The organism is Actinokineospora xionganensis (assembly GCF_014323725.1).
GTDB lineage: Bacteria > Actinomycetota > Actinomycetes > Mycobacteriales > Pseudonocardiaceae > Actinokineospora > Actinokineospora xionganensis.
Map to the genome: position 1 here is coordinate 1 of NZ_JABVED010000014.1, position 202,713 is coordinate 202,713.

Sequence of the window (202,713 nt, forward strand, 5' to 3'; positions counted from 1 at the left end):
CGCGGGCTTCATCGGCTCACCCGCCATGAACCTGCTGACCCTGCCGGTCCACGACGGCTCGATGCGCCTGGGCGGCGCCGACATCCCCCTGCCGCGCGCCGTCGGAAGCGGCGTCGAGACGGTCACCGCCGGTATCCGCCCGGAGTCGCTGGAGCTGGCGCCGACGGGCACGGAGAACGGGGTGTCGCTCATCGTCGAACTGGTCGAGGAACTGGGCGCCGATGCCCTGGTCCACGCCGCCATCCAGGACGACCCCAACACCCCGCGCGTCGTCATGCGGGTCGACGGCCGGACGCCCCCGGTCCTGGCCCAGACCATCACCGCCACGCTGCGCCACCCCGAGGAGATCCACCTGTTCGACTCGACCACCGGCGAGCGCCTGGACTGAGCCTGGGCCGTGGTGAGCGAGCGAGGACTGTCGGTTGGTCTGGTTAGGGTGTCGGCATGGATTTCGCCGCCGAGTTAATCGAACAGAACCGCCTTATCGCCGAACTGGCCCGCACCGCCGACCCGGACGCCGAGGTGCCCACCTGCCCCGGCTGGACGCTGCGGCAACTGGTCACCCACATGGGCCGCGGCCACCGGTGGGCAGCCGCCATCGCCGGTGAGCGATCCCAGGCCGTGATCGACCCCAAGACGGTCGCCGACGGCAAACCACCCGCCGACTGGGCGGGTGCGGTCGACTGGATGGCCAACGGCGCCCAACTCATCCTCGACGGCGTCGAGTCGGCCGGGCCGGACACATCGGTCTGGACCTTCACCGGCCCCAAACCGGCCGCTTGGTGGATCCGCCGCAGACTGCACGAGACGGTCGTGCACCGCGCCGACGCAGCCATCGCGGCGGGCGTGCCGTTCGAGGTGGCCCCAGACGTCGCCGCCGACTGCCTCTCGGAGTGGCTCGGCCTGGTAACCGCACGCCCCGCCGCCGCCGACGCCCCGCTCGTCGAGGGAACGTCGCTACACCTACACGCCACCGACGAGGACCTCACCGTCCCCGGCGAATGGATCCTCCGCTCGGACGGCTCACGGATCACAGTGGAACACGAACACACCAAGGGCACGGCCGCGGTGCGCGGGAAGGCGGCGGACCTGGCTCTGGCCATGCTGCGCAGACTGCCCGCCGACCACCCCGACCTCACCCTCATCGGCGACCCCGAAGTGTTCACGACCTGGCTGGAACGCACCCAGTTCTAGGGCTGTCCCCACCAGGAGTCCCGACGAGCGCAAGGGGGCCGGGGCCGGATGAACCGCCCAAGGCCCCACACCGACCGAAGGACGCCTCACGTTCTGAATGTCGAAATCATCCGCCGGAAGGGGCGACTCACTTGCCAGAGCGGGCGACTCGCGATTAACCGGTTTGGCGATGGGGTGGCTGCGCCCCCCATCGCCAGGGGCTGAACCCAAACAGGCACCGTCCCACCGAGCCTGCCTTGCATCCAGGCACCAGCCAACCAAAATCGCGGCCCCGGAGGGAGGTCACCAAGTAGGACGCAAAGGCATGCCCGAAGCGCCCTTCTCCCCCACCTTCACACCCAACAACTGGTGCAGCTCAAGCTGATGCCGGTCGAACGCCAACTGCGAAGCCGCCATGTACAACGCCCACACCCGAGCCCGAGCGATCCCGGCGTCCTGGACCGCTTCCTCCCAGTTCTCATCCAAATTGGCGCACCAAGCCGCAAGGGTCTTCGCGTAGTGCTCGCGTAGGTTCTCGTCGTGGCGGATTTCGAAACCGTTGTCCTGCATGGCCGACGCGATCTCGCCGATGCCTTCCAGTTCGCCGTCCGGGAAGACATAGCGGTCGAAGAACGGGCCGACCTTGTGTGGCGCCGTGGTGTTCGTCCGCGTGATGCAGTGGTTGAGCAGCCTGCCCTGGGGACGCAGCTTCCCGTAGAGGAAGGTGAAGTACGCCGGGAGGTTGCGGGCGCCGACGTGCTCCGTGAGGCCGATCGAGGACACCGCGTCGAAGTCGGTTTCGGTGACGTCGCGGTAATCCAGGTGGCGCACCTCCGCCTTGTCGGACAGGCCGCGGGCGGCGATCTCCTTCTGCGCCCACAGAGCCTGCTCACGCGACAGGGTCACGCCCAGCACGTCCACGCCGTAGTGCTCGGCGGCGTGCATGGCCATGCCGCCCCAGCCGCAGCCGACGTCGAGGAGGCGCATTCCCGGTTCCAGCGCGAGTTTGCGGCACACCAGGTCGAACTTCTGCCACTGCGCCTCTTCGAGAGTGGCGTCCGCGGTCGGGTAGCAGGCGCAGGTGTAGGCCATCGACGGGCCGAGGACCAGTTCGTAGAACCGGTTCGACACGTCGTAGTGCCGGGAGATGGCTACGGAATCACGGTTTCTGGAGTGTCGCAGGCCGAGTGCCGCCCGCCTGGCGCGGCCCGGGAGTTCCTCCGGTGGGGCCTGGACCGGCCGCAGGTGGGTGGGCGCCAACTCGCGCAGCAGTTTGATGCCGTCGCGCAGGTGCAGGTCGTCGATGATGGGCACCAGCACGTCGAGGAGGTTGTAGAGGCCGCCGGTGATCTTCAGGTGTCCGGTGACGTACGCGCGGGCCAGGCCCAGTTCGCCCGGCGCGGAAAGCAGATAGGTCACCGCTTCCGGTGTGGACAGTTCCAGTCGGACCGGCGCGTCCGGGTTGCCCGCGACGCTGCCGTCGTAGGCGGTCACGGCCAGCCCGCCGTCGGGCGGGATGATGCCCTCGAAAGCCGACGCGATTCGCGGTGTGGTCATTCGCTCTCCCCTGGTCAGCGCCCCCGGACGCATTTGTCGTACAGATCGAGCAGCCTTGCCCCCGGGTCGTAGCGAGTCTTGAGATCCCGGTAGGCGGGTCCGTTGTAGAGGGACCAGAACTCATCCTCTTCGTGGAAACTGGCGGAGTACAGCGATTTGCGGCCGCGCATCTCGGTGACGGTCTTCTCGATGAGCCGGTTGTGGGTGCCCGCGGACTCCCCCGGGTCGAGCGGGACCGACGACCAGAACCCGAAGTTGACGTAGAGCGAGTCCGGGTCCATGACGTAGAGCGGCCACTGGGTCTTGTCCCGCAGCCGCACCGGGCACACCCAGACCGGGTTGATCGGGATCTCGCGGTGGAAGAACTCGAGGAACGCGGCGGCTTGGTCGATGGGGACCTCGATGTCCTGCACCACGGTCTCCCGCTCGGGCAGCCCGCGCCACTTGTCGATCCGGGCGGACACGCCGAGCTTGCGTTCGAGTGCGACGACCTTCCAGTAGACGTCCGAGCGGAGCCGCTTGCGGCCCAGCACCCGCCGGACGAGACGGTTCTGCACGCCGAGGGCGGCCGAGCACCAGAACCAGTCGGTGTCCCAGCGCCACAGGTAGTCGCGGACGGTGAGGTAGTCGTCGGCGCGGCCCTGGATGGAGCGGTAGTAGATGTCGAGCCAGGTGTAGTCGCTGGTGTAGGGCGCCTCGTCGGTGAACGTGCCCAGCGTCAGGTACAGCTCGTCGGGTCCGAACACAGTGCCGTCGACGAAGTCGACCTGGACCCCGCCGTGCTCGCGGGTCTCGCAGACCTCGGCCAGTTCGGCGAAGTAGGCGGTGGCGTCGCGGTGGCGGAGGTGGCGCACGTGGACGTAAGGGCGCACCGGTTCGAGTTCGATGGTGAGCCGCAGCGCGTAGCCGAGGGTCCCGTAGGAGTTGGGGAAGCCGTGGAACAGGTCGCGGTGCTCGTTGTCCGGCCGCGCGACGACGACCTGGCCGTCGCCGGTGAGGACTTCGAGTTCCAGCACCGACTCGTGCGGCATGCCGTTGCGGAAGGACGACGACTCGATACCGAGCCCGGTGACCGCGCCGCCCAGGGTGATGGTCTTGAGCTGCGGCACGACCAGCGGCATCAGCCCGTGCGGCAGGGTGGCGTCGACCAGCTGCTCGTAGGTGACCATGCCCTCGACGTCGGCGGTGCGCGCCTCCGGGTCGACGGACAGGACATGGGTGAAGTCGGCGACGTCGATGGTCCCGGCTCCGCCGCGGTCGCGGAACAGGTTGGAGGTGCGCTTGGCCAGCCGGATCGGCGAGTCCGGCGGCAGGGCGGCGAACCGTTCGCGCAGGCGCTGCACCCGGTCCTGGTGCGCGGTCCCCGCGCTGGTCGTGGCACCCGTCATACCTGTCATTCTCACCCTATTCGGCTCGACCGGTACAGCTGTGGCCGACGCGACCCCGTCCTCATCCCTCAGTGATAGTCGAACGGAGCGGATTTCGCTCGCGCAAGATCGGAGTTGACGGGACCGCCACGCGTGGGAAGGTGATCGGGTGAGCGAGGACGAAGTGCGCGACGGGGTGTCGCTGACCAATCTCGACCAGCCGCTGTTCGACGGGGCCGAGGCCACGAAACGCGACCTCGTCGACTACCTGGACGCGGTCCGCGACCGGATGATCCCGGTGTTGCGCGATCGCCCGCTGTCGGTGATGCGGGTGCGGCCAGGCCAGCAGCCGTTCATGCAGAAGAATCTGCCGAAATACACACCGGAATGGGTCCGGCGGGCCACGGTGTGGGCGGAGGCGTCCAAACGCGAGATCTCCTACGCGCTCTGCGACGACCGTCGGACCCTGCTGTGGTTCGCGAACCAGCGGTCCATCGAGTACCACCCCACCTTGACGGTCCTGTCCCGCCCGGACCATGTCACCCACCTGATCCTCGACCTCGACCCGCCCGCGGGCGACGACAGCTTCGGCGCCGCCGTCCAGGCCGCCCTGCTGGTGCGGCAGGCCCTGGCCGACTCCGGCCTCACCGGCGTCGCCAAGACCAGCGGCGCGAAGGGCGTCCACGTCTTCGCCCCCGTCGACCCGGACGCGTCCATGGAGGACGTCGCCGCAGCCACCCGCGCCATTGCCGCCCGGGCGGAGCGTATCGACCCGGCCCTGGCCACGACGGCCTACATCGTGGAGGACCGGGCGGGCAAGGTCTTCCTCGACTCCACGCGCTCGGGCGGTGCCACCGTGGTCGCGGCCTACAGTCCCCGCATCCGCCCCGGCACCCCCGTCTCGTTCCCGGTCGCGTGGGAGGACCTGACCTCGGTCAAACCCGCGGACTTCACCGTGCGAACAGCCCCGGCGCTACTCGGCGACACCGACCCGTGGGCCACCCGAATGCCCGACCCGCAGCCCTTGGCCGCCGACCTGGTCGCCGAAGGCCACACCATCCCGGTCGCCCGCGTCCAGGCGATGCACGAGGGCAAGCGCCGGGCGAGGGCCCGCAAGGCGGCGGAGGAGTCCACGTCCGGGTAGCGGTCGTTTTGCCGAACGGGGACGGGGGTAGACCTCACCCGTACCCCAGGGAGGCCATCATGAGCGACCGCGACCCCGCCGACACCGGCGCGGAGGACTTGGACGAGGACGCATTGCACGTGGACCCGCTGGAAGAGGGCGTCGAACCCCCCGAACACTGGTCGGCGGCCGACAAGTACGGCACCACTCCCTCGGAGGCACTCGAGGGCGAGGGCATGGAGCGGAAACTAACAGCCGAACAGGCGGACGTGACCCCGGACGACGTCCCGGACACCCCCGTCGCCGCGGCCCCCATCGACGACCTCGACGAATCCGTGGACGCCGCGAACGAGCCCGAGGGCTACGACATGCCCGAACCACAACGACAGGTTCCGGACGACGCGGCCCGCAGGGGCCAGTCGGCAGATGAGGCGGGCGGCTCGATGGCCGAGACCATCCGCACACCGCCGGACATCGATTAGACATCGCGAACAACCGCCGGACCCGTGCGCCCTTTCCCTGCACCCCGTACGCGCAGACCTCCAGGGACGGCCTTTCGCCCTGCAGTTCCTCTGCCCTGCACCCCGGACGGGGCACCTTCAGGGACGGCTCTTCGCCCTGCACTCCCCGTTGCCCTTGAGCTCCGAACAGGGTCACCTCCAGGGACGGCTCTTCGCCCCTGCATGGGGGGCGTGGTCGGGCTGTGTTGCTCGGCTGGGTGAGGTGGTTTGTGGCATGCCTAATTCGTGGGCGATTCTGCACGGCCTGGGTGGGTCTATCGTCTGGCCGTGGGCGGATTGGCTGATCGGGCACGATCCGGGCGTCGGGCAGAACGTGCTGATCGCTAGTACCGTCGATCCATGTCGATGAGGCGGGTCGCTGTGGTGCTCGCTGCCCTGGTGGGTCTCTCAGCTTGTGGGGGCGAGCGGGTTCGGGAGGCGGAGAATGTGGCGCGGGCGTTTCTCGGGGCGTTGGCCGACAACCGCACTGAAGAGGCGTGTGCCCTGTTCGGGCCGAGGGTGCTCGCGGACGAGGACTGCGCCGCCGCCCTGGAGAAGTTGACGCCCGCCACCATCGTGGAAACCGAGGTGTGGGGCGATGGCGCCATCGTCCGCGCCGGGTCGGGGACGCTTTTTCTCAGCGAGTTCAACCGGGGCTGGCTGGTGACCGCCGCCGGGTGTGTCGACCGCGGTGAGGTTCCCTACGACTGTGCGGTGGGTGGGCCATGATCGCGCGACTGATGTTCAACCTGACCCTGGTCATCGTGATCGGCGGCTGTGGTTACTTCATCCTCATCGGACTGCTCCACCGATGACCGACGACGAGAGCGAAGGCGACCGGCTGCGGCGCAACGTCAACGAGCTCCTGCAGGAGCTGCGGGTGGCTCAGGCGGGGGTGCAGATCCTCTTCGGTTTCCTGCTCGCCGTGACGTTCACCGAGTCCTACGAGCGTGCGACCGGGTTTCAGCAGATGGTTCACCTGATCACGGTGTTGCTCGCCGTGTTGGCGATCGCGTTGTTCACCGCCCCGGCGGCCTGGCATCGGGTGCTGTTCCGGCAGGGCAGGCGCGACCTGATTGTCGACAGCGCCAACACCTTCGCCATCGTCGGGTTGGCGACGCTCGCCCTCGCGGTCTCGGGGACGGTCCTACTGCTCACCGATGTGATCATCGGTCAGCCCGCGGCGGCCATCCTGGCCGCGATCACCGCGGTCGGGTTCGCGACCCTGTGGTTCGCGGTGCCCGCGCGCCACCGGCGCGGCGGTGACGGCGCATAGCGCGCAGGCCGCGGGCGATCGTGTCGCGCAGGGTGCTCGACGGCGGTTCCGTGGCGGCAATCGTCTCCGCCACCCACGCCACCACTTCGGGCAGACCGAGCGGCGCGGGCGGCGGCCTGCGCAGGTCCACGTCCTCCTGGGCGGTCCGGAAGCACCGGACCACCGCCCCCTCATCCTCCAGCCCTCTCGCCCACTCACCCCACGGCGAGTCGGGGGCGCAGGACCGCGGGTCGACGGCGACGAAGGACTTCACCTTCCGCGCCTGCGCACCCGCCACCCACAGGACCGGCTCGGTGGCCGCCCCGCTGGTGACGATGTGCACGCGCCTGCCCGGGGTCTCGCTCAGGATCGAGGCCAGCGCCGCCAAGCCCGGGCCGTCCGCGGGCAGCCGGACCCAGCCGATCCGCAGCCGGTCGGTCAGCGGGCGCCAAGTCGCGGGCAGTTCGCCGTGGCTGGCCTCCCCGGCCGGATCGAGCACCACCGCGAGGTCCGCGTCGATCGGTCCCCGCCACACGATGGCGGGTCCGCGTGCGGCCATGTCCGTCATCATCGTCGCCCGGCCTCTCCAGAGTCCTCTGTGGACTCATCGACGCCGACCTGGACGGCCCAGACCAAGGCGTGCACGAGCATCGACATCCGGTCGTGGCTGTCGCCGGAGTCGATCACCAGCCGGAGCTGGTCGGTGACGTCCTCCGGCCGGTCGTTGAGCCACGCCAGTTGCGCGCGCAGCACGGCGCGGACCGGCGGGGCGATCGAATCGATGTCGACGGGCAGCCCGTCGGCGTCTTGCACCTCCACGGCGAACGCCGCGTCGGGCAGCTGAACCGCCTCGGACTCCAGGATCTTCCTGCCACCCGCACTGATCAGCGCGGTCACGATGGCGAGAAGGTCGGAGTCCGAGGCGGGTCGGCACCACTGGGCGAGCAGATCGGACACGACGTCGATGTCACGGTCTCGGACCGCGGCCACCAGTGTGTTGATCGCGTCCGCTACGCGAGGGGTGTGCTCGGCCATGGTCTTGGCCCCTCCGGTCGAATCGGTTACGCCGTCTCGCATGGTGGCTACCCCGGTGACCGGAGGGGAAACCCGTCAGGTGCGTCGGTAACCGCTCGACGGCGGCATCGGCGCACCGGCGGGCGGAATCGGTGTGGTCGGCGCACTCGGATCCACGGCGCCCGCGGGGACATGGCTCGCGGGCCTGGACCCCATCTGGCTCGTTTCCGTGGTGGCGCCGTGTCGCGCCGTTTCCGGGGCGCCCTGTCGCGGCGCGGTGGCCGCGGCCTCGTCGCGCATCTTCGGGATCTCCTGCTCCGCGCGGTTCAGCCAGCCGTCCCAGCGGTTCTGCATCGGCTTGATGAGACCACCGCCGACGCCGACGATCAGGATGCCCGCGACGGTCGCGAGGACTGCCACGAGAACCGGGGTGGTGACCGTGGTGGCCACACCGATCTGGTTCAGCGCGGCGATGATTCCCAGGGCCAGGATGAAGACCGAGGCGATCGTGCCGAGCAGCCGCCCGTAGGACAGCCCGCCCAGCGTGTTGTTGATCAGGTCCTTGACACCGGTGGCGATCGCGCTGGCCACGACCACGATGATGATCGCCACGATGGCCCTCGGCAGCCACGCGACAACGGCGGTCAGCAGGTCGGAGACCGGGTTCGGCCCGAACACGCCGAACGCCATCTGCAGGGCGATCAGCAGGATCGCATAGTAGACGATCTTCGCGATGATGTCGGAAGCGTCGTACTTGCCGCGGTCCAGCATGCGTTTGATGCCGCCGCGCTCGACCGCACGATCGAATCCGACCTTTTCCAGGCCGAAGTCGACGGCTTTGGCGAGCGCCTTGGCGAGAAGCCAACCGATGAACAGAATGACCAGGAACATCAGCAGCTTCGGCACGAAGGTGATGATCGACGCCCACGCATCGGATAGGCCTTGGCCGAAGTCCATGGCGTTCTCCCTTCCAGCAGGGGTCCGCGACGGTTCGCGGCCGCTGGCCGAGGAGTTACCCACATCTTCGCTCGCTACACATCCGCACTGGTGAGGTCGCCCGGCTACCCCCGCGTTGCCTACCGTTGACCTGGGAGGACTCGCGATGACCTATCTCGACGTGTTCCGGCTGGCCAAGGACACGCTCAGCGCGCGGACCGTCTACACCGATCCCTGCGAACGCGACGGGGTCACCGTCATCGCCGCGGCCACCATCCACGGCGGCGGTGGCGGCGGGAGCGGCACCGAACTGATCACCGAGGGGGCGGGCTTCGGCGTCTGCGCCCGGCCCGCGGGGGCCTTCGTCATCCGCGGGTCGTCGGTTCGTTGGCGGCCGGCGATCGATGTCAACCGGCTCATCGGCACCATCGGTGCGGTGGTCATCGCCGTCCTCATCACCCGGCGGTGAGGGTCAGCCGCGCGACCTCAGCCGGATGTTGGGCAGGACCGGCGCGGGCAGCGTCTCGGCCCACTGCTCGGGGAACTCGCCGTAGCGGCCGGACTCCACGCCGGAGCGGGCCCGCTGCCACTGCTCGCGGAAAGTGACGATCTCGTCGTGCGAGCGGGCGATGAAGTTCCACCACATGACGATCCGCTCCCCCAGCGGTTCGCCGCCGAGGACGAGCACCCGCGCCGGTTCGTCGCCCGCTTCGAGGGTGAGTGACGTCGACCCCGTCGGCTGGTAGACCAGCTTCCCGGCGCTCGCGGTGACGCCCGCGGCATGGACCTCGCCGGTGTCGACGAGCACGCCGTGCTCGAAACCGGCTTCCACGTCCAGGCGCAGGACCTGGCCCGGGCGCAGGGTGATCTCGGCGCCCAGCAGCGGCGTGTGGGTCGCCACCGGCGACGTGTGTCCGAGCAGGGTCCCGAGGAACACCACGACGCGCGCGCCGTCGTGGGCGTGCACGGGCGGCGCGTAGTGCTCGAAGGCCGGGTCGACGAACCGGTCGCGATCCGGCAGCGCGATCCACAGCTGCGCGCCATGCAGCACCGAGGTCCCCGGCAGCGAGTGCTCGGAGTGCGCGATCCCCGAGCCCGCCGTCATCAGGTTGATCTCGCCCGGGCGGACGACCGCGTGCGCCCCGGTGGTGTCGCGGTGCTCGACCTCGCCGCTGAACAGCCAGGACACGGTCTGCAGCCCGGTGTGCGGGTGGCCCGGCACGGCCATGCCGCCGGTGGCGGAGACGTCGTCCGGGCCGTAGTGGTCGACGAAGCACCAGGCGCCGATCAGCGACTGCTCACGCTGCGGCAGCGTCCGGCGCACCATCATCGACCGGGGACCGCCCAGCGGGACCTCGCGCCCGTCGAGCAGTTTGCCCGCGGGCGCTGTGTCGGCCGAGCAGACGAGCTCGGCAGGCGCCTGCTCCAGGTTGCTCATTCACGCACCCACTCCCAGTCGCGTCAGCCCTAGTCCGATCAGGCTATCCCGGCACCTATAAATATGGTCCCGGTAGAAGTTCCGCGGGCCGGAATCCGCCAACCGCCCCCGGTTGCGACCATCCGTGCCTGCCTCGAAACTGTCAGCGACAGGTGTCGGAGAACCGAGAGGTGTTCGATGATCCGAGTTAAGCGCGCGGCCGACGGCCACCAGCGCGTGACGTTCGCGCTGGCGCAGGACGACCTGCCTGGGATCGCCAAGGCGTCGGTCGTCGGGAACTTCAACGAGTGGGAACCCGGTCGCCACGAGCTGCGCAGGCGCAGCAACGGCACCCTGTCGACCACCGTGGAGGTGGAAGAGGGGACGACGCTGACGTTCCGCTACCTGGGCGACGACGGCGTGTGGTTCAACGACTCCCAGGCCGAGGTCGACCATCTGGGCAACTGCCGGTTCACTGTTCCGTCACCCCGGAATTCTTGATATTTGGTCACCTGCCGTCTTGCGTGCGGAGTGGTGGTGGCCGTGGTCGGCAGCCGTCACGGGTCCCCTTGGGTGGCGGCCTGTTGGCGCTGTGTTTCTTCTCTGCGGGCGTCACGCTCAGGTGGCGGTGACGTTCGAACACGAAAGCCCAGTGGCCTTCCAGCACCTGGACCTGGCAGTGCATGACGTCGCCAAGGACCACGGGCCGACGCGCGTCCACGCCTGACGGGTCGGTGATGACCAGGCTCTGATGGCCAGGCGTGTGGCCGGAAGTCGCCAGCACCCGCACGCCTGGGGCGATCTCGGCGCCGTCCGCGGTGAACTCGACCCGGCCGGACAGGGCGCCATCACCGCGACCGGGTGCGCCCGACCACCCCGTCGGTGCCCGCCCAGTGCCGCCACTCCGCTTCCGCCACCAGGTGTCGGGCCTGGCCGAAGGTCAGCCCGAACGGGTCCGCGGGCTCGGCGCGGGTGCGACGTCGCTGACCCAGCCCACGTGGTCGTGGTGCAGGTGCGTGAAGAACACGGTGTCCACATCGGACGGTGCGAGCCCTTCGGCAGCCGGCGAGGAGATCAGGTCGCCGCCGCGGAAGTCGGCTGCACATGATGAACCACGGCAGGCTCGACGCGCACATTCCTGGAAGCCGGTGGTCACGCCCGGGTCGCGATCACCACCCGGTTCGACTCGTAGCCGTCCGAGCCGCCGACCCAGCGGCCGCCGCAGGTGACGAGGACCAACCGGTGCGTGCCGCCCTGGCCGAAGAACTCCTCGGCGCGCGGGGGCAGGTCGCCCTTCGAGACCGTCTCCACCCGCGACACCCGGTAGCTCCAGGTGCGGCCGGCCGCGTCCACCACGGACACGGGGTCACCGGTCCGCGCGTTCCACAGTTCGGCGAAGGGACCCGTCTGCCCCTTCCAGTCCACATGCCCGGCGAACACCGTCGCGCCCGTGGCGGCGTCCAGACCCGCGCCCCACCACGTCGCCTCGCGCACGCCGTTCGGCACCGGCAGGGTCGCGTCCGGGCCCAGTTCCTGGCGCACCAGTGTCGCCGTGCCGCCCTTGGCCAGCCGGACCGTGCCCGGCCGCTGCCCGACCGGCGCCGCGGTCGGTTCGACGGGTGGGGCACTCGCGGCGGGCGGCGCGGCAGGCGTGGTCGCCTGCGGTGCTTCGGTGGGCAGCACCCCGCCGATCCCGCCAAGGGCGACCGCCTGCGGTCGCGGCGGCTCATGGGGTCCGGCGACGGCCTGCCCGGACACGGTCACCGCGCCGCCGAAGGCCACCGCGACGAACAGACCCGCCCCGCCCGCGACCGCGGGCAGGGCGAGCCACCAACTCTGTCGGGCCATCCGGGGTCAGCGCCCCCAGTCCCGGCGCATGCCCCGGCCGACCACGACGCGCCTTCGCGACGGTCCGTGGAGCAGGAGCAGGGTCACCAAGGCGCCGCCGATGAGCATCAGGACACCGAGTCCGACGAGCAGGCCGGTCGACGGGCCGCCGTCGGTCATCGCGGCCGCCGCGGCGGGCTGGCCGCCGCCCGCGGGGATCGTCTTGGGCACCGTGGGCACGTTGGGTTTGTTCGCGACCTTGAGCGTGAGCGTCGCCCCCGGGGTGACCTCGCCGCACGCCGCGGGCGGCGCCGCCGGGTCGAACGCCTGCTCGTACCCGGGCGGTGCGGCGACCTCGATGACGCAGATCTGTTGCGGCGTGCGCAGATTCGGCACGCCCGCCGTGCCGTCCGCGCCGGTCACCACGACCGAAGGGGTCCCATCCGCGCCGGTCAGCGGCTTGCCGTCCTGGTCCACCGCGGGCTTGGTCTTGTCCGCGGCGGTGATCCGCAGTGACACGCCCGCGATGCCCTTGCCGGTCTTCTCGTCGACCTTCGCCACCGCGACCTTGCCCGGCGCGGTCACGGCCGTGACGGCCTCGGCCCCGGTCAGCCGCTTCTCGCCGCCGGTGCTCACCACGCGCTGGGTGTCGACCTGGACCGCCTGGCGCACCACCGGTTTGTCGGCGGGAGCCGCCAGCGAGATCGCGACCTTCGGGTTGGGCCCGGTCGGCGTGACGCTGAGCGTCAGCGGTCCGCCCGCCTCCGGAGTCGGGAGGATCAGCGTCTTGCGGCCGTCGACAAGAGCGTCGGTGAGGGTGATCGTGACCGGGACGGTGCCCACGCCCTTGCCCGCGGCGTTGACGACCTTGACGGTCCAGGTGTCGGGTGTGCCGATGACCTGCGGCGCGGTCGGCTTGGTGATGCCGGTCGTCCACGGGCCCCGGTTGGCGGTGGCGTCGGCTTTGAGCCGATCGACGGCTGCCTTGGCGCTCGCGGGCAGCTTCCCCAGGTGGAAGGGGGCGTCGTAGGCGATCGTGCGGAATGTATTGGTCGGGAGGAGTTGGCCGGGGTCCTGCGGCGCCGCGGTCCACGAGTGCAGCAGGTGCGCCAGGGCCGCGGCCTCGTCGGCGCTCTTGGTGGTCGAGTAGCGCAGCAGCAGGTAGGAGATCTGGGCCGCGACGTCCGGGCTCAGCTCCGTCCCCCACTTGGTCTTGAGCGCCTCGCCCGGCTGGTACTGCTCGTCGGTGTCGGGCGCTAGGTACGCGTACTGCACGCACCAGACCTGCTGGCCGTTGACCAGGTACGACCCGGACCAGTCCGTCTGGTCCGGGTTGCCTTTGTACGGCTGCGAAGGCGAGGTCTTGTATCCGAGAGCTTCCCGCACGGCCGCAGCCGCGGTGGGCGCGGTGCTCACGAGGAGGGCGCCCGCCAGCAGCGAGGCACTCGCCACCCCTGCGACCAGCCGGGCGCCGAAATTGGTTCGCCCCATGGTGATGTCGGCTCCTTGCCGCCGCCGCGTGACGCCGCGACGCTGTTTGACGTCGGTGGGTGATTCCCCCGCGAGCCTGGTTTCTCGTCGACCCGCGGGCAATCCGCCACCGGGGCGACTCCGATCGGCGGGTCAGCGGGACATCGCCGGGCTCGCTCTCGACATCCACATGATCGTTACCCGCGAATGGCGGATCGGTCCGGTCCATGTGGGTGGCGGTTGGTCACGCAGAGGAGATCCGGGGCCGTCTCAGCCCCCTGACCAAAGCAGGCCAAGCGGGTGACTTGCCTTACGCACCAGAATGACAAGAGTGACTCGACGAGCGCTGCTGCTGGGCGGCGGCGGGGTCGCGGGCATCGCCTGGGAGAACCGGCGTCCTCACCGGTCTGTGACGGCTGCCGACCACGGTGCGCACTGTCCCGCACTGTCCCGCACTGGTGACCAACTCTTGAAGTTCCGGGGAGGCGGCACAGTTCCCGCGAAACTCGCGCGGAAAAAATTTGGAAGACGTGTCGATTGCACGACCTCCCGTCCGTCGGTCAAGTACACGGCGAAGACAGCCGACCAGGAAGAGGTAGCCCCGCGAACCCGCGGGCCGAGACTGGAGGAACACCATGGGCAAGCTCGTTGTCACCGAATTCATCTCCCTCGACGGCGTCATCGAGGACCCGGGCGGCGCCGAGGGCTTCGAGCACGGCGGTTGGAGCTTCAAGTCCCCTGCTCCGGACGGCGACCAGTTCAAGTTCGAGGAGCTCATGAACAGTGACGCGCAGCTGTTCGGCAGGCTCACCTATGACGCCTTCGCCGCCGCGTGGCCGGAGATGACCGACGAGGCCGGGTTCGCCGACAAGATGAACTCGATGCCCAAGTACGTCGTGTCCACGACCCTCGGCGAGGCGAAGTGGAACAACACCACCGTCATCTCCGACAACGTCGCCGAGGAGGTCGCCAACCTCAAGACCAAGCACGAGGGCGACATCCTCGTCCCGGGCAGCTCGCAGCTCATCGACACCCTGCGCGCGCACGGTCTGATCGACGAGTACCGGCTGATTGTGCACCCGGTGGTCCTGGGCTCGGGCAAGCGGCTGTTCAACGACGGCGCGGGCGCGTCGGACCTGGAGCTGGTCGAGACGCGCAACGTCGGCCCCAACGTGCTCCTGCAGACCTACCGCCCGGCCGCGAAGACCGAAGAGTGACCGGCTGACGCCGGTGGTCCCGCCTGGGGCGGCGGGATCGCCGGCGACGACCGGCCGAACAGCCGATCGCCACACCCGGGGGCCGTCGCTAGCCTGGCCCGATGAAGCGAACCATGATCGCCGTCATCACGGCACTTGTCGCTGGTGTGATCGTCTCGTCGCCCGCCACCGCGGAAACCGGGAAGCCCGCGCGGTGCGAGTTCACACCGACCCCGGACAACCCCGCCGCCCGGCCGGTGCGCGTTCCCCGCGCGAAAGCGAAGTCGCACGGGACCGTGGATGTCAGCATCTCCACCAACTACGGGACGCTCGACTTGCGGCTCGACCGCGACAACGCGCCCTGCGCGGTGCACAACCTCGTCCACCTGGCCCGCGCCGACTTCTACGACGACACCCGGTGTTTCCGGCTCACCGACAGCCCGCGGCTGGGTGTCCTGCAGTGCGGTGACATCTACCGCGCGGAGGAAGGCGGTCCGGGCTACAAGTTCCCGGACGAGGTCACCGGCCAGGAGACGTACCCGCGCGGCACCATCGCGATGGGCAACCAGGGGCCGGGAACGAACGGCAGCGAGTGGTTCATCGTGCACTCGGTCGCCAAGATCCGGCCCGTCTACACGGTGATGGGACACGTCACCCGCGGCATCGAGGTCATGGACCGCATTGTCGCCGCGGGCATCGATCCGGATGGCGCGGTCGACGGAGCGCCCCGGCACCCGGTTGTGATCCACGATGTCCGGGTCGGCCGTTCGCACGGCTGAAACCTCGATCAGATAACGAAAGCACCCCGAAACGATCAGCGGGCTCCCTCCGTGCCAAGATCCGCTCAGACGCGCGGAGGGAGTCTCGGGGGATGGCAAGTGCCGGCCGACGGAAAGCCCGGTCGAAAGCGATCCCGCTGCGGAACCGGCTGTTGTTCGTGCTCGCCGCGCTGGTGGTGCTTGGCCTGACCGCGATGGCGGTCGGGTGGCTGGAGTCGAAGTCCGCGGGCGCGACACCGGCGGACATCGCGCCCGCCAACGATCCGGGCACCGCCCGAACACAGTTGGCGGAGTTGGAAGTCCGCCCCGGCCGACCGATGGCGGGGTACTCGCGCGAATCGTTCCCGCACTGGGCAACCGTCGAAGGACAGTGCAACGCCCGCGAGGCGGTGCTCAAGCGTGACGGTCACGATGTCGTGGTCGACGGCCGCTGCCGCGTGGTGTCCGGCCGCTGGGTCAGCCCCTTCGACGGCGCGACCTGGACCGAACCGACCGATGTGGACATCGACCACTTGGTGCCGCTGGCCAACGCCTGGCGCAGCGGCGCGGGCGAGTGGTCGAGGGAGCGGCGCCGCGAGTTCGCCAACGACATGGTGCGCCCACAGCTGATCGCGGTGACCGACAACGTCAACCAGGCCAAGGGAGATCAGGGACCCGACACCTGGAAGCCGCCGCTGACCAGCACCTGGTGCGGCTACTCGGTCAACTGGATCGCGGTCAAGCACCACTACAAGCTGTCGGTGAACCCCGCTGAGAAGACCGAACTCGAGAAGATGCTCGACCGCTGCTGACTTGACCTGGAGCGCGCTCCAGGAGATTGACTGCTCTCGACGCCCGGAACCACACGGGCCGGTTGAGAGGATCTCCGCGTGAAGTACCGCACGATCGGCACGGACCCGCGAACCCGCCGCACCGTCAGCGTGCTGAGCCTGGGCGCCATGCTGTTCGGCACGACCACCGACGAAGGGACGTCGTTCGCGATCCTGGACAGGTATGTCGAGGCGGGCGGGACGTTCATCGACACGTCGAACAACTACGCCTTCTGGGCCGATTCGTCGCAGGGCGGCCAGAGCGAGGCGCTCCTCGGCCGCTGGCGGCGCAGCCGCGGCGTCGGCGACGAGATCACCGTCGCCACCAAGCTCGGCGGCCGCCCGATCGCCCCGGGCCTCAGCTTCGCCGAAACCGCGCTGCCGCACAACATCGAGGGCTTGTCCCCCAAGGCGATCCGCGAGTCCGCCGCGCGAAGCGCTGAGGCGCTGGGGATGTCCACGCTGGACTTGCTGTATGCCCACGTGGAGGACTATGTGACGCCGATGGAGGAGACCGTGGCGGCCTTCGGGGAACTCGTCACCGAGGGCGCGGTGGGTCTGCTCGGGGTGAGCAACCACTGGGCTTGGCGGGTGGAACGGGCCAGGGCGACGAGCGCGGCGGCGGGGCTTGCCTGGTACGAAGTCCTGCAGTACCAGCACAGTTACCTTCGTCCACGCACTGACCTGCCGGGCAGGCGGTCGGTCGACGGCAACCAGGGCTACCTCAGCGCGGACCTGCGGGCATATCTGCGGACCGAGCCGGACCTGGCGTTGGTGGCGTACTCACCGTTGCTCGGCGGCGCCTACACCCGCGCCGACAAGCCACTCGGCGTCGACTTCGACCACCCCGGCACGCACTCCCGGCTCGCGGCGGCACGCAAGGTGGCCGTGGAGACGGGAGCGACCGTGAACCAGGTCGTGCTGGCGTGGATGATCGGCAACGACATCCCGGCGATCCCGCTGGTCGGTGCGTCCTCGGTGGCGCAGTTGGACGAGAGTATCGCCGCGGTGGACTTGGAACTGTCGCCCGAGCAGCGCGCGATTCTGGATGAGGCGCGCTGATCGGAAATGTCGAAGGGGCGGGCCGAATAGCCCCCAACACTATTCGGCCCGCCATTCATTCGAATCAGCAGGTCTCACCCTTGTACCAGGCGAACTTGATGATTCCCGCATCCCCCAGATAGGTGCGGCCCGGTCCGACGCATTCGTCGTACCCACTGAGGCCGTGGTGTCGCTCCACCCGGATCCACACCCACGAGCCCCCGCCGCAGTGGTTGTAGTAGGCCCGGCCGGACGGGCCGTCCGGGTCCCAACCGCAGGCCAGCGGGCTTTCCGCGATCCGAGGGCTGTTCTGCTCGACGGCAGCGGCGGCCGGCGCGGCGGCGAGGCCGGCGAAGGACAGGGCGATGGCCAGCGAGGCCAATGGACGCAGACTTACCAGTGAACGCATTTCATTTCCCCCTTGCCACATGGGGGAAGTTGATTTCCTCCCCCAAGGAGATTCCAGCGTCGCACAGCAATAAGGTGACGGAGTAGTCCCTGAAAGGGTGAAAACAAAACGAAGACTGTGACATGGCGCCGGCTCGCCAGCGCGGCTCGGTCGCTTTGTGGTGACCGAGCGGGAAGGATCGCCGAAGGCGGCGCCATGTCACAGCGCCATCTACACAGTGAAGCCTAGAGCGCGCAGCTGCTCGCGGCCGTCGTCGGTGATCTTCTCCGGGCCCCACGGGGGCATCCAGACCCAGTTGATCCGGAAGTCGTCGACCAAGCCGCCGCCGGTCAGCGCCGCGCGGGTCTGGTCTTCGATCACGTCGGTCAGTGGGCAGGCCGCCGACGTCAGGGTCATGTCGATCGTCGCGGTGTTGTCGTCCTCGACCCGGATGTCGTACACCAGGCCGAGGTCGACGACGTTGATCCCCAACTCGGGGTCGACCACGTCGCGCATGGCCTCTTCGAGGTCGTCCAAGGTGGCCAGGTCGGCTCGGGGGGCCTGGTCGGGCATCCCCGCGGCGCCGCGCTGGACTTCTTCTGCGTCGTTCTCGGTGCTCATCGCGCTGTCACTCCTTCGCCCGAACGGGCAACCGCGTCCTTGAAAGCCATCCAGCCAAGCAGAGCACACTTCACCCGCGCCGGGTACTTGGCCACACCCGCGAAGGCGATGCCGTCCTCCAGCACGTCCTCATCCGGTTCGACCTGACCCCGGCCCTGCATCAGCTCCACGAACGCGTCCATAGTGGACAGTGCGGCCGCGACGTCCCGGCCGACCACCAGGTCCGTCAGCACCGACGTGGACGCCTGGCTGATCGAACAGCCCTGCCCCTCGTACGACACGTCCGCGACCTTGTCGCCGTCGAGCTTCACCCGCAGGGTGACCTCGTCGCCGCAGGTCGGGTTGACCTGGAAGGACTCCGCGTCGAACGGGTCGCGCAGACCCCGTCCGTGTGGGTTCTTGTAGTGGTCCAGGATGATCTCCTGGTACATCTGCTGCAGCTGCATCACGCCACCCCGAAGAACTTGCGGACCTGGTGCAGCCCCTCGATCATCGCGTCGATCTCGGCCTCGGTGGTGTACAGGTAACCGGACACCCGGGTCGAGGACTGCGCGCCGAGCCTGCGGTGCGCGGGCTTGGCGCAGTGGTGCCCTCCGCGCACGGCGATGCCGTACGAGTCGAGCACCTGGCTGATGTCGTGCGGGTGCAGGCCTTCCATGGTGAAGCTGATCGCCCCGCCGCGGTCGACCATGTCGGTCGGGCCGAGAATCCGCACGCCCGGCACCTCAAGCATCCGCTCCAGCGCGTAGCCGGTGATCGCCTGCTCGTGCGCGGCCACGTTCTCCATGCCCAGCGCGCTGAGGTAGTCGATCGCCGCGCCCAGCCCGATCGCCTGCGCGATCGGGGGGGTGCCCGCCTCGAACTTGTGCGGAGCCGGAGCGTACGTGGAGCGCTCCATCCGGACGTCCTCGATCATCTCGCCGCCACCGTGGAACGGGGGCAGCGCCGCGAGCACCTCCGACCGTCCCCACAGGACACCGATGCCGGTGGGACCCAGCAGCTTGTGCCCGGTGAAGCCGATCAGGTCGGCTCCGGTCTCCATGACGTCGTACGGCAGCTGCGGACCCGCCTGCGCGGCGTCGAGCACGACGAGCGCGCCGACAGCCTTGGCGCGGCGGGCGATCTCGGCGACCGGGTTGATCGTGCCCAGCATGTTCGACACATGCACGAGGGAGACGACCTTGGTGCGCTCGGTGATCAGCTCGTCGATGTTCGACAGGTCGAGCCTGCCGTCGTCGGTGATGCCGAACCACTTCAGCGTCGCGCCGGTCCGCTGCGTGAGCAGCTGCCACGGCACGATGTTGGAGTGGTGCTCCATCTCGGTGACGACGACCTCGTCGCCGGGGCCTACCCGGTACGGCTCATCGGCCCAGGCCAGCACGTTGGAGACCAGGTTGATCGCCTCGGTGATGCCCCGGGTGAAGATGATCTCGTCGCGGCTGGGCGCGCCGATGAACGCCGCGATCTTGTCGCGGGCGCCCTCGAACGCCGCCGTGGACTCCTCGCCGAGTTGGTGCACGGCGCGGGCCACGTTGGCGTTGTGGCGCTCGTAGTGCTCGGTGAGCGTGTCGATCACCGACTGCGGCTTCTGCGACGTGTTCGCGCTGTCGAGGTAGACCAGCGGCCGGTCCTCGGCGAGCCTGCGCTGCAGGATCGGGAAGTCCTTGCGGACCTGCTCGACGTCAAACCCGTGGCCGGTCACCTGACACCCCTCTCCGTGGATTCTGTCCTGTGCAACGTCAGGAAGTGGTCGCGGCTTCCTGGATGCCCGCGTATTTCACGTAGCCCTCGGCCTCGAGCTGGTCGGCCAGCTCCTTGCCGCCGGACTCGACGATCTTGCCCGCCGCGAAGACGTGCACGAAGTCGGGCGTGATGTGGCGCAGGATGCGGGTGTAGTGCGTGATCAGCAGGACACCGTGCTCGCCGGAGGCCTGGAACCGGTTGACGCCCTCGGACACGACGCGCAGGGCGTCGACGTCGAGGCCGGAGTCGGTCTCGTCGAGGATGGCGATCTTCGGCTGCAGCAGCGCGAGCTGCAGGATCTCGTGGCGCTTCTTCTCGCCGCCGGAGAAACCCTCGTTGACGCTGCGCTCGGCGAAGGCCGGGTCGATGTCCAACTCGCCCATGGCGGCCTTGACCTCCTTGACCCAGGTCCGCAGCTTCGGCGCCTCGCCCCGCACGGCGGTGGCCGCGGTGCGCAGGAAGTTCGACATCGACACGCCGGGAACCTCGACCGGGTACTGCATGGCCAGGAACAGGCCCGCGCGGGCGCGCTCGTCCACGCTCATGGCCAGGACGTCCTCGCCGTCGAGCGTGATCGTGCCCGAGGTCACCTGGTACTTGGGATGACCGGCGATCGCGTAGGACAGGGTGGACTTGCCGGACCCGTTGGGGCCCATGATCGCGTGGGTCTCGCCTGCCTTGATGGTCAGGTCGACGCCCTTGAGGATCTCCTTGGGACCTTCGTCGGTGTTGACCGAGACGTGCAGGTCCTTGATCTCCAGCGTGGCCATGTCGTGCGGTTTCCTTCAGTTCGTGGTGGTAGTGACGCCTGTATTTGTCACGCGCTGGACGTCCACGTGAACATCCCCATCGATGATCGTCACGGCGTACACATCGACGGGTTCGGTCGCGGGCGGAGCCGAAGGGGCGCCGGTGCGCAGGTCGAAACACGACCCGTGCAGCCAGCACTCCAGACCCTTGCGGGTCAGCTCCCCTTCGGACAGTGCCAGTTCGGCGTGCGAGCACTCGTCGCGCAGTGCGTGCACCTCGTCGCCCTGGCGCACAAGCACCACGGAGACATCATCGATCTCGACGGCGTGCGGTTTGCCGTCGTCCAGATCGGACAGTGCACAGGCGCGACTCATACCCCGACTGCTTCCAGTTCGGCCTCGATCGCCGCCTCAAGGCGCTCGCGCACCTCGGGAACGGTGATCTTCATCAGCAACTCGTGGAAGAAGCCGCGCACGACCAGGCGTCGAGCCTGGTCCTCCGGGATTCCCCGCGCCTGCAAGTAGAACAACTGCTCGTCGTCGAAGCGGCCGGTCGCGCTGGCGTGGCCCGCTCCGGCGATCTCGCCGGTCTCGATCTCCAGGTTCGGCACCGAGTCGGCGCGCGCGCCGTCGGTCAGCAGGAGGTTCCGGTTGAGCTCGTAGGTCTGCGTGCCCTCGGCCGCCACGCGGATCAGCACGTCGCCGATCCACACGGTGTGCGCGCCCTCGCCCTGCAGCGCGCCCTTGTACGTCACGTTCGACGTGCAGTTCGGCTGCGCGTGGTCCACAAAGGTCCGGTGCTCGAAGTGCTGTCCGGCGTCGGCGAAGTACAGACCGGTGAGGTCGACTTCCCCGCCCCGCTCGGCGAAGTACGCCGTCGGGGACACGCGGACCAGGTCGCCGCCAAGGGTGACGACGGTGTGCTTGAGCACCGCGTCCTTGCCGATCCTGGCGTGCTGCGCGGACACGTGCACGGCGTCGTCGGCCCAGTCCTGGATGGACACCACAGTGAGCTTGGAGCCCTCGGCGAGCACGAACTCCACGTTGTCGGCGTAGACACCGGAACCGCGGTGGTCGATGACCACGACGGCTTCGGCGTACAGCTCGGCGCGGATCTGCAGGTGGCCGTAGGCGAGCTTGCCCTCGCCCGGTCCGGTGACCTTGACGGTCGTCGGAGCGGACGCGCGCTGCTCCTTGGCCGCGGTGAGGATCGTGGCCTCGGCGAACGAGCTGAACGCCTGGGCGGCGACCCGGTCGGCGGGCTTGCCCGCTTCTCCGAGCCGCTTGTCGCCGCGGGCGACCGTCTCGACGGTGAACTCGCCGGGCGCGTCGACCTCGACGGTCGCCGCACCGGTGGCCTCGGCACCCTCGTGCAGGCCGGCCAGCCGCTTCATCGGCGTGAAGCGCCAAATCTCCTCGCGGCCCGTCGGCACCTCGAACGCGTTGACGTCGTAAGAGGAGAACCAGTCGGCACGCGATGCCTCGGGAACCCGCGCTCCGCCCTCAGAACGCGACTGACTAATTGGTGCGGCAGACAGTGACGTTCCCACTAGCCGACGGCCCCTTCCATCTGCAGTTCGATCAGGCGGTTCAGTTCAAGCGCGTACTCCATGGGCAGCTCACGCGCGATGGGCTCGACGAACCCGCGCACGATCATCGCCATGGCCTCGTCCTCGGACAGGCCGCGCGACATCAGGTAGAACAGCTGGTCGTCGCTGACCTTCGACACCGTGGCCTCGTGGCCCATCTGAACGTCGTCCTCGCGGATGTCGACGTACGGGTAGGTGTCGGAGCGGCTGATCGTGTCGACCAGCAGCGCGTCGCACTTGACCGTGGACTTCGAGTGGTGCGCCCGCTTGTTGACCTGGACCAGGCCGCGGTAGGACGTGCGGCCGCCGCCGCGCGCCACCGACTTCGACTCGATCTTCGAGGTCGTGTGCGGCGCGAGGTGGACCATCTTGGCGCCCGCGTCCTGGTGCTGGCCCTCGCCCGCGAAGGCGATGGACAGGACCTCACCGTGGGCGTGCTCGCCCATCAGGTAGACGGCCGGGTACTTCATGGTGACCTTGGAGCCGATGTTGCCGTCGATCCACTCCATGGTCGCGCCCTCTTCGGCCTTGGCGCGCTTGGTGACCAGGTTGTAGACGTTGTTCGACCAGTTCTGGATGGTCGTGTAGCGGCAGCGGCCGCCCTTCTTCACGATGATCTCCACGACCGCGGAGTGCAGCGAGTCGGAGGAGTAGATCGGGGCGGTGCAGCCCTCGACGTAGTGCACATAGGCACCCTCGTCGACGATGATCAGCGTGCGCTCGAACTGGCCCATGTTCTCGGTGTTGATCCGGAAGTAGGCCTGCAGCGGGATCTCGACGTGGACGCCCTTGGGCACGTAGATGAACGAGCCACCCGACCACACGGCGCCGTTGAGCGCGGAGAACTTGTTGTCCCCGTGCGGGATCACCGAGCCGTAGTACTCGGCGAACAGCTCCGGGTGCTCCTTGAGCGCGGTGTCGGTGTCGAGGAAGATGACACCCTGCTTCTCGAGCTCCTCGTTGATCTTGTGATAGACCACTTCGGACTCGTACTGCGCGGCGACACCGGACACCAGGCGGGCCTTCTCGGCCTCCGGGATGCCCAGCTTGTCGTAGGTGTTCTTGATGTCCTCGGGCAGGTCCTCCCAGGACTGGGCCTGCTTCTCCGTGGACCGCACGAAGTACTTGATGTTGTCGAAGTCGATCCCCGACAGGTCGGCGCCCCAGCTCGGCATGGGCTTGCGGTCGAAAAGCCGCAGACCCTTCAGCCGGGACTCGAGCATCCACTCGGGCTCGCTCTTCTTGGCCGAGATGTCCCGGACCACGGCCTCCGACAACCCGCGCTGGGCGGCTGCGCCCGCGACGTCGGTGTCGGCCCAGCCGAATTCGTAGCGACCCAGGGAGTCGATGGTCTCTTCCTGGGTGAGCTGCGTGGTGGTGCGCTGCTCGGCAGCGGCAGTCATAGGGACTTCCCTCCATTTGGTACTGGTGGCGCGGTAGTCGTGTGACCCGCACTGCCTGGTGACTGGAGCGGCACGTGCGTGGTGCACGCGGCGTCGCCGTTCGCGATCGTCGCCAGGCGCTGCACGTGGGTGCCGAGAAGCGCGGCGAACGCCGCCGTCTCGACCTCGCACAGCTGGGGGAACTCCGCCGCGACGTGCGCGACGGGGCAGTGGTGCTGGCAGAGCTGCTCCCCGGCGCCGACACTGCGTGTCGACGCAGCGTAACCCTCGCGGGTCAGCGCGACGGCCAGGGCCTGTGCCCGACCCGCCGGGTCCTCCACCGAGGTGATGGCGGCGCGGTGCCGGTCGACCAGGGTGCCCATCCGGCGCTCCGCGAACGCGCGGACCGCCTGCTCCCCACCGGTCTCGGCCAGGAAGCGCAGGGCGGAGATGGCCAGGTCGTCGTAGGCGTGGCCGAAGCGGGACCGGCCCGCCTCGGTGAGCAGGAAGAGCTTCGCCGGACGACCGCGGCCGCGGTGGCCCAGGCGCGGGGCCTCACGGGTGTAGGCCTCCCCGTCGGCCACCAGGGCGTCGAGGTGCCTGCGGACGGCGGCGGGGCTGAGCCCCAGCGCCTCGGCGACAGCGACGGCCGAGATCGGTCCCTGCTCCAGCAGCAGGCGGGCCACACCAACGCGGGTGCGGCCGTCCTGCTGCCCGACACCAGCGAGACCATGGGTCTCCTCTGGGGTCCGCGGAGCGGGGGCGGTCTTTTTCACAACACAAGTGTGTCTTATTTCCGTCCGAGGGGCAAAGGTGGGGTGCCTTCCGGTGACCGGCCTCACCCGCACCAACCCGCGAGTCCCACGTTCCCGACAGTGAGTTCAACGTTCACGACGATGAACTCACTGTCGGGAACGTGGGACTCGCGTCCGTGCTGACGGGTGGTTGGGGGTGGCTAGTCTTTCCGTCGTGGTGACGGCAGAGGCGGGGCGGCGCGTGCGGGTATCCGATGACGAGGCGGGCGCACTCAACGCGGTGGAGCGCAAGCAGCTCGACATCGTGCGGCGGTTCGGCACGGTGGGCGCGCTGCTACTCACCGTGGGCTCGCTGGGCGCCGGGGCCGCTCCGGTGTTCAACCCGGTCATCCGGCTCCCGGTGTTCAACCTGTTCATCCGGATGACCACCGTGTCGCTCGCGATCGGCTTCACCGGCGTGTTCATGATCGTGGTGGCCTGGCTGGCGCTGGGCAGACTGTCGCGCCCCGGCCGCGAGCGGGTCGTCTCGGTGCCACAGATGGCCCGGACGCTGGTGATGTGGATCACGCCGCTGGTGTTCACCGTCCCCAGCTTCAGCCGCGACGTCTACAGCTACCTGGCCCAGAGCGAGATCGTCGCCCGCGGCATGGACCCGTACACGCTCGGCCCGGCGCAGGCACTCGGGGTCGACCACCCGCTCACCCAGGGTGTGCCGACGATCTGGCGGGAGACGCCGTCGCCGTACGGCCCGCTGTTCCTCACCCTGGGCAAGGCCATCAACTGGCTCACCGGCGACCACGTCGTCCACGGGGTGGCACTGCACCGGCTGCTGGCGCTGATCGGCCTGGCGATGATCGTGTGGTCGCTCCCCCGGCTGGCGAAGCGCTTCGGGGTGAGCCCGGTGAGCGCCCTGTGGCTGGGCGCGGCCAACCCGCTGGTGCTGTTCCACCTGGTCGTGGGCGTGCACAACGAGGCCCTGGCGATCGGCCTGATGCTGGTCGGGTTCGAACTGGCGCTGACCCGGATGGCGAAGGTGACTCCGGACGGGCCGTTCCCGCCATGGCAGCGCGGCGAACTGGCCTGGTACGCGATCGGCGGCGCGGTCATCACCCTCGGCGCGGCGGTGAAGATCCCGGCGGCGCTGGCGCTGGGCTTCCTGGGAGTGATGATCGCCCGGCGGATGGGCGGGAAGTGGAAACACCTGTTCCAGGTCGCGGGCGGGCTGGGCGTGGTGTTCCTGGTCGTGCTCACCGCCTGCTCGTTCGGCAGCGGCCTGGGCTACGGCTGGGTCAGCACGCTCAACACCGCGTCGACCATCAAGAGCTGGCTCGCGCCGATGACCGCGCTCGGCTTCGGCGCCGGCGGCCTGGGCATCATCATGGGCCTGGGCAACCACACCGACGCCGCCATCACCGTGGCGCGGCTGTTCGGCGCCATCATCGGCCCGCTGATCGCGGCGAAGCTGCTGCTCGACAGCTTCCGGTGGAAGCTGCGCCCGCTGACCGGGCTGGGTGTCGCGCTGGGCGCGGTGCTGGTGTTCGGCGCGGCCGTGCACGCCTGGTACCTGCTGTGGGCGGCGCTCCCGCTGGCCGCCGCGGCGGGCAACACCCGGTTCCGCACGGCGGCGATGGTGATCAGCGCGGGTCTCGCCGTGGTGGTGGCGCCGACCGGGGGGACCTTCGACGGACACATCTTCGTGCTCCCCTACGCCTACCTCGCCGCGGCGATCACGACCCTCGCGGCGGTCGCCGTGGTGTGGCGGCACCTGCCGTGGCCGCCCGCCCGCCGAGTGACCACCGGCACGCCTTAGGCTTTCGAGTCGTGAGTGTGCCCGCCGTCGAGGTGTCCGACCTGGCCAAGAGTTATGGGTCCACCCTTGCCGTCGACGGCATCGGGTTCACCGTGGAACGTGGTTCCGTGCTGGCCCTGCTCGGGCCCAACGGCGCGGGCAAGACCACCAGCATCGAGATCTGCGAGGGCTTCCTGCGCCGCGACGGCGGTTCGGTCCGTGTCCTCGGCCTGGACCCGGCCACCGACGGCGAGAAGCTGCGCCCCCGGATCGGCGTGATGCCGCAGGGCGGCGGCGCCTACCCCGGCGTGCGGGTCGACGAGATGCTCACCCTGGTGGCGGCGTGCGCGGCCAACCCCCTCGACCCGGCCTGGCTGCTCGACATCCTCGGGCTCGCGGGCGCGACCCGCACCCCGTACAAGCGCCTCTCCGGTGGGCAGCAGCAGCGGCTCTCGCTCGCCTGCGCTCTCATCGGCAGGCCCGAGCTGGTGTTCCTCGACGAACCGACCGCCGGGATGGACCCCCAGGCCCGCAGGCTGGTCTGGGAGCTGGTGGCCGCGCTGCGCGCCGACGGCGTGAGCGTGCTGCTCACCACCCACCTGATGGAGGAAGCCGAGGCGCTCGCCGACCAGGTGGTGATCATCGACCACGGCCGGGTGGTGGCCCAGGGCAGCCCGCGCGAGCTCACCGAGCAGGGCGAGGACGAACAGCACCTGAAGTTCCGCGCCAAGTCGGGGTTGGACACCACGCTCCTGCTGACCGCGCTCCCCCAGGGGTGTCGGGTGAGCGAGCCGATGGCGGGCCACTACCTGGTGACCGGCACGGTCGATCCCCAGGTCGTCTCGGCGGTGACGTCGTGGTGCGCGCAGCAGGGTGTGCTCGCCCAGGAGCTGCAGGTGGGCAGGCGCAGCCTTGAGGACGTCTTCCTCGACCTGACCGGACGGGAGCTGCGCTCGTGACCGCACGATTCGAGGCCGGCACCTTCACCCCGGCGCCGGGGGCGGGCAAGCCCCTGCGGATGCTGCTCACGCACGCGCGCACCGAGGCGATGCTGACCCTGCGCAACGGCGAACAGGTCCTGCTGACCGTCCTGATCCCGCTGGCGCTGCTGGTCGGGCTCAGTGTGCTGAAGATCATCGACATGCCCGAGCCGCGGGTGGACTCGGTGACCCCCCGGATCTTCGCCCTGGCGGTGATGTCGTCGGCGTTCACCGGCCAGGCGATCGCCCTGGGCTTCGACCGCCGCTACGGCGTCCTCAAGCGGCTGGCCGCCACTGCCCTGCCGCGCTGGCTGCTGGTCGCGGGCCGGGTGCTCGCGGCGTTGGGCGTGGTTGTCCTGCAGTTGGTGCTGCTGGCACTGACGGCGGCGCTGCTGGGCTGGTCCCCGTCGCCGTCCGGTCTGGTGTGGACGGTGTTGCTGGTGGTGCTGGGCACCGTGGCGTTCGGGGCCCTCGGCGTCCTGCTCGGCGGCGCGCTGAAGGCCGAGGTCGTGCTGGCGCTGGCCAACATCGTGTGGTTCGTGCTCCTCCTGGCAGGCGGCATCATCGTCGCCGCCGACTCGCTGCCGGAGGGGATGGCGACAGTGGTTCGGCTGCTGCCGAGCGCGGCACTGACGGAAGGTCTGACAACGGCCTTGGTCGACGGCAGGGTGCCGGACTGGTCGGTGTTCGCGATCCTCGCGGGCTGGGGCGGCGGCGCGGCGCTGCTGGCCACGCGCACGACCAAACTCGTCTGACGGGCCCGCTCAGAGGTCGCGGTAGCGCTGCCAGGCGACGAGGGCCGCCATCACGAACAGCACGGCGTTGACCGGGAGCATCTTCATCTCGCCGCGCCGCAGATGGGTCGCGAAGGCGCCGAGTTGCAGCACGACGAGCCCGAGTGCCGCCAGCGGAGTCAGCACCGGCGCGATACCGGTGAGCCACGGGAGGATCAGCCCGACCGCGGCGAGAATCTCCAGCGCGCCGATCGCCTTCACGACGCCGCCGGAGAAATCCTGAGTCCACGCCATGTTCGGATCGGCCTTGAGCGCTTCATGCGACTTGGCCAGCTTCATGGAGCCCGCGGCCAGGAAGACCGCGGCGAGCACACCCTGCACGATCCACAAGAACACGTTCACGCGGCCTCCAGTGATCGTCGTCCGAACCGACGGTAGACCCGTGCCGGGGGATCGACCACTGGACGCTGCCGCCGGCCCTGGTCGAGGGGGGACGCGACCGGGCCGGCGACAGCTAAGAGAGGCGATGGGGGAGTTCGCCCTCTGACGACTCAGTGTAGTAGCTCATGATCACTGCGTGGGAATGAACGGCGAAGATCGCCGAGGAACGCCCCGTTCGGCGCACGATGGGAGGCCTGCCACATCGCCGACCGGCCGCGGACGCGCTCTCAGGAGGGCCCGCCTACCATCGTCGCGTGCTGCCGCAATCGTTGAAGGACCGGATCGACCGCCTGCCCGCGCCCAGTGTCCGCACCCAGCGGGCCGTCGCGGTCGCTGTCGTCGTCACGCAGGCGCTGATCGCGGTCACCGGGTCGGTGGTCCGGGTGACCGGGTCGGGCCTGGGCTGCACCACGTGGCCGCAGTGCCATCCGGGCAGCATGGTGCCGGTCGACCACCCGGAGTTCGCCGCCCTGCACCAGTGGATCGAGTTCGGCAACCGGATGCTGACCGGCGTCGTCGGGTTCATCGCGATCGCCGCGTTCTTCCTGGCCTACCTCGACCGCCCGCACCGCCGCCGCTACCTGCGGCTGGCGCTGATCATGCCGCTCGGGGTGCTGCTGCAGGCGGCCATCGGCGGCGCGACCGTGCGGCTGGACCTGCTGTGGTGGACGGTGGCGGTGCACTTCATGGTCTCGGCCGTGATGGTGTGGCTGGCCGTGCTGCTCGTCCACGCGGTCGACGAGGGTGACGGCCCGCGGGTCGTCCGCGGCCCCGCGGGGCTGCGCGGGCTGCTCACCGCCATGATCGTGGTGCTCGCCGGGCTGCTCGTCGTCGGCACCATGGTCACCGGAGCGGGTCCGCACGCGGGCGACCCGGAGACGCCGCGGCTGGGGCTGCCGGTGGAGACGCTGGCGCACGTGCACGCCGCGTTCCTGTTCGTCTACCTCGGCATGGTGCTCGCGGTCGGGTTCCTGCTGCACTCGCGCTCGGACCGCTCGCTGTGGCGCCGGTTCTACGCCCTGGTCGCCGTCGTGCTCGCGCAGGGCTCGCTGGGGTTCGTCCAGTTCTGGACCGGGGTGCCGGAGATGCTGGTGTCGCTGCACGTGCTCGGCGCGATGGCGGTCATCGTCGCCACCGCGAGCCTGTGGTGCGCGACGCGCGACTACCCGCGCGCGTCCGTCGAAACGGAAGACGCGCAGGTAATCGCGGTCTAGCTAACCCCGGGCCCTGGCGGCCATCTTGCGCCGGTGACCGGCGCCGATCTTGGTGGCCTCCACGGTCTCGCGGTCCCACTCCGACAGTTCGAGACCCTCGATCTTCGCGACGAGGGCCTCCCCCGCGGCGGGGTCGGGCACGATGATGTCGCCCATCGCACCGTCGTCGCCGACGAGCACGACGCGCGCGCCGGTGCGCCCGATGTTCTGCACAACGGCCCGACTCGGCTTGCCATGGTCCGCGACGAACGCGGTGGCGGCCTTGACGGCCTGGGCGGGGACCTGGGGTTCGGTGTTCTCGTCAGCCACGGACCGAGCTTAGGACCAACCGCGCGGTGGGACCCGTCCACCGTGAGCGGTTCCACTCGGGCATGCTTGGAACATGACAAAGGCAGTGGTGGTGACGCGCACCGGTGGCCCCGAAGTACTGACCTACACCGACCGGGAGATCCCCGCACCAGGCCCCGGCGAGGTACTCGTCCGGGTGAAAGCGGCGGGCGTCAACTACATCGACACCTACCACCGCGACGGCATCTACCCCCTGCCGCTGCCCTTCGGCCTCGGCCTTGAGGGCGCCGGGACGATCACCGCGGTCGGCGACGACGTCGGCGACCGCGCCGTGGGCGACCGGGTCGCCTGGGCCGACGCGATGGGCAGCTACGCCGAACACGTCCTGGTGAAGTCCACGGTCGCGGTCCGCGTTCCCGACGGCGTCGACGACGAGACCGCCGCGGCCACGATGCTGCAGGGACTCACCGCCCACTACCTGGTGACCTCGACCTACCCGGCCCGGCCGGTGGACACGGTGCTGGTCCACGCGGCGGCCGGTGGTGTCGGACTGCTGCTCGTGCAGCTGGCGAAGGCGCGCGGCGCCAGGGTCATCGGCACCGTGTCCACTTCGGACAAGGAGGCCCTCGCCCGGGAAGCGGGCGCCGACGAGGTGATCCGGTACACCGAGGAGGACTTCGTGGCCCGGACGCTGGAGCTCACCGACGACGAGGGCGTCGCGGCGGTCTACGACGGTGTCGGGCGCACGACGTTCGACGGCAGCCTGTCGGTCTTGAAGCGCAGGGGAACGCTGGCCCTGTTCGGCGCGGCGAGTGGGCCGGTGGACCCAGTGGATCCACAGCGGCTCAACAAGGGCGGATCCCTGTTCCTGACCCGCCCGAAGCTGGCCGATCACGTCGCGACGGAAGAGGAGCTGCGGTGGCGGGCCGACGAGCTGTTCGGCGCGGTCGCCGACGGCAGCCTGAAGGTGAGCGTCGGTGGGCGATACCCGCTTTCGGAGGCCCGGCGGGCCCATGAGGACCTCCAGGGCAGGCGCACCACCGGAAAGCTCCTGCTGATCCCCTGAGTGTCCGTGCCTGAAGTCGCCGTCCCGACACTGGATGAATGGGATGTGGCCCACGCCGACGGCGTGGGCCACATCGCGTTGTCCGGTCAGAAGGTCGCCACGTTCAGCAGCTTCTCCTTGATGCCATCCGGGTCCTGGGCAGGCCAGATCCAGTCCGTCATGCCCGCCGACTGGAGGGCGGACTTCACCGAACCGGGTGAGGCCGAGGGGTTCGTCGCCTTGTACAGGGCCGCGCCGCCTGCCACGTGCGGGCTCGCCATCGACGTGCCCGAGATCGTGCTGTAGCCACCGTCCTTCCAGGTGGAGTTGATGCACACGCCCGGCGCGATCAGGTCGACGTCGGCGCCGAAGTTGGAGAAGTTGGCCAGCGTGTCGTCCTCGTCGGAGCGGCACGTCGACCCGGCGAGGCCGCCGGACTTGCCGTCGAAGTCGGCGAGCGCGCTGACGGTGATCACTTCGTCGTAGGCGGCGGGCACGAAGCCCTTCGCGTCGACGTAGCTGTTGCCCGCGGCCACCACGTAGGTGACGCCGGCCGCGACGGAGGCGCAGATCGCCTTGTGCATCGCGTCGTTGTTGCTGTTGCCGCAGTTGCCGTCGTCGGAGCCGCTACCGCCGAGGCTCATGTTGGCGATCTCGATCTTGTCGGCGTTCGCGGTCACGTAGTCGATCCCGCAGACGACCGCCGACCAGCTTCCCGAGCCGCGGTTGTCGAGCACCCGCACCGGCCAGACCCGCGCGCCGGGAGCCATGCCGACCACTCCCGAGGAGTTGTCGAGCGCGCCGACCGTGCCCGCGACGTGCGTGCCGTGCCCGTTGCCGTCGTCGGCGCTCTTTCCCGTGGAGCAGTTCTTGGCGCCCGCGGTGTGCACGTTGAGGTCCGGGTGATCGAGATCGATACCGGTGTCGATGATCGCCACATCGACGTTCACCCTTGTGTCCGCGCCGTCGATCGCGGCTGTCGCGCTTTTCTCGGCGTCGGCTCGGTCGATTCCGGTGGGCATTGTCTGCGCCGTGGTGTGGACCATTCCGTCACGCTGAACGAAACTCACCCGACCATCGCGAGTCAGTGCTTCGACGGCCCTCTCGCTCAATTGAGCGGAATATCCGCGTAACGCATGGGAATACACGTGTCCCACGGCCGCGCCGTGGGACTCCGCGTGCTCGCGGGCGACGTCGCGGGCGTTCGCCGTGTCGGCCAGCACCACGATGTAGTTGTCGATCGCTTGCTGGGAGGAGGTTTCCGCGGTCGCGACGGTCGTCGAGACCGCCGCGAGTGCGAGTGCGATGAGAGCCGTGCCGTAGGTCTTACGCATCTTGGCCCTTTCTGTGCCACGCCGGGACGGTGTCAGGGGTCCGGCCCGGCGGGGCGTATTCGTTGACGCCCCCACCATAAGCACCCAATTGGCCCAGATCATCACTCGTCACTCAAACGGCTCAGCGCCCCCGCCCACTGTCCATTCGGCACTGAAAAGCAAGTGTCGCCGCGATTTTCGATCGACGAGATATTCCCAATAATGCCCATTTTGTGGGAACAACCAAAACGCCCCGGAGCCGCGTGGCGGCCTCCGGGGCGTTTCGACTGTTCCAGGTGGGTCAGGTGACCTGGACCGCGTCGATCACGAAGACGAGGGTCTCGTTCGCGGCGATGCCGTTGCCGCCCTGGCCGTAGCCCTTGTCCGGGGGAACCACCAGGAGCCTGCGGCCACCCTGCTTGATGCCGACCAGGCCCTCGTTCCAGCCGTCGATGACCGAGGCCTCGCCGACGCCCTGGAGCGGGAAGGGCTGGTTGCGCTTCCAGGAGGAGTCCTTCTCGGTCTTGTTCGACCAGGTGACGAGCAGGTAGTGGGTCAGCATGTCGCTGCCCTTCACGACCTCCTTGCCCGTGCCCGGCGTCAAGTCCTTGACGATGAGCTTCTTGGGCGGCGCGCAGGTGGTGGGGATGGTGATCTCGGGCTTGGAGTTGGCCGCGCCGGTGACCTTGATGTCGTCGGCGGTGCACTCGGCGCCGGTGGAGGCGGCCTCGCTGGTCGGTGCGGAGGACTCGCTGGTCTTGGTGGGCTGGGTCGCGCCCGGGGCGCTCGGGCCACTCTGCGGCTGGGTGGAGGCCTGCTCCGACGGGGCGCAAGCCGTCAGGCCCACCGCCACGGCCGCCGCGATCATGATCTTGCCGACGTTCTGCATGGTCAGCGAGTCTAGAAAAGGCCGCCGGACCGGCCGCACCCGGTCCGGCCCAACGTGAATCCTCACCCGAATTTCGCAATCCACCGGCAGGTGATCACGCGTAAAGTGACTGCGCGCGCCTGATCGGATACTGACCGCGTTCGTCCGTTCGGGTGCGCCCCAAGGAGGTGACCACCGTGCCCGCGGATGCCGAAGGCCTCCGCACCCACCCGATCCAGGAGCTCTTCTGGACCCGAACGGGCCTGTTGCTCCTGATCCTGCTCGTGGTGTCGGGAACGTCGATGTGGACTTCGAGCGGTCTCGACCCGGGCACGGCCAAGAATCTACTCGCCGCGCTCGGCACCGGGACCATGGTGTCCGCCGTCGTCGGGTTCGGCCAGACGCTGATCACCGCCACGGCCGCCCAGCGGGCGATGGTGACGCCGGTGATCGAGGAGAGCAGGCGCGCGCTCCGCGAGTTGTCGGCGGAGTACCGGGCCCTCAACCAGGAGTTCTTCCCCACCCACGTCTTCGAGGCCACGACCGACCCCGACCCGGCGTTCAACGCGCTGATGATGCGCGACCTCAAGGACACCAGGCAGTTCTGCTTCCGCGGCTTCTCCGGCCGCCACGCCGCGGTGCGGCTGCTGCACTCCCACGCGGAGTGGGAAGTGCGGGCCGTCGTGGCCGATCCTCGGGAGCGCACGGCGATCAGCGGACGCGCCCGGCACCTGGTGCGCAACGCCGGGGTCGACGCGGACTACGAGGGCATCCAGGCGACGCTGCACGAGGAGATCCGCATCGGGCTCGTCGGCCTCTATCTGGCCCGTGCCCGGTGTTCGGTGATCGACGTGACCGTCATCGCCGATCCCCCGCTGGACCGCCTGGAGATGTTCGACGACAGCGTGTGGATCACCCTCTACAGCGACGTCGCCGGGGTCGCCTCGCTCTACCCGCGGACCCTGCGCTTCTCCGAGGGGTCGTTCATCTACTCGATGGAACGCGCCGATTTCGCGCGGCTGCGCGGCGCGCGGGACGCGGGGCGGTTCCAGATCACCCCGGACACCACCCGGGCGGAGTTCCTGGCGCACTTCGAGCGGGTCACCGGCACCGCGCTCTCCCAGAAGCGGTTCCAGGAGCTGGAAGCGAAGTTCCACGCCTTCCGCCACGACTTCTCCGCCAAAGCCGGACTGGAGGGCTGATTTCGTTGTCGACCCCGCTGTCCGAGCTCGCCGACAGGATGCGCACCACACCCGCGCGTCGGTGGTCGGCCATGCACGACTGCTTCGGGTCCTGGGTGGACGGTTCGACGCTGAGATCCGTTCTGCGACAACACCTTCTGAGCCTGGGACCGGACAAGGCAGCGGCCTTGATCGGCCGCTCCCGGGAGACGACGACCCACTTCGCCTGGTGCCTGCGCGACCGCGAGGCCGAGCAGTTCACCTTCTGGCTGCACGAGTACAAACCGCAGAGCGACTGGCGGCCCGGCTACGCCGACTCCGTGCACAACCACCGCTACCACTTCTGCACGGTCATCCTGCGCGGCGGCTACCTCCACGAGCGCTACGCCACCACGATCGACCCCGGCACCGGCCTGATCACCGCGGCCACCCTGCTGCGCCGCACCGAATGCCATGAGGGCGAGTCCGGGTTCCTGCTCGCCGACGAGTTCCACCGCATCCCGGCCGCGGCCGACCACACGATGACGTTCCTGGTGAAATCCCGCCCCGTGAGCCCCGCCAGCCTGTCGTTCGACCCGGCCACCAAGATCGGCCACCGCCACGTCCCCGTCGAATCCCGACTTGAGGAGCTGACCAGCAGGATCTAAAACCACCTACCATCAGCCCCACCCGATTCCACACCGCTCGGGAGGGGTTCCATGTCCACGCCAGTTCTGCCCACCGAAACCGTCGGCGTCGCCGCGATCGCGCAGGTCAGCCGCCGGGTCCAAGTGCTCTGCGGGCGCTACGCCGACCGGCTGCCGTTCCACGGCTGGCACCACGTCAGCTTCGTGCGCGACAAGGCCGTCGAGTTCGCCATGCTCAACGGCTCCGACGTCGCCGTCGTGGAGACGGCCGCGCTGGTCCACGATGTCAACTACCTCGTCCGGCGCAACTCCATCGCCGCGGCGGGAAGCGCGCTGCGCAGGCGCATCCTGGTCGACGCGGGCATCGGCGCGGCGACGGTGGACTGGATCGACGCGCTCGTCGACGAAGCCGAGATGCGCACCCGGCACCGCGACATCTCCCTGGAGGCGCAGGCGCTCAGCGACGCCGACACGCTTTTCAAGGCGCTGCCGGTGACCCCGGTCGTGTTGGCGCACAAGTACTTGGCGGAGAACGGCGTGAGCCTGCGCGAACTCGCCGACAAGATCGTCGGCGAACAGCGAGACGTGCACGACGAGGGTTTCTACTTCTACTCCCCCGCCGCCGCCGCGAGCTATTCGCGCTGGGCCACGGCCAACCTCGAACTGTGGTCCTGCATCAAGGAGTCGCTGAACGACCCGACTGTCGAACGGTTGCTGAGCGCGGTTGGTTGATCCGACTGGTTTCAACCGCCGCTGAATGGGAAATCCCTGGTCCGACACGGTTGGTCGGCACGGGGAGTGGCCATGCGGATCCTCGGAGGCCGGTTGCAGCCGCTGATGGCGGCGGTCGACACGGCATTGAGCGAGCACACGCTGCACGCGATCATCACGGGCGTTCCGAGTCTGCTGCGCCACCCCGTGTGGCCCGCGACCGACCCGGATCAGGGCAACGGGCAGGGTGTCGTGCTGGTACCCGGTTTCGGCGTCGGCGAATACAGTCTCGCGCTGACCGCGTCCTGGTTGCGCGCCCGCGGCTACAAGCCCATCGGCGCTCGGATCGGCTTCAACGTCGGCTGCACCACCACCCTCGTCGACCGGATCGTCCAACGCATGACCGAGCACGCGGACGCCACCGGCGGACCGATCGTCCTCATCGGACAGAGCCGTGGCGGCTGGCTGGCCCGGCTCGCCACGGTCCGCCGCCCGGAACTGGTGCGTGGCTTGGTGATGCTGGGAAGTCCCGTGCTCGACCCCCTGGGCGCGAACCCGAGCGTCGTCAAGCTCGCCCGCTCACTGGCCCGGCTCTCCACCTACGGGGTGCCGGGCCTGCTCGACCAGGACTGTTTCGAGGGCGACTGCTATCGCGAGAGCGCCGAAGCGCTCACCATCCCGCTCCCGTCGAGCATCCCGGCGGTGGCGGTGTACTCGCGACTGGACCGGATCGCGCCGTGGAAGCTGTGCCGCGACCCCTACGCCCGGTGCGTCGAGGTCCGCAGCTCCCACACCGGGATGGCCTTCGACCCGGAGGTCTACACCGCACTCGAACCGCGGCTGCGCCGGTGGGCCCGCAACCACGACACGGCAAAGGCCGTCGTGCCGGAACTCCCGCGGCAGCGGGTCAGCTGACAGCGAGCCGCTCGGTCGCGGCGCGCACGATCGACGCCGGATCCAGCCGCACATCGATCTCCGTGCCCTGCTCGTCGACGCCGAGGTGCTCCAGCGTCGCGAGTTGCGAGTCGAGGAGGGCCACCGTCGCGAAGTGGCCTTGGCGCCGCCGCAGGCGCTCCGCGAGCACCGCGCGATCGCCGCACAGGTGCAGGAACCACAGCGGCGTCCCGGCCTCGCGCAGTCGGTCGCGATAGCCGCGGGTGAGCGCCGAACACGCCACCACGCACCCCGTGTCCGCGTGGGCGGCGATCCACTCCGCGACCGCCGCCAGCCACGGCTCCCGGTCGGCGTCGCGCAGCGGCATCCCGGCCGCCATCCGGGCGACGTTCGTCGGTGAGTGGAAGACGTCGGCGTCGATCCACGGCAGTCTGAGCCGCTCGGCGAGCAGCGCGGCGACGGTGCTCTTCCCCGAACCCGCCACACCCATCACGACGACAACCGGCACCCGCTCCCCCTTGGTCTACAGCTCAGGCAGATCCTGCTCCTGTCCGACGAGCGCGGCCAGTGGGTCACCGGCGGTCCGAACCCGTTCCACCACGCCGCGGATGGTCCAGCGGTCCGGCCGCAGGTCCGGGTCGTCGAGTTCGTCCCAGGTGATCGGGACCGACACCGGCGCCCCCGGCCGGGGCCGGGCGCTGAACGGCGCGACCAGCGTCTTGTTGATCGCGTTCTGCGTGTAGTCCAGCCGCGCCAGCCCACGCCTGCGGTCCTTGTACCACTCCCAGCTGACCAGCTCCGGCACGATCCGGCCCACCACCCGCGATACTTTGCGCACCCACTCGCGGGTGTCGGCGAAGGTGTAGCCGGCGCGGATGGGCACCCAGATCTGGATCCCACGCCTGCCGGTGACCTTCGGCATAGCCGTCACGCCCAGGTGCTCCATCGCCGTGCGGTAGAGCCGGGCGAGCGTAAGGACGTCGTCGAATCCGGTCTCGGTGCCCGGGTCGATGTCGATCAGTGCCCAGGTGGGCTGGTTCACGTCGGGCAGGGCGGAGGTCCAGGGGTGCAGCTCCACCGCGCCGAAGTTCGCCATCCACACCAGCGAGGCGACGCTGTCGATCACCGCGTAGCACTGTGTCTCGTCGGCGTCGGCGGCCGTGTTGTGCCACTGGGTGAGCCACTCGGGCGCGTGGTCGGGCACCTCTTTGTGCCAGAACCCCGGCTTGTCGACCCCATCCGGGTACCGGTGCGCGTTCACCGGGCGCCCGGTCAGATACGGGAGCATGTACGGCGCGAGTTGGTAGTGGTGGCGGATGAGGTCGCGCTTGGTGAGCGCGGGTTCACCGTCGCGACCGGGGAACAGGACCTTGTCCAGGTTCGTCAGCCGCAGCTCGCGGCCGTCGACGCACCACCGGCCCTCTTTCCCGAGGTCGTCGAGCGCCGCGAGGTCGTCGGCGGCGCCGGACGCGACCTCGTCGTTGGTCCGGCCGGTCTTCACCGAGCGCGGCAGATCCTCAGGGTCCCAGCCAGGCGAGGCGTGGTCGTCGTTCTTGTGGATCAGCAGCCACTGCTCTTTGCCCGCTTTGCCCTTGTCCCAGCGGGTGAGCACGAACCGGCCCGCCAGCTTCTCCCCGCTCACGTCGAAGTGCAGCTCACCGGACTCGATCGCCTTAGCCGCGTCGGTGGTCTTGGCGGGCCGCCAGGTGCCCCAGTCCCAGACGATGACGTCGCCGCCGCCGTACTGGCCGCTGGGGATGACGCACTCGAAGTCGAAGTAGTCGATGGAGTGGTCCTCGACGTGGACCGCGAGTTGCTTGGCCTTGGGGTCGAGCGTCGGTCCCTTGGGGACCGCCCAGCTGACCAGCTTGCCGTCGACCTCGAGCCGCATGTCGTAGTGCAGCCTGCGGGCGCGGTGGCGCTGCACGACGAAGCGCAGTTCCTTGTCGTTCGTCCGCGGGCTCACCGCCCACGGCTACCCCGGGGCCTACCTGCGCAAACGAACTTAGAAGGGCCACCCGGTCACGGGCAGCGATAGCGCGGAGTCGACCGCGAGGGCCACGAACACCAGCGTCAGGTAGCTGTTCGAGAGGTGGAACAGCTTCATCGGGTTGCCCGGCTCGCCGCGCCGGATGGCGCCGTTGAGGCGGTGGGCGAAGATCAGGAACCACATCCCGGCCAGCAGCGCGAACGCCGTGTAGACCCAGCCGGTGGCGGGCACCAGCAGCAGCGTCCACCCGACCATCACCCACGAGTAGATGACGATCTGCTTGGCCACCTGCTGCGGGGTGGCGACCACGGGCAGCATCGGCACACCGGCCGCCGCGTAGTCGTCGCGGAACTTCATCGCCAGCGCCCAGAAGTGCGGCGGGGTCCAGAAGAAGATCACCCCGAACATGACCAGCGCGGGCCAGCCGATGTCGCCGGTGACCGCGGACCAGCCGATGACCACCGGCATGCAGCCCGCCGCGCCACCCCACACGATGTTCTGCGCCGTGCGGCGCTTGAGGATCATCGTGTAGACGAGGACGTAGAACAGGATCGCGCCGACGGCCATCGCCGCGGCGAGGAAGTTCGTGGTGGCCCACAGCCAGGCGAACGACAGCACGCCCAGGACCAGGCCGAAGATCAGCGCGTTGCGGGCGGGCACGACGTGCTGGGCCAGCGGACGCTGCTTGGTGCGCTTCATCAGCGCGTCGATGTCGGCGTCGACCACGCAGTTGAGCGCGTTGGCGCTGCCCGCGGCCATCGTGCCGCCGAACAGCGTGGTCAGGACCAGCCACGGCGACGGGATGCCGCGCTCTGCGAGCAGCATCGCCGGGACGGTCGTGACCAGCAGCAACTCGATGATGCGTGGCTTGGTGAGGGCGACGTAGGCCTTGAAGACCTCGCCGCGGGTCGGCGCTGACGTGGGAACGGCGTCGACGGGCACTGGTATCACCGACGACATCTCGCTCCTCAGATCTGCTCGCGACTCGGCTGAGACGCCGGTCACGGCGGTTGCGTCCGCGCCACGGGGACGCCCGCGACACCGAGGGAAATGTTAACCGCGAGTCCTACGGGTACCCGTATCGGGTGGCGGCGTGGACGCCGAAGTCGGTCGCGAATCACATCGGCGGCCCCTGACGACTACGCTGACCACGGACCAGGGATGGGATGCGGGTCCGGCCAGGTCGCCCCCTACGGTATCGATCTAGAATCCGGGGGCAAAGGGTGATCATGGGCCGCGAACCCGCCAGACGTGGAAATGGGAGCTCAAGTCCGTGTCCGTCAGTGAAGTACCCAGTGAATTGACCGAACTCACCACCGCGGTGCTGCCCGAGGACTGGACCGACCTCGACAAGCGGGCCGTCGACACGATCCGCGTGCTCGCCGCGGACGCCGTGCAGAACGTGGGCAACGGCCACCCCGGCACGGCCATGAGCCTGGCGCCGCTGGCCTACTCGCTCTACCAGCGCGCGATGCGCCACGACCCGAGCGACCCCGACTGGATCGGCCGCGACCGGTTCGTGCTGTCCTGCGGGCACTCCAGCCTCACCCAGTACCTGCAGCTGTTCCTCTCCGGCTACGGCCTGGAGATCGAGGACATCGCCGCGCTGCGCACCTGGGGCTCCAAGACCCCGGGCCACCCCGAGCACGGCCACACCAAGGGCGTGGAGATCACCACCGGCCCGCTGGGCCAGGGCCTGGCCTCCGCGGTCGGCATGGCGATGGCCGCCCGCCGCGAGCGCGGCCTGTTCGACCCGGAGGCCAAGCCGGGCGAGAGTGTCTTCGATCACCACGTCTACGTGATCGCCTCCGACGGCGACATCGCCGAGGGCGTCACCTCCGAGGCGTCGGCGATCGCGGGCCGCCAGCAGCTGGGCAACCTGATCGTCTTCTACGACGACAACGAGATCTCGATCGAGGACGACACCAAGATCGCCATGGCCGAGGACACGGCCATGCGCTACGAGTCCTACGGCTGGCACGTGCAGCGGGTCATCGGCGGCGAGAACGTCACCGGCATCCTCGAGGCGATCGAGAACGCCAAGGCGGAGACCGGCAAGCCGTCGTTCATCCTGCTGCGCACGGTGATCGGCTACCCGGCGCCGAAGCTGATGAACACCGGCAAGGCGCACGGCGCCGCGCTGGGCGAGGAAGAGGTCGCCGCGGTCAAGAAGATCCTGGGCTTCGACCCGGAGAAGACTTTTGAGGTCGACCCGACCGTGCTGGCCCACGCCCGCGAGGTCGCGGAGCGCGGCAAGGCCGCCCGCGCCGACTGGGAGACCGAGTTCGAGAAGTGGGCGCGGGCCAACCCGGAGCGCAAGGCGCTGCTGGACCGGGCAACCGCCTACAAGCTGCCCGAGGGCTTCGCCGAGGCGCTGCCGAGCTGGGACCCGGACCCCAAGGGCGTCGCCACCCGCAAGGCCTCCGGCGAGGTGCTCAACGCGATCGGCGACCTGCTGCCCGAGCTGTGGGGCGGTTCAGCCGACCTGGCCGAGAGCAACAACACCACGATCTCCGGCGCCGACTCGTTCGGCCCGGTCGAGTCGGCCACGAAGCACTGGAACGCGCAGCCCTACGGCCGAACGCTGCACTTCGGTGTCCGCGAGCACGCCATGGGCTCGATCCTCAACGGCATCGTGCTGCACGGCCCGACCCGCCCCTACGGCGGCACATTCCTGGTGTTCTCCGACTACATGCGCCCGGCAGTGCGGCTCGCCGCGCTGATGAAGCTGCCGGTCACCTACGTCTGGACGCACGACTCCATCGGCCTCGGCGAGGACGGCCCGACGCACCAGCCGATCGAGCACCTGGCCGCGCTGCGCGCGATCCCGGGTCTGGTCGTGCTGCGCCCGGGTGACGCCAACGAGACCGCCGCGGCGTGGAAGGCGATCCTGTCGCAGTCCGACGCCCCGGTCGGCCTCGCGCTGACCCGGCAGAACCTGCCGGTGCTCGAAGGCACCAAGGAACTCGCGGGCGACAACGTCGCCAAGGGCGGCTACGTGCTGGCCGAGGAGACCGGTGGCCCCGCGCAGGTCGTGCTGATCGGCACCGGCTCGGAACTGCAGCTCGCGGTCGAGGCCCGCAAGGTCCTCGAAGCCGACGGCGTCCCGACCCGCGTTGTTTCCATGCCGTCCATGGAGTGGTTCCAGGATCAGGACCAGGCCTACCGCGACACCGTCATCCCGCCGACCGTCAAGGCCCGCGTGGCCGTCGAGGCAGGCATCGCCCAGCCGTGGCACCGCTACGTCGGCGACACCGGCGAGGTCATCTCGATCGAGCACTTCGGCGCGTCGGCCGACTACCAGACGCTGTTCCGCGAGTTCGGCTTCACGACCGAGGCGGTCGTGGCAGCGGCCCGTCGATCCCTCACCGCGAATGGAGGCCAGAAGTGACTGAGAACTTGAAGGCACTGTCCGACGCGGGTGTGTCCATCTGGCTCGACGACCTGTCCCGCGAGCGTCTGACCTCGGGCAACCTCGCCGAGATGATCCGGGACCAGCACGTCGTCGGCGTGACGACCAACCCGACGATTTTCGCCGGGGCACTCTCGGACGGCGAGGCGTACGACTCGCAGGTCCGTGAGCTGGCCGCGCGCGACGCCTCACTCGACGCTGCCGTCCGCGAGCTGACCACCACGGACGTGCGCAACGCGTGCGACCTGTTCCGCAGCCACTACTCGGCCTCCGACGGTGTCGACGGCAGGGTCTCGATCGAGGTCGACCCGCGGCTCGCGGCCGACACCGAGGCCACCGTGGCCGAGGCTGCCGACCTGTGGAAGACCGTCGACCGGCCGAACCTGCTGGTCAAGATCCCGGCCACGATCGAGGGCATCCCCGCCATCACGCGCACGCTCGCCGAGGGCATCAGCGTCAACGTCACGCTGATCTTCTCCGTGGAGCGCTACCGCGCGGTGATGGAGGCGTACCTGAGCGGTCTGGAGCAGGCCAAGGAGAACGGCCACGAGCTCAAGACGATCGAGTCGGTCGCGTCCTTCTTCGTGTCCCGTGTGGACAGTGAGATCGACAAGCGCCTGGAAAAGATCATCGACGACGAGGCTGGATCATCGCGCGGCGAAGCCGCGGGTGCGCTGCGCGGCAAGGCCGCGGTCGCCAACGCGCGGCTGGCGTACGCGGCGTTCCAGGAGGTCTTCAGCGGTGAGCGCTGGGAAGCGCTGGCCGCCGATGGCGCCCGGCCGCAGCGTCCACTGTGGGCCTCGACCGGGGTCAAGAACCCGGAATACCGCGACACGATGTACGTCGACGACCTCGTCGTCGCCGACACGGTCAACACCATGCCCGAGAAGACGCTGCGCGCGGTCGCCGATCACGGCAAGATCAGCGGTGACACGGTGACCGGCACCGCCGAGCAGGCGCAGGAGGTCTTCGACAAGCTCGTCGAGGTCGGGATCGACCTCGACGACGTCTTCCTGGTCCTGGAGACCGAGGGCGTCGACAAGTTCGAGAAGTCGTGGACCGAATTGCTGGAAACAGTGCAGGGACAGCTCGACAAGGCGCACTAGGAAAGGCTGACGCCACGTGGCACACCCCGGAGAGACCGTCGCAGTAACCATCGTCGACCAGCGGCTCACCGAGGAAGCCGCTTCGCTCGTCCAACAACTCGTGGACGAGTCCGTGGCGTCGAAGCTCGCGGCTCAGGACCCCACGCTGTGGGGTCCTGAGGCCGAGGCCGAGTCGGCGGTCCGACTGGCCTGGACCACGCTGCACGAGAGCTCGCGCCCACTGCTCGCCGAGATCGATGCCCTCCGCGCGGAACTGCACGCGGAGGGCGTCGACCGGGTGGTCCTCGCGGGCATGGGCGGCTCGTCGCTGGCCCCCGAGGTCATCACCGGCACGGCGGGTGTCCCGCTCGTCGTGCTCGACACCACCGACCCCGGCCAGGTGGCCGACGCGCTCGCGGGCGATCTGTCCCGCACCGTGCTGGTGGTGTCGTCGAAGTCGGGGTCCACTGTGGAGACCGACAGCCACCGGCGGATCTTCGCCCAGGCGTTCGCCGACGAGGGCATCGACGCGGCCTCGCGCATCGTCGTGGTCACCGACCCGGGCTCGCCGATGGAAGCCGCTTCGGTGGAAGCGGGCTACCGCAAGGTCTTCCTGGCCAACCCGAACGTCGGCGGACGCTACTCGGCGCTGACCGCGTTCGGCCTGGTGCCCGCCGGGCTCGCGGGCGCGGACATCGCCGAGCTGCTCGACGACGCCGCCGCGGCGGCCCGGATCCTGGCCAGCGACACGCTCGACAACCCGGCCCTGGTGCTGGCCGCCGCGCTCGGCGCCGCCCACTCGCGGGGTGCGGAGAAGATCGTCATCGCCGACACCGGCTCCGGCATCAAGGGCTTCGGCGACTGGGCCGAACAGCTCGTCGCCGAGTCCACCGGCAAGGACGGCACAGGTCTGCTGCCTGTGGTCGTCGACGACGCCGACTCCCCCGGCTTCGCCGACGCGGGCGAGGACGCGACGCCCATCGCGATCGGCCCGCCGGTGAGCGCCATCGCCACCTCAGGGCCGCTCGGCGGGCAGATTCTGCTGTGGGAGTACGCCACCGCGATCGTGGGCAGGCTGCTCGGCATCAACCCGTTCGACCAGCCCGACGTCGAGGCGGCGAAGAAGGCGGCGCGCTCGCTGCTCGACTCCCCCGACGCGTCAGCCGAGATCGGCCCGTCCTTCGTGGACGGCCAGGTCGAGGCGTACCCGTCCGGCGACTGGCTGCCCGAGGGCGTCGACTCGCTCGCGGGCGCGCTGAACGCGCTGCTCGACGCCGCGCCCGAGTTCGGCTATGTGTCCATTCAGGCCTATCTCGACCGGCTCGACGACGCCTCGACCGTGCTGCTGCGCTCGGAAATGGCGCGGCGCAGCGGTTTGCAGACCACGTTCGGCTGGGGGCCGCGGTTCCTGCACTCCACCGGGCAGTACCACAAGGGCGGACACCAGAACGGCGTGTTCCTGCAGATCACCGGCGCGGTGGAGGAAGATCTGCCCGTGCCCGACCGCCCCTACACCCTCGGCGTGCTGCAGCACGCCCAAGCTCTCGGCGACGGACAGGTCCTCGCCGACCACGGCAGGCCCGTCCTGCGACTGCACTTCACCGATCGCGCCGCGGGGCTCGCGCATCTGGTCAAGGCTCTAGCGGAGGTCAACAGGTGACAACAGCCAAGCAGTGGGCGAACCCGCTGCGGGACGAACGGGACAAGCGGCTGCCGCGGATCGCGGGGCCGTGCGGTCTGGTGATCTTCGGCGTGACCGGCGACCTGTCGCGCAAGAAGCTCATGCCCGCGATCTACGACCTGTCCAACCGCGGCCTGCTGCCGCCGGGCTTCTCACTCGTCGGGTTCGCCCGCCGGGACTGGGCGGACCAGGACTTCGGGCAGATCGTCTACGAAGCGGTCAAGCAGCACGCGCGCACGCCGTTCCGTGAGGCCGTGTGGGACCGGCTGGCCGAGGGTTTCCGGTTCGTGCCGGGCACTTTCGACGACGACACCGCGTTCGACACCCTCGCCACGACCATCGCCGACCTGGACCGCGAGCGCGGCACCAGCGGCAACCACGCGTTCTACCTGTCGATCCCGCCGGGCGCGTTCCCGGTGGTGACCAAGCAACTCGCCCGCGCCGGGCTGGCCACTCCGGCCGGGCCGGACGAGTGGCGGCGGGTGGTCATCGAGAAACCGTTCGGCCACGACCTGTCCTCCGCGGTGGCACTGAACAAGGTCGTCAACAAGGTGTTCCCCGAGGAGTCGGTGTTCCGCATCGACCACTACCTCGGCAAGGAGACCGTGCAGAACCTGTTGGCGCTGCGCTTCGCCAACCAGCTCTTCGAGCCGATCTGGAACTCCCACTACGTCGACCACGTGCAGATCACCATGGCCGAGGACATCGGCCTGGGCGGGCGCGCAGGGTACTACGACGGCATCGGCGCGGCCCGCGACGTCATCCAGAACCACCTGTTGCAGCTGCTGGCGCTGACCGCCATGGAGGAGCCGGTCTCCTTCAACCCGCACGCTCTGCGCACCGAGAAGATCAAGGTGCTGGAGGCGACCAAGCCGGTCGGTCCGTTCGCCGAGACCACCGCACGCGGGCAGTACCTGGGTGGCTGGCAGGGCGGGCAGAAGGTGCTCGGGCTGCTGCAGGAGGAGGGCTTCGCGAAGACGTCCACCACGGAGACGTTCGCCGCGATCACCCTGGAGGTGAACACGCGGCGGTGGGCCGGGGTGCCGTTCTACCTGCGCACCGGCAAGCGGCTGGGGCGTCGCGTCACGGAGATCGCGGTCGTGTTCAAGCGCGCCCCGCACCTGCCCTTCGACGAGACGTCCACTGAGGAGCTCGGGCAGAACGCGCTGGTGGTGCGGGTGCAGCCGGACGAGGGCATGACGATGCGGTTCGGCTCGAAGGTGCCGGGCAACGCCATGGAGGTCCGGGATGTGTCGATGGACTTCAGCTACGGGCACGCCTTCACCGAGTCGTCACCGGAGGCCTACGAACGGCTGATCCTCGACGTGCTCCTCGGCGAGCCGTCGCTGTTCCCGGTGAACCAGGAGGTCGAGCTGTCCTGGGAGATCCTGGAGCCGGTGCTGAAGTACTGGAAGACCGCGGGCAAGCCTGAGGGCTACGCCGCGGGCACGTGGGGGCCGGAATCCGCGGACAAGATGATGTCCCGGACCGGCAGGCACTGGAGGCGACCTTGATCATCGACCTGCCCTCTACGACGACTTCGCAGGTCAACGCCAAGCTGGTGCACCTGCGTGAGCAGGGTGGCGCGAACACCCTGGGCCGGGTGCTGACCCTGGTGATCGTCACCGACGACGGCGAGCGCGTCGAGGACGCGGTCGACGCGGCGAACGACGCCAGCCGGGAGCACCCGTGCCGGGTGATCGTCGTGGCCCGGGGCGCGAAGAAGGCCGCGGCGCGGCTGGACGCGCAGATCCGGATCGGCGGCGACGCCGGTGCGAGCGAGGTGATCGTGCTGCGCCTCTACGGCCCGTTGGCCGACGAGGGCGCGAGCTGTGTGATCCCGCTGCTGCTCCCGGACGCGCCCGTGGTGGCGTGGTGGCCGTTCGAGGCGCCCGCGAGGCCCTCGGACGACCCGATCGGCAGGCTCGCGCAGCGACGGATCACCGACTCGGCGGCCGAGCGGCACCCGATCAAGGCCCTGCAGACCCGGCAGAAGCAGTACGCCGACGGCGACACCGACCTGGCGTGGACCCGGCTGACCCTGTGGCGGGCGGTGCTGGCGGCGTCGCTGAACCTGCCGCCGTACGAGAAGGTCACCGCGGCGTCGGTCAGCGGCGGCGGCGACTCGCCGTCGACCGACCTGCTCGCGGCGTGGCTGGCGACGTTCCTGAAGGTGCCGGTCAAGCGGATCAACGCCGGTGACGGGCACGGGATCGTGTCGGTGGCGATGGAGCGGCGGTCGGGCACGGTGGAGTTGCAGCGGCCGGACGGCAAGGTCGGCACCCTGACCCAGCCCGGCCAGCCCGCGCGCCGGGTGGCGCTGCAGCGTCGGGAGGTGCGCGACTGCCTGTCGGAGGAGCTGCGCAGGCTCGACGCGGACGAGATCTACGAGGCCACGCTCAACGGGCTGACGAAGGTCACCCGCGGCCGGGCGACGGCGGCTCGCAAGCCCGTAGCGGCGCAGTCGGCGAACACACCGAGGCCTTCGGCGAAGGTGGCGGCGAAAACCGCCGCCGCGAACGCCAATGCCAAGGCATCCACGGGAACCCCCGCGACAAAGTCCTCCTCGAAAACCGCGGCGGCCGACGGCAAAGCCACAACGCCCACGGGAACCTCCGCTACACAGTCGCCCTCGAAAACCGGGGCGGGGGGCCGCGCGAAGGCCTCGCCAAACGGCTCGCCCTCGAAGCCCCGATCGTCGGCCGCGGGCACCGTGGCGAAGAAGACCGCGCCCAAACGGAAGTCCGCCTCATGAGCAGCCCCCAGGTCGTCGTCTACCCGAACCCCGCCCTGCTGGCGGCGGCCACGGCGGCCCGCCTGATCACCCGGCTCGTCGATGTGCAGGCCGCCACCGGCTCGGCGTCGCTGGTGCTGACCGGCGGCGGCACCGGCATCTCGGTGCTGGAACAGTTGCGCGCCACTCCCGCCCGCGACGCGGTGGACTGGTCGAAGGTCGACTTGTACTGGGGTGACGAGCGGTTCCTGCCCGCGGGTCACCCCGACCGCAACGAGACCCAGGCCCGAGCGGCGTTGCTCGACCACGTGCCGGTCTCCCCGGACCGGGTCCACGCGATGGCCCCTTCGGACGGCGAGTTCGGCGACGACCCGGAAGCCGCCGCGGCGGCCTACGCCGAGTTGTTGGCGAACGCGGCGGAGCCGGAGGACCACGGACCGGTCCCGAAGTTCGACATCTGCCTGCTCGGGGTCGGCGAGGAAGGGCACACGCTCTCGGTGTTCCCGGGTTCCCCCGCGGTGTATGAGAAGGAGCGGACGGTGGTGGCCGTGCGCAACTGCCCGAAGCCACCGCCGACCCGGATCAGCCTCACCCTGGCAGCGGCCCGCAGGTCGACCGAGGTGTGGCTGATGACGACGGGCGAGAACAAGGCTCCCGCTGTGGCGATGGCACTGTCCGGCGCGGGAGAGGTTCAACTGCCGGCCGCGGGTGCTCGTGGCACCCACCGGACCTTGTGGCTGCTGGACAAGCCCGCTGCGGCGAAGGTACCGAACGTCTTCACTCCGCCTTTGGCCTGACTGTGACATGGCGCCGCTCCGGGGGCGCGGCGAGGTCGCCTTGATGGTGACGTTTCGGGGGTTCGAACGAACACTGCCGACTTCGATGGCGTGTTCGTTCGGACCCCCCGAAACGTCACCGCGACCTCGCGTCAGCGCAGGCCGTTGCGGGTGGCGACCCGCACCAGGAGATCCGGGTCGTCGCTGATCAGGCCATCGACCCCAAGGTCGATCACCCGCTGCATCGTCGCCTCATCGTTCACCGTGTACGGCACCACCTTGAGCCCCCGCCGCTGCAACCCGGCGACCTCCGGCCCGTGGAAATACGCCGGATCCTGTCGCAGGTACCAATCCGGCGAAGTGACCTTGCCCTGGGCCGGGTCGTGGACCTGCCAGTTGGCCGACACCGTCGAAGCACCCGCTTGGCGGACCAGCTTCGCGAGGTCTTGGTGCTTCCACCAGTCCAGTCCCCCGGTCCACGGGCTCTTCACCGAAGGATCGCCGTAGGCCGCCTGGAGCGAGCATTCATCCGCGAGCGCGGCACACTCGGCCGGGCCGTACTGCCACACCAGAGCCACGGTCCGCACCCGTGGGTCCAGCTCCCGAGCCAGCATGATCGTGCGCCAGTCAAACGACTGCAACGTAGTCCGAGAAGCGAACCCAGACCGGCCAATCTCGCCAACAACCTTGCGGGTGAACACGTCATAGGGTGCCGTGTCGTCCACCGTCGGGCTGAGCTTCGTCTCGATGTTGAACCCGATGTCACCACGCCCACTCGACCGCACCAGGGCGAAGACCTCCGACAGCGTCGGGATGCGCTCGCCCGGCGCGGCCTGCTGGTCCGGGAACTCCGGCAGCGTCTTCGACCCGCAGTCGATCGTCTTGACCTGGGCCAGCGTCAGGTCGTGGATCCGCTTCCCCACATAGGGAAACGAAGGGTCACCCGCCGAAACAGGGGCGGTGTCGACACAATGCGACCCGTTCACCGTCCGGTCATGGATCACCACGACCTGACCGTCCGCGGTGACCCCGGTGTCCAGCTCCAAGGTGGACACACCGGGATTGCGCAGCGCATGGGCGAAGGCGGCCAGGGTGTTCTCCGGCCGGACCGACCGGGCACCGCGGTGGCCCTGGACGTCGAACGGTGAGCCGTAGGCACGCGGGAGGCGGTAGCCCCGGGAGGCGAGCAACCCCCGCAGGCGGTCGGGGTAGTCGGTGATCAGGCCGTCGACGCCGTCGTCAAGGAGCTTGGCCATGGTGGGCACGTCGTTGACTGTCCACGGGATCACCTTGATCCCGTTGCGGTGCGCGTGGTCCACCATCTCCCGGGTCACGTACGGGCGGTAGCCGGGGTCGGTCACCGAACCGCCCTGCGGAAACCCGTGCACCGGGGAGAACGCCGTGGCCCCGAACGACTTCACCGCCGCGATGGGGTCGCCGCCGAAGTCGTCGATGTCCAAGCCGCCCAGCCAAGGCGAGGCACCGGGCTTGCCGGTCTGCAGGAAGTCGTAGTTGGTCAGCGCGACCAGCGGCAGTCGCGGCGCGACCTCGCGCATCCGCATCAGGGCGCCCCAGTCGAAGCTCTGGACGCTGACCCGGCGCTCCACACCCGCCGCCGCGATCTCCCGGGCGGTGAGCTGGACGAACTTCTCGCGCGGGGCGGTCTCGTGCGGGGCGCCCGCCTCGACCTTGGTCTCGACGTTGAACCGGACCTCCTTGGCGCCGTAGCGCCCGGCCAGCGCGAACACCTCGCGCAGCAGCGGCATCTTCGAGCCCGGTGCCAACTCCTGTCCTGGCCGGTCGGCGAGCCGGACGGAGCCGCAGTCGAGGGACCGGACCTGGGCGAACGACAGCGTGTGGACGAACTTCCCGACGTAGGGGAACTCCGGGTCACCGGCGACGACCGGCGCGGTGTCGCGGCACTTGCGGGCGTCGACCCGGCGGTCGTGGGTGACCATCACCTGGTCGTCCTCGGTGATCTGGACGTCGAGTTCCACAGTGGACACGCCAAGCCGGAAGGCGTTGCCGAAGGCGCTGAGCGTGCTTTCCACGCGCAGCCCGAGACCGCCGCGGTGGGCTTGCAGGTCAAAAGCGCGAGGGGGCTCAGCTGAGACGGGAACAGCGGCGGGGACGGCTGAAAGGCAGGCCGCGGCAAGCGCAACGGCACCTGCCCGGGCTAACCGGGATCGGGTCATGCGCGGATCGTGGCAAGCCGAGATGGCCTACCGGTGGCCTGCGGGCGAACTCAGGACGCGCGTACGCGATCCGGGAACTCCGCGCCCAGCAGACCGAGCATCGTGGTCGCCTTGACCGCCGTCTCCTCGTACTCCCCCGCCGGGTCCGACAGGGCGATGATCGCGCCGCCGACACCGAAGCCGACCTCGCCGGGCCGGGCCACCAGGGTGCGGATCACCATGCTCAGATCGGCCGCGCCGCTCAGCGAGAAGTAGCCGATCGCTCCTGAGTAGACGCCGCGCGGACCGCGCTCAAGCCGGTCGATGATCTCCATGGTCCGCACCTTGGGCGCACCGGTCATCGAGCCGCCGGGGAACGCGGCGCGGACGCAGCGCACGGCGGAGACCCCTTCGGACAGTTGCGCGCGAACCGTGCTGACCAGGTGGTGCACGGTCGCGTAGGTCTCGACTTCGAACAGCCCGGGCACGTGCACCGACCCGATCTCGGCGTAGACGCCCAGGTCGTTGCGGACGAGGTCGACGATCATCAGATTCTCGGCGCGGTCCTTCTCGTCGGTGGCGAGGTCGTGGCGCAGCGCCTCGTCCTCGGCCTCCGTGCGGCCGCGCGGGCGGGTGCCCTTGATCGGGCGGGACTCCACCTCGCCGGACGCCGTGACGGACAAGAACCGCTCCGGGGAGGTGCTCAGCACCGACAGCTCACCGAAGCGCAGCAGCGCGCCGAACGGGGCCGGGCTCGTGCGGCGCAAGTACCGGTAGGCCTGCCACGGGTCGATCGTGGCGCCCGCGGTGAGCACGTTGGTCAGGCAGACCTCGTAGGTCTCGCCGTCGGCGATCGCGGCCTGACACTCGTCGATCATCGCCAGGTACGCGGCCCGGTCGTGGCGCGGGGTGAGCGCTCCGGCCACCACCCCGCGCTCGACGGGCGGCGCGGGCGCGGGGGCGGTGGCGAGGTCGACCAGCCGGGCCGCGGTCTGCTCCGCCCACTCCACGTCGAGGGCCAGCAGGTACACCTCGCCGGTCGCGTGGTCGAACACCACCGCGCGGTCGACGAAGACCAGTTGGGCGTCCGGGTCGGGCGAGTGGTGGACCCGGTCGGCGCCGCACTCCGCCTTGAGCTCGTAGCCCAGGTAGCCCACCCAGCCCAGGGCGAAGCCGAACGGCAGGTCCGGGACCTCGACCCGCCACCGAGCCAGGTCGGCGTCGAGCCAGGCCAGGAACTCCTCCCGGACGACCTCGACGCCCGTGCGCGAGGTGATGGCGACCTGGCCGGTCCACACGTCGGCGGTGGCGACACGGGCCAGCGGGCCCGAGGCGTCGCCGAGGAACGAGAACCGGCCGCCCGTGGCACTGTCGAGCCAGAAGGCGTGCGCGGAGTCGCGATAGAGGGCGTCGAACGTCTCCTCCGCGGTGACCGGCACCGTCAGCTTGCGGACGTGGACCCGCGCGGCGGGCGGCGGCTCAGGGTGATGCGCCTCCGGCACCGCGGCGGCGATCACGGTCTCGCGCGGGTGTTCGTCCCACCAGCGACGGGTCAGGTCGGCGAAGTTCGCCAGCAGGGCGTCGCCGTGTTCGGTGCACACCGACTCCGGGTGGAACTGCACGCCCCACGCGGGCCGCTCGCGGTGGCGCACGCCCATGAGGACGCCGTCCTCGGCCCACGCGGTCGCTTCCAGCTCCTCGGGCAGGTCTTCGACGGCCAGCGAGTGGTAGCGCACGACCCGCATCGGCGACGGGATGCCCGCGAACAGCTCACGGCCGTCGTGGCGGACCTCCGACAGCCTGCCGTGGCGCACCTCGGGCGCCCGGGTGACCTCCGCGCCCGCGAGCAGGCACAGCCCCTGGTGGCCCAGGCAGACGCCCAGCAGCGGCTGGCGCGCGGCGGCGAGGACGGCGCGGCTCAGGCCGATGTCGCGGTGCACGCCGGGATGGCCCGGGCCGGGCGAGATGACCACGTTGTCGAAATCGACCAGTCCGCCGAGATCCCAGTCCTCATCATTTCGGACAACTGTCGGGCGAGCGCCATCGATGGCGGCCAAAGCCTGGTAAAGGTTGTAGGTGAAGGAGTCGTAGTTGTCGATGATCAGCGTGCGCAAATCTCCTCCTCCCTCCCCGCCAAGCTTGTGGCCGGCGATTTGCTCTCGCACAGAATCGGGCAATACGTCGTCCCGATTTGGGCGATTATCCGTCGTTGTGGGTAGCGAGCCCCGAGAGTGCTCGTGGGCCAGAAAGGCGATCCATGCCACACCTACCGCGCCGCCCGGGCTCGAACCGCAAGAATGCTACAACCTCGAAGACCGTTCCCGAGCAGCGCGCGGCTTTGCATGACCAGCCTGAGCAGCGAGAAACGGTCTTGGACACAGCGCTCGTCGATGGAGGTGGCACCCTGGTCGCCCAGATGGTCGTACCGGACGACACCGCGCTCGTGACGCCCGCCCGAACACCCGGGCGGGCGCGTCGCCGAATCCCCCTGCCGCCAAGACTCACCGAGCTGTGGGCCGACCCCCGGGTCCGGGGAATCGTCTCCGACATCGCCGCCACGGCGATCGCCGCGCTCGACGTATGGCTGGTCGAGCCGGACGGCGCGCCCGGCTACTCCAGCTGGCTGTCGTGGCTGGCCGTGCTGGCGATGCCGCTGCGCAGGCACGTGCCGTGTGTGGCGCTGGTGCTGACCATCCCCGGGTTCTTCACCGGATGGGCTCAGCTCGCCGCCATGATCGCCCTCGGGACGCTGGCCAAGCGCTACCTGCTGACCTGGCGAACGCTCATCGCGGCGTTCCTGGTCGGGCTGTGCAGATTCGTGCTGTGGCCGTGGGCCGACTTCCTCGAACTGACCTGGCGCGAACACTTCCTGGACGCCATCTATGCGGTGCTGGTCGCCGGGATGCCCGTGGCCATCGGGATGTTGATCACAGTCCGGCAGGAGCTGTCGGCCCGGATCAACCAGCTCGCCCGCAGCCGCGCCCGCGAACAGCGGCTGCACGCGCAGACGGTCCGCTCGGCCGAACGGGCCAAACTCGCGCGGGAGATGCACGATGTGGTCTCCCACCAGGTGACCCTGATCGCGATGCAGGCCGGGGCGCTGAAGGTGTCGGCCAAGGACGCCGACTCGGTCGAGGCCGCGGAGACGATCCGCGCGCTGAGCACCCGCACGCTGGAGGAGCTGCGCGAGCTTGTCGGCGTGCTGCGCTCGGGCGGGGACGAGGACGAATACCAGCCCGGCCTGGAGAACATCGGCACGCTTGTCCACGGGTGCGACGTGTCGGTGACGCTGGCGATGGACGCGTCGCCGGAGCTGCTGCCCGCCCCGGTGTCGCGGGCGGCATACCGCACGGTCCAGGAGTCCCTCACCAACGTGCACAAGCACGCGGCGGGCTCGCCCACGACGGTGCGGGTGCGGGCCACCGGGTCCACGCTGGTGGTGGAGATCCGCAACGACCGGCCGAAATGCCGTCCGTCCGGGCTGCCTTCGGGTGGGCACGGGCTATTGGGACTGCGTGAGCGGGCCGGTCTGCTTGGCGGCAGTTTCACCGCCGGTCCGACAGCGGATGGCGGATTCCGGGTGCGCGCCACTTATCCGCTTTCAGTTTAGATTTCAAATAGATTCGGCGGGCCTTCGAGAACGAGAAAGCCACCCCAGGGAATCCCTGGGGTGGCTTTCTCAGCTAAAGGTCAGCCTTCGCGGCGGGCGCGGAGCTTGGCCAATGCCTCGGCGAGGATGGCTTCGCCATCGGCGTCCGAGCGGCGCTCCTTCACATAAGCGAGGTGCGTCTTGTACGGCTCGTTGCGCGGCGCCTTCGGCGGCTCTTTCTCGTCGAGCCCGGCCGGGAGGCCGCAGCGCGGGCAGTCCCAGGACTCGGGGCGCTCCGCGTCGAGGGCGAACGACGGACGCGACTCGTGTCCGTTCGCGCACCAGTAGGAAACTCGTTGCCGAGGGGCGGACTCGCCTCGCTCGGATTCACCCATGGGACCAGCCCCGACCCGGGTACCCCGGATCGCATTGCCACCGGCCATTGATGTTCACACCCCCACCACGTGGTTCGTCAGTTTGTCCTGCGAGCCCCGCCGCCTGGCCCCAGCCCGGCAGCGGGTGAATGCCGACTCAGATGACCTTGACGAGCAGGCCCAAGCCGATGACGCAGATGATCCAAACCGACCCGACGAACAGCGTCACACGGTCGAGGTTCTTCTCGACGACGCTGGAGCCGGAGAGGCTGGACTGCATGCCACCGCCGAAAAGCGAGGAAAGGCCACCGCCGCGACCGCGGTGCAGCAGCACCAACAGGATCAGCAGAAGGCTGGTCACAATAAGTGCGATCTGCAGGGTCAGAACCATGTCATCCTCGCTGTCGAACGATGGAAGCAACAGGCTACCTGGTGCGGCACACGTCTTCGAGCACCGCCCCGGCCTGAAAGCCTCGAACTGTTACCAGATATCCCAGGCGCCCGCATCCGCAAGAACGCCGCGGGCCGGGCAGCGCAATGCTACCCGGCCCGGGAAAAGCGTCCTCACCTACGGCAACGGTCCGCCTGCGGCCAGTGCGCAGAGCTTGGTGAACTCGTCGGCCTGCAGGCTCGCACCGCCGACAAGAGCGCCGTCGATGTCGTCCTGGGCGACCAGTTCGCCAATGCTGCCGGACTTCACCGAGCCGCCGTAGAGCACGCGCACGGTGTTGGCGACGTCGTCGCCGTACTTCTCCGCCAGCTGCTTGCGCAGAGCGAAGCAGACTTCCTGCGCGTCCTGCGGGGTGGCCACCCGGCCGGTGCCGATCGCCCACACGGGCTCGTAGGCGATGACGACCTTGGCGACCTGCTCGGCCTTGAGACCCTTGAGGCCCTCGACGAGCTGCGTGGTGCAGTGCTCGACGTGGTTTCCGGCCTCGCGGACCTCGATGCGCTCGCCCAGGCACAGGATCGGCGTGATCCCGTGCTTGAGCGCGGCCTTGACCTTCTTGTTGACCAACTCGTCGGTCTCCGCGTGGTACTCGCGGCGCTCCGAGTGGCCAACGGTGACGTAGCTGCAGCCGAGCTTGGCGAGCATCAGGCCCGACACGTCGCCGGTGTAGGCGCCGGAGTCGTGCGGGGAGATGTCCTGCGCGCCGTACTTGAGCAGCAGCTTGTCGCCGTCGGTCATGGTTTGGATCGACCGGATGTCGGTGAACGGCGGCAGCACGGCCACCTCCACCTTCGCGTAGTACTTCTCGGGCAGCGAGAAGGCGATCTTCTGCACCAGGGCGATGGCCTCGAGGTGGTTGAGGTTCATCTTCCAGTTGCCCGCGATCAGGACTTGCCTAGCCACGTTCAGGCCTCCAGGACCGCTACGCCGGGGAGCTCTTTGCCCTCCAGGTATTCCAGCGACGCGCCGCCGCCGGTGGAGATGTGGGAGAACCCGTCCTCGGGCAGGCCGAGCAGCCGCACGGCCGCCGCCGAGTCGCCGCCGCCGACGACGGAGAACGAGTCGCCGTCGACGATCGCCTGCGCGACACCGCGGGTGCCCGCCGCGAACGGAGCCAGCTCGAACACGCCCATGGGGCCGTTCCAGAAGACCGTTCCCGCGTCGCGCAGGACCTTGCCGTAGGCGGCGACGCTGTCCGGGCCGATGTCGAGGCCCTTCCAGCCGTCGCGGATCTCCGTGGCGGGCACCGTCTCGACGTTGGCCTCCGCGGAGAAGTCGTCGGCGATGACGATGTCGGTCGGCAGCACGATCTTGCCGTCCGCGTCGGCCAGCAGCTGCTTGCAGGTGTCGACCATCTCGGCTTCGAGCAGCGAGTCGCCGATCCCGTGGCCCTGGGCCGCGAGGAAGGTGAAGCACATGCCGCCGCCGACGAGGAGCGTGTCGACCTTGGGCAGCAGCGACTCGATCACCGCGAGCTTGTCCGACACCTTGGAGCCGCCCAGCGCGACCACGTACGGCCGCTTGGGCTCGCCCGCGAGCTGCCGGAGCACCTCGACCTCGGCGAGCACCAGGCCACCGGCGTAGGCCGGGAGCTTGGTGGCGATGTCGTAGACCGAGGCCTGCTCGCGGTGCACCACACCGAATCCGTCGGAGACGAACGCGCCGTCTTCGCCGACCAGCGCGGCGAACTCGTCGGCGAGGGCACCGCGCTCGGCGGCGTCCTTGCTCGACTCACGCGCGTCGAAGCGGACGTTCTCCAGCAGCGCGACGCCGCCGTCGGCCAGGCCGTCCACAGTGGACTTGGCGGACTCCCCCACGACGTCCGTCGCGAGCGCGACGGGCTTGCCGAGTAGTTCGCCGAGCCGGGTGGCGACGGGGGCGAGGGAGAACTTGGGGTCCGGGCTGCCCTTGGGTCGGCCCAGGTGCGCCGCCACGACGACCTTCGCGCCTGCCTGCGCCAGCTTGGAGATCGTCGGCAGCGACGCCTGGACGCGGCCGTCGTCGGTGATCTTGTCGCCGTCCAGCGGGACGTTGAGGTCGGAGCGCACGAACACGCGCCGGCCCGCCACGCCCTCGGCGATCAAATCGTCGAGTGTTTTCATTGACCAGCCTTCATCTCTCCGAGACAGCCGGCTCAGAGCTTGGAGGCGACGAGCGCGGTCAGGTCGGCGAGGCGGTTGGAGTAGCCCCACTCGTTGTCGTACCAGCCGACGACCTTGACCTGGTTGCCGTTGACCTTGGTCAGCGGCGCGTCGTAGATGCAGGAGGCCGGGTCGCCGACGATGTCGGTGGAGACGATCGGGTCCTCGTTGTAGCGCAGGATGCCGGCGAGGGCGCCCTCAGCGGCGGCCTTGTACGCGGCGTTGACCTCGTCGAGGCTCACCTCGCGGCCCAGGGTCACGGTGAGGTCGGTGGCCGAGCCGGTCGGCACGGGCACGCGCAGCGCGTAGCCGTCGAGCTTGCCCTTGAGCTCGGGCAGCACCAGGCCGATGGCCTTCGCGGCGCCGGTCGAGGTCGGCACGATGTTCAGGGCGGCCGCACGGGCGCGACGGAGGTCGCTGTGCGGGGCGTCCTGCAGGTTCTGGTCCTGGGTGTAGGCGTGGATCGTGGTCATCAGACCGCGCTCGACGACGAACGAGTCGTGCAGCACCTTCGCCAGCGGAGCCAGGCAGTTGGTGGTGCAGGAGGCGTTGGAGATGACGGTCTGCGAGCCGTCGTACTGGTCGTCGTTGGCGCCGAGGACGACGGTCAGGTCCTCGCCCTTGGCGGGCGCGGAGATGATGACCTTCTTGGCGCCACCCTCGTCGACATGCTTGCGCGCGTCGGCGGCGTTGGTGAAGAACCCGGTGGACTCGATCACCACGTCGACGCCGAGGTCCTTCCAGGGCAGCTTGCCCGGGTCGCGCTCGGCCAGTGCCTTGAGGTGGTGGTCGCCGACCTGGATGCCCTCGTCGGTCACCTTCACGTCGTGGGGCAGGCGGCCCAGCACGCTGTCGTACTTGAGCAGGTGCGCCATGGTGTTGATGTCACCGAGGTCGTTGAAGGCCACGATCTCGATGTCGTGGTCACTGGCCTCGAGCGCCCGCCAGAAATTGCGGCCGATTCGACCGAAACCGTTGACACCTACGCGAACCGTCACCGTGCGTCTCCCTCATCCCTTGGGCTGGACTGACTGGTACTCCGATGAACCCTAGCGCCCGGGCGTGGTGCCGCAGGTCAAGAGGTCATCAGACTCTCTTTATCGAATCAGAGAGACGTCATGAACACCAGAGGCGTGGCCGGTGCGATTGAGGGCCGGTGACGGAAACACGGCTTTGATGACTGGGTGCGGGTCTCGGCGGGTCTCACGTCGGGTCGGAGTGGAGTCCGCCCGCCCCCACGTCGGGCGGACTCCAGTCCGATTCCCCCCTCCGCGGATGCTCCTCCCCCAAGCAGCACCCGCGCTCCCATGAGTTCAAGTGCGAGGTTTCGGGGTGGGGATACATAGATGTGACGGGGGTCACGATTCGGGTTCGCGCTACTCCCGAGCGGGTGGCAACCGTTGGGCAACTCGTTGATCCAGGGCCACGACAACGGCCCCGCGGTTCAGGCGTCGGCCTCAAGCATGTCCGGTGTCACGGCGCTCTCCGTGTCCGGCAGGCCCAACTCCTTCGCGCGCTTGTCGGCCATTGCCAGCAACCTTCGGATGCGGCCCGCGACCGCGTCCTTGGTCATCGGGGGCTCGGAGAGCTGACCCAACTCCTCCAACGACGCCTGCTTGTTCTTCAACCGCAGCTCACCCGCCGCCGTCAGGTGTTCCGGGGCCTCCGGGCCCAAGATCTCCATGGCGCGCTCTACCCGCGCAGCGGCGGCCACAGCCGCGCGGGCGCTGCGGCGGAGGTTGGCGTCGTCGAAGTTGGCCAGACGGTTGGCGGTGGCGCGCACTTCGCGGCGCATGCGGCGTTCTTCCCACGCCAGGACGCTGGAGTGGGCGCCGAGCCTCGTGAGCATGGCGCCGATGGCGTCGCCGTCGCGGACCACGACCCTGTCCGCGCCGCGGACCTCACGGGACTTGGCCTGGATGCCCATCCGACGGGCCGCGCCGACGATGGCGAGGGCGGCTTCCGGGCCGGGGCAGGTGATCTCCATCGCCGACGAGCGGCCCGGCTCCGTCAGGCTGCCGTGGGCCAGGAACGCGCCGCGCCACGCCGCTTCGGCGTCGCAGACGCCGCCGGAGACGACCGGGGCGGGCAGCCCTCGGACCGGGCGGCCGCGCGGGTCCAGCAGACCCGTCTGGCGGGCCAGGCCGTCGCCGTCCTTCACCACGCGCACCACATATCTCGTGCCCTTGCGCAGACCACCGGAGGTGATCACGTGCACATCCGCGTGGTGCCCGTACAGGTCATGGATGTCCTTGCGCAGGCGACGGGCCGCCGAGCCGGTGTCGAGTTCGGCCTCGACCACCACCCGCCCGGCCACGATGTGCAGGCCGCCGGCGAACCGCAGCAGCGACGACACCTCGGCACGCCTGCAACATGTCTTGGACACCGCCAACCTGCTCAGCTCGTCCTTGACCGCGGCTGTCATCGCCACTGGTACTCCTCTCCCTGGCCCGGGATACGGGCCGCCCCGCCGTCTATCCCACCACGACACGCCGAAGGGCTCAGCGTCCCCTCACCGAACCGACGGCGCGTCGCAGGCATTCGGCGAGGGCGTCGGGGTCGTGGCGGTCACCCGCCGGGCCCAAGGCGATGGTATCGAGCAGCAGGTCCGCCCCGAGCGCCTTCGCCGCACGTCGGAGACGGTCCGGGGTGGACACGGCGTCCGCGTCGGCGACGACCGCGTCGATCCGCAGGCGGGGCGCGTGTTCGCTCAGGACGTCGAGATGGCGCTCCGGGGAGAACCCGGCGGTTTCCCCCGGTTGGGGGACGAGATTGAGCACGACGACCCGGGTCGCGGCGGTCCGCACGAGCGCGTCGTGCAGTTCCGGGACGAGCAGGTGCGGCAGGACGCTGGTGAACCACGAGCCCGGACCGAGCAGCACGACGTCGGCGTCGCGGACCGCGGCGACCGCTTCCGGGCACGCCCTCGGCGGCTGGTCGCGGTGGGCCGCGTTGTGCAGGCGGATGCGGCGGACCCTGCCGGGCGTGGTCGCCACGGCGACCTGCCCGCGGATGCGGCGGACCGTGCTCGGGTCTTCCTCCAACCCGGTCACGTCGGCCTCGATGTCCAGTGGCTCCAAGGACATCGGCAGCACCCGGCCGGTCACGCCGAGCAGCCGCGCGGCTTCGGCGAGTGCCACGACCGGGTCGCCGAGCACCTCCAGCAGACCGGCGAGGACGAGGTTGCCGATCGCGTGGCCCGCGAGTGCCCCGGTGCCGCCGAAGCGGTGTTCGAACACCGCGGCCCACGCCTGGGGACCGGCGAGCGCGGTCAGCGCCTTGCGGAGATCACCCGGAGGGAGCAGGCCGAGTTCGCGGCGCAGCCTGCCCGACGAGCCCCCGTCGTCGGCGACGGTCACCACGGCGGTGACGTCGTCGGTGAGCAGGCGCAGCGCGGTCAGCGTGGCGTGCAGACCGTGGCCGCCGCCCAGGGCGACGGCCCGGATGGCCGGTTCCGGTGCGCTCACTCGCGCCCCAGGTCGCGGTGCACGACCTTCACCGCCATACCGTCCTCATCGGACAGTCGCCTGGACAGTTCCTCGGAAATCGCGACGCTGCGGTGCTTTCCGCCCGTGCAGCCGACCGCGAGCGTCAGGTAGCGCTTGCCCTCGCGGCGGTATCCGGCGCCGATGAGGCGCAGCAGTTCGTGGTAGCGGTCGAGGAACTCGTCGGCGCCTTCCTGGCTGAGCACGTAGTTGCGGACGTCCTCGTCGCGGCCGGTCTGGTCCTTCAACTCGGGGATCCAGAACGGGTTCGGCAGGAACCGCACGTCCATGACGAGGTCGGCGTCCATCGGCAGGCCGTACTTGTAGCCGAAGGACAGCACGGTGACCCGGGTGCTGGTGCCCGCGTCGGAGCCGAAGGCGTCCTCGATCTTCGCGCGCAACTGGTGCACCGAGAGGGTCGAGGTGTCGAGGATGAGGTCGGCCTCCTCGCGCAGCGGCATGAGCAGGGAGCGCTCGGACTTGATGCCGTCGACGAGCCTGCCCTCGCCCTGCATGGGGTGGCCGCGGCGGACGTGCTCGAAGCGGCGCACCAGGACGTCGTCGGTGGCCTCCAGGAACAGCACGCGTGGCTTGTACCCGCGGGCGTCGAGGTCCTTGATGATCGCCGAGAGGTCTTCGGTGAAGGCGCGGCTGCGCACGTCCATCACGACGGCGACCTTGGAGATCGCGCCGCGAGCCTGCGAGCCCAGCTCGACCATCGTGGAGATCAGCTCGGGCGGCAGGTTGTCGACGACGAACCAGCCGAGGTCCTCCAGGCACTTGGCGGCCGTGCTTCTGCCCGCTCCGGAAAGTCCGGTGACCACGGCGACCTCGACGCCGGGTCCAACATGTTCCGTGCTCACTTGCCATCCTCGCTGACGCTCGTCGTCGTGCCCACTGTGGTCAATGGTGAACTCGCAAGCTCGTTCAACGTGTGTCCTCGCCCCTGTTCAATGCGGTGTGAACGGCTTTCGCTGTGGCCAGGCCGATGCCCGGCACCTCGATGATCTCCTCGACGGTGGCCGCCTTGAGCCGCTTCACCGAGCCGAAGTGCTTGATCAGCACCGCCCGGCGACTCTGCCCCAGACCGGGCACATCGTCCAATGCCGACATTGTCATCCGCTTGGCGCGCTTCTGCCGGTGATAGGCGATCGCGAAGCGGTGGGCCTCGTCACGGACGCGTTGCAGCAGGTAGAGCGCCTCGCTGGTGCGCGGCAGGATGCACGGCTCCGGTTCGGCGGGCAGCCACACCTCTTCGAGCCGCTTGGCCAGCCCGATCACCGCGACGTCGGTGACGCCGAGGTCGGCCAGCACGTCGGCGGCGGCGTTGGCCTGCGGGCCCGCGCCGTCGACGACCAGCAGGTTCGGCGGATAGGCGAAGCGGCGGGGTTTGCCCGTGTCCGGGTCGATGCCCGGGGTGCGGTCCTGGCCGCCGGACTCCCCCGCGTACTTGGCGAACCGGCGGCGCACGACCTCGGCGATGGACGCGACGTCGCCCTCGGTGGCGGCCTCGCGGATGGCGAAGCGCCGGTACTCGTTCTTGCGGGCCAGGCCGTCCTCGAACACCACCAGCGAGGCGACGACGTCGCTGCCCTGGATGTGGCTGATGTCGACGCACTCGATGCGCAGCGGCGCGCTGTCGAGCCCGAGGTTGTCCTGCAACTCCTGCAGGGCGGCCGAGCGGGCCGTCAGGTCGCCCGCGCGGCGCAGTTTGTGCTGGGTGAACGCCTCTTTGGCGTTGCGCTCGACGGTCTCCATCAGCGCCCGCTTGTCGCCGCGCTGCGGCACCCGGATCTGCACGCGCGAGCCGCGCAGCCCGGTCAGCCACTCGCCGATCGCGTCGGCGTCGGCGGGCAGCTCGGGGACCAGGACCTCACGCGGAACCGAGTTCACTGTGTCGTCCACGTCGTCGGCGAGGTCGGCCTGGTCGCCGTAGAACTGGCTGACGAACTGGTCGACGAGCCCGGTGACCGGCGACTCCTCCCCCGCGTCCTCCAGCCGGTCGACGACCCAGCCGCGCTGGCCGCGGACCCGGCCGCCGCGCACATGGAAGACCTGGACGGCGGCTTCGAGCTCGTCGTAGGCGAAGGACACCACGTCGGCGTCGGTGCCGTCGCCCAGAACGACGGCCTGCTTCTCCATAGCCCGGCGCAGGGCGGCGATGTCGTCGCGCAGCCGGGCCGCGCGCTCGAACTCCAGCTCGTTCGACGCCTGCGCCATCTCCTTCTCCAGGCGGCGGACCATGGCGTCGGTCTTGCCGGAGAGGAAGTCGCAGAAGTCTCCCACGATGGCCCGGTGCTCGTCGGCGCTGACCTTGCCCACGCAGGGCGCGGAGCACTTGTCGATGTAGCCGAGCAGGCAGGGCCGCCCGATCTGGCCGTGGCGGCGGAACACGCCGGTGGAGCAGGTGCGCGCGGGGAAGACCCGCAGCAGCAGGTCGAGGGTCTCGCGGATGGCCCAGGCGTGGGCGTACGGCCCGAAGTACCGCACCCCCTTCTTGCGCGCGCCGCGGTAGACGTGCAGGCGCGGATATTCCTCGTTGAGGGTGACGGCGAGGACCGGGTAGGACTTGTCGTCGCGGTAGCGGACGTTGAACCGCGGGTCGAACTCCTTGATCCAGTTGTACTCCAGCTGCAGCGCCTCGACCTCTGTGGACACCACGGTCCACTCGACGGCGCCCGCGGTGGTGACCATCTGGCGGGTGCGCGGGTGCAGGGAGGTGATGTCGGCGAAGTACGAACTCAGCCGCGAGCGCAGGCTCTTGGCCTTGCCCACGTAGACGACCCGGCCACCAGGATCACGGAATTTGTACACGCCAGGCGCGTCCGGGATGGTGCCGGGAGAAGGTCGGTAGGCGGACGGGTCGGCCACATCGACAACCCTACGGCCGAGCACCGACAACGGTCGCGGCCGGGCTCACGCGAGTACGGTGGGGCAGGCTTGATCAGGACGATGACATGGGGTTGAACATGGGTGTGCGGACCGCGATGCGGAAGTTGCTCGCGAGCCAATTGGGCAATCCCCGGGGCCCGATGGGCAAGATGCTGGCGAAGCGGCTGAACAAGTTCAACCACGCGGCCACCAGCGGCGCCGTCGAGGCGCTCGCGGTCGTGGACGACGAGGTCGTCGCCGACCTGGGGTTCGGCGGCGGCGTGGGACTGCGGCTGCTGCTCGACACCCAGGCCGTCGAAGTCCACGGCGTGGACTACTCCCCCACCATGGTGGAGCGCGCCCGCCGCGAATTCACCGACGACCGACTCCGGCTGCACACCGGATCGATCACCGCGCTACCCCTTCCCGACGACTCGGTCGACGGGCTGATCACCTTGAACACGATCTACTTCATCGAGGAACTGTCCACGGCGTTCGGCGAGATCGGCCGGATCCTCCGCCCGGACGGCCGCGCCGTGATCGGCATCGGCGACCCGGTGGCGATGGCGAAGATGCCCGTCACCCAGCACGGCTTCCTCGTGCGACCGGTGGCCGAGGTGGTGGAGACGCTGGAGCGGGCGGGCCTTGTCCTGACCGCGCACCGGCGGGTCAGTGAGTCCGACCTGTCCCCGCACCTGCTGGTGGTCGGCCACGCGAAGTAGACATCCCGATTCCCCCTTGATCAGCCGGGAGCACGGCTCCAGCGATCAAGGGGGAGCCTCGGGGTCAGGCGAAGACGACCTTGTCGCCCTCGACCTTGACCGGGACCTCCTTGAGACCGGTCGTGGCGGGGCCGCGCTTGAGGGCTCCGGTGGCGGCGTCGAAGGTGCTGCCGTGGTTGGGGCAGGTGATCGTCCCGCCTGCCGGGGCCGAGACGACGGTGCCCTGGTGCGGGCACGCGGCGGTGAATGCCTTGACCGTGTCGGCGGTGGGCCTGACCAGGACGAGCGGGCCCTTCGGGGTGCTCTCCAGCACCAGGCCGCTGTCGCCGGGGATGTCGGCGAGCGCGGCCAGCGGGCCCGACGGGGTGGCGCCGCCGCCCGTGGTGGTGGTGCCGCCGGAAGGCGTGGGGGCGGTGGTGTCCGAACAAGCCGCGACGAGGGCGCCGGGGGCGACCAGGGCCACCATCAGGCCGCACAGCACCTCGCGGCGGGACCGGGCTTCGGGTTTCGTGGTGGGTTCTACGGCGGTCAAGCGAGCCTCCAGGTCCGGGAAGGATCTACACCTTGCCCTACGCGACGGGCAGGCGCCCGGTTCACCCTAGGGCGAGATGCGTGCGCAGTGCGTCGTCGAGGCGGGCGAGCAGTTGCGGGGGCAGCTTGCCGACGCGCTTGCGCACCCGGTTGGTCGCGACGGACCGGACCTGCTCCGCCTGCGCTTTCGAGTCGACCACCAGCCCACACGCCTTCGAGGGCAGCAGGACCTGGAATCCGAAGACCCGTTCGATGTTCGAGGTGATCGGCACGACCGTGACCACTCCCCGGCCCGTGCGGGCGGCGACGGCGTTGGCGGCGTTGTTGCTGACGATCACGGCCGGGCGGACCTTGTCGGCTTCGGAGCCGCGCGCGGGGTCCAGGTCGACCAGGTGGATGTCACCGCGCCGCATCGGCCAGGCCGTCGGCGGTGGCGGCGTCCCACAGGCCCGCTTCCTCGGCCTCTTCCCACTCGGCGAAGGCGGCGGCGTACTCGTCCTGCAACTGCGACTCACGCAACCGGGCTATGGCGAGCTGGATCACCGAGGACCGGGAGGGCTCACCGGCCCGCGCCGAGTACTCGTCGATGAACCGGACGTCGTCCTCCGGCAGGCTGACACTGAGCTTCACACCACCCATGCTACCTGGGGTAGCACCGGCCGTGCTACTGCCGGGCGTGCGCCTCCCGGTGCAGGCGCCGCAGCTCGCGGATGCCCTCCACCGCGCGGACGCCGTCCACCGACTGCAGGGCCATGACCGGCACATATTCGTCGTCGGGCAACTCCAGGCGGGCCCACGAGGCGCCCTCCGGGAAGCTCACCGACACGATGACCGACCAGTCGAAGCGCACCGTGCCCAGCAGATTGCGGACGTAGACCGCCTCGGCGTCGGCGGTCACCTTCGGCCGGGTGAACCACAGCGCGCCGCAGGCCAGCAGCACGCCGATCCCGGCCATCGCGACCTGGTCGGAGGGCTGGAAGAAGACCCCGGTCGGGGTGTTGCGCAGCAGGATCGCCACGGTGGTGAACACGACGATGAACACCAGCGCGAACGTCCCCGCGACGAAGCGGACTTTGTGCGGTCGAGCGGTCAATGGAATCCCTGTTCCGTCCACGGGTGCCGCAGCCCGCGCACCGCGAGCGCCGTCTCCAGCGCCGCCGCGCAGGCCTCGTAGCCCTTGTCCTCCGCCGAGTCCGGCAGGCCGCTGCGGTCGAGCGCCTGCTCCTCGGTGTTCACCGTGAGCACCCCGTTGCCGACCGGCGTGCTCTCGTCGAGCGACACCCTTGTCAGGCCGTAGGTCACCGCGTCGCACACGTACTCGAAGTGCGGGGTGCCGCCGCGGATGACCACACCGAGCGCGACGACGGCGTCGTGGTGCTTGGCCAGCTCCTGGCAGACGACCGGCAGCTCGATGGCGCCCGGGACGCGCACGACCGTGGGCTCCTCGATGCCCGCCTCGGCCGCCGCCGCCAGCGCGCGCTCCAAGAGCCGGTCGGTGATCTCCGCGTGCCACTTCGTCGCCGCGATGCCCAGCCGGACGCCCTCACACCGGGGAACCCCGGTCTGGGGCCTGCCTTCGCCACTCACGACTTTTCCTCCCCCGTGGTGGACACAACCGCCGCCGTGCCGCCGTCGTAGTGTTCCAGCTCGGCCAGGTGGTGGCCCATCCGGTCGCGCTTGGTGCGCAGGTAGTGCACGTTTTCCGGGTTCGGCCACACCGACAGCGGCACCCGGTCGACAACGGTCAGCCCGTAGCCCTCCAGGCCGACCCGCTTGGCCGGGTTGTTCGTCAGCAGGCGCATGGTCTTCACGCCCAGGTCGACGAGGATCTGCGCGCCCGTGCCGTAGTCGCGGGCGTCGGCGGGGACACCGAGGGCGAGGTTCGCGTCGACGGTGTCGTGGCCGTCGTCCTGCAGCTGGTAGGCCTGCAGCTTGTGCATGAGGCCGATGCCCCGGCCCTCGTGGCCGCGCATATAGAGCACGATCCCGCGGCCCTCGGCGGCCACGGCTTCCAGGGCGGCGTCGAGCTGCGGGCCGCAGTCGCAGCGCAGCGAGCCGAACACGTCGCCGGTGAGGCACTCGGAGTGGACCCGGACCAGGACGTTGTCGCCCTCGCCGATGTCGCCGTAGACCAGCGCTACGTGCTCGATGCCGTCGAGCAGCGAGTCGAACCCGACCGCGCGGAACGTGCCGTGCGCGGTGGGGATGCGGGCCTCGGCGACCCGGACGATCTGCTTCTCGGTGCGCCTGCGGTAGGCGATCATGTCGGCGATCGTGATGATCGCCAGGTTGTGCTCCTCGGCGAAGACACGCAGCTCGTCGTAGCGGGCCATGTCGCCTTCGTCCTTCTGCGACACGATCTCGCAGAGCACGCCCGCGGGGCGGAGACCGGCCATCCGGGCGAGGTCGACGGCGGCCTCGGTGTGCCCGGGCCTGCGCAGCACGCCGCCCTCCTTCGCGCGAAGCGGCACGACGTGGCCGGGTCGGTTGAAGTCTCCCGGCGTGGAGTTCTCGTCGGCGAGCAGCCGGATGGTGTGGGCGCGGTCGGCGGCCGAGATGCCGGTGCTGACGCCCTCCTTGGCGTCCACGGTCACCGTGTAGGCCGTGCCGCGCACGTCCTGGTTGGTGTGGAACATCGGCGGCAGGTCGAGCCGGTCGCAGTCGGCCTCGGTCAGCGGGACGCAGATGTAGCCGGAGGTGTAGCGGACCATGAAGGCCATCAGCTCCGGGGTGGCCTTTTCCGCGGCGAAGATCAGGTCGCCCTCGTTCTCGCGGTCCTCGTCGTCGACGACCACCACGGCCTTGCCCGCGGCGATGTCGGCGATCGCCCGCTCGATGGCAGCGAAGTCACTCACCGGTGTTCTCCTCCTCGGTGCCGCGCCCGGTCGATCCGAGGTGCGGGATAGCCAGTCTTTCCACGTACTTGGCGATGACGTCCACTTCCAGGTTGACCTTCTCGCCCGGCTTGCGGACACCGAGCGTGGTCGCGCGCAGCGTCTCCGGGATCAGGCTGACCGAGAACCAGTCGGCGCCGACCTCCACGACGGTCAGCGAGACGCCGTCGACGGTGATCGAGCCCTTCTCCACCACATACCGGGCCAGGGTGCCCGGGAGGCTGATCTTGACCAGTTCCCAGTGCTCGGAGGGCTCACGCGAGATCAGCTCGCCGGTGCCGTCGACGTGGCCCTGCACGATGTGGCCGCCGAAGCGCTGCCCCACGGCGGCGGCGCGCTCCAGGTTCACGTGGTCGCCCTTGGCGACTTTGTCGAGGCTGCTGCGGAGCAGGGTCTCGCGCATGACGTCGGCGGTGAAGCTGCCGTCGGCGAGGTCGACCACGGTCAGGCAGACACCGTTGACCGCGATGGAGTCACCCTGCTTGGCGTCGCTGGTGACCAGCGGCCCGGCGATGGTGACCCGCGCGGCGTCCGCGAGATCCTCCACAGCGATGACCTCGCCGCGTTCCTCGACGATCCCGGTGAACACCGACTGCCTCCTCAGTTCCGGTCCGGCACGGCGGAGATCCGCACGTCCGGTCCACACATGGTGACGCCTTCGACCCTGAACCGGTGAGCTCCGGTGATGGTCGACACGCCCGATGCGCCCAACGCCACAGGACCATCACCCAGAAGCGTAGGCGCTACGTAAGCGAGGACCCGGTCGACCGCGCCCGCCTGGACGAACGCGCCCGCGAGCGTCGGGCCGCCTTCGAGCAGCACGTCGACCACTCCGCGCTCGCCTAGAGCGGCCAAGACCTCGCTTGGTTCGCGCGTACGCAGGTGCAGCGTCTCGGCGGCGTCGTCCAGCACGCGCGCGCCCTCGGGCAGGTCTCCGGTTCCCACAACCACTCGCAACGGCTGCCGGTCCACGCTTGTTCCATCAGCTGTTCCGTCCGCTGACCTCGCGGTCAGCGCGGAGTCGTCGGCGAGGATCGTGCCCCGGCCGGCGACGATCGCGTCGATGCGCCGGCGCAGGTCGTGGACCTGGGCGCGGGACTCCTCGGAGCTGATCCACCGGCTGGTCCCGTCGGCGGCGGCGACCCGGCCGTCGAGGGTGGCGGCGTACTTCCAGGTGACGTGCGGACGGCCGGTCCGCGCGTAGTGCAGCCAGGCGCGCAGCGGGCCGAGTTCGACCTCGTCGGCCAGCAGTCCACTCTCGACGGTGACGCCCGCGTCGGTCAGGACGGTGCGTCCGCCCGCGGCGGCGGGGTTCGGATCGGCGACGGCGAAGACGACCTTCTTGACGCCCGCGGCGATGAGGGCGCGGGTGCAGGGCGGGGTGCGGCCGTGGTGGGCGCACGGTTCGAGGGTGACGACCGCGGTGCCGCCCCGGGCCTTCGTCCCCGCGTCGACCAGGGCCATGACCTCGGCGTGCGAGCCGCCGGGCGGCTGGGTGGCGCCCAGGCCGACCTGGTTTCCCTCGGCGTCGAGGATGACGCAGCCCACCGGCGGGTTGGGACTCGTCGTCCCCCGCACCGCGTCGGAACCCGCGATGGCGGCCCGCATCGCCGCGGTCAGCTTGTCGTCCACCCGATCAGTTTCGCAGCCCGCGCCAGCCGGCTCGCGCGGGATCAGGCGAAACGGTGGTTGGCCGAGACGGCCTGGGTGCGCAGGGCCTCGATCGCGCGCGCGGGGTCGGCGGCGTTGTAGACGGCGGAGCCCGCGACGAAGCAGTCGACGCCCGCCTCCGAGGCCTGTTCGATCGTGTCGCTGTTGATGCCGCCGTCGATCTCGACCAGCAGGTTCAGGTGGCCGGTGTCGACGAGGTCGCGCACCGTGCGGACCTTGTCCAGCACGTGGGCGATGAAGCTCTGGCCGCCGAACCCGGGCTCGACCGACATCACCAGCAGGGTGTCGTACTCCTTGAGCACGTCGAGATACGGCTCGATGGGAGTGCCCGGCTTGATCGACAGACCGGCCTTCGACCCGGCCGCGCGCAGATCGCGGGCGAGCTTGATCGGGTCCTTGGCCGCCTCGACGTGGACGGTGACGTTGTGGGCGCCCGCCTCGGCGTAGCCGATGGCCCAGCGGTCCGGGTCCTCGATCATGAGGTGGCAGTCCATCGGGATGTCGGTGACCTTGAGCAGCGACTCGACGATGGGCAGGCCGAGGGTCAGGTTCGGCACGAAGTGCGCGTCCATCACGTCGACGTGGACCCAGTCGGCGCCGTGGATCGCGGCGAGCTCGTCGGCGAGCCGGGCGAAGTCGGCGGACAGGATGCTGGGGGCGATCATCGGTGCGGTGGACACAGGCCCGGAGCATAAGCGCCGGTCGGGGCCGCGCACGAACCGGGAACCCGCGCCGTGAGGCAGCTCTCGGAAACGCGGTCGCGACCCCGGGTACGTTCGCCTCATGGCGAAGGTGCTCTCAGTCAACCTAGGTGTCCCGCGACCCATCGAGGGGAAGTCGGGGATCAGCGCGATCGACAAGCGCCCGGTGGACCACCCGGTGGCCGTGCGGGAGCCCGAACCGGCGGCGGGTGGCCTGGCGGGCGACCGGATCTGCGACAAGAAGAACCACGGCGGACCGGACCAGGCGGTCTACGCCTACGCGCGCGAAGACCTCGACGCCTGGGAGTCGGAGCTGGGCGTGTCCCTGGCATCGGGCGGGTTCGGCGAGAACCTGACCACCCTCGGTGTGGACGTGACCGGGGCCGAGGTCGGCGAGCGGTGGCGGGTCGGGCCGGACCTCGAACTGCAGGTCACCTCGCCACGGATCCCGTGCCAGGTGTTCGCCGTGTGGATGGAGCGGCAGGGCTGGGTCAAGACCTTCACCCAGCGGGCGATCCCGGGCGCGTACTTCAAGGTGATCACCCCGGGCACGGTCAGCGCGGGCGACGAGATCACCGTGGTCCACCGGCCCGGGCACGGGGTGACGATGGGGATGACGTTCCGGGCGATCACGACCGAGCCCGAGTTGCTGCCCGAGTTGCTCGCCGCCGACGACCTGCCCGAGGACCTCCGCGCCAAGATCACCGAGCGGCTGGCGAAGTGACCGGAAAGCAGCTCAACACCCGGCTCTCGGCGTACGGGATCTGTGTCCAGGACGGCAGAATCCTGCTGGCCCGGTGGGTCCACGGTGATGGTCCACTGTGGAGCTTGCCGGGTGGCGGGGTCGACTTCGGCGAGGACCCGTGGGACGCGGTGGTGCGCGAGGTCGCCGAGGAGACCGGCTACGACTTCGAGGCCGACACCCTGCTCGGGATCGACAACCTCCACCGGCCGGGCCGGTTCCACGGCGTGCGGGTGTACTACGAGGGCCGGATCGTCGGCGGCGAACTGCGCCACGAGGTGAACGGGTCGACGGACATGGCGGCGTGGTTCGATCTGGCCGAGCTGGACTCGCTGCCCGTGAGCGACCTCGTCGGCCCCGGGCTCGCGCTCGCCAGGAACCGACCCGCGACCGGCCATACTCCGCTAGCGGTCGAGGTAGACCTTTAGGCCCTCGATCATCAGCCGCAGACCGAAGTCGAACAGAACCTCGCCGCTGCCCGCGAAGGCGTCCTGAGACGGGGCGGCATCCCGGTGGTGCGGAAGTTCCAGTGCGTCAGTCGCGGACCCGGGTCAGGCAGAAGGGATGTCCCGCCGGATCGGCGAACACCCGCCAGTTGTCCAGGCCCGGCTGGTGGTCGAGCGGCTGGTGGTCGAGCTTGGTCGCGCCCAGCTCCAGCAGCCGGGCCTCGGCCGCGTCGAGGTCGTCGACGGCGAAGTCGAGGTGGACCTGCTGCGGCACTGTTTGGGCGGGCCAGCGCGGCGGCCGGTAGCCGTCGACGCGTTGGAAGCCGAGGAAGAGGCCGTCCGCGCGGGTCAGGCCGGCGAAGTCACTGTCGGATTTGGGGTGCGGCTCGAATTCGGTGGCCTGCCGGTAGAACTCGGCTAGTTCCTCGGGATCGGCGCAGTCGAGTGTGATCGCCGTCAGCCTCATCATGCCGTCCAACTCAATCACAGCGGTCCGGTCGCGGCGATAAGGTGCGGACATGTCCCAAAACCCGCGCAAGACCCGGCTCGCCGCCTACGTCATCTGCGTCGACGACGGCAAGGTGCTGCTTTCGCGCTGGGTCAGCCCGAAGGGCCCGGTGTGGATGCTGCCCGGGGGCGGCGTCGACTTCGGTGAGCACCCGATGGACGGCGCGATCCGCGAAGTCGAAGAGGAAACCGGGCATATCGCCGAAATCGACACCCTCCTCGGCATCGACACGATCGTGCGGCCGGACTTCCACGGTGTGCGCGTGATCTACGAGGGCCGGGTCGTCGGCGGGGAACTGCGGTTCGAGGTCGGCGGCAGCTCGGACATGGCCGCCTGGTTCGACCTCGACGAGATCGACGACCTGGTCCACGCCGAAATGCTCGACACCGCCCTGGCCCTGTTGCGCACCCGACCGGCGACGGGCCGGCTGGCCTGCTGAGTTTCCGGGGGTGAGATCTCGTCCCCGATCGGGCAATGGCTGATCACCGTGTCCCCTGGTGAGATGATCAGATGACCAAGCACGACACCGCCAGGGACCGCGCGATCGGCAGCCTGTTCGCCGAATTGCGCGCGGCAGCCGAAATGAGCACGTCGGTCGCGGCCGAGAAGGCGGGCTTCTCCAACGCCAGCCTGAATCGGATGGAGAACGGCATCCGGCCGACCAGCCCCGAAGCCGCCGCCGCCCTCCTGACGGCCTACGCCGTCCCCAAACTCGAACGCAAACGCATCCTCACGCTGATCAGCAGTCCGCTGTCGCCGACCTGGTGGAGCCTGCTCGCGGCCATCCGGGTGACCAAGCAGCCCATCTTGGCCATATTCGAAGCCGAGGCGACCCGAATCTCCCACGTCAACGTGGTGCGAGTGCCTGGCCTGCTCCAAACCCCCGCGTACATCCGTGCGCTGATCTACGCCAACGTGGGCATGACCGAGGAGTCCGAGCACCAGATCAAGGTCCGGTTGGAACGCCAGGCAGTGCTGCGCAAGCCATGTGCACCCAAGTACTTCGCCGTGCTGGAAGAGGCCGCCCTACGCAGGATGCACGGCGGCGCCGAGGTTATGGCCGAGCAGATTCAGCACATCGCCGACATGGCAGAGCTACCCCACGTCGATGTGCGCGTAGCCCCCTTCGACTTGGAGCGATGGGAGGGTTCCACCAGTAACTACGGCTTGATGGAGTACCGGAACGCGCCAACGGTCCTCCATGTCGACATCGACGCCTTCACCGATGCGCCAGAGCACGTCGGGAGGTTTCAGACGAACCTGGATACGATGCGTAGGGAGGCGCTGAGTTCAGCCGAATCGGTGAAGTTTCTCCGCCGCGTGGCACTCGAATACCGACGAAGGTGAAACAAGATGGATCTTGATCACGCACGGTGGCGCAAGTCCAGCCGAAGCGGCAGCGGCGGCGAAAACGACGAGTGTGTCGAGGTCGCGTTCGTGCCGGGGACCGTGGGTGTGCGGGATTCCAAGAAGCCTGAGGCGGGCGCGCTGGTCGTCTCCGAGCAGGCCTGGCGATCGGCGCTGGCCACTTTCCGCTGACCGTGGAGTTCATCGACGCCGTGCGGGCCGGGCTGGTCGAGGTCGGAAACCCGGCGCGGGCGCCCGAGATGCAGCGCTACATGAAGTCCGACCTGCCTTTCCGCGGCGTCCCCAAGCCGGAGCGGACGGCACTGGTGCGAACGCTGTTCGCCGAGCACGTCTTCACCGACCGCGCCGTCTGGATCGCCGCCGTCACCGAACTCTGGCGCGACGCGGAGTACCGCGAGGAGCGCTACGTCGCCCTCGACCTGCTCGCCCACAAGCGTTACGCCCCCTGGGACGGTCTCGACCTCCTCCCCCTTTACGAGGAAATGATCGTCACCGGGGCCTGGTGGGACTTCGTGGACGAGATCGCCGCCCGCCGAGTCGGCCCGCTCGTGCTCGCCCACCCCGACGTCCTCACCCCCGCCATGCGCGCCTGGGCAGGCGACCCGGACCGCTGGAAGCGCCGCACCTCGGTCCTCTGCCAGCTCAAGGCCCGCGACGCCACCGACACCGACCTGCTGACCGACACCATCGAGTCCACAGTGGACGACCCGGACTTCTTCCTGCGCAAGGCGATCGGGTGGGCGCTGCGCGAGTACGCGAAGACCGACCCGGACTGGGTGCGGCACTTCGTCGACATCCACCCCGAGCTGTCACCCCTGTCCCGGCGTGAGGCGCTCAAACACCTCTGACCTCACTTGACGGACAAGGCCGTCTCGCTGCGCAGCGCCCGCAGCGTGTCGAGTTCACGATCAATGTCGCGCCGCTTGGCTTCGAGGCGCTCGACTTCCTGGGCGAGCAACTGCTCCATGACGCCGGTGCGCTCCTCGGGTGGGGCCTCCAGGCACGGGAGCAGCTCGTTGATCGTCGAGCTGGACAGGCCTGCGGCGAACAGGTGCTGGATCATGACCACCCGCTCGACCATGGCGCTGTCGAAGTCGCGCCAGCCGCCGGGCGTGCGCTCGGAGCGGATCAGCCCGTGCTCCTCGTAGTACCGCAGGGAGCGGGTGCTGACTCCGCTCGCGTCCGCCAGCTCACCGATGCGCATGAGACCCAGTCTTGCACTTGACACCGGTGTGAGGTTCCACGATGGCAGGGCACCCGCGTGACCCACCTCAATGAAGGACACCCGCCATGCACTGGCTGTACCTCGGCATCGCCGTGGTCTTCGAGATCACCGTCGCCATCTCCGCGGGCAAAGCCCACGGCTTCACCCGACCCGCCTGGACCGCCGCCACGCTGGTCAGCGGGGGAATCGCCACCTACTTCCTCAGCCTGGCCCTGCTCACCTTCGATGTCGGCGTCGGCTACGCGATCTGGACGTCGGTGGCAGGCGTCGGGATCGTCGTCCTCGGCGCGGTGCTCGGCCAACGGGTCGGGTGGCGCAAGCTCCTCGGCATCGCCGCCGTCATCGTCGGCGTCGTCGGCCTGCAGCTCAGCGGAGCAGCGTGATGACCCGCGCCTGGCTCGCGCTCCTGCTCGCCGGAGCCTTCGAGGTCGGCTACGCCCTGTCCGTCGGCGGCAGCCAGGGCTTCACCGTGCTGTCCTGGTCGCTCGTGGCGGTGGTCTTCTTCCTGCTGACGCTCTTTGCGCTGAGCCTCGCCCTGCGCACCATCGACGTGGGCATCGGCTACGCCGTCTGGGCAGGCATCGGCGCCGTCGGAGCCGCCCTGCTCGGCCCCCTCTTCTTCAGCGAGACCCTCACCCCGGTCAAGGCGCTCTGGCTCACCGTGATCATCGCGGGCGTCGTCTGGCTCAAGCTCTCCGACCGGCCCGCACCCACCTAGGGCCGGTACATCGTCCGCGGCCGGTCTCCGGCGTCCTCCCACGCAGCCCGCACGCCCGGTGTGGGCTGCGGGTGCGGGTCGCACTTGCTGTCGGACACCCGCCCCTGTCTGCGTTCCGGGAGCTTGCCACTGGCGAGGTAGTCGGCGATCTGGTCGTCGACGCAGGCGTTGCCGAACAGGCTCGCGGAGTGGGTGGTGCCGCCGACGCCCTCGATCAGCGCCGAGTTCGGGAACCGGTCGCGCACCTCCAACGCGCCCTCGAACGGGGTGGCGCCGTCCAGGGTCTCGCTGATCAGCAGGACCGGCGGGGCCTTCGAGCCGTCCACCTGGACCGGGGTGCCCGCGGGCGCGCCCCACTCGCGGCAGGGGGCGTTGTACCAGGCGTTGCTCCAGGTCTCGAACGGCGCGATGGCGTAGGTCTTCCAGTTGTCGGCCCGCCAGCGGTCCCAACTCGTGGGCCACCGCACATCAGTGCACTGCACGCCCAGGTACACCGCGAAACTGTTGTCCGAGCCCGGTTCCGAGCTGTGGATGCCGTCGTAGAGGGCCTTGAGCCCGGAGACATCGCCGTCGTTGCGGTACTTCGCGTACGCGGTCGCCAGGTCCTGCCAGCCGAAGACGAAGTACGCGGCGGGCAGGAACACGTCCGACAACTCGTCGGGGCCGAACACCCCGCCTGCGGGCTCGGTGCGGAGTTTCTGCTGCGTGGCGTAGAAGTCGGCTTCGATCTGGCTGCCGTCAGTGCCCAGGTGGTAGGTGGCGTCGTGCTTGGCGAGCCAGTCGAAGTAGATCTTGATGTTGCGCTCGAAGCCGACATTCTGTTCGAGATTCGACTTGTACCAGACGTTTCGCGGGTCGACCACGCCGTCGAGGACCATCCGGCCCACGCGGTCGGGGAACAGGGTGCCGTAGACCTGGCCGAGGTAGGTGCCGTAGGAGTAGCCCAGGAAGTTGATCCGCTCCTGGCCCAGCGCCACCCGCAGGGCTTCCATGTCCTTGACCGTGTCGGTGGTGCGCAGGTGCGCCAACAGGTCGCCGCCCTGGGCCGCGCAGGCCTGCGCGTAGCCCTTCGTCCGGTCGAGCCAGGTCTGCTCCAGTTCGCCGGACACCGGCACGTAGTACGGCCGGTTGTAGCTGAAGTAACCGCTGTCGCAGGTCAACGAGGGCTCGCTGGACCCGACGCCGCGCGGGTCGAAGCCGATCCAGTCGTAGGTCTTGCCCGCGCCCTTCGGCACGCGCTCGCCGAGGATCGACAGGTGGATGCCCGACCCGCCCGGTCCGCCCGGGTTGGTCAGCATGACGCCCTGGTACTGGTCGGCGGGCGCGGTGGCCTTGATCCGCGACACCGCGATTTTGATCTTCTTGCCCTCGCGCGCGTCGTGGTCGAGCGGGACTTCGAGCTTCCCGCATTCCGCGCCACGCAGGACAAGCACCGGATGCTCACACGGACCCCAGGCGATCGGCGGCGGCTCATAAGCCGCCACCACCGGTGCCCACGCCACGATTCCCGCCACGACACCCACAGCCGCGGCGGCGGCCACGATCTTCCTCACAGCGTCCCTTCGATCAGATCCGGTCGACGTACCGGATCACCCGATGCTGCCCGGTGCGGCTCCACAGGGGAACCGCGCCGCGCCGCGTTCTCGGTGGGGACTGGAGAAAACCGCTCAGCCGTCGTAGGCCATCAGTGTCACGCGCGCAGCGCGGCGCCGAAACGCTCGGCCGCCGAGGCCACCGCAGCATCGCGCGCCGTGGTCGCCTCGTCCACCGTCAACGTGCGGTCCGGCGCGCGGAAGCGCAGCGAGTACGCCAGCGACCGCTTGCCCTCGCCGACCTGCTCACCGGTGAACACGTCGAACAGGCTCAGGTCTTCGAGCAGCTCGCCGCCGCCCGCGCGCAACGCGTCGGAGAGCTCCGCGGCGGGCACCTCGTCGTCGACGACCAGCGCCACGTCGAGCAGCACCGGCGGGTACGGCGAGACATGCGGCACCGGGCGGTGCTCGGTCAGCGGCAGCGCGTCCAGGTCGATCTCCATCGCGCAGGTGCGCGCGGGAAGACCCATCGCCTCGGTGACCTTCGGGTGCAGCTCACCCGCGTGTCCGACGGGGAACCCGCCGACGCGCAGCTGCGCGCACCGGCCCGGGTGCCACGGAGCCAGGTCGGCCTTGTGGACACTCAGCTCGACGCCCGCGGCCCGGGCGACGAGCTTGGCCGCCTCGACCGCGTCGGCCCAGCTCGCCTGCTCGCCCTTGCCCCACCAGCCCGCGCGCTGCCGGTGGCCCGCGAGGACCACGGCGACATGCGCAGGCTGCACCGGCAGGGTGCCGTTGAGCTGGACGATCTCCTCGTCACTCGGCCTGCCGTCGACGCCCACCTCGGGCATCGGGACCCGCTCGGTGCGCGGCAGCACGACCTGTCCGATGTGGAAGATCGAGACATCCTTCGCGCCACGGGAGACGTTGCGCGACAAGACATCGAGCATCCCCGGCAGCAGCGTGGACGCCAGCTCGGCGCGGTCGGCCTCCAGCGGGTTGCTCACCGACAGGGTGCGCCTGCGGATGTCGTCGGCAGCCAGGCCCAACTGGTCCCACACCGTCTTGGCGACGAACGGGAACGGCAGCACCTCGACGTAACCCGACTCGGCGAGCGCACGGGAAACCGCGCGCTGCCGCCGCTGCTTCGGGCTCAGGCCCTGACCGGCCGGGGCGGGCGGCAGCACCGACGGGATCGTGTCGTAACCCTGCAGGCGCAGCACCTCCTCCACCAGGTCGGCGGGCTGGTTGAGGTCGGCACGCCAGGTCGGCGGGTGCGCGGTGACGTTGGGCTTGCCGTCCTCGCCGGTGCCGACGTCGACCAGGCAACCGATCTGCTGCAGCCGCGAGACGGTGACGCCGCGGTCGTAGCGGACGCCGGCGACCCGGTCGGGCAGGTCCATCGCGATGGTGATGGGCGCGGGCGCGGTCGGGTTGCCCACGTCGGTGCGGCCGGGCTGGATGCTGCCTTCGCCGAACTCGCGGAGCAGGCGCGCGGCCCGCTCCAGCGCGACCGGCGGCAGCGCCGGGTCGACCACACGCTCGAAGCGCTTGGACGCCTCGCTGGGCAGCTTGTGCCTGCGCACGGCCCGGGCGATGGACGCCGGGTCCCAGATGGCCGCCTCGAGCAGGATGTCGGTGGACTCGGCGCTGACCTCGGTGCTCGCGCCGCCCATCACACCGGCGAGTGAGATCGGGCCCGACTCGTCGCACACGACGATGTCGTCGGGGTCGAGGGTGCGGGTCACGTCGTCGAGGGTGACCAGCTTCTCCCCCGCCTTCGCCCGGCGGATCGTGAGACCGCCCCGCAGCTTGGTGGTGTCGAAGGCGTGCATGGGCTGGCCCATTTCGAGCATCACGTAGTTGGTGATGTCGACGGCCAGCGAGATCGAGCGGATGCCCGCGAGCATCAGCCTGCGGTGGATCCACCACGGTGTGGGCGCGGTCGGGTCGACCCCGGTGACGCGGCGGACCACGAACCGGGCGCAGCCGTCGGTGTCCTCGATGGTCACCGGCACGGCCTCGGAGTCGGCCTCGGGCACCTCGATGGCGGCCGGGTCGACCATCCGCAGGTCGAACGCGCACGCCAGCTCACGGGCCAGGCCGCGCACCGAGAAGCAATAGCCGCGGTCGGGGGTCAGGGCCAGCTCGATGACCTTGTCGGTCAGGCCGAGCAGGTCGATGGCGTCGTCGCCGGGGGCGATCTCGCCGGTCGGCAGGACCATGATCCCGGCGTGGTCGTCGCCAAGCCCCAGCTCGCGGGCGGAGCAGATCATGCCCTTGCTGGTGCGCCCATAGGTCTCGCGCGCGGTGATCTTGAAGTCTCCGGGCAGGACCGCGCCGGGCAACGCGACGACGACGAGGTCGCCCTCGACGAAGTTGGTCGCACCGCAGATGACCTGGGTGCTGACGGGCTCGTCGGAGTCGGTGTCCTCGGGGTCGCCGATCTCGACGGTGACGAACCGGATCGGCTTTTTGAACTCGGTGAGCTCGGTGATCTCGGCCACCCGGCCGACCACGAGCGGACCGGTGACCGGCCCGAGCGTGCTGATCTCCTCCACCTCCATGCCGACCCGGACGAAAGCGTCCGCGATCTGCTCGGCGGTGAGGTCCCGGTGTTCCTCGTTGAGCTGAAGCTGCTGGATGAGCCAGCTGACGGGGATCCTCAACTACGCCTCCGTGCCGAAGGGAAGGGTGAACCGGACATCGCCCTCGACCATGTCGCGCATGTCGGGGATGCCGTTGCGGAACTGGAGCGTCCGTTCCAGGCCCATGCCGAACGCGAAACCGGAGTAGACCTCCGGGTCGACGCCGCAGGCGCGCAGGACGTTGGGGTTGACCATGCCGCAGCCACCCCACTCGATCCAGCCGGGGCCGCCCTTCTTCTCGGCGAACCACACGTCGAGTTCGGCGGAGGGCTCGGTGAAGGGGAAGAACGACGGGCGCAGCCGGACCCGGGCGTCGGGGCCGAACATGGCCCGGGCGAACGCGTCGAGGGTGCCTTTGAGGTGGGCCATTGTCAGGCCCTTGTCGACGGCGAGGCCCTCGACTTGGTGGAACACCGGCGTGTGGGTCGCGTCCAGGGCGTCGGTGCGGTAGACCCGGCCCGGGCAGACGACGTAAACCGGCAGGTCACGGTCGAGCAGCGAGCGGATCTGCACCGGCGAGGTGTGCGTGCGCAGCACCAGACCCGAGTTCTCCGGCTCGACGTAGAAGGTGTCCTGCATCGTGCGCGCGGGGTGGTCCTTCTTGAAGTTCAGCGCGTCGAAGTTGAACCACTCGGTCTCGACCTCGGGTCCCTCGGCCACCTCGTAGCCCATGCCGACGAACACGTCGGCGACTCTCTCCGAGAGCGTGGTCAGCGGGTGCCGGGCGCCGCGGGGGACGCGGTCCCAGGGCAGGGTGACGTCGACGCCCTCTTCGCGCAGCACGCGCTCGTCGCGCTCGACCTGCAGCGCGGCACGCCGCTCGTCGAAGGCGGCGTTGATCAGGCCCTGGGCCTCGTTGACCCGCTTGCCCGCCTCGGACCGCGCCTTGGGAGGCAGCGCCCCGATCTCGCGGCGGGCCTGCAGCAGGGGGGACTTGTCACCCAGGTGGGCGGGCTTCACCGCGGCGAGCGCGTCGAGGTCGGCGGCGGCGGAGAACTCCTCGCGCGCTTTCTCGACAGCGGCCTGCAGGGTCTCCGGTGAGAGCGCCGCGACCTCTTTGGGGTCGTACGGGTCGTTGGCTCCGGACATGGTTGGTGGACAGCTCCCGAGGTCCTGTGATGGCCGAGCGGTACACCCGATCGGCCGGGTGAGCGCCTTGATCCTAGGCGATGGAGGTCGAGCTCCCCCATCGAGTTACCCCCGCGACACCTTCACCGCCGAATGTCACCGACCTATGTCTCAGGACACCTGTACTGTCACAGCGCCCGCTGTCCCTACCGCTGTTGAGGTTCCGTCTTGGCCCAGACCTTCGGTGTGAACCTGCGCGGCGTCATCGATCTGCTCAGCCACCATCTCTACAGCAGCCCCCGCGTCTACCTGCGCGAACTCCTCCAGAACGCGGTCGACGCGGTCACCGCGCGCAGGCTGGGCGACCCGTCGACGCCGGGGCGGATCCTGATCGAGTCCACCGAGCGGACCGGCAACGGCACCCTGCGGATAACGGACACCGGGATCGGCCTCGACGAGTCCGAGGTGCACTCCCTGCTGTCCACCCTGGGCGGCACCTCCAAGCGCGACGAGTTGGGGTTCGCCCGGCAGGACTTCCTCGGGCAGTTCGGGGTGGGCCTGCTCTCCTGCTTCCTGGTCGCCGACGAGGTGCGGTTGGTGAGCCGTTCGGCCAACGGCAGCCCAGCGGTGCGCTGGGTCGCCCACGGCGACGGCACCTACGACGTCGAGGTCGACGACTCCGCCCGCGCCGAGGTCGGCACGACGGTGGAGCTGGTCCCCCGGCGCGACTGCGACCACTGGGCCGAGTACGACACGGTGGCGATGCTGGCCGCCGAGTTCGGGTCGCTGCTGCCGGTGGAGGTCCGGGTCGCCGGGCCGAACGGGCAGGTGCTGGTCACCGAGGACGAGCTGCCCTGGATCCGCCGCGAGGACGAGTCCGTCGCCCAGCACCACGACCGGCTGGCCGAGTACTGCCGCGAGACCCTGGGCTTCGAGCCGTTCGACGTGGTGCCGCTGGAGTTCGGCGCGGTCGGGCTGACCGGAGCGGCGTTCGTGCTGCCGGCGGGCGCCAACCCGGGGACCCGGCAGGCGCACCGGGTGTACCTCAAGCGGATGCTCGTGGGCACCTCGATCGAGGGCCTGCTGCCCGACTGGGCCTACTTCGTCCGCTGCGTGGTCGACACGTCGGCGCTGCGCCCGACGGCGAGCCGTGAATCCCTCTATGAGGACGAGACGCTGCTGGCCGTGCGCGACGCGCTGGGCACCCGGCTGCGCGACTGGCTGCTGCGGCTGGACGCGACCGAGCCGGAGCGGGCGGCCTCGATGCTGGCCGCGCACCAGCTAGGCATCAAGTCCGTCGCCCTGGTCGACGACGAGCTGCTGCGCCTGGCCGAGCGGTGGGTGCCGTTCGAGACGACCCGGGGCACGATGCCGCTGCGCCAGTTCCGCCGCGGCCACGCCACCGTGCTCTACACCCCCGACGTCGACGAGTTCCGTCAGCTCGCCCCGGTGGCCCGGGCTCAGGGCATCGGCCTGGTCAACGCCGGCTACGCCTACGACACGGAGCTGCTCAAGCGGCTGGCCGCCCTCGACGGCGCCAACACCGCGCGCCGGGTGGAGCCCTCGGAGTTGCTGGCCGCCCTGGGCAGGCCCAACGCCCAGGTCGAGGCGACGATGAAGCGGACCATGTCGGTGGCGTCGAAGGTCCTCGACGGCCACGACTGCGAGCCCATGCTGCGCGACTTCGACCCGGTGTCGCTGCCCGCGCTGCTGGTGGCCGACGCCGGCGGCGCGCGCAGGCGCGACACCGCCGAGGCCCGGGAGACCGCGGACCCCCTGTGGCAGGACCTCCTGGGCAGGCTGGTGGACGCCGACTCGGGCGCCGCGCAACAGCTGGTCTTGAACACGCGCAACCCGCTGGTGGCCCGCCTCGCCGGGATCGACGACCCGACGCTGTTGGAGACGGCCGTGCTCGCGCTGTACGTCCACGCGCTGCTGCAGTCGCACCGCCCGCTGCGCCCCAAGGACACCGCGACGCTCAACGGGTCCTTCCTGGACCTGCTGGACCGCGCGATCGGCGACTGAGAGCAGAGTATGTCCACGTCAGAGCCCGACGAGTCCCGTGACCGTGTCGCGCACATGGTGCACGCGACCGAATCGATGCCCGCGGGCCAAGCCAAGTGCGAGGCGCTGGAGCGAGCGGCGCGCGCGGCCGACGCGGCGGGCTTCACCGACTACGCCGTCGCAGCCCGGCTGGTCCTGGTCAACGCCTACCGGGAGATCCGCCGCTACGACCTGATGCTCACCCCGTTCGCCTGGCTGCGCACCACCGAGCGGCTGCACCCGGAGGCCTTCGACGAGTGGGCGCTGCACCAGTTCAACTGGATGCACAAGTGGCTGCCGACGGGTCTGCTCGGCGATCCACGGTTCAGCCTGGAGCAGATCGGCTCCGTGGTGGAGGAACTCGCCGAGCGCTACCGGCAGCAGGGGTATTCGCTGCATCCGGTGCACGACAAGCTGCGCGCGGTCGCCCACCACATCGGCGACACGGAGGCCGCGGACGCGCACTTCGCCGCGTGGCGGGCGGCGGAGCCGGACGAGATGAGCGACTGCGCGGCGTGCGTCGTGGACAGCCAGGTCGGGTACTTCGTCTCCCGCAAGCGGTTCACCGAAGCCATCGACGCGGCCGGCTCGGTGCTCACCGAGCCGTCGGACTGCGCCGAGCAGCCGCACGGGGTGATGGCGTCGCTGCTGGAGGCATACCTCGCCACCGGCAGGCTCGATGAGGCCGCCCACGCGCACCTGGTGTCGTACCGGGTGGTGCGCGACACCCCGCAGGCCCGGTCGGCGCTGCACGCGCACCTGCGGTTCTGCGCGCTGACCGGCAACGCCGCGCGCGGGCTGGACATCCTGAGCCGCAACCTCGACGTGCTCGCCGGCCCGCCCAGCCCGAAGGTGCGCCAGGACTTCGCGGCCGCCGCCGCCCTGCTGCTGAGCCGGGTCCCCGACCGCGCGGACCGGATGTTCCGGCTCGGCGAGCAGGCGCTCACCGGCGAGGAGCTGTGGGCGCACTGCGTCGAGACAGCGCGCGGCACGGCGAAGAAGTTCGACGAGCGCAACGGGACCGACGCCGCGAGTCGCCGGGTCGAGGAGACCCTGGCGCTGCCCGACGCCGAGCCGATCGTGCTCGCTGTGCCGGGAACCGTTGTCCCGCTTAGGGATTCCGATCCGGAGGACCTGGCCGACCCGGTGGACGTCGCCGAGCGCGCGTGCGTCGCGATGGACGGCGGCAGCCTGTTCACCGGGGCCCGGCTACTGGCCGCGCTGCCCGCCGACCTCGACGGTCTGCTGCCCGACGGGCTCGCCGCCCGGGTCGCCGTGCACCGCACCTGGCTCGCGCGCCGCGCCAGGCCTGAGGAGCTGATCGACAGCCTCAACGGCATCCTCGTGCGGCTCACCGCCGCGGGTGAGGACGCGGCGGCGGCGCGGCTGCACTCGTTCCTCGCCGACCTGCTGAGTTCGGTCGAACGGCCCGACGACGCCGCCGAGCACGCGCGCCTGGCCCTGGAGATCTCCCGCCGCGTGGGCGACCCGATCGGGGTCATGCGGGCCCACCTGGCCACGGCGGACCTGCTCGCCGAAACCGATCCGGAACGCGCTTCGTCCGAAGTGGACGAAGCCGAGCGGATCGCCGTCGCGCAGGCGCCGAACCGGCTCGGCGGCGTCCGCAAGGCACGCGCGGAACTGTTGGAGCGCAAGGGAGACCTTGAAGGCTCGCTGAAGATCATCGAGGCGCTCGCGGCCGACGCCGACCGGTGGCCGGAGTCGACCCGGCTCGCGGTGAGCGGCCACCGGGCGCGGCTGCTGGCCAACCTCGGGCGGATCGAGGAGTCCGTCGAGCAGTTCGCGCACTTCGTCGAGGTGGCGCGCACGTACCCGGGGCCGTGGGTGGCCGAGGCGCTGATGCAGTCGGCGAGCCTGCTCGACCAGACCGACCTCGCCGGATCCCACCTGCCGGTGCTGATCGACGCGGTCGCCGCCGCCCGCACCTACCTGACCCCGGGGGCGGTCGGGCAGGCGTGTCTGCACCTGTCTGCGGGGTATCTGGCGGCCGGGCGGGACATCGAGGCGGCGGAGACGCTGGAGGAAGCGCTGCGGCTGATGCCCACGGCGTTCGTCGGCCCGGTGGCCGACATCCACTACCGGTTGGCCCTGGCGTGCCGAAACCTCGGCGAGTTCGACGGCGCCGCCAACCACTTCGACGCGGTCCTGGCCACGGCGGACGACGGCGACCACGGCCTGCGCGCCCACGTGCTGTTCCAACTCGGCGACGCCCGGCTCGAACTCGGGGACTACCCGGGGGCGGCGGCGTCCTTCCGCGAGTCGGCGGCGACGTGGCAGATCGCGGACAACCCGGTGGCGGCGGCGGAATCCCTGGTCAAGCTCGCACACGCGGCCGGGTTGGACGACCTGCAGGCGGGCCTGCTGGCGCTGGACGAAGCCGCGAACCTGCTGCCCGACGACTCGGTGCCGGGCGCGTTGGACCAGCAGGCTGATGTGATCGGGTTCCGGGTGGCGCTGCTGGCCCACCACCAGCGCTTCGCCGAGGCCCTGGAAGTCAACCAGCGCACGGAGGAGTACGCGGTCCGGTTGGGAAACAGCGAGTGGCATGCCTTCCTGGCCGGCCGCGCGGCCCGGCTGCGGTTGGACCTCGGGCAACTCGCGGCGGCCGAGTCCGATGCCCGGCGGGCGGCGGCATTGCTGACCGACGACGCCGGGGACGCGACTGTCGGGGCGGTGTTGGGGACATTGGCGCGGACGTTGGAGGAACAGGCGAAAACGGTGGACACCGACCCCCTGGTCCGCGAACTCACCGACCGCCTGTCCCAGTAGGCCGGACTGACATGATCTTGGCGAGCAGCAAGCCGATGATCAGGAGAGTCCCATGGCCGAACTCGAGCCGACACCCGCCGACACCACAGCGAAGCCCGACGGGTTCCAGGTGAAAGTTGAGGAATCAGACGTTGTGGTGAACAAGAAGTTCGAAGACGAGACCGTCGAGATCACCCTGAACGTGAACCACACGGTCGACGCCGAAGGACCTGAAGAGGATTAGGGTCAGGTCATCGGGGCCCCGAGTCGCCACACGCGGCTCGGGGCCATCTTCCTGGCCCCCGATCGGACAGGTGTCGCGAACCTGCTATTTGGCGTGCTGTCGGCGCACTATCTCGGCGATCCAGGTCGGCGCGAACGGGGACGTGCAGTTCGGCGGGGTCGGGTAGTCCTTGAGCACCTGCAGGCGTTCGCCGATGTCGATCGCACGCGCCCGGTGGTCGGGGTGCTCGATGCCGATCTGGGCCAGGCAGTGGTTCATCGCCCACTGCAGCCGGTCTGGCGCCCCCTTCATCTCCGCCTCGATGACATCGAGCAGCCCTTCGAGATCAAGGCCCTCGGGGTTCTTCACCACGCGCTCGGACGTCAGCGCCCAGCCCGCGCTCGCGACCACCGGGTCCGGGTCGGCGAACCAGGTCAGGCGCAGTTCCTCGGCGTGCGGCGTCTTCTTCACCACGTAGTTCACGAGCCAGTCGTGCACCTTGGGGACGCGCGCGTCACGCAGCATGACGTCCAACCCGGCGCGCTCGAATGACTTCGGCCGACAGATCAGAATCGCCAGGAGTCTCGCCGCGGTGTCCCCCGTCGCCCAGAGCCCGAGTGCGAGGTCCTGCTGCGTCCTCAACCGCTTCGCGAGCGCGCGCAGCTTGGTGAGGTTCACCCCGTGATCGTCGCCGTGTCTCTCGTTGACCGCGCGTATCTTCGGGTCCTCGAGAGCGGCCAACTCGGCCATGACCCCGGCCACCGTCGTCTCAGTCACCATGCGGGCGATTGTGCCTGATCAGCCGCGACGCGCGACCGGGGAACAGCCTTGACCAGCAGCCACGCGATGAACGTGAGTTCCGCGACCGCCGCCGGGGTCATGGCGAACGGTGAGATGGTCGCGCCGAACTCGGGGGCGAGGAAGCGGGCGAGGACATCCACGAGGTGGCCGGCGCAGCCGATCACCAGCAGCACACCCAACACCTTCGGGAAGTAGCCCGATTTGACGATCAGGTACGCCAGCGGCAGCAGCCACAGGCCGAAGTAGACCTGGGCGATGAGGTACCCGTCACGCTGCATTTCGATGAACAGCGTGGCCAGGTGATCCGAACCGGTCCGGCTGGTGGCGATCGCCAACGCCGTCTTCTGGTTGAGCAGGTTGAGGCTTTGGATCGCGACACTGACCGCGACGAAGACGACCATCGCCGCGGCCGCCGCCTGGCTGACGTGCTTGAGCAACGCGAACAATGCCATGGCGGTCAGAAGGAAGGCCGCGGCCCCGACCAACTCGCCGACGAAGCCGAGGCGGTACAAGGTCGCCGAGGCCTCGATGCTGTCGGCTGTGGCCGCCTGCTCCACGACGCTCGTGTTCACCAGTCCGGCGAAGATGGTGAGCACGGCGACCATCAGATACAGCGACCCCGCGATCCTCGCGAGCGTTCTCGGGCTCACGCCTGCCTGCCCGCGTGCGCGAGGGCCGACGGGGTCAGCCTGCCGACGATGGCCGGGGCCTCGTGGACGAGGGTGTCGTCCTCCACCGCCTCGACCATGAACAGGGCGTAGTCCACGCGCCGAGTCCGGTTGCTTGCCAGGGCCGGGTCGCCGACGTGTCCGCGCCACACCGGGAGACCCTGGCTTTCGCCGTCCTCCAGGTCGCTGCCCCGCACGACCGTCCACCTGGTGTCACTGGCGAAAACCCGCCTGCACGCCTCCACCTGGTCGTCCACGTCGACGAGCCGGATGAGCTTCGCCAGCCTGCCGAACACGGCCGCGTACGCCTTGAACGTCCAGGGGTACACGTCCTTCCCGTCGCGGGTGATGTGCCAGCCGCAGGAGAAGATCAGGCGGGCGCCCGGCCGGGCGTGGTCGAGGACGGCCTGGGCCGTGCCAGTGGCCAGGTGGCTTCTCCCCCATGGCACCAGGACCGTGAGCACGGCGTCGCATCCGTTCACCGCCTTGGCGATGACCGCGCGGTCGTCGGTCGGGCCGGGGATCACCGTGATCCGTCCCTCGAACTCGGCGAGCTTGGGCACGCTCTTCTCCCGGCACACGCCCACGACCTCGTATCCGCGGTCCAACGCGTGCCGAACCAGATGGCGCCCGAGCTTCCCGGACGCGCCGATGACGCACAGCTTCTTGCCCATTTCCAAGCTCCTCGACTCGCTGCGACTTACAGCGTAAGGCTGTACCTTGCGGTGTAAGGTTGTCAAGCCGTCAGACAGGAGACCTCGTGGCCACCGACCCGCCCCGCCGCCCCGCGCTCAGCAAGGAACTGGTGCTGCACACGGCGGTCGCGTTGGCGGACGAGACGGGCGCGGGCGTGCCGAGCATGCGCAAGCTCGCCGAACGGCTCGGTGTCGAGGCGATGTCGCTGTACCACCACTTCCGCAACAAGGACCTGATCCTCGACGGCATGGTCGACCTCGTCTTCGCCGAGATCGAACTCCCGTCCGACGACGCCGACTGGCGGCCCGCGATGCGCGAACGGGCGGCCTCGATGCGCGACGCGCTGATGCGGCACCCCTGGGCGATCAGCCTGATGGACTCGCGGACGAATCCGGGACACGCGACGCTGCGCCACCACAACGCGGTGATCGGCAGCCTTCGGTCCGGCGGCTTCTCGATTTCCGGTGCGGCCCATGCGTTCTCGGTGCTGGACAGCTACGTCTACGGGTTCACGCTCCAGCAGCTCAGCCTGCCGTTCACGTCATCGGCCGAACTTGAGGACGTGGCGGGGTCGGTCCTAAACCAGCTGCCCGGCGACGAGTTCCCGCACCTCGCCGAGATGATCGCCGAACACACCCGGATACCGGATTACACCAAGGAGTTCGAGATCGGACTCGACCTGATCCTCGACGGGCTTGGGCGTCAGTGCGAGAGCTGGCGGTAATTCGGCTGCGCGGGTCCCGTACAACTGTTGCGGGACAAGGAATCCTGACCGCGGCGGCATGTAACCACGGTGGGAAGGTACACGAGATGGCACTAGCGACCAAGACCGCCGACTCGTCGCACTGGATCGCCGAGTAGCGGAGCGGCCTCGGCCCGAGGCCTACGGCGCCCAGGCCCGAGAAGCCGCACTCTTCCACGAGTTGGACACCGGGTCCACGCCGCTGACGAGGCCGGCTCGCCAGGACGCGTTGGCTGCGGCCTCTGGGTGAAATCAGTTGGTGCGGCGGCGGAAGGCGGCGCGGTACGCATCAGAGCGAAACAGATCTGACAGCGGCTCGCCGCCCTGGACGAGGTTCTCGATGCCGCCGTCTGCGTCTCGTCCGCACACCGCGTCGCACGTGGTGAGGCTCGGTGCTGGCCGGACAACCCCGAAATCCTCAGCGACGGCCCCTCTTGCGCGATCTGGGCTTGAGTCACCGCACACGTGGACAAAGGACCAACCGTGATCATCATCTGCCCCAACTGATTCAGCGCCGACGACGTGCAACTCCCCCGTGCGCAGCCCCTGACTCGCCAGCGTAGGCAGATCGTCAGACCGCCAGCCTGACTACTCCCGGCCCGGAAAGCTCGTCCAACGCCACCCGGCGACCGGAAATGGCCAGGAGCAAGGCAAGTGCGGGTCCACTGGCCTCCGCGCCCTCGCCGATCGTCAGGTCCGCGTCCGTGGCCGTCAACCGGAGGCCGGAAACCAGTTCCTTGGCTCCACCAAAGGACGCCGGGGTGCGGGCCTGCAGTTGGAGCGACCGGATCACCGCCTCCGGCGCGTACGTGTGGGTGATGCCCAGGGGGCGGCGGATGTCCTCGCCGTGGAGGACTTCCTCGACGAGTCTGGTGTCGAGTGGGGCCGGTGGGGTCGACGTGCGTGACACCACCTGACGCAGGCGGTTCAGGGTCTCCGCCGGGGTGGCGCCGCGTTCGCGTTCTACGCCGGAGGCGTTCTGGCGGTGGAAGTCGAAGCGGGCGCGGATGAAGGTGGTCACGAAGCTGACCCGCGTCGTCTTGGCTGTGTTGATCAGGTGGGCTACGACGTCGTGGACGGTCCAGCCCTCGCACAGTGACGGCGTGTCCCACTGTTCGTCGCCCAGGCGGGTGAGGTCTTCGATCAGTGCCGCTCGCTCGGCGTGCACCATCGGCCAGACGTCGTTGTTCACGGGCTGCTCCTTCGCTCGACCAAGTGTCTACGAATGAGACTGTCGGCGCGGCCGAAACTCGTCGGTCGGAGGGCCGTGACTTTAAGCGCGGTGGGCGCGGGCGCTGGCGTAGAGGCACACCGCGGCGGCGGTGGCGAGATTCAAGCTCTCGGCGGCGCCGTACAGGGGGACCTTCACCACCGAGTCCATCTGGGACAGCACGTGGTCGTCCAGGCCGTGAGCCTCGCTGCCGAAGACCCAGGCGGTCGGTTCCGTCAGCTCGCCGGTGGCCTCAAAGAGGTCCTGGGTGGCGTGGCCGTCCGCCGCGACCAGGCGCAGACCTGCTGAGCGGCAGGCGTCGAAGACGGCGGCGGTGTCGCGGGAACGGATCAACGGCAGGTGGAAGACGCTGCCGGTCGACGCTCGCACGCACTTGCCGTTGTGCGGGTCGACGGTGTCGCCCGCGAACACGACCGCGCAAGCACCCGCCGCGTCCGCCACTCGGGTCACGGTGCCCGCGTTGCCCGGGTCGGAGACGCCGACCATGACCGCGACCAGTGGACCCGCGAGCGATCCCAACGGCTGGTCGAGCACGTCACAGACCGCGATGATGCCTTGCGGCGTAATGGTTTCCGACAGACCGGACGCGGCCTTGTCGTTGACGTACGAGACCGGCACGCTCACCGAGTCGAGCAGTTCGGCGTTGCGCGTAGCCGCCTCTGGGGTCACGAACAGCTCGTGGACCCGTCCGTAGGCCAGGGCTTCACGTACCGCCTGGGCGCCCTCGACCAGGAAGCGGCCTGCCTTGTCCCGACCCGCGCGGCGAGTCAGGGCGCGAGCGGCAGCGACCCGGGGGGTCCGTTCAGTGAACGGTTCCACCCCGGGTCGCTGCGAGCGCATGCTCAGGAAGCTGCCTCGGCCTCGGCGGCCTTGCCCTGAGTACCGGCGTTGACGCGGGCGATCTCGACCAGCGCGGTGAACGCGGTCGGGTCGCTCACGGCGAGCTCGGCCAGGATCTTGCGGTCGACCTCGACACCGCCGACCCGAAGGCCCTCGATGAAGCGGTTGTAGCTCATGCCGTTCTGGCGCGCGGCGGCGTTGATCCGCTGGATCCAGAGCTTGCGGAAGTCACCCTTGCGGGCCCGACGGTCCCGGTAGGCGTAGTTGAGCGAGTGGAGCACCTGCTCCTTGGCCTTGCGGTACAGCCGCGAGCGCTGGCCGCGGTAACCGCTGGCGAGCTCGAGAGTCGTGCGGCGCTTCTTTTGGGCGTTGACCGCCCGCTTGACGCGTGCCACGGTTCCGTCCTGTCGATCTAGTGGGCGGAGTGATCCGCCCGGTGGGCATTCGGGGGTGTCTTAGCGAGCAAGCATCCGGTTGAGGCGCTTCTCGTCGACCTTCGCGACCTCGGCGGTGCCGGAGAGCCTGCGGGTCAGCGAGGTGGGCTTCTTCTCCAGCTTGTGGCGAAGGCCTGCCTGCTGGCGGCGGAGCTTGCCCTTACCGGTGACGCGGACTCGCTTGGAGGCCCCGGAATGGGTCTTCATCTTCGGCATGTTGGTTCCTCGTCTCGTGCCGTCCCGAGCCTTGGTGGCACTCGGGGCGGCAGCCAATCGGGGGTGTTCGTCGACCGGCGGACCGGTCTAGGGCTCCTCGGTCGAGCTGTCGCTCAGTTCGTCGGAGTCCGCGCCCTCGGTCGCCTTGGGCTTGGGCTTAAGGTTCTTGTGCGGCGCCAACACCATGATCATGTTTCGGCCGTCCTGCTTCGCGGACGACTCGACGAAGCCCAGCTCCTCCACGTCCTCGGCGAGCCGCTGCAGCAGTCGGAAGCCCAACTCAGGGCGGGACTGCTCGCGGCCGCGGAACATGATGGTGACCTTGACCTTGTTCCCGTGCTCGAGGAAGCGAACAACGTTGCGCTTCTTGGTCTCGTAGTCGTGGGAATCGATCTTGGGCCGGAGCTTCTGCTCCTTGATGACGGTGAGCACCTGGTTGCGCCGGGACTCCCGGGCCTTCTGCGCGCTCTCGTACTTGAACTTTCCGAAGTCCATGAGCTTGCATACCGGCGGGCGCGCCTGAGGTGCGACCTCCACGAGATCAAGATCCGCTTCCTGCGCGAGCCGGAGGGCGTCCTCGATGCGGACGATTCCGACCTGCTCGCCGTTGGGTCCGACAAGTCGGACTTCCGGCACGCGGATGCGGTCGTTGATGCGTGTCTCCGTGCTGATGGGGCCTCCTCGGTCCAGTGATATGACAGCGCGCGAGTGAGGTCCCCTGAACTACATCGAGCCCCGATGCCTGATGGCATGCGGGGCCCGCTTCCGACCGATCCTCGACATTGGCGTCGGTTAGGACACCGTCGAGTACACCAACAACACACCGAATGAACGGCGGTTTTCAGTGACCGGACCCGGCCGCCTCGCGGTGACTCGGGTGGGAGCGGGGGCTCCACTTTGCCGCCCCCGCGCTAACGGGGGCTGGTCGCACGTGGAATGGTAGCAGACCTTGACATCCTCCCCCGCCAGTGGCCGGGGATACCAACAGCGACTACCGCACGAGGAGGAGGTCGCGTTGAGGTTCACGGTTCATTGGCTCACCCAACGGCGGGCCTCCCCGTGCAGCCACGGCATGCCCTGCCGCGAATCGAATATTCAGTGCCGCGTTCACGTCCGCATTGGCAGCGAAACCGCAGGACCGGCACCGGAAGGCGGCTTGGCTCTCGCGCGCCTCCCGATCCACTACCCCGCACGCCGAACAACGCTGACTCGTAAACCGCGGATCGACCTTCACCACCCGACCCGGGGCCTTGTGCTCCAAGCGGGTCACCAGCAGGCCCCACCCATTGGCCAGGATGCCCCGGTTCAGGCCCGCCTTCTGCCGAACACCCCGACCGGGGACGTCGAGCGTGCCCCTAGCCGACCGGGTCATCTTGCTGATCTTGAGGTCCTCGAACGCGATCACATCGAACTCCCGGGCCAGGCGGGTGCTGATCTTCTCCACCCAGTCCTTGCGCCGGTCGGTTTCGCGGGCCCTGAGCCTCGCGATCGCCGTCTTGACCTTGCCGCGCCGGTTGGAGCCGCGCTGAGCCCGCGCAAGCTTGCGTTGCAGGCGCAGCAGCCGGGCTTTCTCGGTTCCACGCAGAGTGGGCGCGCTCAGCAGTTCCCCGGTGGACAGCGCCGCCGAGACCACGACACCGCGATCCACGCCCACAACCGCACCAGCGCCAGGTGGAGGTATCGGGGTTGGCAGCACGTTGAACGCGATATGCCAGCGCCGCGCTCCGTCCCGAGTGACGCGGTAGGACTTCACCCCGTCGGCAACCGCACGCGACCAACGGAACCGCACCCAACCGACCTTGGGCACCTTTACCTCGCCGACCTTGCGGGAGATCCGGCGCACATCGCCCGGTTTGACCGCGACGATCCGGAAGCCTTCGCCGCGCCCGCGTCGGCGCCAGGCCGGCCGTCGATGGGTCCGGCGGACAAAGTTGGCCATCGCCTGGGTGAAGTCCTTCAGTGCCTGCTGCTGCACGGTCACCGACCCTGCGGCCAGCCAGGCGTTCGCCGCTCGCGCCTCGGTCAACTGACGGCACTGCGCAACGAATCCCGGCGCCGCCCGTCGCCCTGTCCTCCAGTGAGCGTGCTGCTCCACTGCGAGATTCCACACAAACCGGGCATGTCCACAGTGCTCCAGCAACACTCGCTCCTGAGCGGGCGTCGACTGAAGACGGAAGCGGGACATGTCGATCAAATTAGCGGCGACCACCGACAAACCACGGGAGATCCTGGTGAACGAGAGCCTTGAGGAGAACGACCGGGACCTGGCGAGTATTCCCAGCGTGGAGGTGATCAGCCGGGCCGCGGTGATGCTCATGTCGGCCTCGGCGGAGCGTCTCGGCCTGGCTGACGCCGACCCGGAGAGCAGCCCGCACCGCGACCTGGACGAGGCGCGGCGGCTCATCACGGCGCTCGCGGGGCTGGTGACCGCGTCGGTCGAGTACCTCGGGCCGCACGCCGGGCCGATCCGGGACGGGCTGCAGTCGCTGCAGCGGGCGTTCCGGGAGTCGTCGGCCTTTCCCGACGAGCCGGGACATGGCCCTGGGGAGAAGTTCACCGGGCCGGTTTACTGAGGGTCGTCACGACTCGGCAACTGCGGCGACGCCGACGCCTGCCGACGTCTAGCTTTCACCGGTGACCACAGTCGACCCGCGGGCCCCGACGACGGCCGTCCTCATCGGGACCGCCCTGCTCGTCCTCCCCGCCATCGCCCTGCCGCTGGAAGCGTCGCGGATGACGATGGTCAACGCACCCACTCCATGGTTGTTCGCGCTCGTGGCCCCGGTGGTCGTTCTCGCGGCCCTCGCGGCGATCTGGTGGTGGCCGGACGGGGGGTGGCGGTGGGTCCTGCTGGGCGAATCCCTCTGCGCGGTATCGGTCGGGTTGCTGTCCGGCACGGCTGACCGTGCGGTGACCGCCCTCATCGCGAGCCTCGTGGGAACGACGGCACTACTCGGTGTCCTCGGCGCGGCCGGGTGGCTCGCCCGGTCCGGCGCGCGGGCGCTCGCCGCGGCGGTCGCGGGTCTGGCGGTCGTGACGCACACGCTCCGGTATGTCCTGGGCGTGGTCGAATATGGCCGTCCGGTAGCGGACTTGACTCTGCTGTTCGCCATGGCCGCGGCGACCGTCCTGTGCGCGTCGGCCTTGCTGGCCCTCGGCGCCCGGTTCAGGAGCGAACACGCCCAGATCTCCGGGCGCGTTGTCATCGCGGCGGCGGCCGCATCGCTCATTCCGGTCGCTTTCGCCGCTATGTCCTCGCTGGGCCCCCGCCCATCGATGACTTCGCGGCATTCGCCACTCGCCTCCGGGAGACCGGCATCGTCGCCCTCGTGGCGGTGGTGGCTGTCGTCGCGCTCACGGCGTGGGCCGGACCGCGTCTCGCCCTCGGCGCGCTGTCGCTCGGCGCCTTGGTGGCGAGCGCCGGGACAGTCGTGTTCTACCTCCTGTTCCTCAGCATCAGCGGCGACGAACCGGCCCCGGGGCTGGGCTTGACGTCGTGGCTGTTGATCCTGGCCGGCCTCGCCGTGGGCGTCGCGCTCGCACTTCCGTCGATCCGGGGATACCTCGGGGCCGGGGCCGCGCTCGTCGGCGCGGTGGCGCTCTACCTGGCCGACGCGGCGGGCCCCAGAGACCCGGTGTGGCAGCAGTTCGTGGTGGCGGCGGTGATCGCCGCGGCGGTCGCGGGCGCCGCGGCCGTGTGCGACGGGCCGTCGGCGGTGGCCGGCGGCGTCATCGGGGTCATGCTCGGCGCGGCCCTGGGCACGGTCGACTGGATCTGGAACGCCAGGCCCACCTCTCCGGTGTACACCGAGGGTGTCGTCAACTGGATGCCGATCGCCCTGATGGCCGGGGCCGCGATCGGGCTGGCGGCGTTCACCTATCTCGGCCTGCGGGCTCAGCGACTCCAGACGTACCAGACCTCGGGTCTGCCGACGGTGCCGTAGCGGGGTTTGCGGGCGACCTGGCCGTTGTCGGCGAGGTACTCGAGATAGCGTCGGGCGGTGACCCGGGAGACCCCGACCTCGTCGGCCGCCGCGGTGGCGGGCAGTCCCTCCGGGGCGGCCCGGACGGCGCTGATGACGAGGTCCAGCGTCGGGGCGCTCATTCCCTTGGGCAGCACGAGGTTTTCCGACCCGCGCAGGGCGCCGAACGCCTCGTCCACATCGGACTGTCCGGTGGCCTCGCCGTGCCGGACGTGGGCGCGGAAGCGGGCGTAGCCGTCGAGTTTCTCGCGCAGGCCCGCGAAGGTGAAGGGCTTGAGCAGGTACTGCACGACGCCCGCGGACACCGCCGCGCGCACGACGTTGAGGTCTCGGGCGGAGGTCACGGTGATCACGTCGGCGGCGTGCCCGTTGGCGCGCAGGGCGCGGACGACTTCGAGGCCGTGGGCGTCGGGCAGGTACAGGTCGAGCAGGACCAGGTCGACCGGGGTCGCGTCGAGGAAGCGCAGGGCATCGCGTCCTGAGTGGACGACACCGGCGACGGTGAAACCGGGCACCCGCCCCACATAGAGCCGGTGCGCCTCGGCGGCGACGGTGTTGTCCTCGACCACGAGCACGGTGATCACGGCCGCTCCTCCCGCCGGACATCGGCGAACCGCCCCAGCAAGCGCCCCACAGTGATCACGTCCGCTCTCCTCTCGGCAGGCGCACAGTGAACACCGCACCCACGTCACGTCCCACCTCGACCGTTCCGCCCGCCCGCCGCACCGCTTGGCCGACCAGGGCCAGGCCCAGCCCCCGGGAATCCCCCGGCTTGGTCGACCAACCACGCCGGAAGGCCTGGTCGCGCACCTCCTCCGGGAGCCCGGCCCCGCTGTCGGCGACCCGTAGGACCAGTTCGTCGGCGTCGCTGTGGGCGCTGATCCGGACCCACCGGCCCTCGCTGTCCGCGGCGGCGTCGACGGCGTTGTCGACCAGGTTGCCGAGGATGGTGACCAGGTCCCGCGCGGGCACCCCGCCCTGGTCGGCGATCTCGGTGTCCTCCGCGACGATCAGCTCGACCCCGCGCTCGCTCGCGTCCGCCGCCTTGCCCAGCAACAGGGCGGCAAGGATGGGCTCGGCGACCGCGCCGACGACCTGGTCGGTCAGCCGTTGGGCGATGGCCAGCTCCCCCGTGGCGAACTCGACGGCCTCCGCGGGCCGCCCGAGTTCGACCAGCGACACAACCGTGTGCAGCCGGTTCGCGGCCTCGTGCGCCTGCGCGCGGAGAGCTTCGGCGAAGCCGCGCACGGTGTCGAGTTCGCCGGTCAGGGCCTGCAGGTCGGTGCGGTCGCGCAGGGTCACGACCGTGCCCAGCGCGCGGCCGTCGTGGTGCACGGTCGAGGAGTTGACGACCAGCATGCGGGTGTCGGTCAGGTGCAGTTCGTCGTGCATCTCGGTGTCCGAGAGCAGCCGCTCGACCAGGGCTTGCGGTAGGCCGAGTTCGTCGACGCGCTTGCCGTCGGCGTCGGCGGGCAGGTCGAGCAGGGCGCGGACACCGTCGTTGCACAGCGTGACCCGGTGGTCGTCATCGACCAGCACCAGGCCCTCGCGGACGGCGTGCAGGATCGACTCGTGGTAGCCGATCATCCGGCGCAGCTCGGCTGGGGCCAGTCCTCCGGTCTGCCGCCGCAGCCGCCTGCTGACGAGGTAGGTGGCGAGCGCGCCGAGGACGAGGATCACCGCGGCGATGACGACCAGCCACAGCACCCGGTCGGCGACTTCCGCGCTGATCGCCGAGACGCTGATCCCGGCGCTGACCAGGGCGATCACCCTGCCGTCAGCCATGGCCGTCACCGGCACGACCGCGCGCACCGACGGCCCGAGGGTGCCGGTGTAGGTCTCGGTGAACGCCCGGCCCGCGAGAGCCTCCGCGGTGTTGCCGAGGAACCGGCCGCCGATCATCGCCGGGTTTGGGTGGGTGTAACGGACACCGTCGGTGCTCATGATCGTGATGAAGTCGACCCCGGTGTCGGCGCGCACGCGCTCGGCGTAGGGCTGCAGCACCGCGGTCGGGTCGAGGCCCGCCACGGCGGTCGCGACAGTCGGCCCGCCCGCGATCGCCTTGGCCAGCGCCGTCACCTCCGCGGCACTCGACTCCTCGGCCCGGTCGGCGACATCCGCCCAGGCCAGGGCCGCGCTCGCGGCCACCAGCAAACCCACGATCACCACCTGGACGACCAAGAGCTGCCGGGCCAAGCTCCACTGCTTCATGACGCCAGTGTGAACGCTATGAACTCAATCGTGACCGCGGCCACAGCAAAGGAGACGGTGTTCGGCAACCAGCCCACAGAGAGGCCCCCACCGTGTCGACACGCACCGAGCCCCGCCGCCGAGACCGAACCCACTACCTCTACCTGGCCGTCATCGCCGCCGTCATCCTCGGGATCACCGTCGGCTTCGCGGCGCCGGACCTCGCGAAGTCGTTGAAGCCGCTGGGCACGGCGTTCGTCAACCTGATCAAGATGATGATCAGCCCGATCATCTTCTGCACGATCGTGCTGGGCGTCGGTTCGGTGGCGCGGGCGAGCAAGATCGGCAAGGTCGGCGGCCTGGCGCTGGGCTACTTCATGGTCATGTCGACCGTCGCGCTGGGCATCGGCCTGGTCGTGGGCAACATCCTGCACCCCGGCGACGGGCTGCAGCTGACCGAGGCGGTCGCCGCGAAGGGCGAGGCGCAGGTCAAGTCGGCCGAGGGAACAACTGACTTCCTGCTCGGGATCATCCCGAAGACGCTGGTGTCGGCGTTCACCGAGGGCTCGGTGCTGCAGACGCTGTTCGTCGCGCTGCTCGTCGGGTTCGGGCTGCTGGCCCTCGGTTCGCGCGGAGAGCCGGTGCTGCGCGGCATCGGGCATATCCAGACGCTGGTGTTCCGGGTGCTGGGCATGATCATGTGGGCGGCGCCGATCGGCGCGTTCGGCGCGATCGCGGCCGTGGTCGGCGAGACCGGGCTGGCGGCGCTGAAGAGCCTCGCGGTGATCATGCTGGGCTTCTACGCGACCTGCCTGCTGTTCGTCGTGGTGGTCCTGGGTCTGCTGCTGTGGCTGGTCTCGCGGGTCAACCTGTTCTCGCTGCTGCGCTACCTGGGCCGCGAGTTCGTGCTGATCCTGTCGACGTCGTCGTCCGAGGTCGCGCTGCCGCGGCTCATCGCGAAGATGGAGCACCTGGGCGTCAGCAAGCCGGTCGTCGGCATCACGGTGCCCACCGGCTACTCGTTCAACCTCGACGGCACCGCGATCTACCTGACGATGGCGACGTTGTTCGTCGCGAACGCCATGGGCAACCCACTCTCGGCGGGCGAGCAGATCTCACTGCTGCTGTTCATGATCATCGCGTCCAAGGGCGCGGCGGGCGTGACCGGAGCCGGTCTGGCCACCCTCGCGGGCGGGCTGCAGTCGCACCGGCCGGAACTGGTCGACGGCGTCGGCCTGATCGTCGGTATCGACCGGTTCATGTCCGAGGCCCGGGCGCTGACCAACTTCGCCGGCAACGCCGTCGCCACCGTCCTGGTCGGCACTTGGACCAAGGAATTCGACCGCGCTCAGGCCGCTCTGGTGTTCGCCGGGCAGGCACCGTTCGACGAAGCGTCACTGGTCGATGACCAGGAGGAATCGGTTCCCGAGCCGCGGCACGAACTGCTCGAACAAACCGCCGCGCGGCCGTAGCCTGGCCATTAGTTGTTCGTTGAACGACCGAACCGCCCGCCGACCGATGCCCCCGGAGCGGGCGGTTCGGTATGTAAAGCGGATCTTCAATACATCGTTAAGATCGCTTGATGCACGAGGGTCCTGAGCCGCTCCCGGTCGACCGCACGAGCTACGTCGGTCGCGACGAGGAGCTGGCTGTCGCGAGGAAGCTGCTCGCCGCGGGCCCGATCGTCACCCTGGTCGGGCCCGGTGGGGTGGGAAAGAGCAGATTGGCGGCCCGGGTCGCGACCGAGGCGCGCTTCAACGACGGTGTCGCGTTCATCGAGCTGGCCGACCTGGGCGATCCGCAGCTGCTGGCGAGCACCGTCGCCGACCGGCTGGGGCTGCGCGACCAGTCCGCCCGGCCCGCCGTGGACGCGGTGGTCGAGCACCTGCGGGACCGGCGGACGCTGCTGGTGCTGGACAACTGCGAGCACCTGGTCGGCGCGTGCGGCGCGTTCGTCGCCGCCCTGGTCTCCGCGTGCCCGCGGCTGGCGGTGCTGGCCACGAGCAGGCAGTCACTCGGCATCGCCGGTGAGCGGCTGCTCTCGGTGTTGCCGCTGGCGGCGCCGGGGGTCGACGAGGTGGTCAGCGCGGCGGACGCGCAGCGGTTCGACTCGGTGCGCCTCTTCGCCGACCGGGCGGCCGCGGTCGTGCCCGGGTTCACCGTCACCGACGGGAACTGCCGGGACATCGCCCGGGTGTGCCGCGCGCTCGAAGGGCTTCCGCTGGCCATCGAGCTGGCCGCGGTGCGGCTGCGGTCGCTGTCGCTGGGCCAGATCGCGGGGCGGCTGACCAGGCCGATGTCGCTGCTGACGGTGGGCAGGCGCACCGGCCCGCCGCGGCAGCAGACGCTGCGGGCGATGATCGACTGGAGCCACCAGCTGTGCTCCGAGCCCGAGCGGCTGGTGTGGGCGCGCGCGTCGGTGTTCTCGGGGACCTTCGGTCTTGAGGCCGCCGAGCAGGTGTGCGGTGGCGCCGGGGTCGAACCCGGGCTGGTGCTCGACCTGGTCGACGCGCTGCTGGACAAGTCGATCCTGGTCCGCGAGGAACAGGACGGCCTGGCCCGGTACCGGATGCTGGAGACACTGCGCGAGTACGGGCACGACCGGCTGGTGGCGTCCGGCGACGCGGACCGGGTCCGCCGCCTGCACCGCGATTGGTACGCCGAGCTGACCGCGCGGTTGGAGAGCGGGTGGGTCGGCAAGGACCAGATCGCGTGGGTCGCGCGGCTGCGCAATGAACACGCGAACCTTCGGGCGGCGCTGGACTTCTGCGTGACCGAGCCGGGCGAGGCGACCGCCGGGCTGGTGATGGCGACCCGGATCGGGCCGTACTGGGGCATCCGCAGCCTCTACAGCGAGGCCCGGATGTGGATCGACCGCACGCTCGCGCTCACTCCCGCCCGCGCGCCCGGGCGGGTCGGCGCGCTGCGTCTCCACGGGATGTTCGCGCTGCTGCAAGGCGACCGGGAAGCCGCCGAACGGCTGTTGGCCGAGGCGGAGGAACTGTGCGCGGACCGGACCGAGGGTGCGTACCTCGCTGTCGTGCGCGGAATGGCGGCCCTGTTCGCCTTCGACGGGGCGCGGGCGCGCGACCTGCTGGACGACGCGCGGGCGGTGTTCCGCGAGTCGGGGGTGCTCAACGGCGAACTGTTCGCCGCCTACCTGGGCGCGCTGGCCACAGCGCTGTGCGGCGACCCCGACAAGGGGCGGATCCGGCTGCGGGAGACCATCGCGACCTGCGAGCGGATGGGCGAGGTGTCGTACCACTCGCTGGCCCTGTGGGCGCTGAGCTCCATCGAGATCCTCTACGGCGATTCGGCGTCGGCCCACCGGGCGACTCTGCCCGCGCTGCGGCTCACGGGCCTGATCGACAACCGGATCGTCGAGGCGTTCCTGGTGACCAACCTCGTCCTGATCGCCGCCGACAAGGGCGAACACCGACGGTGCGCCTTGCTGCTGGGCGCGGCCGACTCGATGTGGACGGCCCTGGGAACCGACCCCGAGGAGGTCGGCTGGCTCAGCGGCCGCCGCCGCGACGCCATCGCCGCCACCCGCGAGGCCCTTGGGGAAGCGGCGTTCACCGATGCCCGCGCGACCGGCCGCGCGATGCCCCGTCGCGAGGCGGTCCGGGTCGCGCTGAACGATACGGTGCCCACGATCACCCCGGTCGCAGGCGACTTCGGACCACTGACGCGACGGGAAGCGGAGATCGCGGGGCTCATCGCGCAGGGGCTGACCAACAAGGACATCGCGGCGAGACTGTTCATCGCGCCCCGGACAGCGGAGACGCATGTGGCGCACATCTTGGCGAAGCTCGGGTTCAACACACGGGCGCAGATCGCGGGATGGGTGGTCCGGCTGCCTGAGCGGGCACAGCGGTAGGGACTTCCCGGACCGCGGACCGATCATCGCCAGGGAACGAAGTCCGGCAGGTCCTTGCTGACCAACCCGGTGAACTCCGGCGCCCGCTTCTGCAGGAACGACATGATCCCCTCGATCGTGTCCGCCGTTCCGAAGGCGTGCGCGATGAGTTTCGAGTCCAACTGGAACGATGCCTCCGGTGAAGGCTCACCGAGCATGTGGAGCAACGTCCGGCGGATCACCGCCTCCGACACCGCCGCGGTGTTCGCGATCAGGTCCCGGGCAAGCCCATAAGCCCTCTCCAGCAACATCTCCGGCGCGACCACCTGTGTCACCAACCCCGCTGCGAGCGCCTCGTCAACCGGAATCAGCCGCCCGGTGAGCATCCAGTCCTGCGCCCGCCCCAACCCGACGATGCGCGGCAGGAACCACGTCGAACCGCCCTCCGGGAACAAACCCCGCCGCGGGAAGACGAAGCCGAAGCGGGCGTTGGACGCGGCGATGCGGAAGTCCGCGGGCAGGACCAAGGTTGAGCCCACGCCGACGGCTGAGCCCTGGATGGCGGCGATGACCGGTTTGTCGAGGCGCGACAGCGGCCGGGTCGCGCGGGTCGCCGGTTCGATCCAGTCGGGCGCGGTGAAGTCCGGGGCGTCGCCGCCCGACATGTCCATGCCGACGCAGAAGTCCTTGCCGTTGGCGGCGATCACGACGACGCGGACTTCGTCGTCGGCGTCGGCGAGAGCGAAGGCCGCGGCGAGTTCGTCGGCCATCTGGTTGGTGTAGCCGTTCCGGGCTTCGGGACGGTTGAGCGTGACCGTGGCGATCCGGTCCTCGAGCGCATACGTGATGGCCTCGAATGTCATGGCACTCCTCGGGCTCACAGCGAGCGGGCGATCAGGTCTTTCATGACTTCGTTGGCTCCGGCCAGAATCCGCATGACGCGGGCGCCGGTGTAGATCTGGGAGATCGGGTACTCGGCCATGTACCCGTAGCCGCCGAACAGCTGCAGGCACCGGTCGGCGACCTCGCCTTGGCGATCGGTGAGCCAGTACTTGACCATCGCCGCGGTCGGCACATCCAGCTCACCACGCAGGTGTTTGCCGATGCAGTCGTCGAGGAAGGTCCGGCCGACCCGGGTGATGGTGGCGCACTCGGCGAGCTCGAACCTGGTGTTCTGCATGGCGAAGAGCGGTTTGCCGAACGCCTCCCGCCGCTTGGTGTCCTCGACCGTCAGGTCGACCGCGACCTCCATGGACGCGACAGCCAACGCGCCGGTCAGCAGGCGTTCCTGCGGGAGTTGCCGCATCAGCTGGACGAAGCCGGTGCCCTCGGCCGGGCCGAGAAGGTTCGCCTGGGGCACGCGAAGTCCGTCGAAGAACAGCTCGGCGGTGTCCTGACCCTGGTTGCCGATCTTGTGCAGAATCCGGCCACGCTGGAATCCGGGGGTGTCGTCGGCGACCTCGGCGACGACCAGGCTGATGCCCGCCGCCCCGGCGGCGTCGCCGGTCTTGCAGGCGATGATCACCAGGTCGCACAGGGCGCCGTTGGTGATGAACGTCTTGGCGCCGCTGATGACGTAGTCGTCGCCGTCCTTGGTGGCACGGGTGGCGATCGCCTGCAGGTCCGAGCCGGTGCCGGGCTCGGTCATCGCGATGGAGCCGACCCACTCGCCGCTCGCGAGTTTGGGCAGCCACCGCTTCTTCTGCCCGTCGGAGGCGTAGGCGAGCAGGTAGTGCGCGACGATGCCGGCGTGCACGACGAAGCCCATCGCGTGGTCGCCCGCGCGGACCTGCTCCTCGATCAGCACGATCTCACTGGCGAACGTTCCCCCACCGCCGCCGTAGTCCTCGGGGATGGACATGCAGTTGAGGCCCAGCTCCCCCGCCCGCGCGTACAGCTCGCGGTCGGGATGGCCCTGCTCGATGAACCGCTCCTCGTGCGGGGCGACCTCCTTGGTGAAGTAGGTGCGAGCCAGGTCGCGCACGGCGGCCAACTCGTCGTCCATCCACGGTGACCGCACGGTTCGCAGCATCCGCCGACTGTACGATGCAACATGTGATGTTGCAATGTTGCAGTAAGGTGAGCCTGTGAGCGACTTGTCGACCAGCCGGATCCTCGATGCCGCGCGTGATCTCTTCACCGATGTAGGCATCCGCCGCACCACGCTGGAGGACATCGCGCGTCGGGCCAGGGTCGACCGGGTGACCGTCTACCGGCGACTCGGGTCGAAGAGCGATGTCGTGGTGGCGGTGTCCAACCGGGAAGCCCGCCGCGCCTTCGACGAGGTGTTCCTGGTGGCCGACAAGGCGGACACGGCGGCGGGCCGGATCGCGGTCGTCTTCGCCCGGATCGTGCACGTCCTGTGGATCCATCCCCTGTTCAACCGGCTGCTGAAGCTGGAGCCGGACACCGCGCTGCCGAAGGTGACCACCGAGGCGGGTGGCGCCATGTCGCTGGCGATCACCGGGCTGGTCGAACTGCTCGACAAGGCGGTCGACGACGGCCTGCTCGCCCCCGCCGGGGACTTCCGCGCCCGCGCCGAGATCGTGGTGCGGCTGGCGCACTCCTTCATCGTCACGCCCCGGGCCGACCTCGCCCTGGACACTGAGGCCGACCTGATGGAGTTCGCCCACGCCCACATCGTCCCGATCATCACCGGGACCCGGTGATCGCGCGTCCTGCCGACTGGGCGGCGCGCCGGTAGCGTCGGACTGGTGATCGGATTGCCAGACGATGTGACCGCCTGCCTGTTCGACCTCGACGGTGTGCTGACCAGCACGGCCGCACTGCACGAGATCGCCTGGAAGCAGACTTTCGACGAGTTCCTGGCCGCCCACGCGGGGCCGGATGAGCCGCCGTTCAGCGAGCGCGACTACGCCGCCTATGTGGACGGAAGGCCGCGCGCCGACGGGGTGCGCACCTTCCTCGCTTCGCGCGGGATCACGCTGCCGGAAGGCCTGCCCGACGACGATCCGAACGATCCGACCGTCAACGGTGTCGGCAACCGCAAGAACGGACTGGTGCTGAGGATCATCGAAGACCAGGGTGTCCAGCCGTTCCCCGGCTCGGTGGCGTATCTGGAGGCCGCGCACAAGGCCGGGCTCGCCATCGGCGTGGTCACCTCGTCGGCGAACGGCGCGCGGGTGCTCGACGCGGCCGGGCTGACCCGGTTCGTGCAGGCGCGGATCGACGGGCTGACGATCGGCGAGCGCAAGCTGCGCGGCAAACCCGCGCCGGACTCGTTCATCGCAGGCGCGGCCGACCTCGGCGCGACCCCCGCGACGACGGCGGTGTTCGAGGACGCGCTGGCCGGGGTCAAGGCGGGCCGCGACGGCGGGTTCCGCTTCGTCGTCGGCGTGAACCGCGCCGACCAGGCCGAGGAACTGCGCGCGAACGGGGCCGACATCGTCGTGCTCGACCTGGCCGAACTGCTGGACGAGTCGTGAACGGCTACGAGATCTCGCCGTGGGAGCTGCGGTGGCGCGGCCTCGCGATCGACCAGCTACACCGGACCGAGTCCACGTTCGCGCTGGCCAACGGGCACATCGGTATGCGCGGCGCACTGGAGGAAGGCGAGCCCGTCGGGTTGCCGGGCACCTACCTCAACGGGTTCTACGAGTCGCACGCGCTGCCGTACGCCGAGATCGGGTACGGCTACCCCGAGGACGGCCAGACGATCGTCAACGTCACCGACGGCAAGATCATCCGCCTGCTGGTCGAGGACGAGCCGCTGGACCTGCGCTACGGCCGCACCCTCGCCCACCAGCGGTGGATCGACTTCCGCTCCGGGATCCTGAGCCGGGACACCGTGTGGGAGTCGCCGACCGGCCGCCGGGTCCGCATCCGGTCGCAGCGCATCGTGTCGTTCACCCAGCGCGCGGTCGCCGCGATCCACTACGAGATCGAACCCGCGGACGACCTGCAGCTCGTCGTGCAGTCCGACTTGCTGGCCAATGAGCCGATCGTGTCGCGCGGCAAGGACCCGCGGGTCGCCGCCGCGCTGCGCTCGCCGCTGGTCGCCGACTTCGCCACCGCCGACGGGTACGGCGCGGTACTGGTGCACCACACGCGGGAGTCCGGCCTGCGGGTGGCGGCCGGGATGGACCACGAGATCGATACCTCCGACGGCATGCGCACCGACATCCGCGCCGAGGGCGACCTGGCCCGGCTGACCGCGGCGGTCGACGTGCCCGCGGGCGGGAAGCTGCGGCTGGTCAAGTACCTCGGCTACGGCTGGTCGGCGCAGCGGTCGGTGCCCGCGCTGCGCTCGCAGGTGGAGGCGGCGCTGGCGGGCGCGCGGCAGACCGGCTGGGACGGGCTGCTGCGTGAGCAGCGCACGTTCCTCGACGACTTCTGGACCGCCGCCGACATCGAGATCGACGGGGACGAGCGGCTGCAGCAGGCCGTCCGGTTCGCCCTGTTCCACATCCTGCAGGCGGGAGCGCGCGGGGAAAGCCGGGCCATCGCGGGCAAGGGGCTCACCGGCCCCGGATACGACGGGCATGCCTTCTGGGACACGGAGACCTTCGTGCTGCCGGTGCTCACGTACACGATGCCCGACGCGGCGCGCGACGCCCTGCGGTGGCGGCACAGCACGCTGCCGCAGGCGCGCGAGCGGGCGCGAGTGCTGGGCAAACGCGGTGCGGCGTTTCCCTGGCGGTCGATCACCGGTGCGGAGTGCTCGGCGTACTGGCCCGCCGGGACGGCCGCGTTCCACGTCAGCGCCGCGGTCGCCGACGCCGCGGCCCGTTACACCGCCGCGTGCGCCGACGACACCTTCGACCGGGAGTACGGCACGGAACTGTTGGTGGAGACCGCGCGGCTGTGGGTTTCGCTCGGGCACCACGACCAGCACGGCGGGTTCCGCATCGACGGCGTCACCGGGCCGGACGAGTACACCGCGGTCGTCGACAACAACGTCTACACAAACCTGATGGCGCAACGGAACCTGGTCGAGGCGGCGGCCGCGTGCGGGCGCAACCCGGAGGTCGCCGAGCGGCTGGGGGTCTTCCCCGACGAGATCGAGGCGTGGCGACGCGCGGCCGAGGAGATGGTCATCCCGTTCGACGATCTCCTCGGGGTGCACCCGCAGTCGGAGGGCTTCACCCAGCACGCGGAGTGGGATTTCGAGGCCACGCCGAAGGAGAAGTACCCGCTGCTGCTGCACTATCCGTACTTCGACCTCTACCGCAAACAGGTCGTCAAGCAGGCCGACCTGGTCCTCGCGATGCACCTGCGCGGCGACGCGTTCACGCCCGAGCAGAAGGCCGCGAACTTCGCCTACTACGAGGCGCGGACGGTGCGGGACTCGTCGCTGTCGGCGGGAACGCAGGCAGTGCTGGCGGCCGAGGTCGGGCATCTGGGCCTCGCCTACGACTACATCTTCGAGGCGGCGATGACCGACCTCGCGGACCTGCACGACAACGTCCGCAACGGGCTGCACATGGCTTCCCTGGCGGGCGCGTGGGCCGGGGTCGTGGCGGGGCTGGGCGGTTTCCGCGACCACGGCGGCACTCCCACGTTCGCGCCGCGACTGCCTTCGGAGCTCGACCGGGTGTCGTTCCGCATGTGTGTGCACCGCACCCGCGTCCAGGTCGAGATCAAACGGGACACCGCGCACTACCGCCACATCTCCGGCGGTGCGCTGTCGACGTCGCACCATGGCGAGCCGATCGTCATCGAACCCGGGCCGGGGCTGAGTCTGCCGATTCCCGAGTGCCCTTCGCTGCCCAGACCGACCCAGCCCGCGGGCCGCGAGCCCGGCAACAGACGCTCGTCGTGATCAGGGACGACGGGCGCACGACGGACGTCGGGGGAGATCTTTCCTCGTCGACCCTGGGCAACCTGACGCGAAGCCCGGACCGGGCACGGCAGCAGTAAGGTCCACAGTGGACCATCTGCGGGGAACCGGTGGAGACGCGCAAAGACAACGCCTCGACGATGTGTCGATCGCGGTCACGTGGCCGGACACCGAAGACACTGAACAGCAGCGCTCAAGCACTCCGAGCCCGCCACAGCACAACCCGCGATGCCGCAGGCGAGCCGCCAAGGCCCAGAAGAGTCCCAAGGCCTCACCACCACCTCACCACCGAGGCCGCCACCGAGCGTCCCGAGACCACAAATGCGACCGCCGAACACAGGTCCGATACTTCACAACGGCACAAACCAGCCCGATGGTCGCCATCAACATCACCATCAGACTCCCGGCAAGCGTCGCCACCAACAGCACCAGCGCCGTCCCGATCCCCAACGCGACGACTGGGGCGCGCCGGTCGTCGCGAGGCGGCACGGGATCCCAGTCACGCAGCCCGTCGGCGAAGTCGGGGTCCGCCGCGCGGGTCAGCGATTCGATCTCGTCGAGTCGCCTGCGGTCGCCCATGCTGAGCATCTCGTCCTCCTCAGCCTGCCCCGTGCCGTGGCCGCACGCCGACGCCGTCGGCGAGTTCCATGCCCGCGGGAGCGATGACAACTGTTGCCCCGACGGCGAGGGCGGCGGCGGGCAGCGCCTCGGCTGCCGGGACCTCGGCCAGGTCGGGTAGGCCCAGGCCGCGCAGGACCTGGTCGTCCACACCGATTTGCGCCGGTGCGGCGGGTGAGCACCACACCGTGCGGCTTTCCAGTTCCTCCGGCGCCACCACCAGGGTTTCGGCGTTGGCTTCACGCAGTGCGGCCGTCACCGCGGGCAGGCCCTGCTCGGCGTCGACCTGGTATTGCTCCAGCAGTTCAGCCCGGCGCTCGGCGGCGACACCGGACATGACCTGGTCGATCTCCTCGGCCAGCGGGGAACGCTCGGTGCCCGCCGCGCGGCCGCCGGAGGTCAGTTCGACGGCGACCTCACGCAGGTGCGGGGTCAGGGCGGCGAGCAGTTCGGTTCGGGCCCGCACCTCCCCCGCGATCAGCACGCGCCGCGCCGACACGTCGGTGACCAGCTTCTCGACCTCCGCGGCGACCGCGTCGGCGTTGCGTTTGACCGTCGCCTCGACCCGGCTTTGCATCGACCGGTGCGACCAGCCGCCGTCGGGGACCTTGTGCAGCGGGTGCGACTCGCCGTCGACGGTTTTCTCCGTCATCCGCCGCGCGCCGACCGCCAGCAGGTCCGCGCCTTCCTTGTCCGCCACGGCGAGGACGTACGGCATCGGCTCGGAGTCGAGCAGTGGCAGCACGAACGGCAGGGGACTCCAGCGCACAACCGGCGTCGCGGGCGGCTCGGGCAGTTCCTCGTCGACCAGGACGTCGCCGCCAGCGGCGATCAGGGCGAGGCCACCGCGGCCCTCGGCGGGGGTGTGCTCGCTGAACGCCTGTTCCAACGCGGCCGTGGTGGGCTCGTCGGCTCCCAGTTCGGCCAGCTCAGCGCGCGCCGAGTCCCATTTGAGCCGCAGCTGCCGCGCGGCGTCCTCGGTGTCGTGGGAGAAGTCCAGATAGACGGAGGCGAACGGCCCTGGATGCCGGATCACCTCACGCAGCGTAGTGCTGTTCACAGTGCGACCTCCGTTTCCCCGGTGCGTTCCGAGTACCCACCCGCGGGACGGTTAACCAGTTTGCGCGCGCGAGGCGGCGGGTAGCCGCAGCCATGACGAGCACCGGCGAACAACCACCTCAACAACAGCCGCGACCCGGCGACACTGAATCGATGCGACCACGGCCGCGGGACACGATGGCCGACTACGTGGGCCGAGGGTTGCTGGCGGGGAAGTCCGCGCTCATCACCGGTGGCGACTCCGGCATCGGGCGGGCGGTCGCCGTGGCCTTCGCCAAGGAGGGCGCCGACATCGCCATCGCGTACCTCAGCGAACACGACGACGCCGAGGACACCGCCCAGTTCGTCCGCGACGCGGGGTCCAAGTGTGTGCTGCTGCCTGGTGACCTGGGGTCCCGCGCGCACTGCGTCGAGGTCGTCGAGTCGGCAGTCCACCACCTCGGCGGGCTCGACATCCTGGTGAACAACGTGGCGACTCAGGCAGAGGTCGAGCGCCCGGAGGACATCACCGACGAGCAGTGGCTGCGGACCTTCGAGGTGAACATCCACAGCTACTTCCGGGTGACCAACGCGGCCCTGCCGCACCTGGGCGACGGGTCGGCGATCATCAACACCGCGTCGGTCAACGGGTTGCGCGGCAACAAGAAGCTCATCGACTACTCGGCCACGAAGGGCGCGGTCATCGCGTGGACGTACGCGATGGCGCAGACGCTGGTGAAGCGCGGGATCCGGGTCAACTGCGTGGCCCCGGGGCCGGTGTGGACGCCGCTGATCCCGTCCACCATGTCGCCGGACCATGTCGCGAAGTTCGGCGAACACGTCCCGATGGGCCGCGCCGCCCACCCGGATGAGCTGGCCCCGTCCTACGTCTTCTTCGCCGCGGAACGCATGTCGTCGTACTACAGCGGCGAAGTGCTGGCCGCCCTGGGCGGCGAGACCATGCCCGGCTGATCGGAAAGGAATCAGGACATGACCGACGACGACCTCTGGAACGAGTTCCACCGCGTCGTGAACATGACTTCACGCGAACTCAGCGACTGGCTGCGGACCGACTCGGCGACCCCGGACACGGAAGCCCTGCCCGACGAGGCGGGCTCCCCCACCGGCCAGGACGTCCTGCACATCCTGGGCAAACGCCGAGGGGACCTCACTGACCAGGACGAACAGGTCATGCGAAAGGTCGTGGCCCAGGTCCACAGCCAACGCCGCGACGACTTGGAACCCACAGCGGGCCAGGGCGCGTGGCGGCACCGCCTGATGTCGCTGGGACATGACCCCCTCAAGCCCGCCTGAGCCCTGTTTCAGTGAGCGCGGACGGGGAACACCTGACCCATGAAAGCCCCAGGCGCGGCCGAATTCGTCCCCGACCAAGCGGACCTCGACACCCTGCGCTCCGCCATCCAAGGGTGTCGGGGCTGCGACCTCTACCGGGACGCCACCCAGGCGGTGTTCGGCGACGGTCCCAGCCGCGCGACGGTGCTGCTCATCGGGGAGCAGCCGGGTGACAAGGAGGACCTCCAGGGGGCGCCCTTCGTCGGTCCGGCGGGCAAGCTGCTCGACCGGGCGCTTGAGGAGGCGGGGTTCGATCGGTCGATGGTCTACCTGACCAACGCCGTCAAGCACTTCAAGTTCGAGGAGCGCGGCAAGCAGCGGATCCACAAGAAGCCCGGTCGCACGGAGGTCGTGGCTTGCAGGCCGTGGCTGCTGGCGGAGGTGGCCCGGGTGCAGCCGCGGCTCATCGTCTGTCTCGGCGCCACGGCGGCGCAGTCGGTGTTGGGGACCGCGTTCCGGCTGACCAAGCAGCGGGGTGTGCTGGTCGACCCGGGTGAGGGGGACTTCGCCGGGCACCGCGTGCTGGCGACGATCCATCCGTCGGCGGTCCTGCGCTCACGCGACCGGGATGCCGACTACGCAGGCCTGGTCGACGACCTCCGCGCCGCGGTGAGCCTCGCGGGAAAGGTCAGCGCGCGCTGACCTGCCCGTTCGCGGGCGGGTGATGCGCCGGGTGAGCAGGTCGTTGGGACCCACCGACGGCACTGTGACGGCCGCCCGCAGGTCGTCGGCGGCGGCGGGGCCCACCCCGACGGCGCCAGTCCACCCCGACGGGGGCGATCCCACCCCAGTTGGGGCGGCGCGCTGTTGCCCTGGTTGGCGCTCTGTCTCGTGCGCGCGCCCGGGGCGATGGCGGTCATGCATCCGCTGCGCCTGCCGCCCGACGGCGTGGTGATCCTGACCCTGCCGGCGCCGCGGCTGAAGACCGGTGTCGCGTAGCCAACCGCGCCCATGGGCGGCGGACCACACACACAGCACCAGCCGCTTGGTCTCGCCCCGACGGCGGTGGGCGCCGGAGAGGTGGAGTCGGCAGCCGATCGCGCGGGGGTCGACGACATGCTGTCGGTTAGTTCGGCCGTCTTCCGCGGTCCCCGGTGACCGGCGTCGGGTTGGGCGTGGGTTCGGGGACACGGGTTGTGACGATGGTTTTGCTCCGCTGCGTACATCCGCGTCGCACTTTTGGCCAGGCGCGGTTCCAACTATCGGGTTAACAAGTTCACTCATCGGTGCCCATTGCTGATGACTGTTCACCTGGGACGGTGGCCCGACCAGCGCGAATTTCCGGTCCAGCCCCAGCCATGCGGTGTCCGGAATGGACGGCCGTAATTTCGTGCGACTCTTTCGGGAAGATCGTCACCGCCTGGGTAATCGTGCGCCCCTTGCTTGCCCGATCGAATGATCGGGGCACACGGGTCGGGTGACAAGTGCGTGTGGCGGCGGCGCGGCGCGGGGTGGAGTGGGCAAAGTGGCCGTGGTGGCAGCCCCGCCACCCGTGAATCGTTCCCGACAGAAATCAGGTTTCCCTTGTTCAAGAGGACTTTCGCCGCCGCGGTCGTTACCGGCGCGGCACTGATCACCGGATTCGCAACCGCCGGGACCGCCACGGCGGACCCCCAGAACGTCGCCACCGAGCCCGGCCACGGCCACTCGATGACCATCCTGGGCAACCTCTGCGTCGCCCCGTGGCAGTGGAACGGCCCGATCGAGGCCCTGACCGCCGGCCACACCGCCGGTTACGTCGCCTGCAACGGCAACACCGTGGGCACCGACGGCGGCGGCCACCACCTGAGCATCCTCGACAACGCCTGCGTCGCGCCGTGGCAGTGGAACGGCCCGATCGAGGCCCTGACCGTCGGCCACACCGCCGACTACGTCGCCTGCAACGACAACGTGGTCAACGGCTGACGTTCGCCGTAACCACGAGGGGCGTGATCTTCGGATCACGCCCCTTTGCCGTGTGTTGGACTCAGGGTCGGCCTCAGGGTCGACTCCTACCGCAGGTGGATGGCGGCCGACGACGCCAGGACGACGCGGGAGGACAGCACGGGCGGCCACAGTGGTGTTGGGGAGAGGAGAACTCATGACCATCACCACGATGCGGCATTCGGAGCCGGTCACCATTCGCACGGCTGTCAGGTTCGCGGGGAACTTGCTCTACGCGCTGGTCGCCGTTGTGCTGTTCGGCCGGTCCGACTCCGACGAGAGCAAGTCCCGGTCGCGGACGGATGACCGTTAGAGAACTGCCTGCGGGCTTTGCGTTTGGCTGGCCCCATGCGTTATCGGGGTTGGTGAACGGTGGGCGGTCACTCAGCAGTGGGTTCTCACCTATGTCAAGCGCACCAAGGGGGTTATGTGGGTGCGGGCGAAGGTGCGGGCGGCGTCGACGTCATCTACCGGGATGACTCCGTCCGGGGTAAGCACCAGTGAGAGGGCGAGTCGGGCGAGGATTTCGGCTACCGGTTCCGGCTCATACGGCTGCAGCTTTCCCTCCGCCTGCAGCCGTCGGGTGATGGCCGCCAGGTAGTCGCGGCCCAGGGCCAGGAATGGGCCCGCCTCGGTGGTCAACAGCGGCAGCGTGAACTCCGGCTCGGTGACCAGCAGCCGGGTCAGCAGCTGGTTTCGTCGCACACCCTGGGTGAAGGCGACGAACCCCTCCACGACTTGCTCCTCCGCCGACGCGTCCTGGTCTATTCGGGCGTCGACGTCGGCGATGAAGCGGTGGGCTTCTCTGATGGCCACGGCGCGGACTATGTCGCTTTTCTGGGCGAATCTGCGGTACAGGGTTGCCGGGCTCAGCTTTGAGCGTTTGGCGACTTCGCCCATGCTGGTGCGGCGGATGCCGAACTCAAGGAACGCCGATAAGGCGCCGTCGAGGATCTCTGGTTGGGTGGGGTCTTCGCGTTCGTCGAGGGTGATCACAGGATTCCCGCCGTTCGCTTGGCCTCGTAGGCGATCTTGTAGAGCCGGAGGCGGGCGGGGGCCCGGTTTCCGGCCAGGCCGATCAGCTTTCCCAGGCGACGGAAGCGTTTCTCGTCGCCTGGGGACCACCGCAAACCGGTGATCTCGCGCATCCTCGGTGGCAGCAGCCCGGCCGTGGCCAAGCGCAGGACCTCGCGGTTGAGGGGTTTGGCCATGGTCCAGGCGACACCGGGGACGAACCACACCGGGGGTTTCGGCACGTCCCACAGCCGCAGTGACGCCAGGACGTCGCGTACCGAGTCGTTGTCTTCCAAGCGGTTCTCGACCATGTCGGCGAAATAGTCGTGGAAGCCGTCGATGGTGTCGGGCATGTGGTGGTCGCGCAGGCCCAGGATGCGGCCCAGTTGCCGCCACTCCGCGTACATCCGGTCCTGGTCCGCCGCGCTGATCTCCTCGCCGAGCATGTCCTTGTACCGCAGCATGGTCTCGAAGAGCGTGGCGTGCACCCACCAGTACGCCTCGGGGTTCAACGCGTGATATCGCTCGCCGCGGTGGTCGACGCCCTTGATCGACTTGTGCAGTTCCCGCAGCCGGGCGGCTTCGTCGAGGGCCCGGTCGCCTGCGAAGATGAGGGAGAACAGCGACTGCAGGGTGTCGTCGAGCCGCTTCCATGGGTCCTCGCGGAAGTTCGAGTGCTCCTTCACCCCCGCGCCGACAACCGGGTGGGCGACCTGCAGCAGCAGAGCCGCCCCACCGGCGAGGATGGCGCGCCGGTCGCCACCGACGCGCCAGGCCACCGAGTCCGGCCCGAGTGGGCACGGTTGGGTCTCCGGGTCCCCCACGAAGTCGTCAGCTGAAGTGTCGCGGGACCGATCGACCGGGTTCATCCGCACCTCCGTGAGAGAGTGACACCCAAACTCTCTCACGCTGTCTGGCAGGCGACCACTCGTCAGGCGACGCCGTCGATGACCGGGATCAGCTGCTCCTCCTCGTAGTCGAGGTGGCGTTCAAGCTCCTCGGTGAGCCGCTCGACCTCGGCGAGCACCACCTGGGTGTCCGCGCCGACGGTGGAGATGACCGACTGGAGGTCGGCGAGGAGGGCCGTGATCTTCACGTGCTCAGCCCGCAGCCGGTCCAGGGTCGGGGCGAGCTCGGGGTGGCCCGCCTCCAGCGCCGAGAACATCCCCTGATCCTCGTGGGTGTGATGGATGTGCAGCCCATGGCACATCGTCAGGCAGTTCACCCGCAGCTGCGCGCCCAGCCGCGGTCCGGACTCGGCGATCTCGCCGCGGATCAGTGCGAGTTCCCGACGGAACGCGCCGTGGATGGCCTTGAGGGCCTCGCCGAACGTCGCGCCGTTCGGCGGCCCGCCGGAGACCTGCTCCAAGGCCACCACGGGAATGATCCGGTCCGTCATGGCTTCGTACTCGGCCCACTCGGGGTCGCCCTCGGCCGCGCGGGCGTAGGCCTCGTCGCGTTCGGCGCCGGTCAGGACGGTCGCCCTGGCCTCGTAGGTGAACACACCGTCCTCGACCTGGACCAGCGGATCCGCCACCAGGTTGGTGTACCAGTGCGGGGGTTTCGACGAACCACTCGCGGAGGCGATGACGAGCACACGGTCACCTCCGTCGGGCAGGTAGCTGACCGGGGTCGTGTGCCGGACGCCGGAGCGGGCGCCCGTGGTGGTGAGCAGGAGCAGGCGGGAACCTTCGAACTGGCCGCCGACCTGGCCTGCATTGGCGCGGAACTCGTCGATGATCCGCTGGTTGAACGGGTTGGGCATAGTGCGTTGTCTCCATGACTGTTGGTTTTCGGGCGCGGGGAAGCGCGGCTCACATCAGGTGGAAGTCGTGTGGAGACAACAGCAGGCGGGCCTCTGGCCCGCCCGACGGTCAAGCGTTCGCCGGACCGCTTACTCGCTCGTGGCCCATGGCCGACCCGGCAGTCACGGCGACGATCTTACTGACGCAGCCGACCACGGCAAACCGATAAACGGGAAATTCTGGTCTAGACCAGAAGGGGCAGAACCCTTGACGCCGCCTATACCGCAGTTCTAGGTTTCGCCATTAGTTAGACAGTCTGCCTAACTAATTGTTCGCCCACCGCCGAAGAACCGGGACCTGACGTGGATCAACTGGCCGGCTCGTCACGCCTGCTCCGCGAGATCAATGAGACCGCGGCGCTCGGCCTGCTGCTGGAGCACGGCCCGCTCACCCGTGGGCACCTGCGCGAGCTGACCGGGCTCGCCAAGCCCACCACCTCCGAGGTCATGCGCAGGCTCCAGGAGGCGGGCCTGGCCAAGGTTGTCGGGCAGACCACCGGTGGACCCGGCCGCAACGCCGACGTCTACGCGGTCAACCCGGACGCGGCCTACGCCGCCGCGGTCACCCTCAGCACGCCGACGAACACCCTGGTCACGGCGGTCTGCGATCTCACCGGCCAGGTCCGGGTGCGTGAGGAGGCCGCGGTCGACTTCGAGGTCACCGACCCGGTCGACGCCGTGGCGGGCGCCATCCGCGCGGCCTGCAAGCAGGCCCGGGTCCCGCTGCGCAAGCTCGACCACGTCCAACTCGGGGTGCCCGGCTCCTACGACGAGCGCGCCGACGTGATCCGCTACGTCGACGTGCCGGGGTGGTCGCGTCCGGGGCTCATCGGCGAGATCCGCTCGCGGCTGCGGACCGAGGTGAGCGTCGACAACGACGTCAACCTCGCCGCGGTCGCCGAACGCAGCCGGGGCATCGCGGCCGGGTCCGACGGGTTCGCCCTGCTGTGGCTCGGCGACGGGCTCGGTCTGGCCATCGACCTGGGCGGCAAACTGCTGCGCGGCGCCCGGGGCGGGGCGGGCGAGATCGGGTACATCCCGGTCGGGATGCCGGGCCAGCTCCAAGGCGTGCAGGACTTCCAGGACCTCGTCGGCGGCCCGGCGATCCGTGAACTGGCGCTGCGCCACGGAATCACCGCCGACACCGGCCACGCCGCCGTGGCCGCCGCCTGCATTCGCCCCGACGACTCCCCGTTCCTCGACGAACTGGCGATCCGCGTCGCGGTCGGGCTCGCCGCGGTCGTCGCGGTGCTCGACCCGCCCCTGGTGGTGCTCAGCGGCGAGGTCGGGCAGGCGGGCGGCGTCGCCCTGCAAGACGCCGTGAGCACCGCTCTGCGCACCGTCTCCGTACTCGAAACCACCGTGGCCGCCACCAGTCTCACCGACGACGTCGTCCTGTTGGGCGCGCTCGACGCCACCCTGTCCGCGGTTCGCGCCGCGCTGCTCGGCCGGAAGTAAGTCCCACACCCCATCCCGGGAGATCGCATGAAAACCCGCTCCCTGTTAGCCGCCGCTGCCGCATTGCTGATCACGACCGCCTGCACACCGGGAGGGTCGACGGACACCGCCGTGGCTCCGGCCGGACAGGATGTCTCGGGCACCGTCGAGTTCTGGCACTTCTTCACCGGCCGCGAGGCCAAGTCGATCGAGGACGCCGTCGCCGCGTTCAAGGCCACGCACCCCAAGATCGACGTGAAGATCACTTCCGGCCAGGACGACACCAAGATGCTGCAGGCGATCTCAGCGGGCAACGGCCCCGACGTCGGCCTGTCCTATTCCACCGACATCGTCGGCAAGTTCTGCTCCAGCGCGGCCTGGCGCGACCTGAAGCCCTATATCGAGCGGGACAAAGTGGACCTGGGCCAGTTCCCGGACACGGTTCGCAGCTACACCGAGTACCGCGGCAAGCGCTGCGCCATGCCGTTCCTCGCAGACGTGTACGGCTTGTACTTCAACAAGAAGCTCCTCGCCGACGCGGGCTACACCGCTCCCCCGAAGTCGATGGCCGAGCTGTCCGACATGGCGAAGAAGCTCACCAAGCGCGCACCGGACGGCACGATCGAGGTCGCGGGTTTCGTGCCCCTGCTGAACTTCTACGAGAACGTTCCCTCGCACATGGCGCCGGTGTGGAACGCGCAGTGGCTCACCGGCGAGGAGAAGTCGGCCATCGGCGCCGACGCCCAGTGGCAGGAGATGCTCCGCTGGCACAAGGACCTGGTCGACTGGTTCGGCCACGACAACCTGGTGAAGTTCACCTCGGGCCTGGGTGACGAGTGGAGCGCCGACAACGCGTTCCACCAGTCGAAGGTGGCGATCGCGGTCGACGGCGAGTACCGGGTGGCGTTCCTGCGCGAGCAGGCCCCGACCATCGACTTCGGCACCGCGCCGCTCCCGGTCCCCGACGGCCAGCAGGACCGCTACGGCGCCGGGTATGTCACCGGCAACATCGCGGGCATCTCCGCGAACGCCAAGAACCCGGAAGCGGCTTGGGAACTGGTCCGGTATCTGACCACGAACACGGACTCGATCGTCACGCTGTCGAACGCGATCAAGAACGTGCCGAGCACCCGCGACGCGCTCAAGTCGGACAAACTCGAGACGGACCCGCACTTCAAGACGTTCCTGGACATCTTCGCCCACCCCAAGACGGCGACCACGCCGCCGAACGCGGCCGGGCCGAAGTACGTGGAGCTGACCCAGGAGTTCGTGGACGCCTACCTCGGCGGCAAGCACCCCGACCTCAAGAAGGGTCTGACCGACCTGGACACCCGGATCGACCAGGCGTTGGAACTCGGGCGCTGATGGCGGCGACAATCGCCGGCGTCACGCGGCCCGCGGTTCCCAGCCGGGGGGTGCCCCACCGCCGCCGAGCTGACCGGCGGCGGTGGCGGCACCGGCTGACCGTGCTCAGCTTCCTGGCTCCCGCGCTCATCGGGATCTCGGTCTTCCTCATCTACCCGCTGCTGTCGGCCATCTACTTCTCGTTCACCCGGTTCGACCTGCTCACCGCCCCGGTCTGGGTGGGTCTGCGCAACTATGAGCACCTCTTCGGCAGCGACCAGACGGCGTGGAAGGCGGCAGCGAACACGCTGTGGCTGGTGGCCTTCCTGGTGCCCGCGCGGATGCTGGCGGCGCTGGCGACGGCCATGCTGCTGACCACGGTGAAGCGCGGCGGGTCGGTCTTCCGGATCATCTTCTACCTGCCCGCCCTCGCTCCCCCGGTCGCCGCGACCATCGCGTTCGTGTTCCTGTTCAACCCGGCCACGGGGCCGGTGAACGAGCTGCTCGCGGTGTTCGGTGTGGACGGTCCACTGTGGTTCGACTCGCCGGAGTGGGCCAAACCATCACTGGTGCTGCTGGGCACCTGGGCGGTCGGCGACCTGATGGTGATCTTCCTGGCCGGGCTGCTCGACGTGCCGAAGCCGCTGTACGAGGCCGCCTCGATCGACGGCGCGAGCAGCTGGCAGAAGTTCCGGTTCATCACCCTGCCGTCGATCTCCCCGGTGCTGATGTTCGCCGGCATCACCGGCGTGATCCAGACGCTGCAGTTCTTCACCCAGGCCGCGGTCGCGGCGAGCGTGGCCAGCGGCAAGGCCACCACGGGCGGCGGCATCTCGTCGACGTTCGGCTACCCCGACCAGGCGCTGCTGACCTACCCGATGCACCTGTACGTCTCGGGTTTCCGCTTCTACGACATGGGTTACGCGAACGCGCTCGCCGTCATGTTGTTCCTGGTCGCCTTCGCGGTGACCCTGGTCCTGCTGCGCCGGTTCCGGGTGTTCGTCACCGGAGGTGAGCGCGGATGAGGCAGTCCTGGCTGGTGGGCGTCGCCCGGCACAGCATCCTGATCGCCGTGGCCGTGATGTTCCTGGCGCCGTTCGGCTTCGTGCTCCTGACCTCGTTCATGACGAGCGAGCAGGCGCTGACGAGCGACTGGTGGCCGTCGTCGTGGCACCCGGAGAACTTCGTCACGATCTTCACCCAGGTCCCGATGCTGCGGTATCTGGGGAACACGCTGATGTACAGCGTGCTGGCGACACTGTTCATGCTGCTCTCCAGCGTGCCCGCCGCCTATGCGCTGGCGAAGCTGCGGTGGCGCGGCAGCAACGCGACGTTCGTCGTGATCATCTGCATGATGATGCTGCCGCCCCAGGTGGTCACGGTGCCGCTTTACCTGATGTGGGCCGACGTCGGCCTGACCGGCACCCTGTGGCCGCTGATCCTGCCGATGCTGGCGGGCGACGCGTTCAGCATCTTCCTGCTGCGCCAGTTCCTGCTGACCATCCCGGCCGACTACCTCGACGCGGCCCGCATCGACGGCTGCGGCGAGTGGCAGGTGCTGCTGCGGGTCGTGCTGCCGATGGCCCGGCCGGGCATCGCCGCCACCGCGATCTTCCAGTTCTTCTTCACCTGGAACGACTACTACGGGCCGCTGCTCTACACCAGCGAGAGCCAGGAGTACTGGACGCTCTCGCTGGCGCTGTCGCAGTTCAAACATCTGCACCACGTCGAATGGAACCTCGTCATGGCGGCCACTGTGCTGGTGATGGCACCGGTGATCATCGTTTTCTTCTTCGCCCAGAAGGCATTCGTACAGGGCGTCACACTCACGGGGGTGAAGGGATGAAGGTGGCCGTCGTCGGCGGCGGGTCGACGTACACGCCCGAACTGGTCGACGGGTTCGCCCGCTCCGGCCCGTTCGACGAGCTGGTGCTGATCGACCCGGCGGCCGACCGGCTGGCCGTGATCGGCCCGTTCGCCCGGCGCATCCTCGCCCGGCACGGCCATCCCGGCCGTCTCAATTGGACAGATGATCTCGACGCGGGGCTCACCGACGCGGACATGGTGGTCATCCAGCTACGGGTGGGCGGGCAGGCCGCCCGGATCAGCGACGAGACGTTCCCGCTGGACTGCGGCTGCGTCGGTCAGGAGACCACGGGGGCCGGCGGGCTGGCGAAGGCCATGCGGACGGTGCCGGTCGTGCTCGACATCGCCCGGCGCGCCCGCGAACTGGCCGCGCCCGGGGCCTGGGTCGTGGCGTTCACCAACCCGGTCGGCATCGTCACCCGGGCGCTGCTCGATGACGGCCACCGCGCCGTCGGGCTGTGCAACGTCGCGATCGGCCTGCAGCGCCACGTCGCGGGGCTGCTGGACGTGCGGGCGGGCGAGGTCGTGCTCGACCATGTCGGCCTCAACCACCTGAGTTGGGAGCGCGCGGTCACCGTCGGCGGGACCGACCGGCTGCCGGACCTGCTCGCCGAGCACGTTGGCGCGCTGGCCGAGCAGGTCCGGCTTCCATCACGGATCCTGGAGCTGACCGGCACGATCCCGTCCTACTACCTGCGCTACTTCTACTGCCACGACGAGGTTGTCACCGAACAGCGCGCAACCCCGTCACGCGGGCAGCGGGTCGCCGACATCGAGCGCGAACTGCTGGCCATGTACGCCGATCCCCTGCTGGACACCAAACCGGCCCTGCTCGGCGAGCGTGGTGGCGCGTACTACTCGGAGGCCGCGGTCGGGCTGATCGCCTCACTCGCCGGGGACGACCAGGCGGTGCACGCGGTCAACGTGCGCAACGACGGGACGCTGCCGAACCTGGCCGACGACGCGGTCGTCGAGGTGTCCTGCCGGGTGGGGGCGCTGGGCGCGACGCCGCTGCCGACCGCGCCGCTCGGGCCCGACCTCGCGGGTCTGGTCGGCCACGTGTCCGGCTACGAGGAACTCGCGGTCCAAGCCGCGGTCCATGGCGGACGCGACCGGGTGTTCCGCGCCCTGCTGGCGCATCCGCTGGTCGGCCAGTTCGACCTCGCCGAGCAGCTGACCGACCGGCTGCTGGCCGAGAACGCCGCACACCTGGCCTGGGCCAGATGAGCGTGTTCCTCGCCGTGGACGGCGGCAACTCCAAGACCGAGGTGCTGGTCGGCGACACCGACGGGCAGGTCGTGGGCTTCGCCCGGGGCGGCGGGACCAACCACCAGACCTCGGGCGGGCTGTCCGCGGTGATGGGCAAGCTCACGCAGCTGGTGCGCGGCGTCGGCGACGGCAGGCGCCCGGAACTGGCTGTCGTCTGCCTGGCGGGAGCGGACCTGCCGGTCGAGGTCGCCGCGCTCACCGCGGCGGTCGAGACGGCGGACTGGGCCGACAAGTCCATTGTGGACAACGACATGGCGGCGCTGTTGCGGGCGGGCACCGAAGCCCCCGACGCCGTCGCGGTGGTGTGCGGGGCGGGGATCAACTGCCTGGGCCGCGCGGCGGACGGCCGGATGGTCCGGTTTCCCGCACTCGGCCACGTCTCCGGCGACTGGGGCGGTGGCCAGCACCTCGGTGCGCTCGCGCTGTGGCACGCCGCCCGGGCCGAGGACGGCCGCGGCCAGGCGACCGCCCTGGTCGCCGCCGTGGCCGGGCACTTCGACCGCAGCACCGCCGCCGAGGTGTCCGCCGCCGTGCACCTCGGCGAGATCTCCCCGCGGCGGCTGGGCGAGCTGAGCCCGGTGCTGTTCCGGGTCTCGGCGGCGGGCGACGAGGTGGCGCGTTCGGTGGTGGCCAGGCAGGCCGACGAGATCGTCGCCCTGGCCACCGCCGCGCTGCGCAGGCTCGACCTGCTCGCCGCGCCTGCCACCGTGGTGCTCGGCGGCGGGGTGCTCCGCGCCCTCGACCCACTGCTGTTCCAACTGGTCAGCGCCGGTCTGCACGCCGAAGCGCCGCGCGCGGAGATCACGCTGGTCACCGATCCGCCGGTCGTGGGCGCCGCCCTGCTGGCGATGGACACACTCGGGGCGGACCGACCCGCCCAGGAGGCGATGCGCGCGCAAGTGCGGCGCCTGATCGCCGCACACCAACCGGGAGAGCTCTGACAACAAGGAGGAACGACGTGCGACCCTTCGCCAAACCACGTTCGCGAACGACCGGTGCCTTTCTCGCCTTGGGGGCCGCCACCGCGATGGTGGCGATCGTCCTGCCGACCCAGCCGGTGTCCGCCGCTCCGACGGTGCACCAGGCCGAAGCCGCGACCGTGTCCCAGGGGGTGGTCGAGTCCAACCACGCCGGCTTCACCGGGACCGGGTTCGTCAACTACCACAACGTGAGCGGCAGCTACGCCGAGTTCACCGTGACCGCCGCCGCGGCGGGGCCGACCACGTTGACCTTCCGCTTCGCCAACGGCACCACGGCCAACCGGCCGATGGATATCCGGGTCAACGGGGCGCTCGCCGCCGACGACCTCGCCTTCGGCCCCACGGGCGCCTGGTCGACGTGGAAGACCGCGTCGACCACCGCGACGCTGGCCGCGGGCACCAACCGGATCCGGGCCACCGCGGTCGCCGCCACCGGCGGGCCGAACCTCGACAGCCTCACGATCGGCGGCCCGACCGCAGGCTCGACACCCGCCGCGATCAACGGCCAGCTGAAGGTCTGCGGCACGAAACTGTGCAACCAGTACGGAAAACCGATCCAGCTGCGCGGCGCCAGCACGCATGGACTGCAGTGGTACAGCAACTGCGTCAGCGGCGCCTCGCTCGACGCGCTCGCCACGGACTGGAACGGCGATGTCCTGCGGATCTCGATGTACATCCAGGAAGGCGGGTATGAGACCAACCCGCGCTACTACACCGATCTGGTCCACTCGATCATCGAGCAGGCCACGGCCCGCGGGATGTACGCGATCGTGGACTGGCACATGCTCAGCCCGGGCGACCCGTACCACAACCTGAGCCGTGCCAAGACCTTCTTCACCGAGATCGCCCAGCGGCACAACAACAAGACGAACCTGCTCTACGAGATCGCCAACGAGCCCAGTGGCGTGAGCTGGTCGCGGATCAAGTCCTACGCCCAGGAGCTGATCCCGGTGATCCGCGCGCACGACCCGCAGACGCCTATCCTGGTCGGCACCCGCGCGTGGTCGTCGCTCGGCGTGTCCGAGGGCGGCAGCGAGGCCGAGGTCGTCAACAATCCGGTGGCGGCGGCCAACATCATGTACGTCTTCCACTTCTACGCCGCCTCCCACACCGACGAGTACCTCAACACGCTCTCGCGGGCGGCCGACCGGATCCCGGTGTTCGTCACGGAGTTCGGCACCCAGGACTACAGCGGTGACGGCGCGAACAACTTCACCATGTCGCAGCGGTACCTGGACTTGATGGCGACGAAGAAGATCAGCTGGGTCAACTGGAACTTCTCCGACGACCAGCGCTCGGGTGCGGTCTTCCAGCCGGGGACCTGCCCTGGCGGCCCGTACGCGGGCACCTCGCGGCTCAAGCCCGCGGGCGTGTGGATCCGTGAACGGATGCGGACCGCGGACAACTTCCCGACAAGCTGAGCTGACCGAGCGGCGGGTCCCGGTGCGCGCGCCGGGGCCCGCGTTCGTAACGACCCGATCTTCGACGCGATGTAGTGGTCTGACACCTCTCTGTCGACCTTGGACTCGCATGCAGCGTCACACCGGGTTCGCCGTCGAGTCCGCAAGCGGCGACAGCCCACTCAAGCTGATCAACGACTATCTCGCCGTGCTGGGCTGGCGGTTGCCTGCTGCGTTCATCGCGGTCCTGGCAGGACTGCTCCTGCTCGGCGTGGTGCTGACCATCATCAAACCGCTGGCCCCGCTGGTGCGCCAGTGCTGGATCTTCACGACGTGGATCGCCCGGCGCCGGGTGAGCGCCGAGCGGCGCAGGCAGCGCAGGCGGCGGATGTTCGCCACGCATGTCGATGACCAACTGCGGCACTTGGAGCTGCAGGAGGACTGGCGCGACGAGAAGTACGCCGAGCTGGAAGCCGAAGTCGAGGTGGAGCGGAGTTGGCGCGGCCGGTGGCTGCGCAAGCTGATGCCGTTCCGCCGCGCGCAGCTGCAGCGAGTCAAGTCCCTGTCGAGTGCCCTGGCTCGCAGCGCGGAGCCGCTGGTCCTGCTCGAAGGCGAGCCGGGCGCGGGTAAGAGCGTAGCGCTGCGCCACCTTGCCCGGAAACTGGCCCGAAGCGCGGCGGACAGTCGGGATCCGCGCTCCGTGATCCCGCTCTACCTCAACCTGAAGTCCCTCGACGTACGCCCAGAGCAGGTCTCACCCGACGAGATCCGCCGCTTCGTGCTCACCACGCTCAACGAGGTCAACAGCCGCGACGTGCAAGATGTGCTCGACGAGGAGTTCGACCGGGGGCTGGAGGAGGGCACCTGGCTGTTCCTCTTCGACTCGTTCGACGAGATACCGGACCTCCTCTCCGCTGAGGACGCCCGCGAGATCGCGCCCCGGTACGCGCGGGCGATCGCCGGTTTCCTCGGGCCGTTCACCCGGTGTCGGGGCATCGTGGCGTCCCGCGACTTCAGCAGCCCGGACATCGTCCAGTTCACCCGCTTCCGCATCCTGCGGCTGTCGCAGCGCCAGCAGCAGCGGCTCATCACCCGCGCCGACCTGCAGCGCCCGGTCGACCGGGCGCTGCGCGCGGGACTGGCGACCGCTTCGCGGGACATCACGACCTTCGCCGGGAACCCCATGTTCCTTGGCCTGCTGTGCGAACACCTGCGCAACGGTGTCGAGTTCCCCGCGAGTTCGCACTCGGTGTTCGAGGAGTACCTGGCGCACCGACTGCGCCGCGACGCCGAGCGGATAGAGGCGCGGTTCGGGGTCGGAGTCGAGTTCGTCAGGGCGGGCGCCGAGGAGGTCGCGTTCCTGATGGCCGCGACCCCGCGGATGGGCCTCACCCCGGAGCGATCGACGCTGCGCGGGCTGGCCTCGTCCATGGAGCGGCTGGCACCCACCTCGCTCACCACCGTGCTCGACGTGCTGGAGTACTCGAAGCTCGGCCGCGGCGACACCAACGCCGGGAACGAGCCGACCTTCTCGTTTGTCCACCGTCGCTTCCAGGAGTATTTCGCGACCTGCGTGGTGATCCGCGACTTCGCCCGGGTGCCGGTGACCGCGCTGATCGACAATGACCAGTGGCGCGAAACCGCCGTCACCCTGCTCCAGTCGCAGGAAGACCCCGCGGTGATCCCCCTGATCGATGAGGCGCACCGCAGACTGTGCCGCTACACCGGCGAGGTCTCCGGGGACCGGTTCCGATGGCCGTCCGGCTGCCTGCACCTGCTGGGAATCCTGGCGACGGGACTGGAGATCAACCCGGGCCGGGTTCCGGCCGAGATGCGCACGCTGGTGGACGATCTCCTGACCAGCGCCTGGTCCCAGGGCCATCGGCTCGACAAGCGGCGTTCCTTGGCCTTCGTGAGCATCGCGAGCACCCCGACCGCCGAACACCTGTTGACCGAGGCATTCCGCTCCCGAAACGACTACCTGCGCGAAGGCGCTTTCCGGGCGGCGGGGTCACTGCCGGACCTCACCGACACGATGCGGGGACAGATCCGTCGGACGCTGCTCGGCGTCGCGAGCACCTCGGCCCTCTACACCAAGCGTGCTTCGACGGTCGCCCAGGTCAAGCGGCTCGCGCGCCCTGCGGAGTTCCTGCGTCTGCTCGCCCTGCTGACCTTCGCGATGCCGCTCGCGCTCGGCTTCTCGGTCGGCGGCACACTGGCCGTGATGACGGCCTCGGACACGCGGGCCCTCGTCCTGGACTCGGTGGCGTGGCTCGTCGCCCAGGTCTTCATCGTGGTGGCGGCGGCGGCCGTTCTGCGGACGCTGTTCTCCACCGCCGCGCTGCGCCGTGGCGGCAGGCTCGGCGCCTACCCAGCGCCACCATTGGAAGACCGGCTGTGGCGCGGCGCGGTGATCACGATCATGCTCGTCCTGAACACCTTGTTGTGTACCGCCTCCGTAGGGGCACTGATGGGCGGCCCGAGTATCCCGGCGCTGGCGCTTTCCGCCTACGGCGCGCTGTGGGCCCCCGCGGTGATCTGGGTGGCCCGCCGCGGGATCGGCATCCATCCGGCTCTCTGGCTCATTCTCCCCGCGCTACTGGTCACCATCGGCACGGCACGGCTGCCCGGCTGGTTCCGCGAGCGCGTCGAGCAGGTGTGGGTGGCCGGCACGAGCCCGCGCAGGCTGATCCTGGATTACCTGAGCGCGACACTGCGGTCAGTGGTCCTCCGATTGGCGGGCTACACGTTGGTCGCCATCGTGATCGCTGTGCTCGGCGCGGCCATGATCACCGTGATGCCCGAGCTCTACGGACCCACTCCCCCGGCGCTGCTCGTGTGGGCGTTCGGGATTCCCCTCATGGCCGCCGCGGCGGTTCAGGGGGCCGTGAGCGGCCTCGGCCTGCTGCCCCGGGCGGCCCGGGCCAGGTCCGCGGACGACGTCCTCGACCTGTTCGCCCGGGCCCGCGGCGACGAAGCGGTCACCCTGCTGACCAACCGCTTCACCAGTCTTCGACTCAACCAGGACCCCGAGGTCCGGGCCGTGTTGGAGGACTTGGTGGGCGAGATCGAGCGCGCCCAGCTGATCGCGCTGCTCGAACAGCGACTGTGCGTTCGGGAGTCATGCCCGAGCCTGGCCGCGCGCGAAGTCCCCGCCCATCCCGTGCTCGACTCGTACCCGCTGCGCCGGTGGACCCGGCTCAGGGTGCGGTCGGTGCGCGAGGAAACCATCGACGACTTGGCACGCCTCGCCGAGCAGGAGTAGCGGGCCGTGAGATGGCCATGCCCACCAGCGTGTCGACTTCCCGCCGGGAGTTCCACTGGTCGACGCCCTGGTCGACTGGCGAAATTGCTCCGTCGACCTGGGGATCGCAGTCAGAACGCGCGGCGCGGTGGCCCCGACGCAGGTCGGGGCCACCGGGTCGGGGCGCGGTCAGACCTTGGTGAAGGTCCAGCGCTGCAAAGCCGCGCCGGTGTCGGGCTGCTGGGTGAGCTTCGCGCCGTCGGTGCCCGCGGCCGCGGTGACCGCAAGGCCGCTCGCCTGGGACACCAGGGCGTAGCCGCCCGCCGCCGCGGCGACCAGTGACCAGCGTTGGTTCGCCCCACCGGTGCAGGTCCATTGGATGATCGTGGCGCCCGCGGTGGCCGAGCCCCCGTTGACGTCCACGCAAAGGCCACTGTGGACGTTCTTGAGCGTGTAGGTGCCGTCGCCGTTCGCTGTCGTGACGAACCGCTGGTTGTTGCCGGTGTGCGGCGCCCACACGATCAGCTGGGTACCGGTCGCGGTGGCCGAGCCGGGCACGTCGATCGCCTTGCCGGAGGCGGTGATCTGGTAGGTGGCGCCGGAGTCGACCGGGCTCGGTGAGTACACCTCGAACTCGTAGAGCGAGTACCCGTAGGTCGTGGCCCGCTGGGTGCCCTGCATCCGGACGTAGCGACCGGAGCCGGACAGGCCGGTGAGGTCATCGACGCCACCATCTCCCGCCGTCGTGGTGTGAATGGCGGTCCAGGTCGTGCCGTCGGTGGACGTCTCGACGCGGTATCCCCTGCCGTAGGCAGCCTCCCAGGTCAGTTTGACCCGGCTGACCGGCTTCACCGAACCGAGGTCCACGGTGATCCGCTCGCCGTCGGCGTACCCGCTCGACCAGCGGGTCGCGTAGTCACCGTCGACGGCATGGCCCCCGGGGAAGCCCGGGGTCTCGGTGCTGGAGACCGTCACCGGCTTGCCGAAGGCAAGGTTTCCCGGCTGCGCGGCTGTCGGCCACGCAGGGTTGCGGCCGATCGTGGAGATCACCGACGTGAACGACGACCAGGTGGCCACCAGCTTGGGCGAGCCCCACGTCTGCTGCGCGATCATGCGCAGCCCGTCCTTGATGTCCGAGGCGATCCGGGCCTCGGTCGCCACCTCCGGGTAGTCACACCAGACGTGCAGCTTGGAGCCCAGATTCTTCGACCGCGAGGCCGCGTCGATGCTCTGGCTGCCCTGGAACAGGTCCGGGTTCCAGGTGTCATATCCCCACTGGCTGCTCGGGCCGCCAGGGCCATTGGAGTAGAGCACGTAGTAGGTGGGGGTCCAGCTCTCGTTGGAGATCAGGTGGCCGTTGTCGAGATGCTTCTGCGGGGAAAGGCCGTAGTTGTACCAGAACTCGACGATGATGTTCGGGTTCACCGTGACGGCACTGCCGCCGAACAGCCCGTCGTTCCAGGCGCGGGTGGTCTTGCCCGCCGCGCGCACGATTCCGTTGGCCCAGTTGACGAAGCCGAGGTAGGCGTCCTTGGCGTTCGCGGTGGCGCCGTACTTGGCGCGCGCGTAGGTCTGCAGCTGCGGGTAGGCGTTGTAGTCGGTGACGTACTCGTCGGCGCCGATGTGGAAGTACGGGCCAGGGAACAGCGGCAAATACTCGTCGTAGATGTCCTTGATGAGCGTGTAGGCCGCGTCCTTGCTCAGGTCGATGAACCCGTGGTTGACCGTGCCGGTGTTGCTGACGAGCTTGAGCTCCGGGTGCGCGGCGAGGATCGGGTCCATGTGGCCGGGCGCGTCGAGTTCCGGCACGACGGTGATCTTGTACTTCGCCGCCAACGCGATGAGGTCGGTGACCTCCTGCTTGGTCAGGTGCTGGGCGGAGACGTACTCCGGGTGCTTGGTCGACTCGATCCGGAAGCCCTTGTTGTCCGACAGGTGCAGGTGGAAGTAGTTCAGCTTGAGATAGGCCAGTTCCTTGACGTGGTCGCGCAGCCAGTGCGGGGTGAAGTACTTGCGGCCGTTGTCGACCATCAGGCCGCGCTCGGGCTTGAGCGCCCAGTCGCGCGCGGTGCCCTGCGGGATGGACGTGCCCTGCTTGAGCAGCTGCAAAATCGTGCGGGTGCCATAGAAGGCTCCCCTGTCGTCGCGCGCGGACACAGTGATCCGGTCCGTGATGGACAGCGCGTAACCCTCGGCACCGAGAGCGGTGTCCGTCGAGCCGAGGGAGAGCAGGATGTCGCCCGCCCGCAGGTCGGCGGCGGTGCCCGCGACCTGCGCGATGTCGGTGCCCGTCAAGGACTTCAGGTCCTCGGCGAAGGTCTGACTGGTCGAGGCGAGCGCGGCGGAGTCCCGCACGATCCGGCTCGTGGGCATGAACGAGTAGGAGCCGGTGCCGCCGGTCCATTCCCGCAGGGCGGGGATCGTCCGCGGTTTCTCGTTCGCCGCGGCGGCCGCGGCCGGGCCCGCGACGACGACGCCGCCGACCGTGGTCAGGAGTAAGAGAGCGGCGAGCGTGGCGCGCGCCAACAATCGCTTGGAGGCCATCGGTGTCCTTCGGAAGCAGGGGACGGGAACCGAGCAAAGTAGTGGTCCAGACCAAAAGAGTGAAGCGTGCCTGCACGAAAGATGTCAACAGTTGTTCATTCATCTGTCGTAATGAACAGAAATCAACAGCACGCTGCCACAGGCGGCCAAGCGGGGCATTGACAGCAGGTGGCGCAAGAGAGACAGTTCTGCGTAATCCTGCACAAAACTACCCCGCTTCAATCTAAAACAAGCACGCTCGCTGGAGACTCCCCCTGCCCTCCACCCGAGAGGTCTAGTCATGAGAGCCCGACTGTCCCGTCGACTCGCCTTACTCGCCGCCGCCGTCCTCGGCGCTGCCGTACTCCCCCTAATCAGCACCGGAACCGCGTCAGCGGCCACCCTGGGCAACATCACCGCGTTCACCCCGAACGGGTCCACCTATGAGATCTCGGCGGGAACGCCCAAGGTGCGGGTGAGCTTCGCCCAGCCCGGCGTGTTCCGGCTGTGGCTCGCGCCCACCGGCTCGTTCAGCGACCCGGTGGCGGGCAAGATCGCTATAAAGACCGACTTCGGTGCGGTCAACACGACCTGGTCGGACGCGGGCACCTACTACCGGATGAACACCAGCGCGGTGACCCTGCGGGCCTACAAGTCCCCGCTGCGCTTCGAGCTCTACCGGGCCGACAACACCACGCCGGTCTGGAAGGAGTCGACCGGCCTGACCTGGCAGACCGGCTCCGCCACACAGAGTCTGGTCCGCGGCGCCGACGAGCAGTTCTACGGCACCGGGTTCCGCCTCGGCGCCTGGGCGCTGCGCGACCTCTCGGTCCCCGTCGCGATCGACAACACCTGGAAGGAGGGCAAGAACGCCTCGCCCGCGCCGTTCTACCTGTCCACCAACGGCTACGGCGTCGTGCGCAACACCTGGGCGACCGGGCAGTACGACTTCATGTCCACCGTCGGCCTGCGGCACAACGAGACCAGGTTCGACGCGTTCTACTTCGTCGGCGACGGCCCGAAGGACGTGCTCAACCGGTACACCGACGTCACCGGCAAACCCTTCCTCGCCCCGATCTGGGGCTTCGAGATGGGCAACGCCGACTGTTGGAACGCCTCGAACCCCGACTACACCGGAGATCACAACCGGATCGACCACCAGACCACGCCCGACGTGGTCAAGTACGCCGACCAGGCGGTCGCGGCCGACATGCCCTCCGGCTGGTTCCTGCCCAACGACGGCTACGGCTGCGGGTACACCAACCTGACGAACGTGGTCTCGCAGCTGCAGGCCCGGGGCATGAAGACCGGGCTGTGGACCTCGACCGGGCTGGCGAACATCGGCAACGAGGTCGGCGTGTCCGGCAGCCGGGCGGTCAAGACCGACGTCGCCTGGATCGGCTACGGCTACGAGAAGGCGTTCGACGGCGTGCAGCAGGCCGTGAACGGCATCGAGAACAACAGCGACGCCCGCCGCTTCGTCTGGACCGTCGACGGCTGGGCGGGCACCCAGCGCAACGCGGTCGTCTGGAGCGGCGACACCCACGGCACCTGGGACGACATGCGCTGGCACGTACCGGCGATCACCGGCGCGGGCCTGTCCGCGTTGAACTACGCGGCCGGTGATGTGGACGGCATCTACGGCGGCAGCGCCAAGACCTACGCGCGCGACCTGCAGTGGAAGGCGTTCACCCCGGCCCTGATGACCATGTCCGGCTGGGGCCCGGCGAACCCGTCGACCGGGTTCAGCGACAAGCAGCCGTGGCGCTGGGCCGAGCCGACGCTGTCGATCAACCGCAAGTACCTCAAGCTCAAGATGCGGCTGACCCCATACCTGTACTCGATGAGCCGGGTCGCGACCGAGACCGGCACCCCGTCGACCCGGGCCATGGTCCTGGAATACCCGAACGACCCGGTCGCCCGGGGCAACCAGACCAGCCAGCAGTTCATGTCGGGCGACTCGTTCCTGGTCGCCCCGGTCACCAGCGACACCACCGTGCGCGACGGCATCTACCTGCCCGCCGGCACCTGGACCGACTACTGGACAGGCAAGACCTACGCCGGACCGGGCTGGCTCAACGGGTACAACGCGCCACTGGACACGCTGCCGCTGTTCGTCAAGGGCGGCGGGATCGTCCCGATGTGGCCGCAGATGAACCGCAGCGGCGAGAAGCCCACCACGCCGATCACCTACGACATCCACCCGCGCGGCACCTCGACGTTCTCGCTGTACGAGGACGACGGTCTGACCCGGTCCTACCAGACCGGCGCCTTCGCCAAGCAGAAGGTCGACGTCACCGCCCCCACCTCGGGCACGGGCGACGTGCGCATCCAGGTCGGCGCCAGCGTCGGCACGTACACCGGCAAGCTCGCCAACCGCGGCTACGACTTCGCCGTTCACGTGGCCTCCGCACCGAGTGCGGTGACGCTAGGCACGACCACGCTTGTCAAGCACACCACCAAGTCCGCCTACGACAGCGCCACGACCGGCTGGTTCTTCGACCCGGCCGACCGGGCGGGCGTGCTCCACGTCAAGGCCGGCACGCAGAGCACGTCGACCGCGTTCACCGTCACCGCGACCGGCACGACGCTGCCCGCGGCGAACGCCATCCCGACCGGCAGCCAGCCCATCCCCAAGGCGGGCCAGACGGTCCTCTCGGTGGACAGCCAGGAAACCGGACAGCCCGGCAGCAACGCCATCGACGGCAACACCGGCACCATCTGGCACACCGCGTGGTCGAACGTCGACCCGGACCCGGCGCCGCCGCACGAGATCAAGGTCGACCTCGGGGCGAGCTACCAGGTCGACGGACTCCGTTACCTGCCAAGGCAAGACGGCGGCGTCAACGGAACCATCGGACAGTACGAGGTCTACGTCAGCGACAGCAGCACCACCTGGGGAACACCGGTTTCGACCGGAACCTTCAGCGGCGGAACAACTGAGAAGGCCCTGTCGTTCACCGCGAAGACCGGACGGTACCTCCGACTGCGCGCACTGTCCGAAGTGAACGGTGGACCGTGGACATCGGTCGCGGAGATCACCACGCTCGGCAAGCCCGCGGCCGCGTCGGCGCCGATCCCCAAGGCGGGACAGAGCATTGTCTCGGCAAGCAGCCAGCAGACCGGGGAACCGGCGAGCAACGCCATCGACGGCAACACCGCGACCTACTGGCACACCAAGTGGTCCGGCGGCTCGGACCCACTCCCCCACGAGGTGCAGATCAACCTCGGGGCGAGCTACCAGATCGACGGACTCCGTTACCTGCCAAGACAAGACGGCGGTGTCAACGGGACGATCGGCCAGTACGAGGTCTACGTCAGCGACAGCACCACGAGTTGGGGAACACCCGTCGCGACCGGAACCTTCAGCGGCGGAACAACAGAGAAAGCGTTGTCCTTCACCGCGAAGACCGGACGGTACCTCCGGCTGCGCGCACTGTCCGAAGTGAACGGCGGACCGTGGACATCCGCGGCCGAGATCACCGCGGTCGGGCGGTGATGGCGACTACGTAGCGCAACCCTGATGGGGCGGGCGGAAATTCGACGCCGCCCGCCCCCATCGACCCACGACGCTCCGCCCCCGTCAGGTGAGGTCTGACGGGGGCGGAACTTGTCACCCGGATGACAAACAACCGTCCAAACAGCGAATAGACCGAACAGTCGCAACGTTCTCAGCAGTGACGGAAACCACTGCGGGTAAACGACGTCCGACAGTGGTTCCTAACAGGAGTGATCACTGCACGTGATCGAACTCGCCAGTAACAAAGGATCATGGACCCCAGGAATCACCAAGTAGGTGGTACCGCACACGCAGCGTCGATGGCAGGGTTACTCCCCGGCACTCCAAGCCGGAGTCGCGTTGGTCGGTGACGAGATATTTAGGGGACCGCAGTGAACCTCGCCGCCCAGTCGACCAGCTACTTCACGACAGCCCGCCACGAACAGTTGCGTGAGCAGGTCCGGGAGTTCGCGGAGAGCAAGGTGGCGCCCCGGGTAGCCGAGATGGAAGAGTCCCGGGCGGTCCATTTCGAATTGTCCCGACTGATCGCCCAGCAGGGCTGGATCGGCGTGACGGTGAACCCCCGCTACGGCGGCATGGGGCTGGGCCACCTGGCGAAGACGATCATCATCGAGGAGTTGTCGCGGGTCAGCGGCGCGATGGGCGCGATGGTGCAGGCCTCGCAGCTGGGCGTCGCGAAGATCGTGCACTTCGGCAACGAGTACCAGAAGTGGCGCTGGCTGCCCGCCATCAGCGACGGCCGGTGCCTGCCGACGATCGCCGTGACCGAGCCCGAGTCCGGTGGACACGTCGCCGGGATGACCGCCACCGCCAAACGAGTGAACGGCGACTACGTCCTCAACGGGCGGAAGGTGTTCGTCGGAAACAGCCACGTCGGCGACCTGCATGGCGTGGTCGTGCGCACCGGGCCCGGTTCGAAGGGGATGTCGGCGTTCCTGGTCGAGTCCACCACACCCGGATTCTCCCTCGGCCCACACCGGCCCGCGATGGGACTGCACGGCTTCAGCTTCGGCGAGCTGATCTTCGACGACTGCCGGGTCCCGGCGGAGAACCTGCTCGGGGTCGAGGGCGACGGACTTTCGGTGGCGTACTCGTCGAGCGTCCTCTATGGGCGGCCGAACCTGACGGCCGTCTCCCTGGGAATCCACCAGGCTCTGGTCGAGCGGACTGTCCAGTTCACCAAGGAGCACCAGCGCTACGGCGAGTCCCTGAGTGAACTCCCGACCGTCAAACAGAAACTCGGCCAGCTCCAGTCCCAGTTGATGATCTGCCGACTCGCCGCATACCACGCCGCGCACCTACTCGACCAGGGCATCCCGTGTGACGCGGACCTGATCAACGCCAAACTGCTCAACGTTGAATCCTCTTTGGACGCCGCACGCACGGCGATGGAGGTGCACGCGGCGTACGCGCTCGATCCCGACCGCCATATCGAACGCTTCTTCCGCGACGCCAACCATATTTATGCTCCGGCGGGCACTTCGGATGTGCAGCGGTTGCGTCTGGCCGAGGTGGCGCTGGGCACCTATCGGGACCAGTGGTCGGAGCGGTTCGCGGCTGAACTCAGGTCTGGCAGTACTTTTCTGCGCAACGCTGGGTAGGTCCACGCGCGGCTTTGGGTGCGTGGTGCCTGTTGGGGGTTCGCCCGCCGGTTCAACGTTGCTGGCGCCTGGTTGGGTGGTTCGCCTTGATTCGGGTGCGTGGGTAGTGGCTGATCACACAAACACGCCGGTCCGCTCTGCCCCTTGCGATTGGGGGTGGCGATCGGCGCCGCCACCCCACCATCGCCTCATCCGAACGCCGTTGGTAGTCAGCGCTCGCGCTGGTGGATCAGGTCGACCACCTTGGCGGCCATCGACTTGATCAGTTCCAGGCCCGGGCGGCCCCAGTGGCTCTCCTCGGTGGCCACGACGCAGATCGTGCCCAGTGCCGTGCCTGTCCGGTCGATCAGCGGGGCGCCCATGTAGGCGCGGACGCCGATCGAGTTGATCACCGGGTTCACCGCGAAGCGCGGGTAGGAGCACACGTCGTCGAGGACCAAAGCCTTGCGGCGCACCACGACGTGCGGGCAGTAGCCGTGGTCTCGGGCCATCGTGCGGCTCGGGGTGGCGCTCGATGACGACTGCGCGGCCTTCAACGCGTCCGCCTGGACACTCGACGGCACGTGCAGCCCGGCGAAGTACTGCTCGTTCTCGCCGATGAAGTTGACCATCGCGTAGGGGGCGTCGGCCGCCTCCGCCAGTTCCGTGGCGAAAGCGTCGAACTCCGGGTCGGGGGTGCCGCCGAGCCCGAGTTCCTGCAGCCGCACCAGCCGCCTGCCGACCTCCGGGTCGTTGGGCGCGGTGAGCAGCCGGGAGTCGATCATGTCGTAGTTCATGGATGGCTCCGGATCCTAGGGACTGGGGCAGTCGTCCCGGCGACGTCGAACGTCGCGAGGACGGATTCGAGCAGGGCGATCAGCACCTCGCTCGCCGAGCGGGTCCGGCGGGCGTCGCACCGGACGAGCGGCACATGTGGCTTCAGCGCGAGCGCCTCCCGCACCTGTGCGTCGTCGTAGAAGTAGCCGCCTTCGAACTCGTTGAGCGCGACGATGAACTTGATGTCACGCCGTTCGAAGAACTCGACGGCACTGAAGCAGTCCTGCAGCCTGCGGGTGTCGGCGAGGACGACCGCGCCGAGCGCGCCGCGGGAAAGTTCGTCCCACATGAACCAGAAACGATCTTGCCCGGGCGTGCCGAACAAATACAGCACCAAGTTCTTGTCGGTCAAGGAGATGCGGCCGAAGTCCATGGCGACCGTTGTGGTCGTCTTGCTCTCCACACCGGCCACGCTGTCCGTGCCGACGCTCGCCGCGGTCAGCGTCTCCTCGGTGGTCAGCGGCTCGATCTCGCTCACCGCGCCGACGAAGGTGGTCTTCCCGACCCCGAAGCCGCCCGCGATGAGGATCTTGACCTGGATCGGGAACTGCTCAAACGATCCGGCGGAGGCCATCGATCACCGCCCGCAGGACGTCTGGGTCGTTGGAATAGGACGTGCTTGGCGGGAATCTGGCGATCACAGCCCCCAGTTCGATCAGGTCGGACAACAGGACCTTCGCCACGGTGACCGGGCGGCGCAGGTGCGCGGCGATCTCGGCGACCGACGTCGGCACCTGGCACAGGCGCAGCGCCTGGGCGTGCTCCACGCCGAGCCGTTCGGGCGCGACCATGCCGCCGCCCGTGGCCCGGACCAGCGACATCAGGTCCAATGGTGTGCTGGGCTGGGTGCGCCCATCGGTCACGGCGTAGGGACGGACACCGAACAGATCCGCGTCCGCGTCGGGATCCTCGCCCGTACCAGCCATCGTCACCGGGACCCGTTGCTCGGGGGCGCCGCGACCTGGTATCGGGCAGGAGTCTCCAGGACGGCGGGCACCTGGGTGCACAACCGCTGCATCTCATAGCTCAGGATGCCCGCGTCGACCTCTTGGTCGGCGATCACGGCCAGCACGCTGCCCGCGCCGGCGGCGGTGACGAACAGGATGATCTCGTTGAGCTCGGTGATCACCTGACGCACACCCTCGGCGCCGCCGCTGCTGAACGTCGTGCCCACCTGGTTGGCCAGCGAGCGCATGCTGCTGGCCAGGGCCGCGAGACGGTCGGCGCCGTCGATGTCCAGTCCGTACCAGTACTTCGGGATCCCGTCGACCGACAGCAACAGGGCGCTGCGTGTGTTGGGAACTGCCTCGACCAGGCGGCGAAGGAGCCAGTTCAGGTCGTCGGCCATGCGGCGGATTCTCCTCTGGTAGGTGCTTGGGTCGGCTCATGCGGTGAAGCTTCACGGATCTGCTCGGTGAGCCAGTGGTCGCGGCCCTCCTGGACCGCGGCCATCAAGCGAGTGTTGTGCCCGGTGATGGATGGCGCGGGCGCGGGCGGTTCCAACAGTTCCTCCCGCAGGTGGGTGCCCCGGCGCTGCGGCAGCGGCGGCGGCTGGTTGCCTGCCTGCTCCTGGGCGGCGGGCTCCTCGGCGTCGTCGAGCACACCGGTCCGCAGCTCGTTGTAGGACCGGCCGGGGGCTCGCACCGGGAGTTCCGGCAGCGCGGCTTCCTTGGCCCAGTGCTGCTCGTCGGCCTGCTCGTGGTCGGCGGGCGCCTGCTCGGGCTCGGCGGGCGGCTGCCGCCTGCTCGTCGGCTGGGTCAGGTGCACGGAGCTGAGCGCGGGGGCGCTGAGCGGCGGCGCGGTGAGCCCGGGAGCGGCAGGCTGCGGACTCGGCTGCGGGCTCGGTTCCGGCGCGGCCCGCAGGGGCTCGGGTGCGGCCGGGATGGCCTGCTGCTCGACCCGACGCTCCCGCTGCACAGGCGAGGGCTGGACGCGGCGGCGCGTGTCGGGCGCGGGTTGCGACTCGCTGAGCAGGTGTGGCGGGATGACGACGGCCGCGGCGATGCCGCCGAAGATGTTCGACTGCAGCCGCACCCGGATGCCGTGGCGCCGGGCGAGTTCACGCACGACGGCGAGGCCGATGCGGCCATCCTGCAGCAGCTCGCTGACGTCGATGCGGGTCGAGCCGTCGAGCAGGTGGTTGATCCGCTCCAGATCGTCGTGGCTCATCCCGAGGCCGCGGTCCTGGACCTCGATGGCGAGACCCGCGGTGACCTTGTGCGCGCGGACCTCGACCTTCGGCCCGTCCGGGGAGGTGAAGCGGGTGGCGTTCTCGAGGAGTTCGGCGAGCAGGTGGATGATCTCGGCGACCGCGTGGCCGTGGATCTCGACGTCCTCCACCGGCACGATCGCGATCTGCCGGTAGTGCTCGGCCTCGGACACCGCGGCGAGCAGCACCGCGTACACGCTGACCGGCCGGTTCGACCGGCGCTGCGGCGGCTCGCCACCGAGGACCGCCAGGTTCTCGCCCTGTCGGCGCGCGAGGGTGAAGAGGTGGTCGATCTCGTAGAGACCGTCGAGCAGCACCGGGTCCTCGTTGTCCTGCTCCAGCTGGTCGATGCGCTGGATGGACCGGTTGATCAGCGACTGGAGTCGGCGCGCCAGCTTGACGAACACCTCGCGGCGCTGGCCGGGGTCGTCGGTAAGCGTGGCGGGAAGCTCGTCCGGGTGCGCCCAGAGCGGCGCGGGCTGCGGCCTGCGCGCCGCCTCGTACGCCTGCTCGGCAGGCGTGGGCGACGGCGACGGCGCGGGCGCGGGTGTCGGCGCGGGAGCGGGTGCCGGAGACAGCGGACGCTGGGCGTAGACCGCGACGGACGCGCGGTGCGCGGGGAGCCGGATCTTGCGGGCCGCGGACCCGGCGCACAGCAGCGCGATCATGACCGTGATCACACAGCCCGCCACCACGCTCACCGACGCGACCAGGGCCGACGCGGGATTCATGGCGATGGACAGGATCCCGGCGCCACCGCCGAGGACCACTACCGCCAGCAGGGACAGTCCGATCTGTAAAAGCCGGGCCTGGAGACGCTCGCTCACTCGCGAGTAGTCGTTCTCCAGCCGGGCGGCGCGGTTGGGCTGAGGCGTCTCCGGCGATGGCGATTCAGACATCTGGTCCTTCCTGTACGAGACGACCGACAGCGACCGACGACCATGATCAAGTCTATGTAGCGTGGCCAGACCAAATGGCTGGGGGGCTCTGCGACGCGGGCGATGCTACCGCAGTACCGGCCGCGGACATGAGACCGCGCGTGACAGTTCGGTGACCAGCGGCTCACCGTATTTCTATATATAGGCGATAGTTTCGCGACGCAACCTTGATCGACTGTGCTACCCGCCGGTATCCCCCGAATGGCCCAGGAAACGAGAACGGGGCGGGCGACCAGTACGCCTGGTCACCCGCCCCGCCGCTTTTCGGCTAGGGGTTACAGGACAGTTTTGCCTCCGCCCAGTCCCCGTGATCGCTGGCGATGCCGTCGCCGCCGTCGGCGATCACCAGTTCCAGCGTGCGCGCCCCGGTGACCGGAACCCGCACCGAAACCGTGGCCGACGTGGGCCTCAGCACCGGTGAGGCGTACTTCTCCACCCCGTCCACCACGACCTTGAAGACCACAGTGGACGGACTGCTGTCACCCATCTCGTCGTCCACACCGACCTTCGCGCTGAAGGAAGAGCAGACACCACCAAGGTTCACCCGAACGTTGGAAGGCGCGTGCGCGCCGAGACCCTTTGTGTAAACCGTGCCGTTGAGGGTGATCGGCTTGCCGTCGCCCGCGGCGCTCTCGTTGTTGCTGCGGTCCCGTTCCACCGGTCCCCAACCGTTCGTCGAACTCAGCCATTCGAGATCGCTGACGAACGCCTCACCCTTCGGCGCGGGCGGCAGCGGCCGGTCGTGCACGGCCGCGGCGAAGACGCCGAACGCCGCGCCCGCGGGCAGCTTGACCGCGCGGATCGTCTTGCCCTTGGCCAACTCCACCGTGTTGTAGAAGACTCGGTAGGCGACATCGGTGTTGGCCAGACCAGTGGGGGTGTACCGACCCTTCACCGCCACCGCCAGTTTCGCCCCGCCGGTGGCCGCGTCCTGGAACGACCAGTTCGGGAAGGCCAGCGTGTGCGTCGATTCCGTGCCGTCGGTGTACATCGCCGTCACGGTGCCACGCGCGCTGGTACTCGCGCCCGCGCCGAGGAACGCCAGGTGCGTGCCGGTTCCGGAGACCAGGATCGGCTGACCCTGACCCTTGACCATGTTGGGTGTTCCCGCGGCCGCGGCGGGCCAGGTGAACTGGGCTCCCTGCACGGTCACCGTCGCGCCCGGGGTGTAGCCCTGGGCGGCGAGGAGTTCGGCCGGGAAGCTGTTGCCGTCCGGGTCGAACTTGCCCGCGCCGTAGGTGGCCGCGTCGGTGATGCCGACGGTGTTGTACGCCGCCGCCACCGAGCCGAAGGGAACCTGGGCCCGGCCCACGGCGCTGCTGGTGTGTTTGACACCCGCCGCGACGTAGCTGGTGTCCAGCTTGATCGTGTGACTGCCGACCGCGGCGGCGGGCGGGGTCACGGCGAACACGGTCCGAACACTCTTGCCCGCGAACACCACCGAATGGGTGGTGTTCCCCTTGGCCGTGGCGGTCCAGCCCTGGGGCAGGGTGAGAGCGAGCCGGACGTCCTGCACCGGGATCTCGGTCCCGTTGCGGAACTCCGCGGCGACCTCGGTCGGCGCGCCCGCCGCGGCCCACATGTCCGGAGTGGACAGTGTGGACGTGCCGAAGGTGTCGCTCACCCGGCCGCCGCCCACCGAGGTGGTGCCGTAGAGGTTGATCGTCGACGACGCCCCGGTGGACACCGGTGCCGTCTTCACGTGCACGACGCCGCGACGGTCGTTCTGGTCGTAGAACCAGCCGGTCTGGGCCGCGTCGTACTCGGCCTTGGTGCGCAGCTGGGCCAGCGGCGCCCCGCCGTCCGCCTGGACCGCGTTGGGATTGGTGCCAGTGTGCACGGTCAGCTCGTAGGGCCGGGCGGCGGGCTTGCCCGCGTAGTCGCCGACGCTCTCACCGATGCGCACCGCGACCGTGCCGTAGCCCTGCTTCGGCGCGGACACGTCGAATTTCTGCGTGGCCGACTTGCCTTCGCGGCTCGCCCGGGTCACGCGGTCGTCCTCGTACATCGAGAACGACGAGTCGCCCTGCGGGTAGACGTCGACGGTCACGCGGTCGCCCGGCTTCTGCTGGGCGTGGCCGGTGATGCCCTCACGCCACATCGGCACGACCGCGCCGGCCTTGACGAACAGCGGCAGCCGGTCCAGCGGCGCATGGTAGCCGTCGACCGTCTTCGGGCCCTGGTGGGCCTGGCCGGACCAGTAGTCGATCCAGATGCCCTCGGGCAGGTAGATGCCGTCCTTGACCTCACCCTCGGTCCACATGGGAGCGACGAGGAACTCCTTGCCCGCGAGGAACTCGTACTTGGTGGTGTCGTCCCAGGTCTTCGGGTCGTTCGGGTACTCCAGGATCAGCGAGCGGTTGATCGGCGCGCCGGTGCGGTGCGCCTCGGCCGCGTAGCTGTAGAAGTAGGGCAGCAGCCGCTCACGCAGCTTGAGGTACTGCCGGTTGATCGAGGTGTACGGGTCGCCGTAGGCCCACGGCTGCTTGAACTTCGGCGTGGACCAGCCGCTCATCGACATCAGGGCCGGGTTGAACGCCTTCCACTGCAGGTCCCGGACGTAGCTGGTGGGACTGCCGCCGAAGATGCCGTCGACGTCACCCGCGGAGTAGGCGATGCCGGAGTTGCCCGAGCCGTGGATGGCCGGGATCTGCCACTTGATGTTGTTCAGGGTGCCCGCGTGGTCGCCGGTCCACTGCACCGCGCAGCGCTGCGCGCCCGCCCAGCCCTCGACCATCCAACTGTAACCGCGGGCGTCGCTGTGCTCCTCGATACCCTTGTGCGCGGTGTCGCACGCCGAGAGCGCGTGCCGGTAGCCCGGTCCGACCCAGGCGACGTCGAGCTTGCGCACCCGCACGCCCGCCTGGCCGACCTCCTCGGGCTGCTTGTCCAGCGACGACTCGGTCCACAGGCCCATCTCGATGCCGCGTTCGCGCAGTTCGTCGCCGGTGGCGCTCAGGGCGTCGATGTCACGGGTGCCGATGTACTTCTCGACGCCGCCCGGGTTGGGGTTCTGGATGTAAGCGTCGCGGTCGTCGCTGTAACCACAGCCGTAGTCGTCGTTGACGAGCATCCAGCCGCCCGGCATGTCGTTGTCGACGAACTTCTGCGCGATCTTGGCGGCGTCCGGGGTGATCTCCTTGTCCGGGTGGTACTTGCCGTCGTTGCGTGGGTCGGGGTCGACGCCGGGGCGGTAGTGGCCGCGGTTGTAGCAGTCGGAGTCGCCGTACTCCAGGCCGTAGATCGGCGGCAGGAACGGCCTGCCGGTCAGCTCGGTGTAGCGGTCGAGCGAGGTCTTCAGATCGCCCACGAAGTAGTAGGCGTCGAAGCGCTGCTCCTGATGGGTGGTGGCCACCGGCTCGTTGAAGGCGTACGTCCCGGGCGCGAAGGTGTTGCGCAGGACGCCGTAGCCCGCGGTGCTCATGTAGTACGGGGAGGCGTTGGGGTTGCCGCCGTCCTCCCAGTTGAAGTCGCGGGAGATCTTGATGGTCTTGTCGCGGTGGGAGAAGCGGCCGTTCTGCATGCCGCCGCCGACGAACTGCTCGGTCGGGCCGCGGTCCAACGACTGGGTGGCGCTGGTGGCGGTCCAGGCGAGCGGCGCCCGCTCGGACCACACCTGGCTGCCGTCGGCCCGGTGCAGGGCGAAGCGCAGCGGGTTCTTGTAGGCGCGCACCTCGGCGGAGCGGGTGCGCAGCGAGTAGTGGTCGCCCCGGTCGGACCAGGTGGCGGCGGGCGCGGCGTAGTCCTTCTTCACGACGATGTCGGACTTCGGCGCGGCCGGGTCGGTCGGCGGAGTGTTGGCCGGGTCGGTGAACTGGCCGTCGGGGGCGAGCCAGATCCGGAAGACGTCGTCACGCAGGAAGACGACGCGCACCTTCGCCTGGCCGGCGTCGAGGGTGAACGTGGCCTTGTCGGCCGCGAATCCGGTGACGGCGCCGAGTTGCCCGGGTTCCGCGGCGGTGGCCGCGGGCGCGGAGAGCAACGTGGTCGCCACCGCCGCGGTGGCGGCAAGAATCCCCATATTTCGACATATCTGAACACTTCTGCGCATTAAGCCCTCACTTCGAGCATCTTCGAGCAGGTTCCGACATGTCTAGCGCATGACGGGCGAGCTGTCACTGCTTCGTGTTGCATTCATGCAACAGGCGTCAAAGCTCGCCCGAGACCGTTGACGAACCGGAGAGCAAGGGGGAACATGTTCGAAATCTGCTTACAAGTGATTAGAAGTGCCCTTTCTCAATCGTAAGTTTGCATCGCCCGGTCGTCCGGCAGCGCCGGCGAATCGGTCCAGCAGGAAGGCAGGAAAAGTTGAGGCGTGTCATCAAGGCTGCAGCGATCGCCACCGCGGCGACGCTCGGCTTGGTCGCGTGCGGGGGCGGATCCGACAGCGGCGCCGGTGGGAACACCGAGCTCGAGCTGATGGTCCCGTCCTACGGCGACAAGACCAAGCCCTACTGGGAAGACCTGGTCAAGGCGTTCGAGGCCAAGAACCCCACCATCAAGGTCAAGCTCGAAGTGCAGAGCTGGGACGACATCTACAAGGTCCTCGACACGAAGATCCAGGGCCAGAAGGCGCCGGACATCCTCGAACTCGACTCGGCGGGCCCGGCCTACGGCAAGGAAGGCCTGCTGTTCAAGGCCGACGAGATCGTCTCCCCCGCGACGCTGGCCGACGTGGTGCCCGCGTTCGTGCAGAGCGCGGCCATCGACGGCACCGCGTACGGCGTGCCGACGGTCGCCTCGACGCGCGCGCTGTTCTACAACAAGGAACTGTTCGCCAAGGCGGGCATCGCGGCTCCCCCCAAGACCTGGGACGAGTTGCTCGACTCCGCCAAGAAGATCTCCGCCCTCGGCGACGGCGTCAGCGGCTACGGCATGCCGCTGGGCAACGAGGAAGCCCAGGGCGAGACCTCCATCTGGGCCTACGGCGCGGGCGCGTCGTGGGGTGACGGCTCGAAGATCACCGTGGACACCCCGCAGGCGACCGAGGCGCTCACCTTCATGAAGAAGATGATCGACGAGAAGGCCACCCAGGCCGACCCCGGCGCGACCAACCGCACGCCGCTGATCAACGTGTTCATCCAGGGCAAGATCGGCATGATCACCGGCCTGCCGCCGGTCGTCGGCCAGATCAAGGAGAAGAACCCGGCCCTGCAGTGGGCGATCGCGCCGAGCCCGACCAAGGACGGCAAGCCCGCCACCCTCGGTGTCGCCGACTACTTCGTCGGGTTCAAGAAGGACGGGAAGAAGCAGGAAGCGATCCGCAAGTTCCTGGACTTCTTCTACGAGAAGGACAACTACGTCAAGTTCAACGACAACGAGGGCTTCATCCCGGCCACCAAGTCCGGGGGCGAGGCCGCCGCGGCCAAACCGGAGCTCAAGGAGTTCATCGACGCGCTTCCCGGCGCGAAGTTCTACCCGGCCACGAATCCGGCGTGGAGCACCGCCTCCGGCGCGTTCAAGCAGTTGGTGGGTCAGATCCAGACCAAGCCCGCCCCTGACGTGCTGAAGGAGATCCAGGCCAAGGTGGACGCGGGCGGCTGACCCCTGCGAGCCGTCCGCCCGTCCGTGGGTGGCGACCGGGGCATCGGTCGCCACCCACGGTTCTGAGAGAACCGAGGGAGTTTGTGCCAGTGATCGACCCGACCGCCGCCCCGCCCAAGGCCCGACGCCGCAAGGTCACCCGGGAGTCGACCTTGCAGGCCCTGCCGTGGCTGGCGCCCGCGCTGCTGCTGATCGGCGGTGTCGTGGTGTACCCGGCGGGCTACATGTTCTACACGTCGTTCCGCGACATCTCCCGGTTCGGCACCGACCTGGGCTGGGCGGGCTGGGACAACTACGGGAAGGTCTTCGCGCTCGGGCACCTGCCGCGGGTCTTCCTCAACACAGCGGTGTGGGTTGTCGGCGTGGTGCTCATCAGCGTGCTGGTCTCGCTGGTGCTGGCACAGTTCCTGAACAAGACGTTCCCCGGCCGCACCGTCGTGCGGCTGGCGGTCATCGTGCCGTGGGCGGCCTCGGTGGTGATGACCTCGACGATCTTCGTCTACGGCCTCGACCCGTTCTACGGGGTGATCAACCAGTTCCTGGTCGACACCGGCGTGATGGCGCAGCCCTACGGCTTCCTGAAGAACCCGGTCTCGGGCTTCCTGTCCTCGGCGGCGGTGGCGGTGTTCGTGTCCGTCCCGTTCACCACCTTCGTCATCCTCGCAGGCCTGCAGACCGTGCCGGGCGACGTGCTGGAGGCGGCGCAGATCGACGGCGCGACCAAGGCCCAGACGTACTGGCGCGTGGTGTTCCCGATGCTGCGTCCCGCGCTCGCGGTGGCCGCGCTGATCAACGTCATCAACGTGTTCAACTCGCTGCCCATCCTGCGCACGATGACCGGCGCGATCCCCGGGTACGACGCGGACACCACGACCACACTGACCTTCAAGATCATCCAGGGCGACCGGCAGATCGACACGGCCAGCGCGCTGAGCGTCATCAACTTCCTGGTGGTCCTCATCGTGATCGCCTTCTACCTGCGCATCGTGCGCCCGATGCGGGAGGTCTGAGCAGATGAGCACCCTCACCGAAGCTCCCCCCGCCCTCTCGGGCAGCCGCGCACCACGCCCGACCAAGCCCACACGACGGCGCTGGGACCTCACCGCGATCGGCGGGGTTATCGCGCTGATCTTCCTGGCCCCCTACCTGATCATGCTGTCCGGCGCATTCAAGTCGCGCCCGGAGATCCTCAAGGTCCCACCGACCTACCTGCCCGCCGAATGGCACCCCGAGAACTTCCTGACGATGTGGGGCACACCGGAGACACCGCTGCCCTCGAACCTGTGGTCCACCGTGGTGATCTCCATCGGCGGCACCCTGCTGGCCCTGCTGGCGGCGGTACCCGCGGCGTACTTCACCGCGCGGCACAACTTCCGACTGAAGATGCCGTTCCTGCTGCTGGTGCTGATCACCCAGATGCTGCAGCCCACGGTGCTGGCCTCAGGCCTGTTCCGCGAGTTCGTGACGCTCGAACTCAACGACACCTATCTGTCGATGATCCTGGTCAACGCGGCTTTCAACCTGTCCTTCGCGGTGTGGATCATGCACAGCTTCTTCTCGGCGGTCCCCAAGGAGATCGAGGAAGCGGCCTGGCTGGACGGCTGTTCCCGCCTCGACTCGATGCGAAGGATCATGCTGCCGTTGGTCTGGCCGGGCATCGTGACCACGGTCGTGTTCACCTTCATCGCCTGCTGGAACGAGTTCGCGGCCAGCCTGATCCTGCTGCCCACCGACACCAACCAGCCACTCACAGTGGCCCTGACGAAGTTCGTCGGGCAGTACGACTCGGCTTGGCAGTACGTCTTCGCGGTATCGATCATCGGCATCCTGCCCGTGGTGATCCTCTTCGCTCTCATCGAGAAACGCCTGGTAGCAGGCCTGACGGCCGGCGGGGTGAAGTAACGGACACAGAACGCAACTAGGCCGGAAGGGTGACGCGAGTCACACCTTCGGTCTATTTGCGATGGGTGTCAGTAGGGCGGCCAGCACCCCCGACAGCCGTCCGAGAAGGAGGAGCTGCCGTGACACGACGATGGCGGCTGACCTGCACGGTGTTTCTCGCGGCGGCCGCGCTTATCGCGGCGCCCGCGACGGCCTATGCGCACGACCCCGAAAACGACCACGGGACCCACCCGCCCACCGGCGGGGGCGGTCCGGATCTGCACAGCGCCAACATGACGTTGGTCAAGAATCTGCCCAAGGTCGACAACGCGACTCAGTCCGATCTGGCCTTCGAGGGCGACTACGCCTACGCGGGGACCTTCAGCGGCTTCCGCGTCATCGACATCTCCAACCCGGCCACGGCCACCCAGGTCGCCTTCAAGCCGTGCAACGGCGGACAGGGCGATGTCTCGGTCTACAACGGCCTGCTGTTCTCCTCGGTCGACACTCCGCAGAGCAAGCCGGAGTGCGACAGCGTCAACGCGACCACCGCGCATCCGACCGCCTGGGAGGGCGTGCGGATCTTCGATGTGCGCAACCCCGCCGACATCAAGCACATCGCGTCGGTGCGCACCGACTGCGGCTCCCACACCCACACGCTCGCGCCTGCGGGCCAGGGGAGCCTGTTCATCTATGTGTCGTCCTACGCGGTCACCACGACCTCGGTCGGCCCGAACTGCCGGCAGTTCCACGGCAAGATCTCGGTGATCCACGTGCCGCTGAACAACCCGGCGAAGGCCCAGGTCGTCTCGACCCCGGAGACGACCGGTGTGCCGGTGTTCGAGCACACGCGGCTGGAGTTCGCGAACCCGGTGCTGCAGGACACCCGGGGCTGCCACGACATCACCGTCCTCAAGCCGCTGAACCTGGCTGCCGCGGCGTGTCTGAGCGTCGGGCAGATCTGGGACATCAGCGACCGCGCGCATCCCAGGGTGCTGCACACCATCGCCACACCACAGGTAAAGGCATGGCACTCCGCGCAGTTCACCTGGGACGGCACCAAGGTCACCTTCGGCGACGAGGCAGGCGGCGGAGCGATCGCGCGCTGCCGGGCAGAGGACCCGCCGACGACCGGCGCCGTGTGGACCTACGACGTGGCCACGGCCGCGGTGTTGGGCCACTACAAGATTCCACGCGCCGAGACCGGCGTGTGCACGATGCACAACTTCAACTACGTGCCGGGAATCGATCGCGACATCCTCGTGTCCTCCGCCTATACCGGCGGGACGACGGTGGCCGACCTGACCGACCCGGCCAACCCGGTGGAACTGGGCTTCTACCGGCCCGGTGACCCGATCGCGGCCAACACCTGGTCGTCGTACTGGCACAACGGATTCATCTACGGCAACGACATCAACCGTGGCGTGGACATCTTCGCCATCGACCATCCGGCAGTGGCGGGCGCCGCCCTGCTCGCTCGGGACAACCCGCAGACGCAAGAGCGCCTGTTCCCGTAGTCGGCACCTGGCCGGGCCCCGATCGAGGGGCGGGGTCCGGCCACTTGCCCGTGACGACACAAGGAGATTCGTATGTCACGGCGAATTCGAATCGTGGGCACGCTCGTCGCGGCCTGCGCCCTGATGGCCCCGGCCATCGCGGTGGCCGACCACGCGACCAACCCACACACCCCCAACACGCACGCCAAGGGCCACAGCCCTCATCCCGCGACATTCCTGGGCGAGCCCGACGGTGTCCGACATGTCAACTCCGACCTCGCGTTCTGGGGCAACCTCGCGTTCAACGGCAACTACGACGGCTTCCGCATCATCGACGTCGCCGACCCGGACAACCCGACGGAGCTCTCGCACACGCGCTGCAACGGCGACCAGGGCGACATCTTCGTCTGGGAGAACATCCTGGTGCGGTCGTGGAACTCCAAGAAGTCCGTCGCCCGAACCTGCGACTCCCAGCCCGTGCCCCCCGGCTGGGAGGGGGTGCACGTCTTCGACATCAGCAACACGGCGAACCCGACGCTGCTCACCGCCGTCTCGCTGCCCTGTGGCTCGCACACGCTGACCGGCGCGCGTGACGGCGCCCGGCTGATCGTCTACAGCAACAACTCCAGCAGCGCGGGCTGTGTCGACGGCACCCGGACCAACGACGACCCGGCCGGCGACTTCATCGATGTCATCGAGATCCCGCTGGGCGCGCCCAACACGGCCAACCTGCTGCGGCGGGAGCCGCTGGCGGGACCGACGACCGATGTCCGCACCGGCTGCCACGACATGGGCTTGATCCTCGGCTCGGTGAACCTGGCCGCGTGCGCCAGCGCGGACACGACCAACGTCTTCGACATCGGCGACAACGCCCTTCCGGGCGGCAGCCTCGCGGACCCGGTGCTCCTCTATACCGTCTTCGAGCCCGGCGTCGGACACGTGGGCACGAACGGCCGCTGGCACTCGGCGGCGTTCAGCTGGGACGGCAAGGTCCTGGTGCTGGGCTGGGAGCCCGGCGGCGGGGCGGAACCGGAATGCCAGAGCACCGATCCTCCAATCGACAAGAGCATGTTCTTCTACGACGCCGCCACGGGCGCCAAGCTGGGCCAGTGGGTGCTGCCGAGAGGCCAGGACGGCGTCGGCGAGAACTGCACCGTCCACAACTACAACATCGTGCCGCTGCGGAGCGGCCGCCACATCGCCGTCGGCGGGCACTACCAGGCGGGCACCTGGGTCACGGAGTTCACCGACCCGGCCAACCCGGTGACGCTCGGCTGGTCCGACCCGCCCGCGATCACCCCGCCGGACCTCGGCGGCGCCTGGTCGTCCTACTGGTACAACAACTTCATCTACGAGTCCAGCATCACCGAAGGCGTCAACGTGTACCGCTTCAGCGGAAACGAGACAGCGGGCGCCATGCGGCTGCACCACCTGAACCCGCAGACCCAGGAGTTCAGTCTCCCGTAGGCGACTTGCCGTGGCGCGTCCCACGGGACGCGCCACGGCCCACGGCCCATCAGCTTGTGCGCCGCGTCACCGGCCGAGCGCGCCGCGGATCAGGTCGCGGGCCCGGTCCATGATCGCCATCGGCGGTCCGAGGACCAGGTTCTCCACCGGTCCCTCGATACCCGGGTGCGGCCGGGTCGGGGCGATGGCCTCAGCGGCCCGGACCGCGCCTGCCATGCGGTGCAGGCGGTCGTCGTCAAGGGTCGCCTTGAGTCGGGGGAACTCCTCGCGCTCCTCATGATCGGCGTGCGCCAGGACGTCGTCGCGGAGCTGGAGGAGCAGGGTGTCGAAGCCCTCGGCCTCGGGACCCATGTCGTCGAGGGTTGACAGCAGCTCCTTGGCCCGACGCTCCTCCCCGACGCGGGCGTCCACGACCGCGTCCCCACCCTTGGTCTCCCGCGCGGCCGGGTGCACGATCTCCTCCTCAGCCGTCTCATGGACAGCCAACAAGCGGACCAACTCCCTGAAGAGGTCCCGGCGGCGGTCGCCCTTGGCGTGGTCGAGGTCGTCGAACAGTTCACGAATCCGACGGTGCTGGGACAGCAGCAACTCGATGACGTCCTGGTCGGCTCCGTTGTGGGACATGTCGGCTCCTCGCATTCGGCATCAGTTCGCCAGAACGGGGTACCCGACACCCACCGATCTACACAGTCCCCGGACCTCAACACCCCGGGCCCCGGCCCAGAAGGTCGGTGCCTTTGGGGAAGTACTGGCGCAGCAACCCGTTTGTATTCTCGTTCGTGCCGCGTTGCCAGGGGGAATGTGGGTCGACGAAGTAGACGTGAAGTCCGGTTGGACGGTGAACTGGGCATGCGCGGAAAGCTCTTCGCCGCGATCCCAGGTCAGCGATCGGCGCAGCTGTTCGGGAAGCCCGATGACAGTGTTCGCGAGGGCGTTGGCCATGGTGACCGCACCGTAGCCGGCGAGCGCGGGACCGTTCTTGGTGCGCGGGTCGACACCCCAGCCTTCCTCGCGGGGCAGGTGAACGAGCATCGTGAACCGAGTCGTCCGCTCCACCAGAGTGCCGATCGCCGAGCGCTGCAGTCCGATGACGAGATCGTCTTCCCAGTGTCCAGGAACGGCGCGGTCGTCGGCTTCGGCAGGCCGCCGGCTGATCAGAACCTCCGGGGTGACGTGCGCCCATGCCTTCTGCCGCGACCTGGCACGCGGGACCCGCAGCGCCCGGCCGGTGCGCAGACAGGCGACGAGCTCGCGTGTGAGGGCGCCACGGCCCTGGACGTAGAGGGCCTGGTAGATCGTCTCGTGCGACACCCGCGTCTCCGGCCGGTCGGGGAACTCCCGCCGCAGGCTACGACTGATCTGCTCCGGGCCCCATTCCAGCCCCAGCCAGTCCTGCACGACCTCCCGCAGCTCGGGGCAGGCCACGATCTTCCCGCCCTTGGGCCGGGCCCGCCAGGCATCGGCACGGGCCTGCGCGGCATGCGGCCGGTAGTCACCGCTGCCCTGATGAGAGTTCCGCTTGATCTCCCGGCTAATCGTCGACACAGGCCGGCCGACCTCGGCGGCGATCGCCCGCATCGTGGCCTTCGCCCGCCGCATATCGGCGATCATGATCCGCTCGTCCTCGGTCAGAAAACGAGACGAAGTCCCGCCCACCAGCGGTTTCCGCGCTGGTGGGCAGGACTTCACCACACGACCTTCCGCTCGCCCGTGACGCCACACACTGCCCGTGCGCCGGTTCACACCCACGACACGACACGCCTGGCTGTTGCTCATCCCCTGATCCACAAGGGAAAGGTAAAGCTCCCGCTCACGGACCAGCGTCTTGCGGCCCTGCGGCCCCCGATCGCTCCGGATCTCGAAGTCCATCGCAACCCCTCAACTCGGGTGTTGCAACGACCTCTTGAACCCAAGCCCCCCCGTGGGGGGTTTCTCGTCCGGGCCGGGGTATGGGGATTGGCTACTTCGGGGCGGGAGAGCGGGGATCTTGCTTGTCGGACAGGTTGGGTGTGGAGTGGTCCCAGGCGAGGTTTCTTCCCGTGGGGCGTGGGTGCGTTGGTCGGTCAGGCAAACGTCAGATCGCCGCGCACGGTGGGGGTCCCGGGGATGGGTTCGGCGGGGTCCGTGGTGTGGCCGATGCTCTGGTTGGCGGCGTCCACCATCACCACCCTCGGGATCAGCGACGCCGCTTCGGTCGACGGGACCATGGTGTAGCTGATGATGATGACCAAATCGCCGGGCTGGATCAGTCTCGCGGCGGCGCCGTTGATGCCGATGACGCCCGTGCCTCGTTCGCCCGCGATGACGTAGGTCTCCAGCCGCGCGCCGTTGGTGATGTCGACGATGTGGACCTGTTCGCCTGCCAGCAAGTCCGCCGCATCCATCAAGTCTCGTCGATGGTCAGCGACCCGACGTAGTGCAGATCCGCCTGGGTGACGGTGGCTCGGTGGATCTTCGACTTGAGCATGGTGCGGAACACGGGCGTCCCTCCCTGGTCGGCCTGTCTCTTGGCTCGGGTGGAAGCATCGCGGGGAGTTGTGTGGGCAGGTAGGGAAAGACGCGCAGGGTGGGGGCGCGGGTGGTGCGCTCAGTGCTGCGGGAACTTCTCTCCTGCGGACCGCCGCTGGGGGACACCCTCAACGCCATGGACGCGACGACCTCCTCCTTGGCGACGGAACTGGCACTGCCCTATGTGATCACGGCCGAGGCAGCGGCCACGCCGATGGCGGGCTTCCTGCCCGATGCCCGGGCGCATATCCGGGGCAAGCTGCTCGAGCACGGCGCGGTGATGTTGCGCGGGTTCGACGTGGGCGGGGTCGACGGGTTCGACAGTGTCGTGCGGGCGGTGTCGGGGACACCGCTGACCTACGCCGAGCGATCTTCGCCGCGGAGCACGATCAAAGGCCAGGTCTACACCTCGACGGACTACCCGCCGAGCGAGGAGATCTTCCTGCACAACGAGAACTCCTACCAGGCTTCCTGGCCGCTGACCCTCTTCTTCTACTGCATCCAGCCACCGACCACGCTGGGATCGACGCCGCTGGCCGACATCCGCGAGGTGTACCGCACGATCGATCCGGCGGTCCGCGACGAGTTCGCGGCGCGCGGGTGGATGGTGGTGCGGAACTTCGTGCCCGGGTTCGGTGTGCCGTGGCAGCAGGCGTTCAACACCGACGACCGGGCCGAGGTGGCCGCGTATTGCGCGCGCAACGGGGTCGAGGTCGAGTGGGTGGGCAAAGACGGGTTGCGCACCCGGGCCCGCAGGCAGGCGGTGCACCGCCACCCGGTGACCGGCGACCAGGTCTGGTTCAACCATCTCACGTTCTTCCACGTGAGCACCCTCGCCGAGGATGTCTGCGCGGGACTGCGGGAGATGTTCGACGACACCGACCTCCCCACCAACACCTACTACGGCGACGGCGCGCCGATCCCCGACGAGGTGGTCGCGCATCTTCGGGACACATACCGGGCGGCGCAGCGGCGGTTCGACTGGGAGCGCGATGACGTTCTGATCGTCGACAACATGCTGGCCGCGCACGCGCGGGAGCCGTTCACCGGGCCCCGCAAGATCGCCGTCGCCATGGCCGAGTCCTCAGTAGACGGACCGGCGCACACCGCGTGAGCACACACCGACAGATCAGGGAGGCGTTCGATGGCAACCGGTGATGGCGGCTTCGCGCTGTCATTCGCGCAGGAACAGCTGTGGTTCCTCGACCAGCTCCGGTCGGGCGCGGCCACGGAGTACCTGCTGCACCGGGCCTACCGGCTCCGGGGGCCGCTCGACGTCGAGGCGCTGACCGCCGCGCTCACCGCGACGGTGGCCCGGCACGAGGTGCTGCGCACCCGCTACGACACGGTCGACGGCATGACGGTGCAGGTCATCGACGAACAGGCGGCCATCGCACTGTCCGAAGTGGACATAACGGGCACATCCGAGGCCGACTGGGACCGCCGGGTGCACGAGATCGGCTCGGCCGACCTGCGGGCGCCGATCGACCTGCGGACCCAGCCGCCCTGGCGACTGACCCTGGTGCGCCTGTCCCCCACCGACTCAGTCCTGCTGTTCGCGGTGCACCACATCGCCTTCGACGGCTGGTCGTGGGGAGTGCTGCTCTCCGAGCTGTCCGCCCAGTACGAGGCGATCACGGCAGGCACCACCCCCGAGCTACCCGAGCTGCCGGTCCAGTACGCCGACTACGCCGACTGGCAGCGGCAGTGGTGGGACTCCTCGGCGGACACGCTGCGCAGGCAGCTCGACTTCTGGACCGGGCGCCTCGCCGGCCTGACCCCGCTGGACCTGCCCACCGACCGCCCCCGCCCGGCCACCTGGGACGCCGCGGGCGACAGCGTCGACTTCCACCTGCCCGCCGACCTCGTCGCGAGCCTCACCAGTGTCGGCCGCGCGAGCGGAGCGACCCCGTTCATGGTGTACCTGGCCGCCTTCCAGCTGCTCCTGAGCCGCTACGCGCGCCGCGACGACATCGCCGTGGGCGTGTCCGTCGCCCGCCGCGACCAGGTCGAGCTGGAGAACCTGATCGGCCTGTTCCTCAACACGATCGTCCTGCGCGCCGACCTGTCCGCCGACCCGTCCTTCACCGATCTGCTGGCCCGGGTCCGCGACACCACACTCGACGCCTACGGCAACCAGGACGTGCCGTTCGAGCGGGTCGTGGCCGAGTTGGCCCCGGAGCGCGACCTCTCGCGCAACCCGGTCTTCCAGGTCGGCTTCGCCCTGCACAGCGCCGCCACCAAGCCGTTCGGGCTGACCGGCCTGTCCGTGGAGATCTTCAAGAAGCCGTGGACCAGTTCGGCCTTCGACTTGTCGCTGCACATCATCGAACGCCCGGACGGGTCGGTCATGGGCCAGCTGCTCTACCCGACCGCGCTGTTCGACCGGGCGCGGATCGAGCGGATGGCCGCGAACCTCACCCACCTGCTCACCCGCGTCGCCGAGACGCCCAACGCGCCGGTCAGCTCGCTCGACATCGTCGCCGACGACGAGTCGCGACGGGTCGAAGCCTGGTCGCGGCCCCACCTGGTCAAGCGGGATTCCTCCCTGCCCGAGCTGTTCCGCGCCCAGGCGATGTCCACACCGGACGCGGTCGCGGTCGTCTCCGGCGCCGAGGAGACCACCTACGCGGACCTCGCCGGCCGCGTCGCCACCCTCGCCGACTACCTGCAGGCCCGGGGCGTGGGCGCGGAGAACCCGGTCGGCGTGGCCATGGGCCGCGGGACCGATCTCGCCGTCGCGCTGCTGGCGGTGCTGTCCGCGGGCGGCGTCTACATCCCCCTGCCCGTCGACTATCCCGCCGACCGGCTCGCGCTGATGGTCGCCGACGCGGGCATCGACCTGATCCTCACCGAGGATGCGGCCCGGACCCGGATACCCGCCCACGTCGACACCGTGGCGCTCGACTCGGAGTGGACGGCGGTCGCGACCGCCGAACCCGCCCGCCGACCGTCCCTTCGCGACCGTGACGCCGCCTACATCCTCTACACCTCCGGCTCCACCGGCAGGCCCAAGGGCGTGGTGATCACGCACGAGGGCATCCGCAACCGCGTGCTCTGGTCGGTGGAGCGCTACGGGATGACCGCCGCGGACCGGGTGCTGCAGAAGACCACCATCGGGTTCGACGCGGCCATGTGGGAGTTCCTCTCACCACTGGTGTCCGGTGGCACCGTGGTGATGGCGCCCGCCGAGGCGCACCGCGACCCCGCGGCCATGCTGGCGGCCGTCGCCGACCACGGCGTGACCATGCTCCAGGTCGTCCCGTCGATCCTGCGGCTGCTCGTCGAGGAGCCGTCCCTGGCCCGCTGCCGGTCGCTGCGGCTGGTCTGCTCCGCGGGCGAGGCGCTGCCCGCCGCCCTGTGCGCGAAGCTGCGCGAGACCGTCGACGTCGAGGTGGTCAACACCTACGGCCCGACCGAATGCTCCATCGACGCCACCGCCTGGACCTATGCCCCCGAGGCGACGGGCGAGACCGTGCCGATCGGCACCCCGCTGCCGAACCTGCGGGTGTTCGTGGTCGACGGCCAGGACCGGCAGGCGCCGATCGGGGTGCCCGGCGAGCTGTGCGTGAGCGGAGTCGGGCTCGCCCGCGGCTATGCCGGGCGCGGCGACCTCACCGCCGAGCGCTTCACCCCCAACCCGTTCGCCCAGACCCCGGGCGAGCGCTGGTACCGCACGGGCGACCTCGCCCGGTGGACCGCCGAGGGCGTGCTGGAGTTCGCCGGCCGCGTCGACGACCAGGTCAAGGTCCGCGGCGTGCGGATCGAGCCCGCCGAGATCGAGGCGGCGATCCGCACCCACCCGTCGGTCGGCGCGGCGGTCGTGACCACCCACCGGTCCGGCTCAGGCGAGCTGGAGCTGGTCGCCTACGCGGTGCCGTCGAACGGCTCCCCCGTGCGTCCGGACCTGCTGCGCGAGCACCTGGCGGACCGACTGCCCGCCATGATGGTCCCGTCCACCATCATCGCCCTCGACGCGCTTCCCCTTACCCCCAACGGAAAACTCGACCGCGCCGCCCTGCCCGACCCGTCCGGCTCACGGCCGACGGAGACAGCGGTGATCAAGCCGAGGACCGAGACCGAGCGCGCGGTCGCCGAGCTGATGGCCGAGCTGCTCGACACCGGGGAGATCGGCGCGGACGCCGACTTCTTCGCCCTGGGCGGGCATTCGCTGCTCGCGATCCGGCTGGTGATGCGGCTGCGGCGGACGTTCGGCGTGGAGTTCGGCGTCGCCGAGCTGTTCGCCGAACGCACGGTGGCCAACCTGGCCGCGCTGATCGACCGCGACACCGCGGGCCGGGCGAGCGCGATCACCCCGGTTGCCCACGACCGCGACCTGCCGCTGTCGTTCGGGCAGCAGCGCATGTGGTTCCTCGACCAGCTCGAACCCGCGAGCGTCGAATACCTGATCCCGCTGGCCCTGCGCCTGCGCGGACAGCTGGACGTGCCCGCGCTGCGCGCCGCGATGGACGAGGTGGCGCGCCGCCACGAGATCCTGCGCACCCGCTACGTCAGCGCCGGTGACGACCCTGTCCAGGTGATCGACGCGCCCGGACCGACGGCCTTCGCCGTGGTGCGCGCCGAGGACGAGGCCGACGCGCGGACCCGGCTGCACGCCGCGTCCAGTGCGCCGTTCGACCTGGCGACCGAGCACCCGCTGCGGGTGACGGTGATCGAGGCGGGCCCCGACGACCACTTCGTCGCGATCACCCTGCACCACATCGTGTTCGACGCCTGGTCCATGGGCATCTTCCTGCGCGACCTCGACGCCGCCTACCGCGCGGCCGTCGCGGGCGAACCGTCGCCACTGGTGCCGCCGTCGGTGCAGTACGCCGACTTCGCGGTGTGGCAACGGGATCAGGACGTCACCGACCAGCTCGACTACTGGCGCGGGCAGCTGGCCGGGCTCGACCCGCTCGAACTGCCCGCCGACCGTCCCCGGCCCGCCGTGCGCGACCCGCGTGGTGAGACGTTCGGCGTGGACGTGCCCGCCGAGGTGGGCGCGGCCGTCATCGACCTGGGCAACCGGTTGGGCGCGACCCCGTTCATGACGCTGCTCGCCGCGTTCGAGATCGTCCTCGCGCGCTACACGGGCCGCACGGACATCGCGGTGGGCACGCCGGTGGCCGGGCGAACCCACGAGGAGATGGAGGACGTGCTCGGCTTCTTCGTCAACAACCTGGTGCTGCGCAACGACCTGAGCGGCGATCCCGCGTTCGGCGAGCTGCTGGGCCGGGTGCGGCAGGTGTGCCTCGACGCGTTCGCCCGCCAGGATGTCCAGTTCGAGCATCTGGTCGACGCGCTCAGCCCCGAACGCGACCTCTCCCGCAACCCGCTGTTCCAGATCATGTTCGAGGTGCAGAACCTCGAAGGTTTCCCGCGTGAGCTGGGCGAGGCGGTGATCGAGCCGGTCCGGTCGGGCACCGAGGTGGCGAAGTTCGACCTCACCCTCACCGCGCAGCAGCGCGACAACGGCAGGCTGCGGCTCGTCTTCGAATACGCGACCAGTCTGTTCGACCGGGCGACGATCGAGCGGCTGAGCGGGCACTACCTGCGTCTGCTGGCCGGTATCGACGCCGACCGGCCGATCTCCGAGCTGGACATGATCCCCGCGGTGGAGCGTCAGGCGCTCTTGGCCGACTGGCCCGACCCCGACGGCGGCCGAGTGTCCGAACTGGACCCGAGCGCCGAGCACCATCTGACGGTCCCGGAGCTGATCGAGCGCCGGGCACGCGAGACCCCGGACGCCGTCGCGGTCGTCTCGGGCACCGACGAGATCACCTACGCCGACCTCAACGCCCGCTCGAACCGGCTGGCCCATCACCTGCGCAAGCTCGGTGTCGGCCCGGAGACGGTCGTCGGCTCGTGCCTCGAACGCAGCCCGGAGGCGGTCGTCTGCCTGCTCGGCGTGCTCAAGGCGGGCGGCGTGTACGTGCCGTTCGACCCGGCGCACCCGGCTGATCGGCTCGCGTTCATGCTGGCCGACGCCGGCGTGCGGGTCGTGGTCACCAGCGCCGCGTTCCTCGACCGGCTGGCCTCCGACGAGCATCCCGTGGTCGACATCGCCGCCGCCGAAGGCCCGGAGACCGACCTGGAACCGCTGGTCACGCCGGACAACCTGGCGTACATCATCTACACCTCCGGCTCCACCGGGCGCCCCAAGGGCGTGATGATCGAGCACCGGTCGTACGCGCACCACTGCAAGGTGATCGCCGACGCGTACGGCATCACCGCGGCCGACCGGGTCGTGCTGCTCTCGGCGATGACGTTCGACGTGGCGATGGACCAGATCGCCGCCACGCTGGCCGCGGGCGCCACCATCGTGGTCAGCGACCACGTCTTCTGGACGCCCGCCGACCTGCCCGCCCGGCTGGCCGAGCACGGCGTGACCATCGTGGAGATCACCCCCGCCTACTACCGGGCGATGATGGAGTCCGACGTGTCCGGGCTGACCGGGCTCAAGCTGATGAACGTCGGCAGCGACGTCGTCACCGTCGCCGACGCCCGGCGCTGGGCCGAGACCGGGCTGCCGGGTCGGTTCCTGTGCAACTACGGCCCGACCGAGGCCACCGTCACCTGCGTGCTGCACCCGGTGAGCGGCGATCTGCCGGGCGAGCGCGCCGAGGCGACGATGCCGATCGGCAAGCCGGTTCCGGGCACCCGCGGCTACATCGTCGACGCGGACCTGCGACCGGTGCCGCTGGGCGTCCCCGGCGAGCTGTGCCTCGGCGGCATCCGGCTGGCGCGCGGCTACCACGCGCGGCCGGAGCTGACCGCGGCCCAGTTCGTGCCGGACCCGTTCTCGGCCGAGCCCGGCGCGCGGCTCTACCGGACCGGCGACCTGGTGCGGTACCGCCCGGACGGCGCGATCGAGTTCCTCGGGCGGATCGACCAGCAGGTCAAGGTGCGCGGGTACCGCATCGAACTCGGCGAGATCGAGGCCGCGCTGACCGGACACTCGTCGGTGCGGGCGGTCGCGGTCGTCGCCCGCGAGGTCCGCCCCGGCGACCGGCAGCTGGTCGCGTACCTGGTGACGGACGGGCAGCCGGACGTCCCGGCGCTGCGGGCGCACCTGCGCGACGCCTTGCCGGAGTACATGATCCCCACCCAGTGGGTCGGCCTGGCGGAGCTGCCGCTCACCCCGAGCAAGAAGGTGGACCGCAAGGCCCTGCCGGACCCGACGGTCACCGAGTCGGCCCGCGCCCATGTCGCGCCGAGGAACCCCACCGAGGCCGCCGTCGCCGCGATCTGGGCCGACGTCCTCGGGGTGGAACGCGTCGGCGCGGACGACAACTTCTTCGAACTGGGCGGCCACTCGCTGATGGCGACCCGGGTGCTGTCCCGGCTGCGCGAGGCCTTCGCCATCGACCTGCCCCTGCGTGCCCTCTTCGAGGCCCTCACCGTCGCCGAGGTCGCCGAGGCCGTCACCGAGGCGATCGAGGCCGACATCGCGTCCCTGTCGGACGAGGAGATCGCCGAACTACTGGCCGGGGACGGCGTGTCATGACGCCGCCACTCGGCCCAGGCCTGCCGACGTGGTCGGCGCGAACCGGACAAGGAGTGCGATGACCGACACCGTCGACCACGACACCTCGCGGGCCGCCCTGCGGGCGAGACTGCTGGCCAAGCGGCTGAGCGGGACCGCGACGCGGGCGCGGGACGAGATCACCCCCGCGCCGCGCGGCGGGGTCCTGCCGACCTCGTTCGCGCAGCGCAGGCTGTGGATCCTCGACCAGCTCCAGCCCGGCGGGACCGAGTACCTGCTCACCTTCGGCCTGCGGCTGCGCGGCGCGCTGTCGAAGGAGGCGGTGCGCCGGGCGCTCGACGGGCTGGCCGCCCGGCACGAGGTGCTGCGGACCCGCTACACCGTCGTCGACGGCGAACCGGTGCAGGTGATCGACCCGCCCGGGCCGGTCGAGCTGTCCGTAGTGGACATCACCGGGCTTTGCGCCGCGGAGCAAGACGAGCGGCTCGGCGAGCTGTCGACGTCGGACCGCACGCCGGTCGACCTGGTCGCCGGGCCGGTGTTCCGCGCCGTCCTGGCGATCCTCGGGCCCGACCACCACGCCCTGCTGGTCACCACCCATCACATCGCGACCGACGGCTGGTCCGAGGACGTCCTGGCCCGCGAGTTCGGCGCCCTCTACCAGGGTGAGACGCTGCCCGAGATTCCCTTGCAATACGCGGACTACGCGGTGTGGGAACGCGAATCGCTTCCCGTCGACCGCTCGCTCGACTTCTGGCGCTCGACCCTGTCCGGGCTCAGCCCGCTGCAGCTGCCGACCGACCGGCCGCACCCGCCGGTGCGCGACCACGCGGGCGCCGAGGTCACCTTCACCGTGCCCGCCGACGTCTCCGCCGCGGTGATCCGGCACGCCCGGTCGCTCGGCGCGACGCCGTACATGGCGCTGCTCGCCGCGTTCAAGATCGTGCTGGCCCGCTACACCGGCGGCACCGACATCGCGGTCGGCACGCCGGTCGCCGGACGTGAGCGGCGCGAGGTCCAAGACCTGGTCGGGCTGTTCCTCAACACCCTTGTGCTGCGCACCGACCTGTCCGGCGACCCGACGTTCACCGACGTGCTCAGCCGGGTGCGCGCCACCGCCCTGGACGCCTACGCCCACCAGGACCTGCCGTTCGAGCGGGTGGTGGACGCTCTGTCGCCCGACCGCGACCCGTCGCGCACTCCCCTGTTCTCGGTGATGTTCCTCTCCCAGGTCGGCGCGGAGGCGAGCGCCACCGCCATCGGCGGCCTGCTCGCGGAGCCGATCCACGTCGGCGAGTCGTCGGCGAAGTTCGACCTGTCGGTCGCCGTGGCCGAACGCGCGGACGGCACGCTGGCGGTCGCGCTCGACTACGCGACGGCGCTGTTCGACCGGGACACGATCGAACGGCTCGCCGGACACTTCGGCGCACTGCTGGCGGCGGTGGCCGCGAACCCGGCGACGCCGATCAGCGCGCTGGACCTGATGACGGCGGGCGAGAAGGACCGGCTGGCCGAGTGGAACGACACGGCCACCGCGTACCCGGAGGCGACCCTGCCCGCACTGTTCGCCGCGCAGGTCTCCCACACCCCCGACGCGCCCGCGGTGCGGTTCGAGGGCACGGAGCTGACCTATGCCGAGCTGGACGCCCGGGCGAACCAGGTCGCGCACTACCTGCGTTCCCACGGTGTCGGCCCGGAGTCCGTCGTCGGTGTGCGGCTGCACCGTGGCCACGACCTCGTCGCCGCGCTGCTCGGCGTGCTCAAGGCGGGCGGCGCGTACCTGCCGCTCGACCCGGACTACCCGGCCGACCGGCTCGACTTCATGGTCGGCGACTCACGAGCGGCGCTCGTCATCGACGAGGCCATCGATGTCTCCGGCTTCCCGTTGTCCGCCGTCGATCCGGGCACCACACCCGGCTCCGCCGCGTACGTGATCTACACCTCCGGCTCCACCGGCAGGCCCAAGGGCGTGCTCGTCGACCATCGCGGGATCGTCAACCGGCTGCAGTGGATGCAGTCCGCCTATGGGCTCGACGCCACGGACCGGGTCCTGCAGAAGACGCCGTACAGCTTCGACGTGTCGGTGTGGGAGTTCTTCTGGCCGCTGACCACCGGCGCCACGCTCGTCGTCGCCCGCCCCGGCGGCCACCGCGACCCGGCCTACCTGGCGTCGCTGATCGACGACGAGCGGATCACCACGCTGCACTTCGTCCCGTCGATGCTGCGGGCCTTCCTCACGGAGCCGTTCACCGGGCTGCCCTCGGTCCGCCGGATGATCTGCTCCGGCGAGGCGCTGCCCGCCGACCTCGTCACGGCGGCGCACGAGCGGATCGGCTGCGAGCTGCACAACCTCTACGGGCCAACGGAAGCGTCGGTCGACGTCACCGCGGTCCAGACCCACCCGGGCGAGCCGGTGACCATCGGCAAGCCCATCGCGAACACGCGGACGCACATCGTGGACCGCGACCTCAACCCCGTCCCCGTGGGCGTCCCCGGCGAGTTGCTGCTCGCGGGCGTCCAACTCGCCCGCGGCTACCTCGGGCGACCGGACCTGACGGCCGAGCGGTTCATCCCCGACCCCTTCGGCGGCTCCGGCGAGCGGCTCTACCGGACCGGTGACCTGGCGCGCTTCCGGGCGGACGGTCAGATCGAGTACCTGGGCAGGCTCGACCACCAGGTCAAGGTCAACGGGCACCGCATCGAACTCGGCGAGATCGAGGCCACGCTCACCGCGCATCCCGGCGTGACCGACGCGGCCGTGACCGTCCGCGACGGTGGTCTTGTGGCCTACGTGGTGGGTGACGCCGACGAGACGGTGCTCCGAGCGCACCTGCGTGAGCGGCTGCCGGAGTCCATGGTCCCCGCCCGCTGGGTGGCGCTCCCGGCGCTGCCGCTGACCGGCAGCGGGAAGACCGACCGCAAGGCGCTGCCCGCGCCCCAGAGCCGCCGGTCCGCGCTGACGGTGGCCTACGTGCCGCCGAGCAGCCCGACCGAGCATGCCATCGCGCACGCCTTCGCCGACGCCCTCGGCATAGACGAGATCGGGGTGCACGACAGCTTCTTCCAGCTCGGCGGCGACTCGATGCGCGCGATCCGGGTCGTGGGCGCCCTGCGGGAGCACGGGTTCAGCCTCGCCGTGCACGACCTGTTCACCCACCAGAGCATCGCCGCATTGGCCGCCCTGGTCGGCGATCCCGGCGCGGCCCTCGCCGACGAGCCGCTCGTGGAGCGGTTCGGCCAGCTCACCCCGGCGGACCGGGACCTGCTGCCCGCGGGACTGGTCGACGCCTATCCGCTGGCCCGCACGCAGGCGGGCATGGTCTACGAGATGCTGGCGGCCAACGACCGGGCGGTCTACCAGAACGTTTCCTGCTACCGGGTGCACGACGAGTCGCCGTTCTCCTTCGCCGCGCTGCGCGAGGCGGCCCGGATCCTCGTCGACCGGCACGAGATCCTGCGGACCTCGTTCGACCTGGCGAACTTCAGCGAGACGCTGCAGCTGGTGCACGAGCGCGCCGACCTGCCCATCGGGTTCGACGACCTGCGCGACGCCGATCCCGCCACCCAGCGGTCCATTGTGGACACCTTTCTGGTGGCCGAGCGCTCCCGCCCGTTCGACCTCGACCGCGCGCCGCTGCTGCGGTACCACGTCCACCAGATCAGCGACGGCGAATGGTGGCTCACGCACACCGAGTGCCACGCGATCCTCGACGGCTGGAGCCACACGTCGGTCGTCGCCGAGTTCATCGCGCTGTACAAGACGATCCGCCGCGGCGAGCGACCCGAGCTCGCGCCGCCGCCGGAGGTCCGGTTCGCCGACTTCGTCGCGATGGAACGGGCCGCGCTGGAGTCGGCGGAGGACCGCGAGTTCTGGCGGTCGAAGATCGGCTCGGCGGACCGGTTCGAGCTGCCCGAGGCGTGGGCGAGCGATGTCCACTCGGACAAGGCGACGATCATCGACGTGCCTTGGGCGGATCTGCTCCCCCGGCTGCGCGCCCTGGCCTCGGCGGCCAACGCCTCGCTCAAGAGCGTGCTGCACTCGGCGCACCTCACCGCGCTGCGCGTGGTCACCGGGCGGGAGCGGTTCTTCGGCGGCCTGGTCTGCAACGGCCGCCCGGAGCGGGCGCGCGGCGACGAGGTGTTCGGCATGTACCTCAACACCGTCCCCTACGCCGCGGACCTGTCCGCGCGGAGCTGGCGCGCGCTGGTCGGGCAGGTGTTCGCGGGCGAGGCCGAGCTGTGGCCGCACCGGCGGTACCCGATGCCGGCGATGCAACAGGAATGGAGCCGGTCGGCCGAGCTGATCGAGGTCGCGTTCGGCTACCTCGACTTCCACGTGCTCGACTGGAAAGCCGACTCGGTCGGCATGGTCGACGACTTCAGCCCGAGCGAGCTGGGCCTGGAGGTGTGGACGTTCCCCGGTGTGCTGCGCCTGGGCGCCCGGGAGAGCCGGATCGCCCGGCCGCACCTGGACATGCTCGGCCGCACGTACCGGCGGGTCCTCGAGGCGATGGCCGCCGACCCGGACGGCGACCCGCACGCGGTCACCCTGCACCCGGTCGACCTCGACCTGGCCCTGCGCGACGACTCCCGCCGCGTCTATCCGACCGACCGCCTGGCGCACGAGCTGATCGCGGCCCAGGCAGTGTCCACTCCGGACGCGGTGGCCCTGCGCCGCGGTGCGGACACTGAGACCGACATCGTGACCTTCAGGGAGCTCGACGACGAGGCGAACCGGATCGCGCACTGGCTGCGCGACCGAGGGGTCGGTCCGGACGTCATCGTCGCGCTTCGGCTGCCCCGCGGACCGGAGCTGGTCACCGCGATGCTGGCGGTGCTCAAGGCGGGCGGCGCGTTCCTGCCGGTGGACCCGGACTATCCGGCCGACCGGATCGCCTACATGCTCGAGGATTCCGGCACGGCCCTGGTGATCGACAGCCCGATCGACGCGGCGGAGTTGCCCCCTACCGCACCGCAAACGCTTGTCTTGCCGGACAACCTGGCCTACGTGATCTACACGTCCGGGTCCACCGGCAGGCCCAAGGGCGTCGGTGTGCCGCACCGGGGAGCGCTCAACCTGCGGCACGCGCAGCGTGAACACCTCGACGTGCGCCCGGGTGACGCGGTGCTGCAGTTCGCCTCGCCCAGCTTCGACGCCTCGGTGTGGGAGCTGCTGATGGCGCTGACCAACGGCGCCGCGCTCGTCCTTCCGCCCGCCGACGCTGATCCCGGCGACCTGCGGACACAGGCGGGCGTGGTGACCCACATGACGCTGCCACCGTCCATTCTGGACAAGCTGGAGCCCGCCGACTTCCCGGCGCTGCGTGTGCTGGTGTCCGCGGGCGAGGCGTGCCCGCGGGAGCAGGCGGTCCGCTGGGCCGCGCACGCGCGGTTCATCAACGCCTACGGCCCGACCGAGACCTCGGTGTGCGCGACGCTCACCGACGTGCCCGCCGACATCGCGGGTTCGCCGTCCATCGGCGGCCCCATCGGCAATGTGCGCGTCCACGTGCTCGACGAGAAGCACCGCCCGGTGCCCCTCGGCGTGCCCGGTGAGCTGTGCGTGGGCGGGCAGGCGCTGGCCCGCGGCTACCTCAACCGTCCCGACCTGACCGCTGACCGGTTCATCCCGGACCCGTTCGGCGGCCCGGGCGAACGGCTCTACCGCACCGGCGACATCGTCACCCGCGGGCTCGACGGGGAGCTGCGGTACCGGGGCAGGCGCGACAACCAGGTCAAGGTGCGGGGTTTCCGTATCGAGCTCGGCGAGGTCGAGGCGGCGCTGACCGCGCACCCGGAGGTCGCGGCGGCTGTGGTGACCGTGCACAACCAGACCCTTGTCGCCTACACCCGGCCCGCGCCGGGTCCCGGGGCCGCCGAGCTGCGCGAGCACCTGCGCGGCCACCTGCCCGCGCACCTGCTGCCGTCGCAGTACATCGCGCTGGACGACTTCCCGCTCACCCCGGCGGGCAAGATCGACCGGGTCGCGCTGCCCGCGCCGGAGAGCACCCGGCCGGAGGAGGCCGCCACCTATGTCGAGCCGCGCACCGATATGGAGCGCACGATCGCCGCGGCCTGGGCCGACGCGCTCGGGGTCGAGCGGGTGGGCGTCGAGGACGATTTCTTCGATCTGGGCGGCCACTCGCTGGCGATGATGCGGATCATCGCCGCCCTGCGGGTGCGCCATGGCGTCGAGCTGCGGTTCCGGTCTTTCGTGGAGCACCGCACGGTCGCCGGGCTGGCGCGGACCATCGAGAGCACCGCGCCTCGGGCGGCGACGTCGAACGCGCTGCTGTGGATCCGGGAAGGTGGCACGGGCACCCCGCTCGTCTGTGTGCACCCGGGCGGCGGCAGCGCCCACTGGTACATGAAGCTCGCGCCGCATGTGCGGGAGGACGTCCCGATCATCGGCTTCGAGTGGCCCGGGCCGCACGACGGCGCCACGCCGACCGCCGAGGAGATGGCGGAGCGGTATGTGGCCGAGCTGCGCCGGACACAGCCCGCGGGCCCGTACCGGCTGTTCAGCTGGTGCGGCGGCAGCTGCGTGACCACCGAGATGGCCCACCGGCTGCGCTCGGCGGGCGAGGAGGTCACCCTGATCCTGCTGGACCCCGGGCTCGATGTGCACACGCGCACGGAGGGCTGGAGCGAGTTCGGCCTGATCAAGCGGCTCGAGGACTTGCTCACCGGGCCCGACCCGGACCTGCCGGAGCGGCGCGCGGAAATCCTGGCCCTGCTGGAGCACCTGGTCGACGACGTCGACCCGGACACCGGCATCACCTTGCCGGAACAGGGAGTCGGCGACGTCTGGCCGCGCGCGGTCCGGATCTGGCGGGAGGTCATGGAGATGGACCTGCGCTACCGCCACCGCCCCTACCCCGGTGAGCTGCACCTGATCGCCAGCGACGAGCTGACGAAGGGCGAGCACGAGGTCTCCGTCGGCCAGACCTTCGACGACTACCTCACCCGCTGGCGGGAACTGACCGACGGGGTCCATGTCCACCAGGTGCCCGGGGACCACTTCGGGGTCATGCGACCACCGAATGTATCCCTCCTCGGGGCCGCCATCAGCGGCGTCCTCTAACGCCATGGAACGCGCGATCGTGCGCGACGTGCGCATGGACCTGTCCACCGCGCGGGTGGAGGTGACCGGGGTGGGGCATCACCCCGGCACCGCCGCCCGCGTGTTCCGGCTGCTCGACACCCTGGGTGTGACCGCCACGGTGGCGGGCGGCCAGGCGGGCGTCATCACGTTCCTGGCGGCGCCCGGCCCGGCTCTGGAGCGGGCGGTGCGGCAGCTCGGACTCCGCGCCCGGGTGGACCGCGACATAGCGGTCGTCACCCTGCGGGGCGCCGGTCTGCGGACCGATCCCGCGGTCCTGTCCACCTTCTGCGAGGCCCTGCTGATCACCTCGATCCGGCTGGACCTGGTCACCGCCGAGGCGACCCGGATCTCCGCGGTGTGCGCGCGGGACCGGGCGCGGGACGCGGTGGCCGCGCTGTGCGAGGCGTTCGAGGTTCCGGTGGCCGAGCCACTCGAGGTCGCCTGCGCCGTGTGAGCACGGGAAGAGGGCGCGCGCCCCTCCCCGCCCCCTCCATCCCGCGAGTCCAACGTTCCCGACAACGAGTTCGACGTTCGGGCCCCCCGAACGTCGAACTCGTTGTCGGGAACGTTGGACTCGTTGTTCTGGATGTTGGACTCGGGGACGGGAATAGGNTTGTTCTGGATGTTGGACTCGGGGACGGGAATAGGGGCACGTCCGGGTTGGACGTGCCCCTATTCGCCGCGCTGTCAGTCGTCCACGGCCACGAACCGGAGCTCCGAGGTGTAGCCGCGGCCTTGGTCGTCGACCAGCCAAGTCTGGTCCGGGGTCGGCAGCATCTCCGTGACGGTGAACTTGCCCAGCGGATCCGTGCGGGCCAGCCTGCGGACCGCCTTGAGGAAGATCGCCACATACACCGGGCTGTCGAAGTCCACGAAGAACGGCCGGGGCTCCGCGGGCGAGACCACGAACACGAACCGCGGGAGGTCGCCCCGCCAACGCCGAGTCGACACGAACCGGCGGGCCTCGCTCTTGTCGCCGGCGAAGGCCAGATCGGCGGCGGTGAACCGCCAGGTCTCCCGGGCGACCACCATCCGGTCGATCGTCACCCGAGGCGAGTGGTCGCTTTCCGGAAGGAGCCGGAACAGGTCCATCACCATCGTCGTCAACACGTGCGAGAACACGTCGGCGAGGTCGAACTCGGTCTCGTCCGGCAGGACGGCGACCAGCCCACGAGACCGTTCGGCGACCTGGACGTCGGCGCTGAGCACCGTGCGCGGCCGGGCCGGGTCGACCGTATGGTCCACCAGCGAGACGTAGTAGTCCTCGTCGCGCACCAGCGAGTGTCGGATGCGCGCGGACAGCCGCGACCGGTGTTCCTTGGGCAGCACGGGAAGCAGCCGGGGACCCGGGTGGTCGACCGAGGTGGCCGCCAGCAGCTCCTCGGGCGCCGGGTGCTGGTTGACGAACAGCGACGACCCCAGCGTGTTGCTGGCGACGTGCAGCTCCCCCAGCACCAGGTCGCCGTCATCGGTGACCATCACATCCGGCGAGAAGTACCGCGCGGCGGCCCAGCGGGCCTCGGTTCCACCGAACGCCTCGCGCACCCGGTCCGTGATGTCCACACTGGACACCTGTACCCGGCGGCCCGCCAGCGGAAGGATGTCGGCCCAACGCTTCCAGAATTCGTGCTGCACATCGGCGGCGTCGGTCGAACCGTGCAGGACCGGCATGCACGCGAACCAGAACGTGGCCAGGTCGACGGGACCGAGTTCGTCGAACAGTTCACGCACCCGGCCCATGATCCGCTCGGCGACGGTCGATGTCAGCCAGGCCGCGGCGGTCAGCAGCAGGTCGAGCGGCGCGAGCCGCTCGACCATGTCCACGCCCAGGCGGGCGGTGGCCGAGCGGGTGCAGTCCGAGTACACGATCGCCCGGCAGGGCGCCGTGCCCGAGCCCTTCTCACGGACCGCCGCGGCCTCGGTCAGCGTGGAGAAGTCCGCCTCCACCGCCGACAGGGCCTCGACCAGCCCGTCCGGCCCGGCCGCCGCCACGGCGTCGCGGCCGCGTTCGAGCACGTCCAGCATCGCCAGGCCGCGGTCGCGGGCGGACGCGTCGCCGACCCGGTCCAGCCAGCCGCGCAGGTGTCGTTCCGGTCGCGCGTCGGCGGGCACCTCCAGCCGCCACACGACCCAGCGGCGGCGGACCAGCTCGGCGAGTTCCTCATCCGCGTCGAGGTCCCGGGCGGGCGTGATCCCGTCACAGGCGGCCAGGACCGCGAGCAGCTCGGCGGAAACCGGCTGCGGCGGCCTGCCGGGAACGACCACACCCTCGTCGGTGATCCGGACGAAGGGAACCCGGCGCGGCGCGATCCAGCCGCTCAGGTCCGGGTCGGCGCCGATCGTCTTCGCCAGAGTGTCGATGGCCCAGCTGGCGAAGTACACGTTCGTGCGAGCGACCAGACCCTCCCCGGGGTCGACTTCGATGCCGCGCGCGGTGGCGTCCCAGCGGCCCCAGCCGACCGGGCCGAAGAAGCCGATGGTGTCATTTTTGACGCAGAACCGCTGCCAGTAGTGGGCGACCAGCTCTTCGCGCTGCCGCGGCATGCTGGTGCGGCCCGCCGCGGTGGGTGTCCACGCCAGGAACGGCTCGATGCCCGAGCGCAGGACCGGACGGTTCTGCCAGGCCACCGCGGCGCGGAAGTCGGACGCGCGGGCGATGTCCTGCAGCGCCCGCGCGGTTGCCACCGCCGCCTCGCCGAAGAGGTCCTCGAACGCGGTCCACTCGGCCCCCGCCAGGTCGCCGTGGGCGAACTTGTCCGCCGCCTCGGCGATCCCCGCGGGCGCCAGGCGCAGCACGCCCGCGGCCGGGAAACCGGGCCCGCGCAAGGCGAACTGCTCCCACAGCCGCCACCTGTCTCCCAGACGCACCATCGCTACGCCGCCGAGTCGACGACGGTGGCCAGGTCCGCGGGCGACGGGTAGGCGAAGACCAGCGCGACCGGCACCTCGACCCCGAGCGCGTCCTGCAGGCGCGCGGTGATCTGGAACGCGGTGAGCGAGTCGCCCCCCGCCTCGAAGAAGTCACTCGCGGCGTCGAGCGCGTCGTCGTTGAGCGTCTCCCGGTAGATCGCGGCGATCAGCTCGGACACGTCGGCGATATTCGTGGTCATGCCAACTCCTTCTCGGTTTGGGTGAGGTGTGCGGCGGTGTTCCCGCCGGAGACGATCACGGCGGCGGTGCCGGCGAACCCGCTGGTCAGCGCCCCGGCAAGGGCGGCGGCGCCGCTGGGTTCGGCTTCGATCCCGCAGCCGCGCAACGCGGCCATCGCGTCCCTGATCGCGATGTCGGTGACGCCGACGAGGCTGTCCACGCGGCGGCGGACGATGGGAAAGGTGATGTCCCCCGGCCGCTGGCCGCGCAGCCCGTCGGCGATGGTGTCGGACGGCGGCAACTCGACGGGCCGGTTCGCGGCGACCGAACGGGCGTACCGCCTGCAGGCCATCGGCTCCACGCCGACGATCCGCACCGGGTGCGCGAGGACCGAAGCCGCCAGGCAGGTCCCGGCGAGCAACCCGCCACCGCCGGTCGGCACGAACACGACGTCGACGTGGGGCGCGGCCTCGAAGATCTCCAGCCCGACCGTGCCCTGCCCGGCGATCACCAGTTCGTGGTCGGAGGACGGCACGAACACCGCGCCGGTCGCCTCCGCGTACGCCCGAGCAGCCAACTCGCGCTGGGCGACACCCCCTGGAACGGACACGACACGGGCACCCAGGTCGCGGATGACGCCTGCCTTCGCCGCGCTGGCGCCCGCCGCCATCATGACGGTCACGCTGACCCCAAGCCGTCTGCCCAGGGCCGCCACGGCGATCCCGTGGTTTCCCGAGGACCCGGCGACAACCTCGACGGCCCGCCCGGCGAGCATCGCGTTGGCGGCGCCGCGGGCTTTGAAGGAGCCGCCGGATTGCCGGTGCTCCGCCTTGAGCAGGACGTGCGGCAGGCAGGGATCGGTGAGCAAGGGCGTCTCCCGCACATGCTCGCGGATCCGCGAGGCGGCGGCGAGCACATCGGCCAGACCTAGTTGAGTCTCGGACGTGGTCATCGCCCACCATCCACACTGGACAGTGCGCGCCGGTCGACCTTGCCGGACCGGGTCGTGGGCAATCGCTCCACCCGCTCGAACCGGCGCGGCATCATGTGCGGCGGCAGCGACTGGGCCAAGTGCGCCCGAAGAGCGACGTCCGTGATCTCCGCCAGCTCACCGGCGACATGCCCGATCAGGAACGGACGCCCTTGGGCGTCGTGATCCACCGTGACGACCGCGCCCGACACCCGAGGATGGGCGAGCAGCGCACCCTCGATCTCCGCGGGATCCACCCGATGACCCCGGATCTTGAGTTGGCGGTCGTCCCGACCGAGGAACTCGATGGTGCCGTCCGCACGAGCGCGCGCCAGGTCACCAGTGCGGTACATCCGTGAACCCGGTGCCCCAAAGGGGTCCGGGAGGAAACGGTCCGCGGTCAGGGCGGGCCTGCCCGCATAGCCGCGGGCCACGCCGACGCCACCGATGTGGACCTCGCCGATGTCCTTGGCGCGACGAAGGTCCGGATCGAGGAGATGCGCGGTGACCCCATCGATCGGAGTCCCAACAAGGTCGACCGCGGTCTCCGGATCGGCGGGCACCGAGAACCGGGTCGACGTCATCGTGCACTCCGTCGGCCCGTACTGGTTCACCAACCGCCCCGCGACCCGCGCCCGCCCACCCGCCGCCAAGAACGGACGCAGTGACTCCCCGCTGCACACCACCAGGTCCAGGTCCAGCCCGGCCTGAGCGGCGAGGAAGGACGGCGTGGTGCTCAAAATCGTGTTCACACCATGAGTCCGCACCAGGTCCGCGAACTCGACCGGGCGCAGAAGGGTCGAGCGTGGCGCCACCACCAGCCTGCCGCCGGCGACGAGCGGCGCGAAGATGTCCCGGACCGACGCGTCGTAGCCCAATGGGGCCAGTTGCACCGCCACCGTGTGCGGGCCCAAGGCGTAGTCACGCGCGATGAACCTCAGGTATGAGTGCAGGCCGCGGTGTTCGATCAGGACCGCGTTCGGCTCGCCGGTCGACCCCGACGTGTGGCTGACGTAGGCCAGCATCCGCGAGGTGACCGCGGGCAGCGACGCCGACACCGCCGCCGAGCGGAGCCGGATGGTCGGGCCCGGCACCGTCACCGGCGGATCCGCGTCGGTGACCAGGAACCGAGCCTGGCCCGACCGCGCCATCGCGTCGAGCCGGGCCCGGGGCTGGTCGACGTCGAGGGTGAGGAACGCGCCACCCGCCCGCAGGATCGCGGCCATCGCCACGGCGGCGTCGGCCTGCGACCGCGTCGCGACGGCGCACACCTGCTCCGGGCCCACTCCCGCGGCGACGAGAATTCTCGCCAGCGCGTCGATCCGGGTGACGAGCTCGCCATAGGTCCAGGAGAAGTCCGGCGTGGTGATCGCGACGCGCGACGGGTCGTGTGCGGCGATATCGTCGAGGAACATCACCGCGGGGCCTCCGACTGGTCGACGGCCACGAACCGCAGTTCCGAGGTGTACTTGTGGCCTTCGTCGTCGGTCAGCCACGCCTGCTCCGGGTCGGGCAGCATCTCGCTGACGGTGAACCGGGCCGTGGGGTCTTTGCGGGCCAGCCTGCGGACCGCCTTGAGGAAGATGCCGACGTAGACCGGGCTGTCGAAGTCCACGAAGAACGGCCGGGGCTCGGTGGCCGACACCACGAACACGAAGCGCGGCAGCTCCTGGCCCGCGCGCCACTGCCGGGTCCGGACGAACCGGCGGGCCTCGCTCTTGTCACCGGCGAAGTCAAGGTCGGCGGCGGCGAACCGCCAGGTCTCCCGGGAGACGACCATGTTGTCGATGGTCACCCGGGGCGAGTGGTCGCCGTCCAGGCGCAGGGTGAACCGGTCCATCACCCGGTTGGTCATCGCGTTGCCGAACACGTCGAGCAGCGGGAACTCGGCGCCGTCGGGCAGCACCGCCACCAGCCGCTCCCCGCGTTCGCACACGCGGACGTCGGCGCTCATGACCGTGCGCGGCCGGTGCGGGTCGGCGGTGTAGTCGACCATCCCGACGAAGTAGTCCTCCGGCCGCACCAGTGCCGGCCTGCTGCGCGCCGACCACCTCGGCGGCTGTTCCTTGGGCAGCATCGGCATCACACGGGCGCCGGGGAAGTCGGTGTCGGTCTCGGCCATCAGCTCCTCGCGCGCGGGGTGCTGGGAGACGAACAGCGACGCGCCGACCGTGTTCATCGCGACGTGCAGCTCACCCAGGACCAGGTCGAACTCGCCGCGCTCCACGGCGTCGGCGTCGTCGGCGACGATCAGCACGTCCGGGCTGATGTAGCGCGACTGGTGCCAGCCCGCGCCGGGTTCGTCGAACTCGGCCAGCACCCGGTCGGCGATGTCCGCGCTGCGCAGCCGCACTCGGCGGGCGCCGGGCGCGGCGTCGATGATCCTCGCCCAGCGCCGCCGCAGCTCGGCTTGGACACGGTCGCTGTCGGCGATCGACTCGGCGTGCGGCGCGGGCAGGCACTCGAACCACAGCGAGCCGAGGTCGACCTCGCCTTGGCGGGCGCGGACACGGTCGTACGCTTCGCGGATCCGGCCGCCGAGGACTTCGGCGAACCTATTGGTCATCCAGCGGGCCGCGGTGAGACACAGGGCCAGCGGGGTCAGCTCGTCGAGGACCGCCGTGCCGATGCGCGCGGTGGCCGAGCGGCGGGTGTCGGAGTACACCAGCGCCCGGCACGGCGCGGTCTTCCCGCCCTTCTCGCGCTGCGCGGTCGTGTCCGTCAGAGCGACGAAGTCGGCTTCCAGCGCGGCGAACGCGGCGGAGAGCTCGGCCGCGTCGTAGCCCGCCGCGGCCACCCGGTCGCGCCCGTGTTCGAGGACGTCGAGCATGCCCAGCGCGTGCCGCCTGCGCTCCGGGTCGCCGATGCGCTCCAGTGCCCGCCGCAGGTGCCGCTCTGGGTGGGTGTCCGCCGGGACCTCGAACCGCCATGTGATCCACCGCCGCCGGGTCATCTCCTCCAGCGCGGCCAGCACCTCCGGCAGGCTCGCGCCGGTCTCCGCGGCGAGATCGGCGGGCAGCCGGACCCCGTCGCACCGCGGCAGCAGGTCCGCCATCAGCGGCGGGACGTCCTGCGGCGGCCTGCCAGGAAGTGGGACGCGGCCGTCGACGACGCGCACGAACGAGACCCGGCGCGGCGCGATCCACTCGCGCAGGGCCGGGTCGGCGCCGATCGCCTTGGCCAGGGCGTCGATCCCCCAGCTCGCGAAGTACACAGTGGACTCGGCGGTCACGCCCGTGCCTGGCTCCACCACCACGCCCCGGCGCGACAGGTCCCAGCTGCCCCAGCCGACCGGCCCGAAGAAGCCGATCGTGTCGTTCTTGACGCAGAACCGCTGCCAGTAGTGGGCGACGAGTTCCTCGCGCTGGCGCGGCATGCTGGTCCGGCCCGCGGCCGACGGCTCCCACGCCAGGAACGGCGCGATGCCCGTGGTCAGCACGGCCCGGTTCTGCCACGCCACGGCCGCCTGGAACCGCGCCGACGCCGCGATCTCCTGCAGGATCGACGCCGTGCGCACGGCGGCCTCGCCGAACGACTCCTCGAACGCCGCCCAGTCCGCACCGGACAGCGGCGTGCCGGGGTCGAACTTGTCGGCGTCCTCGGCCAGTCCGGCGGGGGCCAGCCGCAGCACGCCCGAAGCGGGGAAACCGGGGCCGCGCAGGGCGAACTGGTTCCACAGCCGCCACTCGCCGACGGGCAAGTACACGTGCTCAGGCATCGCTCAAAACCTCCCGTGGGGACTCGGTGGGGACACGCAGCAGCCGCATCGCGTGCAGCAGGTTGACCGTGGCCAGGGTGGCCAGCGCGGCGACGACGAACAGCGTCGCCTGGATGCCGGCGTGCTCCATCAGGAAACCGGCGGTCAGGAAGCCGAGCGGACCGGCGATGTTGCTGATGGTGATCACCGACTGCAGCACCTTGGGCCGGTACTCGGGCGACACGCGGGCGGTCAGGATCCCGAAGAACGGCGCGTTGGACAGCGGGACGGCGGCCGCCGAGAGCGCCGCGCCGAACACCAGGACGTAGATCGGCGCGGGCAGCACCAGCAGCCACAGCGGCAGGGCCAGCAACACCACCGAGACACCCATGAGCCGCTCGGGGGTGACCCGGCTCGCCACCGCGAAGGTGACCAGCGAGCCGATCAGCGCGCCCGCGCCATAGCCGCCGACCAGCAGGCCCGCCGCGCGGGCGTCGCCGTCGAACCGGGCGTAGGCCAGGATGGGCAGCGCCAGCGCGAGCACCCGCAGCAGGAATCCGTAGACCACGGTGGAGATCACCGACTGTCCGAGGAAAGGGTCCGCGCGCAGCTTGCGCACCCCGGCCATGATCCCGGGCGGCCCACCGGCCTTCCCCCGCGCCGATCGGGCGGCGCGCGGCACGAGGAGCAGCAGCCCGCAGGACACGGCGAACGTGACCGCGTCGATCCAGAGCACCTGCGCGGCCCCGAGGAACGGGATCAGCGCGCCCGCCGTCGCCGGGCCGGCGAGTGCGGCGATGTTGACGCTGCCCTCCATCACGCCGTTGGCCTTGGTGAGCGCGCGGGGGTCGGCGCCGATCAGCTCGGCTGCCAGCACCCGCTGCGCGGCGTAGTAGGGCACGCCGAGCACCCCGATGATGGCGACGATGACGAGCAGCGCGCTCAGGCTGAGCAGCCCCATCGAGTGCAGGATCGGCACCGCGGCGATCGTGGGGGCACGCAGGGCGTCGCCGACCAGCATCGTGCGGTGGGCGCCGTAGCGCTGCATGACCTCGCCGCCGATGAACCCGAGCAGCGCGATGGGCAGGACCTGCACGGCGAACACCAGCCCGGCCCGCCAGGCCGAGCCGGTGGTCTCCAGCACGAGCCACGGCAGCGCGAGCATCGTCATCTGGGTGCCGAACGCCGAGATCCCGCCCGCGGTGAACACCGCGAGCAAGCCCGTCCGGCTGCTGTCGGCGGTCACCGGCCCGCGCACCACTGCAGCACCGCCCGCGCGCTGTGGTACTTGTTCTCGGCTTGCTCGAAGGCGATGCTCGACGGCCCGTCGAGCACCTCGGCGGTGACCTCCTCGCCGCGATGGGCGGGCAGGTCGTGCATGAACACCGCCCCTGGGCAGGACTCCATGAGCCGTTCGTCCACTTGGAACGGTTCGAAGGCGTCACGCCAATCCGGCGTGGGCTTGACCGACCCGGTCGTCTGCCAACGGGTCGTGTAGACGATGTCGACGGCGGGCAGGTCGGTCATGTCGTGGCCGTGGGTGACGACCGCGCCGCTGGTCTTGGCGCTCACCGCGGCCCGGCGCAGGAAGCTCTCCTCGACGCCGTAGCCCGGCGGTGTGCGCAGATGCAGTTCCGCTCCGCGATAGCGCGACAGGGCGAGGGTCAGGGCGGTGGCCGTGTTGTTGCCCTCCCCGACGTAGAGCACGCGCAGCCCCTCGACGTCGCCGAAGTGGCGCACCATCGTGGTCAGGTCGGCCAGCGCCTGGGTCGGGTGCTCGACCGCGCTCATCGCGTTGACCACGGCCATCCGGCTCTGCGCGGCGAACGCCCGCAGCTCGGCCTCCGGGCCCGCCGTTCGCGCGACGAGCACGTCGAGCATCCGGGAGAGCACCGCGGCGGTGTCCTCGGCGGACTCCCCCGTGTTCTCCTGCAGGTCGCCGGGACCGTAGGTGATCAGGTTGGCGCCCAACCGAAGCGCACCCGCGGAGAACGCGGTGCGGGTGCGCGTGGAGGTCTTGCGGAACAGCACGCCGACGACGGCGTCGCGCAGCGGGCGGTCGGCCTCGGCGGTCCCGGCGGCGAACTCGACGCCTCGGGCGACGATCCACCGCAGGTCGTCGTCGCCGAGGTCGTCGATGGAGATCAGGTGTCGGCGCATCGTGTCCTCCTCAGCCCGCGTACAGAGTCGTGCGCAACGCCGTGCCGACAACACCGAGCCCGACCTCGAGCCGGGCGATGTCGATGATCAGCGGCGGCAGGATCTTGAGGACCTCGTCGTGGCGGCCGCACAGCTCGACGATCACGCCGTGGTCGAAGGCGTAGCGCTGGACGCGATGGGCGCGTTCGGGTCCACCGGCGCCCGCCAGGTCGATGCCCAAGGCCATGCCGCGGCCCCGGACTTCCACGCCGGGTTCCGTCGCGGCGATCTCGGCGCCGAACCGCTCGAGCCGACGCGCCGCGACGGCGAGGTCGGTGCGGAACTTGGTCTGCTCCCACAGGTCGCACGCGGCGGTGGCGGCGACGAACGCGAGCTGGTTGCCGCGGAAGGTGCCGGTGTGCTCGGCGGGCTCCCACACGTCGAGCTCGCGGCGGAACAGGGTCATCGAGAGCGGAAGCCCGTAGCCGCCGATGGACTTCGAGACGGTGACGATGTCGGGGACGATCCCGGCGTGCTCGAAGCAGAAGAACTTGCCGGTGCGGCCGCAGCCCGCCTGGATCTCGTCGAGGATCAGCAGCACGCCGTGGCGCTCGGTCACCGCGCGAAGGGCGCGCAGCCACTCCGCCGACGCCGGGTACATCCCGCCTTCCATCTGCATCGGCTCGACGATCACCGCGGCGGGGATGTCCACGCCGGACGACGGGTCCGACAGCAGCCGCTCGATGAAGCCGATCGAGTCGAACGTCCCCTGTGGACCGTCCTCGTACGGCACGAAGGTCACGTCCTGGCCGCTGATCCCGCCCGCGCGCCGGGCCCGGCGGCTGCCGGTGACGCCGAGCGAGCCGCGGGACATGCCGTGGTAGGCGCCGGTGAACGCCATCAGGCCGGTGCGCCCGGTCACCTTGCGGGCCAGCTTGAGGGCCGCCTCCACCGCGTCGGTCCCGGTCGGGCCGCAGAACTGGACCTTGTAGTCCAGTTCGCGCGGGCGCAGCACAGTCTCGTTGAACGCGGTCAGGAACTCGCGCTTGGCCACGGTGTACATGTCCAGGCCGTGCACGACGCCGTCGGCGGCGAGGTAGTCGACGAGCCGCCGCTTGATGAAGTCGTTGTTGTGGCCGTAGTTGAGAGTTCCGGCGCCACAGAAGAAGTCGATGTAGCGGCGGCCGTCCTCGGAGTACAGCTCGGCGCCCTTCGCCCGGTCGAACACGACCGGGAACTTGCGGCAGTAGCTGCGGACCTCGGACTCCAGGTCCTCGAATACCGCGGTCGTGGTGGCCCGGACGGGTTCCATCCGGTGCGGCGCGATCGTCATCGGGTGTCCTCTCTGCTGATCGTCGCGGCGGGCTGTGCGGCCCGCCGTCGTGGCGCCAAAGCGGGCATCGCGGGCAGGTCGGACACCCGCGGGTAGCCCGGCAGCGCCGCGGCGAGCGCCGCGACGGTGCCGTGGTCGAACAGGGCGCGCACCGGCACGTCGATCCCGAGCGCGGACCGCAGGCGTACCGAGACCCTGGTGGCGAGCAGGGAGTGCCCGCCCAGGTCGAAGAAGTTGTCGTGGGCGCCGACGTCGGCGACCCCGAGCACGTCTCCCCACACCTTCGCCACCGCGACCTCGCTCGGCGTGCGCGGCGCGACGATCTCGTCCGCCTCGCGCGCCGAGGGGACGGGAAGGGCTTTGCGGTCGACCTTCCCGGACGCGGTCAGCGGGAAGGCGTCGAGCACGACGTAGGCCGCGGGCGCCATGTAGTCAGGGAGCGTGCGCGTCACGAACTCGCGCAGCTCGTCCGGGCCGGGGGGTTCGCCCACGAGGTAGGCGGTGAGCTGGTACTCCCCGGTCGCGGTCGGCGTGGGGTGGACGACGGCGGAGCGGATCCGGTCGTGGGCCAGCAAAGCGGCCTCGATCTCGCCGGGTTCCATGCGGTGGCCGCGGATCTTGACCTGGTGGTCGGCGCGGCCGAGGATCTCGACCGCTCCCGCCGGAGTCCGGCGGGCGAGGTCGCCGGTGCGGTACAGGCGGGCGCCCGGGACCGAGCCGTGCGGGTCGGGCACGAACGCGGCGGCGGTGAGAGCCGCCCGGCCGTGGTAGCCGTGGGCCAGGCCGTCGCCGCCGATGTAGACCTCGCCGACTGCCCCTTCCCCCACCGGTTCCAGGTCTCCGTCCAGCAGGTGGATCACCGTGTTCGCCGCGGGCGCCCAGTCGAGGACGTTCCCTTCGGCGTCGAGGCGGGCGGTGGTCGCCCACACGGTGATCTCCGTGGGCCCGTAGAGGTCCCAGACCTCGGCGCCGTCGGCGCTCAGGGCGCGGGTCAGTTCGGTGGGCAGCTTCTCGCCGCCGCTGAGGACGGTGAGGCCGCCCGCGGGCCGCCACCCGGTCTCCACCAGCATTCGCAGCGTCGTCGGGGTGGCCTGCACGAGCGCGGGCCGGGTGTCGGCGATCAGCCGGACCATCCGCTCCGGGTCGCGGGCCTGCTCGGTGTCGGCGATGACGACCTGGCCGCCGACCAGCAGCGGCACGTACAGCTCCAGCACCGACGGGTCGAACGACATCGTCGTCAGGGCGACGACCGCCGCTCCGGGCGCCACGCCCGGCCGGTCCGCCATGGACAGCGCGAAGTTGGCAAGCCCCCGGTGGTGGATCATCACGCCCTTCGGCGTGCCGGTGGACCCCGAGGTGTAGATGACGTAGGCAAGTTCGGCCGGTCCGCTTCGATGCCCGAGCGTGGTGCCGGGCCGGGCGGCGATGGCGGCCCGGTCGCGGTCGACGAGGACCGTCGTGACATCAGGGAACGCGCCTGCCAGCGGCTCCTGGGTGATGACCACGGCGGCGCCCGCGTCGGAGCGCATGAACTCCAGGCGGGCGCTCGGGAACATCGGGTCCAGCGGCAGGTACGCGCCACCGGTCTTGAGCACGGCCAGGAACGCGACCAGCAGGTCGATTCCTCGGTCGAGGTGCACCCCGACGAGCGTTCCGGGACCGACGCCGAGCGCGCGCAGATGGTGGGCGAGCCGGTTGGTGGCGGCTTCGAGGTCCGCGTAGGTCAGCTCCACGGCGCCGGACCGCACCGCGAGCGCGTCCGGTGTGGACAGTGCCTGCCGGGTGATCAGCTCGGGCAGCGTCGCGTCGGGCAGCTCCCGGGCGGTGTCGTTGCCCAGGGCCAGCAGCCTGCGGCGTTCCCTGCCGGGCAGCGGCTCCACGCCTCGGGCGAGGTCCGCCACCGCGACTTCCGGCTCGGCCAGGACGGTTTCCAGCATGCGCACGTAGCCTGCGGCCAGCGTCCGGACCGAGTCCTCGTCGAACAGCGCGGTGGCGTACTGCAGCCGGGCGCCGATGCCGCCGTCGGGCCGCACCCTCAGGTCGAGCACGATGTCGAACGCGGAGGCGCCCAGCGGCGCGGGCACCAGCTCGACGGCGAGGCCGGGCAGGGTGATCTCCTCGGTTCCCGCGGGCAACAGGGAGAACGTCACCTGGAACAGCGGGTTGCGGGACATGTCCCGCTCGGGCGCCAGTTCGCCGACCACACGCTCGAACGGCAGCTCGGCGTGGGTGAACGCGGTGAGCGCGGTGTCGCGCACCCGGTGCACCAGGTCGCGGAACGTGGTCGCGCCCGCGGTGTCGGTGCGCAGGACGACCGTGTTGACGAACAGGCCGATGAGACCTTCGACGTCGACCCGGCCGCGACCGGCGACCGGGGTGCCGACGGCGATGTCGGTCTGGCCGGTGTAGCGGGCCAGCTGCGCCTTGAACGCGGCCAGCAGCACCATGAACCGGGTCGAGCCGTGGCCGCGGGCCAGCTTGTCGATGTCGGCGACGAGTCCGGCGGGCAGCTCGAACCGCAGGACGTCGCTGGCGCCGTCCCATTCGGCGGGCCGGGGTCGGTCGGTGGGCAGGCGCAGGGGCTTGAGCCCGGCCAGCCTGCCGCGCCAGTAGTCGAGCGCACGGGTCAGCCGGGGACCCTCCAGCAGCTCGCGCTGCCGGTCGGCGTACTCCCCGTACCGCAGCGGCAATGGCGCGAGAGCCGCGGGCGCGCCGCCGGTTCGCTCGTCGTAGCCCGCGGCCAGCTCACGGCCGAGGATGCCCCAGGACCAGCCGTCGAACGCGATGTGGTGCACCACGAACAGCAGCAGGTGGTCGTCGGCGGCGATCCGGGCGAGGGTCAGCCGGAACGGCGGGTCGGCCGCGAGGTCGAACGGTCTGGCCAGTTCCCGGTCGAACAGCGCCGGGATGTCGCACTCCCCCGCCAGATCCACCCGCTCGACGACGACCTCGACGTGATCGTCGACCTCCTCCACGGGAACGCCGTCCATCGCCCGGTAGCGGGTGCGCAGCACCTCGTGCCGGTCGACGATCGCGGCGAACGCGCCGGTGAGCGCGTCGACGTCGAGGCGGCCGCGGATGCGCAGCGCCATCGGCAGCTGGTAGTCCGCCGAGCCGGGCCGCAGCTGGTCGAGGAACCACAGCCGCTGCTGGGCGAACGACGCCGCCCTCGCGGTGCCGATCCCCCGCTCCGAACCGTTGTGCCAGTCCACAATCCACGCTCCCGCCGGTCACCAGTGGTGACCGAGAGCGTGCTCGCCGCGGGGCGGGCGGCGACAGAGAAGGAACCGCAGCCCCGCACCGCCGGTGCCGCTGCGCGTTTGTCTCTACGGCGCGGCGGCTCCCGCGGGCACGCTCGGTGGCCAGTACCCCTGACAGCGCGGAGGATCAGCGATGGCCGACGACACCGACGATGGCACCTACCTGGTGGTGCTCAACGATGAGGAGCAGTACTCGATCTGGCGAGCCGATCGCGAACTGCCGCTCGGCTGGCACGCCGAAGGCACCCAGGGAACCCGGCAGCACTGCCTGGACCACATCGCCGTCGTGTGGACGGACATGCGCCCGCTGAGCCTGCGTCGCCAGATGGCGCAGTCGGCGCAGAACTGACGTCATGGGTGGCTATGGCGCCGAGGCCGGGGTGCTGTCCGCGGTCGGCTCGACTCCGCTGGTGGAACTGACACGGCTGCTTCCGGGCAGCCCGTTCACCCTCTACGCGAAGTTGGAGGCGGCCAACCCCGGCGGCAGCATCAAGGACCGATCGGCCTACGTGATGCTGTCCGAAGCGATTCACACCGGCACGGTGATCCCGGGCCGGTCCACTGTGGTCGAATCCAGTTCCGGCAATCTCGGGATCGGGCTGGCCCAGGCGTGCCGCTACTTCGACGTGCGGTTCATCTGCGTCGTCGACCCCCGCACCAACCCGCAGAACATCGCGATCATGCGGGCCTATGGCGCGGAGGTCCACACGGTCACCGAGCGGGACCCGGCGACCGGGGAGTATCTGCCGACCCGGATCCGCCGGGTGCGGGAGCTGACGGCGACCCTGCCCGACGCCTACTGCCCCAACCAGTACGCCAACCCGCTCAACGCGTGGGCGCACCAGACGACCATGCGGGAGATCGTCGACTCCCTGGGCAAGCCACCGGACTACCTCGTGTGCACGGTCAGCTCGTGCGGGACCCTGCGCGGATGCTCCGAGTACGTGCGCGAGCACGACCTGCCCGTGCGGATCGTGGCGGTGGACGCGGAAAGCAGTGCGATCTTCCACGAACCCGTCGGCCGCAGGCTCATCCCGGGGCACGGCGCGGCGGTGCCGCCCGCGCTGCTGCGGCTCGACCTCGCCGACGAGGTGGTGCACGTCAACGACCTCGACGCGCTGGTCGGCTGCAGGCGGCTGGTCAACCGGGAGGCGATCCTCGCGGGTGGCTCCTCGGGCGCCGTCGTGACGGCGGTGAGCAGGCTGGACATCCCGGCCGGGTCGACCGTCGCGGTGATCCTTCCGGACAGCGGCGCGCGCTACCTCGACACGATCTACGACGACGCCTGGGTGGAAGTCCACTTCGGCGACGTCGCCGACCTTTGGAAGGACGACGCCATGGAGGTGGCCCGTTGTTGATCGTCGGCAATGATGCGGTCCGGCAGGTGCTCGACGGCAACGAGCACGCCGTGCTGGACGCGGTGCGCTCGGCGTACCGCGGTCACGAACTGGGCCGCTCGGCCCTGCCGCACTCGGTGTTCCTCCGGTTCCCCGACGACGCCCGCAACCGCATCATCGGGCTGCCCGCCTACCTGGGCGGCGACGACGGCGGGGTGGCGGGGATGAAGTGGGTCGCGTCGTTCCCCGGCAACGTGGCCGCCGGGCTGCAGCGGGCGTCGGCGACGATCGTGCTGAACTCGATGGCCACCGGTCAGCCGGTGGCGTTCCTCGAGGGATCGACGATCTCGGCCCGGCGGACCGCGGCGAGCGCGGCACTGGCCGCGGCCACCCTTCGTCCGTCCACTGAGGACACAGGGTTGGCGGTCGTCGGGTGCGGTCTGATCAATTTCGAGGTGCTGCGGTTCGTCCGGGCCGTCTGCCCGTCGCTGCGCGAGGTGACGGTGTTCGACCTGGATCCGCGGCGGGCGGCCGAGTTCGCGCTGCGCTGCGACGCCGATCTCGAGGTGCGGGTCGTGGAGCGGATCGAAGACGCCGTGGCGGCGCACCGGCTGGTGAGCCTCGCGACGACGGCGTCGACCCCGCACCTGGACCTGGGCGCGTTCGCGCCGGGCACCCTGGTGCTGCACGTGTCGCTGCGGGACATCACCATCGACGGCGTCCTGTCGGCGGTCAACATCGTCGACGACACCGATCATGTCTGCCGGGCGGCCACCTCGCTGCACCTGGCCGAGCAGCACGTCGGGAACCGCGACTTCGTCTCGTCGTCGATCGGCGAGCTGCTGCTCACCGACACCGAGCACGCGCGCGACCCCGAGAAGGTGACGCTGTTCTCCCCGTTCGGGTTGGGCGTGCTTGATCTCGCGGTGGCGGACCTGGTGCTGCGCGAGGCCAGGGCGGCGGGTCTCGGCTTCGACCTCCCCGGGTTCCTCCCCCACCCGGAGCCGGTCACCACGAACGCCTAAGCGGGACAACGGGAAGAGGGCCGACTCACCGAGTCGGCCCTCTTCCTTGTTTCGGTCAGATCAGGCCGGTGCGCACCGCCAGCGCGACCGCGTGCGCGCGGTTGCGCACGTGCAGCCGGGCCATGAGGTCGTAGATCACGTTCTTCACGGTGTGCTCGGAACACGCGAGCGCCTCGGCGATCGCGGCGTTGCCGTGACCGTCGGCCATCAGCGTCAGCACCGCGGTCTGGCGGGGAGTCAGCCGGGTGGGGATCCGGGGCGCGCTGACCGGCGGCTCGGGTGTGCCGCCGAGCAGCCGGACGAGCACTTCGTGCGGCAGCCGTCCGTCGCCGTCGCGGGCCGAGTGCAGCGCGGCGACGAGCTGGTTGGGGCCCGCGTTCGACCGCACCATCGTCTTCACTCCCGAGCGCACCGCGCGCCGGGCGTCGTCAGCGGAAACGGTGTCCGCGACCACGACCACCGGGTACTCCCGCGACGCCCACCCGGCGAGCGCCTCGTCCACCGTGCCCGCCGCGGAGACCACGACGGCGTCGGGCGAGGCGGCCGGGCTGACCGAGACCCCGGCGTCGCGCAGGGCCGACAGCACGGTCGCCCGCACGGCGGATTCGGGACCGTTGACGTGAACCAGCAGTGGCGCGGTCACAGGAGGCCCGCCCGGATCGCGTAGGCGACGGCGTGGGCGCGGTTGCGCAGCCGGAACCGGCGGGTGATGTCGTGCACGACCACCGCGACCGTCCGGGTGGAGTAGGACAGCTCCTTGGCGATCTCGCCGGTCTCCCGCCCTTCGGCGACCAGGGCCAGGACGGCGCGTTCCCGCTCGGAGAGACCGGGGCCCGCGGACCGGGCGTGCGGGATCGAGACCGCCGCGCCGAAGCCGGAGCCGAGTTCGGTGCCGATCTCAGTGCCGAGGAGCCGGTCGAGCATGTCGGGTGGCACCGTGCAGTCCCCGGCCGCGGCGGCGAGCACGGTGCGGGCTAATCGGTTCGGCCCCGCCTCCCTACGGCGCAGCAGACCGCGCGCGCCCGCGGCGATCACGTGCAGCACCTCCGCGGGCGCGACATCGGTGGCCACCAGGACCACCTCCGGTCGGTGCGCGGCCACCCTGGTGGCCCGCACCAAATCCAGCGCCTCGGCGTCGACGCCGTCGACGATCACGACCGTCACCTGGGCGGGTCCGCCCGTGGTCACGACCTCGACGTCCGGGCAGGAGTGCAGCGCCGCGACCGCGCCCGCCTCCAGCATCGGATCCACTGCGACGACATCGACGCGCACCGGTTCACCCATGGTGTTCTCCCTCGGACGACCTGTCGGATCTCTCGGGGAGAAGCTTCGACGCGCACGGGCCGCACCACATCGGGCCCGCACCCCCACATTTGCCGCACACCCCTGACCAGCGGCGGACCTCGGCTGTCGGGTCCACCGGATCGCGCCTGGCAGACCCCTGAACGCGGGCCCGCGGGAATGTGCGTGGTCGCCACGCATGACCTGACGCCGTGCGACTGGCACGGTGTGCACCGTGACCCCGACGACGCCGCCACCGCCGCCCGCCGCCTCCTGGTGGGCGTCAGCGCTGGCGCTGCACGAGCGCGGCGCCCCGGAGGGTGCGGACACCGCGGCGGAGCTGGCCGAGCCGTTGGCCGCGCGTCTCGCCGACCTCGGTCTCACCGCCGGGCAGCTGGCGGCGCTGCGGGCCGAGCCCGCGGACCGGCTCGCGGCCAGGACCCCCGTGCCCGAGTGGGCGCGCACGGCCGAGCGGGCCATGCAGGCCGACCGGCGGCCCCCGGCGGAGAGCGAGATCGACGGGACCTGGCGCGAGGCGTTCGGGCTGGTCGTGCGCCCCTTCGTCGACGAGGCCAAGGCAAAGATCACCCACGCGGGGAAAGCGCTGCCCGCCGACTTGATCGACATCGAGCCGGTCGCCGACGGCGCGGCCGCGGTGCTGACCGACAAGCTGGTCGACCTGGCCGCCCGCGCCCTGGTGGCCGAGCTGCACCGGATGCGCGCCGCGGGCGAGTTGAGCGGGGACGACAGCCGAACCCGGTTCCAGGGTTTCGTCCGCTTCTTCGCCACCCCGGCGGGCCTGGTCGCCCTGCTCACCCGCTTCCCGGTCCTGGCAAGGGTTCTCGCCCAGGCGAGCACCGCCATGGCGGACTCGGCGGCCGAGGTGGTCGAGCGGTTCGACCGCGACCGGGCCGACATCGTGGCCGGGCTGCTCGACGGCGACGACCCGGGCGCCGTCGTCGGCCTCGCGGTCGGCCAGGGCGACCCGCACCACGGCGGCCGGACGGTCGCGACCCTCGCCTTCGCCGACGGGCGCCGGGTCGTCTACAAGCCACGCGACCTCGCCGCCCAGGTGCGCTTCGGCGACTTCCTGGGCTGGCTCGAGGCCGCCGCGCCGGGTCTGGCGCCCAAAGCCGTGCGCACCATCGCCCGCGCCGGATACGGGTGGTGCGAACACATCGCCGACACCCCCGCGGCCGACCGCGCCGCGGTGGAGCGGTTCTACCGCAGGCTGGGCGCGCTGCTGGCGCTGCTGCACGCGATCCGCGCGACCGACGTCCACCTGGAGAACGTGATCGCGCACGGCGACCACCCGGTGCTGGTCGACACCGAGACGCTGTTCCACCCGGATCTGGGCGCGGGCACCGGAGACCCGGCCGCCGACGCGTTCGCCGCCTCGGTGCACCGCACCGCGCTGCTGCCGCTGATCGTGGTCGGGGAAGCCGGGATCGCCGACGTGTCCGGTCTCGGCGGCGGGGAGCAGGCGGCCGCGAGCACCGCCGTGGACTGGCTCGACCCCGGCACCGACCGAATGCGCCTGACCCGACGGCCGGTCGCCCATGACGGGGCGGGAAACCGCCCGGTGCTCGACGGCCGCTCGGTCGACCCGGGCGAGCACGAGGCCGCGATGGTCGCCGGGTTCCGGCAGGCCTACACCGCCATCAGGGCGGGCCGGGCCGAGTTCGGCACGCTCGTCGAGACGTGCGCCGACCTGCCGATCCGCGTGGTCACCCGGCCGACGTGGGTGTACAGCACGCTGCTGGACGAGACCACGCACCCCGACGTGCTCGGCGACGCCCTCGACCGGGATGAGGCACTGGCCATCCTGTGCTCGGGGCGGGCCGGCGATCCGCTGTTCGGGCAGTTCCCCGCCATCGAGATCGCGGCCATGTGGGACGGCGACATCCCGCTGTTCACCGGCACCGCCGGCGGCACCCGGCTACACACCGCCGACGGCCGCGCGCTGGCGGTCGGCGTGCCGCGCAGCGGCCTGGAAAGCGCGCTGCGCACGATCTCCCGATTCGACACCGTGGACCGCCGCGACCAGGAGTGGATCATCTCCGCGACCCTGGCCACCCGGCACACCACGCCCGCGCACCCGCGCGCCGAAGCCCTGTCGGTCCCCCCGACCGGCGCCGCGCCGCACCCCGACGGGCTGCTGGCCGCCGCGTGCGCCGTCGCCGACCAGATCGTCGCCCGCGGCATCCCCGACGAGCGGCGCACCAACTGGCTGGGGCTGGAGTCGGTCGACGAGCGGCAGTGGCTGGTGCTGCCGATGGGGGTGGGCCTCGGACACGGCTACCTGGGTGTCGCCGTCTTCCTCGCCCAACTCGCCGCCACCAGCGGCATCGCCCGCTACGCCGAACAGGCCCGCCGCGCGGTGTGCGACGTGCCCGCGCTGATCGAGGCGCTGGTGGGGCGGCCGGACGTCGCCGCGGCCATCGGGTGCGGCGGGCTCAACGGGCTCGGCGGCATCGGCTACGGGCTCGGCAGACTGGGCGCGCTGCTCGGCGACGAGACGCTGACCGACGCGGCCCGCCGGGTGTTCACCCTGGGCCACGCCGCGGTCGCGGGCGCGGACCTGGGCTGGGCCGACGGTCTCGCGGGCTGGGTCGCCGCACAGGACGCCGCCGGTCTCCCCGACGACGACATGGCCGATCACCTCGCCGCCCGGGCCGAGGTGGAGGCGGACACACTGTCCGCGGGCTTCGCCACCGGGCTGGCGGGAATCGCCTGGGCACTGCGCGACCACGCGGCCGGCCCTCGGCTGGCCGAGGTGGCCGCCCGGGTCGTTCCCGACGGGTCCGCGTGGTGCGACGGCGCGGCGGGCATGCTGCCCGCGCACGCCTGTCTACCCGTCGTTCCGAGCGCCGACCTGCTCGCCGCGACCGACCGGCCGCTGCGCCGCGATCTTTCGCTGTGCCACGGCGAACTGGGGCTTCTCGAATCCCTGTCCACCGTGGCCGACGACCGCGACTCGCCCGCCGCGCGGGTGCTGCGCAAGCGCAGCGGTCTCGTGCTCGACGTGCTGCACCGGCACGGACCCCTATCCGGCACCCCTAGCGAGGTCGCCACCCCCGGACTGCTCACCGGACTCGCGGGAATCGGCTACGGCCTGCTGCGGCTGGCCGCCCCGCACAACGTCCCCTCGATCCTGCTCTTGCAGCCGACCGATAACGCAACCACCGCCACCAGAAGGAGAAACCGTGTCGCACGACCAGACCGCGTTCAGCAGCCACGATGACCAGGTCGACGCGCCCGTGGGCAAGTTGCGCCTGCTGCCGTCGGTGACTTTCGGGGTGCGCGCCGCGGCCCTGTCCGGCATCGCGCTGCCGATCGCCATGCTGGCGGCCGGTGCCGCCGCGGGTCCCATGGCCCTCGCCGACAGCGGGGCCATGGTGATGGGCACGACGTGCTGCCCGCCGGTCGCCCCCTGATCTTCCCCGACTCCGCGTGGCCGGCCGGTGCGGTGACCCTCGCGCACTGGTCGGTCACGTCGCGTGTGAGTAGCATCGACCGCCGTGCGCCACCGTTCGTCAGTCCTCGTGGGTCGCGAGTCCGAATTGCGAACGGTCATCGACGCGTTGCTCGAGGCCGAGTCCGGTCGCGGCGCGGCGGTCTTCGTGGTGGGCGAAGCCGGGATCGGCAAGTCCCGGCTCGCCGCGGCCGCCATCGAATCGGCCTACACGGCGGGAATGGCGCTCATGCGGGGCCGCGCCAGCGCCATCGGTCCGATGGCCCCGTTCCGGCCGCTCACCGAGGCGATCTTCTCGCTGCTGCGGGCCGAGACGGTCGATCCGGCGGAGCTGGGTCCGTACGGTCCGGTCCTGGGCAGGCTGGTGCCGGGCTGGGGCGAGGCGGCGGCCGCGCGCGACGGGGAGTCGCTCGTGGTGCTGGCCGAGGCGCTGCTGCGGCTGACCGGCGTAGCGGGGCGGGGCCGGGGAACCCTGCTCGCGCTCGACGACCTGCACGAAGCCGACCCGGAGACGTTGGCGGTGCTGGAATACCTGACGGACAACCTCGACCTGCAGCCGACGGTGCTGCTCGGGGCCATCCGCGACACGGACTGCGCCGCGCTGCGTATGGCCCGCGCGGCCGCCCAGCGTGGCCGCTGCGTGCTGATCGAGCTGGCTCCGCTGACCGGGACGGGTCTGCGTGAGCTGGCGGCGGGCTGCCTGGAGATCGACCCGGCCGACGTGCCGGAGTCCGCGGTCGACCTGTTGTGGGCGGGCAGCGCCGGAATCCCGTTCATCGCCGAGGAACTCGTCACCACGATGGTCGACGAAGGCGTCCTGACCCGCGACGCCACGGGGTGGTGCGTCACCGAGTCCGGCGCCGCCGTGACCGCGGGACTCGCCCTGCCGCTGTCTCGTCGGGTGGCGCAGCTCGGACCGCGCACCCGTGAACTGCTGTCCGTCGCGGCCACGTTCGGCCTGCGGTTCCCGGTCACGGTGGTGCAGCGCGTCATCGGCCTGGGCGACCGCGACCTGTTCAGCCTGCTGCAGGACGACGTCGCCGGGCAGCTGGTCGCGCCGGACGAGCAGGCGCCGGACTGGTACGCGTTCCACCACCAGCTCGGCCGCGACGCCGTGCTCGCGCACCTCGACCAGGCCACGCACGTGCGCCTGGCCTGCTCGGTCGCCGACGCGATCGAGGCGATCCACCCCGATCTGCCGGGCGAGTGGTGCGAGGTGGCGGCGGCGCTGCGGCTGGAGGCGGGCGACCACCTCGCGGCGGGCACCCTGTTCGCCGAGGTGGGCAGGCGCGCGCTGGAACTCGGGGCGGCGACGTCGGCGGTCGCGCTGCTGGACCGGGCGTGGGAGCTGCTGGCCCGGGCGGACGCGGCCACCCGCGCGGCGACACTCGAGCAGTTGCTGCTCGCCTTGGCCGAGGCCGGGATGATGGAACGGGCCTTGGCCTCGGTCGGGGTCCTCGACCAGGTCGGCGGCCTGGCCCCGCGGCGAAGGGCCGACCTGCACACGAAACTGGCGTGGGCGGCAACAGTCGCCGGCCGCACCGCGGACGCGCTTGAACAGGTCGAGGCCGCCCGAGCGCTCCTGGGCCCCGACGCCGAACCCGACGCGGTGGCGTCGATCGACGTCATCGCCGCGCACCTGGCCTTGGACCTGCCCGGCCCCGACCAACTCGCCACCGCCGAGAACTTGGCGCGCAAGGCCGCCACGGTCGCCGAGGGGATTCCGCTGCCTGCGGTGGCGTGCCAGGCATGGCAGTTGCTCGGGGCGGTCACCCGCCACCGCGACCCCGAGGAAGCCACCCGCTGCCTGGAACGCGCACGATCCCTTGCCGTGCAACACAACCTCCCGATCTGGGAAATCCACGCCCTCATCCGCCTCGGCAACGACGACGCCCTCCGGCACGCGGGTCTGCACCGCCTGGAGCGGGCGAGAGACCAGGCCACCAAGGCGGGCGCCGTCACGGCCCGCTACCAGGCCGAGGCCAGCATCGCCCTCCACTCCATCCTGCGCGGCGAATTCGACACCGCACGCGCGCTCGTGGACCGGGTGCTGGAGGCCACCACCCGCCTCAAACTGCTGGAGACGACCCAGTACGTCCTGTTGCTGAGCGCCGTCCTCGCCGGCCACCGCGGCGACCGCGCCGACATGGAGACCGCACTGGGCGAATTCCAACGCTGGAACGGGGATCTGACGCTGCACGCTCCCCGTGTGTACGGCCTGGCAAGCACCTTCTGCGCCCTCTTGGAAGAGGACCGCCCCCGCGCCCTGCGGGACTTGGCCAAGGCGATGGACAGCGCGGACACCGGGGCGAGCGTCTTCGCCTTGTCGGGCCGCGACGGCCTCCGGGTGCTGCTGCGTGCGATGTCGGGGGAAGCCCAACTCCCCAACGGCAATTCGGCCAACGCTTTGCGGTGGGACCGCCAGTTCACCCTGTTCGCCCAGGCGGTTCTCCTTGGCCGAGCAGGAAAGCACACCCAAGCCACCACAGCCATGGAAGGCGCCTTACTCACCGGCGAACCCTATGCGATGAGCAGACACCTCGGTTTGAGACTGGTAGGAGAAGCCGCCCTGGATGACGGCTGGGGAGACCCGGTCTGCTGGTTACGCACAGCCGAGGACTACTTCCACCGCGGCGACATTCCGGCGGTAGCGGGCGCCTGCAGAGCTTTACTTCGTCGAGCCGGGGCCAAAGTCCCCCAGCGGCGCACCGGGACGGAGGAAATCCCCACCGAACTCCGACAGGCAGGAATCACCGTCCGCGAGTACGAGGTCCTGGCCCTCCTGGTCCGGCGACTGGGGAATCGCGAGATAGCAGATCTCCTGCACCTCTCGCCGCGAACCGTGGAACGACATGTATCAAGCTTGATCACAAAAACGGGCCTCCCCAACCGCCTGGCCTTGGGCGACCACGCGGCAACTCTGTTGCGCTAAACCAAATCAGAACCCCACCTGATGTCGCGAGGCCTCCAGCCCCAACCCCAGCTCCCCTGCTTCGGCTCCAGCCCCCGGCCCACAACCCGCCGGACCTCCAAGAGACCGGACCACCCACCCCGAACGACCAAACCCCCGTGCACCCCAGCCCTGGACGAGCAAACCCCGGCGCAGGATGCGGTTATCCCGTTGGCTCCTCACGATCACGGCCGTCGCGGCGACCACACTCGCGATGACGACGACCCCGGCCGTCGGCGACGCCGACCACCCCGGGACCTACATCCCCAGCCCCGAGGGCAACTCGGCGAACATGCACCTGATTGCCAGTGCGCCCAGGACCGGTTCGATCGCCGGCTACCGCAACTCCGACCTTGGCTCGCCCTCCTTCACAGACGGAATATGACGCAGGTCACAATGCTCCGAATCGTCCGCACGCGGAAGGGCCTCCAGGGCTCCGGCGTCGAATCACCGGGAACAGCTCGATCAAGGTCGAAGTTCACCACCGCGAACCAGGTGAAACAACGGCGACCGCGAGCGCGATGGGAAAGCTGCGAGCGGCTTCCGACGACCCGCCGGTCCCCGTTCGCCCGTCGAACGACACCCTTTGGGGCCACAATGGACTCTGCTCGCAGCCGTCGACCCACGCTTCGGTCGGCCGCCACCTCCCTGCTTGTCCCCGTCGTCGTCGCCGCGCTCGTGCCTGGCCTGGCCAGTGCCGCACCCGGCAGGGCGGGCGAACCGCCGGGTTCCGGGTTGGGCCGCCATGATCGGCAACTGCTCGCCGAGGCGCAGGTCAACGGCAAAACCGAGGTCACCATGCTGTTCGCCACCGCGCTCGGCTCGAGTGGCGACGTCAGCCGTGGCGTGCAGGCCATGGGTGGCCGGGTGGACTACCACGACCAGGCCTTGGGCTATGTGCGTGCGTCCGTCCCGATCGGACGGGCGGAGCAGGCCGCCAAGGTCAGCGGCGTGCAAGCCGCCGACCTCGACGAGGTCCTCCCCCTGAACGACCCGAGGCCCGAGGGACAGACCAACCCCACCCCCTTCCCCGCGCCCGACGCGAGCACACCCCGCGCGAACCCGTATATGCCGATCGCCGACACCGGGGCCGACGCCTTCATGAACGCCAACACCACCTGGGACGGTCGCGGCGTCACCGTCGGCGTGCTCGACACCGGCATCACCCTCGACCACCCGGCACTGGCCACCACCACGACCGGCGCGCCGAAGATCGTCGACTGGGTCACCTACACGCATCCGCTGACCGACGGCGACCCCACGTGGGTCACGACCTCCGTCGTCAGCGGCCCGGCCTTCACCGCCGGCGGCGTCGCCTACACCGCCCCCGCGGGCGCGTTCCGCTTCGGCGTATTCAACGAGCGGCACGCGAACCTCGGCGGTGAGGTCGGCAACGACGTCAACCGCGACGGCAACCCGACGGGCTCCAGCGGCCTGTTCGGCGTCCTGTGGGACGGCGCTTCCGGGGTCCGGGTCGACGTCGACCAGGACCGCGACTTCACCGACGAACCGGTCATGACCGACTACAAGGTCAACCGCGACGTCCGCTACTTCGGCACCGACAACCCGGCCACCGCCGTGGCCGAGCGCATGCCGTTCGTCGTGCAGACCGACGGCGCGACCAAGACCGTCAACATCGGCGTCGTCTCCGGCGCCCACGGCAGCCACGTCGCGGGCATCGTCGCGGCGAACGGCATGTTCGGCGGCGCGATGAGCGGCGCCGCACCCGGCGCGCAGCTGGTGTCGGTCCGCGTCTGCCTGTTCGTCGCGGGCTGCACCGCGCACGCCCTGATCGAAGGCATGATCTACGCCGCGAAGCAGGCGAACGTCGACGTCATCAACATGTCGATCGGCGGCCTGCCCTCGCTCAACGACGCGAACAACACCCGCGCCGTGCTTTATGACCGGCTCATCGAGCAGGAGAACGTCCAGATGTTCATCTCCGCGGGCAACAGCGGCCCCGGCGAGAACACGGTGGGCGACCCCTCGGTGGCGACCAAGGTCATGAGCGTCGGCACGACCATCACGGACGCGACGTGGGCGGCCAACTACGGCTCGACCGCACCCGCGCCCGGCACCGACAACCAGCACCCGTTCAGCTCCCGCGGACCGCGTGAGGACGGTGGGTTCAAGCCGAACATCACCGCCCCGGGCGCGGCCATCTCCACCACCCCGGTGTGGCAGGACGGCGGCCCGGTCGCGGGCGTGCACACGCTGCCGCCCGGCTACTCGATGTTCAACGGCACCTCCATGGCCTCGCCGCAGGCGGCGGGTGCCGGAGCGCTGCTGGTGAGCGCGGCCAAGCAGGTCGGTGTGCAGCACCAGCCCGCGCAGCTGCGCAAGGCGCTGAACTCCACGGCCCGGTTCTTCCCCGAGTACGGCGCCTACGAGCAGGGCAACGGCCTCGTGCAGGTGCCCGCCGCGTGGTCGCTGCTGGCAGGCAATCTCAAGACCGTCGACATCAGCTCCGCTGTCCCCGTGGATACGGCGCTGGAGCAGTTCCTGGCCAGGCCAGGCATCGGTGTCGGCATCCACGACCGGGAGAACGTGACCCTCGGGCAGGCCTACACCCGGCAGTACACCTTCACCCGCACCTCGGGTGCGGGCGGGTCGACCACCTACAACCTGTCCCTGGTCGGCAACGACGGCACCTTCTCCCTTGGCACCACGTCGATCTCCCTGCCGAAGAACCAACCCCGGACGCTGACCGTGTCGGTCAACCCGACCGCATACGGCGCGCACTCGGCGATCCTCAACCTCGACGACCCGAGCAGCCCAGGCATCGAGTACCAGACGCTCAACACGGTCGTGGTGGCGCGCGACTTCACCGGGCCGGGCTATTCGCACACCATCACCGGCAGCGTCGCCCGCAACCAGGCGCTGAGCTACTTCTTCGAGGTGGCGCCCGGAACACCGGCGTTCAAGGTCGACTTCACCGGCCCGAACGCCACCCCGGGCACCGGCCAGGCGCGGTTCCTGCGGTTCCACCCGTTCGGCGTCCCGATCGACAGCAACTCCAGTCTGTCGTGCTATTCGCCGATCGTGGTCCCCGGCGGCAGTTGCGCCGGCGACCCGCTTAGCCGCACGGTCACCAACCCGACGCCCGGCGTCTGGGAGATCACCGTCGAGGCCCGGCGGACCTCCGACGTGCCGTTCACGCCGTTCAGCCTGACCGCGTCCGTTCTCGGCGCGTCGGTCAGCCCGAACCCGGACGTCATCGCGTCGGCCACGGTCGGTGTGCCGGTGAGTCGCTCGTACACCATCACCAACCTGTTCGGCGCCTTCACCGGCCGGGCGACCGGCAGCACGCTGGGCAGCGCGTTCATCGACCGGCCGACGATCGCCAACCTCGCCCAGCAGCAGCGGTCCGTGGTGGTGACGGCGGGCACGACCTCGCTGCGGGCCACCATCGGCAACACGTCGGACCCGGCGGCGGACCTCGACCTGTTCGTGTTCAACTGCACGACGGGAACCTGTGTGCTGGCCGGACAGAACGCCGACGGCGACTCCGAGGAGTCGGTGACCATCGCCAATCCGGCGGCGGGACACTGGGTCGTGCTGGTCGACGGCTTCGCGGTGCCCGCGGGGACCACGCAGTACGACTACGTCGACGTGTTCGTCAACCCGGCCTTCGGGTCTGTGGCGGTCACCGACGCCAACGCGCTGCGCCCGGCGGGTGCGATGTGGACGGTGCCGGGGACGGTCACGGCCAACGCGGCCCCGGCCGCGGGCAGGCAACTGCTCGGCCAGGTCCAGGTCCGCACGGACAGCAACGCACTGATCGGCTTCGGGAACGTGATCGTCCAGAACGTCACAGGCTGAGCGTTCACCGGCCCCGCCTCCCGGCGCGAAACCGGGAGGCGGGGCCGTGTCCACCGGTCAGCCGCAGCCGTTGGCGTCGCACTTCTGGTTCGTGTGCAGGTTGTCACCGAGCTTCGCGGCGAACTTGACCCACCGGGTGTACGCGCCCGCCTTGTTGAGCCAGTCGGGCAGTTCGGGGTCGGTGACCCAGCCCTTGACCTCCAGCCGCAACCAGCCGTTGGAGTCGGTGTGGAACCGGAAAGCCACCGTCGAGCCCTCCCCGTCGAAATGCCCGGGCAAGGTGTCGAAGTGGTACCCACTGGCATCGCCGTAGTACTTCACCGGCTCCCCCGCCGGACGATCATCACCGCTGATCAATGCCCATATCCGACTGGTTCGCGCTACCGGTCGAACGTCCGCAGGTAGCGCGTCGTCATGGCGTTCTGGGCCAAGCCGCCGAGGGGGCCCGCGAGCTTGGCGAGGAGCGAGGCAGGGCGGGAGAATGCGGTGACGGTGAAGGTGATGACCCCGTCCTCGCGTCGGTCGAGGACGAACGCCTCCTCGCCGCGCTCGGGGTGGCCGGGCAGTGTGCCGTAGGCGAAACCCCGGCGGGCGGGCTCGTCGATGACATACACGACTCGGCATGGCGCCGTCACGAACGGGCCGAGGCCGAGTTCGACCACCGTATCCGGCTCGACGCGCGCTTCGGACGCGGTCACCCGTAGACCTGCCGACCGCTGGACCCGCCACGTCAGCAGGTCGTCCGCCGCGGTGTCGAAGCTGATCCCCGCGGGCAAGGCGGCCGCGCGACGGAAGGTCTTGTAGCCGTCGGGGATATCACCCCGACTCTGTCCGACCTCCGGATATGTCCACGGTCGAGCGCGTAGCTCAGCCGCGCGCCGCGGGCTCAGCAACCGGACGGTCATGACTGCCGATCATTCCCCGGCTTCGCCGGTAGTGCAGGACAACCGACACAGTCGCCGCCAGGAAGACCACCTGCATGAGGGCGCGCGGCACCAACTGGTCGTCCCACGGCACGTTCTCGCCCACCGCCTTGTGCACGTTCGCGGGGAACATCGCGAGCAGCAGCGCGGTGAGACCGGCGGCGGCCCACGGCGCGGTCGGGCGCCACAGCAAGCCGACCACGGCGGCGAGTTCGAGGACGCCGGTGATCGTGACCAGCAGGCCGGGCGCGGGCAGCGTGGGCGGAACCATGCTGATCAACTCTTCGCGCATCCCGATGAAATGCGCGAGGCCGGTGAGGGTGAACATGGCCGCCATGCCACCGCGCACGGCGACCACCCACGGCCAGGACCGCAGCCGTCCCACGCCGAGAAGCATCAGCGTGACAACGACCAGAACGACAAGCGGAACCATCTGGAACTCCTTCGACCGCGGCAAACTTGACAGTGACTAGATTGCCCCCCGGGGTGTCATCTTGTCAATGACTAGATACGCTGGCGCCATGACGCCCCGCTCGTACCACCACGGCGACCTCCGCCGAGCCGTCCTGGACGCCGCGGCCACCGCGATCACCGAGCACGGGCCTGCCGGGATCAGCCTGCGCGATCTGGCCCGCCGAGCCGGGGTCTCCCATGCCGCGCCGGGTCACCACTTCGGCGACAAGGCGGGCGTGCTCACCGCGCTGGCCGCCGAGGGCTACGACCTCCTGGCCGAGACCTTGCGCGAGGCACAGCAATCCACCGGGCAGTTCGTCGAACTAGGCGTCGCCTACGTGCGGTTCGCCGTCGAACACCGAGCCCATTTCGAGGTGATGTTCCGCCCGGACCTCTACCACGCCGACGACCCGGCCGTGGTGGCCGCGCGTGGCCGGTCGGGCGACCTGCTCGTCGGCGGAGTCGGCTCCGTCACCGACCCGACCGGCCCGGACGCCGAGGTCGCCAAGGTGGCGGCGTGGTCGATCGTGCACGGGTTCGCCACGCTCTGGCTCACCGGAGCGCTGCCCCCGGGATTCGGCGAAGACCCGGAATCCGCGGCACGGGCCGTCGCGGGAATGCTCTTCTCGAAAGAGCCCAAGGGGTAGAACCGGTCAGGACACCGCTCGGTCGCGCTCCTGCGCCGCGCGGCGGTGACCGACGAACGGGACGAGGACGCTGTAGAGCAGGTCCGGGAGAAGCTCGGGCAGCCGCTCGGCCTCGCCGCGGTAGACGCGGTTGTAGATGACCTGGATGACCGCTCCCACAATGGTTTCGGCCGTCAACTGGGGCCCGATCGGCGTCTCCGGCAGACCCTGGGACGCCCGCGCGATCCGGTCGGTCAGCGCGCCGAGCACCTGCCTGCGCCGCTCCAGCGCCTCCGGGCCCGCGGCCAGGACCTCGATGATGACCATCGCGGCCACCGCCGGATCGGCGGCCAGCACCCGCAGGCAGCACTCCAGGCCCGCACGGGCGCCTTCGACGTAGTCTTCGTGCGCCGCGTACGCGGCGATGACCTCGGTGCTGATGTGCCGGACGGCGCTGTCGAAGGCGGCAAGAAAGGCGCCTTCCTTGCCCGAGTAGTGCTGATAGAACGTCTTGCGCGAGATCCCCGCCCCGGTGATGATCGTTTCCACCGTGGTGTTGGCGTATCCGTTGACGCTCACCGCCTCGGCGACCGCGGCGAGGATGCGGGTGCGCTGGTTGGTCGCCACGTAGTCGTCCGACAGCCCATGCCTGCCCGGGGGGAGCTGGTGCGGCTTGCGTGACTTGTTGACCACGTTCCTCGTTAACCTGTCAGTCTTTGCTGCGAGGGCTTACAGGCTAATCGACCGACAACGTGGTGCGCGGGCCGATGCGAGAACTTACACATAACGAGGGAAATTCCGATCCCGCGGCAACCTTTTCGCGTGCCGCGGAGGTCTTACATGGTCGCTGCGTGCGATTGGGCGATCACCCCGGCGGCTGCCGGGACCGTTTCCGCGCCGTCGTGGACTCGCTCGTCACCTGGATCGAGGAGCATCCCGAGCAGGCCCGGCTCTACTGGTGCGACGCGGTCGCGACCGTCGACCCCCGCTTGCGCCTGCAGGCGCTGCGCGCACGGCAGCGGCTCACGGCGATCGTTCTCGCGCATCTGCCCACCGCGGCGCTGACTGCTCCGCACGAGGTCAACCTCGAGTACGTCTTCGGCCTCATCCGCCAGATCGTCGACGAAGAGTTGCGAGGCACCCCGGTCGACCTCCGCCGACTGGCCGATCGACTCACCCGATTAGCCCCGCTCCTCATCGCCGGTGATCACTGAAAGGACCTTTGACTTCTAGAAACACCCATGTTTCTATTTGTTTTCCCGGGATTTCCCGGGGAAACGAGAGGAGACATCTGTGAAGAGGTCTGCCACATTCGGCATCGCGGGGCTCGTCCTGTTCGCGAGCTTCGCCCTGATCGCCCCGACCGCCACGGCGGCGGGGACCACCATCCACCGGGACACGGCGACGGGCGCGGCCTACTCCGGCAACGTCCAGGGCTCGCTGATCTCGGCGACGGTGAAGTTCGAGAGCTCCGCGGGCAACGCCACCTGCAACCGGTCGTCGCTGACCGGGTCGGTGAACTCCGACGGCTCCGCCGCGAACGCCTCGAACGCCACGTTCAGCGACACCAGCTCGACCAGCGGTTCCTGCCCCAACGACCAGGGCGGGCGCACCACCATCACCCCCACCAACCTGCCGTGGAGCGGGGGAAACGTCACCTACGCGCCGCAGGCGGGCGGCCGTGACGGCACCATCACGCTGAACAACGTCTCAGCCAAAGTCGACTCGTCGAACTCGCTTGGTTTGAGGATCAGCTGCAACTTCGTCGGTTCGGGCGCCAACAACAGCGTCACCGGCTCTGTCCACAACCCGGACAACGCGAACCGCCCGGTGTCCTCGGTCGCACAGGCCCAGGCATCGTTCGCCGCGGTCGGCCTCAGGCTGACCAGTGGCTCCACCAGCTGCCCCAGCACGGCCACCCTCACCGGCACCTACAAGCTGCTCGGTGAGAAGCAAGCCGGGTCGGGCACCTACGACCAGACTCTCCACATCACAGGTTAGTCCCCGCCGCGAACGAAGCGGGGGTGTCGGCTGCGTCAGCGGCAGCCGACACCCCCGTCCGCGAGTCTACAAACCGTCAGCGGCGGAACCAGCCGCCGTCGATCGGCGTCGTGCCACTGCCGGGAGTGGTGACGACGCGGTTGTCACCCGTCTCCCAGATGACCGGTTTGCCGTCTTCCCGGATGATGAACTTGTACTCGATCCGTGTGTTGGCGGGCAGCGAACTCGATCCCCGCCAGCGCGGGTAGCTGCTCGAGTCCGTGGTCAGCGGCACCGCGTTCGCCGGATTCCAGCTGCCGAGCGCGGGCACGCTCCCGACGATGTACACGTTCTGCCCCCACGTCGTTTGCGCCTGGACCGTGTAGCTGCCGGTGACCGCGGCGGGCGTGGAACCGTTGGCATGGAAGGCGACCGCACTCTTGGCCGGGACGGTGAGCGTGGCCCGCCCGCCGCTGACCGTCACCCGGGACGCGCAGTTGGTGATCACGTCGCAGTAGGAGCCGTCCGGCAGACCGGTGGTGTACTGCCAGGTGTGCGCGCCGCCGCTGTTGTTGATCGCGACGAAACCAACGCTCCCCCGCCCGAAGCCGATCACGTTGGACGCGGGCGACTGCCAGTTGACGACGTCCGCCGACCCCACCTTGTTGTGCCAGCCGACCATGCCGACGACGGCGGGGTCGCGGTTGAGACAGTGCCAGCCCGATGCGCAGTTCGTGTCGGTGACGAAACCGTTGGAGCTCGGCGGGGACTGGTCGTTGGTGCTGTATTCGAATCCCGAGTAGACGGTAGGCGTGGTGTGCTTCCAGGCGAGCTGGAAGACGTTGGCGAGCTTGGTGATCGCGCCATCCTTATAGGACAGATGGCGTCGTTCGCGTTCGGTGTCGTGGTTGGTGACGAAGGAGACCGAGTTGGCCGCGGGCAGGATGCCCCAGCTCGGGCCGAAGGACGACAGCGTGGCGATGTCGCCTTGGAAGGCACCCTTCATCTTGTCGGCGTAGGTGAAGTCCAGGACCCGGCCGGAGCTGAAGTAGTCGCTCGGCGCGGGCGGTTGGCCAGGGAACACCTCATGGAAGATGAACGGCCGGGCCCCGGAAGTCGTGTTGGCGAGCTGACCCACAATGGCCGAGAGGTCGGTGTTCGGGATGTGCTTGGCGGCGTCGACCCGGAACCCGTCCACGCCGAGGGCGATCTGCGAGTTGAGGTAGCCCGCGATCTTCGAGCGGACCGAGGAACTGCTGGTCTTGAGGTCGGGAAGGTCGAGTAGTTCGCAGTTCTGGACCTCCCAGAGATCGCTCCAGTTGCTGATGGCTCGCGGGCACACGTCGACGTTGTAGTCGACCCGGTCATACATCACCGGGTCGTACTTGTTCGTCAGCGTGGTCCCGTCGTAGCCGACTCCGGTCTGAGCGGCGCTGTGGTTGATCACCGCGTCCGTGTAGACCTTGATGCCCGCCGAGTGGCAGGTATTGATCATCGCGGCGAACTCGGCCTGGGTGCCGAACCGGCTCGCGAGCTTGTAGCTGTAGGGCTGGTAGACGTCCCACCAGACCCCGTCGGGCCGCTTGAGCGACTCGGATGGCGGGGCCACCCACACCGCGCCATACCCCGCCGGGTCCAGCACGTTCGTGCACTCGGCGGCCACCGAGCGCCAGTTCCATGACCACAGGTTGGCGATCACGTCCCCATTGGGTACCCCGGTGTCGGCGGCGGCCGCGGTCGGTGGGCTCACGCCGGTCATCACGATGGTGGAAGACACCGCCACGGCGGCGACGAACAGGGCGGTTCGGAGAGATTTCGGGCGCACTCTGGTTCTCCTGACTATCGGCAGGGATCAGGGAGGGAGCGGTTGCGCAAGTCCTTGCAGAGTAAATTCCAGGTATCCAACAAGTCAACGCCCTGTTCACGTGGTGATGGCGCCTTCGGGAACCAAATGACGGCCAGATGTCTTGCAAACTCTTTCGGCAATCCTGCAAGCGCTGCTAGCGTCGGTGGCACACGACCGGCCACGACAGGGAGAGCCGCCATGACCCGGGACGACAGCCAGCGACCGGACAACCGGCACTGGTGGCGCGACGCCGTCATCTACCAGGTGTATGTCCGCAGCTTCGCCGACAGCGACGGCGACGGGATCGGTGACCTGCCCGGCATCCGCGCCCGCCTGCCCTACCTCGCCGATCTCGGCGTGGACGCGGTGTGGATCACCCCGTTCTACCCGTCGCCGATGGCCGACGGCGGCTACGACGTCGCCGACTACCGCGACGTCGACCCGCTGTTCGGCACGCTTGACGACGCCGCCGGGCTCATCGCCGACGCACACGTGCTCGGCATCAAGGTGATCGTCGACCTGGTGCCCAACCACACCTCTTCCGAGCACGCCTGGTTCCAGGCCGCGCTGGCCGCCGGTCCGGGCTCCCCCGAGCGCAACCGCTACGTCTTCCGCCCCGGCCGCGGCGAGTCCGGCGAGTTGCCGCCCAACGACTGGGAGTCGATCTTCGGCGGCGGCGCCTGGACCCGGGTGCCCGACGGCGACTGGTACCTGCATCTGTTCGACGCCGCGCAGCCGGACCTGAACTGGGACGACCCGCACGTGCACGAGGACTTCCTCGGCATCCTGCGGTTCTGGCTCGACCTCGGGGTCGACGGGTTCCGCATCGACGTGGCGCACGGGATGGTCAAGGAGGACGGGCTGCCCGACGTTGGCGCCACCGAGCAGCGCAAGCTCCTCGACACCCGCCCGCTGCCGTACTTCGACCAGGAGGGCGTGCACGAGATCTACCGCGAGTGGCGCAAGGTCCTCGACACCTACCAGCCCCCGCGCATCGGCGTCGCCGAGGCGTGGACGCCGGGCGCGGGCCGGACCGCGCGCTACGTGCGGCCCGACGAGCTGCACCAGGCGTTCAACTTCCATTACCTGACAGCCGAATGGGAAGCCCACACGCTGCGTGAGGTGATCACCGACTCGCTGGCGGCGATGGAGCCGGTCGACGCGCCGACCACCTGGGTGCTGTCCAACCACGACGTGCACCGGCACGTCACCCGCTACGGCGGCGGCGAGGAAGGCCTGCGCCGGGCCCGGGCGGCGGCCCTGCTGACCCTGGCGCTGCCGGGATCGGTCTACGTCTACCAGGGCGAGGAACTGGGGCTGCCCGAGGTGCTCGACCTGCCCGAGGACGCGCTGTGCGACCCGATGTGGGAGCGGTCGCTGCGCACTGAGCGTGGTCGCGACGGCTGCCGGGTGCCGATCCCGTGGACCACGACGGGCAGCTCGCTCGGCTTCGGCCCGGACGGCTCGACGCCGTGGCTGCCGCAGCCCGCGCACTGGGCGGACATGTCGGTCGAGGCGCAGGTCGGGGCGGCCGACTCGATGCTGGAGCTCTACCGCGAAGCGCTGCGGCTGCGCCGCGGACACCCCGCGCTGGGCGAGCGGCCCGCGCTCGAATGGCACGACGGCGACGACACGATGCTGCGCTTCGCCCGCGTCGACTCGGTCACCGAACGCCGGTTACACTGCGCAATCAACTTCGGTGCCACCCCGGCGAGCGTTCCGGTGGCGGGCACCGTGCTGCTGGCCTCGGGGCGGCTCGGGTCGGACAGCGGCGACGTGCTGCTGCCGCCGGACACCGCGGTGTGGTGGGAGGACTGATATGGCCCAGGCATCGGCCGCGAGTGGGACCGCCCGGCTCAGCGACATCGCCACCCAGGCCGGGGTGAGCGAGGCGACCGTCAGCCGGGTGCTCAACGGGAAGCCGGGCGTGTCCACCACGACCCGGCAGACCGTCCTCGCGGCGCTGGACCTGCTCGGCTACGAACGTCCCGCGCGGCTACAGGAGCGCAGCGCGGGCCTGATCGGGCTGATCACCCCGGAGCTGAGCAACCCGATTTTCCCCGCGTTCGCGCAGGTCATCGAGCAGGTGTTGACCCGCGACGGGTACACGCCGGTGCTGTGCACGCAGAGCCCCGGCGGGTCCACAGAGGACGAACTGACCAACACGCTGGTCGAGCGCGGGGTCAACGGGATCATCTACGTCTCGGGTTTGCACGCGGACTCCACGGCCAACATGGACCGGTACGTCAAGCTCGCCGGGCAGGGCGTGCCGTTCGTGATGATCAACGGCTACACCGAGCACGTCTCGGCCCCGTTCGTCTCCACCGACGACCGCGCGGCCATGCGGCTCGCGGTGCAGCACCTGGTGGCGCAGGGGCACACGCGCATCGGACTGGCCGTGGGGCCGCGCCGGTTCGTGCCGGTGGTGCGCAAGATCCAGGGCTTCGTGGAGCACATGCGCACCGCGCTGCCCATGTCGGCGGAGGAAGCCGAACAGCTCGTGCAGCACTCGCTGTTCACCGTCGAGGGCGGCCAGGCGGCGGCGAACGCGTTGATAGAGAAGGGTTGCACCGCGATCATCTGCGGCAGCGACCTGATGGCCTTCGGCGCGATCCGGGCCGCGCGCCAACGCGGCCTGCAGGTGCCGCGCGACGTCTCGGTGATCGGTTTCGACGACTCGCCGCTGATCGTCTTCTCCGACCCGCCGCTCACCACGCTACGGCAGCCGGTGGAGGCGATGGGCCAGGCGGCGGTCAACGCGCTGCTGGAGGAAGTGACGGGAACCCCGGCGCCGCACGCGGAGTACGTGTTCATGCCGGAACTGGTCGTCCGCGGCTCCACCGCCGCGGCCCCACCCAAGGCGTGAGAAAGCATTGGGGGCCCGCGACTCGGTCGCGGGCCCCCAGTCGCTGTCCTCAGACCAGGCGTTCGCCGGTTTCGGGATGGAACAGGTGCAGTTCCTCAGGGTCACGCACGCTCACGGTGACTTCCTGACCCAGCGAAGGCGGGGTGCGCCCGTCGACCCGGATCACCAGCCGGTCGCCGTTCTCGCCCGCGACGTGGCCGTGCACCAAGGCATCCGCGCCGAGTTCCTCCACCAGGTCGACGACGACGCCGAAGGCGTCGGGCGCGCCGGAGGGCACGACGGTCAGCGACTCGGGGCGCACGCCGACGGTGACCGTGCTCAACTGCTGCTCGCGGATCGCGGCGACGGTGTCACGCGGGAGCGTGATGTCGAGACCCCCCAGGCGGACCGCGTCACCGGCGACGGTTCCGGCGTGCAGGTTCATGGCGGGTGAGCCGATGAAGCCCGCG

At 69.9% G+C, this 202,713-nt stretch carries 180 protein-coding genes and 4 pseudogenes; 87 read left to right on the forward strand and 97 right to left on the reverse strand.

Features of this window, described 5'->3' with window-relative positions:
- On the forward strand, positions 1-388 hold a 388-nt coding region (locus GPZ80_RS22835; RefSeq protein WP_187223121.1), incomplete at its 5' end, for a TOBE domain-containing protein.
- Between the two features lie 56 nt (positions 389-444).
- Entirely contained in the window at positions 445-1,194 is a 750-nt protein-coding gene (locus GPZ80_RS22840; protein ID WP_187223123.1) for a maleylpyruvate isomerase family mycothiol-dependent enzyme, read from the forward strand.
- Between the two features lie 282 nt (positions 1,195-1,476).
- Here the strand turns inward: GPZ80_RS22840 and GPZ80_RS22845 are convergent, their stop codons facing one another.
- On the reverse strand, positions 1,477-2,763 hold the full coding sequence (locus GPZ80_RS22845) for a class I SAM-dependent methyltransferase (RefSeq protein WP_187223125.1): 1,287 nt from the start codon (positions 2,761-2,763) through the stop codon (positions 1,477-1,479).
- Complete coding sequence (locus GPZ80_RS22850) at positions 2,745-4,127, reverse strand: FAD-binding oxidoreductase (protein WP_187223127.1); 1,383 nt, start codon at positions 4,125-4,127, stop codon at positions 2,745-2,747. The genes GPZ80_RS22845 and GPZ80_RS22850 overlap by 19 nt, the downstream gene beginning before the upstream one ends.
- Before the next feature lie 139 nt (positions 4,128-4,266).
- On the opposite strand from GPZ80_RS22850, the gene GPZ80_RS22855 reads away from it, so the two are divergent.
- The 4 genes from GPZ80_RS22855 (at position 4,267) to GPZ80_RS22870 (ending at position 6,996) form a co-directional block, all read left to right on the forward strand.
- On the forward strand, positions 4,267-5,241 hold the full coding sequence (locus GPZ80_RS22855; RefSeq protein ID WP_187223128.1) for a DNA polymerase domain-containing protein: 975 nt from the start codon (positions 4,267-4,269) through the stop codon (positions 5,239-5,241).
- Positions 5,242-5,300: 59 nt separating this feature from the next.
- Positions 5,301-5,702 carry a hypothetical protein gene (locus tag GPZ80_RS22860; RefSeq protein WP_187223130.1) on the forward strand — a complete coding sequence of 134 codons (402 nt, stop codon included), beginning with the start codon at positions 5,301-5,303 and terminating at the stop codon, positions 5,700-5,702.
- A gap of 378 nt (positions 5,703-6,080) precedes the next feature.
- A complete protein-coding gene (locus tag GPZ80_RS22865) occupies positions 6,081-6,449 on the forward strand; it encodes a hypothetical protein (protein WP_187223131.1) in 369 nt (122 codons plus the stop codon).
- Between the two features lie 82 nt (positions 6,450-6,531).
- On the forward strand, positions 6,532-6,996 hold the full coding sequence (locus GPZ80_RS22870; protein WP_187223132.1) for a DUF6328 family protein: 465 nt from the start codon (positions 6,532-6,534) through the stop codon (positions 6,994-6,996).
- Here GPZ80_RS22870 and GPZ80_RS22875 read toward each other — a convergent pair.
- From GPZ80_RS22875 to GPZ80_RS22885, 3 genes are all read right to left on the reverse strand, one after another.
- The gene (locus tag GPZ80_RS22875) at positions 6,923-7,534 is read right to left on the reverse strand and encodes a hypothetical protein (RefSeq protein ID WP_187223133.1); all 612 of its coding nucleotides are present in this window, start codon (positions 7,532-7,534) and stop codon (positions 6,923-6,925) included. The two genes, GPZ80_RS22870 and GPZ80_RS22875, sit on opposite strands and share 74 nt — an antisense overlap.
- 8 nt (positions 7,535-7,542) lie before the next feature.
- On the reverse strand, positions 7,543-8,010 hold the full coding sequence (locus tag GPZ80_RS22880) for a hypothetical protein (protein WP_187223134.1): 468 nt from the start codon (positions 8,008-8,010) through the stop codon (positions 7,543-7,545).
- 75 nt (positions 8,011-8,085) lie between these two features.
- Positions 8,086-8,946, reverse strand: a complete 861-nt coding sequence (locus tag GPZ80_RS22885) for a mechanosensitive ion channel family protein (protein ID WP_187223135.1) — start codon at positions 8,944-8,946, stop codon at positions 8,086-8,088.
- A gap of 145 nt (positions 8,947-9,091) precedes the next feature.
- Here GPZ80_RS22885 and GPZ80_RS22890 point away from each other — a divergent pair, with 145 nt between their 5' ends.
- Positions 9,092-9,394, forward strand: a complete 303-nt coding sequence (locus tag GPZ80_RS22890; protein WP_187223136.1) for a sporulation protein — start codon at positions 9,092-9,094, stop codon at positions 9,392-9,394.
- Positions 9,395-9,397: 3 nt separating this feature from the next.
- On the opposite strand, the gene GPZ80_RS22895 is transcribed toward GPZ80_RS22890, so the two are convergent.
- Positions 9,398-10,363, reverse strand: coding sequence for a pirin family protein (locus tag GPZ80_RS22895; protein ID WP_187223137.1), 966 nt, complete (start codon positions 10,361-10,363; stop codon positions 9,398-9,400).
- Positions 10,364-10,540: 177 nt separating this feature from the next.
- Between GPZ80_RS22895 and GPZ80_RS22900 the strand changes: the two genes are divergently transcribed.
- On the forward strand, positions 10,541-10,843 hold the full coding sequence (locus tag GPZ80_RS22900) for an early set domain-containing protein (protein WP_187223138.1): 303 nt from the start codon (positions 10,541-10,543) through the stop codon (positions 10,841-10,843).
- Between the two features lie 439 nt (positions 10,844-11,282).
- On the opposite strand, the gene GPZ80_RS34080 is transcribed toward GPZ80_RS22900, so the two are convergent.
- The 3 genes from GPZ80_RS34080 to GPZ80_RS22915 are packed head-to-tail and all read right to left on the reverse strand — an operon-like array spanning position 11,283 to position 13,660.
- Positions 11,283-11,498 carry an MBL fold metallo-hydrolase gene (locus GPZ80_RS34080; protein WP_222719737.1) on the reverse strand — a complete coding sequence of 72 codons (216 nt, stop codon included), beginning with the start codon at positions 11,496-11,498 and terminating at the stop codon, positions 11,283-11,285.
- Positions 11,495-12,190, reverse strand: a complete 696-nt coding sequence (locus tag GPZ80_RS22910) for a class F sortase (RefSeq protein WP_187223139.1) — start codon at positions 12,188-12,190, stop codon at positions 11,495-11,497. The genes GPZ80_RS34080 and GPZ80_RS22910 overlap by 4 nt, the downstream gene beginning before the upstream one ends.
- Positions 12,191-12,196: 6 nt before the next feature.
- On the reverse strand, positions 12,197-13,660 hold the full coding sequence (locus GPZ80_RS22915) for an MSCRAMM family protein (RefSeq protein WP_187223140.1): 1,464 nt from the start codon (positions 13,658-13,660) through the stop codon (positions 12,197-12,199).
- 614 nt (positions 13,661-14,274) lie between these two features.
- Between GPZ80_RS22915 and GPZ80_RS22920 the strand changes: the two genes are divergently transcribed.
- The 4 genes from GPZ80_RS22920 to GPZ80_RS22935 all read left to right on the forward strand — a co-directional run bounded on the left by GPZ80_RS22920 (position 14,275) and on the right by GPZ80_RS22935 (position 17,485).
- Positions 14,275-14,856, forward strand: coding sequence for a dihydrofolate reductase family protein (locus GPZ80_RS22920; protein ID WP_187223141.1), 582 nt, complete (start codon positions 14,275-14,277; stop codon positions 14,854-14,856).
- Positions 14,857-14,957: 101 nt separating this feature from the next.
- Positions 14,958-15,614 (forward strand): peptidylprolyl isomerase, encoded by a 657-nt coding sequence (locus GPZ80_RS22925; protein ID WP_187223142.1) that lies wholly within the window; start codon positions 14,958-14,960, stop codon positions 15,612-15,614.
- Positions 15,615-15,706: 92 nt separating this feature from the next.
- Positions 15,707-16,405 carry a GmrSD restriction endonuclease domain-containing protein gene (locus GPZ80_RS22930; RefSeq protein ID WP_246477384.1) on the forward strand — a complete coding sequence of 233 codons (699 nt, stop codon included), beginning with the start codon at positions 15,707-15,709 and terminating at the stop codon, positions 16,403-16,405.
- Positions 16,406-16,483: 78 nt separating this feature from the next.
- Positions 16,484-17,485: an aldo/keto reductase gene (locus GPZ80_RS22935; protein ID WP_187223143.1), complete on the forward strand. Its 1,002-nt coding sequence runs from the start codon at positions 16,484-16,486 to the stop codon at positions 17,483-17,485.
- Between the two features lie 64 nt (positions 17,486-17,549).
- On the opposite strand, the gene GPZ80_RS22940 is transcribed toward GPZ80_RS22935, so the two are convergent.
- From GPZ80_RS22940 to GPZ80_RS22980, 9 genes are all read right to left on the reverse strand, one after another.
- Entirely contained in the window at positions 17,550-17,873 is a 324-nt protein-coding gene (locus GPZ80_RS22940; RefSeq protein WP_187223144.1) for a DUF6355 family natural product biosynthesis protein, read from the reverse strand.
- A 210-nt stretch (positions 17,874-18,083) separates the two neighbouring features.
- Positions 18,084-18,425, reverse strand: coding sequence for a metal-sulfur cluster assembly factor (locus GPZ80_RS22945; RefSeq protein ID WP_376771710.1), 342 nt, complete (start codon positions 18,423-18,425; stop codon positions 18,084-18,086).
- A gap of 44 nt (positions 18,426-18,469) precedes the next feature.
- Positions 18,470-18,919, reverse strand: coding sequence for a Fe-S cluster assembly sulfur transfer protein SufU (gene sufU, locus GPZ80_RS22950; protein WP_187223146.1), 450 nt, complete (start codon positions 18,917-18,919; stop codon positions 18,470-18,472).
- The gene (locus GPZ80_RS22955; RefSeq protein ID WP_187223147.1) at positions 18,919-20,175 is read right to left on the reverse strand and encodes a cysteine desulfurase; all 1,257 of its coding nucleotides are present in this window, start codon (positions 20,173-20,175) and stop codon (positions 18,919-18,921) included. Before GPZ80_RS22955 ends, sufU begins: the two co-directional genes overlap by 1 nt.
- Positions 20,176-20,212: 37 nt before the next feature.
- Positions 20,213-20,986 carry a Fe-S cluster assembly ATPase SufC gene (gene sufC / locus GPZ80_RS22960; protein ID WP_187223148.1) on the reverse strand — a complete coding sequence of 258 codons (774 nt, stop codon included), beginning with the start codon at positions 20,984-20,986 and terminating at the stop codon, positions 20,213-20,215.
- Positions 20,987-21,001: 15 nt separating this feature from the next.
- The gene (locus tag GPZ80_RS22965) at positions 21,002-21,340 is read right to left on the reverse strand and encodes a non-heme iron oxygenase ferredoxin subunit (RefSeq protein ID WP_187223149.1); all 339 of its coding nucleotides are present in this window, start codon (positions 21,338-21,340) and stop codon (positions 21,002-21,004) included.
- Positions 21,337-22,503 carry a Fe-S cluster assembly protein SufD gene (gene sufD, locus GPZ80_RS22970; protein WP_222719755.1) on the reverse strand — a complete coding sequence of 389 codons (1,167 nt, stop codon included), beginning with the start codon at positions 22,501-22,503 and terminating at the stop codon, positions 21,337-21,339. The genes GPZ80_RS22965 and sufD overlap by 4 nt, the downstream gene beginning before the upstream one ends.
- Positions 22,504-22,514: 11 nt before the next feature.
- The gene (gene sufB, locus GPZ80_RS22975) at positions 22,515-23,957 is read right to left on the reverse strand and encodes a Fe-S cluster assembly protein SufB (RefSeq protein ID WP_187223151.1); all 1,443 of its coding nucleotides are present in this window, start codon (positions 23,955-23,957) and stop codon (positions 22,515-22,517) included.
- Positions 23,954-24,712, reverse strand: coding sequence for a helix-turn-helix transcriptional regulator (locus GPZ80_RS22980; RefSeq protein WP_187223152.1), 759 nt, complete (start codon positions 24,710-24,712; stop codon positions 23,954-23,956). The genes sufB and GPZ80_RS22980 overlap by 4 nt, the downstream gene beginning before the upstream one ends.
- A 193-nt stretch (positions 24,713-24,905) precedes the next feature.
- Between GPZ80_RS22980 and mptB the strand changes: the two genes are divergently transcribed.
- From mptB to GPZ80_RS22995, 3 genes are read left to right on the forward strand one after another with little or no spacing between them, the layout of a single operon-like run.
- The gene (gene mptB / locus GPZ80_RS22985) at positions 24,906-26,501 is read left to right on the forward strand and encodes a polyprenol phosphomannose-dependent alpha 1,6 mannosyltransferase MptB (protein WP_312880514.1); all 1,596 of its coding nucleotides are present in this window, start codon (positions 24,906-24,908) and stop codon (positions 26,499-26,501) included.
- Positions 26,502-26,512: 11 nt separating this feature from the next.
- The gene (locus GPZ80_RS22990) at positions 26,513-27,439 is read left to right on the forward strand and encodes an ABC transporter ATP-binding protein (RefSeq protein ID WP_187223153.1); all 927 of its coding nucleotides are present in this window, start codon (positions 26,513-26,515) and stop codon (positions 27,437-27,439) included.
- Between the two features lie 59 nt (positions 27,440-27,498).
- Positions 27,499-28,215: an ABC transporter permease gene (locus GPZ80_RS22995; RefSeq protein WP_187223271.1), complete on the forward strand. Its 717-nt coding sequence runs from the start codon at positions 27,499-27,501 to the stop codon at positions 28,213-28,215.
- 9 nt (positions 28,216-28,224) lie between these two features.
- On the opposite strand, the gene GPZ80_RS23000 is transcribed toward GPZ80_RS22995, so the two are convergent.
- On the reverse strand, positions 28,225-28,596 hold the full coding sequence (locus GPZ80_RS23000) for a DoxX family protein (RefSeq protein WP_187223154.1): 372 nt from the start codon (positions 28,594-28,596) through the stop codon (positions 28,225-28,227).
- A gap of 293 nt (positions 28,597-28,889) precedes the next feature.
- Here GPZ80_RS23000 and GPZ80_RS23005 point away from each other — a divergent pair, with 293 nt between their 5' ends.
- Positions 28,890-29,849: a COX15/CtaA family protein gene (locus GPZ80_RS23005; RefSeq protein WP_312880515.1), complete on the forward strand. Its 960-nt coding sequence runs from the start codon at positions 28,890-28,892 to the stop codon at positions 29,847-29,849.
- Here GPZ80_RS23005 and GPZ80_RS23010 read toward each other — a convergent pair whose 3' ends face one another.
- Positions 29,850-30,158, reverse strand: coding sequence for a hypothetical protein (locus tag GPZ80_RS23010; RefSeq protein WP_187223156.1), 309 nt, complete (start codon positions 30,156-30,158; stop codon positions 29,850-29,852).
- Between the two features lie 73 nt (positions 30,159-30,231).
- Between GPZ80_RS23010 and GPZ80_RS23015 the strand changes: the two genes are divergently transcribed.
- Entirely contained in the window at positions 30,232-31,203 is a 972-nt protein-coding gene (locus tag GPZ80_RS23015) for a quinone oxidoreductase family protein (protein ID WP_187223157.1), read from the forward strand.
- Between the two features lie 86 nt (positions 31,204-31,289).
- On the opposite strand, the gene GPZ80_RS23020 is transcribed toward GPZ80_RS23015, so the two are convergent.
- Positions 31,290-32,516 carry a S8 family peptidase gene (locus GPZ80_RS23020; RefSeq protein WP_187223158.1) on the reverse strand — a complete coding sequence of 409 codons (1,227 nt, stop codon included), beginning with the start codon at positions 32,514-32,516 and terminating at the stop codon, positions 31,290-31,292.
- 280 nt (positions 32,517-32,796) lie between these two features.
- On the reverse strand, positions 32,797-33,384 hold the full coding sequence (locus GPZ80_RS23025; protein WP_187223159.1) for an FKBP-type peptidyl-prolyl cis-trans isomerase: 588 nt from the start codon (positions 33,382-33,384) through the stop codon (positions 32,797-32,799).
- Positions 33,385-33,560: 176 nt separating this feature from the next.
- Between GPZ80_RS23025 and GPZ80_RS23030 the strand changes: the two genes are divergently transcribed.
- The 4 genes from GPZ80_RS23030 to GPZ80_RS23045 all read left to right on the forward strand — a co-directional run bounded on the left by GPZ80_RS23030 (position 33,561) and on the right by GPZ80_RS23045 (position 36,796).
- Positions 33,561-34,565 (forward strand): hypothetical protein, encoded by a 1,005-nt coding sequence (locus tag GPZ80_RS23030; protein ID WP_187223160.1) that lies wholly within the window; start codon positions 33,561-33,563, stop codon positions 34,563-34,565.
- Complete coding sequence (locus GPZ80_RS23035; RefSeq protein WP_187223272.1) at positions 34,562-35,191, forward strand: hypothetical protein; 630 nt, start codon at positions 34,562-34,564, stop codon at positions 35,189-35,191. Before GPZ80_RS23030 ends, GPZ80_RS23035 begins: the two co-directional genes overlap by 4 nt.
- Positions 35,192-35,242: 51 nt before the next feature.
- On the forward strand, positions 35,243-35,902 hold the full coding sequence (locus GPZ80_RS23040; protein ID WP_187223161.1) for an HD domain-containing protein: 660 nt from the start codon (positions 35,243-35,245) through the stop codon (positions 35,900-35,902).
- A gap of 72 nt (positions 35,903-35,974) precedes the next feature.
- Positions 35,975-36,796: an alpha/beta hydrolase gene (locus GPZ80_RS23045; protein WP_246477386.1), complete on the forward strand. Its 822-nt coding sequence runs from the start codon at positions 35,975-35,977 to the stop codon at positions 36,794-36,796.
- Here the strand turns inward: GPZ80_RS23045 and GPZ80_RS23050 are convergent.
- From GPZ80_RS23050 to GPZ80_RS23060, 3 genes are read right to left on the reverse strand one after another with little or no spacing between them, the layout of a single operon-like run.
- Positions 36,789-37,283 carry a gluconokinase gene (locus GPZ80_RS23050; RefSeq protein ID WP_312880516.1) on the reverse strand — a complete coding sequence of 165 codons (495 nt, stop codon included), beginning with the start codon at positions 37,281-37,283 and terminating at the stop codon, positions 36,789-36,791. The genes GPZ80_RS23045 and GPZ80_RS23050 overlap by 8 nt on opposite strands.
- Before the next feature lie 15 nt (positions 37,284-37,298).
- The gene (locus GPZ80_RS23055; protein WP_187223162.1) at positions 37,299-38,741 is read right to left on the reverse strand and encodes a DNA polymerase domain-containing protein; all 1,443 of its coding nucleotides are present in this window, start codon (positions 38,739-38,741) and stop codon (positions 37,299-37,301) included.
- A gap of 39 nt (positions 38,742-38,780) precedes the next feature.
- Positions 38,781-39,725: a heme o synthase gene (locus GPZ80_RS23060; RefSeq protein ID WP_187223163.1), complete on the reverse strand. Its 945-nt coding sequence runs from the start codon at positions 39,723-39,725 to the stop codon at positions 38,781-38,783.
- A 340-nt stretch (positions 39,726-40,065) separates the two neighbouring features.
- Between GPZ80_RS23060 and tkt the strand changes: the two genes are divergently transcribed.
- The 6 genes from tkt to pgl are packed head-to-tail and all read left to right on the forward strand — an operon-like array spanning position 40,066 to position 48,474.
- The gene (gene tkt, locus GPZ80_RS23065) at positions 40,066-42,156 is read left to right on the forward strand and encodes a transketolase (RefSeq protein ID WP_187223164.1); all 2,091 of its coding nucleotides are present in this window, start codon (positions 40,066-40,068) and stop codon (positions 42,154-42,156) included.
- Positions 42,153-43,283, forward strand: a complete 1,131-nt coding sequence (tal, locus tag GPZ80_RS23070) for a transaldolase (RefSeq protein WP_187223165.1) — start codon at positions 42,153-42,155, stop codon at positions 43,281-43,283. The genes tkt and tal overlap by 4 nt, the downstream gene beginning before the upstream one ends.
- 16 nt (positions 43,284-43,299) lie before the next feature.
- The gene (locus tag GPZ80_RS23075; protein WP_187223166.1) at positions 43,300-44,922 is read left to right on the forward strand and encodes a phosphoglucose isomerase-related protein; all 1,623 of its coding nucleotides are present in this window, start codon (positions 43,300-43,302) and stop codon (positions 44,920-44,922) included.
- Entirely contained in the window at positions 44,919-46,457 is a 1,539-nt protein-coding gene (gene zwf, locus GPZ80_RS23080; protein WP_187223167.1) for a glucose-6-phosphate dehydrogenase, read from the forward strand. Before GPZ80_RS23075 ends, zwf begins: the two co-directional genes overlap by 4 nt.
- Positions 46,454-47,698 (forward strand): glucose-6-phosphate dehydrogenase assembly protein OpcA, encoded by a 1,245-nt coding sequence (gene opcA / locus GPZ80_RS23085; RefSeq protein WP_187223168.1) that lies wholly within the window; start codon positions 46,454-46,456, stop codon positions 47,696-47,698. The genes zwf and opcA overlap by 4 nt, the downstream gene beginning before the upstream one ends.
- Positions 47,695-48,474 (forward strand): 6-phosphogluconolactonase, encoded by a 780-nt coding sequence (pgl, locus tag GPZ80_RS23090; RefSeq protein ID WP_187223169.1) that lies wholly within the window; start codon positions 47,695-47,697, stop codon positions 48,472-48,474. Before opcA ends, pgl begins: the two co-directional genes overlap by 4 nt.
- Positions 48,475-48,605: 131 nt before the next feature.
- On the opposite strand, the pseudogene GPZ80_RS32910 reads toward pgl, so the two are convergent.
- From GPZ80_RS32910 to pabB, 3 genes and pseudogenes are all read right to left on the reverse strand, one after another.
- A pseudogene (locus tag GPZ80_RS32910) lies at positions 48,606-49,568 on the reverse strand (glycerophosphodiester phosphodiesterase family protein); the annotation flags it as partial.
- Between the two features lie 36 nt (positions 49,569-49,604).
- A pseudogene (locus tag GPZ80_RS32915) lies at positions 49,605-50,648 on the reverse strand (glycerophosphodiester phosphodiesterase family protein); the annotation flags it as partial.
- 50 nt (positions 50,649-50,698) lie between these two features.
- A complete protein-coding gene (pabB, locus tag GPZ80_RS23100) occupies positions 50,699-52,741 on the reverse strand; it encodes an aminodeoxychorismate synthase component I (RefSeq protein WP_187223171.1) in 2,043 nt (680 codons plus the stop codon).
- A 257-nt stretch (positions 52,742-52,998) separates the two neighbouring features.
- Between pabB and GPZ80_RS23105 the strand changes: the two genes are divergently transcribed.
- On the forward strand, positions 52,999-54,237 hold the full coding sequence (locus tag GPZ80_RS23105) for a sensor histidine kinase (protein WP_246477387.1): 1,239 nt from the start codon (positions 52,999-53,001) through the stop codon (positions 54,235-54,237).
- 80 nt (positions 54,238-54,317) lie between these two features.
- Here GPZ80_RS23105 and GPZ80_RS23110 read toward each other — a convergent pair whose 3' ends face one another.
- From GPZ80_RS23110 to uvrC, 9 genes are all read right to left on the reverse strand, one after another.
- The gene (locus GPZ80_RS23110; protein ID WP_091383273.1) at positions 54,318-54,659 is read right to left on the reverse strand and encodes an RNA polymerase-binding protein RbpA; all 342 of its coding nucleotides are present in this window, start codon (positions 54,657-54,659) and stop codon (positions 54,318-54,320) included.
- Positions 54,660-54,747: 88 nt separating this feature from the next.
- Positions 54,748-54,981, reverse strand: coding sequence for a preprotein translocase subunit SecG (gene secG / locus GPZ80_RS23115; RefSeq protein WP_091383272.1), 234 nt, complete (start codon positions 54,979-54,981; stop codon positions 54,748-54,750).
- A gap of 177 nt (positions 54,982-55,158) precedes the next feature.
- Entirely contained in the window at positions 55,159-55,944 is a 786-nt protein-coding gene (gene tpiA / locus GPZ80_RS23120) for a triose-phosphate isomerase (protein ID WP_187223172.1), read from the reverse strand.
- A gap of 2 nt (positions 55,945-55,946) precedes the next feature.
- Positions 55,947-57,143 carry a phosphoglycerate kinase gene (locus GPZ80_RS23125; RefSeq protein ID WP_187223173.1) on the reverse strand — a complete coding sequence of 399 codons (1,197 nt, stop codon included), beginning with the start codon at positions 57,141-57,143 and terminating at the stop codon, positions 55,947-55,949.
- 32 nt (positions 57,144-57,175) lie between these two features.
- On the reverse strand, positions 57,176-58,180 hold the full coding sequence (gene gap / locus GPZ80_RS23130; RefSeq protein ID WP_187223174.1) for a type I glyceraldehyde-3-phosphate dehydrogenase: 1,005 nt from the start codon (positions 58,178-58,180) through the stop codon (positions 57,176-57,178).
- Positions 58,181-58,626: 446 nt separating this feature from the next.
- Entirely contained in the window at positions 58,627-59,613 is a 987-nt protein-coding gene (gene whiA, locus GPZ80_RS23135) for a DNA-binding protein WhiA (protein ID WP_091383268.1), read from the reverse strand.
- A 70-nt stretch (positions 59,614-59,683) separates the two neighbouring features.
- Entirely contained in the window at positions 59,684-60,628 is a 945-nt protein-coding gene (locus GPZ80_RS23140) for a gluconeogenesis factor YvcK family protein (RefSeq protein WP_187223276.1), read from the reverse strand.
- Positions 60,629-60,645: 17 nt separating this feature from the next.
- Positions 60,646-61,530: an RNase adapter RapZ gene (rapZ, locus tag GPZ80_RS23145; RefSeq protein WP_091383266.1), complete on the reverse strand. Its 885-nt coding sequence runs from the start codon at positions 61,528-61,530 to the stop codon at positions 60,646-60,648.
- A gap of 64 nt (positions 61,531-61,594) precedes the next feature.
- Positions 61,595-63,538: an excinuclease ABC subunit UvrC gene (gene uvrC / locus GPZ80_RS23150; RefSeq protein WP_187223175.1), complete on the reverse strand. Its 1,944-nt coding sequence runs from the start codon at positions 63,536-63,538 to the stop codon at positions 61,595-61,597.
- Between the two features lie 86 nt (positions 63,539-63,624).
- On the opposite strand from uvrC, the gene GPZ80_RS23155 reads away from it, so the two are divergent.
- A complete protein-coding gene (locus GPZ80_RS23155; protein ID WP_246477388.1) occupies positions 63,625-64,260 on the forward strand; it encodes a class I SAM-dependent methyltransferase in 636 nt (211 codons plus the stop codon).
- Between the two features lie 64 nt (positions 64,261-64,324).
- Here the strand turns inward: GPZ80_RS23155 and GPZ80_RS23160 are convergent, their stop codons facing one another.
- From GPZ80_RS23160 to rpe, 9 genes are all read right to left on the reverse strand, one after another.
- Positions 64,325-64,792: a Rieske (2Fe-2S) protein gene (locus GPZ80_RS23160; protein WP_246477389.1), complete on the reverse strand. Its 468-nt coding sequence runs from the start codon at positions 64,790-64,792 to the stop codon at positions 64,325-64,327.
- A 61-nt stretch (positions 64,793-64,853) separates the two neighbouring features.
- On the reverse strand, positions 64,854-65,204 hold the full coding sequence (locus GPZ80_RS23165; RefSeq protein ID WP_187223176.1) for a type II toxin-antitoxin system PemK/MazF family toxin: 351 nt from the start codon (positions 65,202-65,204) through the stop codon (positions 64,854-64,856).
- On the reverse strand, positions 65,191-65,421 hold the full coding sequence (locus GPZ80_RS23170; protein WP_187223177.1) for a ribbon-helix-helix domain-containing protein: 231 nt from the start codon (positions 65,419-65,421) through the stop codon (positions 65,191-65,193). Before GPZ80_RS23170 ends, GPZ80_RS23165 begins: the two co-directional genes overlap by 14 nt.
- 34 nt (positions 65,422-65,455) lie before the next feature.
- Positions 65,456-65,884 carry a PH domain-containing protein gene (locus GPZ80_RS23175; RefSeq protein ID WP_222719743.1) on the reverse strand — a complete coding sequence of 143 codons (429 nt, stop codon included), beginning with the start codon at positions 65,882-65,884 and terminating at the stop codon, positions 65,456-65,458.
- Complete coding sequence (gene ribH / locus GPZ80_RS23180) at positions 65,881-66,378, reverse strand: 6,7-dimethyl-8-ribityllumazine synthase (protein ID WP_187223178.1); 498 nt, start codon at positions 66,376-66,378, stop codon at positions 65,881-65,883. Before ribH ends, GPZ80_RS23175 begins: the two co-directional genes overlap by 4 nt.
- Positions 66,375-67,646, reverse strand: coding sequence for a bifunctional 3,4-dihydroxy-2-butanone-4-phosphate synthase/GTP cyclohydrolase II (locus tag GPZ80_RS23185; RefSeq protein ID WP_187223179.1), 1,272 nt, complete (start codon positions 67,644-67,646; stop codon positions 66,375-66,377). Before GPZ80_RS23185 ends, ribH begins: the two co-directional genes overlap by 4 nt.
- Complete coding sequence (locus tag GPZ80_RS23190) at positions 67,639-68,274, reverse strand: riboflavin synthase (RefSeq protein WP_187223180.1); 636 nt, start codon at positions 68,272-68,274, stop codon at positions 67,639-67,641. The genes GPZ80_RS23185 and GPZ80_RS23190 overlap by 8 nt, the downstream gene beginning before the upstream one ends.
- An 11-nt stretch (positions 68,275-68,285) precedes the next feature.
- Positions 68,286-69,293 carry a bifunctional diaminohydroxyphosphoribosylaminopyrimidine deaminase/5-amino-6-(5-phosphoribosylamino)uracil reductase RibD gene (gene ribD / locus GPZ80_RS23195; RefSeq protein ID WP_187223280.1) on the reverse strand — a complete coding sequence of 336 codons (1,008 nt, stop codon included), beginning with the start codon at positions 69,291-69,293 and terminating at the stop codon, positions 68,286-68,288.
- Positions 69,294-69,358: 65 nt separating this feature from the next.
- Positions 69,359-70,021 carry a ribulose-phosphate 3-epimerase gene (gene rpe / locus GPZ80_RS23200; RefSeq protein ID WP_187223281.1) on the reverse strand — a complete coding sequence of 221 codons (663 nt, stop codon included), beginning with the start codon at positions 70,019-70,021 and terminating at the stop codon, positions 69,359-69,361.
- 118 nt (positions 70,022-70,139) lie between these two features.
- Here rpe and GPZ80_RS23205 point away from each other — a divergent pair, with 118 nt between their 5' ends.
- Both GPZ80_RS23205 and GPZ80_RS23210 read left to right on the forward strand, forming a co-directional pair.
- Entirely contained in the window at positions 70,140-70,781 is a 642-nt protein-coding gene (locus tag GPZ80_RS23205; protein ID WP_187223181.1) for an MOSC domain-containing protein, read from the forward strand.
- A complete protein-coding gene (locus tag GPZ80_RS23210; RefSeq protein ID WP_187223182.1) occupies positions 70,778-71,227 on the forward strand; it encodes an NUDIX hydrolase in 450 nt (149 codons plus the stop codon). The genes GPZ80_RS23205 and GPZ80_RS23210 overlap by 4 nt, the downstream gene beginning before the upstream one ends.
- Positions 71,228-71,333: 106 nt before the next feature.
- On the opposite strand, the gene GPZ80_RS23215 is transcribed toward GPZ80_RS23210, so the two are convergent.
- Positions 71,334-71,714: a VOC family protein gene (locus tag GPZ80_RS23215; RefSeq protein ID WP_222719744.1), complete on the reverse strand. Its 381-nt coding sequence runs from the start codon at positions 71,712-71,714 to the stop codon at positions 71,334-71,336.
- A gap of 49 nt (positions 71,715-71,763) precedes the next feature.
- Between GPZ80_RS23215 and GPZ80_RS23220 the strand changes: the two genes are divergently transcribed.
- From GPZ80_RS23220 to GPZ80_RS23235, 4 genes are all read left to right on the forward strand, one after another.
- Positions 71,764-72,192 carry an NUDIX hydrolase gene (locus GPZ80_RS23220; protein WP_187223183.1) on the forward strand — a complete coding sequence of 143 codons (429 nt, stop codon included), beginning with the start codon at positions 71,764-71,766 and terminating at the stop codon, positions 72,190-72,192.
- A 71-nt stretch (positions 72,193-72,263) separates the two neighbouring features.
- Complete coding sequence (locus GPZ80_RS23225) at positions 72,264-73,100, forward strand: helix-turn-helix domain-containing protein (RefSeq protein ID WP_187223184.1); 837 nt, start codon at positions 72,264-72,266, stop codon at positions 73,098-73,100.
- Positions 73,101-73,106: 6 nt separating this feature from the next.
- Complete coding sequence (locus GPZ80_RS23230; RefSeq protein WP_187223185.1) at positions 73,107-73,292, forward strand: DUF397 domain-containing protein; 186 nt, start codon at positions 73,107-73,109, stop codon at positions 73,290-73,292.
- A gap of 2 nt (positions 73,293-73,294) precedes the next feature.
- On the forward strand, positions 73,295-73,969 hold the full coding sequence (locus GPZ80_RS23235) for a DNA alkylation repair protein (protein ID WP_312880519.1): 675 nt from the start codon (positions 73,295-73,297) through the stop codon (positions 73,967-73,969).
- A 2-nt stretch (positions 73,970-73,971) separates the two neighbouring features.
- Here the strand turns inward: GPZ80_RS23235 and GPZ80_RS23240 are convergent, their stop codons facing one another.
- The gene (locus GPZ80_RS23240) at positions 73,972-74,325 is read right to left on the reverse strand and encodes a MerR family transcriptional regulator (RefSeq protein ID WP_187223284.1); all 354 of its coding nucleotides are present in this window, start codon (positions 74,323-74,325) and stop codon (positions 73,972-73,974) included.
- Positions 74,326-74,411: 86 nt separating this feature from the next.
- Between GPZ80_RS23240 and GPZ80_RS23245 the strand changes: the two genes are divergently transcribed.
- A complete protein-coding gene (locus GPZ80_RS23245) occupies positions 74,412-74,729 on the forward strand; it encodes a DMT family transporter (RefSeq protein WP_187223186.1) in 318 nt (105 codons plus the stop codon).
- Entirely contained in the window at positions 74,729-75,064 is a 336-nt protein-coding gene (locus tag GPZ80_RS23250) for a DMT family transporter (protein ID WP_187223187.1), read from the forward strand. Before GPZ80_RS23245 ends, GPZ80_RS23250 begins: the two co-directional genes overlap by 1 nt.
- Here GPZ80_RS23250 and GPZ80_RS23255 read toward each other — a convergent pair.
- The 3 genes from GPZ80_RS23255 to pheS form a co-directional block, all read right to left on the reverse strand.
- Entirely contained in the window at positions 75,061-76,617 is a 1,557-nt protein-coding gene (locus GPZ80_RS23255) for an alpha/beta hydrolase (RefSeq protein WP_187223188.1), read from the reverse strand. The two genes, GPZ80_RS23250 and GPZ80_RS23255, sit on opposite strands and share 4 nt — an antisense overlap.
- A 137-nt stretch (positions 76,618-76,754) precedes the next feature.
- Positions 76,755-79,265, reverse strand: coding sequence for a phenylalanine--tRNA ligase subunit beta (gene pheT, locus GPZ80_RS23260; protein ID WP_187223189.1), 2,511 nt, complete (start codon positions 79,263-79,265; stop codon positions 76,755-76,757).
- Complete coding sequence (pheS, locus tag GPZ80_RS23265) at positions 79,266-80,333, reverse strand: phenylalanine--tRNA ligase subunit alpha (protein ID WP_187223190.1); 1,068 nt, start codon at positions 80,331-80,333, stop codon at positions 79,266-79,268.
- Positions 80,334-80,540: 207 nt separating this feature from the next.
- On the opposite strand from pheS, the gene GPZ80_RS23270 reads away from it, so the two are divergent.
- The 3 genes from GPZ80_RS23270 to GPZ80_RS23280 are packed head-to-tail and all read left to right on the forward strand — an operon-like array spanning position 80,541 to position 85,368.
- The gene (locus tag GPZ80_RS23270) at positions 80,541-82,337 is read left to right on the forward strand and encodes an HSP90 family protein (protein ID WP_187223191.1); all 1,797 of its coding nucleotides are present in this window, start codon (positions 80,541-80,543) and stop codon (positions 82,335-82,337) included.
- A 9-nt stretch (positions 82,338-82,346) separates the two neighbouring features.
- Entirely contained in the window at positions 82,347-85,145 is a 2,799-nt protein-coding gene (locus tag GPZ80_RS23275) for a tetratricopeptide repeat protein (RefSeq protein ID WP_187223192.1), read from the forward strand.
- A 52-nt stretch (positions 85,146-85,197) separates the two neighbouring features.
- Entirely contained in the window at positions 85,198-85,368 is a 171-nt protein-coding gene (locus GPZ80_RS23280) for a hypothetical protein (protein ID WP_187223193.1), read from the forward strand.
- Positions 85,369-85,452: 84 nt separating this feature from the next.
- On the opposite strand, the gene GPZ80_RS23285 is transcribed toward GPZ80_RS23280, so the two are convergent.
- Genes GPZ80_RS23285 through GPZ80_RS23295 form a run of 3 tightly spaced genes read right to left on the reverse strand, consistent with a single transcriptional unit; the run spans position 85,453 to position 87,490 of the window.
- Complete coding sequence (locus GPZ80_RS23285) at positions 85,453-86,124, reverse strand: DNA alkylation repair protein (RefSeq protein WP_312880531.1); 672 nt, start codon at positions 86,122-86,124, stop codon at positions 85,453-85,455.
- The gene (locus GPZ80_RS23290) at positions 86,121-86,798 is read right to left on the reverse strand and encodes a DUF4386 domain-containing protein (protein WP_312880521.1); all 678 of its coding nucleotides are present in this window, start codon (positions 86,796-86,798) and stop codon (positions 86,121-86,123) included. The genes GPZ80_RS23285 and GPZ80_RS23290 overlap by 4 nt, the downstream gene beginning before the upstream one ends.
- Positions 86,795-87,490 carry an NAD(P)-dependent oxidoreductase gene (locus tag GPZ80_RS23295; RefSeq protein WP_187223195.1) on the reverse strand — a complete coding sequence of 232 codons (696 nt, stop codon included), beginning with the start codon at positions 87,488-87,490 and terminating at the stop codon, positions 86,795-86,797. The genes GPZ80_RS23290 and GPZ80_RS23295 overlap by 4 nt, the downstream gene beginning before the upstream one ends.
- An 86-nt stretch (positions 87,491-87,576) precedes the next feature.
- On the opposite strand from GPZ80_RS23295, the gene GPZ80_RS23300 reads away from it, so the two are divergent.
- A complete protein-coding gene (locus GPZ80_RS23300) occupies positions 87,577-88,236 on the forward strand; it encodes a TetR/AcrR family transcriptional regulator (RefSeq protein WP_187223196.1) in 660 nt (219 codons plus the stop codon).
- Between the two features lie 342 nt (positions 88,237-88,578).
- Positions 88,579-88,707, forward strand: coding sequence for a DUF429 domain-containing protein (locus tag GPZ80_RS34085; protein WP_187223286.1), 129 nt, complete (start codon positions 88,579-88,581; stop codon positions 88,705-88,707).
- A gap of 118 nt (positions 88,708-88,825) precedes the next feature.
- Here the strand turns inward: GPZ80_RS34085 and GPZ80_RS23310 are convergent, their stop codons facing one another.
- The 6 genes from GPZ80_RS23310 to GPZ80_RS23335 all read right to left on the reverse strand — a co-directional run bounded on the left by GPZ80_RS23310 (position 88,826) and on the right by GPZ80_RS23335 (position 93,160).
- On the reverse strand, positions 88,826-89,446 hold the full coding sequence (locus GPZ80_RS23310) for a maleylpyruvate isomerase family mycothiol-dependent enzyme (RefSeq protein WP_312880522.1): 621 nt from the start codon (positions 89,444-89,446) through the stop codon (positions 88,826-88,828).
- Positions 89,447-89,527: 81 nt separating this feature from the next.
- Positions 89,528-90,325: a TrmH family RNA methyltransferase gene (locus tag GPZ80_RS23315; RefSeq protein ID WP_187223197.1), complete on the reverse strand. Its 798-nt coding sequence runs from the start codon at positions 90,323-90,325 to the stop codon at positions 89,528-89,530.
- Between the two features lie 2 nt (positions 90,326-90,327).
- Positions 90,328-90,720: a 50S ribosomal protein L20 gene (gene rplT, locus GPZ80_RS23320; RefSeq protein ID WP_187223198.1), complete on the reverse strand. Its 393-nt coding sequence runs from the start codon at positions 90,718-90,720 to the stop codon at positions 90,328-90,330.
- Positions 90,721-90,780: 60 nt separating this feature from the next.
- On the reverse strand, positions 90,781-90,975 hold the full coding sequence (gene rpmI / locus GPZ80_RS23325) for a 50S ribosomal protein L35 (RefSeq protein WP_187223199.1): 195 nt from the start codon (positions 90,973-90,975) through the stop codon (positions 90,781-90,783).
- A gap of 87 nt (positions 90,976-91,062) precedes the next feature.
- Positions 91,063-91,665 carry a translation initiation factor IF-3 gene (infC, locus tag GPZ80_RS23330; protein WP_187223288.1) on the reverse strand — a complete coding sequence of 201 codons (603 nt, stop codon included), beginning with the start codon at positions 91,663-91,665 and terminating at the stop codon, positions 91,063-91,065.
- Between the two features lie 301 nt (positions 91,666-91,966).
- A complete protein-coding gene (locus GPZ80_RS23335) occupies positions 91,967-93,160 on the reverse strand; it encodes an RNA-guided endonuclease InsQ/TnpB family protein (RefSeq protein ID WP_187223200.1) in 1,194 nt (397 codons plus the stop codon).
- On the opposite strand from GPZ80_RS23335, the gene GPZ80_RS23340 reads away from it, so the two are divergent.
- Positions 93,159-93,548, forward strand: a complete 390-nt coding sequence (locus GPZ80_RS23340) for a DUF1844 domain-containing protein (protein ID WP_222719746.1) — start codon at positions 93,159-93,161, stop codon at positions 93,546-93,548. The two genes, GPZ80_RS23335 and GPZ80_RS23340, sit on opposite strands and share 2 nt — an antisense overlap.
- Before the next feature lie 376 nt (positions 93,549-93,924).
- Here the strand turns inward: GPZ80_RS23340 and GPZ80_RS23345 are convergent, their stop codons facing one another.
- On the reverse strand, positions 93,925-94,155 hold the full coding sequence (locus GPZ80_RS23345; protein WP_187223201.1) for a hypothetical protein: 231 nt from the start codon (positions 94,153-94,155) through the stop codon (positions 93,925-93,927).
- Between the two features lie 149 nt (positions 94,156-94,304).
- Here GPZ80_RS23345 and GPZ80_RS23350 point away from each other — a divergent pair, with 149 nt between their 5' ends.
- The gene (locus GPZ80_RS23350; RefSeq protein WP_187223202.1) at positions 94,305-94,919 is read left to right on the forward strand and encodes a hypothetical protein; all 615 of its coding nucleotides are present in this window, start codon (positions 94,305-94,307) and stop codon (positions 94,917-94,919) included.
- Here GPZ80_RS23350 and GPZ80_RS23355 read toward each other — a convergent pair.
- On the reverse strand, positions 94,871-95,542 hold the full coding sequence (locus GPZ80_RS23355) for a response regulator (protein WP_187223203.1): 672 nt from the start codon (positions 95,540-95,542) through the stop codon (positions 94,871-94,873). The two genes, GPZ80_RS23350 and GPZ80_RS23355, sit on opposite strands and share 49 nt — an antisense overlap.
- A gap of 55 nt (positions 95,543-95,597) precedes the next feature.
- Positions 95,598-97,169, reverse strand: a complete 1,572-nt coding sequence (locus tag GPZ80_RS23360) for a sensor histidine kinase (RefSeq protein ID WP_187223204.1) — start codon at positions 97,167-97,169, stop codon at positions 95,598-95,600.
- A 92-nt stretch (positions 97,170-97,261) separates the two neighbouring features.
- Here GPZ80_RS23360 and GPZ80_RS23365 point away from each other — a divergent pair, with 92 nt between their 5' ends.
- Both GPZ80_RS23365 and GPZ80_RS23370 read left to right on the forward strand, forming a co-directional pair.
- Positions 97,262-98,620, forward strand: a complete 1,359-nt coding sequence (locus GPZ80_RS23365; protein ID WP_187223205.1) for a cation:dicarboxylate symporter family transporter — start codon at positions 97,262-97,264, stop codon at positions 98,618-98,620.
- Positions 98,621-98,730: 110 nt separating this feature from the next.
- On the forward strand, positions 98,731-101,028 hold the full coding sequence (locus tag GPZ80_RS23370) for an ATP-binding protein (protein WP_187223206.1): 2,298 nt from the start codon (positions 98,731-98,733) through the stop codon (positions 101,026-101,028).
- Positions 101,029-101,051: 23 nt separating this feature from the next.
- Here the strand turns inward: GPZ80_RS23370 and GPZ80_RS23375 are convergent, their stop codons facing one another.
- Together GPZ80_RS23375 and GPZ80_RS23380 are read right to left on the reverse strand one after the other, a co-directional pair.
- Positions 101,052-101,870, reverse strand: coding sequence for an enoyl-CoA hydratase-related protein (locus GPZ80_RS23375; RefSeq protein ID WP_187223207.1), 819 nt, complete (start codon positions 101,868-101,870; stop codon positions 101,052-101,054).
- A gap of 14 nt (positions 101,871-101,884) precedes the next feature.
- Positions 101,885-103,039: an acyl-CoA dehydrogenase family protein gene (locus GPZ80_RS23380; protein WP_246477390.1), complete on the reverse strand. Its 1,155-nt coding sequence runs from the start codon at positions 103,037-103,039 to the stop codon at positions 101,885-101,887.
- A gap of 55 nt (positions 103,040-103,094) precedes the next feature.
- Here GPZ80_RS23380 and GPZ80_RS23385 point away from each other — a divergent pair, with 55 nt between their 5' ends.
- From GPZ80_RS23385 to GPZ80_RS23395, 3 genes are read left to right on the forward strand one after another with little or no spacing between them, the layout of a single operon-like run.
- Positions 103,095-103,676: a TetR/AcrR family transcriptional regulator gene (locus tag GPZ80_RS23385; RefSeq protein ID WP_187223208.1), complete on the forward strand. Its 582-nt coding sequence runs from the start codon at positions 103,095-103,097 to the stop codon at positions 103,674-103,676.
- A gap of 45 nt (positions 103,677-103,721) precedes the next feature.
- On the forward strand, positions 103,722-104,453 hold the full coding sequence (locus tag GPZ80_RS23390; protein WP_187223209.1) for a beta-phosphoglucomutase family hydrolase: 732 nt from the start codon (positions 103,722-103,724) through the stop codon (positions 104,451-104,453).
- Positions 104,450-106,789: a glycoside hydrolase family 65 protein gene (locus GPZ80_RS23395; RefSeq protein WP_187223210.1), complete on the forward strand. Its 2,340-nt coding sequence runs from the start codon at positions 104,450-104,452 to the stop codon at positions 106,787-106,789. Before GPZ80_RS23390 ends, GPZ80_RS23395 begins: the two co-directional genes overlap by 4 nt.
- A gap of 300 nt (positions 106,790-107,089) precedes the next feature.
- Here GPZ80_RS23395 and GPZ80_RS23400 read toward each other — a convergent pair whose 3' ends face one another.
- Both GPZ80_RS23400 and GPZ80_RS23405 read right to left on the reverse strand, forming a co-directional pair.
- Positions 107,090-107,395 (reverse strand): DUF3040 domain-containing protein, encoded by a 306-nt coding sequence (locus tag GPZ80_RS23400; RefSeq protein WP_187223211.1) that lies wholly within the window; start codon positions 107,393-107,395, stop codon positions 107,090-107,092.
- Between the two features lie 10 nt (positions 107,396-107,405).
- On the reverse strand, positions 107,406-108,485 hold the full coding sequence (locus GPZ80_RS23405) for an Rv2629 family ribosome hibernation factor (RefSeq protein WP_187223212.1): 1,080 nt from the start codon (positions 108,483-108,485) through the stop codon (positions 107,406-107,408).
- Between the two features lie 92 nt (positions 108,486-108,577).
- Between GPZ80_RS23405 and GPZ80_RS23410 the strand changes: the two genes are divergently transcribed.
- The 6 genes from GPZ80_RS23410 to GPZ80_RS23430 all read left to right on the forward strand — a co-directional run bounded on the left by GPZ80_RS23410 (position 108,578) and on the right by GPZ80_RS23430 (position 112,052).
- Positions 108,578-109,435, forward strand: a complete 858-nt coding sequence (locus tag GPZ80_RS23410; protein WP_187223213.1) for an SDR family oxidoreductase — start codon at positions 108,578-108,580, stop codon at positions 109,433-109,435.
- An 18-nt stretch (positions 109,436-109,453) separates the two neighbouring features.
- Positions 109,454-109,777 carry a DUF3140 domain-containing protein gene (locus GPZ80_RS23415; RefSeq protein ID WP_187223214.1) on the forward strand — a complete coding sequence of 108 codons (324 nt, stop codon included), beginning with the start codon at positions 109,454-109,456 and terminating at the stop codon, positions 109,775-109,777.
- Positions 109,778-109,816: 39 nt separating this feature from the next.
- Positions 109,817-110,458, forward strand: coding sequence for a UdgX family uracil-DNA binding protein (locus tag GPZ80_RS23420; RefSeq protein ID WP_187223215.1), 642 nt, complete (start codon positions 109,817-109,819; stop codon positions 110,456-110,458).
- Between the two features lie 165 nt (positions 110,459-110,623).
- Positions 110,624-110,755: a hypothetical protein gene (locus GPZ80_RS33440; protein WP_281401396.1), complete on the forward strand. Its 132-nt coding sequence runs from the start codon at positions 110,624-110,626 to the stop codon at positions 110,753-110,755.
- Between the two features lie 585 nt (positions 110,756-111,340).
- Positions 111,341-111,721, forward strand: coding sequence for a hypothetical protein (locus tag GPZ80_RS23425; RefSeq protein WP_187223216.1), 381 nt, complete (start codon positions 111,341-111,343; stop codon positions 111,719-111,721).
- Positions 111,722-111,896: 175 nt separating this feature from the next.
- Positions 111,897-112,052 (forward strand): hypothetical protein, encoded by a 156-nt coding sequence (locus GPZ80_RS23430; RefSeq protein WP_187223217.1) that lies wholly within the window; start codon positions 111,897-111,899, stop codon positions 112,050-112,052.
- Between the two features lie 89 nt (positions 112,053-112,141).
- On the opposite strand, the gene GPZ80_RS23435 is transcribed toward GPZ80_RS23430, so the two are convergent.
- The 3 genes from GPZ80_RS23435 to GPZ80_RS23445 all read right to left on the reverse strand — a co-directional run bounded on the left by GPZ80_RS23435 (position 112,142) and on the right by GPZ80_RS23445 (position 114,518).
- Positions 112,142-112,735, reverse strand: coding sequence for a TetR/AcrR family transcriptional regulator (locus GPZ80_RS23435; RefSeq protein WP_187223218.1), 594 nt, complete (start codon positions 112,733-112,735; stop codon positions 112,142-112,144).
- Positions 112,732-113,622: an oxygenase MpaB family protein gene (locus GPZ80_RS23440; RefSeq protein WP_187223219.1), complete on the reverse strand. Its 891-nt coding sequence runs from the start codon at positions 113,620-113,622 to the stop codon at positions 112,732-112,734. The genes GPZ80_RS23435 and GPZ80_RS23440 overlap by 4 nt, the downstream gene beginning before the upstream one ends.
- Before the next feature lie 62 nt (positions 113,623-113,684).
- Positions 113,685-114,518, reverse strand: a complete 834-nt coding sequence (locus GPZ80_RS23445; RefSeq protein ID WP_187223220.1) for a nitroreductase/quinone reductase family protein — start codon at positions 114,516-114,518, stop codon at positions 113,685-113,687.
- A gap of 342 nt (positions 114,519-114,860) precedes the next feature.
- Here GPZ80_RS23445 and GPZ80_RS23450 point away from each other — a divergent pair, with 342 nt between their 5' ends.
- The 8 genes from GPZ80_RS23450 (at position 114,861) to GPZ80_RS23485 (ending at position 126,118) form a co-directional block, all read left to right on the forward strand.
- On the forward strand, positions 114,861-116,015 hold the full coding sequence (locus GPZ80_RS23450; RefSeq protein WP_187223221.1) for an ROK family transcriptional regulator: 1,155 nt from the start codon (positions 114,861-114,863) through the stop codon (positions 116,013-116,015).
- A gap of 27 nt (positions 116,016-116,042) precedes the next feature.
- Positions 116,043-117,359 carry an ABC transporter substrate-binding protein gene (locus GPZ80_RS23455; protein WP_187223222.1) on the forward strand — a complete coding sequence of 439 codons (1,317 nt, stop codon included), beginning with the start codon at positions 116,043-116,045 and terminating at the stop codon, positions 117,357-117,359.
- Positions 117,359-118,363, forward strand: a complete 1,005-nt coding sequence (locus GPZ80_RS23460) for a carbohydrate ABC transporter permease (RefSeq protein WP_187223223.1) — start codon at positions 117,359-117,361, stop codon at positions 118,361-118,363. Before GPZ80_RS23455 ends, GPZ80_RS23460 begins: the two co-directional genes overlap by 1 nt.
- Entirely contained in the window at positions 118,360-119,184 is an 825-nt protein-coding gene (locus GPZ80_RS23465) for a carbohydrate ABC transporter permease (RefSeq protein ID WP_187223224.1), read from the forward strand. Before GPZ80_RS23460 ends, GPZ80_RS23465 begins: the two co-directional genes overlap by 4 nt.
- Positions 119,181-120,431, forward strand: a complete 1,251-nt coding sequence (locus GPZ80_RS23470; protein WP_187223225.1) for a 6-phospho-beta-glucosidase — start codon at positions 119,181-119,183, stop codon at positions 120,429-120,431. Before GPZ80_RS23465 ends, GPZ80_RS23470 begins: the two co-directional genes overlap by 4 nt.
- Positions 120,428-121,414: an N-acetylglucosamine kinase gene (locus GPZ80_RS23475; protein WP_187223226.1), complete on the forward strand. Its 987-nt coding sequence runs from the start codon at positions 120,428-120,430 to the stop codon at positions 121,412-121,414. Before GPZ80_RS23470 ends, GPZ80_RS23475 begins: the two co-directional genes overlap by 4 nt.
- A gap of 17 nt (positions 121,415-121,431) precedes the next feature.
- Positions 121,432-122,874 carry a cellulase family glycosylhydrolase gene (locus GPZ80_RS23480; protein ID WP_312880523.1) on the forward strand — a complete coding sequence of 481 codons (1,443 nt, stop codon included), beginning with the start codon at positions 121,432-121,434 and terminating at the stop codon, positions 122,872-122,874.
- Between the two features lie 109 nt (positions 122,875-122,983).
- Positions 122,984-126,118, forward strand: a complete 3,135-nt coding sequence (locus tag GPZ80_RS23485) for an NACHT domain-containing protein (RefSeq protein WP_187223227.1) — start codon at positions 122,984-122,986, stop codon at positions 126,116-126,118.
- A 168-nt stretch (positions 126,119-126,286) separates the two neighbouring features.
- On the opposite strand, the gene GPZ80_RS23490 is transcribed toward GPZ80_RS23485, so the two are convergent.
- Positions 126,287-128,641 carry a family 20 glycosylhydrolase gene (locus GPZ80_RS23490; protein WP_187223228.1) on the reverse strand — a complete coding sequence of 785 codons (2,355 nt, stop codon included), beginning with the start codon at positions 128,639-128,641 and terminating at the stop codon, positions 126,287-126,289.
- Positions 128,642-128,921: 280 nt separating this feature from the next.
- Here GPZ80_RS23490 and GPZ80_RS23495 point away from each other — a divergent pair, with 280 nt between their 5' ends.
- The gene (locus GPZ80_RS23495) at positions 128,922-132,119 is read left to right on the forward strand and encodes a discoidin domain-containing protein (protein ID WP_187223229.1); all 3,198 of its coding nucleotides are present in this window, start codon (positions 128,922-128,924) and stop codon (positions 132,117-132,119) included.
- 392 nt (positions 132,120-132,511) lie between these two features.
- Positions 132,512-133,741: an acyl-CoA dehydrogenase family protein gene (locus tag GPZ80_RS33785; protein ID WP_312880524.1), complete on the forward strand. Its 1,230-nt coding sequence runs from the start codon at positions 132,512-132,514 to the stop codon at positions 133,739-133,741.
- A gap of 209 nt (positions 133,742-133,950) precedes the next feature.
- Here the strand turns inward: GPZ80_RS33785 and GPZ80_RS23505 are convergent, their stop codons facing one another.
- The 6 genes from GPZ80_RS23505 to GPZ80_RS23530 all read right to left on the reverse strand — a co-directional run bounded on the left by GPZ80_RS23505 (position 133,951) and on the right by GPZ80_RS23530 (position 141,725).
- Complete coding sequence (locus tag GPZ80_RS23505; protein ID WP_187223230.1) at positions 133,951-134,517, reverse strand: GAF domain-containing protein; 567 nt, start codon at positions 134,515-134,517, stop codon at positions 133,951-133,953.
- Positions 134,514-135,131 carry a GTP-binding protein gene (locus tag GPZ80_RS23510; protein ID WP_187223231.1) on the reverse strand — a complete coding sequence of 206 codons (618 nt, stop codon included), beginning with the start codon at positions 135,129-135,131 and terminating at the stop codon, positions 134,514-134,516. Before GPZ80_RS23510 ends, GPZ80_RS23505 begins: the two co-directional genes overlap by 4 nt.
- Positions 135,109-135,483: a DUF742 domain-containing protein gene (locus GPZ80_RS23515; protein WP_187223292.1), complete on the reverse strand. Its 375-nt coding sequence runs from the start codon at positions 135,481-135,483 to the stop codon at positions 135,109-135,111. Before GPZ80_RS23515 ends, GPZ80_RS23510 begins: the two co-directional genes overlap by 23 nt.
- Before the next feature lie 2 nt (positions 135,484-135,485).
- Positions 135,486-135,905 (reverse strand): roadblock/LC7 domain-containing protein, encoded by a 420-nt coding sequence (locus GPZ80_RS23520; RefSeq protein WP_091378103.1) that lies wholly within the window; start codon positions 135,903-135,905, stop codon positions 135,486-135,488.
- Positions 135,890-137,665: a sensor histidine kinase gene (locus GPZ80_RS23525; protein WP_187223232.1), complete on the reverse strand. Its 1,776-nt coding sequence runs from the start codon at positions 137,663-137,665 to the stop codon at positions 135,890-135,892. The genes GPZ80_RS23520 and GPZ80_RS23525 overlap by 16 nt, the downstream gene beginning before the upstream one ends.
- Positions 137,666-137,972: 307 nt before the next feature.
- Positions 137,973-141,725, reverse strand: a complete 3,753-nt coding sequence (locus GPZ80_RS23530) for an NPCBM/NEW2 domain-containing protein (protein ID WP_222719747.1) — start codon at positions 141,723-141,725, stop codon at positions 137,973-137,975.
- A gap of 287 nt (positions 141,726-142,012) precedes the next feature.
- Between GPZ80_RS23530 and GPZ80_RS23535 the strand changes: the two genes are divergently transcribed.
- The 5 genes from GPZ80_RS23535 to GPZ80_RS23555 all read left to right on the forward strand — a co-directional run bounded on the left by GPZ80_RS23535 (position 142,013) and on the right by GPZ80_RS23555 (position 148,092).
- Positions 142,013-143,248, forward strand: a complete 1,236-nt coding sequence (locus GPZ80_RS23535; RefSeq protein WP_187223234.1) for an extracellular solute-binding protein — start codon at positions 142,013-142,015, stop codon at positions 143,246-143,248.
- Between the two features lie 89 nt (positions 143,249-143,337).
- Entirely contained in the window at positions 143,338-144,258 is a 921-nt protein-coding gene (locus GPZ80_RS23540; RefSeq protein WP_312880525.1) for a carbohydrate ABC transporter permease, read from the forward strand.
- A 4-nt stretch (positions 144,259-144,262) separates the two neighbouring features.
- The gene (locus GPZ80_RS23545; protein ID WP_187223235.1) at positions 144,263-145,150 is read left to right on the forward strand and encodes a carbohydrate ABC transporter permease; all 888 of its coding nucleotides are present in this window, start codon (positions 144,263-144,265) and stop codon (positions 145,148-145,150) included.
- 119 nt (positions 145,151-145,269) lie between these two features.
- The gene (locus GPZ80_RS23550; protein ID WP_187223236.1) at positions 145,270-146,646 is read left to right on the forward strand and encodes an LVIVD repeat-containing protein; all 1,377 of its coding nucleotides are present in this window, start codon (positions 145,270-145,272) and stop codon (positions 146,644-146,646) included.
- A 72-nt stretch (positions 146,647-146,718) separates the two neighbouring features.
- Positions 146,719-148,092 (forward strand): LVIVD repeat-containing protein, encoded by a 1,374-nt coding sequence (locus GPZ80_RS23555; RefSeq protein ID WP_187223237.1) that lies wholly within the window; start codon positions 146,719-146,721, stop codon positions 148,090-148,092.
- A 66-nt stretch (positions 148,093-148,158) separates the two neighbouring features.
- Here GPZ80_RS23555 and GPZ80_RS23560 read toward each other — a convergent pair whose 3' ends face one another.
- The 3 genes and pseudogenes from GPZ80_RS23560 to panD form a co-directional block, all read right to left on the reverse strand.
- Complete coding sequence (locus GPZ80_RS23560) at positions 148,159-148,716, reverse strand: hemerythrin domain-containing protein (RefSeq protein ID WP_187223238.1); 558 nt, start codon at positions 148,714-148,716, stop codon at positions 148,159-148,161.
- A 100-nt stretch (positions 148,717-148,816) separates the two neighbouring features.
- Positions 148,817-149,961, reverse strand: a pseudogene (locus GPZ80_RS23565) (IS30 family transposase); the annotation flags it as partial.
- 194 nt (positions 149,962-150,155) lie between these two features.
- Positions 150,156-150,571, reverse strand: a pseudogene (gene panD, locus GPZ80_RS23570) (aspartate 1-decarboxylase).
- Between the two features lie 111 nt (positions 150,572-150,682).
- Here panD and GPZ80_RS23575 point away from each other — a divergent pair.
- The 4 genes from GPZ80_RS23575 to GPZ80_RS23590 are packed head-to-tail and all read left to right on the forward strand — an operon-like array spanning position 150,683 to position 165,645.
- Positions 150,683-151,714 carry a TauD/TfdA family dioxygenase gene (locus tag GPZ80_RS23575; RefSeq protein WP_312880526.1) on the forward strand — a complete coding sequence of 344 codons (1,032 nt, stop codon included), beginning with the start codon at positions 150,683-150,685 and terminating at the stop codon, positions 151,712-151,714.
- 30 nt (positions 151,715-151,744) lie between these two features.
- A complete protein-coding gene (locus tag GPZ80_RS23580; RefSeq protein ID WP_187223240.1) occupies positions 151,745-158,107 on the forward strand; it encodes a non-ribosomal peptide synthetase in 6,363 nt (2,120 codons plus the stop codon).
- Between the two features lie 58 nt (positions 158,108-158,165).
- Positions 158,166-165,170, forward strand: a complete 7,005-nt coding sequence (locus GPZ80_RS23585) for a non-ribosomal peptide synthetase (protein WP_187223241.1) — start codon at positions 158,166-158,168, stop codon at positions 165,168-165,170.
- Positions 165,171-165,174: 4 nt separating this feature from the next.
- A complete protein-coding gene (locus GPZ80_RS23590; RefSeq protein WP_187223242.1) occupies positions 165,175-165,645 on the forward strand; it encodes an aspartate kinase family protein in 471 nt (156 codons plus the stop codon).
- Between the two features lie 233 nt (positions 165,646-165,878).
- Here GPZ80_RS23590 and GPZ80_RS23595 read toward each other — a convergent pair whose 3' ends face one another.
- The 9 genes from GPZ80_RS23595 to GPZ80_RS33790 are packed head-to-tail and all read right to left on the reverse strand — an operon-like array spanning position 165,879 to position 179,632.
- Positions 165,879-168,062 (reverse strand): lantibiotic dehydratase, encoded by a 2,184-nt coding sequence (locus GPZ80_RS23595; protein ID WP_187223243.1) that lies wholly within the window; start codon positions 168,060-168,062, stop codon positions 165,879-165,881.
- A gap of 2 nt (positions 168,063-168,064) precedes the next feature.
- Positions 168,065-168,301: a phosphopantetheine-binding protein gene (locus GPZ80_RS23600; RefSeq protein ID WP_187223244.1), complete on the reverse strand. Its 237-nt coding sequence runs from the start codon at positions 168,299-168,301 to the stop codon at positions 168,065-168,067.
- On the reverse strand, positions 168,298-169,233 hold the full coding sequence (locus tag GPZ80_RS23605; RefSeq protein WP_187223245.1) for a threonine ammonia-lyase: 936 nt from the start codon (positions 169,231-169,233) through the stop codon (positions 168,298-168,300). Before GPZ80_RS23605 ends, GPZ80_RS23600 begins: the two co-directional genes overlap by 4 nt.
- Complete coding sequence (locus GPZ80_RS23610) at positions 169,230-170,666, reverse strand: amino acid adenylation domain-containing protein (RefSeq protein ID WP_187223246.1); 1,437 nt, start codon at positions 170,664-170,666, stop codon at positions 169,230-169,232. Before GPZ80_RS23610 ends, GPZ80_RS23605 begins: the two co-directional genes overlap by 4 nt.
- Positions 170,666-172,969, reverse strand: coding sequence for a lantibiotic dehydratase (locus GPZ80_RS23615; RefSeq protein WP_187223247.1), 2,304 nt, complete (start codon positions 172,967-172,969; stop codon positions 170,666-170,668). Before GPZ80_RS23615 ends, GPZ80_RS23610 begins: the two co-directional genes overlap by 1 nt.
- A complete protein-coding gene (locus GPZ80_RS23620; protein ID WP_222719748.1) occupies positions 172,962-174,194 on the reverse strand; it encodes an MFS transporter in 1,233 nt (410 codons plus the stop codon). Before GPZ80_RS23620 ends, GPZ80_RS23615 begins: the two co-directional genes overlap by 8 nt.
- Entirely contained in the window at positions 174,191-175,108 is a 918-nt protein-coding gene (locus GPZ80_RS23625; RefSeq protein WP_187223248.1) for an ornithine carbamoyltransferase, read from the reverse strand. The genes GPZ80_RS23620 and GPZ80_RS23625 overlap by 4 nt, the downstream gene beginning before the upstream one ends.
- Positions 175,109-175,118: 10 nt before the next feature.
- Positions 175,119-176,420, reverse strand: a complete 1,302-nt coding sequence (gene ectB / locus GPZ80_RS23630) for a diaminobutyrate--2-oxoglutarate transaminase (protein WP_187223249.1) — start codon at positions 176,418-176,420, stop codon at positions 175,119-175,121.
- Positions 176,417-179,632: a non-ribosomal peptide synthetase gene (locus GPZ80_RS33790; RefSeq protein WP_222719749.1), complete on the reverse strand. Its 3,216-nt coding sequence runs from the start codon at positions 179,630-179,632 to the stop codon at positions 176,417-176,419. Before GPZ80_RS33790 ends, ectB begins: the two co-directional genes overlap by 4 nt.
- A 181-nt stretch (positions 179,633-179,813) precedes the next feature.
- Here GPZ80_RS33790 and GPZ80_RS23640 point away from each other — a divergent pair, with 181 nt between their 5' ends.
- Genes GPZ80_RS23640 through sbnB form a run of 3 tightly spaced genes read left to right on the forward strand, consistent with a single transcriptional unit; the run spans position 179,814 to position 182,042 of the window.
- Entirely contained in the window at positions 179,814-180,029 is a 216-nt protein-coding gene (locus tag GPZ80_RS23640) for an MbtH family protein (protein WP_187223250.1), read from the forward strand.
- Positions 180,030-180,033: 4 nt separating this feature from the next.
- Entirely contained in the window at positions 180,034-181,038 is a 1,005-nt protein-coding gene (gene sbnA, locus GPZ80_RS23645) for a 2,3-diaminopropionate biosynthesis protein SbnA (protein WP_187223251.1), read from the forward strand.
- Complete coding sequence (gene sbnB / locus GPZ80_RS23650; RefSeq protein WP_187223252.1) at positions 181,032-182,042, forward strand: 2,3-diaminopropionate biosynthesis protein SbnB; 1,011 nt, start codon at positions 181,032-181,034, stop codon at positions 182,040-182,042. The genes sbnA and sbnB overlap by 7 nt, the downstream gene beginning before the upstream one ends.
- Before the next feature lie 55 nt (positions 182,043-182,097).
- On the opposite strand, the gene GPZ80_RS23655 is transcribed toward sbnB, so the two are convergent.
- Both GPZ80_RS23655 and GPZ80_RS23660 read right to left on the reverse strand, forming a co-directional pair.
- Entirely contained in the window at positions 182,098-182,685 is a 588-nt protein-coding gene (locus GPZ80_RS23655) for a response regulator transcription factor (RefSeq protein ID WP_312880529.1), read from the reverse strand.
- The gene (locus GPZ80_RS23660) at positions 182,682-183,326 is read right to left on the reverse strand and encodes a helix-turn-helix transcriptional regulator (RefSeq protein WP_187223253.1); all 645 of its coding nucleotides are present in this window, start codon (positions 183,324-183,326) and stop codon (positions 182,682-182,684) included. Before GPZ80_RS23660 ends, GPZ80_RS23655 begins: the two co-directional genes overlap by 4 nt.
- 232 nt (positions 183,327-183,558) lie before the next feature.
- Between GPZ80_RS23660 and GPZ80_RS23665 the strand changes: the two genes are divergently transcribed.
- The 5 genes from GPZ80_RS23665 to GPZ80_RS23685 all read left to right on the forward strand — a co-directional run bounded on the left by GPZ80_RS23665 (position 183,559) and on the right by GPZ80_RS23685 (position 193,570).
- Positions 183,559-186,567, forward strand: coding sequence for a type 2 lanthipeptide synthetase LanM family protein (locus tag GPZ80_RS23665; protein ID WP_187223254.1), 3,009 nt, complete (start codon positions 183,559-183,561; stop codon positions 186,565-186,567).
- Positions 186,530-186,760, forward strand: a complete 231-nt coding sequence (locus GPZ80_RS23670; RefSeq protein WP_187223255.1) for a hypothetical protein — start codon at positions 186,530-186,532, stop codon at positions 186,758-186,760. Before GPZ80_RS23665 ends, GPZ80_RS23670 begins: the two co-directional genes overlap by 38 nt.
- Before the next feature lie 84 nt (positions 186,761-186,844).
- Positions 186,845-189,730 carry an ATP-binding protein gene (locus GPZ80_RS33795; protein WP_187223256.1) on the forward strand — a complete coding sequence of 962 codons (2,886 nt, stop codon included), beginning with the start codon at positions 186,845-186,847 and terminating at the stop codon, positions 189,728-189,730.
- Between the two features lie 232 nt (positions 189,731-189,962).
- Complete coding sequence (locus GPZ80_RS23680; protein ID WP_187223257.1) at positions 189,963-190,133, forward strand: hypothetical protein; 171 nt, start codon at positions 189,963-189,965, stop codon at positions 190,131-190,133.
- 212 nt (positions 190,134-190,345) lie between these two features.
- Entirely contained in the window at positions 190,346-193,570 is a 3,225-nt protein-coding gene (locus tag GPZ80_RS23685) for a S8 family serine peptidase (RefSeq protein ID WP_187223258.1), read from the forward strand.
- Positions 193,571-193,627: 57 nt separating this feature from the next.
- Here the strand turns inward: GPZ80_RS23685 and GPZ80_RS23690 are convergent, their stop codons facing one another.
- Genes GPZ80_RS23690 through GPZ80_RS23700 form a run of 3 tightly spaced genes read right to left on the reverse strand, consistent with a single transcriptional unit; the run spans position 193,628 to position 194,926 of the window.
- A complete protein-coding gene (locus GPZ80_RS23690; protein WP_187223259.1) occupies positions 193,628-193,891 on the reverse strand; it encodes a hypothetical protein in 264 nt (87 codons plus the stop codon).
- Positions 193,892-193,950: 59 nt separating this feature from the next.
- Complete coding sequence (locus GPZ80_RS23695) at positions 193,951-194,475, reverse strand: DUF1990 domain-containing protein (RefSeq protein WP_187223260.1); 525 nt, start codon at positions 194,473-194,475, stop codon at positions 193,951-193,953.
- Entirely contained in the window at positions 194,438-194,926 is a 489-nt protein-coding gene (locus GPZ80_RS23700) for a DoxX family protein (protein WP_187223261.1), read from the reverse strand. The genes GPZ80_RS23695 and GPZ80_RS23700 overlap by 38 nt, the downstream gene beginning before the upstream one ends.
- Positions 194,927-195,014: 88 nt before the next feature.
- Between GPZ80_RS23700 and GPZ80_RS23705 the strand changes: the two genes are divergently transcribed.
- Entirely contained in the window at positions 195,015-195,593 is a 579-nt protein-coding gene (locus GPZ80_RS23705; RefSeq protein WP_187223262.1) for a TetR/AcrR family transcriptional regulator, read from the forward strand.
- Between the two features lie 6 nt (positions 195,594-195,599).
- On the opposite strand, the gene GPZ80_RS23710 is transcribed toward GPZ80_RS23705, so the two are convergent.
- Positions 195,600-196,265 (reverse strand): TetR/AcrR family transcriptional regulator, encoded by a 666-nt coding sequence (locus GPZ80_RS23710; protein WP_187223263.1) that lies wholly within the window; start codon positions 196,263-196,265, stop codon positions 195,600-195,602.
- Positions 196,266-196,423: 158 nt separating this feature from the next.
- Between GPZ80_RS23710 and GPZ80_RS23715 the strand changes: the two genes are divergently transcribed.
- Together GPZ80_RS23715 and GPZ80_RS23720 are read left to right on the forward strand one after the other, a co-directional pair.
- The gene (locus GPZ80_RS23715) at positions 196,424-196,786 is read left to right on the forward strand and encodes a hypothetical protein (protein ID WP_187223264.1); all 363 of its coding nucleotides are present in this window, start codon (positions 196,424-196,426) and stop codon (positions 196,784-196,786) included.
- 79 nt (positions 196,787-196,865) lie between these two features.
- Positions 196,866-197,573 carry a hypothetical protein gene (locus GPZ80_RS23720; protein WP_187223265.1) on the forward strand — a complete coding sequence of 236 codons (708 nt, stop codon included), beginning with the start codon at positions 196,866-196,868 and terminating at the stop codon, positions 197,571-197,573.
- Between the two features lie 76 nt (positions 197,574-197,649).
- Here the strand turns inward: GPZ80_RS23720 and GPZ80_RS23725 are convergent, their stop codons facing one another.
- Positions 197,650-199,377 (reverse strand): carbohydrate-binding module family 20 domain-containing protein, encoded by a 1,728-nt coding sequence (locus GPZ80_RS23725; protein WP_222719750.1) that lies wholly within the window; start codon positions 199,375-199,377, stop codon positions 197,650-197,652.
- Positions 199,378-199,596: 219 nt separating this feature from the next.
- Here GPZ80_RS23725 and GPZ80_RS23730 point away from each other — a divergent pair, with 219 nt between their 5' ends.
- Positions 199,597-201,216: a glycoside hydrolase family 13 protein gene (locus tag GPZ80_RS23730; protein ID WP_187223266.1), complete on the forward strand. Its 1,620-nt coding sequence runs from the start codon at positions 199,597-199,599 to the stop codon at positions 201,214-201,216.
- 1 nt (position 201,217) lies between these two features.
- Positions 201,218-202,264, forward strand: a complete 1,047-nt coding sequence (locus GPZ80_RS23735; protein ID WP_187223267.1) for a LacI family DNA-binding transcriptional regulator — start codon at positions 201,218-201,220, stop codon at positions 202,262-202,264.
- A gap of 49 nt (positions 202,265-202,313) precedes the next feature.
- On the opposite strand, the gene GPZ80_RS23740 is transcribed toward GPZ80_RS23735, so the two are convergent.
- The coding region (locus tag GPZ80_RS23740; protein ID WP_187223268.1) for a TOBE domain-containing protein at positions 202,314-202,713 on the reverse strand (400 nt) is incomplete at its 5' end.

Excerpts from the sequence above, each read along its gene's own strand:
- sufC (WP_187223148.1), bottom strand. The coding sequence starts at position 20,986 with ATGGCCACGCTGGAGATCAAGGACCTGCACGTCTCGGTCAACACCGAC.
- GPZ80_RS23510 (WP_187223231.1), bottom strand. The coding sequence starts at position 135,131 with ATGGCCTCCGCCGGATCGTTTGAGCAGTTCCCGATCCAGGTCAAGATC.
- GPZ80_RS23475 (WP_187223226.1), top strand. The coding sequence starts at position 120,428 with ATGAGCGTGTTCCTCGCCGTGGACGGCGGCAACTCCAAGACCGAGGTG.
- GPZ80_RS23625 (WP_187223248.1), bottom strand. The coding sequence starts at position 175,108 with ATGCGCCGACACCTGATCTCCATCGACGACCTCGGCGACGACGACCTG.
- GPZ80_RS23125 (WP_187223173.1), bottom strand. The coding sequence starts at position 57,143 with ATGAAAACACTCGACGATTTGATCGCCGAGGGCGTGGCGGGCCGGCGC.
- GPZ80_RS23110 (WP_091383273.1), bottom strand. The coding sequence starts at position 54,659 with ATGGCCGGTGGCAATGCGATCCGGGGTACCCGGGTCGGGGCTGGTCCC.
- GPZ80_RS23275 (WP_187223192.1), top strand. The coding sequence starts at position 82,347 with ATGTCCACGTCAGAGCCCGACGAGTCCCGTGACCGTGTCGCGCACATG.
- GPZ80_RS23015 (WP_187223157.1), top strand. The coding sequence starts at position 30,232 with ATGACAAAGGCAGTGGTGGTGACGCGCACCGGTGGCCCCGAAGTACTG.
- rpmI (WP_187223199.1), bottom strand. The coding sequence starts at position 90,975 with ATGCCGAAGATGAAGACCCATTCCGGGGCCTCCAAGCGAGTCCGCGTC.
- GPZ80_RS23545 (WP_187223235.1), top strand. The coding sequence starts at position 144,263 with ATGAGCACCCTCACCGAAGCTCCCCCCGCCCTCTCGGGCAGCCGCGCA.
- GPZ80_RS23585 (WP_187223241.1), top strand. The coding sequence starts at position 158,166 with ATGACCGACACCGTCGACCACGACACCTCGCGGGCCGCCCTGCGGGCG.
- GPZ80_RS23605 (WP_187223245.1), bottom strand. The coding sequence starts at position 169,233 with ATGACCACGTCCGAGACTCAACTAGGTCTGGCCGATGTGCTCGCCGCC.
- GPZ80_RS23410 (WP_187223213.1), top strand. The coding sequence starts at position 108,578 with ATGACGAGCACCGGCGAACAACCACCTCAACAACAGCCGCGACCCGGC.
- GPZ80_RS23205 (WP_187223181.1), top strand. The coding sequence starts at position 70,140 with ATGGCGAAGGTGCTCTCAGTCAACCTAGGTGTCCCGCGACCCATCGAG.
- GPZ80_RS23020 (WP_187223158.1), bottom strand. The coding sequence starts at position 32,516 with ATGCGTAAGACCTACGGCACGGCTCTCATCGCACTCGCACTCGCGGCG.
- secG (WP_091383272.1), bottom strand. The coding sequence starts at position 54,981 with ATGGTTCTGACCCTGCAGATCGCACTTATTGTGACCAGCCTTCTGCTG.
- GPZ80_RS22840 (WP_187223123.1), top strand. The coding sequence starts at position 445 with ATGGATTTCGCCGCCGAGTTAATCGAACAGAACCGCCTTATCGCCGAA.
- GPZ80_RS23360 (WP_187223204.1), bottom strand. The coding sequence starts at position 97,169 with ATGAAGCAGTGGAGCTTGGCCCGGCAGCTCTTGGTCGTCCAGGTGGTG.
- GPZ80_RS23530 (WP_222719747.1), bottom strand. The coding sequence starts at position 141,725 with ATGGGGATTCTTGCCGCCACCGCGGCGGTGGCGACCACGTTGCTCTCC.
- GPZ80_RS23295 (WP_187223195.1), bottom strand. The coding sequence starts at position 87,490 with ATGGGCAAGAAGCTGTGCGTCATCGGCGCGTCCGGGAAGCTCGGGCGC.
- sufB (WP_187223151.1), bottom strand. The coding sequence starts at position 23,957 with ATGACTGCCGCTGCCGAGCAGCGCACCACCACGCAGCTCACCCAGGAA.
- GPZ80_RS23340 (WP_222719746.1), top strand. The coding sequence starts at position 93,159 with ATGTCGATCAAATTAGCGGCGACCACCGACAAACCACGGGAGATCCTG.
- GPZ80_RS22925 (WP_187223142.1), top strand. The coding sequence starts at position 14,958 with ATGAAGCGAACCATGATCGCCGTCATCACGGCACTTGTCGCTGGTGTG.
- GPZ80_RS23485 (WP_187223227.1), top strand. The coding sequence starts at position 122,984 with ATGCAGCGTCACACCGGGTTCGCCGTCGAGTCCGCAAGCGGCGACAGC.
- GPZ80_RS23375 (WP_187223207.1), bottom strand. The coding sequence starts at position 101,870 with ATGACATTCGAGGCCATCACGTATGCGCTCGAGGACCGGATCGCCACG.
- GPZ80_RS23525 (WP_187223232.1), bottom strand. The coding sequence starts at position 137,665 with ATGTCTGAATCGCCATCGCCGGAGACGCCTCAGCCCAACCGCGCCGCC.
- rpe (WP_187223281.1), bottom strand. The coding sequence starts at position 70,021 with ATGATCGCCCCCAGCATCCTGTCCGCCGACTTCGCCCGGCTCGCCGAC.
- GPZ80_RS23520 (WP_091378103.1), bottom strand. The coding sequence starts at position 135,905 with ATGGCCGACGACCTGAACTGGCTCCTTCGCCGCCTGGTCGAGGCAGTT.
- GPZ80_RS22920 (WP_187223141.1), top strand. The coding sequence starts at position 14,275 with ATGGGCAAGCTCGTTGTCACCGAATTCATCTCCCTCGACGGCGTCATC.
- GPZ80_RS23470 (WP_187223225.1), top strand. The coding sequence starts at position 119,181 with ATGAAGGTGGCCGTCGTCGGCGGCGGGTCGACGTACACGCCCGAACTG.
- GPZ80_RS23370 (WP_187223206.1), top strand. The coding sequence starts at position 98,731 with ATGCACGAGGGTCCTGAGCCGCTCCCGGTCGACCGCACGAGCTACGTC.
- GPZ80_RS23700 (WP_187223261.1), bottom strand. The coding sequence starts at position 194,926 with ATGGTTCCGCTTGTCGTTCTGGTCGTTGTCACGCTGATGCTTCTCGGC.
- GPZ80_RS23615 (WP_187223247.1), bottom strand. The coding sequence starts at position 172,969 with ATGCCTGAGCACGTGTACTTGCCCGTCGGCGAGTGGCGGCTGTGGAAC.
- GPZ80_RS22860 (WP_187223130.1), top strand. The coding sequence starts at position 5,301 with ATGAGCGACCGCGACCCCGCCGACACCGGCGCGGAGGACTTGGACGAG.
- GPZ80_RS22910 (WP_187223139.1), bottom strand. The coding sequence starts at position 12,190 with ATGGCCCGACAGAGTTGGTGGCTCGCCCTGCCCGCGGTCGCGGGCGGG.
- GPZ80_RS23600 (WP_187223244.1), bottom strand. The coding sequence starts at position 168,301 with ATGACCACGAATATCGCCGACGTGTCCGAGCTGATCGCCGCGATCTAC.
- GPZ80_RS23685 (WP_187223258.1), top strand. The coding sequence starts at position 190,346 with ATGGACTCTGCTCGCAGCCGTCGACCCACGCTTCGGTCGGCCGCCACC.
- GPZ80_RS22870 (WP_187223132.1), top strand. The coding sequence starts at position 6,532 with ATGACCGACGACGAGAGCGAAGGCGACCGGCTGCGGCGCAACGTCAAC.
- GPZ80_RS23415 (WP_187223214.1), top strand. The coding sequence starts at position 109,454 with ATGACCGACGACGACCTCTGGAACGAGTTCCACCGCGTCGTGAACATG.
- GPZ80_RS23060 (WP_187223163.1), bottom strand. The coding sequence starts at position 39,725 with ATGTCGTCGGTGATACCAGTGCCCGTCGACGCCGTTCCCACGTCAGCG.
- GPZ80_RS23730 (WP_187223266.1), top strand. The coding sequence starts at position 199,597 with ATGACCCGGGACGACAGCCAGCGACCGGACAACCGGCACTGGTGGCGC.
- GPZ80_RS22945 (WP_376771710.1), bottom strand. The coding sequence starts at position 18,425 with ATGCCCGACCAGGCCCCCCGAGCCGACCTGGCCACCTTGGACGACCTC.
- GPZ80_RS22965 (WP_187223149.1), bottom strand. The coding sequence starts at position 21,340 with ATGAGTCGCGCCTGTGCACTGTCCGATCTGGACGACGGCAAACCGCAC.
- GPZ80_RS22865 (WP_187223131.1), top strand. The coding sequence starts at position 6,081 with ATGTCGATGAGGCGGGTCGCTGTGGTGCTCGCTGCCCTGGTGGGTCTC.
- GPZ80_RS23610 (WP_187223246.1), bottom strand. The coding sequence starts at position 170,666 with ATGTTCCTCGACGATATCGCCGCACACGACCCGTCGCGCGTCGCGATC.
- GPZ80_RS23640 (WP_187223250.1), top strand. The coding sequence starts at position 179,814 with ATGGCCGACGACACCGACGATGGCACCTACCTGGTGGTGCTCAACGAT.
- GPZ80_RS23465 (WP_187223224.1), top strand. The coding sequence starts at position 118,360 with ATGAGGCAGTCCTGGCTGGTGGGCGTCGCCCGGCACAGCATCCTGATC.
- GPZ80_RS22890 (WP_187223136.1), top strand. The coding sequence starts at position 9,092 with ATGACCTATCTCGACGTGTTCCGGCTGGCCAAGGACACGCTCAGCGCG.
- GPZ80_RS23335 (WP_187223200.1), bottom strand. The coding sequence starts at position 93,160 with ATGTCCCGCTTCCGTCTTCAGTCGACGCCCGCTCAGGAGCGAGTGTTG.
- GPZ80_RS23555 (WP_187223237.1), top strand. The coding sequence starts at position 146,719 with ATGTCACGGCGAATTCGAATCGTGGGCACGCTCGTCGCGGCCTGCGCC.
- GPZ80_RS23490 (WP_187223228.1), bottom strand. The coding sequence starts at position 128,641 with ATGGCCTCCAAGCGATTGTTGGCGCGCGCCACGCTCGCCGCTCTCTTA.
- GPZ80_RS23380 (WP_246477390.1), bottom strand. The coding sequence starts at position 103,039 with ATGCTGCGAACCGTGCGGTCACCGTGGATGGACGACGAGTTGGCCGCC.
- GPZ80_RS23495 (WP_187223229.1), top strand. The coding sequence starts at position 128,922 with ATGAGAGCCCGACTGTCCCGTCGACTCGCCTTACTCGCCGCCGCCGTC.
- GPZ80_RS23230 (WP_187223185.1), top strand. The coding sequence starts at position 73,107 with ATGGATCTTGATCACGCACGGTGGCGCAAGTCCAGCCGAAGCGGCAGC.
- GPZ80_RS23560 (WP_187223238.1), bottom strand. The coding sequence starts at position 148,716 with ATGTCCCACAACGGAGCCGACCAGGACGTCATCGAGTTGCTGCTGTCC.
- GPZ80_RS23455 (WP_187223222.1), top strand. The coding sequence starts at position 116,043 with ATGAAAACCCGCTCCCTGTTAGCCGCCGCTGCCGCATTGCTGATCACG.
- GPZ80_RS22940 (WP_187223144.1), bottom strand. The coding sequence starts at position 17,873 with ATGCGTTCACTGGTAAGTCTGCGTCCATTGGCCTCGCTGGCCATCGCC.
- GPZ80_RS22900 (WP_187223138.1), top strand. The coding sequence starts at position 10,541 with ATGATCCGAGTTAAGCGCGCGGCCGACGGCCACCAGCGCGTGACGTTC.
- GPZ80_RS22885 (WP_187223135.1), bottom strand. The coding sequence starts at position 8,946 with ATGGACTTCGGCCAAGGCCTATCCGATGCGTGGGCGTCGATCATCACC.
- GPZ80_RS23025 (WP_187223159.1), bottom strand. The coding sequence starts at position 33,384 with ATGCAGAACGTCGGCAAGATCATGATCGCGGCGGCCGTGGCGGTGGGC.
- GPZ80_RS22915 (WP_187223140.1), bottom strand. The coding sequence starts at position 13,660 with ATGGGGCGAACCAATTTCGGCGCCCGGCTGGTCGCAGGGGTGGCGAGT.
- GPZ80_RS23430 (WP_187223217.1), top strand. The coding sequence starts at position 111,897 with ATGACCATCACCACGATGCGGCATTCGGAGCCGGTCACCATTCGCACG.
- GPZ80_RS23460 (WP_187223223.1), top strand. The coding sequence starts at position 117,359 with ATGGCGGCGACAATCGCCGGCGTCACGCGGCCCGCGGTTCCCAGCCGG.
- sufU (WP_187223146.1), bottom strand. The coding sequence starts at position 18,919 with ATGCAGCTGCAGCAGATGTACCAGGAGATCATCCTGGACCACTACAAG.
- GPZ80_RS23155 (WP_246477388.1), top strand. The coding sequence starts at position 63,625 with ATGGGGTTGAACATGGGTGTGCGGACCGCGATGCGGAAGTTGCTCGCG.
- GPZ80_RS23040 (WP_187223161.1), top strand. The coding sequence starts at position 35,243 with ATGTCCACGCCAGTTCTGCCCACCGAAACCGTCGGCGTCGCCGCGATC.
- GPZ80_RS23590 (WP_187223242.1), top strand. The coding sequence starts at position 165,175 with ATGGAACGCGCGATCGTGCGCGACGTGCGCATGGACCTGTCCACCGCG.
- GPZ80_RS23515 (WP_187223292.1), bottom strand. The coding sequence starts at position 135,483 with ATGGCTGGTACGGGCGAGGATCCCGACGCGGACGCGGATCTGTTCGGT.
- ectB (WP_187223249.1), bottom strand. The coding sequence starts at position 176,420 with ATGACGATCGCGCCGCACCGGATGGAACCCGTCCGGGCCACCACGACC.
- GPZ80_RS23595 (WP_187223243.1), bottom strand. The coding sequence starts at position 168,062 with ATGGTGCGTCTGGGAGACAGGTGGCGGCTGTGGGAGCAGTTCGCCTTG.
- GPZ80_RS22895 (WP_187223137.1), bottom strand. The coding sequence starts at position 10,363 with ATGAGCAACCTGGAGCAGGCGCCTGCCGAGCTCGTCTGCTCGGCCGAC.
- GPZ80_RS23735 (WP_187223267.1), top strand. The coding sequence starts at position 201,218 with ATGGCCCAGGCATCGGCCGCGAGTGGGACCGCCCGGCTCAGCGACATC.
- GPZ80_RS23705 (WP_187223262.1), top strand. The coding sequence starts at position 195,015 with ATGACGCCCCGCTCGTACCACCACGGCGACCTCCGCCGAGCCGTCCTG.
- GPZ80_RS23420 (WP_187223215.1), top strand. The coding sequence starts at position 109,817 with ATGAAAGCCCCAGGCGCGGCCGAATTCGTCCCCGACCAAGCGGACCTC.
- GPZ80_RS23045 (WP_246477386.1), top strand. The coding sequence starts at position 35,975 with ATGCGGATCCTCGGAGGCCGGTTGCAGCCGCTGATGGCGGCGGTCGAC.
- pheS (WP_187223190.1), bottom strand. The coding sequence starts at position 80,333 with ATGTCCGGAGCCAACGACCCGTACGACCCCAAAGAGGTCGCGGCGCTC.
- GPZ80_RS23660 (WP_187223253.1), bottom strand. The coding sequence starts at position 183,326 with ATGGGTGAACCGGTGCGCGTCGATGTCGTCGCAGTGGATCCGATGCTG.
- GPZ80_RS23250 (WP_187223187.1), top strand. The coding sequence starts at position 74,729 with ATGACCCGCGCCTGGCTCGCGCTCCTGCTCGCCGGAGCCTTCGAGGTC.
- GPZ80_RS22995 (WP_187223271.1), top strand. The coding sequence starts at position 27,499 with ATGCTGCTCACGCACGCGCGCACCGAGGCGATGCTGACCCTGCGCAAC.
- GPZ80_RS23245 (WP_187223186.1), top strand. The coding sequence starts at position 74,412 with ATGCACTGGCTGTACCTCGGCATCGCCGTGGTCTTCGAGATCACCGTC.
- GPZ80_RS23280 (WP_187223193.1), top strand. The coding sequence starts at position 85,198 with ATGGCCGAACTCGAGCCGACACCCGCCGACACCACAGCGAAGCCCGAC.
- GPZ80_RS23440 (WP_187223219.1), bottom strand. The coding sequence starts at position 113,622 with ATGAACCCGGTCGATCGGTCCCGCGACACTTCAGCTGACGACTTCGTG.
- GPZ80_RS22930 (WP_246477384.1), top strand. The coding sequence starts at position 15,707 with ATGGCAAGTGCCGGCCGACGGAAAGCCCGGTCGAAAGCGATCCCGCTG.
- GPZ80_RS23680 (WP_187223257.1), top strand. The coding sequence starts at position 189,963 with ATGACGACGACCCCGGCCGTCGGCGACGCCGACCACCCCGGGACCTAC.
- GPZ80_RS23315 (WP_187223197.1), bottom strand. The coding sequence starts at position 90,325 with ATGCGCTCGCAGCGACCCGGGGTGGAACCGTTCACTGAACGGACCCCC.
- GPZ80_RS23505 (WP_187223230.1), bottom strand. The coding sequence starts at position 134,517 with ATGAACTACGACATGATCGACTCCCGGCTGCTCACCGCGCCCAACGAC.
- pgl (WP_187223169.1), top strand. The coding sequence starts at position 47,695 with ATGAGCAGCCCCCAGGTCGTCGTCTACCCGAACCCCGCCCTGCTGGCG.
- GPZ80_RS23400 (WP_187223211.1), bottom strand. The coding sequence starts at position 107,395 with ATGCTCAGCATGGGCGACCGCAGGCGACTCGACGAGATCGAATCGCTG.
- ribD (WP_187223280.1), bottom strand. The coding sequence starts at position 69,293 with ATGCGGGCCGCCATCGCGGGTTCCGACGCGGTGCGGGGGACGACGAGT.
- GPZ80_RS23225 (WP_187223184.1), top strand. The coding sequence starts at position 72,264 with ATGACCAAGCACGACACCGCCAGGGACCGCGCGATCGGCAGCCTGTTC.
- GPZ80_RS23240 (WP_187223284.1), bottom strand. The coding sequence starts at position 74,325 with ATGCGCATCGGTGAGCTGGCGGACGCGAGCGGAGTCAGCACCCGCTCC.
- GPZ80_RS22875 (WP_187223133.1), bottom strand. The coding sequence starts at position 7,534 with ATGGCCGCACGCGGACCCGCCATCGTGTGGCGGGGACCGATCGACGCG.
- GPZ80_RS22850 (WP_187223127.1), bottom strand. The coding sequence starts at position 4,127 with ATGACAGGTATGACGGGTGCCACGACCAGCGCGGGGACCGCGCACCAG.
- GPZ80_RS23695 (WP_187223260.1), bottom strand. The coding sequence starts at position 194,475 with ATGACCGTCCGGTTGCTGAGCCCGCGGCGCGCGGCTGAGCTACGCGCT.
- GPZ80_RS23220 (WP_187223183.1), top strand. The coding sequence starts at position 71,764 with ATGTCCCAAAACCCGCGCAAGACCCGGCTCGCCGCCTACGTCATCTGC.
- GPZ80_RS23165 (WP_187223176.1), bottom strand. The coding sequence starts at position 65,204 with ATGCGGCGCGGTGACATCCACCTGGTCGACCTGGACCCCGCGCGCGGC.
- GPZ80_RS23445 (WP_187223220.1), bottom strand. The coding sequence starts at position 114,518 with ATGCCCAACCCGTTCAACCAGCGGATCATCGACGAGTTCCGCGCCAAT.
- GPZ80_RS22880 (WP_187223134.1), bottom strand. The coding sequence starts at position 8,010 with ATGGCCGAGCACACCCCTCGCGTAGCGGACGCGATCAACACACTGGTG.
- GPZ80_RS22845 (WP_187223125.1), bottom strand. The coding sequence starts at position 2,763 with ATGCGTCCGGGGGCGCTGACCAGGGGAGAGCGAATGACCACACCGCGA.
- sbnA (WP_187223251.1), top strand. The coding sequence starts at position 180,034 with ATGGGTGGCTATGGCGCCGAGGCCGGGGTGCTGTCCGCGGTCGGCTCG.
- GPZ80_RS23215 (WP_222719744.1), bottom strand. The coding sequence starts at position 71,714 with ATGATGAGGCTGACGGCGATCACACTCGACTGCGCCGATCCCGAGGAA.
- GPZ80_RS23580 (WP_187223240.1), top strand. The coding sequence starts at position 151,745 with ATGGCAACCGGTGATGGCGGCTTCGCGCTGTCATTCGCGCAGGAACAG.